Annotated in this window: 168 protein-coding genes, 2 tRNA genes and 2 pseudogenes; 93 read left to right on the plus strand and 79 right to left on the minus strand. The window is 46.4% G+C overall.

Annotation, left to right across the window (positions count from 1 at the left end):
• From H6F56_RS02750 to H6F56_RS02760, 3 genes and pseudogenes are all read left to right on the plus strand, one after another.
• Window positions 1–240 (plus strand): annotated as a pseudogene (locus tag H6F56_RS02750) (calcium-binding protein); the annotation flags it as partial.
• Window positions 241–459: 219 nt separating this feature from the next.
• Window positions 460–2187: a diflavin flavoprotein gene (locus tag H6F56_RS02755; RefSeq protein ID WP_190665333.1), complete on the plus strand. Its 1728-nt coding sequence runs from the start codon at window positions 460–462 to the stop codon at window positions 2185–2187.
• A gap of 181 nt (window positions 2188–2368) precedes the next feature.
• On the plus strand, window positions 2369–4090 hold the full coding sequence (locus H6F56_RS02760) for a diflavin flavoprotein (RefSeq protein WP_190665334.1): 1722 nt from the start codon (window positions 2369–2371) through the stop codon (window positions 4088–4090).
• 114 nt (window positions 4091–4204) lie between these two features.
• On the opposite strand, the gene H6F56_RS02765 is transcribed toward H6F56_RS02760, so the two are convergent.
• The 6 genes from H6F56_RS02765 to H6F56_RS02790 all read right to left on the minus strand — a co-directional run bounded on the left by H6F56_RS02765 (window position 4205) and on the right by H6F56_RS02790 (window position 10991).
• Entirely contained in the window at window positions 4205–5602 is a 1398-nt protein-coding gene (locus H6F56_RS02765; RefSeq protein ID WP_190665335.1) for a hypothetical protein, read from the minus strand.
• A gap of 559 nt (window positions 5603–6161) precedes the next feature.
• On the minus strand, window positions 6162–7118 hold the full coding sequence (locus H6F56_RS02770; protein WP_190665336.1) for an FTR1 family iron permease: 957 nt from the start codon (window positions 7116–7118) through the stop codon (window positions 6162–6164).
• A 194-nt stretch (window positions 7119–7312) separates the two neighbouring features.
• Complete coding sequence (locus H6F56_RS02775) at window positions 7313–7747, minus strand: ferritin-like domain-containing protein (RefSeq protein WP_190665337.1); 435 nt, start codon at window positions 7745–7747, stop codon at window positions 7313–7315.
• A gap of 99 nt (window positions 7748–7846) precedes the next feature.
• Window positions 7847–8818: an FTR1 family iron permease gene (locus tag H6F56_RS02780; RefSeq protein ID WP_190665338.1), complete on the minus strand. Its 972-nt coding sequence runs from the start codon at window positions 8816–8818 to the stop codon at window positions 7847–7849.
• 11 nt (window positions 8819–8829) lie between these two features.
• Window positions 8830–9852, minus strand: a complete 1023-nt coding sequence (locus H6F56_RS02785) for a helix-hairpin-helix domain-containing protein (protein WP_190665339.1) — start codon at window positions 9850–9852, stop codon at window positions 8830–8832.
• Between the two features lie 140 nt (window positions 9853–9992).
• On the minus strand, window positions 9993–10991 hold the full coding sequence (locus H6F56_RS02790; protein WP_190665340.1) for a multicopper oxidase domain-containing protein: 999 nt from the start codon (window positions 10989–10991) through the stop codon (window positions 9993–9995).
• A gap of 577 nt (window positions 10992–11568) precedes the next feature.
• Between H6F56_RS02790 and H6F56_RS02795 the strand changes: the two genes are divergently transcribed.
• The 5 genes and pseudogenes from H6F56_RS02795 (at window position 11569) to H6F56_RS02815 (ending at window position 16266) form a co-directional block, all read left to right on the plus strand.
• Window positions 11569–12492 carry an energy-coupling factor ABC transporter permease gene (locus H6F56_RS02795; protein WP_190665341.1) on the plus strand — a complete coding sequence of 308 codons (924 nt, stop codon included), beginning with the start codon at window positions 11569–11571 and terminating at the stop codon, window positions 12490–12492.
• A 10-nt stretch (window positions 12493–12502) separates the two neighbouring features.
• Window positions 12503–13162 (plus strand): energy-coupling factor transporter transmembrane component T family protein, encoded by a 660-nt coding sequence (locus H6F56_RS02800; RefSeq protein WP_199312550.1) that lies wholly within the window; start codon window positions 12503–12505, stop codon window positions 13160–13162.
• Window positions 13159–13923 (plus strand): energy-coupling factor ABC transporter ATP-binding protein, encoded by a 765-nt coding sequence (locus H6F56_RS02805; RefSeq protein WP_190665342.1) that lies wholly within the window; start codon window positions 13159–13161, stop codon window positions 13921–13923. Before H6F56_RS02800 ends, H6F56_RS02805 begins: the two co-directional genes overlap by 4 nt.
• A gap of 233 nt (window positions 13924–14156) precedes the next feature.
• On the plus strand, window positions 14157–14771 hold the full coding sequence (locus H6F56_RS02810; RefSeq protein ID WP_190665343.1) for a transposase: 615 nt from the start codon (window positions 14157–14159) through the stop codon (window positions 14769–14771).
• 667 nt (window positions 14772–15438) lie between these two features.
• Window positions 15439–16266: pseudogene (locus H6F56_RS02815) on the plus strand (IS630 family transposase).
• An 87-nt stretch (window positions 16267–16353) separates the two neighbouring features.
• Here the strand turns inward: H6F56_RS02815 and H6F56_RS02820 are convergent.
• Together H6F56_RS02820 and H6F56_RS02825 are read right to left on the minus strand one after the other, a co-directional pair.
• Window positions 16354–16566 (minus strand): hypothetical protein, encoded by a 213-nt coding sequence (locus H6F56_RS02820; protein ID WP_190665344.1) that lies wholly within the window; start codon window positions 16564–16566, stop codon window positions 16354–16356.
• Window positions 16567–16686: 120 nt separating this feature from the next.
• Window positions 16687–16827, minus strand: a complete 141-nt coding sequence (locus H6F56_RS02825) for a hypothetical protein (RefSeq protein WP_190665345.1) — start codon at window positions 16825–16827, stop codon at window positions 16687–16689.
• 241 nt (window positions 16828–17068) lie between these two features.
• On the opposite strand from H6F56_RS02825, the gene H6F56_RS02830 reads away from it, so the two are divergent.
• Window positions 17069–19483 carry a PAS domain-containing sensor histidine kinase gene (locus tag H6F56_RS02830; RefSeq protein ID WP_190665346.1) on the plus strand — a complete coding sequence of 805 codons (2415 nt, stop codon included), beginning with the start codon at window positions 17069–17071 and terminating at the stop codon, window positions 19481–19483.
• 129 nt (window positions 19484–19612) lie between these two features.
• Here H6F56_RS02830 and H6F56_RS02840 read toward each other — a convergent pair whose 3' ends face one another.
• Window positions 19613–19846, minus strand: coding sequence for a KGK domain-containing protein (locus tag H6F56_RS02840; RefSeq protein ID WP_190665347.1), 234 nt, complete (start codon window positions 19844–19846; stop codon window positions 19613–19615).
• Between the two features lie 72 nt (window positions 19847–19918).
• Between H6F56_RS02840 and H6F56_RS02845 the strand changes: the two genes are divergently transcribed.
• Window positions 19919–20770 carry a DUF72 domain-containing protein gene (locus H6F56_RS02845; protein WP_190665348.1) on the plus strand — a complete coding sequence of 284 codons (852 nt, stop codon included), beginning with the start codon at window positions 19919–19921 and terminating at the stop codon, window positions 20768–20770.
• A gap of 358 nt (window positions 20771–21128) precedes the next feature.
• Here the strand turns inward: H6F56_RS02845 and H6F56_RS02850 are convergent, their stop codons facing one another.
• The 3 genes from H6F56_RS02850 to H6F56_RS02860 all read right to left on the minus strand — a co-directional run bounded on the left by H6F56_RS02850 (window position 21129) and on the right by H6F56_RS02860 (window position 26472).
• Window positions 21129–24038 carry a glycerol-3-phosphate acyltransferase gene (locus tag H6F56_RS02850; RefSeq protein WP_190665349.1) on the minus strand — a complete coding sequence of 970 codons (2910 nt, stop codon included), beginning with the start codon at window positions 24036–24038 and terminating at the stop codon, window positions 21129–21131.
• Window positions 24039–24144: 106 nt separating this feature from the next.
• Complete coding sequence (locus tag H6F56_RS02855; RefSeq protein ID WP_190665350.1) at window positions 24145–24966, minus strand: CheR family methyltransferase; 822 nt, start codon at window positions 24964–24966, stop codon at window positions 24145–24147.
• A 207-nt stretch (window positions 24967–25173) separates the two neighbouring features.
• Window positions 25174–26472: an NACHT domain-containing protein gene (locus H6F56_RS02860; protein ID WP_190665351.1), complete on the minus strand. Its 1299-nt coding sequence runs from the start codon at window positions 26470–26472 to the stop codon at window positions 25174–25176.
• Between the two features lie 153 nt (window positions 26473–26625).
• Between H6F56_RS02860 and H6F56_RS02865 the strand changes: the two genes are divergently transcribed.
• The 4 genes from H6F56_RS02865 (at window position 26626) to H6F56_RS02880 (ending at window position 28791) form a co-directional block, all read left to right on the plus strand.
• The gene (locus H6F56_RS02865; RefSeq protein WP_190665352.1) at window positions 26626–26769 is read left to right on the plus strand and encodes a hypothetical protein; all 144 of its coding nucleotides are present in this window, start codon (window positions 26626–26628) and stop codon (window positions 26767–26769) included.
• A 34-nt stretch (window positions 26770–26803) separates the two neighbouring features.
• Window positions 26804–27040: an AIM24 family protein gene (locus H6F56_RS02870; RefSeq protein ID WP_190665353.1), complete on the plus strand. Its 237-nt coding sequence runs from the start codon at window positions 26804–26806 to the stop codon at window positions 27038–27040.
• An 88-nt stretch (window positions 27041–27128) separates the two neighbouring features.
• Window positions 27129–27902 carry a M48 family metallopeptidase gene (locus tag H6F56_RS02875; protein ID WP_190665354.1) on the plus strand — a complete coding sequence of 258 codons (774 nt, stop codon included), beginning with the start codon at window positions 27129–27131 and terminating at the stop codon, window positions 27900–27902.
• A gap of 112 nt (window positions 27903–28014) precedes the next feature.
• Window positions 28015–28791: an SH3 domain-containing protein gene (locus H6F56_RS02880; protein ID WP_190665355.1), complete on the plus strand. Its 777-nt coding sequence runs from the start codon at window positions 28015–28017 to the stop codon at window positions 28789–28791.
• A gap of 133 nt (window positions 28792–28924) precedes the next feature.
• On the opposite strand, the gene H6F56_RS02885 is transcribed toward H6F56_RS02880, so the two are convergent.
• Window positions 28925–29677: a M15 family metallopeptidase gene (locus H6F56_RS02885; RefSeq protein WP_190665356.1), complete on the minus strand. Its 753-nt coding sequence runs from the start codon at window positions 29675–29677 to the stop codon at window positions 28925–28927.
• Between the two features lie 165 nt (window positions 29678–29842).
• Here H6F56_RS02885 and H6F56_RS02890 point away from each other — a divergent pair, with 165 nt between their 5' ends.
• Window positions 29843–30604, plus strand: coding sequence for an SH3 domain-containing protein (locus tag H6F56_RS02890; protein WP_190665357.1), 762 nt, complete (start codon window positions 29843–29845; stop codon window positions 30602–30604).
• A gap of 42 nt (window positions 30605–30646) precedes the next feature.
• Here the strand turns inward: H6F56_RS02890 and purB are convergent, their stop codons facing one another.
• Entirely contained in the window at window positions 30647–31942 is a 1296-nt protein-coding gene (gene purB, locus H6F56_RS02895) for an adenylosuccinate lyase (RefSeq protein ID WP_190665358.1), read from the minus strand.
• A gap of 210 nt (window positions 31943–32152) precedes the next feature.
• On the opposite strand from purB, the gene H6F56_RS02900 reads away from it, so the two are divergent.
• Both H6F56_RS02900 and H6F56_RS02905 read left to right on the plus strand, forming a co-directional pair.
• Window positions 32153–32605, plus strand: a complete 453-nt coding sequence (locus H6F56_RS02900; RefSeq protein ID WP_190665359.1) for a helix-turn-helix domain-containing protein — start codon at window positions 32153–32155, stop codon at window positions 32603–32605.
• 13 nt (window positions 32606–32618) lie between these two features.
• The gene (locus H6F56_RS02905; protein ID WP_190665360.1) at window positions 32619–33425 is read left to right on the plus strand and encodes a PIN domain-containing protein; all 807 of its coding nucleotides are present in this window, start codon (window positions 32619–32621) and stop codon (window positions 33423–33425) included.
• A 40-nt stretch (window positions 33426–33465) separates the two neighbouring features.
• Here H6F56_RS02905 and H6F56_RS02910 read toward each other — a convergent pair whose 3' ends face one another.
• Window positions 33466–33690: a hypothetical protein gene (locus H6F56_RS02910; RefSeq protein WP_190665361.1), complete on the minus strand. Its 225-nt coding sequence runs from the start codon at window positions 33688–33690 to the stop codon at window positions 33466–33468.
• Between the two features lie 50 nt (window positions 33691–33740).
• Complete coding sequence (locus H6F56_RS02915; RefSeq protein ID WP_190665362.1) at window positions 33741–34262, minus strand: alpha/beta hydrolase family protein; 522 nt, start codon at window positions 34260–34262, stop codon at window positions 33741–33743.
• Between the two features lie 107 nt (window positions 34263–34369).
• Between H6F56_RS02915 and H6F56_RS25690 the strand changes: the two genes are divergently transcribed.
• Window positions 34370–38851 carry a PAS domain S-box protein gene (locus H6F56_RS25690; protein ID WP_199312552.1) on the plus strand — a complete coding sequence of 1494 codons (4482 nt, stop codon included), beginning with the start codon at window positions 34370–34372 and terminating at the stop codon, window positions 38849–38851.
• Between the two features lie 106 nt (window positions 38852–38957).
• On the opposite strand, the gene H6F56_RS02945 is transcribed toward H6F56_RS25690, so the two are convergent.
• From H6F56_RS02945 to H6F56_RS02960, 4 genes are all read right to left on the minus strand, one after another.
• Window positions 38958–39524 (minus strand): hypothetical protein, encoded by a 567-nt coding sequence (locus H6F56_RS02945; protein WP_190665363.1) that lies wholly within the window; start codon window positions 39522–39524, stop codon window positions 38958–38960.
• A 162-nt stretch (window positions 39525–39686) separates the two neighbouring features.
• Window positions 39687–40934, minus strand: coding sequence for a DUF4912 domain-containing protein (locus tag H6F56_RS02950; protein ID WP_190665364.1), 1248 nt, complete (start codon window positions 40932–40934; stop codon window positions 39687–39689).
• 210 nt (window positions 40935–41144) lie between these two features.
• Window positions 41145–41336 (minus strand): hypothetical protein, encoded by a 192-nt coding sequence (locus H6F56_RS02955; protein WP_190665365.1) that lies wholly within the window; start codon window positions 41334–41336, stop codon window positions 41145–41147.
• A 371-nt stretch (window positions 41337–41707) separates the two neighbouring features.
• Window positions 41708–44026 carry an IMS domain-containing protein gene (locus H6F56_RS02960; RefSeq protein ID WP_190665366.1) on the minus strand — a complete coding sequence of 773 codons (2319 nt, stop codon included), beginning with the start codon at window positions 44024–44026 and terminating at the stop codon, window positions 41708–41710.
• Window positions 44027–44474: 448 nt separating this feature from the next.
• Between H6F56_RS02960 and pdhA the strand changes: the two genes are divergently transcribed.
• Complete coding sequence (gene pdhA / locus H6F56_RS02965) at window positions 44475–45509, plus strand: pyruvate dehydrogenase (acetyl-transferring) E1 component subunit alpha (RefSeq protein WP_190665367.1); 1035 nt, start codon at window positions 44475–44477, stop codon at window positions 45507–45509.
• A gap of 185 nt (window positions 45510–45694) precedes the next feature.
• On the opposite strand, the gene H6F56_RS02970 is transcribed toward pdhA, so the two are convergent.
• Entirely contained in the window at window positions 45695–47368 is a 1674-nt protein-coding gene (locus H6F56_RS02970; RefSeq protein WP_190665368.1) for a M48 family metallopeptidase, read from the minus strand.
• Between the two features lie 299 nt (window positions 47369–47667).
• Between H6F56_RS02970 and H6F56_RS02975 the strand changes: the two genes are divergently transcribed.
• Window positions 47668–47823 carry a hypothetical protein gene (locus H6F56_RS02975; RefSeq protein WP_190665369.1) on the plus strand — a complete coding sequence of 52 codons (156 nt, stop codon included), beginning with the start codon at window positions 47668–47670 and terminating at the stop codon, window positions 47821–47823.
• A gap of 465 nt (window positions 47824–48288) precedes the next feature.
• On the opposite strand, the gene H6F56_RS02980 is transcribed toward H6F56_RS02975, so the two are convergent.
• Window positions 48289–48561 carry a hypothetical protein gene (locus tag H6F56_RS02980; protein ID WP_190665370.1) on the minus strand — a complete coding sequence of 91 codons (273 nt, stop codon included), beginning with the start codon at window positions 48559–48561 and terminating at the stop codon, window positions 48289–48291.
• A gap of 118 nt (window positions 48562–48679) precedes the next feature.
• Here H6F56_RS02980 and H6F56_RS02985 point away from each other — a divergent pair, with 118 nt between their 5' ends.
• Window positions 48680–52045, plus strand: a complete 3366-nt coding sequence (locus H6F56_RS02985) for a DUF1574 domain-containing protein (protein WP_199312553.1) — start codon at window positions 48680–48682, stop codon at window positions 52043–52045.
• 51 nt (window positions 52046–52096) lie between these two features.
• A complete protein-coding gene (locus H6F56_RS02990; RefSeq protein ID WP_190665371.1) occupies window positions 52097–53617 on the plus strand; it encodes an MBOAT family O-acyltransferase in 1521 nt (506 codons plus the stop codon).
• A 391-nt stretch (window positions 53618–54008) separates the two neighbouring features.
• On the opposite strand, the gene H6F56_RS02995 is transcribed toward H6F56_RS02990, so the two are convergent.
• Complete coding sequence (locus H6F56_RS02995) at window positions 54009–54833, minus strand: sulfurtransferase (protein ID WP_190665372.1); 825 nt, start codon at window positions 54831–54833, stop codon at window positions 54009–54011.
• 150 nt (window positions 54834–54983) lie between these two features.
• The gene (locus H6F56_RS03000) at window positions 54984–56438 is read right to left on the minus strand and encodes a hypothetical protein (protein ID WP_190665373.1); all 1455 of its coding nucleotides are present in this window, start codon (window positions 56436–56438) and stop codon (window positions 54984–54986) included.
• A 340-nt stretch (window positions 56439–56778) separates the two neighbouring features.
• Here H6F56_RS03000 and H6F56_RS03005 point away from each other — a divergent pair, with 340 nt between their 5' ends.
• From H6F56_RS03005 to glmU, 3 genes are all read left to right on the plus strand, one after another.
• Window positions 56779–57672, plus strand: coding sequence for a tRNA (5-methylaminomethyl-2-thiouridine)(34)-methyltransferase MnmD (locus tag H6F56_RS03005; protein ID WP_190665374.1), 894 nt, complete (start codon window positions 56779–56781; stop codon window positions 57670–57672).
• Window positions 57673–58009: 337 nt separating this feature from the next.
• Complete coding sequence (locus tag H6F56_RS27065) at window positions 58010–59041, plus strand: HD domain-containing phosphohydrolase (protein WP_190665375.1); 1032 nt, start codon at window positions 58010–58012, stop codon at window positions 59039–59041.
• A gap of 158 nt (window positions 59042–59199) precedes the next feature.
• Window positions 59200–60573 (plus strand): bifunctional UDP-N-acetylglucosamine diphosphorylase/glucosamine-1-phosphate N-acetyltransferase GlmU, encoded by a 1374-nt coding sequence (gene glmU / locus H6F56_RS03015; protein ID WP_190665376.1) that lies wholly within the window; start codon window positions 59200–59202, stop codon window positions 60571–60573.
• 251 nt (window positions 60574–60824) lie between these two features.
• Here glmU and H6F56_RS03020 read toward each other — a convergent pair whose 3' ends face one another.
• On the minus strand, window positions 60825–61781 hold the full coding sequence (locus H6F56_RS03020) for an isoaspartyl peptidase/L-asparaginase (RefSeq protein WP_190665377.1): 957 nt from the start codon (window positions 61779–61781) through the stop codon (window positions 60825–60827).
• Between the two features lie 57 nt (window positions 61782–61838).
• On the minus strand, window positions 61839–62006 hold the full coding sequence (locus H6F56_RS03025) for a DUF2256 domain-containing protein (protein ID WP_190665378.1): 168 nt from the start codon (window positions 62004–62006) through the stop codon (window positions 61839–61841).
• A gap of 205 nt (window positions 62007–62211) precedes the next feature.
• Here H6F56_RS03025 and H6F56_RS03030 point away from each other — a divergent pair, with 205 nt between their 5' ends.
• Window positions 62212–63105, plus strand: a complete 894-nt coding sequence (locus tag H6F56_RS03030) for an RNA methyltransferase (protein WP_190665379.1) — start codon at window positions 62212–62214, stop codon at window positions 63103–63105.
• A gap of 121 nt (window positions 63106–63226) precedes the next feature.
• Window positions 63227–64909, plus strand: coding sequence for a serine hydrolase (locus H6F56_RS03035; RefSeq protein WP_309236425.1), 1683 nt, complete (start codon window positions 63227–63229; stop codon window positions 64907–64909).
• Window positions 64910–64978: 69 nt separating this feature from the next.
• On the opposite strand, the gene obgE is transcribed toward H6F56_RS03035, so the two are convergent.
• Together obgE and H6F56_RS03045 are read right to left on the minus strand one after the other, a co-directional pair.
• Window positions 64979–66007 carry a GTPase ObgE gene (gene obgE / locus H6F56_RS03040; RefSeq protein WP_190665380.1) on the minus strand — a complete coding sequence of 343 codons (1029 nt, stop codon included), beginning with the start codon at window positions 66005–66007 and terminating at the stop codon, window positions 64979–64981.
• Window positions 66008–66160: 153 nt separating this feature from the next.
• Window positions 66161–66871 (minus strand): Mo-dependent nitrogenase C-terminal domain-containing protein, encoded by a 711-nt coding sequence (locus tag H6F56_RS03045; RefSeq protein ID WP_190665381.1) that lies wholly within the window; start codon window positions 66869–66871, stop codon window positions 66161–66163.
• A gap of 102 nt (window positions 66872–66973) precedes the next feature.
• On the opposite strand from H6F56_RS03045, the gene H6F56_RS03050 reads away from it, so the two are divergent.
• Window positions 66974–67342 carry an EamA family transporter gene (locus tag H6F56_RS03050; protein ID WP_190665382.1) on the plus strand — a complete coding sequence of 123 codons (369 nt, stop codon included), beginning with the start codon at window positions 66974–66976 and terminating at the stop codon, window positions 67340–67342.
• 98 nt (window positions 67343–67440) lie between these two features.
• A complete protein-coding gene (locus tag H6F56_RS03055; RefSeq protein WP_190665383.1) occupies window positions 67441–68451 on the plus strand; it encodes a phytanoyl-CoA dioxygenase family protein in 1011 nt (336 codons plus the stop codon).
• A 166-nt stretch (window positions 68452–68617) separates the two neighbouring features.
• Here the strand turns inward: H6F56_RS03055 and H6F56_RS03060 are convergent, their stop codons facing one another.
• Together H6F56_RS03060 and H6F56_RS03065 are read right to left on the minus strand one after the other, a co-directional pair.
• On the minus strand, window positions 68618–69700 hold the full coding sequence (locus H6F56_RS03060; protein ID WP_190665384.1) for a class I SAM-dependent methyltransferase: 1083 nt from the start codon (window positions 69698–69700) through the stop codon (window positions 68618–68620).
• Between the two features lie 175 nt (window positions 69701–69875).
• Window positions 69876–70175 (minus strand): 30S ribosomal protein PSRP-3, encoded by a 300-nt coding sequence (locus H6F56_RS03065; RefSeq protein WP_190665385.1) that lies wholly within the window; start codon window positions 70173–70175, stop codon window positions 69876–69878.
• A gap of 177 nt (window positions 70176–70352) precedes the next feature.
• Here H6F56_RS03065 and H6F56_RS03070 point away from each other — a divergent pair, with 177 nt between their 5' ends.
• Window positions 70353–71180 (plus strand): TIGR01548 family HAD-type hydrolase, encoded by an 828-nt coding sequence (locus H6F56_RS03070; protein WP_416360980.1) that lies wholly within the window; start codon window positions 70353–70355, stop codon window positions 71178–71180.
• 112 nt (window positions 71181–71292) lie between these two features.
• Here H6F56_RS03070 and H6F56_RS03075 read toward each other — a convergent pair whose 3' ends face one another.
• Both H6F56_RS03075 and ruvB read right to left on the minus strand, forming a co-directional pair.
• Entirely contained in the window at window positions 71293–72096 is an 804-nt protein-coding gene (locus H6F56_RS03075; RefSeq protein ID WP_190665490.1) for a tetratricopeptide repeat protein, read from the minus strand.
• 157 nt (window positions 72097–72253) lie between these two features.
• Complete coding sequence (ruvB, locus tag H6F56_RS03080) at window positions 72254–73366, minus strand: Holliday junction branch migration DNA helicase RuvB (protein ID WP_190665386.1); 1113 nt, start codon at window positions 73364–73366, stop codon at window positions 72254–72256.
• Between the two features lie 251 nt (window positions 73367–73617).
• On the opposite strand from ruvB, the gene H6F56_RS03085 reads away from it, so the two are divergent.
• The 10 genes from H6F56_RS03085 (at window position 73618) to H6F56_RS03130 (ending at window position 85952) form a co-directional block, all read left to right on the plus strand.
• Window positions 73618–74184 (plus strand): hypothetical protein, encoded by a 567-nt coding sequence (locus H6F56_RS03085; RefSeq protein ID WP_190665387.1) that lies wholly within the window; start codon window positions 73618–73620, stop codon window positions 74182–74184.
• Window positions 74185–74452: 268 nt separating this feature from the next.
• On the plus strand, window positions 74453–75298 hold the full coding sequence (locus tag H6F56_RS03090) for an ABC transporter permease (RefSeq protein WP_190665388.1): 846 nt from the start codon (window positions 74453–74455) through the stop codon (window positions 75296–75298).
• Window positions 75299–75352: 54 nt separating this feature from the next.
• Window positions 75353–76753 carry an ABC transporter ATP-binding protein gene (locus H6F56_RS03095; RefSeq protein WP_190665389.1) on the plus strand — a complete coding sequence of 467 codons (1401 nt, stop codon included), beginning with the start codon at window positions 75353–75355 and terminating at the stop codon, window positions 76751–76753.
• An 81-nt stretch (window positions 76754–76834) separates the two neighbouring features.
• A complete protein-coding gene (locus tag H6F56_RS03100; RefSeq protein WP_190665390.1) occupies window positions 76835–77713 on the plus strand; it encodes a class I SAM-dependent methyltransferase in 879 nt (292 codons plus the stop codon).
• A gap of 58 nt (window positions 77714–77771) precedes the next feature.
• Window positions 77772–78803 (plus strand): sulfotransferase family protein, encoded by a 1032-nt coding sequence (locus H6F56_RS03105; protein ID WP_242031848.1) that lies wholly within the window; start codon window positions 77772–77774, stop codon window positions 78801–78803.
• A gap of 37 nt (window positions 78804–78840) precedes the next feature.
• Window positions 78841–80103, plus strand: coding sequence for a glycosyltransferase (locus H6F56_RS03110; protein ID WP_199312554.1), 1263 nt, complete (start codon window positions 78841–78843; stop codon window positions 80101–80103).
• Window positions 80104–80166: 63 nt separating this feature from the next.
• Window positions 80167–82041: a glycosyltransferase family 2 protein gene (locus H6F56_RS03115; protein WP_190665391.1), complete on the plus strand. Its 1875-nt coding sequence runs from the start codon at window positions 80167–80169 to the stop codon at window positions 82039–82041.
• On the plus strand, window positions 82038–82784 hold the full coding sequence (locus tag H6F56_RS03120) for a sulfotransferase domain-containing protein (RefSeq protein WP_309236426.1): 747 nt from the start codon (window positions 82038–82040) through the stop codon (window positions 82782–82784). The genes H6F56_RS03115 and H6F56_RS03120 overlap by 4 nt, the downstream gene beginning before the upstream one ends.
• A gap of 99 nt (window positions 82785–82883) precedes the next feature.
• Window positions 82884–84185 (plus strand): glycosyltransferase family 4 protein, encoded by a 1302-nt coding sequence (locus H6F56_RS03125; protein ID WP_190665392.1) that lies wholly within the window; start codon window positions 82884–82886, stop codon window positions 84183–84185.
• Window positions 84186–84299: 114 nt separating this feature from the next.
• The gene (locus H6F56_RS03130; protein ID WP_190665393.1) at window positions 84300–85952 is read left to right on the plus strand and encodes a glycosyltransferase family 2 protein; all 1653 of its coding nucleotides are present in this window, start codon (window positions 84300–84302) and stop codon (window positions 85950–85952) included.
• A gap of 86 nt (window positions 85953–86038) precedes the next feature.
• Here the strand turns inward: H6F56_RS03130 and H6F56_RS03135 are convergent, their stop codons facing one another.
• The gene (locus H6F56_RS03135) at window positions 86039–87127 is read right to left on the minus strand and encodes an IS4 family transposase (RefSeq protein ID WP_190665394.1); all 1089 of its coding nucleotides are present in this window, start codon (window positions 87125–87127) and stop codon (window positions 86039–86041) included.
• 213 nt (window positions 87128–87340) lie between these two features.
• A complete protein-coding gene (locus H6F56_RS03140; RefSeq protein WP_190665395.1) occupies window positions 87341–89650 on the minus strand; it encodes a tetratricopeptide repeat protein in 2310 nt (769 codons plus the stop codon).
• An 850-nt stretch (window positions 89651–90500) separates the two neighbouring features.
• Here H6F56_RS03140 and H6F56_RS03145 point away from each other — a divergent pair.
• Window positions 90501–92027 (plus strand): calcium-binding protein, encoded by a 1527-nt coding sequence (locus tag H6F56_RS03145; RefSeq protein WP_190665396.1) that lies wholly within the window; start codon window positions 90501–90503, stop codon window positions 92025–92027.
• A 139-nt stretch (window positions 92028–92166) separates the two neighbouring features.
• Here the strand turns inward: H6F56_RS03145 and H6F56_RS03150 are convergent, their stop codons facing one another.
• Window positions 92167–93057 (minus strand): calcium-binding protein, encoded by an 891-nt coding sequence (locus tag H6F56_RS03150; RefSeq protein ID WP_190665397.1) that lies wholly within the window; start codon window positions 93055–93057, stop codon window positions 92167–92169.
• Window positions 93058–93267: 210 nt separating this feature from the next.
• Between H6F56_RS03150 and H6F56_RS03155 the strand changes: the two genes are divergently transcribed.
• Window positions 93268–94020 (plus strand): peptidylprolyl isomerase, encoded by a 753-nt coding sequence (locus tag H6F56_RS03155; protein WP_190665494.1) that lies wholly within the window; start codon window positions 93268–93270, stop codon window positions 94018–94020.
• 112 nt (window positions 94021–94132) lie between these two features.
• On the opposite strand, the gene H6F56_RS03160 is transcribed toward H6F56_RS03155, so the two are convergent.
• Window positions 94133–94270, minus strand: a complete 138-nt coding sequence (locus H6F56_RS03160; RefSeq protein ID WP_190665398.1) for a hypothetical protein — start codon at window positions 94268–94270, stop codon at window positions 94133–94135.
• Window positions 94271–94387: 117 nt separating this feature from the next.
• Between H6F56_RS03160 and H6F56_RS03165 the strand changes: the two genes are divergently transcribed.
• From H6F56_RS03165 to H6F56_RS03215, 11 genes are all read left to right on the plus strand, one after another.
• Window positions 94388–97399, plus strand: a complete 3012-nt coding sequence (locus tag H6F56_RS03165; RefSeq protein WP_190665399.1) for a peptidase domain-containing ABC transporter — start codon at window positions 94388–94390, stop codon at window positions 97397–97399.
• Window positions 97396–99048, plus strand: a complete 1653-nt coding sequence (locus H6F56_RS03170) for an HlyD family efflux transporter periplasmic adaptor subunit (protein WP_190665400.1) — start codon at window positions 97396–97398, stop codon at window positions 99046–99048. The genes H6F56_RS03165 and H6F56_RS03170 overlap by 4 nt, the downstream gene beginning before the upstream one ends.
• A 95-nt stretch (window positions 99049–99143) precedes the next feature.
• Entirely contained in the window at window positions 99144–99695 is a 552-nt protein-coding gene (gene rfbC / locus H6F56_RS03175) for a dTDP-4-dehydrorhamnose 3,5-epimerase (protein WP_190665495.1), read from the plus strand.
• 80 nt (window positions 99696–99775) lie between these two features.
• A complete protein-coding gene (gene rfbD, locus H6F56_RS03180) occupies window positions 99776–100663 on the plus strand; it encodes a dTDP-4-dehydrorhamnose reductase (RefSeq protein ID WP_190665401.1) in 888 nt (295 codons plus the stop codon).
• A gap of 72 nt (window positions 100664–100735) precedes the next feature.
• Complete coding sequence (locus H6F56_RS03185) at window positions 100736–101809, plus strand: glucose-1-phosphate thymidylyltransferase (RefSeq protein ID WP_190665402.1); 1074 nt, start codon at window positions 100736–100738, stop codon at window positions 101807–101809.
• Window positions 101806–102675: a glycosyltransferase gene (locus H6F56_RS03190; RefSeq protein ID WP_190665403.1), complete on the plus strand. Its 870-nt coding sequence runs from the start codon at window positions 101806–101808 to the stop codon at window positions 102673–102675. Before H6F56_RS03185 ends, H6F56_RS03190 begins: the two co-directional genes overlap by 4 nt.
• Window positions 102657–103730 (plus strand): glycosyltransferase family 4 protein, encoded by a 1074-nt coding sequence (locus H6F56_RS03195; RefSeq protein ID WP_190665404.1) that lies wholly within the window; start codon window positions 102657–102659, stop codon window positions 103728–103730. Before H6F56_RS03190 ends, H6F56_RS03195 begins: the two co-directional genes overlap by 19 nt.
• A gap of 133 nt (window positions 103731–103863) precedes the next feature.
• Entirely contained in the window at window positions 103864–105357 is a 1494-nt protein-coding gene (glmM, locus tag H6F56_RS03200; protein ID WP_190665405.1) for a phosphoglucosamine mutase, read from the plus strand.
• A gap of 174 nt (window positions 105358–105531) precedes the next feature.
• On the plus strand, window positions 105532–107202 hold the full coding sequence (hpsL, locus tag H6F56_RS03205) for a hormogonium polysaccharide biosynthesis protein HpsL (RefSeq protein ID WP_190665406.1): 1671 nt from the start codon (window positions 105532–105534) through the stop codon (window positions 107200–107202).
• Between the two features lie 38 nt (window positions 107203–107240).
• Entirely contained in the window at window positions 107241–108221 is a 981-nt protein-coding gene (hpsN, locus tag H6F56_RS03210; protein ID WP_190665407.1) for a hormogonium polysaccharide biosynthesis glycosyltransferase HpsN, read from the plus strand.
• A 166-nt stretch (window positions 108222–108387) separates the two neighbouring features.
• A complete protein-coding gene (locus tag H6F56_RS03215) occupies window positions 108388–108945 on the plus strand; it encodes a GNAT family N-acetyltransferase (RefSeq protein ID WP_190665408.1) in 558 nt (185 codons plus the stop codon).
• Here the strand turns inward: H6F56_RS03215 and hpsP are convergent.
• The 3 genes from hpsP to H6F56_RS03230 form a co-directional block, all read right to left on the minus strand.
• Window positions 108942–110114, minus strand: a complete 1173-nt coding sequence (gene hpsP / locus H6F56_RS03220; RefSeq protein ID WP_190665409.1) for a hormogonium polysaccharide biosynthesis glycosyltransferase HpsP — start codon at window positions 110112–110114, stop codon at window positions 108942–108944. The genes H6F56_RS03215 and hpsP overlap by 4 nt on opposite strands.
• A gap of 187 nt (window positions 110115–110301) precedes the next feature.
• Window positions 110302–111468, minus strand: a complete 1167-nt coding sequence (gene hpsO, locus H6F56_RS03225) for a hormogonium polysaccharide biosynthesis glycosyltransferase HpsO (RefSeq protein WP_190665410.1) — start codon at window positions 111466–111468, stop codon at window positions 110302–110304.
• A 147-nt stretch (window positions 111469–111615) separates the two neighbouring features.
• Window positions 111616–112941 carry a retropepsin-like aspartic protease gene (locus tag H6F56_RS03230; protein ID WP_190665411.1) on the minus strand — a complete coding sequence of 442 codons (1326 nt, stop codon included), beginning with the start codon at window positions 112939–112941 and terminating at the stop codon, window positions 111616–111618.
• Between the two features lie 263 nt (window positions 112942–113204).
• On the opposite strand from H6F56_RS03230, the gene H6F56_RS03235 reads away from it, so the two are divergent.
• The 4 genes from H6F56_RS03235 to H6F56_RS03250 all read left to right on the plus strand — a co-directional run bounded on the left by H6F56_RS03235 (window position 113205) and on the right by H6F56_RS03250 (window position 119401).
• A complete protein-coding gene (locus tag H6F56_RS03235; protein WP_190665412.1) occupies window positions 113205–113585 on the plus strand; it encodes a response regulator in 381 nt (126 codons plus the stop codon).
• On the plus strand, window positions 113582–114190 hold the full coding sequence (locus H6F56_RS03240) for a chemotaxis protein CheC (RefSeq protein ID WP_190665413.1): 609 nt from the start codon (window positions 113582–113584) through the stop codon (window positions 114188–114190). Before H6F56_RS03235 ends, H6F56_RS03240 begins: the two co-directional genes overlap by 4 nt.
• A complete protein-coding gene (locus tag H6F56_RS03245) occupies window positions 114187–116223 on the plus strand; it encodes a diguanylate cyclase domain-containing protein (protein ID WP_190665414.1) in 2037 nt (678 codons plus the stop codon). The genes H6F56_RS03240 and H6F56_RS03245 overlap by 4 nt, the downstream gene beginning before the upstream one ends.
• Before the next feature lie 403 nt (window positions 116224–116626).
• Window positions 116627–119401, plus strand: a complete 2775-nt coding sequence (locus tag H6F56_RS03250; RefSeq protein WP_190665415.1) for a PAS domain S-box protein — start codon at window positions 116627–116629, stop codon at window positions 119399–119401.
• 1 nt (window position 119402) lies between these two features.
• On the opposite strand, the gene H6F56_RS03255 is transcribed toward H6F56_RS03250, so the two are convergent.
• Together H6F56_RS03255 and H6F56_RS03260 are read right to left on the minus strand one after the other, a co-directional pair.
• Window positions 119403–120128, minus strand: coding sequence for a hypothetical protein (locus tag H6F56_RS03255; RefSeq protein WP_190665416.1), 726 nt, complete (start codon window positions 120126–120128; stop codon window positions 119403–119405).
• Window positions 120129–120243: 115 nt separating this feature from the next.
• A tRNA-Gly gene (locus H6F56_RS03260) sits at window positions 120244–120315 on the minus strand.
• Between the two features lie 519 nt (window positions 120316–120834).
• On the opposite strand from H6F56_RS03260, the gene H6F56_RS03265 reads away from it, so the two are divergent.
• From H6F56_RS03265 to H6F56_RS03280, 4 genes are all read left to right on the plus strand, one after another.
• Window positions 120835–121674, plus strand: a complete 840-nt coding sequence (locus tag H6F56_RS03265) for an Npun_R2479 family HD domain-containing metalloprotein (protein ID WP_190665417.1) — start codon at window positions 120835–120837, stop codon at window positions 121672–121674.
• Window positions 121675–121799: 125 nt separating this feature from the next.
• Window positions 121800–122927, plus strand: a complete 1128-nt coding sequence (locus H6F56_RS03270) for an AI-2E family transporter (protein ID WP_190665418.1) — start codon at window positions 121800–121802, stop codon at window positions 122925–122927.
• Window positions 122928–122941: 14 nt separating this feature from the next.
• A complete protein-coding gene (locus tag H6F56_RS03275; RefSeq protein WP_190665419.1) occupies window positions 122942–124009 on the plus strand; it encodes an ABC transporter permease in 1068 nt (355 codons plus the stop codon).
• A gap of 192 nt (window positions 124010–124201) precedes the next feature.
• Complete coding sequence (locus H6F56_RS03280; RefSeq protein ID WP_190665420.1) at window positions 124202–124957, plus strand: nucleoside phosphorylase; 756 nt, start codon at window positions 124202–124204, stop codon at window positions 124955–124957.
• A gap of 514 nt (window positions 124958–125471) precedes the next feature.
• On the opposite strand, the gene tsaB is transcribed toward H6F56_RS03280, so the two are convergent.
• From tsaB to H6F56_RS03295, 3 genes are all read right to left on the minus strand, one after another.
• Window positions 125472–126131 carry a tRNA (adenosine(37)-N6)-threonylcarbamoyltransferase complex dimerization subunit type 1 TsaB gene (gene tsaB / locus H6F56_RS03285; RefSeq protein WP_190665421.1) on the minus strand — a complete coding sequence of 220 codons (660 nt, stop codon included), beginning with the start codon at window positions 126129–126131 and terminating at the stop codon, window positions 125472–125474.
• A 407-nt stretch (window positions 126132–126538) separates the two neighbouring features.
• A complete protein-coding gene (locus tag H6F56_RS03290; RefSeq protein ID WP_190665422.1) occupies window positions 126539–126895 on the minus strand; it encodes a hypothetical protein in 357 nt (118 codons plus the stop codon).
• A 495-nt stretch (window positions 126896–127390) separates the two neighbouring features.
• The gene (locus tag H6F56_RS03295) at window positions 127391–129835 is read right to left on the minus strand and encodes a TIM-barrel domain-containing protein (RefSeq protein WP_190665423.1); all 2445 of its coding nucleotides are present in this window, start codon (window positions 129833–129835) and stop codon (window positions 127391–127393) included.
• A 363-nt stretch (window positions 129836–130198) separates the two neighbouring features.
• Between H6F56_RS03295 and H6F56_RS03300 the strand changes: the two genes are divergently transcribed.
• Window positions 130199–130429 carry a hypothetical protein gene (locus H6F56_RS03300; protein ID WP_190665424.1) on the plus strand — a complete coding sequence of 77 codons (231 nt, stop codon included), beginning with the start codon at window positions 130199–130201 and terminating at the stop codon, window positions 130427–130429.
• Between the two features lie 86 nt (window positions 130430–130515).
• On the opposite strand, the gene H6F56_RS03305 is transcribed toward H6F56_RS03300, so the two are convergent.
• Together H6F56_RS03305 and H6F56_RS03310 are read right to left on the minus strand one after the other, a co-directional pair.
• Window positions 130516–130989, minus strand: a complete 474-nt coding sequence (locus H6F56_RS03305; protein WP_190665425.1) for a TspO/MBR family protein — start codon at window positions 130987–130989, stop codon at window positions 130516–130518.
• 140 nt (window positions 130990–131129) lie between these two features.
• On the minus strand, window positions 131130–131771 hold the full coding sequence (locus H6F56_RS03310) for a hypothetical protein (RefSeq protein ID WP_199312557.1): 642 nt from the start codon (window positions 131769–131771) through the stop codon (window positions 131130–131132).
• A gap of 428 nt (window positions 131772–132199) precedes the next feature.
• Between H6F56_RS03310 and H6F56_RS03315 the strand changes: the two genes are divergently transcribed.
• The 4 genes from H6F56_RS03315 to H6F56_RS03330 all read left to right on the plus strand — a co-directional run bounded on the left by H6F56_RS03315 (window position 132200) and on the right by H6F56_RS03330 (window position 135262).
• Window positions 132200–133099, plus strand: a complete 900-nt coding sequence (locus tag H6F56_RS03315; RefSeq protein WP_190665426.1) for a class I SAM-dependent methyltransferase — start codon at window positions 132200–132202, stop codon at window positions 133097–133099.
• A gap of 83 nt (window positions 133100–133182) precedes the next feature.
• Entirely contained in the window at window positions 133183–133905 is a 723-nt protein-coding gene (locus H6F56_RS03320; RefSeq protein WP_190665427.1) for an HAD family hydrolase, read from the plus strand.
• Window positions 133906–134022: 117 nt separating this feature from the next.
• Window positions 134023–134095, plus strand: a tRNA-Ala gene (locus tag H6F56_RS03325).
• 9 nt (window positions 134096–134104) lie between these two features.
• Window positions 134105–135262 (plus strand): tyrosine-type recombinase/integrase, encoded by a 1158-nt coding sequence (locus H6F56_RS03330; protein WP_190665428.1) that lies wholly within the window; start codon window positions 134105–134107, stop codon window positions 135260–135262.
• Between the two features lie 10 nt (window positions 135263–135272).
• Here H6F56_RS03330 and H6F56_RS03335 read toward each other — a convergent pair whose 3' ends face one another.
• From H6F56_RS03335 to H6F56_RS03365, 7 genes are all read right to left on the minus strand, one after another.
• The gene (locus H6F56_RS03335) at window positions 135273–136091 is read right to left on the minus strand and encodes a hypothetical protein (RefSeq protein WP_199312558.1); all 819 of its coding nucleotides are present in this window, start codon (window positions 136089–136091) and stop codon (window positions 135273–135275) included.
• Window positions 136092–136095: 4 nt separating this feature from the next.
• The gene (locus H6F56_RS03340; RefSeq protein WP_190665429.1) at window positions 136096–136617 is read right to left on the minus strand and encodes a hypothetical protein; all 522 of its coding nucleotides are present in this window, start codon (window positions 136615–136617) and stop codon (window positions 136096–136098) included.
• Window positions 136618–136626: 9 nt separating this feature from the next.
• Window positions 136627–136878, minus strand: a complete 252-nt coding sequence (locus tag H6F56_RS03345) for a hypothetical protein (protein WP_190665430.1) — start codon at window positions 136876–136878, stop codon at window positions 136627–136629.
• On the minus strand, window positions 136878–137690 hold the full coding sequence (locus tag H6F56_RS03350; RefSeq protein WP_190665431.1) for a MarR family transcriptional regulator: 813 nt from the start codon (window positions 137688–137690) through the stop codon (window positions 136878–136880). The genes H6F56_RS03345 and H6F56_RS03350 overlap by 1 nt, the downstream gene beginning before the upstream one ends.
• A gap of 70 nt (window positions 137691–137760) precedes the next feature.
• Window positions 137761–137943 (minus strand): hypothetical protein, encoded by a 183-nt coding sequence (locus tag H6F56_RS03355; RefSeq protein ID WP_190665432.1) that lies wholly within the window; start codon window positions 137941–137943, stop codon window positions 137761–137763.
• Window positions 137943–138374: a hypothetical protein gene (locus H6F56_RS03360; RefSeq protein WP_190665433.1), complete on the minus strand. Its 432-nt coding sequence runs from the start codon at window positions 138372–138374 to the stop codon at window positions 137943–137945. Before H6F56_RS03360 ends, H6F56_RS03355 begins: the two co-directional genes overlap by 1 nt.
• Complete coding sequence (locus H6F56_RS03365) at window positions 138367–138756, minus strand: hypothetical protein (RefSeq protein WP_190665434.1); 390 nt, start codon at window positions 138754–138756, stop codon at window positions 138367–138369. Before H6F56_RS03365 ends, H6F56_RS03360 begins: the two co-directional genes overlap by 8 nt.
• 442 nt (window positions 138757–139198) lie before the next feature.
• Between H6F56_RS03365 and H6F56_RS03370 the strand changes: the two genes are divergently transcribed.
• Window positions 139199–139426, plus strand: a complete 228-nt coding sequence (locus H6F56_RS03370) for a helix-turn-helix domain-containing protein (protein WP_199312559.1) — start codon at window positions 139199–139201, stop codon at window positions 139424–139426.
• 58 nt (window positions 139427–139484) lie between these two features.
• On the opposite strand, the gene H6F56_RS03375 is transcribed toward H6F56_RS03370, so the two are convergent.
• Window positions 139485–139637: a hypothetical protein gene (locus tag H6F56_RS03375; protein ID WP_190665436.1), complete on the minus strand. Its 153-nt coding sequence runs from the start codon at window positions 139635–139637 to the stop codon at window positions 139485–139487.
• Window positions 139638–139653: 16 nt separating this feature from the next.
• Here H6F56_RS03375 and H6F56_RS03380 point away from each other — a divergent pair, with 16 nt between their 5' ends.
• From H6F56_RS03380 to H6F56_RS03415, 9 genes are all read left to right on the plus strand, one after another.
• Window positions 139654–140178, plus strand: coding sequence for a hypothetical protein (locus tag H6F56_RS03380; RefSeq protein ID WP_190665437.1), 525 nt, complete (start codon window positions 139654–139656; stop codon window positions 140176–140178).
• A gap of 124 nt (window positions 140179–140302) precedes the next feature.
• Window positions 140303–140458 (plus strand): hypothetical protein, encoded by a 156-nt coding sequence (locus H6F56_RS03385; RefSeq protein WP_190665438.1) that lies wholly within the window; start codon window positions 140303–140305, stop codon window positions 140456–140458.
• A gap of 143 nt (window positions 140459–140601) precedes the next feature.
• Entirely contained in the window at window positions 140602–140760 is a 159-nt protein-coding gene (locus H6F56_RS03390) for a hypothetical protein (protein ID WP_190665439.1), read from the plus strand.
• 328 nt (window positions 140761–141088) lie between these two features.
• On the plus strand, window positions 141089–141832 hold the full coding sequence (locus H6F56_RS03395) for a hypothetical protein (protein ID WP_190665440.1): 744 nt from the start codon (window positions 141089–141091) through the stop codon (window positions 141830–141832).
• Between the two features lie 77 nt (window positions 141833–141909).
• The gene (locus H6F56_RS26725; RefSeq protein ID WP_255513675.1) at window positions 141910–142038 is read left to right on the plus strand and encodes a hypothetical protein; all 129 of its coding nucleotides are present in this window, start codon (window positions 141910–141912) and stop codon (window positions 142036–142038) included.
• A 62-nt stretch (window positions 142039–142100) separates the two neighbouring features.
• Window positions 142101–142538, plus strand: a complete 438-nt coding sequence (locus H6F56_RS03400) for a hypothetical protein (protein ID WP_190665441.1) — start codon at window positions 142101–142103, stop codon at window positions 142536–142538.
• Window positions 142525–142755: a hypothetical protein gene (locus tag H6F56_RS03405; protein WP_190665442.1), complete on the plus strand. Its 231-nt coding sequence runs from the start codon at window positions 142525–142527 to the stop codon at window positions 142753–142755. Before H6F56_RS03400 ends, H6F56_RS03405 begins: the two co-directional genes overlap by 14 nt.
• Window positions 142752–143885, plus strand: a complete 1134-nt coding sequence (locus tag H6F56_RS03410; RefSeq protein ID WP_190665443.1) for a hypothetical protein — start codon at window positions 142752–142754, stop codon at window positions 143883–143885. Before H6F56_RS03405 ends, H6F56_RS03410 begins: the two co-directional genes overlap by 4 nt.
• Before the next feature lie 20 nt (window positions 143886–143905).
• Window positions 143906–144346 carry a hypothetical protein gene (locus tag H6F56_RS03415; protein WP_190665444.1) on the plus strand — a complete coding sequence of 147 codons (441 nt, stop codon included), beginning with the start codon at window positions 143906–143908 and terminating at the stop codon, window positions 144344–144346.
• On the opposite strand, the gene H6F56_RS03420 is transcribed toward H6F56_RS03415, so the two are convergent.
• The 7 genes from H6F56_RS03420 to H6F56_RS03450 are packed head-to-tail and all read right to left on the minus strand — an operon-like array spanning window position 144333 to window position 148707.
• A complete protein-coding gene (locus H6F56_RS03420; protein ID WP_190665445.1) occupies window positions 144333–144881 on the minus strand; it encodes a C39 family peptidase in 549 nt (182 codons plus the stop codon). The genes H6F56_RS03415 and H6F56_RS03420 overlap by 14 nt on opposite strands.
• A 7-nt stretch (window positions 144882–144888) precedes the next feature.
• Window positions 144889–145596 carry a hypothetical protein gene (locus H6F56_RS03425; protein ID WP_190665446.1) on the minus strand — a complete coding sequence of 236 codons (708 nt, stop codon included), beginning with the start codon at window positions 145594–145596 and terminating at the stop codon, window positions 144889–144891.
• Window positions 145597–145599: 3 nt separating this feature from the next.
• Window positions 145600–145923, minus strand: coding sequence for a hypothetical protein (locus H6F56_RS03430; protein ID WP_206753385.1), 324 nt, complete (start codon window positions 145921–145923; stop codon window positions 145600–145602).
• A gap of 12 nt (window positions 145924–145935) precedes the next feature.
• Complete coding sequence (locus tag H6F56_RS03435; protein ID WP_190665448.1) at window positions 145936–147456, minus strand: hypothetical protein; 1521 nt, start codon at window positions 147454–147456, stop codon at window positions 145936–145938.
• Window positions 147457–147804 carry a hypothetical protein gene (locus tag H6F56_RS03440; protein WP_190665449.1) on the minus strand — a complete coding sequence of 116 codons (348 nt, stop codon included), beginning with the start codon at window positions 147802–147804 and terminating at the stop codon, window positions 147457–147459. It lies immediately after the preceding gene.
• Window positions 147779–148000 carry a hypothetical protein gene (locus H6F56_RS03445; RefSeq protein ID WP_190665450.1) on the minus strand — a complete coding sequence of 74 codons (222 nt, stop codon included), beginning with the start codon at window positions 147998–148000 and terminating at the stop codon, window positions 147779–147781. The genes H6F56_RS03440 and H6F56_RS03445 overlap by 26 nt, the downstream gene beginning before the upstream one ends.
• Window positions 148001–148053: 53 nt before the next feature.
• The gene (locus H6F56_RS03450) at window positions 148054–148707 is read right to left on the minus strand and encodes a hypothetical protein (RefSeq protein ID WP_190665451.1); all 654 of its coding nucleotides are present in this window, start codon (window positions 148705–148707) and stop codon (window positions 148054–148056) included.
• A 168-nt stretch (window positions 148708–148875) separates the two neighbouring features.
• Between H6F56_RS03450 and H6F56_RS03455 the strand changes: the two genes are divergently transcribed.
• Window positions 148876–149073, plus strand: a complete 198-nt coding sequence (locus H6F56_RS03455; protein ID WP_190665452.1) for a hypothetical protein — start codon at window positions 148876–148878, stop codon at window positions 149071–149073.
• Here the strand turns inward: H6F56_RS03455 and H6F56_RS03460 are convergent, their stop codons facing one another.
• The 4 genes from H6F56_RS03460 to H6F56_RS03475 all read right to left on the minus strand — a co-directional run bounded on the left by H6F56_RS03460 (window position 149074) and on the right by H6F56_RS03475 (window position 154606).
• Entirely contained in the window at window positions 149074–151542 is a 2469-nt protein-coding gene (locus H6F56_RS03460) for a hypothetical protein (protein ID WP_190665499.1), read from the minus strand.
• Window positions 151539–152234, minus strand: a complete 696-nt coding sequence (locus H6F56_RS03465; protein ID WP_190665453.1) for a hypothetical protein — start codon at window positions 152232–152234, stop codon at window positions 151539–151541. The genes H6F56_RS03460 and H6F56_RS03465 overlap by 4 nt, the downstream gene beginning before the upstream one ends.
• Before the next feature lie 576 nt (window positions 152235–152810).
• Entirely contained in the window at window positions 152811–153737 is a 927-nt protein-coding gene (locus H6F56_RS03470) for a hypothetical protein (RefSeq protein WP_190665454.1), read from the minus strand.
• Between the two features lie 5 nt (window positions 153738–153742).
• Entirely contained in the window at window positions 153743–154606 is an 864-nt protein-coding gene (locus tag H6F56_RS03475; protein WP_190665455.1) for an EcsC family protein, read from the minus strand.
• Between the two features lie 395 nt (window positions 154607–155001).
• Between H6F56_RS03475 and H6F56_RS03480 the strand changes: the two genes are divergently transcribed.
• Together H6F56_RS03480 and H6F56_RS03485 are read left to right on the plus strand one after the other, a co-directional pair.
• Window positions 155002–155562 carry a Uma2 family endonuclease gene (locus H6F56_RS03480; RefSeq protein WP_190665456.1) on the plus strand — a complete coding sequence of 187 codons (561 nt, stop codon included), beginning with the start codon at window positions 155002–155004 and terminating at the stop codon, window positions 155560–155562.
• A gap of 156 nt (window positions 155563–155718) precedes the next feature.
• A complete protein-coding gene (locus tag H6F56_RS03485) occupies window positions 155719–159129 on the plus strand; it encodes an ATP-binding protein (protein WP_190665457.1) in 3411 nt (1136 codons plus the stop codon).
• A gap of 124 nt (window positions 159130–159253) precedes the next feature.
• On the opposite strand, the gene H6F56_RS03490 is transcribed toward H6F56_RS03485, so the two are convergent.
• Window positions 159254–159994 (minus strand): glutathione peroxidase, encoded by a 741-nt coding sequence (locus H6F56_RS03490; RefSeq protein WP_190665458.1) that lies wholly within the window; start codon window positions 159992–159994, stop codon window positions 159254–159256.
• Window positions 159995–160819: 825 nt separating this feature from the next.
• Window positions 160820–160951, minus strand: a complete 132-nt coding sequence (gene psbN, locus H6F56_RS03495) for a photosystem II reaction center protein PsbN (RefSeq protein WP_190665459.1) — start codon at window positions 160949–160951, stop codon at window positions 160820–160822.
• 83 nt (window positions 160952–161034) lie between these two features.
• Between psbN and psbH the strand changes: the two genes are divergently transcribed.
• The 4 genes from psbH (at window position 161035) to H6F56_RS03515 (ending at window position 162743) form a co-directional block, all read left to right on the plus strand.
• Window positions 161035–161238, plus strand: a complete 204-nt coding sequence (gene psbH / locus H6F56_RS03500; protein WP_190665460.1) for a photosystem II reaction center phosphoprotein PsbH — start codon at window positions 161035–161037, stop codon at window positions 161236–161238.
• Window positions 161239–161424: 186 nt separating this feature from the next.
• Entirely contained in the window at window positions 161425–161664 is a 240-nt protein-coding gene (locus H6F56_RS03505) for a TatA/E family twin arginine-targeting protein translocase (protein ID WP_190665461.1), read from the plus strand.
• 77 nt (window positions 161665–161741) lie between these two features.
• Window positions 161742–162374: an aminoacyl-tRNA hydrolase gene (gene pth / locus H6F56_RS03510; protein WP_190665462.1), complete on the plus strand. Its 633-nt coding sequence runs from the start codon at window positions 161742–161744 to the stop codon at window positions 162372–162374.
• 105 nt (window positions 162375–162479) lie between these two features.
• Window positions 162480–162743 carry a DUF3146 family protein gene (locus H6F56_RS03515; protein WP_190665463.1) on the plus strand — a complete coding sequence of 88 codons (264 nt, stop codon included), beginning with the start codon at window positions 162480–162482 and terminating at the stop codon, window positions 162741–162743.
• A gap of 39 nt (window positions 162744–162782) precedes the next feature.
• Here the strand turns inward: H6F56_RS03515 and ruvX are convergent, their stop codons facing one another.
• The 3 genes from ruvX to ntcA all read right to left on the minus strand — a co-directional run bounded on the left by ruvX (window position 162783) and on the right by ntcA (window position 166023).
• On the minus strand, window positions 162783–163202 hold the full coding sequence (ruvX, locus tag H6F56_RS03520; protein WP_190665464.1) for a Holliday junction resolvase RuvX: 420 nt from the start codon (window positions 163200–163202) through the stop codon (window positions 162783–162785).
• Window positions 163203–163374: 172 nt separating this feature from the next.
• Window positions 163375–165018, minus strand: coding sequence for a DUF3084 domain-containing protein (locus H6F56_RS03525; protein ID WP_190665465.1), 1644 nt, complete (start codon window positions 165016–165018; stop codon window positions 163375–163377).
• Window positions 165019–165351: 333 nt separating this feature from the next.
• Window positions 165352–166023, minus strand: a complete 672-nt coding sequence (gene ntcA / locus H6F56_RS03530; protein ID WP_190665466.1) for a global nitrogen regulator NtcA — start codon at window positions 166021–166023, stop codon at window positions 165352–165354.
• 356 nt (window positions 166024–166379) lie between these two features.
• On the opposite strand from ntcA, the gene fabI reads away from it, so the two are divergent.
• Window positions 166380–167156: an enoyl-ACP reductase FabI gene (fabI, locus tag H6F56_RS03535; RefSeq protein ID WP_190665467.1), complete on the plus strand. Its 777-nt coding sequence runs from the start codon at window positions 166380–166382 to the stop codon at window positions 167154–167156.
• A 118-nt stretch (window positions 167157–167274) separates the two neighbouring features.
• Here the strand turns inward: fabI and H6F56_RS03540 are convergent, their stop codons facing one another.
• The gene (locus tag H6F56_RS03540) at window positions 167275–167688 is read right to left on the minus strand and encodes a hypothetical protein (RefSeq protein ID WP_190665468.1); all 414 of its coding nucleotides are present in this window, start codon (window positions 167686–167688) and stop codon (window positions 167275–167277) included.
• Window positions 167689–167800: 112 nt separating this feature from the next.
• Between H6F56_RS03540 and H6F56_RS03545 the strand changes: the two genes are divergently transcribed.
• The gene (locus tag H6F56_RS03545; RefSeq protein ID WP_190665469.1) at window positions 167801–168505 is read left to right on the plus strand and encodes a DUF547 domain-containing protein; all 705 of its coding nucleotides are present in this window, start codon (window positions 167801–167803) and stop codon (window positions 168503–168505) included.
• Here the strand turns inward: H6F56_RS03545 and H6F56_RS03550 are convergent.
• The 3 genes from H6F56_RS03550 to H6F56_RS03560 all read right to left on the minus strand — a co-directional run bounded on the left by H6F56_RS03550 (window position 168487) and on the right by H6F56_RS03560 (window position 171021).
• A complete protein-coding gene (locus tag H6F56_RS03550) occupies window positions 168487–169218 on the minus strand; it encodes a TIGR04283 family arsenosugar biosynthesis glycosyltransferase (RefSeq protein WP_190665470.1) in 732 nt (243 codons plus the stop codon). The two genes, H6F56_RS03545 and H6F56_RS03550, sit on opposite strands and share 19 nt — an antisense overlap.
• 39 nt (window positions 169219–169257) lie before the next feature.
• Entirely contained in the window at window positions 169258–170457 is a 1200-nt protein-coding gene (locus H6F56_RS03555; RefSeq protein WP_190665471.1) for an acyltransferase family protein, read from the minus strand.
• Window positions 170458–170544: 87 nt separating this feature from the next.
• Window positions 170545–171021 carry a rhodanese-like domain-containing protein gene (locus H6F56_RS03560; RefSeq protein ID WP_190665472.1) on the minus strand — a complete coding sequence of 159 codons (477 nt, stop codon included), beginning with the start codon at window positions 171019–171021 and terminating at the stop codon, window positions 170545–170547.
• Between the two features lie 168 nt (window positions 171022–171189).
• Here H6F56_RS03560 and H6F56_RS03565 point away from each other — a divergent pair, with 168 nt between their 5' ends.
• The 5 genes from H6F56_RS03565 (at window position 171190) to H6F56_RS03585 (ending at window position 181804) form a co-directional block, all read left to right on the plus strand.
• Window positions 171190–172707: a thioredoxin-like domain-containing protein gene (locus H6F56_RS03565; RefSeq protein WP_190665473.1), complete on the plus strand. Its 1518-nt coding sequence runs from the start codon at window positions 171190–171192 to the stop codon at window positions 172705–172707.
• Window positions 172708–173407: 700 nt separating this feature from the next.
• A complete protein-coding gene (locus H6F56_RS03570) occupies window positions 173408–173875 on the plus strand; it encodes a hypothetical protein (RefSeq protein WP_190665474.1) in 468 nt (155 codons plus the stop codon).
• A 331-nt stretch (window positions 173876–174206) separates the two neighbouring features.
• Window positions 174207–176693, plus strand: a complete 2487-nt coding sequence (locus tag H6F56_RS03575) for a calcium-binding protein (protein WP_190665475.1) — start codon at window positions 174207–174209, stop codon at window positions 176691–176693.
• A gap of 335 nt (window positions 176694–177028) precedes the next feature.
• The gene (locus H6F56_RS03580; protein WP_190665476.1) at window positions 177029–179404 is read left to right on the plus strand and encodes a calcium-binding protein; all 2376 of its coding nucleotides are present in this window, start codon (window positions 177029–177031) and stop codon (window positions 179402–179404) included.
• Window positions 179405–179689: 285 nt separating this feature from the next.
• A complete protein-coding gene (locus H6F56_RS03585; RefSeq protein WP_190665477.1) occupies window positions 179690–181804 on the plus strand; it encodes a choice-of-anchor Q domain-containing protein in 2115 nt (704 codons plus the stop codon).
• A gap of 133 nt (window positions 181805–181937) precedes the next feature.
• Here the strand turns inward: H6F56_RS03585 and H6F56_RS03590 are convergent, their stop codons facing one another.
• Both H6F56_RS03590 and H6F56_RS03595 read right to left on the minus strand, forming a co-directional pair.
• Window positions 181938–182588: a PEP-CTERM sorting domain-containing protein gene (locus H6F56_RS03590; protein ID WP_190665478.1), complete on the minus strand. Its 651-nt coding sequence runs from the start codon at window positions 182586–182588 to the stop codon at window positions 181938–181940.
• Between the two features lie 602 nt (window positions 182589–183190).
• The gene (locus H6F56_RS03595; RefSeq protein ID WP_190665479.1) at window positions 183191–184966 is read right to left on the minus strand and encodes a potassium channel family protein; all 1776 of its coding nucleotides are present in this window, start codon (window positions 184964–184966) and stop codon (window positions 183191–183193) included.
• 209 nt (window positions 184967–185175) lie between these two features.
• Here H6F56_RS03595 and H6F56_RS03600 point away from each other — a divergent pair, with 209 nt between their 5' ends.
• On the plus strand, window positions 185176–185403 hold the full coding sequence (locus H6F56_RS03600) for a hypothetical protein (RefSeq protein WP_190665480.1): 228 nt from the start codon (window positions 185176–185178) through the stop codon (window positions 185401–185403).
• Between the two features lie 292 nt (window positions 185404–185695).
• Here H6F56_RS03600 and H6F56_RS26730 read toward each other — a convergent pair whose 3' ends face one another.
• Window positions 185696–189760, minus strand: coding sequence for a GAF domain-containing protein (locus H6F56_RS26730; RefSeq protein ID WP_199312560.1), 4065 nt, complete (start codon window positions 189758–189760; stop codon window positions 185696–185698).
• A gap of 36 nt (window positions 189761–189796) precedes the next feature.
• Window positions 189797–190066, minus strand: coding sequence for a helix-turn-helix domain-containing protein (locus H6F56_RS03625; RefSeq protein ID WP_190665481.1), 270 nt, complete (start codon window positions 190064–190066; stop codon window positions 189797–189799).
• Window positions 190067–190248: 182 nt separating this feature from the next.
• Here H6F56_RS03625 and H6F56_RS03630 point away from each other — a divergent pair, with 182 nt between their 5' ends.
• Together H6F56_RS03630 and H6F56_RS03635 are read left to right on the plus strand one after the other, a co-directional pair.
• Complete coding sequence (locus tag H6F56_RS03630) at window positions 190249–190551, plus strand: hypothetical protein (protein ID WP_199312561.1); 303 nt, start codon at window positions 190249–190251, stop codon at window positions 190549–190551.
• A gap of 24 nt (window positions 190552–190575) precedes the next feature.
• Window positions 190576–191913: a serine/threonine protein kinase gene (locus H6F56_RS03635; RefSeq protein ID WP_190665482.1), complete on the plus strand. Its 1338-nt coding sequence runs from the start codon at window positions 190576–190578 to the stop codon at window positions 191911–191913.
• Window positions 191914–191965: 52 nt separating this feature from the next.
• On the opposite strand, the gene H6F56_RS03640 is transcribed toward H6F56_RS03635, so the two are convergent.
• On the minus strand, window positions 191966–192337 hold the full coding sequence (locus H6F56_RS03640; RefSeq protein ID WP_190665483.1) for a DUF86 domain-containing protein: 372 nt from the start codon (window positions 192335–192337) through the stop codon (window positions 191966–191968).
• Window positions 192338–192388: the final 51 nt, after the last annotated feature.

Below are 192388 nucleotides of genomic sequence, written 5' to 3' on the forward strand. Positions count from 1 at the left end.
TTAATCGGTGGTGCCGGCAGTGATCTCTTTGTCCTGAAAGTCGGTGCCGGCAGTGATACGATTACCGATTTCACGGATGGTGAAGATTTGCTGGGTTTAAGTGCCGGTTTAACTTTCGAGAATCTTACGATTACTGTGGGTAATAATGCCACTTTAATTCTTGCCGGTGATGAACTTCTCGCCACCCTTACTGGCTTGCAATCTAACTTAATTACTGCCAGTGATTTTGCTCTAATCTAGCCCCACATCAACTAAGGGCATGGGGTGAGTGGGTAAGCGGGTAGAAATGCCCCATGCCCCATTCCCCATGCCCAATGCCCAATGCCCAATGCCCGTAAGCACCCGGCCAGTTTTAGGATTCTTAACCGACTCATAGGTTTTTTAATAAATCTTCATAATTATAACGTGTAACAATATGTGAAATGAACTAAGAATGGGTCGCTCAAAAGGAGGCCATTGATGGTAGTGCTCACCGACCGAGTCCAACGCAGGCTGACGATAGAAACCGGCGAAATTTCCCAGGACACAACAACGATACGCTCATTAGACTGGGAGCGTGATCGTTTTGACATTGAATTCGGACTGCAAAACGGTACAACCTATAACTCCTACTTAATTCGGGGTGAGAAAACAGCTTTAGTAGACACATCCCATGAGAAATTCCGCCAGTTGTATCTAGACACTCTGCGCGGCATCATAGAACCCGCTGAAATTGATTATGTGATTATCAGCCACACGGAGCCAGACCATAGTGGTTTAGTCAAAGATGTCCTACAACTGGCACCGCAAGCCACAGTTGTTGGTGCAAAAGTTGCTATACAGTTTTTAGAAGATTTAGTTCACCAACCATTTCAACGCCAAATTGTCAAAAATGGCGACAAACTCGATTTAGGCAATGGCCACGTTTTAGAATTCGTCTCAGCCCCTAACCTGCACTGGCCCGATACAATTTTCACCTACGATCATAAAACCCAGGTTCTCTTTACCTGTGATGCCTTTGGGATGCACTATTGCTCTGATAAAACCTTTGACGAAGATTTAGCAGCCATTGAAGAAGATTATCACTTTTACTACGAGTGTTTAATGGCTCCTAATGCCCGTTCTGTCTTGGGTGCGATGAAGCGCATGGCAGACTTGGGAGAAATTACCACAATCGCCACCGGCCACGGCCCCTTGCTGCGTCATAACTTAGTAGAACTCACCGGACGTTACCGGCAGTGGAGTCAAGCGCAAGCCAAAGCAGAAACCACGGTTGCTGTCTTTTACTTCTCAGATTATGGCTATAGCGATCGCCTCAGCCAAGCAATCGCTTATGGGATCACCAAAACCGGCGTTGCCGTAGAAATGATGGATCTCAAATTTGCCGAACCTCAAGAAGCCAGGGAACTTGTCAGTCAGGCAGCTGGTATCGTGATCGGCGCACCCCCAACCAGTGGCTTTGGTGCTACTACTGCCGAAGCTGCGATTAGTACCATTTTGGCAGCCGTTACTAACAAGCAAAGCATTGGTTTGTTTGAATCTGGCGGTGGAGATGATCTATCGATTTATCCCCTGCGGAGTAAGTTCTTGGAGTTGGGTTTAAAAGAAGCATTTCCCAACATTCTAATTAAAGAAACGCCGACAGAAGGAACTTATAAACTGTGCGATGAAGCCGGCACCGACTTGGGACAATGGCTCACTCGCGATAAAGCTATCAAGCAGATGAAGTCCCTCGATAATGAACTTGATAAAGCCTTGGGGCGCATCAGCGGCGGGCTTTACATTATCACTGCCAAAAAAGCGGATGCCAGCAGTGCTATGTTAGCCTCCTGGGTTGCTCAAGCAAGTTTCAAGCCCTTCGGTTTAACGATTGCCGTTGCTAAAGATCGGGCAATTGAAGCGTTGATGCACGTCGGTGATCGCTTCGTTCTTAACGTACTGGAAGAAGGCAAGTATCAAGCGCTGATGAAGCATTTTCTCAAGCGTTTTCCCCCTGGTGCTGATCGGTTTGCCGGCGTGAATACCCAGTCGGCTAGCAATGATTGCCCAATTTTAACTGACGCGGTCGCCTATCTCGAATGTCAAGTTGCCAGCCGCATGGAGTGTTCAGATCACTGGATTGTTTACGCAACAATTGATACGGGTCGTGTGTCCAATCCTGATGCGCTGCCGGCAGTTCACCACCGGAAAGTTGGCAATCACTACTAACTTTTTGCAACCCAAAGGAACACAAAGGTTGCCCCCAATTAGTCAGTGATATTCAGCCAATGGAGATCCCCCCAGCCCCCTTTAATAAGGGGGCTAGGGGAATCGAGCTTTATCCAAGAAATATTAGCTTTTGCGAACCTTTGCGGTTTTAGCCTTTAAATAAACTTACCCAACTTCATCTATGACACCCGCAAAACCTCGTGATGTTCAAGTTCTCGCAACCGGCGAAGATACCAGAGTGCTACGTTCGCGTACCTGGGAAAGACTTAAATTTGAAGTTGAATATTCACTTCAACGAGGCACAACGGCAAATTCTTTCTTAATTGAAGCGGAAAAAACCGCTTTAATTGACCCGCCGGGTGAATCGTTTACTGAAATTTATTTATCGGCGTTGCAACAGCGCCTTGATTTGAAAAAGCTGGATTATGTAATTTTAGGACACGTCAATCCTAATCGGGGCGCAACGCTGACAGCTTTGCTAAAATTAGCCCCTCAAATTACATTTGTTTGCTCAAATCCCGCTGCGATCGCTTTGCGTGCTGCTTTACCAGATCAAACCTTGAATATCAGGGTTGTGCGGGGGGAAGAAACTTTAGATTTAGGAAAAGGGCATGAGTTGAAATTTATTACGACTCCGAGTCCACGCTGGCCTGATGGACTGTGTACTTACGACCCGAAAACGCAAATTCTCTACACAGATAAGTTATTTGGGGCGCACGTTTGCGGCGATCAGGTGTTTGATGAAGGGTGGAAAATATATAGTGAAGACCGGCGCTTTTATTTCGACTGTCTCCACGCTGCACAGGCGCGTCAGGTAGAAAGTGCTTTAGATAAAATTGCAGATTTGCCAGTGCGATTTTATGCCCCATCTCATGGCCCTTTGGTGCGCTATGGATTGACGGAACTTACCCATCTTTACCGGCAGTGGAGTCAAGATCAAAAATCTACAGACTTGACAGTTGCCCTGCTTTATGCATCTGCCTATGGCAACACGGCAACGTTAGCGCAAGCAATTGCAAAGGGCATAACCAAAGCAGGCGTGGGCGTAGAATTAATTAATTGCGAAGCAGTTGAGCCGGCAGAAATCCAAGAATCTATCGAAAAATGTGCTGGATTTATTATCGGTTCTCCTACACTTGGCGGTCACGCCCCAACTCAAATTCAAACCGCTTTGGGGGTTGTGCTTTCTAACGCAACGAAGACTAAATTAGCCGGCGTTTTTGGTTCCTACGGCTGGAGTGGTGAAGCGATTGATTTGTTAGAAAGCAAATTACAAGATGCTGGTTATAAGCTCGGTTTTGAACCAATTCGGGTGAAATTTAAACCCACCGATGTCACGTTACAACAATGCGAAGAAGCGGGAACAGATTTTGCTCAAGCCTTGATAAAATCCCAAAAACTTCGCGCACCGAAACAGTCCGTAAACGCTGCCCAATCGGATCGTACCGCGCAAGCAGTCGGTCGTCTTGTGGGTTCGCTTTGTGTCGTGGCAGCCAAGCGGGGAGAAGTAACGAGTGGAATGCTCGCTTCTTGGGTATCTCAAGCAACGTTTAATCCCCCTGGGTTAACGGTTGCGGTTGCTAAAGATCGCGCGATTGAATCTTTGATGCACAAGGGAGACAAATTTGTTTTAAATATCTTGGCTGAAGGGAAGCAATTGCGGAAACATTTTATGAAGTCTTTTGCACCGGGAGAAGACCGATTTGCCGGCTTAGAAACAAAAGAAGCTCACAACGGTTGTCCTATTTTAGACGGCGCTCTTGCTTATTTAGAATGCACTGTAGATAATCGCATGGAATGTGGGGATCACTGGCTGGTTTATGCGGTGGTTGAAAATGGTCAGGTGCAGCAACCTGCCGGCATGACAGCGGTGCAGCAGCGCAAAACAGGAAGCCATTATTAGGGGCAAGGCTTCGCCAACCTAAAGGTAGGGGGATAGGGCATGGGGCATGGGGAAGAGGGAAAGAATACTTAATCTTTATAGTGCCTCATCCCTCGTCCCCTCGTCTCTAGTAGTTTACAGCCGGCGAAATTCATTTTGCAATGCTCGATAGCGCGGATAACGTTGGCGAATAGCGTTAATATAATCTCGCCCGGTTTCTGGCGCTTTCAAAATGTCTTGATAAATCGATTTAATCGCGCCGGCATGACGGGCAGCCGTTCGATAGTGTTCGCGGCTTTGCAAGTCAATATAATGCTGCACTAGCTGCTCGTAAATCTTTAGGGATGCTTGGGGATAATGTTCTTTGACCCCTTCGGCAACTAAAACCTGCAACCGTTCAGCATGAAGGTGCCGATGTGCCAGTTGAATCGCGGCTTCCCAATCACTTTCAAATAAATAAATTTCCGCTAGCGTTTCAGGATTTCGCTTAGCAAATTCTAGTAGTTGGGGCTGTAATTCCTGCCACTGGTTTGCGGAAGCAGCAGTTTTAACTTGTTCGTACAAGTCCAGATTAACCCCACTATATTCTGCGGTTGCTATCAAAATGCGACAGAGGTTTTCGTGGTCGTGTTTTAGTGCGTAGTAATCTGCTAAAGTCCCTAATAATTCGCTGGGCTTAACCGATGAACCTAAGAATAAGATATCAAAACTATATCTCGGTTCGCGCCGTTTTTGAAGTAAAGAGGAAGCCCCACTTTCTAAAATAGCAATGTATTTTTGCTTGTCTTGTTTTTCCAGCCAGTAGTGAGCCAATTCTAAATACTGCTCTTCGGTTTTTAAATTCGCTTGTCGAATCCGCAGATAATTTTCTTCATCGCCTAATTTCAAGTAATAACCGGCACTTAACTCATTCGCTCTAGCATAATCACTGGTTTCTAATTGAGCCAGCAAATAGTGATAATCTTTCGTGCCGGCACTCAGGGTTGAAATTGCCTTTTCAATGGCATCACTCACCTCTCCATAACCGCACATCCGCCAGGTGAGAGCATTCACTAACGCATCAAAATAAGGCTGCTTTTCCTGATGAGATAAAGCACTTTGTCTGACTGCTTCAGCATAAAAGTTAATCGCCGCTTCAATTTGCTGCGTCCCCACCGGCACATTTTCATACTCAAATATCTGCTTGCCACAAAGGACAAGATGCCACAAAACCTCTATCCGCTCATTTAAAGGCAGGATTTTTGCGGCTTCAATCATGGGATCGAGTTCGGGATAGCTTTCATCCTCATCATATTCGGGATCTAAATAAGCATATCGAGTTGGAAACGCCGCAAAAAAATTAGAGATTTGCTGCTTGAGTTGCTGCACTTGTTCAGTTTTTCCCGGCTTCGGCGTGTAGCGAATATTCGCTAGCAGGGCGCGACTAAAATCTGGGCTATCGCTGGACAATGTCAAGACCAAATCTAGCAGCTCCTGATGCGACATTGCTGATAAAGTCTGTTTAAGAGCACCCGGTTTATACATATCAATCATGAGTCAACTCCGTTTGTTCACGTTTCCTGACAAATCAGACATTTAAGCGACGTTGCTGCCAAGAATGTCGATCTGATCTCTTGTGGCGACTGAAAGCGGCGAGTCTCACTCGCACATCAATGAACCTCGCCCACCACAAGCGTTTTGCCTGTCACGCGAGTTTCCATTTTAAAGCCCCTTTTCAGCGGGCTTTATTGACACAACCTCAATTTTTAATCGCCTGAGCGTTGTGCGGGTTTGTTGATCGTAAAGTAGCTGTCTGTTTATTGCAATCTATTATGCAAATAATGAATAGTATTAATGCATAATATCTACTTAGCCGGCATTGCCAATTATATTAAGTTGTAAATAGCGAATCATAAACTGCTGAGTAAAGAATCGCTTATCTTTTGGTAGATAACAGAAATTGTAATTAACCGAGGTCATCTAGAAAAAGCATAGAAAATCTTTGTCTTATCAATTTTTCCTGACAGTTTAAATAGTCTTAAATCTCCTAATTTCTAGATTATGACCGATTCAAAATCATTTTTATAGATAAAAAACTTATTTAATTTACTCTTTATTTCGGTTCAGAACTCACAGAATTTTCAACAGATGAGAGATGTTTTGGGGAGAAAATTGAGCGCCCTGCGATACTTTGAAAATAAAGGGTGCCGGCGGTAACAAGAAACAGAATATAACCAGCAGCTTGGGCGAGATAAAGCTTTGCTCGATAGCCGAATAAAGCTTTAAGAACAACACCGGGAAACTGGTTATCGGGCAATACATTCGTAAAATTCCAAAAAATCGGCCCTAGAATACAAGAAGGAGAACCCGCAAAGCAAAGGTTAGAAAATTGCGGTTGTAGCTGAGATAAAATACTGCCGGCAGCGTCAAATTTTTTCAGGGCGGAAATCACTAAGCCAGAAACAATAAGGAGGAGAAAAACGCCCATGATTTGGAAAAACCGGCGAATATTAATTTTGACGCCCCATTTAAACAACAGCACGCCAATACCGGCAGCCCCAGCCAAGCCGGCAAGCGAACCCAATGCCGGCATCAAGCCTTGCTGAAATTTAGCCACGATAAACAAAACGGTTTCAAAGCCTTCTCTTAAAACGGCGATGAAAATTAAGCCAAAAACCCCCCAGCCGGCTGCGGCAGTCTCTTGTTGCAAGGCAGCACTCACAGCCCCTTCAACTTCAGCTTTGAGAGATTTTGCCTGCTGAGTCATCCAAATCAGCATCCAACTAAGCATAGCAATCGCTACGACACTGAAACCGCCCTCCAACAAAGGTTCAACTACCGGCGCATAAGTCCAGTTGGAAGTGCGGAGGGTTTGCATTCCCCAACTGAACAAAATTCCTATCAACGCACTCGCAACAATTCCCGCAAGAATGCCGGCAAATACCCAAGAATTCAGCCGGCTGGCATTCGCTTTTTTCAAACAAGCCAGCACAATTCCCACCACTAAGGCAGCTTCAACACCTTCCCGCAGGGTGATGACAAAAGTAGGCAGGGCAGCACTAAAATCCATCGCTGTTTTGAGATTAAATGGCTATTGGCTAATCGCAAGAAATTCACTCACGATTAGCCGCGAATTGTGGCTGCATCTCAAATTTGTCACAATATTGGAGTGGGAGCATCTTGCTCCCTAATATGACAACACGCGGGCAAGATTCCCGCACTCCAAATTTACAAAAATGGGATGCTCCCGCGAATTGTTCACACTTAACTGTAATCGCGCAACATCTTTTTAATTTCAATATTGTGCATTTCTTCTGTGCCAATTTGCGTGCGAGCAAATTCTTCCAGATAAACGCTAGCATCCTCAACCGTATGGAGCAAGTCTTTATACATCTCCAAGGCTTTTCTCTCATGGTTGAGGCTTTCTTCCAAAATATCGCGCACAGCGTGTTTGTAGCTTTCCTCCATCGGTGCGATTCGCAGACTGGGATGCCCTTCTAAGCCGGTGAGAATTTCCCCCACCTGTTGCGCGTGAATTAAAGACTCAGAGGCTTGAGCCTTAAAAAAGTCTACAATCGGTATCCGATTTGGCCCTGTCACCATGAGGGAATAGTGGGTGTAGCGCACAACCCCTGCTAATTCAAATTCCATGATGGTATTTAGCAGGCTGATGGTTTTCTTTACGTCCAGCTCTTTCATTCGTTGTTTAGTGTCAGTGTTAAACACAGGATAACGGATACTGGATAAAGAATGAAGCCACAAATAGGAGATTTTTCTCGCTTAAATCTCCTATATGGTTTAATCGCGCTGAGAGCTTACAGATTCTTTCGCAGATTGCCGGCTTTTTAAGAAGGGGAAGAAGACACGATCGGCTAAGCTTTGGAAATAAATCCCGCCTATGGTAATTATAAATATCCCGTAACCCAGTGCTTGCACTAAAAACAGTTTGTCGGTATAGCCGAACAGAGCATTAAACAAAAGACCGGGAAAGCGATCTTCGGGTAAGATTTTAGTTGTATTCCAGACGATAGGGCCGAGAACGCAAGAGTGGACCTTGGCAAACCGTTCGTAATAAAAACAGAGGGATTGAGATTTGCGATCCATCTGTGCTAAGGCGTTAATGGCTGTGTCAAAATGTCCGAGGGAGGAAACAACCAGGCCGGCTACAATTAGCAGCAATAAGATGCCCATGTAGCGGAAAAATTGGCGGATATTGATTTTGACGCCCCATTTGAATAGCAAAACGCCAATTCCTGCCGCAACGCCTAACCCAACAAGCGCACCTAAAGCCGGAATAAAACCTTGTTGAAATTTTGCAACAACAAACAAAACCGTTTCAAAGCCTTCTCTTAAAACGGCAATGAAAATTAAGCTAAAAACCCCCCAACCGGCACGGCTATTGTTTTGAAGCGCAGCACTCACTGCGCCTTCTACTTGGGCTTTCATAAACCGCGCTTGCTTGGTCATCCACACCAACATCCAGCTGAGCATGATAATTGCTAGAACGCTGAATACGCCCTCTAGCAACGGCTCAATAATCGGTGCATATTGCTGGTTGGCAGTGCCTAAAGCTTGAATCATCACGCCAAACAGCAACCCCACCAGCGCACTCGCAACAATTCCTGCGATGACGCCGGCATAAACCCAAGGATTTAACTGGCTTGCTTTTGCTTTTTTCAAACAAGCCAGGACAATGCCCACTACGAGAGCAGCTTCAACCCCTTCTCGTAGGGTGATGACAAATGTAGGTAAAGCAGAACTAAAATCCATGATTTAGAAGGTTATTTCACCACTTTTTGGCTGTTCTGCCCAATGGTTGCAATCAATTGAGAAACCTGTTCTGGGGTTTTCACCGGCGCTGCGGGTGCAGTGACAGAAGGCCAAGCTTTTGTGAGTTCACTCAAGCTAGTTTGAATCTGTTTATGAGCATCTGGGTTTTCTTTAGCCACTTGCTCAGAAATATTTTTATACAGCGTATTGGCATAGTTCACAAAGCCGCGAGAATCTTGATACTCAATATCGGCGGTAATTTTATTATTAGCAACTGCTGCTCCATATTCAGCATCAGCCGCTTCTAACAATCCATTGATGACTTGCAACACAAATTTAGGAGATGTGCGTTGCGCTTCTGGAAGTCCCTCAATTGCTCCATCTACCGCTTGCATGGAAGTCTCAAAATTCGCTCCAACTTTTTCATTCTTAGGATTTGATTTGAGTTGATCTTGCAACCCAATTAAAGTTGTTTTAAATTCTTTAACGTTGCGTTCTTGCAGTTGTTCTTCCACATCCACGTAAATTTCTTCAACGGGGTGGCCGATATGAGGTTCGGCTTGTTCGGGTTTTTGTTGATCTAAAAGTTCTTTGGCAACGATCAGGTGTCCTTTCATTAGACCTAATTTGGTCATATAATCGACATCTTTCGCTTCGCCGGTGAGAACAATATCTTCAATGGTGACCTGATCTTTAATTTGGTCAAATTGTTGCTGATTAATGACTTTTTTAGAAACTAAGTCCTCTGGAGAACCATAAGGACGACTCGCTTGAATTTTATTAGACAGCGCCGGCACACCTAGTTGCGCTTCAAATTTATCTAACTCAGACAGAATAGCGGTGTTAATGTTAACTTTCTTCTTGCCGCCGGCATGACCACTGTGATCCGTTGTTTCCGTATTCGTTGCGGCAGTTGTTGCTGCCGGCGTTGTTTCAGTCGCGGTGTTATTAGTGGTATTAGCATCATTACAACCGACAAGCGTTACTAAGCCGGCAGTTGCAACAGTCAGAAATAAAGAGCGAAAGCCTAACATAGGATTAATTTCACAAAATTTACACGAACTTGCAAAAAAGGCTTCTAACAGCAGGATGATATAGAACCTTTGCGGAATTCATTCTCTAGCTAGTGAGAAATTTTGTCAACTGATACCTGCAAATTCCCAAAAACCCGCAACTAAGCCGGTTTAATCACCTCAAACTGCCCCATACAGCCGTGTTCAGCCATCGCATCCTGGTGAGGGTGAAACATAAATTTCCCTGGATATTTAAACGAGAACTCCAGAATGTGCCGTTCAGCTGTGCCCATTGTAATCACATCCGTTTCTTCAGCCGGCGTAAGCGTGCGACCTGTGCGGTAAACCTGAAACATATTGGCGTGTAAGTGAAACGTCGCCGCCACATCAAACTCAATCATGTTCAGCACATACAGCCGAATCAGCTGATTTTGATAAATCGGGATCGGATGGTGGTGGTAATAGTCCGGAATTCCATTAAAGGCGTAAAGTTCATTTTTCTCGTCGTCATTTACGTCATAGCCGGCCATGATCAGCACCATTTCATCAGCAGGTGGGCGATCTGCCGGCGGATCGACAATAAACATCCCATACAAACCTTTATTAATGTGGCGCGTCACCGGCTCAATATGGCAGTGATAAAGATGGACGCCGTAGGGTTCGGCATCAAACTCGTAAATCGTCGCCGCGCCGTGGCGAATCGGTTTCACTCCATCCATTTCTGAGGGGTGAACCCCATGAAAGTGCAGCGAGTGAGAATGTCCCCCCTGATTTAAAAATAGAACCCGCACGCGATCACCTTGCCGCGCCCGCAGAGTTGGCCCAGGTACGCGATTGTTAACATTCCATGTGTTAAACGTTACAGCGCTGTTTAACGCAATCGTAGAGGTGCCGGCAATTAGCTGAAATTCCCGAACCGTTCGCCCATTTACTTTCTTAACAGTCCCCCAGTCAAAATCCCGTAGCATCGCCATTGGGTGCATCGTGTCGTTAATTGCCGGCGCGTTGCTAGGGAGGGGCGGCACTTTCGCCTGGGCCAGTTTTTGGCGCTGACCCAACAGTTGAGGCAACGCAATCGCTGCGCCACTCATCCCGATGCCGGCGATTCCGAATTGCAGCAATCTGCGACGATTTAAAAGGAATGGTTTCCGGTCAAGCATTGGTTGAGTAGGGGAAGGATGGGGTGAAGCTGAGGGTTTGGCGCTGATTTCGTAAGTTAGGATAAATCAGTGTTAATTCAAGCCTCTATTTAAAAATAGTAGCAATAAGCATCTGGTATTTTTGCCATTAAGCCTCTGTATTTGACGGTTATACAAGCCGAGAGAGTTTCTGCTTAAGGCACTTGCTCAATATGCCAGAAGGTAATAAATAAAGCAATTTTAAGCAAAACAGCGGCTTCTGACTTCAGCAGCCGGTGAAAGCTTGGTTTCCAGAAAAATCTGTAATTAGCGGCTCAGTTTTAGACGAAATTGATTTTACAATTAATGAAACTATTTAGCAACTGTGGCGAAAAGCCTGACAAAGCTAAAGTGAATTGTTTATAAGTATTCTCAATAATTTCTTTAGAATTAAGGCGATGTGGCTTAGAAACAGCGACAGACCGTTATTAATAAGCGAGCTGAAGCAAGCAGCAACTGCCGGTAAATACCCCTAGAGGGGATTGTCAAGTTCTCTAAAACCCTGTTAGTTGATTTCTGTAGACTAAATAACCGGAATTTTCAGGATCAGGGAACACTAATGCACATTCCTGATGGTTTTGTTTCTTTGCCCGTTGCAGCCGCAACGGGCATCGCCAGCGCAGCAGCCGTGGCAGTATCTCTGGCACGTTCTCGCGAAGCGTATGGGATTCGACAAGCACCCATTTTGGGTTTAACCACTGCCTTTATCTTTGCCGCCCAGATGATTAATTTTCCCGTTGCGGGGGGCACCAGCGGCCACCTGTTGGGAGGAACCCTAGCCGCCGTGATGCTGGGGAGTCCTTGGGCGGGTACGTTGTGCATCACCACCGTTTTAATCATTCAAGCCATCTTATTTGCCGATGGCGGCGTCACGGCCTTGGGGGCGAACGTGTTGAACATGGGGTTCATTGGCGTCTGGGTGGGCTGGACACTCACGCAAGTCTTGCAACGACTGCTGGGCGGATCGAGAAGCCGGCTGCCCTTAGCTGCCGGGATCGCTGCCGCTGTCAGTGTGGTCGCAGCAGCCGTGTTTTGTGCCATTGAATTGGTGCTTTCCGGCACAGCAGCGTCCAGCTTCGTGATCCCGGCAATGAGTGGCGTTCACATCCTGATTGGAGTGGGCGAAGGTGTGATCACCGGCGGCGTGCTTTCTTACCTAGCAACCGCACGTCCCGACTTGCTACCAGGGGAACAGCCGCAATTAGATAAATGGGTTGTGCCGATTGTCAGCGTTTTGCTCATCGCTGGCGTCCTTTCCCTCGCCGCCTCTGGTTGGCCCGATGGCTTAGAAAAAGTGGCCGAAGACTTAGGTTTTATCGAGTTAGCTGACAATGTGCGAGTGCCGATTCCCACTCCCTTTGCGGATTACGGCATCGAAGGATTAGGGCCGGTGGGTACTAGCATTGCCGGCATTTTGGGAAGTGGTGCGTCCTTTGGGGTGGCTTTTGGACTCGCCCAGCTAGTTAAACCCAAAGATGCGTAAAAGCGAGATAATGGGTCACTCCTTCCCGATTATATTTCGACTGCGGCTGTCGCTGATTGCTGTCATCGGGGCAGCTTTATTAAAAATCGGCACTTGGCCCTTACTCGGCGTCTATGGCGCATTTGCGCTTTTGTGGGCGTTCGTGTTGCGGACGCCATTGAAAGCCCTCACCCAATTGCTGGGGGCAGAATTAATCTTCCTCAGCTTAATGGCGTTGCCCTTGGGTTGGGAACGCGCTAGTTATTTGCTCGTTCGTTCCCTGATTTGTCTGCTGATCGTCAATAGCTTTTTATTAAGTTTGCCGCCTCACAGTTTTGGAATTGCACTGAAAGGCTTACCCCTACCGGCAGGTTTGCAGCAAAGTGTACTTTTAGCGGGACAATATCTAGAAATTTTGCTCTCAGAAGTCACCCGGATGCAACGCGCCGCCCAGTGTCGCGGATTATCTGGCCCTGCCGGCTGGTTGCGCTACGCCAGCGCTGCTATGATCGGGGCGCTTTATATCCGCACCCTCGACCGTGCAGAACGCGTTTATGGTGCAATGCTTTCTCGTGGCTATCAGGGCGAACTGCCGGTTGATGCCAAACCCACACCCAAAGAACTTGCCGGTTTATTAGGGGCTGCCTCCATTGCCGGTGGATTAACTTTAGCTTCTTACTTAAAATTTTGAGTTTCCCAACTTCCTATCCCCAAACTCCAACTGCTCATTCTCGCGAGGCCGGCCTTGTTGTTAAGGATTTAGTCTTTGCTTATCCCAAACAAGAGCCGGTTTTGCGTAGCGTTTCTTTTACCCTCAATCAAGGTGAGCGAGTCGCGCTTCTCGGCCCGACAGGTTGTGGAAAAAGCACTTTATTAGACCATTTAATTGGTTTAAAACAAGCTAAATCGGGTGAAATTTGGATTCAAGGAACGCGCCTAGAACCGGCAACCTTGCCCCAAGTGCGCCGGCAAGTTGGTTTTTGTTTTCAAGACGCGAATGATCAGCTATTCATGCCAACTATTTTAGAAGACATTACTTTCGGGCCACGCAACTACGGAGTGCCGCCGGCAATTGCGGTTGATAAAGCCCGTCAGTTGTTGGCAGAATTTGGTTTAGAAGCCTGTGCAAATCGTTCTGCACACGAACTTTCTGGCGGTCAAAAACGCTTAGCGGCACTTGCTGCAATTCTGGCATTAGAACCTTCCGTTTTAATTTTAGATGAACCCACAACCGGCCTTGATCCGGCGTGGCGGCGTCACTTAGCAAAGGTGCTATGTCAGCTGCCGGTGCAGGTGCTTTTAATTGCTTCCCATGATTTAAATTGGATTCGCAAAACAACTGACAGGGCGATGGTGATGGGTCAAGGTGAGATTAAGCTAGACCGGCCCACTCAGGAATTATTGCAAGATGGGGCGACCCTTGAGGCTTACGGGCTGCCGGTGGATTATTAAATAACCTGACTTCGGGATAAGGAAGGGACAAGCGAGTCAGCTAAAAGTTATCACACAACAGCAATACTTGCTCGTCCCATGCTTAGTCTAGAAGAACTATTTTGCTCTGTCGATGATTTGCGCCCTTCTTTTTGAACCTGTGTGGCATAAACAACTGATGGGGGATGGACTAATCCCTCTTTTGTTACTTCAGGGAGAGTAAAATAAGAACAGCATTCCCAAACCCATGAGCGATGATGGTTACAGCCCGTCGTCCAGCCTCTCCCACGCTCAAGTTCATCGATGAATATTGTCAAAACTATCAAGACTTGTTTTCTCAAGTGAGAAATTATGAAGCATTTAAGCTCTTACATCTAGGACTACTATCAGAACTGCCTCGCAAATCCTTACCTAAAATAGCGAGAGCTGTGGGATTATCCAATAGTCAATCCCTACACCATTTTTTAAGGGATTCAACCTGGTCAAGTCCAGCTTTAACACAGAGGCGGTTGCAGCTGATTCTTCAATTAATAGGAGAGACAGAAATTATCTTATGTATTGATGAAACCAGAGATGAGAAAAAAGGCCAAGCAACAGACTATGTAGCTAAACAGTACCTTGGCAATTTAGGGAAGACAGAAAGAGGGATTGTATCCGTTAATGCTTATGGGTTAGTGGACACAATCACTTATTCGTTGCTGTTTAAGAATTTCAAACCCAGAGCCTGCTTAAAGCCGGGGGATACTTATAAAAGTAAACCCCAGTTAGCCAGAGAAATCATCTGTGAACTCAAAGCACTGGGATTTCGCATAAAACTCGTTTTAGCCGTTGGATTGAATACGGCTTTAAACAAGTCAAGAACCAGCTAGGATGGGCTGATTATCGCTTGACAGATTATGCCAGTATCTAACGCTGGTGGGAACTGGTTTTTAGTGCTTACTTCCTAGTCAGTCTAAAGACCTAGAATTTTCAAACTTTGGCGGATGAACCTCTCTGTTCTCAATCGACTCAGTTAACCGCTCCATCTCAGTTGATTGCCAAATTTCGACAACATCGTTGGTGGGAGCATGGCACAACTTGGAAGAGTGCACTCAACAATATCAGATTAATCATTCAGCCCTTCCTTTTTTACTGTTTAATCTCTCCTTGGTTAGAGGTCTTTTAGGCGAATTCCGGCAAATTTTGGACACTTTTCCCGCTTGTTCTACACCTTTTTGGACTACCTATTCCGTTGTTGCCTAACTTTTACTCTCTCTCAAGTAACAAAAGAGGGAGAACTTTCTGCGTCGGTCTTCACAGATTATTCAAGTTGTAAAGACTCGCGCTATTGTTTCTAATTTTACTGTTTTTTGGGCTTGAATCATGTTGATTAGAAGCAGCAATTTTAGGAGCTAGGCGCGACCCAGTTGCTTCTCGGGATGCTCGTGATAGAATTGAATTGTAGCGTTTCTCATAATTGTGAGATACACTTGGATTCAAGTTTATCCATTATAAAAATCAGTGATGAAACCTTACTCAATAGAGTTTCGCTAAAAAATCATTGAAGTTTATAAACAAGGAAATATTTCGATTAGGAAGCTCGCTCAACGTTTTTGTGTAGCCCCAAGTTTTATTCAAAAATTACTCAAACAATATAAAGAAACGGGAAATATTCATCCTCGCCTTCCAGGAAGAAGTCCTGCACCTAAGCTTAAGGAAGAGCAATTAATTGATTTAATAGAAATCATCGAGACCCATAATGATGCCACCCTTGTAGAACTTTGTGACTTGCTAGAAGAGAAGGTTCAAGTTAAAGTGAGTCGAGCCGCAAAAGAGAAGGAAAAAGTTCAAACACAGCGACTCGAATTTTGGTCAGTTATCAGAAATATCCGAGTAGAAGACCTAATTTTTCTGGACGAAGCCGGAATGAAACTAGCAATGGTTAGGCTCTATGCTATAGCTTTAAAAGGAAAAAGATCCAGAGGTAAAAAGGCCCAAAAAAGAGACAGGAATATTTCTTTAATTTCGGCGATATCAGTTAAAGAAGTGCTAGTATTAGAAAATATTTATGGGGCAGTAGATGGCGCGACGTTTGAAGCTTTTATCTTTCTCAAGTTAATTCCTAAGCTCGGGAAAAATGCCTGTGTTGTCATGGATAATGCTAAAATCTATTATGGGTAAATGGTCAGAGAACTTATTGAACAAGCCGGAGTAAGACTGATTTATTTACCTCCTTATTCACCAGAATTCTCCCCTATTGAAAATTTTTGGTTAAAAGTTAAAGCCCTCTTGAAAAAGACAGCAGCGAGAACTTACAAAGATTTAATTGAGGCTATCGTTAATGCAAGGTTTCAGCTTTCTTGTTACCCCCCCCCCAGCAAGTAGAGATAGAGTTTTGCTTCTACAACACCAAGACCCTAACTTAAATCATCTAGTAAATCAGCCATTACTTCAATCGGCTCCCTCTTCGATTCAACCTTTACTTCGATTCAGTTCTGCGGCTATAGAAGCCAATGTTTTAACGGCTTTTTCCATTGGTGACCGGCTTACAATTACCAGTATTTCCCCAATCTCTGTGTCTATGGCTTTTAACATTAGTTGCTGTGGCTCGTCAATCAGCAGTACCCGATTTGGTTCCAATCGCATGAGTTCCGCTGACCCCAGCCACTGATAAGGAAACACCACGACTAATCCTCCGCTGGAATCAATCAGTCAAGTGGTTAGATAGAGAGGGCTAGAATCCTGGTTTGTGACCGGACAGTAAAACACTTGGTTAAGTGGTAAATTTTTTAAATAAGTTTGTTCTCATTCCTGACGATTACTTCTGCCTTGAGCCGTAGAAGTCCTGGTAAGAATGGGAATTTGAACGGGTAAATTGGCATTTGAATGAGAGTTCGCGGCAACTTGGTTGAGACCGGCTTGATTAGCAACAGTCGCAACAATCACGCCAGTCCTGAGGCGTACAGAGCAGAATGGTTAGAAATCTTTTCATTTTAATAGCCTTCCTGTGTGTTCTACTGGGCTATATCTTCACTCAGGCTGAGGATATGTATTTTTTAATCCAGAACGGGGTATCTCATATCTTGCGACAGACTGAAGTCATGTCTTTGTCAATCATGATATGACAGAGTTATCGAGCGTATTGAGCAATTTTTGAATTCGTGTCTCACCGGCAAGGAAACTTTTCATGAAGGAATTGGAGGGCCAAACAGCCTCACAAACGGCGGACGAGGCAGCAGTTGAGCGAGGCATTGCTGAAGCCGACGAACACTTGCTTGAGCTTGTGCGGGGACTCGATGCCATTGTGTGGGAAATGGATGCTGCCACATGGAAGTTTACCTTCGTCAGTGATCGCGCCGAAGTAATTCTTGGCTACCCTATCAGTCAGTGGGATGAGGAACCTAATTTCTGGCAAAACCGGCTCCTCCATCCAGAAGATCGCAACGGGTGCGTTGAGTTGTTTATGTGCGCCATCAGTGAAGGGCTAGATCGCCAATTTCAATACCGGGCAATTGCCGCTGATGGGCGCACTGTCTGGCTCAAAGATTGCCTGCAAGTTGTGCGCGACAAAAGCGGATGCGTCAAGCTACTGCGCGGCGTTGCGGTTGATATTACCCAAGAAAAACTCACTGAAGAAGAAAATCAGCAACTTTTGCAAGAACGCTATGCGCGGGTTGAAGTTGAGAAGGTGCAAGAAGCCCTTCACAAAAGTGAGGAACGCTATCGTTGTCTCGTTGAAGCGATCTCTCAAATTATCTGGGATACCTCAGCCGAGGGTGAATTCGTTAACCCGCAGCCTGGTTGGAGTGCTTTCACCGGCCTAAGTTTTGAGGAGTCGAAAGGCTGGGGGTGGCTCAATGCCATTCACCCGGACGATCAAGCGCACACTGCCGCCATGTGGTCTGCTTCCCTTGCCAACCGCACCTTCTACGAAGTCGAGCAGCGGCTACGACGTTACGATGGCGAATACCGAGATATGAGCGTGCGGGCAGTGCCGGTGTTGGAACCCGACGGTAGTGTTCGAGAGTGGGTTGGGGTTCACACCGATATTACTGACCGCAAACGCGCTGAAAACGCCCTCAAGGAAAGTGAACACCGTTACGCACAGATCCTTGATTCATTGCAAGATATGGTGTTTTGTAAAGCTCCCAACTCCGTCATTGTCTACGCCAATAAAGCTGCTTGCAACTACTATGGAATGACTCAGGAGGAGCTTCGCGGCATCACAGACGTACCTTTCAATGAACTCGATTATACGCAGCAAGACCTTAAAGACGACTTGCAAGTTTTCACAACCGGCCAGCCGGTTGAAATTTTAGAAGAACCCAACGTTCGCGCAGATGGGCAAACACGTTTCTTCCACACAATTAAATGTCCTATCTTTGATACAAACGGCAATGTTGTTGAAATTGTAGGCGTTTCTCGCGACATCACCGAACGCAAGCAAGAAGGGGAGGTGCGAGATCGAGCTTTAGCTGAAGCCGAAGCAGCACGTGCTGATTTGCAACGGGTTTTTATGCAAGCACCGGCAGCGATTGCAACCACCCGTGGGCCAACCCATATTACTGAAACGATTAACCCGTTATATATGCAGATTTTGGGTAATCGCAATATCATTGGAAAGCCGGCTCGTGAGGCATTTCCAGACTTGGAAGGGCAAGGTTTCTTCGAGTTATTAGATCAAGTTTATACCACTGGAATCGCCTTTGTCGGCAACGAGATGCCGGCATTTTTCGACCGTAAAGGGGATGGGGTTTTAGAAGAAAGCTTTTGGAATTTTGTCTACCAGCCCTTATTCGATGCTAACAATCAAGTTTATGGCATTATGGCCCACGCCGTAGAAGTTACTGACCAAGTACGAGCTAGACAAGAAATTGAGAAAAAGGCAGAAGAACTTGCTAGTCTGAGCGAAGCCTTAGAGCGTAGCAATCAAGAATTAGAGCAGTTTGCTTATGTCACTTCTCATGATTTAAAAGCGCCCCTGCGAGGCATTGCAAGTTTATCGGAATGGATAGAAGAAGACCTGGCAGAACATCTCACTAAAGAATCCCGCGAACACATGATTTTGCTGCGCGGGCGAGTTCACCGCATGGAAGCTTTGATTGAGGGAATTTTGCTGTATTCCCGGGCCGGTCGTCTGCAAGTTTTAGAAACAGTAAATGTTAAGACTTTGTTATCTGGAGTGATAGATTTGTTGGCACCACCTCCTGAAGCAAAGATTATCGTTGAGCCGGAAATGCCTATACTAAAAACTGAGCGTGTGCCATTGCAGCAAGTATTTTTGAATTTAATTCACAATGCGCTCAAGCACTCACGAAAACATGATATTTGTGTGCGAGTGGGAGGACGCAAAGTTGGAAAATGTTATGAGTTCTGTGTGTCTGATAATGGCCCTGGAATTGCGCCTGAGTACCATCAAAAAATTTGGGTAATCTTTCAAAGGCTGGAATCGCGAGATAAGCACGAAGGCACCGGCATCGGTCTTTCGGTGGTGAAGAAAATTATTGAAAGCCGAGGCGGCAAGGTTTGGATTAAGTCTGAAGCAGGTGCCGGCGCAACTTTCTATTTTACATGGCCTAAAGATTTATCCGGAAAATTATAATTTGTTGAGAGTTTATAAAAAGTAAAATACGCTTCAATTTTTAGGCAGAGTCTTGGTGAGGGTTATCTTTCATCATTTCCCGAATATCATCAAGCGGTGATTCGGGTTCATCTGGATAAAATATTAGAACTAATTTAATTTTACTTTGCCTTTACGCCATTTTGAAGCACCCAATTTTAGTAATTCACAAGGCACTCCTTCATTTAGGAATTTTCGCGAACCTCCTATGGCATAATCAGCGAAAACTTTTTGTAAAGATTGAAGGAAGTCATAAATTTTAAACATAGGATAGGAATGACATTGAGCCATATCTTTTTTATCAAATAAATTTAAAACATCATCTTTATTATTTTCATTTAACACTTCAAATTCATCATTTATGTTAATTTCCAGCAGTTTTAGTTAAAATTGATAAAAACATTGTACTATAAAAAAATGAACTTCTTTATTGGGTGCGCGGTTTGGGCTTATAAAGGCTGGATGGGAGAACTTTATCCACCGGCATCTAAACCAAAAGAATTTTTGCAACTTTATAGCCGGCGATTTACAACGGTTGAAGGCAACACTACATTTTACGCCATTCCAGATAAAGAAACTGTTGCACGGTGGAGAGCAGAAACACCGAAAGGTTTTGAATTTTGTCTCAAATTGCCGCGAGATTTAACGCATAACGGTTTGTTGCAATCTTCGATACCGGCAGCTTTAAAATTTTTAGAGCAAATGCAAGAATTGGGCGATCATCTCGGCCCGATATTTGCCCAACTTCCCCCTAGCTACAGCCCAGAATTACTCGACGATCTCACCGGCTTTCTCGAAGCTTGGCCGCGAAATGCGCCCTTAGCCCTAGAAGTGCGCCATGCTGACTGGTTCAAAGAACCCCACATCAGCAGATTAAATGCAGTTTTGCAAGAGTTAGGCGTTGGGCGAGTATTGCTCGATACTAGACCTGTTTATAGCAGTCCAGAGGACGCCCAGTTGCATTTATACCGGCGCAAACCCCAACTGCCGGTGCAACCGACGATCACAGCACCCTTCAGCCTGATCCGCTTCATCAGCCATCCCAGCCGGCAGCACAACGAAGCATTTTTAGAGGAATGGGTTTCTCTCGTTGATGGATACTTGCGTCAAGGCATCCGTGTTTATTTCTTTGTCCACTGCCCAGTTGATGAAAAATCACCTGGAACTGCGCGGTATTTCCAACAGTTACTTGAACAGCAGAATGCGCCGGTGCCGGCACTTCCTTGGGACACGATTGAGCAGACACCGACTCAGTTAAATTTGTTTTGAAGTTGTATTAGAGGGGCATTGGGCATGGGGGATTGGGCATTGGGCATGGGGCACTGGAAAACTCAGAACTCCATCTCCCCACTCAAAACTCAAAACTCCTCATTCCTCACTCAGAACTCAGAACTCAGGACTCAGGACTTAGGACTTAATCGCGCCGGCAGCAAAAACAAAAAAACGCCCCCAAAAGAGTGGGCGTTCCAGTTTTTTTTGTCACAATCAGGATGCATGAGATTAAATTACCATGCTGGGGGGTATGACCCCTCATTGTTTTACAAAGTGTGATATTTCGCCATAGTCCGAAACAAAAAAAATACATTTCTAGCAGTATTTTTCTGGCCGGCAGCCCGAAAAAGCTAGTTTAGAGCAGTTCAACAAGACCCGTCGATCCGTCAATTCGCACCGTCTGCCCGTCGTGTAACAGATGGGTTGCATTGTGAATATCCATCACCGCAGGAATGCCATATTCACGGGCAACAATCGCACCGTGAGAAAGACGCCCTCCCACTTCAGCAATCAAGCCGCCGGCACGCGCTAAAACAGGTGCCCAACCAGAATCGGTGTAAGGCACGACTAAAATTGTCTGCCGGTTAATCTCTGGAATTGCCTGCAACCCGCGCAAAACTTTGACTCTGCCCTCTATTTGCCCTGGACTGGCACCAATGCCTTGCAGCCTAGATTTAGGCTTTTGCGCTGTAAATAGTGGCTGGAGGCGAGGCGCGTTGCCATAAACCACTCGCGCCACAGTTAATTGCCGGTGTTGTTCGAGTTGAGATCGCCGGTGGCTAATTAACTGAGGTAGTCGGTTAATGATTTGCGGATTGCCGGCAACGATCTGGCGAACCTCATCAAACTCCAAAAAGAAAATATCCCCAGCTTCAGAAAGTAACCCTGACTGCAACCACAGCGTCTCCAACGCAACAAAATTCCATCGCAACTGTGCCAATAACTGACTGTAAACTTCTGTCACCCGTCCTTTCAAATTAACGCGACGCTGCAGGGAGTTTTGAGTTTTGAGTTTTGAGTTCTGAGTTTTGAGTTCTGAGCTTTGAGTTAAGAATTGGGTAAATAATTCGCGCACCGGCACAGGGTTTTCCTGCCATCGCGGCACTGCAATATCCGTTGCCACCTCGCTTAAATAGCCGTAGCGGTTGAGTAACTGGTCAAACTCTGCCAAAATTGTCTGACCTTCGGGAATTTCCGCCAACCTTGCGAAGAAATCTGGGCTTTGAGGATTTAATTCCTCAAGATTGGGCAGTTGCCGGCGCGTCTTATCGGCTAGTTCTTGAAGCGATCGTAGTGCCGCAACTTCTGGCAATTGGCTATTATCCAAATCTGTCTCATTCACTTTAAATAAAGCTTGCCGCACCGCTAAACTCAGGGGTGCGAGGATGCTGTAATAAGTTGCTCGCTTCAGCGCTTCTAAAATTGAGTCTATTTGCTGTAATAAGGCTGAGGGGGAAAGCGCAACAGAGGAAGCGGGAGAGAGAGGGAGATTGGCTAACGTTGGGGCAAAATAACGCCGGCTATCCTGCTGAAAATCTTCCTCCAATCGCCACTCACGGCCTAGTAAATGCATCAAACCGGGTACTTGCTTCAAAGTTGAGGTGAGCGGCGGTTTGCTAAATTTAGCGCCACGTGTCAAGAATTCTAAACTTTCGGGCGGAAGACCCATGCGGAGGAAAATTTCGCCGAGTAGGGAGGCATTGAAATAAGCGTGAGAGTAGTGGAGTGTGGCAGTTTCGTTGAAATCCAAACCGGCAGCATCGGCACCCAAAACAACTGTAAAAATCTCTCCCCAAACGCCGCAGGTGAGGGGGCGATTAATCGACCAAGTCAAGGGGCGAATCAGTCCGGGGATGACTTCAGCGGCAATTTTACGCGTCCAAATTGGGAGTAACGTGGTAACGGGACGGGATTGTAATAGCCACAGGGTTTGGCCGTCGTAAGTCCACTCAATATCTTGCGGGATGCTGTGGAATCGGGCTTCTAGATGCCGTGCTAAGAAAGCTACTTGCCGGATCAGTTGCGGTGGCAGATCGCCGGTTTCGCCTTCGATTTCTAAATCTAAGCCGGCAGGCATGACCCAGTCGGGGGCACTACTCACCTCGGCATCGGGGACAAAAACGCGATATTGTTCTGGGGTGACTTGCCCGGAAACCACCCGCGAAGCGTTTCCCGGTAAGGCTTCAATCACTACTGCATCGCCTTGCCGATCAATCGGATCGCGGCTGAAGGCAACGCCGGAGAAAACGCCTTGAATTTGCTGCTGAACGAGTACCGCCATAGATGCTTCTGGGAGGTTGCGATCTTGACGGTAGGTTTGCGCCGCCGGCCGGTTATAGGATTCCTGACATTGGGCAATTGCATCGTACAATTGCTCTCGGCTTCTGACGTTCAAAATGCTTAGATATTGACCGGCAGCGGAGGCTTGTTCCGAGTCTTCTCCAACAGCGGAGGAACGCACCACAAGCGGCTGATTTTCGGACGGGTGCAGGAAGTCTACCAAGATTTGAGGGTCATCGCCTGCCGGCAGCACCCACCCCATCGGCACAGGATAACCCCAACGCTTTAACTGAGAGAGAGTTGCAGCTTTTTGACCGACTTTACCAGACTCTAGCTTTTGCTCTAGGGAAACAATCGCCCGATCTCCTCGAAAAAAGCGAAACACTTTTTGAGAATCCTCCTGTGCAGATGCCGGTGTTAAGTCTAAGTCATCGGGAATTTTTTGATAGATCCAGCCTAGCAGCCCACTGAGGGTAATTGCTGCCAGGATTCGCGCCCCATTGTAGGGGTGCAGCAGTGCCAAGGTGAAGGGAAATAGCACCAAAAACGCCAGCCGTCCCAACTTGCGCTCTCGCAGGATTGTAAAACTAATACCGCCAATTAAAAATACGAAGCCGGCGACGCGCGGATCATGAACAACGACACCCCAAACTAAATTCGTGGTGCCGGCACCTTTGGCGATCCAGAACCTGCCGAGAATCAGGGCGATTAGGGAAATTAACTCCCACTCTGGGTTTGAGGGAAAGAAATATCTCGCCAGCAAAACTGCTGCAATGCCTTTACCGGCTTCTGAGAGTACCGCCAGAATGCCGGCTAAGTTGCCCCCGTGATAGAAAGCCGCAGAAACTCCCACATTGCCGGTGCCAATTCTGGCTAATTGTCTGCCCGTGAGGGCGCGAGTAATCCAGGCAATCAGAGGCAGTCCGCCTAAAAGCGGGCAAAGCGTGAAAATAAGTAGAGCTCCCAAAACCTGCGTTAGCGTCATATTGGATTTTGATGGGTGAATTTTGGATGCAATACCAATCTAGAATTTAAAATTACTTTGCCTGGTAAAAAAACTGATAATTTTAACGGCTGCCCTTCAAGATGCTTCACCGGCGCAAACGGTAACACAGCGCTTTGTCGAAGTGTACCGGCTCAAAGGACTTATCAAGCGTGATCGTTGTCTCACTGGCACCTAGAAACAGATAGCCATCAGGACTGAGTACCTGCCGCAGTTTTGCCAAGATGGCTTTTTTTGTTGCCACGTCAAAATAAATTAAAACGTTACGCATAAAGATGATATCCATCAGGGGCAAGGCCGGCCAATCGGCAGCTAGGTTGATTTGGCGAAATTCAACCATCTGGCGGATCTGTCGTTTGAGTTGCCACTCATTATCCTGCTGCTGAAAATATCTCAGTTGTTGTGCCGGTGTGAGTCCGCGATGGATTTCTAGTTGAGTGTAACGACCTTCACGAGCGCGAGTTAAGATTTCTCCAGAAATATCACTGGCAATGAACTGCACATTCCAGCCGGCGAAAATTGGAAAATACTGATGCAGCAGCATCGCTATACTATAAGGCTCTTGGCCGGTGGAGCAGGCGGCACTCCAAATATTGAGGCTTCGCTCGCTCAAACGCTGTTTCAAAAACTGGGGCAGTAAGACTTTTTTCAGCGCCTCAAAGGGATGAGTATCGCGAAAAAACGAGGTTTCATTTAACAGCATCGCCTCGATTACTTGTATATGAAGTTCGTTAGGCGGCTGAGTTCTTAGCAGCGCCACAAATTCTTCAATTGAATTGAAACCGGCTTGCTGAGCAATTGGGGCTAACTGTTTCTCTACACGGTTTGCCTTATCCGCTTCCAGCGAAATTGCAGCACGATCACGAAGTAACTGGCAAATATAATTAAAGTCATCGCTGCTAATAGACATTTTACAACTTTTTTTTACGAGCAATTCTGTGACAAATGAGACACTTTAAAATCTCAATTTCTTAAACTGCCGGCTATTTCTCCCAAAACTTACCGATGGCAAAATTTTGAAAATTCACGGTTAAATTTATATTTAATTTAAACAGGTTTTTCAAAAGTTCTCGCTTGCCCAGGAAATAATTAAGTCGGCTATGGGATTAAATTACAGTTAAATATCTGACATTAGGGCGAAATGCTCTTGCAGCAACTTATGGGTGAATCGATAACGTTTGCCTGTACGTTGCAAAAACAGTTGCTTTGTCGCGTAGTCGAGAAAACGAGCGTAATTCCAAGGAATATATCCATGCCGCCAAAGAATAAAACGCAGCACAAACTGCCGTACCCCAGAAAAACCCGGAATAAACCCACCCATCAGTGCCCCACCGATTTGATAGAGTCGATGCTGATCTGGAGTTTTTAACCAATTTGGCGGCATTTTTTCTAAGGAGAACTCTGTCTGATTTTCTTCTTCCAGCCTTTTTGCTAGCCACATTAGCCAATACCGGCTTTGTTCTGGGGTGGGTTGTTTTCGGAGGTTAATGTCTCGTCCGAGTTGCCGGCGAATATAGGCATTAAACAAATACTGACGTCGCTCTTTATTAGAAGTCAGGCGTTTCCAAGAATAAATGAGAATTTCTTCATAGGCTAAAGCCATCATATTCAAAAATAAAGGCGTTTTAGCCAATGCCATCAAGGGCATATCGGTTTCAATGTTGTACCATAGCTCTCGACTTCTGGCAGCCATTAAATAATGACGAATTTGAGATGAATTGAAAGGTCGCAAAAAGATTGCTCCTTTAAGTCTCAGCCGATAATTGCACTTTTTGTAATCTTCAAAGCGCGTACAAACAACGATCTGTGACAACTGCGGAGTTTTTTCCAGCAGTTGATTAATTGCCTGAATCCAATCTTCTTGTTGACGTAACTCTAGTTCATTCAAACCATCAAATAGCAACAATAACTGGCCGTTTTCTAACCAATTTTGAGCGATTTCAAGACGCACGCCATATTTATATTTCAGTTGGCTAACCAGCCAGCCGACAAGGGGTTGTTCGTGATCATTCCAACCGGATAAATGCAACAAAACCGGCACCTTCGCAGCACTATCTTGTTCAGCGAGATCGCACAATTCCTTTGCTAACTCTAGTTGGGTGGTGGTTTTGCCCGATCCGGGTGCGCCTAAAATCAGCAGTTTGCCGCCGGCTTGATCGAAGGCGGTCAGAATGCTGTCAGAAGGTTGTAGCCGGAAGCGAGGCTGTTTAGCAATTTTTACATCCACATCTGGGCGAACTGGCTGGGGTTGTTGATCTTCGCCCAGGTTAACCAGAACTGCGTTGTGCAAGGACTGTTGTAGCCGCGCTGTGACTTCATTCTTAACAGCCGTCAACAACTGCTGCCGGTTCCGAAAACTTTGCTTGTCAGCAGCAGGTGCCGGTGGGGTAGATGCCAATTCACTGTTAGATTGCATGGAACGCAGGGGAGAGGAGGTGATAGCGAGAAGGGGAAAGTGGGAGAAGCCCAACAAGCATCAGTAATTTTGTCTTAAAAAGCAAGTCTTCTGAAAAACCCAGACCCGAACGCAGCCATAATACCAGTGCCAGGGTAAGTTTTAGCATGAAAGATGCTGACAAGTCCGCAGGGGCTAGTTTGTCAATATACAGGTGGATTGCAACGCTGGGTAATCGTTGCCGGAATTGTCAGACAGGGACGTATTGCTTTTTTTGAAGAAAACTTGACGACCGTAAAACTCCTGCCAAACTTGTAGATATTTATAGAATCTTGTTGCAGGAGTTTGGTCAGTGAAACATGAAATTCGCTACAAACCATCATTTGCCGCGATTTTTATTACTCTGAATCCCGGCGATAGCATTACCGCTGAAGCCGGCACGATGACGAGTATGGATGCTCGCATTACGATGAAAACTCAATTGTCTGGAGGTTTCTTCTCCGGCTTCTTGAAAGCAGTATTTGGCGGGGAATCTTGGTTCGTTAATACTTTTACAAATGATACTCAGCAACCTTTCAGTTGGTTTTAACACACTCATAGTTTCTTCTTTGGGTAAGCTATTAAGAATGAATGAATAATTTAGTTCTAAAAATCCACCACCAAGCAACCGAAAACTATTGACTATTCTAGCTATTTTTGTCGGATTTATCACCGTTATTATTTACATAATTTGGCTATTGGTGAGTAACTTAGTTTGGTTAATTCCGCCGCAAATTGAACAACAACTCACTGCCGTTATCACACCGGCTTATGAACAACTCGCCCAACCATCGTCGGCACAAGATAGCCTCAATCAACTGCTAGATCGGCTGGAAACCCAACTGCCGGTGGCAAAGCACACAAAACGCAATTACAGAGTTTTCTATGTCCCGCAAAATACCGTCAATGGATTAGCGCTACCGGGCGATATCATCGTGGTTTATGTCGGCTTACTTTCCCAAGTCAAGTCTGAAAATGAACTAATGATGATTTTAAGACATGAACTGGGCCATTTTGCCAACCGCGATCATTTACGGGGCATCGGGCAAGCGTTGCTGCTCAAATTCACTCTTGCGGCTATTTTTGGAGATATCGGCAGATTGTCAGGAATTATAGCATCAGCAGTTGAATCAGTATCTAGTGCCCAATATTCTCAAGCGCAGGAACGCCAAGCCGATGATTTTGGTTTGATGTTATTGCAAGCAACTTATCAACACGTAGCCAGCGCAACAGACTTTTTTGCGCGACTTAATCGTCAGTCTGGAATGGATTTTGCTTTTTTAGCCTCCCATCCCTCTCCCCGAAATCGTGTGGATAGATTAAACCGACTGATTAAAGAACGCCTATATCGAATGGACAAAACTAATCCCCTGCCGGCAGCCTTAACTAACTTAGAAAGTCTCGATCCTTAAAATTTTTGTCTTTCGCAAAAGTAACTTTATTGTCTAGGTTTATTTTGGTTTAATTTAAATATCCTAAGTTCAGCTAATTTTAAACTTGAATTCCTATCAACACGAGGTAAAAATGAAAAACTCACAATGGATTGTCGTTGGCCTAACTGGAATCGCTACCGCAGTTGGAGTTGCCTATGCAGCCGTTCAATTAAAAACAGCAGAACCCGAGATAAATACCTCAAATAATATAATCTCAAATCCTACCCAATCACAACCGCTTCAACCTAGCATTTCTCCCTCTCCTAAACCAACAGATACACCTTCACAAATACCCAACTCAGTTAATACTGCAAAACCCGATCCAATCGCCGTCACACCACCCAAAGACGGATGCAAAATCAGCACAGCAGTTGTTGCAGATCCTAACCCGCCCTTAAATGTCCGATCCAGCCCCCAGATAACTGACGGAAACATAATTGGTCAGCTTAAGAATGGTGCATTTGTTGGTGTTACTGAAGAAAAAAACGGCTGGCTTAAGATTAGTGAACCCGAAGGCTGGATTTCTAAAAACCGGACAAAAAGCACCTGTCCTCTTGTCACTCAGCAAATTAGTTTTCCACCAAAAGGCGATTCCGCAATTGTGAAAGGTGAGATTATTGGCGGCGGCAGTCACTCTTACAAGCTTAAAGTGGGGGCGGGTCAAATAATGACCGTTAAGAAATTAAATTCTGTCGGAGTTTTCCCCACAATTATTGATCCCAAAGGGCAACTTTTAGCCGGCAATCCTTACACAGATGGCAACCGAACTGAGTGGACGGGAGAACTTCCGCTTGCTGGTGACTATTCCCTAGAAATGGACTCAAATTTTAAGGGATTTGTCTATGAATTTTTAGTGGAAGTGAAGTAATCAGTTGATTCGTTTGTATCGCTGCGTTAGCGTTGCGCCAGCAATTTTCAATCGCCTGGAAGTGACGGGTTTCGCTTTCGCTCTACCCATCCTACTATAATTTCTGATGGGTTTCGCTCTCGCTCTACGCATCCTACCGTAAAGGATAGTTATATTTTGGTTTAGAAATTGCGCCGAAACCAACATCGAGAATCGCAAAATTTTGCCAATCTGTTGCATCGAAATGCCACCATTCGCTAGATATGGGAGCAAACCCATGTTTTCGCATCACTTCCTCAAGCAATTGGCTGTTTTTTTGCGCTTGGGCACTAACATCTGTACCTTGATAATTTCTGCCGGCTCGTTCTGTAAAATCATCAAAAGCAGTCGGCATTTCCAATTCTTTCCCATTGCGATCCACTAAGGTTACATCAACCGCCGCACCCCGATTATGACGGGAACCTCTAGCAGGATGGGCAACATAACGTGCATCTGGCAACACTTCCCACATTTGTTTTGTAACAGCTAAAGGGCGATAGCAATCAAAGACTTTCAACCCCAATCCTCTTGCTTGCAAATCTTCTTGAACTCGCGATAGTTTTTGGGCAACACCGGCTCTCAAAATACATCTCGCTTCCGGATAAAGTTTTCGCTTTAAGAAATTATTAGTTGTAGCATAGCGAATATCCAGCTTAATATTGCGATTCACAGACTGAAGATCCACCAACCGCGCCCAATTTGGCACTTGATAGGCAGCCAAGCTTTGAGCCGGAATAGAGTTAGGTTCAGGGAATGAGGATGACATAGCAATGGCGGGTTGTTGAGAGAATGTAAAATTTTGCCATATCACTGCTAGAAATACCAGCAGCATGACAGTCAAAAAATTTCTCGGACGGCTTATCTTCATAAACTTAAATTTTGGCGACAACTGAACTATTCCACTCAATTCTCTGGAGATCAGGCTGACAAAATTAATATATTTGGAAAAAGATGTAAGTGAGTGCAAATCGGAGATAAAATCGACCCACGCTTTACCTCTACCGCTAATGATAAAAAATAGGATGATGTTGCTATGAAAGACAATAGACGGCAGAAAATTTCATTTCAAGCTTCCTGGCTGAAGAATGCCGGCTTGGCGTGTTTAGCCGGCTTGCTGGCTACTGCCTGCACACCGCCAACCGACTCACCATTACCTTTACCGTCTGAGACACCGGCGCAGGCACCCGCGCAGGCACCTACCCAGCCGGCTCAAACAACACCTGTAAAAGCTGCTCCTGCCAATGTACCACCGGCAGCCGGTCAACCCCAAGCCTCAAATCCAAAGTGCGAAATCTCCAACGCGAAAATTAACGATCCTAAACCACCCACTAATATCCGATCTAGTCCGGAAGTCAAACCAAACAACATTGTGGGGAAAGTTGAGAACGGCAGAGTCGTGTCTGTTAAAAGTGAGAAAAACGGCTGGCTTCAAATTACTGAACCGATCACAGGTTGGATTTCTAAAAGTGTCGCGGAAACTGAATGTAAGGAAAAAAACCAGCCGATTTCCTTTCCACCTAATCGCAATTCAGCCACGATTTCAGGACGCTTTATCGGCACCGGCACCCATAAATACACCCTCAAAGCCAATCAGGGTCAAACCCTCACCGTCACCAGCCTTAAAGGTTCTTTTCCCGCAATTTATGGACCCGATGGTAAATACCTCGGTGGAGATCCTAATATTACGAATAGCCCTCCTTGGACAGGCAAATTGCCGGCTACTGGCCAGTATAGCCTCGTATTAGAGTCGTACTTCAAAGGATATGACTATCAGTTTTCAGCGGAGTTAAAGTAGAGAGTTTGATGGGTGGGCGAGTATTGCGTCCACCCATCAAACTTAAATACCCAGCCGTTGGTAAACTTGGTCAAGGTGCCGCAATTGGTGCTGCGGATCGAAACAAGCTTCAATTGCTTCAGGCGACAATTGTGCCGTTACTCGCGCATCTTTGGCGATTAAATCGTGGAAATTCCCATCAGGTTGATTCCAAGCTTGATGAGCACACGACTGTACAATCGCATAAGCTTCTTCGCGACTTAACCCCTTTTCCACCAAGGTCAGCATTACTCGCTGGCTGAAAACTACGCCCCCGTAAAGATTCATGTTCCGTTGCATGTTTTGGGGGTAGACGAGCAGGTGTTTCATCAAATCGGTGATTTCCGCCAGCATGAAATGGGTTAAAGTGCAACTATCCGGGAAAATCATCCGCTCAACGGAACTGTGCGAGATGTCTCGCTCGTGCCAGAGGGCAACATTTTCCAAGGCAGCAACAGCATGACCCCGCACAATTCTCGCCATGCCGGTTAACCGTTCCGAGCGAATCGGGTTACGCTTGTGGGGCATTGCGGAAGAACCTTTTTGCCCTTTCGAGAAAAATTCTTCAACTTCTAGAACATCTGTGCGCTGCAAGTTGCGGATCTCCACAGCAAACCGCTCGATGGAAGCAGCGAGGAGTGCCAGATGTTGCGCGTAATTCGCGTGCCGATCACGTGATATCACCTGAGTTGAGGCGGTATCGGGTTCGAGTCCGAGTTTCTGACAAGCGAGCGCTTCCACACGCGGGTCAATATTGGCGTAGGTGCCTACCGCGCCGGAAATCTTGCCGGTGGCGATCTCTTGACGAAGATTGCACAGGCGTTCCCGGTGGCGCAATACTTCCGCTAACCAGCCGGCGAGTTTAAACCCAAAGGTCATCGGTTCGGCGTGAATGCCGTGAGAACGACCGATCATGACGGTATGCCGGTGTTGCTGAGCCTGGTAACGAATTGCCTGAATTAAATCTTCCAGGCGTTCCATCAGCACATCCAAACTCGCCACCAGTTGCAGTGCTAAAGCTGTATCCAGCACATCCGAACTCGTCAGCCCCAAGTGAATGTAGCGACCGGCTTCCCCTACATACTCGTTGACATTTGTCAAGAACGCGATCATGTCGTGGCGAACTTCAGCCTCAATTTCTAGCACCCGCTTCGGGTCAAAATTCGCCTTTGCCTTAATTTCTTCAACCGCCTCAGATGGGATATAACCCAATTCAGCCTGAGCTTCACAGACTGCGATTTCTACTTGGAGCCAGGTCTTCAGCTTATAAGTATCTGTCCACAGTTCGCCCATTTCGGGCAGAGTATACCGCTCGATCACAGTCGGCCACAAACTACAACTGTCCTATTGTACAACCGCTCGGCATCCGCGCTTTAAGCGATTGGGCAGATTGCAATGCCGGCAACCCCGCTTCTTTTGAATATTTCGTTTGTTTCGGATATTTCGTTTAATGCAAAAAGAGTGTTACATTTGTAGTTAGTAGCTAACATCAAGATCCATTTTGTAGAAAGAAATGGATATAGAACTAAAATGTTCAAACAAAGAGCGCAACTTGAGTCAGTTGTAGTGAAACAACAAGATGCCGAACCAATTCGGCAATTAGAGCAGCTACTCAGTAAAGAAGCTTCACAAGCAAAATTAGTGGGAAGCAACGGAGAAGAAGTTCTAATTCCTGAGCCGGTTTACCATCTGCTATGCGATATTGTTCACATGATGGCATCAGGTCAAGCTATACACTTGATTCCCCAAAATCACGAAGTCAGCACGCAGGAAGCCGCTAATGTTTTGAATGTATCACGGCCCTATTTGGTCAAGTTATTGGAGGAAGGAGAAATTCCTCATACTAAAGTAGGAAAGCACCGACGCATTCGTTTTGAAGATTTAATGGCTTACAAAAAACAGCGAGACAAAAAGCGCAGTCAACTTCTGGATAAGCTCATCGAGATGACTGAGGACGCAGACTTATACGACTACGGCGAGTAATTTAACCGATTAAATGGATAACGTTGGTGCTGTTTTAGATGCTTGCGTTCTCTTTCCTATGTATCTGCGCGACACCTTACTTTCCACCGCCGAGGCTGGTCTGTATTTGCCATATTGGTCGCACAAAATTCTGGATGAGGCAGTGGGCAATATTGTTAGTACGGGGAAAATGTCGGCTGAGAAAGCTATGAAGCTTGAGGAGATAATAAAAAAAGCCTTTCCTGGAGCAATGGTTGAAGTACCCGTAGGTCTAGCAGACGTGATGGCCAATCACCCGAAAGACCGTCACGTTCTGGCTGCGGCTGTAGCTGCTAAGGCGGATGTGATTGTTACCGATAATCTCAAGGACTTCCCACCAAAAGCTTTGGCTCCTTGGAACATAAAAGTGCAGTCGCCAGATGACTTCCTGAGTGACTTATTTGATGAGTACCCAGACGAGGTAGCTCAAGTAATACAGCGACAAGTTAATAAGTATAAAAAAACCAAAAAGGATGTGCTGGAATTACTTGATTTTTATGTTAAAAATAACGTGATCTCAACATTTGCTAGTCATCTATTGTTTTATCAATACAGTGAGGAGGTTGTAAAAACGGTCAAAAAAGCATTAAATAAGTGCGGAAGGTCGGCACCAGAGGGAGGCCAATTTCTTGAGGGAGAGAAGTATCGCCTCTGGCAGCAAGGACAAACTCTTACAGTTATTGCTAAAGATAGTCGAGGGGAAATCTTGCGAGTTCAAGATAGTGAAATTATGGGAGAACTTTCACCGGCAGATGTCAAAGCCTTCCAAGCTTTCCAAAAGTTTGCTTTAATTTTAGACTAAAGGTTGAAAACAACGGGCATATATCTATCAAGTTTATAGATTACTTTTTAATCCATTCTGCAATATCATTAATAACTGGCTCCGCTACATAACCGGCATTTTGATATTCAGCCGGCACACTCTTACCCATTCCTTCTATGAAAAGATGGTTGAGCTGTGGGTAACTTTTAAAGGTTACATTTTGCCGCGAAGATAAGGCTTGCTGCCAACCTTGAAAATCTTCCATCGTAACTTGATAATCTCGCTCTTTTTGCAAAATTAACATTCGGTGTGTTAATTGTTGAGCAACCGTATGCGGATGATAACCTCGTAGATCTACCAGTATGAGGCCGGAATACCAAAGAGTAATTCAGTAGCCGGCACCTCGCTAGATAGTTGCGGATCTTTCACTCTGGAAACTTGTGGGGTTAGAGTGTCAATTTGCGCTTGTTTCTCTGGAGACACTACGCTATCCAAAGCCGCAATATAATTGACTTGGTCAAGAACCGTATCTTCTAAAAATCGAGTTAAACCGGCCATCACAATGAACCCCGCAATATTAGCATCAGCTTCACCAATTTTAGGAATCAACATTCTCCCCAAGCTGTGGCCTAAAATATAAATTTTTTGTGCGTCAATTTGCTCAATTTGGCGCAGCGAAGAAACCGCCGCTAACGCATCATCGGTGGTTTCTTCGCTAACTGTAAATCTGCCGATAAATTGATTTGAATAAACTTTTGTTCGTTTTTCATAGCGCAGCACCGCAATACCTCTAGAAGCCAACCCCCAAGCCAGATCGCGGAACGGTTTATTAGGGCCAACACTTTTATCCCGGTCATTAGGGCCAGATCCGTGCACCAACACATTGGCAAGGAAAGGGCCATTGCTCAGCGCAATGCCAGGGGGAACCAGCCGGTGGTTTTATAGGCGATAATCAGGTCAAGGCAAGCAATAGCGGTTGAGAAATGCCACAGCCGCAAACCGCTGAGAGGAATACCAAAGGCAATATGTTGAGAGGAACTCGTCCCCAGATTCGGCACTACACAGTCGCCGGCTTGAGTGTTGCTAGCGTTACGCTCTTAACCCAGCTGATATTGCCACTAATCAAGCCCAACATAGTCATTTTGTTTCTTGCTGCCGTGGCATTTAGCGTCTGGTATGGCGGCTTTGAGGCAGGATTGCTGGCTACCCTCTTATCGACTTTAGTCATCGCCTACTTTTTTATCTCGCCCAACTATTCCCTCACCATTAGTTGGGAAGTCATGCTGCGGCTAGGCATCTTCTGGCTAGTGGCACTACTGATCTGCTCGCTTAGCGCCGAACTGCGAACCGCCAAACAGCGAGCTGAGGAAAATCTCGCCAAACTAAAAGCAAGCGAAGAACAGCACCGTCGGATTGTCGAAACAGCTAACGAAGCTATCTGGGTAGTTAATGCAGAATGGCGCACAGAATACGTCAACCAGCGCATGGCAGAGATGTTTGGTTACGGCGTTGAAGAAATGCTGGGGCGCTCCCTTTTCGACTTTATGGATACTTCCGCTCGCCTGGAAGCTCAGCAGCAGATTGATCGCCGGCAGCAAGGCATTAAAGAGCGATTTCACTTTCGTTACCGCCGCAAAGATGGTTCCGATCTTTGGGCATTCGTTTCTGCTAACCCAATTTTGGATGAACGCGGAAATTTTACAGGCAGACTCGCCATGCTTGTCGATGTCACAGAACACCAGCAAGCACAGAAGGAACTGCAAGAATCAGAGAAGCGTCACCGCGCTTTTGTTGAGCAAAGTTCAGAAGGAATTTGGTGTTTTGAAGTCGAACAGCCGATTTCAATTGAGTCTTCGGAAGATGAGCAAATACAACTCTTTTACCAATACGGATATCTTGCAGAGTGCAACGATATCATGGCAAAGATGTATGGGTTTTCTGTAGCCCAAGACATTATCGGCTTAAGACTCAACGACTTCATCCCTCGTTCAGACGACCATAATATCGAGTATTTGCGTGCTTTTATTGGTTCGGGCTATCGGCTTATTGATGCTGAATCCCATGAAGTTGACAGCAAGGGAAACCCGAAACACTTCTTGAACAATCTTGTGGCAACAGTAGAAAATGGCTTTGTAATAAGAGCTTGGGGAACTCAACGCGACATCACAGAGCGTAAGCGATTAGTAGAAGCGCTGCAAGAAAGTGAAAACCGATTTCAAATCATGGCAGATACCGCGCCGGTTTTGATTTGGATGTCGGGGCTTGATAAGCTTTGTTATTACTTCAATAAAGTCTGGCTAGACTTCACCGGCAGGACAAGGGAAGAAGAAGCCGGCAACGGCTGGGCTGAGGGTGTCCATCCTGACGATTTACAACGCTGTCTCGATACTTACATGACAGCATTTGACGCCCGCCAAGATTTCCAAATGGAGTACCGGCTCAAGCGTTTTGATGGAGAATACCGCTGGCTTTTAGATACCGGCATTCCACGCCTCACACCAGACGGCAGTTTCCTCGGTTATATCGGCTCCTGCGTGGACATTACTGAGCGCAAGCAAGCTGAAAATGCCCTAAGAGAAAGTGAAGAACAAATCCGCTTAATTGCCGACTCTGTACCAACGCTCATTGCCTACATTGATTCACACGAGCACTATCTATTCAACAATAAAACTTATGAAGCCTGGTTCGGGAACGAACTTTCAGAAATTACGGGAAAGCCAGTTAGGGACGTTTTAGGTGAGGCAGCTTATGAAGAAGTTCGCCCTTACCTCGAATTAGCATTATCAGGCCAAACAGTGAATTATGAAAGAGCGATTTCCTATAAGAATGGGAACCAGCGTTATGTGCGAGTAAGTTACGTTCCTCATTTGGGAGAGCGAGGAGAAGTCAAAGGATTAGTTGCTTTAGTCAGCGATATTAGCGATCGCCAGAAAACTGAAGAAAAAATTATAAACCTGAACAAAGAGCTGCAGCGACGCGTTACCGAGTTAGAAACCTTACTAAGAGTCATTCCAATTGGAATAGGAATGGCCGAAGATGCTCAATGTCAGCAACTCAAAGTCAATCCCTATTTGGCAAAATGGTTAAGAATTTCCCACGAGACTGCCTCTCTCAGCGCCCTTGTCGAACAGGAATCTAGGAAACTGAGAGTCTACAAATCTGGAAGAGAACAGGCTCCAGAGGAATTGCCGATGCAGTATTGTGCTGCTAACGGCGTCGAAGTTCTCGATGAAGAAATTGAAGTCTTTCATGAAAATGGGGGACTCATGAAGCTGCTAGTGTCTGCGGCTCCGCTGTTTGACGAAGAGGGCAATAGCCGAGGGTGCGTCGCCGCCTTTTCTGATATCACGGAACGCAAGCATAATGAAGAGGAATTGCAAACTTTAATCAAAGATTTATCTGACATCAAATTTGCCTTAGATCAAGCGGCAATTGTGGTGGTAACTGACTCCAAAGGTGTAATCAATTATGTTAACGATAAATTTTGTGAAATTTCCCAGTATTCCCAAGAAGAATTAATCGGGAAAACCCATCGTCTGGTGAATTCGGGTTATCATCCCAAAGAATTTTTTCAGCAGCTTTGGTCAACGATCTCTAGCGGCAACGTTTGGCAAGGAGAAGTTAAAAATAAAGCGAAAGATGGGACGTATTACTGGGTCGATACTACGATTGTCCCGTTTCTGAATGATCGAGGTCAGCCGTTCCAGTATTTAGCGATCCGATTTGACATCACCCCGCGCAAACGGGTGGAAGAAGCGCAAAGCTTTCTGGCCGGCGCAAGCACTGTACTGGCTTCTTCCCTCGACTACTCCACAACCCTTACCAGCGTGGCACAGCTGGCAGTGCCCCACATGGCAGACTGGTGTAGTGTCCATGTCCTGAAGGAGAACGGTTCGATTGAGCCGCTGGCAGTTGCCCATGCCAATCCAGCCAAGGTACAGTGGGCAAACGAATTACGCTATCGGTATCCGGTTGATCCCAGCGAAGAACGTGGTGTGGCTCACGTTCTCCGCACCGGCAAGTCAGAATTATACTCAGAGATTCCAGACTCCTTGATAGTGGCATTCGCTCGCAGCCCAGAACACCTGGAAATCCTGCGGCAAGTGGGCTTATCCTCAGTGATGATCGTGCCAATAGTGGCTCGTGAGCAGACGCTAGGCACAATCTCTTTTGTCTCGGCTGAGTCAGGCCGGCGCTATACTTCCGCTGACCTTGCCTTTGCTGAGGATCTCGCCTACCGCGCTGCCTTAGCCGTGGAAAACGCAAAGCTCTACTCCAGTGCAGTCGAGCATCGCACTCAAGCTGAACTAGCGAACCGGGTTAAGGATGAGTTCCTGGCAACGCTGTCTCACGAACTACGGACGCCGCTGACTTCTATCTTGGGGTGGGCGAAGTTGTTGCGGACGCGGACATTTGACCAAACTACTACAGAGCGAGCGCTGGAGACGATTGAGCGTAACGCGAAGTCTCAATCGCAACTGATTGAGGATCTGCTGGATGTTTCCCGAATTATTACCGGCAAGCTACGCCTGAATGTTCGTCAAGTCTCACTGCATACGGTGGTTGAGGCTGCGCTTGATGCGGTGCGTCCAGCGGCTGAGGCTAAGTCAATTCGACTACAGCCGGTGCTCGATCCGTCCGCAGGGCCGATTGCCGGTGATCCGGAGCGCTTGCAGCAGGTACTGTGGAATTTGCTTTCTAATGCAATCAAGTTCACTCCTAAGGATGGGGTGGTTCAGATATTCCTAGAACGCATTAATTCTCACATTGAAATTACAATCAGCGACACCGGCATGGGCATCAAGGCAGAGTTTCTGCCATTCGTCTTTGAGCGCTTCCGTCAAGCGGATGCCTCTAGTTCGAGGGTGCATGGGGGGCTAGGTTTAGGGCTGGCAATTGTGCGTCATTTGGTGGAACTACACGGAGGCACGGTATCTGTCACCAGTCCGGGTGAAGAACAGGGTTCGACGTTTACGGTGAAACTGCCGTTGATGATTATTCACAAAAAGTTCCTTCCCTCACAGCGGTTGCACCCCACCACTGGCGGGGAAACGTCTTTGGACTCATCCCTGGTGCTTGCCGGCTTGCAGGTTTTGGTGGTGGATGATGCCACAGATGCGCGTGAGTTGATCAAAACGATTTTAGAAGAATACGGGGCAAAAGTGACGGCGGTAAAATCTGCGGCTGAGGGGCTGTTAACCCTCCAACAGCTGAAGCCCGATGTGTTGGTGAGTGATATCGAGATGCCTGGTGAGGATGGTTACACGTTGATTCGCCAGGTGCGGGGGTTAGAAGCTTCGCAAGGGGGGCGCATTCCCGCAGCTGCACTCACAGCCTATGCGCGGGTGGAAGACCGGCAACGGGCTTTGTGGGCCGGCTTTCAGATGCACGTCACCAAGCCGGTTGAGCCGGCTGAGTTGGTGGCCGTTGTGGCTAATCTGGCCGGTAGAACTCGAGATGCTTAATCGAACACTCATCTGAAGTGCTACAGCTCAGTTAAATGTCTAGCAGCCGATTGCTAAATCCCCACAAGTTCACAACCCCCAGATATGCCGGCAACTGAGAAATCTCCTAGGTTTCCACTTCTGGCCACAGCCGTTCAAGTTGATACCGCCAAGCGGCTAGCACGGCGTCTCGCGACTCGGCGCTTTGTTCCATGTCCCCCATCAGTCCTTCTTCGTAAAACCGATCTAACGTCTGAAGTGTTGCTTGCAGAGATTGTCCCTGAAGCTTTGCAGCTAAAACAATCTGACGAATTCCGCTTTCTCTCAACTCGTTAAAGCTGTCGGTGACTCCCCGCTCGCGCAACAACACCAGACGCTGAACCGCAGCGGAAAAGTCGGCGGGAGACAGGCTTTGCCGGCTGTGCTGGAACACGCCCCACAAAACGTTTTCATGGAGGGCATAGCGAGTTTCTTGGGTGGTGTCAAAGTTAGCTTCTAGTAACTGCTGGAGAAACGGTTCGGCTTCTTGAAACGGCAGGATCGGTACTAAAACTCGTAGCCAAGAGTGGTCATCGGACAGAAGAACCAAAAGACGGAACTTGTCGGTGTCAACCTGCCACGACGTCGATGTTGGCATCTCAACGGCTTGAGGGAACTGTTGCTCCAGGATATTGGTAATTTCTTCAGGAGTCATATCGATTATAGATTATAGATTTTAGATTCTAGAGGGGCGCTAGCTGTATGCACATCAGCTGATTGGCTGAAAGTTTAACCCTCAAAAAATAAACCCCCGACGGATGCCGGGGGAGAAGCAATGATTAAATTTGAAATTCAACCTAAAATCAAGCCTCTAAAATTAACCGAGCCATTCCAGAACGGCTTCGTCCTTGGTATTGGTATTGCGGCTGGGGGTTTCGCGGTTGAACTTCATGTGGATCGAGCGGGTTTGCTCGCCATCTGAGGCGACTGCCATAATCGGGTAGTCGATCAGGCCATCTTGGAAGGACATTTGGAAGCGGAAGGTGCCATCGGGATTGAGCTTAATTGGACGTCCGCCGATGGTAACAGTGGCATCGGGTTCGGTTGCGCCGTAAACAATCAGCTCAGCATCGGCAATCAGCCAGAATTGGCGAGGGCGATTGGGTGGGGCGGAAGCGGAGAAGCCGGCACCGGACATTGTCATGCCGACACCGGACATGGTTAGACCAGATGCGGTCGGAACGGCCCACATTCCAACGCCAGAAGGGAAAACGTAAGAACTAATGGCTGAGAGCGGGATTTGCTGCACAGAGCCGGCAACGTGCTGCATGGAACCAAAAATTGAGCCGGCAACTCTTGCGGCTTCGGCGGGTTGAGCCATACCGAAGATTTCGTCGTAAATCGGATTTTCGTAGACAGGTTCCACGCGCTTGCTGGGAGGAACCAGTTCCACGAAGGTCTTACCGCGCAAGTCTTCTTCCCAAGCGACGGAGATAAATTCATCTTCGATCCAGTCGGAGGGATAAACCGGCGGAACGTGTACCTGCGCGGAACGAGCCAGAACCAACCACCGACCATCGGCGCAGCGATAGCCGATATCAACGACATAGTCGCGATCGCTGACTGGGATGGGCAAGTACCACTCGCGGGCCAGCTCATCTGAGGGATATTCTTGAATGCTGTGGGGGCTTTGGTATTCAATATTAACGTCGGTGACGTCGTAGATCCGCAGCGCTAGTTGCTGACCCCCTTGCCGGCGCAGGTCTTCTTTGTGGTCATTGGGAATATCCCAGTAAGTGTAAGCCCATTGTGGATCGCGGGGCATGAGGACGATGCGGCTGTCTCCATAGCCGGCCGGCAGATCCGCCAGTCCTTCATCTACAGATGACAGTTCTCCACCCAAGCGATCTTCTTGACCGAGTTCAAATTTTGCTGCTTCCACTTCTTCTTGCGGCTCCAGTGTGCGAGATGGGCTATTAGAAATTTTGGTGCGTTGAATTTCTTGAATTGAAGCCAGCAGTTGCGATTTCCGCATACGGCTGTAGCGAGAGATACCAAATTCGCTAGCAACTTTGCGAAGTTGCCGCAAGGTCATCTCTTCTAAGGGTGGGCGTTCTTTTGCCATGAATAGGTCTCCAATAGGTTAGACGGCAGGTAGGTCGCTCCTGATTTACGAACTCATTTAGTAGGACAACATTATTCCCCACAGGTGAGCGCTGAAACCTTCTAAGCCTTGTCTGGTGATGGCTTGGCGATCCCTCGTGTAGGGTTTGGACAGATGGGCTGTAACTCATCCGTGTGCCTCTGAAGGTGAATTAGTCTGGTGAATCCACTTTTACCTTGGCTTTTGGCAGCCGGTGGTTCTGAGCGCGACAGACTTTGGTTGATGGCCCTTTGAGTTAAGTGTGATTGAGTCCGTCAACTTCAAGGCGACGGGCCGGCATTGCTTTGCCAAACTCTTTGGGCTATTTTCTTTATCCTTCGCGTCCTCGCTTTGCGAGTTGAGTTTGGCAGAGGCTACAGCCATGCCACTGTCTGTAGTTCCAAACCTATTTCCGTGATCAATGCTAAAAAATAGCATTTCTTTGGGATCGCGGGGATCGCTTTGTTAACTTATATGTTGCAGAAAAGCCCAAGTCTGGTCAAGGGGCTACGCGACTGTTTATAAGCACATTTACGGATTTACAGGAAAAATGGGGATCATTTTGTCATGAAACCATGACAATTGAATTTTCCAAAGGCCAGCACTCTGGCTTAATGTCAAGTTTTCCTGACAAAGTGTGTCTACAAAGCTTCAGCAGCACGGAGAATGCCTAACAAAACACAGAAGCGTGAAAAGCCGGCAGATTGCTCTGCACCCTCTTCACGCTTCTGTTTGTTCTAATCCCTAGTCTTTAGCTATTTCACAACCCAATCTTGGATAAGCCACTGGCCATCTCTGCGAACCAAATTATACCGAACCCCAAACTTGTCATCGCGTGAGTCTGTCAGCTTACCGCCCTCAAACGACTTAGCGGCTTCACTGACTTCAGCATCAACTTTGGCTAGATTGGGATCGTTCTTATCCATTTGCACCGATTGAACATTGAGACTTTGTTGGTACTCGTTGTAGGCGTTCATTTCCTTGGCTTCTTTTGCCCATCGCTGCCATTTCGCTAAAGCCGGCCCTGTCAAAATTTGCTCTAACTGCTCAACTTTATGTTCTGGCCCTAAAGCCTCTGCTTTCGTGGTGAACCATTTTTGAATCACTTGCTCGGCAAGGGAATCGGAAAGTGGGCCAGTGGTAGCGAGTGGGTTAGTATCGGGGTCAGGAATTGCCACTGGAGGCTGACGTAGCTCCAAGAAGGGTTGGTCTTTTTCCAATGCAGGACCAGACAAACGACTCAATTGATCAGCGATCCAGCCCAAGGTTCTGGCGCTGAGAAACCCAAGGACGAGCAGAGCGATCAGTGTGACCAATGCCAGTCCAATCAGCCGCTCTACTTTAACAGAGCGCAGTAGCTTTCCAGAGGTACGCTGCCAACCTCTTAGAGAGCGGTTGCCTCGCCGTTCTTCAGTTTCTGCTGCCGGTCGAGGGACAGTAGCCACTGGCACCCGTGCTCTTTCATCAGGCCGAAGCCGTCCCTGCCGACGTTCCGAGTTGGACTCAGTGAGGGGAAGTGTTGCAGCCGATTCGCTGTGCAGGGGTTCGCCTAAGTTGGCCCCAGAGCCATTTAAGGCTGGAGAAGGCGTGTGTTGAGCTTCAACCAAGGGAGGCTCAGCACTGCCGCTAAGGGCACTCGGCACCGTTGTCGGGCCGGTTGAGGCTGAAGACAAAGTTGCCATATTAGCCCGCGAGGCAATGGCCGCCACCGGCTCCCATTGCGTCAGCGGTTTGGCCTCCACCTTCTTAGGCGTGGGGCTTAGCTGAGTTGTCACAGGAAACCATTCATTGCTAGCTTCTTCTTCCTCAGCCGGCAGGGATTCCAAATAAGCTTGAACCCGCTCATCGGCAAAATAATCTTTCAGCAATGCTTGTTGATTCGCCAAGTCTCGGAAGTGGGGAAACACTTCTTCTTGCAACCAGCGCTCTCCATATAAACAAAGACCGGGCAACAAGTCTGGAGCATTCTCAGACTGTTTGCGAATAAAATCCAGGGTCTCGTACTCTTGGCTGAGTTCTAAAGCTTGAGACGCTTCTTCAGTTTGCCCCAGCAGCAGCGCACAAATCGCTTGTTCCAAGTGTACATCCTGACGCTTGCCTAACCGCATCAGCATCAGTTTCGCCTGACGAATCAAAATCGGCTGCCTTTGGGCAAATCCCCGTGCGATCAGGGCGTATACTGCTAGGTAAGTCGCCACAGCGGAAGGCCGCCTTGCCTCTACTTCAAATAAACTTTGCTGTTCTGCGACGGTTAAATAAGAGCGCAATTGTTGAACAAAACGCAAGAAGTCATCGACACTCAAGCCGGACTCATCGGTGCCGTTGCCGTCTATCCCGCCTCGCTCTTGCAGCATATCTCGCAACAGATGCAAGCCTCTGCGCCGTTCAACAACATATTCGTCGCTCAGCTCTAGCAATTCCATAATCCGGTAGGGACGCAGCTTGTAGAGGTCTGCTTGCATTTCCCCCCGTACGTTCGGAAATAAACCGTCTTTTAACAGCAGTTCTTGGCCGGTTTCGAGGGAGACGGCTGCATTTTCGTACTGACCCTGCTGCCATTGTTCCCGACCGAGTTCTAAGCAAGCCAGTGATACCGTTAATATGATGTCTGGCCCAACAAGCTGGGGTTCTCCAAACCGGCCTACTTTTAAGCCAAAACGGCCACTACTGAGAGAGGGTTGACTGAGCTTGAGAACCAGTTCATATTCCCCAAGTTCTTGCAGAATCAGCAAGGCACCCACAAATTGCTTATCTTCAATCTCAATGCTAGGGGTATGAAGATCGGCGTGGCTGTGTGGGGAGTCAGACCCTGCTGCCGGTGGTTCACCCAAGCCTTTAGAATCTAAGTCATAGGTTTTGGCCAGAAAGCTCGCATCGTAAGCTTGACGCTGGTCTGGCTCACTGAGTATGGCATAAGCTTCGTCGATAAGTTGCTTACGAGCCAAGATCGCCACTTCAGAATACTCCCGTCGCGGTAGCTGTAGGGAGCGATCACGATGAGCCTGTTGCAACTGTTCAGCGGTTGCCTGAATTGGTAAGCCGAGAATCCGGTAATAGTCGAGTGGGATTCGCACAGTCCTCTTCCCCAGCAGTGAGCCACTAAATTGATCTATATTATCGAGGCGTTAATCATTAAAATAGCTGAGTTCCCATAATTTTTTGGAGATGGTGTCAGCGGTTTACTCTCCAGATAAGTACAAGATCCCTTTCCCTCCAAGATAATATAAGTTTTGACAATTTAGTAGATTGGCAGGGTCAATTCGCTTATCTGTAGTCTAAACTACAACTTGCCTCTGAAAAATCGCCAGAGTTTGATTGTTGGCCCATGACGTGACCCATAACTCACCGCAACGGCGGCTAGCGCACAGAAGGCGGGAATTTTTAAGCGGTTACCAGGTAAGGAGAGGGATGGATAGGGAAATTTGTCTCAATTCCGTGTGTTCAGATTCAGCTTGAGTGCTGGAACTAAGGCTATTTTGACAAAACCAGTTTTGAGTATAGTTGCCAGGGGACAAACAATCAATGATTCAGGAACGGACTTTACCGGCATTTGATACAAGTTCAGTACAAATCACCAAAGAAGAAGGTTTGGTGCTGTACGAAGACATGATTCTAGGGCGTTTTTTTGAAGACAAATGCGCCGAAATGTATTACCGGGGCAAAATGTTTGGGTTTGTCCACCTCTACAATGGCCAAGAGGCTGTTTCTAGCGGCGTCATCAAGGCAATGCGCCGCGATGAGGATTATGTTAGCAGCACCTATCGTGATCACGTCCATGCCCTGAGTGCTGGGGTGCCGGCAGCAGAGGTGATGGCAGAGTTATTTGGTAAGGCGACAGGTTGCAGCAAGGGACGAGGCGGTTCCATGCATATGTTCTCTGCCGAACACCGGCTGCTGGGTGGCTACGCTTTTGTGGCTGAGGGAATCCCTGTAGCGACTGGCGTAGCGTTGCAAACCAAGTACCGGCGTGAAGCGATGGGTGATGCCAATGCTGATCAGGTAACGGCTTGCTTCTTTGGGGATGGTGCCTGCAATAACGGTCAATTTTTCGAGTGCTTAAATATGGCGGCACTGTGGAAACTGCCGATTTTATTTGTGGTGGAAAATAATAAGTGGGCAATTGGGATGTCTCACGAACGGGCAACTTCTGAACCAGAGATTTACAAGAAAGGTGCTGCGTTTGGGATGCCGGGGATTGAGGTAGACGGCATGGATGTGCTGGCAGTGTATTCAACGGCTAAAGAGGCGGTAGCCCGTGCCCGTGCCGGTGAGGGTCCAACTTTGATTGAGGCGCTGACTTATCGCTTCCGGGGACACTCTCTAGCCGATCCGGATGAATTGCGCTCGAAGGAAGAAAAAGAATTTTGGTTTCCCCGCGATCCGATTAAACGGTTAGCGGCTTACCTAACTGAGCAAAATCTGGCAACCCAGGACGAACTCAAGGCAATTGAGAAGAAGATTCAAGGAGTTGTGGATCATTCGGTGAAGTTTGCAGAGGAAAGTCCGGAACCTGATCCGAGTGAGCTTTACCGCTTTATTTTTGCTGAGGATGAGTAAGTAATTCAGCAGAGGTAACCCGAAGTAAATCGCTTTGCCGGCTCACCCATACAGTTTTTTGAAAAAAATAGGGGCAATTCGGAAATTGCCTCTATTTTTCTGTTAATTTATCTACAAAATCGCCGGGTTATAACTCTCTTCTTCCGCCTTTAACCAACAGCCATCAACCGGCATGAAAAGGTTAATTAATTGTTTGCTTCAGTGCGCGCGGTTGGTTCTTCCTTTTTCTCTCCATCTGGATTTCTTCCTTTTAAGAGTTTTTCAACTCGCGCCTTTACTTGAGCGTGTCGCGTCACTCCCTCGTAAGCATATCGGTTATAGCCATTGCGCTGAATAAGGGTTGCTAGATAATTAATCCGCTCTTTTGTACCGGGGTGGGTGGATAAGAAACTTAGGAAATCGCTGTCGTCTCCCTTTTCTTCTTTGAGGGTCACCATCAAATTGTATAAGCCATCAGACGCGTAGCCGGCGGCAACTAAGAGTCTAGTGCCAAGAATATCAGCCTGACGCTCTTGATCGCGGCTGTAGTCGAGCATCAGCAGGTCTGTGAGGGGGCCACCGAGGGGGATAAACTGGGTAATGTTAGCGAGTAAGGTTCCCTCTGTAACACGTTGAAATCCGTGAGAAAGGATAGCGTGGGCTAATTCATGAGTCAGCAAGCCGGCTAATTCTGCTTCAGAGTTGGTGTTTAAAATGACGCCGGCATTAACAAAAACCTTACCGCCTGGTAAAGCAAAAGCATTGAGTTCCTTGTCTTTTACAACATAAAATTCATAGTTAAAATCACGACCGCTTAAATTAGCCAGTTTTTGGCCTAGGTCATTAATATAGCTGACAACAACTTCGTCTTCAACTAACTCTAAATCGCGTTTTGCTGAGCCGGCAATTCTCTCTCCTAAAGCTGATTCGCCTTCGATTAGTAAGGCAGTTGTCTGCACAGCAGAAAAAGCGCTAAGCGGGTTGCCGGTGACGGCGAAGCTGATCGCGCCCAACAACCCATTTGCGATGGCATTGCCGGTTAATTTCTCTCGCAAATCTGAGCGAAAGCGTTTCAAGTTGGTTTCTGCAAGTTCGGTAAACTCAGTTACTTGCGGATGATCAGGGTTGAGCAAGGCAAACTGACGCGCTGCAACCGATGCTTCTAACCATTTTCCGGTATCTGCAAGTGCACCAATTCTGCCTTTAAGCAAATCTGGATGATCGGGGTACAGCGTGTTTGCGCGTTCGAGAACTTCGAGGTATTCTTTGGCGTTGCCATACTCTTTGAGTGCCTGAGCGTAAAGTAAATGTCCAGGGATGAATTCGGGAGATTGCTCAACTAAAAGCTTCAGGGGAACTAAAATTCGGGTTGCTAGCTTCTGCTGGAAGCCGATTTGGGCTTCGCGCCAATAAACCCTGCCGGCGGGTGAAAGTAAATCTGGATCAGTAATTGCTTCGGGGCGCTTTTCACTGCCGAGTTCCTGTATTTCTTCAGGAAATGGACGTTTTGCTGTCTGATATAAGTTGACTGCTGCTGGGATATCGCCGGCGAGGTAAAGTCTGTCGGCTTCTGCAAGAATTTGCAACCGGCTGCTTTTTTCGTCTAATTCTGCTGTGTCTGCCGATTCTGAGTTGCCGGCTGCTTCGGGCGTTTCTTGAGTTTCTTCGTTGCCGGCTGCTTCGGGTGTTTCTTGAGTTTCTTCGTTGCCGGCTGCTTCGGGCGTTGGCTGGATTTGAGCTATTTTCTTGGGAATGTCTATCGTTGTCGGTTCAGCGACACTATAAGCTTGACTTTCCGGCACTGAAGGTTCTGCCACAGCAGCCGGTGGCAACAAGACAAGGCTAAGGGCAATCAGCAGGGAATTCCAGACTGGTTTCATAACAGCTACCCGATCTGTGTTTCTAACTAATCTACTCAAATTTTGTAAGTTGTGTGTCTGTGCCGACTGTGAATTCAGGTAGCGCGTGAGAATAATGATTCGCGCTAAATTAGCCGAATTGCGTTATAGGCAGCAAGGGGCAACTTCTCCCACTTTTTTTCAAGAAAAATTTTCATGCCGGCATCCCCTGTGGTTCCGCACAATCCTAAAGTGAAACCTTCATAATAGAACTGGTGCCCGCCCCTCACTCATCGGGTGCGGCAGCCTCAAAACATCTTAAAACTCAAAGGATAAATATCATGAAACTCATTGGTTGCCTACTCACCAGTATTCGCAAATGCTTAGGCTTGCTATTCATCTTATGGGGAAGCATTCCCACCTTACTGATCCCAGGTATTGGGCTATTTCTCGGTCTGCCCTTCCTGCTCATCGGTGGCATCTTGCTCGCTTGTTGAAGCGAAACGATTGCGGCAAGTGCTAAGTTAACTGTAATCCCCTAAAAACGATTTGAGCCTAACCAAGGGCGGTTAGGCTCGAAAGAAAATCAGAGACAGATTGTTCAAAAATTAAACCAAAGAAGACGGAACGTTACGAGTGAAAACAGTCAATTACTAGGGTGGACAACTTTCGTAGGGATTCCAGACAGGGGACATCGGGTCTAGACCCATCAACAACGAATTTTTTTATCACTCCTTTGCTGCTCGATACTAACGTTTAACACTCTTGTTGATGTCCACTATTAAATTAACATAGGGTCGGCTCTTAGTAATAATGAGTTTACTAAAGTTTACATTTTTGCCTATTCCTAATAAAGTCCTGAGTCGGAGAGTAGAGTTTTAAGTTCTAAGCGGGAGAGGGGGCAAGTTGAGAGGTGAGGTATTTCTTTCTCTTCCCATGCCCCATGCCCTATGCCCTATGCCTTAATCCTCAGATTCCTCCGGAGCGGAAGTTGGGGCGGTGGGAAAATTCAGCACCGGCAACCGATCTCCTCGAAACACCTCCTCACTCGCCTGACCAAGTTCGCGCATCAATGAAGAGATCGCTTTGCCTCCCCACAAACCAAGTAAAACCGGCACTGTTCCCAAGCTCAACAGCACATCCACGGGAGCATTTGCTGCATCTGGAGAGGTTGGCCGATTGTTAGAGGTGTCAAATTGATGACTTTCTGATAGGGTTTGGCTAGATAATGACATCGGTGCCTCCAAAAACGTGATGGTGGGAACAACATAAAGGCAGTTGCGCCTTTATCATCAACTATGCCAAAACGTAGGGCGGGTGTGCTATTTCTAGGGAGCGAGATGACTAGCAACTATGACGACGCTGATATTGAATGTGAATGAGCGAGTCGGGGTGGGCAGCGGGCCAACCCTAGCCGAGTGGGCATCGAGCGCACTGGGACTTCCAGATGTGCGGGTGCAAGTACGGCTGCGCGGGAATAATTTGTACCTTCTGTGTGAGGGATCTCCGTGTCCGGATGTGGCAATTGCAGTGACTCGGTTCGCCCAGGCACTCGCCCATAACTCTCTAGAAACCCTCAGCCCTCCGGAGCAACCCCGGATCTATCAAGTATTTTTATCGGGTCGGGAAGTTGGCCATAATCGGCCTGATTGGACGGTGCGACTCGATCCGACTCAGCTGGATCGGCATTTAGAGCCGGCGAGTCCATCTAAAGTGCCTCAGCCTGAACCTCCAACTCTGACGCCGGCGCAACCGACTTTTAGCACCCTGCCGATTGCGGTTCCACCGGCAGCAGAAAAGCGGGGGAGTGTGGCAGCAGTGCAACCCCTCAGCGTCTCAGTGCCTCAGCGCCTCATACAAGCCCCATCTAGCCCTGAAAGTCTGGCTAACCAGTATTCAGCCCGATCTGGGAACCCGGATGCCATCGCCCGCTATCTCAGCGAAACCCTAAGCGCTTTAGGAGTTGGGGTGAAGGTTTCCGTAAGAGATATTCAAGATGCTGGTGCGGAGGAAGCAAGCGAAGGGTACAGCAGAGGCAATACCTCCGCCCAAAATACCAAGCGTCTTTGGGTGTGTTGCGAGTCTGCCTACAGTCCCGATCCCTCATTGCTTGCCGAACCAATCGCCCAGCGATTGCGGAACTTATTAGAAAAGCGTGAAGGGGTTTCTCTCCAGGGATTTCGAGATGCGGTGATCGTCGGTCAGGTTAGCGGTGAAGCTAGACCGGAGTGGATGCTGCGTGTGGATATGACGCCGCCGGAGGAGATGCTGAAGGCGTGGGCGTGTTGGGGTGACGTGCAAGCCATCGCGCTACTGATTGACCGCGCTTTAGCGAATCAGGGAATTGCGGTTCGGGCGGTGCTTAAGGAGGCAACGCTGCATCTGTTTTGCAGCCGGCAGCCTTCACAAACCGGCAGCCTTCCAAACGCTGCGGAAACTGCCGCCGAGGCGAATAAGCCGGCACCTGATAAATGGCAGTGTGTGGCTGCAATTAAGCCGGTCTTAGAAAGCATTGCCCCTCAAGGAATTCAAGCCGCAACGATCTATGGCGTAGACAGTTCCCAGTCTTTAAATCCTCAGTGTGCCGTTTCACCCAAAACTCCGGGTTTGGGGCTGGGTGCGGAAGAAACACCCGTTTGGATTGATTGGGTGAATTTAGCTGCCACCCAGCATCCGGCTTTAGCTGAGTCAGCTTTAGATTTAGCGAAGCGAGGAGATCGAGGGGCGCTGACGTTTGTCCTCGACCGGCTGATTCATCCCAATTTGAATGCCAAGCTGGCTACCGGCGGTATTCACCTGTCAATTTTGCAGAAAGACGACTTGCTGCACGTGATCAGCGATGCCCCGGTGTGCCCCCCACAAAGTCGGGTTGGCCCTCCGATCGCCAAGTTACTGCGCCAGTTACAAATTCCGGAAATTTCCGGGGTGCGGGTGTACGGACGACGTGCCGGCCAGAAAAAGCCTTTGTGGCGCTACGGCGCTGATTTTGTGGGGCGCTACGGCGCAGCACCAGAAGCGGCACCAGAGTTTGCGGCTTCGGTTGCGGAGGGGGCGGAATTGCTGCCGCAACCGGGCGATTTAGTTTTGCGCCCAGCTATCAAACCGAGCCAAGAGAAAGCTGGTTTGGCTGGGATGGGACAAGGCATGGGTCATGTTCTACAACAGTTGTTGATTCGAGCGCAACTGTTCAGTCCTAGCAACCAGTTCGCAAATCAAGCGACGCCTCACGGGGTTTGGGTGGCACTTGTTTGGGGCACACTGGGATTGCTGCTGGCGCTACAGGCAGATTGGGTGATGGGTCAGTTGGTACGAGATACCAAGTTGTCTCCGGTTCGCGAAGCCCAGTTGAACCAGGTATTTCAAGAGGCGCTTTCTAAGAAGCCGGTTGCGGATGAGGAGGGCAAAGTCCCGACAAGAGTATCCCTGGATCTGCCCCAAGTTTCTCTGCCGAAATCAAGAAAGGACGATTCCTCCGTTTTTAATGTGTCCGGCTTTACTCAGCAGGGAAGCGAACAGCTCACGATTGCCGGCAAATGTCAGGTAGGTGCCGGCGGCCTAGACCCAGAGCGCTGTATTCTGGAATCTTTGTCTTACCCCAGCTTTAATAGCCGCCAGCTAGATGAACATCTCCTGCGCTACCAGCAGTATTTGGCTGATTCGGGCACCCCAGATATTTTGATTGTGGGCAGTTCACGGGCGCTGCGGGGGATCGATCCGGCAGCTCTGCAAAAAACCTTGAGTGCACAAGGTTCTCCCAATGTCAAGATATTTAACTTTGGAATCAACGGTGCCACCGCGCAAACAGTCGATGTGCTGATTCGCCAGATTTTGCGCCCAGACCAACTGCCCAAAATGATTTTGTGGGCGGATGGGGCGCGGGCGTTTAATAGCGGTCGGGTGGATGTGACCTACAACGCGATTGTGGCTTCAGAAGGGTATCGGCAGCTGGGTGCCGGCAAACACCCGATCTCCGATGCCGGTGGGGAAATCGGCTCTAGCGCACCCAATTCTCCTGCGCCGGCTTTGGACGCCGCCTCTCAAGCCTATGATAAGTTCTGGACGTCGAGTTACGACGACATGAGTGAGTGGTTCAGCCAAAAGCTGGCTGGCATCTCTGCGACTTATCCCCAACGTGACCGGCTCAAAAGGCTCTTGCAGCAGCAGCTCGCAACGAAGCTCAAGCTGCAAGGCGTGACGCGTCAGCCCCTGGTGGCCTCTACGAAAGGCGCTGAATCCCCTGAAGCGGATGAGATGCAGTCTGCCGGTACGATTGATGCGAACGGCTTCATGCACCTGCCGGTGCGCTTCAACCCAGCAATCTACTATCTCAAACATCCCAAAGTCCCCGGCAATTATGACGCTGATTACGAATCTTTTCAGCTCGCAGGCCGGCAAACTTCTGCCCTGAAAAACCTGGTGCAATTTACGCAGTCGCGCGATATTACCTTAGCCTTCGTCAATCTGCCTTTGACTGAGGATTATTTAGACCCTATTCGTAACGCTTACGAACAGGAATTTCAACAGCAAATGTTGCGTCTGTCTATGGAAGAAAAATTTATCTTCCGAGATTTATCTGGACTGTGGCCAAATCAAAACGAACACTTTTCAGATCCTAGCCACCTAAACCGTTTTGGTGCCCATGAAGTGTCACAACGCGTGGCGAAAGATCCCATGATTCCCTGGCCGATGCCCAATGAAGAATTGAGAATTCAGAATTAAAAATTCAGCACGTTATCTTCCCTGCTTTATTCTTCATCCTTCATTCGTCAGATGGAATTTCTCTCACTTCCTTACGCCTTATTTCTTCTCAGCTTTCTCGGCGTTTACTGGACAGTTCAGCAACAACGCTGGCGTCTGTGGGTGATCTTAAGCGCCAGTTTGGTATTTTATGCCTCACTGCAATTTCAATACATCCCACTGCTGTTGGTCAGTATTCTGATTAACTTCCGTTTGGGACGCGCCCTCAACGCAAAAGCATCTAAACACCGGCAGTCTTTAGAGGGAAATATTTCCGAGCATGAAGATTTGCAAGTCGCTCAAGCAAATTGGAGTCCCCGGCGTCTGGCAATTTTGTGGCTTGGCATTTTCTTAAATGTTTTGGTGCTGTTGAGCTTCAAGTACGTGCCTTTTTTATTAGAATCTGCCGGCACTTTGTTGAAATTGCCAGAAGCGGGGCAAAGTGCCGGTTGGTTCCGCACCCATATTTTTCCTCCCTTGGGGCTGAGTTTTTTCACATTTGAGTGTCTTGCCTATCTCATCGATGTTTATCGGGGTGCGCCGGCAAGCCAGCATTTACTTCAGTTTGCTGCCTACAAGTTTTTCTTTCCTAAACTGATTTCCGGCCCAATTACCCGATATCATCATCTAACCACCCAACTACAAACCCTAAAATTTCCCTCTGCTGAACGGGTGACGGAAGGGCTTTGGTTAATTGCTTCTGGGGCGGTTAAAAAAGGATTACTTGCTGATCGCTTAGCCATTCTTGTAAATCTAAGTTTCGAGAATTTGCAACGCGCTGGGAGCGGTGATATCTGGTTAGCAACCCTCGCTTACGGATTGCAACTTTATCTTGATTTTAGTGGCTATGTAGATATTGCCCGTGGCAGCGCAATGCTGATGGGATTAAACCTGCCAGAAAATTTTGACTTTCCCTACTTTAGTACCAGCATTGCCGACTTTTGGCGTCGCTGGCACATTACTTTAGGAGATTGGCTTCGCAACTACCTTTACTTTCCCCTGGGGGGATCACGCAAAGGTTTAGACCGTACCTGTCTGAACTTATTAATTGTGATGTTAATTGCCGGAATTTGGCACGGTGCTGCTTGGGGGTTTGTTGTCTGGGGTTGGGTTCACGGTGTCGCTTTAGTGATTCACCGCCTTACAGAAGCCCTATCAAATCGGTTGCCACTTCTCAAACGCTGGTGGCAAAGTATTCCAGGTGTGCTAACGGCATGGTTACTGACTCAGGCAATGGTTTTTACCGCTTGGATCTGGTTCCGGCTTCCCGATTTGAGATATTCGAGTTGGGCAATTCAGCATCTGTGGGGACACGCGGCTGATATCCAGTTCACCCAAAAGGTTTATCTAGAAACAATGGGTTTAGATCGCTTGCAAATTTCTATGCTCCTGGGTGCTTTAGTTGCAGCGATGGCAGTATCTTATTTAATCAATCGAACTCTCAAATTAGAGTTAAATTGGCCTCTGAAAATTTTGTTGGTGCCGCTGTGTTTCTTCGCGGTGGCGCTACTCGCCCCCGATGGAACCCCGCCCTTTATTTACTTTGATTTTTAGTAAGATTTGGAGTCCGAGATTAGGGGATTTTATGTGCGCCGGCACATCCCCTTTCCTCTTTTCTCCACAGAAAGCAACCGCCTGCCGATAGAAAATGGCCCTTTAGTCTGATTTCAAAAATCTAAAACTCAAAATCTCTATCCCAAAATTCGTATAATTTCCAAATCACCCATTTTTGGCAAGATTTTCACTTATATTTTTGTACTATATCTTTTTTATCTTTTTTTGGAGAATATTTATACAAATGCAGTAAATAATTTTAGACAACTGCATTACTTTGTAATAAAGTCTACAGAAATAGGTCAAGAAGAGGCAATAGAAATCATAGGCAAGAAAGATCATGCCTAAATTTCTATTCCCTAACTCCCTCATCCTCGGTTTCAACGTCCCTTCAAACTTGATAAGAACACCAGTCGCTCCAGCTGCCGGCATAGAGTTTGCCTTTTGGGATGCCGGCGATTTCAAGGGAGAGCAAATTCACGCAAGCCGTGACACCGGAGCCGCAGTAGACAATAATTTCCTTCGCTTGCGTCCCCTCCGCCCACCGGCGCTTTTGCTCAGAAGCCGGCAGCCCCCGACCTTGCTCGTCTGTAACCGCTTGCCAGGGATAGTTCACAGCACCTGGAATGTGGCCGGCAATCGGGTCAATCGGTTCTCGTAAACCGTTGTAGCGCTCCGGTTCACGGGAATCTACCAGCAAAACACCCGGCAAATCTTTATGGGCTTTGACATACTCAATATCCACCACTCGATCCTGTTGAGGTTCGGGGACAAACGTTGCCGGCTTGGGCACCGACACTTCAGCCGTGACGGGATAGCCCGCTGCTTGCCAGCCGGTGAAGCCCCCATCCAGTAACGCAACCCGGTCGTGCCCTAAATAGCGCAGCAGCCACCACAGACGCGAAGCAAAAGCAAATTTAGAATCATCGTACGCAACAACAAAAGTTTCTTGAGAATTGATGCCGGTTGCTGCCAGCGTGTTTGCCAACTTGAGTGGATCGGGCAAGGGATGCCGGCCACCGTGGCGACCAACAGGACTGGAAAGCTCCTGGTTGAGATCTAGGTAAAACGCTCCGGGAATGTGATTAGCGGTGTATTGCTGTTGCCCTAGTTCTGGATCGGCGAGGGAAAAGCGACAATCGACGATCACCAGAAGTGGATCGTCCAGGTGTTCGGCTAACCACTGGGGGGAAACGAGAAAATCAGCGTCATTCATTGGCTCACCAACTGCAAGGAAGGGCTGTTGATATTTTTGCAGAGGTGGGAAAATTGCAAAAGTGTGTGCATGAGTCAGGGCGTTAGTGCAGCGTGCCCAGGGGGCATAGTATCGGCGCAGAAAAACTTTACTTTGAGCAATGCCCCGACTTTATCGGAGGCGATTCGCAGCTGCTTTCTGAGCGTAGGCGAGATTTTCCTGGTACTCAAGCGCTTTCTGCTGCGCCACTGCATAATTGGGACTAGATGCCGGCACTGCTTCCATCAAGGCACTCGCCTGTTGCCAATGACTGACAACCAAACTCCACTCATCCTGAGATTTAGCTGATTTAGAGAGTTTTACCGCATTCTGTGCCTTAGTCATTGCCACTGGAAAAGGATCAAATTGAGGCATTTGGGGAGGCGCTTTCAACAGAATTTTAGAAGGGGTGGCAACAGCCGGCGCGTAGGGAACCGGCAAGGGAGCTTCACCAGGAATCGGTGTAGGCATCAGCGCTATTGGGTTAGATGGCACTTGGGCCGGCTTCTGGGACGCAACCTGCATCGTTTGTTTGGCTTCAGGCCATTTAGAAAATAAAGCAATTCCGGATGCCACCAACACCGCAAACAAACTCACCATTAGTCCTTTTGCCAGTTGTTTCGGCGTGAAATATCGCCGGATCAGGCACTCAACTTGGTAAAGATAAGCCGCGATTGCAAACCAGATTACCACCCAAGGTCTGAGTGCGAACCCATCTTTCCCCGCCATGATTACGCCACGACCGCTGACATCCCAAAAGTTTTCAACACTGTCAAAAATCTCCCATGCCCTGTATCCAAATTCACGTCCAATACAACTACTGACATCTTCATTCCCCGCACCTCCCAAGCTGCAATTTAAGACATAAAAACCAGCAATACTGTTTAAAATAACTAAAAAACATAGGGCGATGATAAATGTACCGTAAACGCCTTCCCACAAGCCTTTAAAATACGGAATTACTTTAGATAGATACGAAGGTTTCTCTGCTCGAACAGCCGCGCCGAAAAAATGATAATATAAACAAAAGCATAAAGTGGGTAATAAAACCCAATATCCCGCAAAAATAACCAAAACATCATGACTGCTAATCAGGGCAGTTGAGGTAACAATGTTTAACCTAAACACCATTAAACTGGTGAGAGGAAACGCAATTAAAAGTAACCCCAACGCTCTCAACCAAGAAATTGGATAGGGAAACCATGCCGGCCATCTTTTTTTACTGTGTTTGAGCGAGTTTTCCTCATCTGCTTTCAAATCTCCGCTTGTCGGGTAAAAACTTTCATCATCCTGAGGTTTCAAAACAATTAATTCCGCCCAAGCCGGAGAATCGTCCCCAATCTTTCTTCCATAAATTTCGATAAAATCAACAAATTGGATTTGCCATTCTACCATCGTTTTACGAATGAACTCGATAGATGAATCTGGGTCGGGAACTTGATCGGATTCCAGCATTACTAATAAGCAATTATCCTTCAAAGCTGCCCTTGCCGTAATGCCGGTGTCATGAAGAAGATAATTGATGAGAGAGGCGATGGCTTCTGCATTCCCCTGATCGGGAAGTTCTACAGAATTAAAATTCGTCATAGTGACTAGCAGAATTTTTCATCAAGAACATTATTACGACTCAAAAGCACAAATATTTTTCTTTAAACAGACAGACAATCCGTGTAAAACTCATAAAAAGCACTGGAGTCACAGCAAACCGGCCTTCTGGATCGGTGTTGAGTTTCTCACCTCCGGAATAGGAAAACCGAATGAAAGTCTTCAGATAAGCCGTCCGTTCGCTTAATTGCCACTAAATAATAAAACTTAACCGGACTTCCTCAACACCTCACCGGCATCCAAAGATTCTGTCGGCCACGGTTAGAGTCAGTCATTTATGGTAAGAGGTCATAAGTCAAGAGTAAAGAATAACTGACAAACGATGCAAAACACTGAAAACTTTACCCCACAACTGACCGCTGACGGTTCATTCACCTTTTTCTCAGCAGAATTTGGCCAAACTTTTCACTCGCATTTTGGAGCACGGCAAGAAGCTGAACTTAAATTCACACAACCGCTACAGCTTGCCCATAAAGCCCGACAACCCGTGCTGCGGTTGCTGGATATTTGTTACGGACTCGGCTATAACACCGCCGCGGCTTTAGCCACAATTTGGGCAGTCAATCCCGACTGTCGCATTGAATGGATCGGACTGGAATTAACCCCCGCTGCGCCTCAAGCTGCAATCTCACAGAATCTGCTCAACCAATGGCCGACACCTATTCCTCAACTTTTAACCCAACTGGCTGCATCTTGCCAAATTGAAACAGACCGTTTGCAAGCGCAACTGCTGATCGGCGACGCCCGACAAACGATCCAGCAGGTATGTAGGTCCGGTTTCCCAGCGGATGCGGTTTTCCTTGATCCCTTCTCCCCACCCAGTTGCCCTCAGTTGTGGACTGTGGAATTTTTAAGTTTGGTAGCAAACTGCCTCCACCCCCTCGGCCTGATCGCAACTTATTCGTGCTCAGCCGCCGTTCGCAGCGCTTTAATCAGCGCCGCGTTGCAAATCGCCTCAACTTCGCCGGTAGGCCGGCGCTCACCCGGTACAGTGGCTTGGAAAAATGATAGAGATCACGAACCCAATACTTCCGCAGATTTACTGAGTTTGTCTCAACAAGAGCGGGAACACTTGCAAACTCGTGCCGCGATCCCCTACCGCGATCCCCATCTGCATGACTGTGCTGCAACTATTATCGGGCGGCGTCAAATTGAACAGCAGGCATCTTCCCTAGAACCCACATCCCATTGGAAAAAGCGCTGGTCTATTTCCTGAGTTTCTTTGAGAAACTAGAATTTATTTTGTATAAATGTAACAAAAGTTTAAAAAAACGGGCACCGAAGTCAGCTGTTGTGCGAATTTAGAAGAAAGAAACTAATCATTTACTCGGTTTCGCCCTCGGCTGGCCATGTGTTAAATACAAAAATTAATGGAGCTGTTCAAAATAACTTAGAGGGGGAGCAGATCTACGTGGAAAGCCTGATTTCTACACAATGATAATTAAAGATAATATCAGAAGAGTAGAAGCTGGCTTTTAGATAGAATGATCCTATTAGTTTCGCTTCTTATGTATCAAGTACGTCTGTAAGTTCCTACAGCAAGGTGTGCGAGCGTGAGCTTCCTAGATTTTGAACCGCCAAAAGTTCTCGTTGTTGACGATCATCCAGCTAGCCGTATGACAGCGGTGGCACTGCTTTCTGTAGAAGGCTACGATGTCTTTGAAGCAGAAAGTGGGCCAGCAGCGATTAAGTGCGTCAGCCAGACTAATCTCGATCTGATTCTGCTGGATGTGATGATGCCAGGGATGGACGGGTTTGAGGTGTGCCGGTGTCTCAAGCAGGATGAGCAGACGCGTCTCATCCCCGTCATTTTTATCACCGCCCTTAATGATCGGCGATCGCGGATCAAAGGAATTGAAGCCGGCGGCGATGACTTCCTCACCAAACCCTTCGATCACCTAGAACTCACCGCCCGCGTCAAATCATTGGTACGCCAAAAGCGTCTCAATGAAGATTTAGACCATGCAGAACAAGTGCTTTTCTCCATCGCCCGCGCCGTGGAAAGCCGAGATCCGAACACCGGCGATCACTGCGAACGGCTGATCGATTTGGGCAAAGAGTTTGGGGAATTTCTTAACCTGTCCCGTCCTGAGCTGCGGGATTTGATGTGGGGCGGCTATCTCCACGATATCGGAAAAGTGGGAATTCCTGACGCCGTGCTGCTCAAAAAGGGTCCATTTACCGATGAAGAGCGGGAGATCATGAACCAGCACGTCCTCATCGGTGAGAAAATCTGCAAGCCCCTGCGGACGATGCGTGGTGTTCTGCCCATCATTAAATACCATCATGAGCGGTGGGACGGTTCCGGCTATCCAGAAGGCTTGGTTGCAGATGAGATTCCTTTGCTCTCACAGGTATTTCAACTCATTGACATTTACGATGCTCTCACAAGCGAACGTCCCTATAAACGAGCTTTCACGCCGACAGAAGCCCTAGAAATTATCGCCCAGGAAACGAACAAAGGCTGGCGGAATCCTGAGTTGGTTATGCAGTTTCAGGAATTTATTGTGACGCTGCTAGGAAAAAGTAATGTGAAAATACAGACGATGGAAGTGCTTCAAGCCAGCGCTTCGTCGGTGTTATAAGGCAGGAGTGACGCTAGGAATATAAGAGAATCTGGCAATCTAGCATCTAAAATTGAGAATCTACAATTGCCTCATTCCTGGTTAACTTCAGGGAAAAGCCGGCAGGATAGGGGCTGTTGCAGGGTATACTCCATTGGGAGAAACTGGCTCAGAAACGAATGGTAGCAGTAGCAATTTTAGCGGCTGGACGCGGAACGCGGATGAAATCAGATTTGCCTAAGGTCTTACACTCTTTAGGCGGGCGATCACTTGTCGAACGAGTTCTTAACAGCTGTTTCTCAATACAGCCATCCAGGCGCATCGTGATCGTTGGATATCGGGGAGATTTAGTAAGAGAATCCCTGCAATCGGATACAGATGTGGAGTTTGTTGAGCAAACACAGCAGTTGGGAACCGGCCATGCTGTTCAGCAAATTTTGCCTCATCTAGAAGGATTTGAAGGTAATTTACTGGTTTTGAATGGGGATGTGCCTCTGCTGAGGCCACAAACTATTAAAATGCTGCTGCAGACGCACACAGAAAACGGCAACGCAGCGACGATTCTCACAGCGCATCTGCCGAATCCGAAAGGCTACGGGCGGGTGTTTTGTGATGGTCAAAATCTGCTCAAACAAATTGTGGAGGATCGGGACTGCACCCCTGCACAAAAGCAAAATCGCCGCATCAATGCCGGCGTTTACTGCTTCCACTGGCCCTCTTTGGCAGAAGTGCTGCCGCGTCTGAAGGCGGAAAATGACCAGCAGGAATATTATCTGACGGATGCGGTTAATTATCTAGAGCCGGTGATGGCGGTGGATGTTGAGGATTATCAGGAAATTCTCGGAATCAATGACCGCAAGCAGTTGGCCACAGCTTATCAGATATTGCAGACACGGGTGAAGGATGATTGGATGGCTGCCGGTGTGACGCTGATCGACCCGGACAGCATCACGATTGACGATACTGTGCAGTTAGAACCGGATGTGGTGATTGAACCGCAAACCCATCTGCGTGGCCAAACCGTTATTCAAGCCGGCAGCCGCATCGGGCCAGGTAGTTTAATTGAAAACAGCCAGTTGGGTGAAAAGGTTACCGTATTTTACTCGGTCGTGACAGATAGCGTGGTGGCCGCCGGCACGCGAATTGGCCCCTATGCACATCTGCGCGGTCATGTCAATGTCGGCACCGGCTGCCGGATCGGAAATTTTGTGGAGATGAAAAATACGACCCTCGGCGATAAAACCAACGTCGCTCATTTATCCTATCTAGGCGATGCCACACTAGGAAATCGGGTGAATATCGGTGCCGGCACAATTACTGCCAACTACGACGGCGTGAACAAACACCCAACCCACATTGGCTCGAACACCAAGGTTGGTTCTAACAGCGTTCTTGTCGCGCCGGTGACGCTCGGAGAAGATGTTACCGTGGCTGCCGGTTCTGTGGTGACGGAAGACGTGCCCAAAGATTGTTTGGTAATTGCACGTTCTCGCCAATCTGTTAAGCATGGGTGGCGGATAAAATCTCAGAAAGATGAAACCGCAGGTGGCTAGCTATTTTGGGAGATGGAGATGAGGTTGCCCTAGAGAAAGCAGCCTTACAAACATTTGAAGGGCGTTGCTGGATTGGCAAGAGATTTTTCTCAGGCAATGGCGTGGTTAAAACCCGATCAAGGGTAAAGACTTTCGGGTAAAAAAAATTGTCCCACCTACCGAATTCCTAACCTCTTCTTAACCGAAAAAATTTGAGTTTTGAATTTTGAGTGAGGCAGCTTGAATTCAAAACTCAGATTTTAATCAGACGTTTACAACCCGCCACTTTCAACGCCCTCACTCAAATCGAGGGTGTCGCCCATTTGATTGCCGGTGTGATAAGCAGCTAACAAAACTTCGCTAGTTTTACCCCAACCGATCGCCCCATTTGCATCGAGTCCAATTGCACCAAAATCGCGTTTGCTGACACCGGCTTCTGTAAACGAACGCTCAAATGCTTCTACCAAAGATAAACCATCGGTTACACGCACTACAATTCGTGCAGCCAAACACTCATCAATAATATCTTCACCAATGCCGGTGCAGCTGATCGCCGCTTTCGCTGTTGCGTAATTCCCTGCCGGCATTGCGGAATCACTTACCCGTCCGATCCGTTCAAAACCTTTACCGCCTGTCGAAGTGCCGGCTGCTAAACACCCTTGGCTATCGAGCGCCACTACGCCAATTGTCCCGTAGCCGGCGTTGCTGTCCTCGACCAACTCGTTTTCAGCCACCACCCCAGCCGCTTCGCGAACAAAGTTTTCTTGACGTTCCTGCATCCACTCCTGCAACCGAATCTCAGTTAGAGGATTGTATAGAGGAACTTGCAACTCCCGCAAAAGTTCTGCCGCCCCAAAATCTGACAACACCCGATCCGCCGAACCCTGTAAAAATTCGGCAAGCTCAATGGGATGCTGCACACGCGACACATTGATCACACCGCTAAATCGTTGCGCTGAACCATCCATAAGCGAAGCGCTCATGCGGATCTGACCGTCTGATTGCAGTACAGAACCCGTGCCGGCATTAAAGCGCGGATCGTCCTCTAACAAGTGGCAGCCCCGAATCACTGCGTCCTTAGCAGCTGCTCCCGCTAACAGCAGCCCATAGATCTCTTCTACCACTTTGTAGAGAGACTTCCGCACTGCATCTGCCCCGCCTTTTCCTTTCAAGGAACTGCCGGCACCACCGTGGATAATTAGTTTAGGTTGTACTTTGTGAATAGTCATTTGTCAGTTGTCAGTTGTCAGTTGAAAATAGAGAATGCATCAGCTTTCTTCCATTCTCTATTCTTTCGTCTCCAGTCCAGCCCCAGCGCGACGCCTGCGACAGCGTTCAGAGCAATATTTCACATCATCCCAGCAATCTGCCCATTTTTTACGCCATGTGAAGGGGCGTTGACATACGGGGCAAATTTTCGTGGGTAAGTCAGATTTAGAGCGTGCCCGTCCCATGCTAATTTGACGATACAGTTCCTTTCAATTTTACGGAAAACTAGCTGGGAAAGCAGACACTCTAGAATATCCAAAATTTTGAATCAATATATGAAACAGAGAGCAAATAACTAGAAATAAAATTGCCTTGAATTATGCCACAATTTGGGGGCGAGGCTAGTAAATATTTTGAAGAATCAATAACGGACGCAATTTATTTGAATAAATGCAACTTGACAGCAGTATCTTATTATCGAGAATTCGGATTGTATTAGTAGAGCCTGCCGGCCCGCTTAACGTCGGAGCGATCGCGCGAGTGATGAAAAATATGGGGCTGCAACAGCTCGTACTCGTCAATCCCCAGTGCGATCCCCTTGGAGAAGACGCCCGAAGAATGGCGGTTCACGCCGCAGACATCTTAGAATCATCCAGGCTTGTTGCCAGCCTGCCGGCAGCCCTGCAAGGATGCCAGCGAGCGATTGCTACAACCTCTCGCGAGCGATCCATTGCTCCCCCAGTCATGGAACACCCCCGCAGCGGTTTGCCTTGGTTGCTAGAGACACCGGCAGCCTTAATATTTGGCCCCGAAGACCGAGGGTTAAGCAACGAAGAATTAAAATATGCCCAGCGATTTGTGCGAATTCCTTCAACGGATATCTATCCCTCCTTAAACCTGGCTCAGGCAGTGGCGATTTGCTGTTACGAACTCTCCGAGAGTGCGCGATTGGAAGAAAAAAGACAGCAGGGGTTCGGGGAAGCACAAACGCAAAATAGCAACATCACCCAACCATCCTTCCCGCTCAATCCTGACTCCGCCCCCCTAGAGGCGCTGGAAGGGTACTATGAGCAACTAGAAGCCCTATTGCTCAAAATCGAATACCTCTACCCTCACACAGCAGCCAGCCGCATGGAAAAATTCCGGTGCCTGTTTAACCGCGCCCAGCCTTCAGGATCTGAAGTGTCGATGTTACGGGGTATCCTTAGACAGGTTGAGTGGGCCTTATCCAACCACACGATGGTTGATGGTACGCTAAAGGCGTCGCAAGACAAGCTTAGCGATTCTCCTAAGAACCCGCTAAACTTTGGCAAAGCCGGCCCGAAGGACAGGAGCCAAACCTAACGTGATCCTGGCTCAGCTTTTGCGGAAAAGGTACGCAAATAGGGTAGAAGTAAAGGCTGCTGTACAAACGCAACGGTGCGTGGGTGCAGCCTCTTATTGATGAAATGTAAAGGAGTCTGGTGTGGCTCAGAGAACTCCCATTCGGTCAATTTTGTCGGCAGTGCCATCAAAACCGGCGTCAGATGAGACGTCAACAGAGTCAAGAGCGCACAATCAATCAGCAGGACAATTGCGAAACGTGTCGGAAGAAAAACCACGTCGGGAACGCCGGCGCGATACCCGCAAGCAACGCCGGCAACAGCCCCAAGAACAGCCACCCCAGGCAAGATCTGGGGGGCAACGCCAGCCCGTAGATAAAGACGTTTATGGGGAATCTGAGCTGTCTAGCCCGGATCGCGTAAATCCCCGCAACGAACCCCAGTCGGTTTCCCCACTGCCAACTAAACGCCGTGGGGGTGGATCGCCTACTTCTAATTCCCGACAATCTCAGACAGGAAATCCCGTCCAGCCGGCTTCGCGAACCTCTTTGAATTCTGCACGACGGACGATGGGCGATATCAAGCCATACCGGCCAAGCTCAACAACCCCGCGATCCCAGAAACGAACCGCGCCGGTGCAGCCCGTCGAGCAGCGCCCGTCCCGTCAAACCCAGATCCCAACCAGCCAGCAGCCCTCAGCCAGCCGGCAACCGGCAAAACAGCCCCCGCAAAACTCAACGAGTAAAACTAACCAGCCAGCCTCCCAACCGCCTCGCCAGCGAAAGAAGAGTACGCCAAAGAACCAGCCGCGCAAGCAATCCACCTCTCCCCTGGTATACGGCACTCGGATGCTGATTTTAGGCGTAGGAATTGGGGTAATTGCCGGAACGCTACTGTCTGTATTCGATCCAGCCAGCCGCTATCCCGCTTCAGAAACCGTTAACCACGCATCTGTAGTCACTCAAAGCGGTCAGTCTCAACAAAGCATACAGAGTGGAGAGAAAAATTCTGCCCAAGCAAGCCAACTGCCTGATTTACAGCTGGGTGAGGAACTCGTGCCGATGAAAAACCAGATGCAGGCTTTGGTGGCTCAAAATGCCGAGTTGAGTGCGGGAGCATTTTTTGTTGATCTCGATACCGGCGGTTATATCGATTTGACAGGTTCTGGAACGTTTGCGGCTGCCAGCATGATTAAGGTGCCCATTCTCATCGCTTTTTTCCAGGATGTGGATGAGGGCAAAATTCGCCTGGATGAGCGGCTGACGATGAGCGCTGAGCAGATAGCTGAAGGTTCTGGGGATATGCAGTTTCAGCCGGCAGGCACGAAGTACAGCGCCCTGGACACAGCTACGAAGATGATTACGATCAGCGACAATACCGCCACCAATATGCTGATTGATCGCTTAGGCGGTGCTGTTGCCCTCAATCAGCGATTTCTATCTTGGGGGTTAAGCACCACAGCGATCCGCAACATCCTCCCCGATTTAGAAGGAACCAATACAACCAGTCCTAAAGATATGGCCAATTTATTGGCTTTGGTGCATCAAGGCAAGCTAGTGTCACTACGCAGTCGTGATCGCTTGCTGGCGATTATGCAAGGGACTGTGAATAATTCCTTGCTGCCCCAAGGACTGGAGCCGGGAGCAACAATCGCTCACAAAACCGGCGATATCGGTTCCCTGGTGGGTGATGTTGGCCTCATCGATATGCCCACCGGCCAGCGATATATTGCGGCTGTGATGGTTAAACGCCCCCACAATGATGAGCGGGGATCGGAACTAATCCGGCAGCTTTCTCGCATCGCTTACAAATCTTTCAGTAAGTAGCGTGAAGCCGGCTGTTTTTCCCTGCAAAAGGACGCAGAGGGCAAGTCCTTGCGCTCCTTTGCCCGGTCGCTAAAAGGATACGGGTAAAGGCTCTACCAGAGCCATCTCATCAAGCAATTGCCAGAGTTTCTGTAGCATTGGCTCCAGTCCTTCTCGCGAGACTGCAGAGATCGTAAAAACTTGTACTTGACTTAGTTCAGAAAGTGTGCGCTTGAGACCTTCGAGATCATAAGTTTCTGCGTTAACCGCATCAATTTTGTTGAGGGCGATAATTTGCGGACGGTTTGCAAGTCCACGTCCGTAAGCCTGCAACTCTTCCTGAATCGTTTGATAAGCGGCAATGGGGTCATCATCGGTAGTATCAATCAGGTGCAGCAGCACTTTTGTGCGCTCGATATGCCGCAAAAATTCATGGCCAAGACCGGCACCGGCATGAGCGCCGGCAATCAGTCCGGGGATATCGGCAAACACGGTTCCATCCCCACTGGGTTTGCGGACGACCCCTAAATTTGGGATCAGCGTTGTAAATGGGTAATCTGCAACTTTTGGACGCGCCGCTGAGAGAGAGGAAATTAAAGTTGATTTGCCGGCATTGGGCAACCCGATGATCCCCACCTCAGCTAACAGTTTTAATTCCAAACGCAGAAGCCGGCTTTCTCCTGGCAACCCAGGCAAAGCATACTCAGGTGCCCGGTTGCGGTTGCTGAGAAAGTGTTTGTTTCCCAACCCACCTTTACCGCCGGCTGCAGCACAAAATGTCTGGCCCGCTTCCACAAGATCCGCAAGCATTTCGCCGGTGGAAGCATCATAAACAACCGTACCAATGGGAACTTCCAGGATAGAGTCGCGACCATTGGCCCCCGTGCGGTTACTTGGCCCGCCGCGCTTGCCGTCTTCCGCCTTGAATTGGTGGGCGTAACGAAAGTCCAGCAGCGTTTGTACGTTCTCAACTGCCACCATAATTACAGATCCGCCCTTGCCGCCATTGCCACCGGCAGGGCCACCCGCCGGTACATATTTTTCCCGCCGGAAGGCAACCAGTCCGTCACCCCCACTGCCGCCGTCTACTTGAATTTCTGCTCGATCAATAAATTGCATAATTGTCCTTTGTCATTGGGTCGGGGCGAGTGCGCCTTGAGCTTTTTGGGGTGTCACTGGGGAAAAATTGCTGTCTCAACCGGCTGGGAAGAGATTTCTGTTTTTTAACCGCAGATGATAGCGTAGCGTGGCGCTAGCCATACGCAGATGAGGTTAGCAGTAAGGGGAAACATCCTCACCACAATCATCGGCTAGGTAAGATAGGGCGCGGAAGCGTAGACCTACTAATTGATCGTAAAGGGGATTGAGCTTGCACAGTGGGGGAATATGCACCACCTTACGCCCGAACAGTTTCACATCTCGCTCAAAAGGGCACTGGGAAGGAATCATTTTACATAAGAAGCGAGCCACTCTGGGGTCGTGAATTGCCAAGTCATCTAGCCAGTAGCGCACGGGGCGCAGCATATCTCGCTGGCGTTTTGTTAGTGCCGGTGAGGCAAGTCCTTGTCCCTGTTTGGGGGCGTTAACAGTTCCGGTGTGACTATCCTCGTGTTGATCGTAAAGCGTGTGGCGCAGCGCCTCAAGCACCTGCACATTCAGTTCTAAAGCTTGACAAAACTGCTGCAATTGTTCATCCTCGCTGGCAGAATATACCCCATCTGCCAAAGCCACCATCACCGCAGTTCTCATAAAATTTTCTGTGATGACAGAGTCGTTCCCTAATATCGCAGCTAGCTCTTCTGGAGAAATTGGCTCCAATGGCCCTAAATCAATCCGAGGCGCTAATTCTATTTGAGTCAACTCTCCAATCATGGCTTGTTCTTCTGGATCGAAGTGGCCGTCTGACCAAGCAATGGTCAGTAGTCCGCGCAGCCATGCAGAAATTTGCTCGCCCGTTAGGGGGGAATTTACAACACCAGTCATAGGATGGACACCTGTAAGTGTATCGACTCAAATCAATCGTAGCTCTAGCGTGAGTGCAGCTTGTAAACTGAGAGACTGAGCTGCTCGTATAAGGACACCTCTGTGACCCCGCAAGAGTTTGGTTTATTCCTAATATCAATCGTAACGAGTGCAGCGGGGCAGTTTTTCCTGAAATCCGGCGCTTTAAAGATCGGGAAATACCACCCCGGCAGTTTTTTTCGCGATATTTTAGGCATGATTGTCATCCCCGAACTTGCAGTCGGCTTAAGTTTCTATGGCGTCGGGGTGATTGCCTATATTTTGCTGCTCTCTCGCGTTAAACTCAGCGTGGCAGGGCCGGCTCTGGCTTTAGGCTATGTCTTTTCCGTGCTGTTGGGTTACTTCGTCTTTCACGAAACCCTTCCGTTACGCCGCATTTTAGGTTTAAGTTTAATCGTTGCCGGTGTTATTTTAGTGCTGTCAAAAGAATAATCTCAGGTCTAAGACTGACCAGGATTGCCGGCAGGGCAATAGTAGGCAAAAAAGATTATATTTTTCTCCAGCTCAATCGCTAACAAAGGAGGCCACATATGAGCCGCATGACGGCATGGCTGAAGCAAATCTTTACTTCACAAGAGCCAGTTTCACAAGAGCAATCCACCTCACAAGAGCAACTCCAAGAAAACCAAGCATGGCCTCAACCAGAAGCAGTCAGTCCTTGGCTTGACCGATCTAATGCCCTGAGTGAAATTCAAGCCAAGCAGGAACGCAGTGAAATTGACAGCGACACCGCAGAAAAGTTGAGCTACTGGCACAAAAACGGCTACCTCGTCCTGCCTAAGCTGATCGACGACAGTCGGCTCGATCTCGTCATGGAAGAGTTTGAGCGGTTTTGGACTGAGCAAACCATCATTGGTGGCCATCACCGGCCCCTGCAGCGTGACGCTAATGGCCATTTCGAGCCGCCGATCAACGTCCATATGCAGTCAGATGTGATCAAGGATGTATTTCTGGACCGGCAAATCTTGAAATGGCTCGGTCTAATTTTAGGTCGCGATGTCTATGGCTGCCAAACCATCAATTTCTTTAAAGGCACCCAGAGAGCACTGCATCACGATCACATCCACATGACCACGCGACCCTATGGATTTCTCGCCGCCGCCTGGGTTGCCTTTGAAGACATCGACGCCCGATCCGGCCCATTACTTTACGTTCCAGGCAGTCACCGGCTGCGCTATCTTGAAGCAGCAAGTTTAACCGGCGGCAAAGATTCTGCTGATGAAGTCCAGGATCTGCTCACCGACCGAATGCGCGAAAATGGCCTACCCACCGAACGGTTCATTGCACGCAAAGGAGATGTTTTCCTCTGGCACGCCAACCTGATTCATGGCGGTGCCTTGGTAGAAGAACCCACTCTCAGCCGCAAGAGCATGGCTTGCCACTATATCGGCTTTGACGTGGACTACTATCACGATTTATCAGGCACAGTGCGCGATCCTGCTGATGTCGTGTATTACAAAGGCGCACCTTACTTACCGGAATATTACGACGAGAATGGCCATTTTGTCCCCAGCCGTAAAGCCTTGCTAGAGCGTCAATAGAAAATAGTTGGTGGTTATTTGTCTGTAATACATAGACAAATAACCGCTTTAACCCCATTTAATTTATCTGTGTTTATCTGTGGTAAAAAAAAAGACTTTTCTATCTATTTGTGGCTAAAAAAACGTTCCCCCAAATCTACTGTTTCATCACAAAACAGCGTTAGTATTACAAGCGTCTGTACAGCAGCCAGCGCAATTCTATGGGTGGCAGCCCATCTGAAATTGGGAATAAATCTCGACCGGCAGCCCACTGAGTAAACCAGCCGGTTGGTGGCCACGCTTCAGTCGGCAAGTTTTCCTGCTCATACTCATAAACCGATTCATCTGAAACCAATTCCAGAGGCAAACCTTCCAGCGCTGCCGCTAGTTCTGCCGGCGTAAATAGGGATGACCAAGCCACTTCAGACATCTGCCGAACAACAGCATCTGGCTCATAACCTTCTACGGTTAAGAACATATTAAATAGTAACAAACCGCCCGGACGCAGCACCTCAGCCATTTTCGCAAGCAACTGCTTCAACTGCTCAACACTGCGAAAATGAGAGACGACTTCCGCGACGATAGCCAGTTTGTAATTAGCCTTTGGTAGCCCAATTTTTGGATCAAGGATGTTTCCGGGTGTTACCATCACCGGCAACCCTTCTGCGTTGACAACAGCCAGGATCTGCCGCAAAAATGCCGGCACCATTTCTAACGCCTGAACGGGATAGCCAAGTCTTGCCAGTGGCAGCGTATTCCGACCTGTGCCGGCACCCACATCCAAGATCGCTGCACTAGCCGGTTCGCCCAGTTCCGCTGCAACTGCCATCACCTTAGCGTCTGGATGCTTGCCAAATAAGGGCGGTTCTCTCGTTTGAGTCCACATTTTGTATTCGTCTTCAACAGTGGAAACGAGGACTGAAACTGATACCACTAAGCGCTTTGTTGGGGTGGAAGGAAACTTATCTGTCTCATACTTCACGATTATTCGAGAATGGGGCGAAGTCTCAAACGCCGCTGCTAACTTTTCAGCAAGTAGCTGGCGCAATCGCTCTATTTCTTCTGGCTTCCACGGCTTGCCAATACTTTCAAACAGCGCTTGCAATCGCTCCACGTATTTATCTAACAAAGCCGGCACACAAGGCAAGGATAGTTCACCACGGGTAACTATCCAACTATCCACTCTATTTGTGATGGATTGATCGAGCGTGGCTGAATCTGTTATGACTATATTTTGCTCAGCCGGCATCAAAGTTTCTTGAGGAGTCATGACTTAAGCGATCGCACAAGCAAGTCTTTTTGAGAAAATTATCCGCTCAAGTTTGCAATAACCAAGCCGATTGCAGCTCAGTATAGCGGCAATGTTTTGACATAGCAATAAGCGGATGCCTAGCTTCCTGATGGAGACTAGGCATCCGCTAGCAACAGATTCTATGAATTCGGGTTCAGTTGCTACCTGTAAAGGTAACTTCTGGAAACCGGGTTTGCGCTTCAGCCATAGGCCGACGCCGGCCTTCTTCTTGCCAATAATTAATGACTTCCGTTGCTTTGTTGAGCAACTCGACACGATCGCCTTCGGAAATCCAGTGTTTGGCTTCCATTTCATTTTTGAGCTGTTCCCAGGCATCGTTGCGAGGCCAGAAAAAGTAAGATGTCAAAGGGCTAGTGCCTTTGCCTACAACTTGGTCAACAGCGAGGGCGACGTTCTCTTCTAGCCAGAGAACTTTCAGAATGAACTTCGACAAAAACACCTCCAGGGCAACCCCAGGATTAAAAAAGAAAATCTACAGTCTCTCATTCTACCGCACCGGCTCGATTTTTAATTTAATCTTAGAGTTTATTGGTAAAATCCATAATCTGATAGGGTTTCAGCTTTGGGCAGATGCCTGAATCAATTGATTAATCAATCGGATGTTAGTTCTTTGGATACTGAACTGATCACAGAAGCAACGCCAGCACCGGCTATCGTTGTGTTTGATATTGACGGCGTAATTCGGGATGTGGCCGGTTCTTACCGGCGGGCTTTAGCCGATACGGTTGAGTCTTTCACCGGCAACGCTTACCGCCCCATGCCGGTGGACATTGATCGGCTGAAATCGGAAGGCATCTGGAACAACGACTGGCTAGCAACACAAGAATTGGTTTACCGCCACTTTGAGGGCCAGGGACAGCCGCGAGGGCAAATTAACCTCAATTTTGATGCCATCGTCGCCTTCTTCCAATCCCGCTATCGCGGCAGTGATGAAGCAGCATGGGATGGATATATTTGTCAAGAGACTTTGCTGTTACATTTGGGCTATCTTGAACAGTTGACAGATGGGGGGATTGCTTGGGGCTTTTTTAGCGGGGCACCACGGGCCGAAGCCGCTTATGTTTTAGAAGGACGCCTGGGCTTAAAATCACCTGTTCTCGTAGCAATGGAGGATGCCCCAGATAAGCCCAATCCCACCGGCTTGTTCGCAGCAGTGGAACAGTTAGAACACCGGCATCAAATAGAGAAATCACAGCCCGTTGTCTATGCCGGTGACACTGTTGCAGATATGCAAACCATCCAAAAAGCGCAACAGCTACAGCCATCCCGAACTTGGATTGGCGTAGGAATTCTGCCGCCTCATGTTCAAGAAACACCGGCACGTTGCAACACCTACACCGACACCCTCAAAGCAGCCGGTGCAGCAATCGTCTTGAGGAATGTAGAAGAACTAACGCCAAAGGTAATTCAGGAATTGGTTATGGGGCATAGGGCATAGGGCATAGGGCATGGGGGATTGGGAATGGGGCATGGGGCATGGGGCATGGGGGATAGGGCATGGGGGATAGGGCATTGGGCACTCAGGACTCAGGACTCAGGACTCACTTTCCCTACTGAAGATGGAGAAACTTATCTAGGGCAGTTACCATTGCCGGCGGCCAGCGGCGGATACTTTTCACCCAATCAATGTCTTTATAGCGCGAATCCATACCAACGACTGAAACCCAATTACTTTCAGCTTCGCCGCGTTTTCCTTGCTCCCAAAGCGCAGCACTTAGCGCTGCCCGGATATCGGGAAATTTGGGGTACTTGCGGACTAAATTCCGCATCGTGCGAAGCGCTTCCTCAGTTTCACCGGCTTGATAGAGGGCGAGGGCGTAGTTGGCGCGTGCGAAGGCATAATCTGGGGCCAAATCAGCAGCGTACCCATAATCTGAGATCGCAGCTTTCCACTGTCCCAAGCCGGCTTGCGCGTTGCCCCGGTTGTTGTAGGCTGCCGCATCTTGGGGGTCGAGTTCCAAAACGTGATTATAATCAGCAATCGCCTCTGAATACCGGCCCAGTCCTTCCAGCGCAGTCCCGCGATTTAAGTAAGGATCGGGGGCGCTGGGGGCGAGTTCAATGGCTTTGTTGTAGTCCCCAAGTGCCGCTTCTAATTTGTTTTGGCTAACTCTAGAATTTCCCCGATTGCTCCAAATCGCTGGATTCTCTGGGAATTGTTCAAGAATTTGTGTCCAGTAGTTTTCTGCGGTGGCAAAGTCGCCGGTGTTGGTGGCATCAAAGGCTTGGCTGGCGAGTTCCTCAATGGGTATTTGGTCTGTATTAGTTTGCGCGATCGCTGGGGCGTTATTCACGAAGCTGATAGCAACGCTGACAAGCAGCACACACAGTATTTTAAGAATCGAGCGAATCATCGTGAAGTTTATAAGGGATTTGCTAATTTTAGAGGCCGGCATTCAGACATTTGGTGATTCGTGAGGCCGGCGTTCCCAGATTTGTGATTTTTCTGCTCACTCTTCACCCCCTATGCCCCATGCCCTATGCCCCATTCCCCATGCCCCATACTAAGAATCACCGCAGCAACGATAACTGCTGATCTGGAGGGCTATAACCTAAGTGTTTCCAAGCAGCGTCAGTAGCCATACGTCCGCGATGGGTGCGGTTGAGATAGCCGATTTGCAGCAAGTAAGGTTCGTAGACTTCTTCAATGGTTTGGGTGTCTTCGCCGGTGGCGGCAGCAATGGTTTCTAAGCCAACCGGCCCACCTTTGAAATTTTCGATGATCACGCTAAGCAGCCGGCGATCTGTCCAATCTAAGCCGCAGGGGTCTACGTTGAATAGTTCTAAGGCTTCACCGGCAACTTCGGCGGTAATGGTGCCGGCTGCTTTGACTTCGGCGTAATCGCGCACGCGTTTGAGCAGCCGGTTGGCGATGCGCGGGGTGCCGCGAGATCGTCGGGCGATTTCTGTTGCCCCTTCGTCAGTTAGGGGTGTTTTGAGAATTTGGCCGGTTCGCAGCACAATTTGGCTAAGTTCGTCGATTTCGTAGAAGCGCAGGCGCTGAATTAGGCCAAATCGATCACGCAGTGGGGAAGTTAATGCGCCAACTCTTGTGGTTGCACCCACAAGGGTGAAGCGTTGCAGAGGGATGCTGCGAGTTCGGGCGCTTTGGCCTTTTCCAACGGTGATGTCGAGGCGAAAATCCTCCATTGCGGGATAGAGAATTTCTTCGCTCATTTTGCTGAGGCGATGAATTTCATCGATGAAAAGAATGTCTCCGGGTTGGAGGTTAACGAGCAAGCCGACAATGTCGCGGGGACGTTCTAATGCCGGCGCTGTGGTGATTTTGCAGCCAACGCCCATTTCTGAGGCGAGAATCAGGGCCATTGTAGTTTTGCCTAAGCCAGGAGGGCCATAAAGCAAGAGATGATCTAAAGATTCTTGTCGAGATTTGGCGGCTTTGATGGCAATATCGAGAACTTCTTTAAGGTCTTTTTGCCCAATATAGTCTGCAAGCCGCTGGGGTCTAATTTTCTCTTCTTGTTTGCTGTTGCTGTCTTCCTCACCAATTGCTTGAGGTTCAAGCAGGGAGGGAGCCGGCGCGTTGTAGGTTGCCGGTTTTTCGGCAGCACTTTTTTGCCGTTTTGGTTCTTGCGGTTGTTTGTTGGAGGAGACGATTGCCATAGGATTTTAGAGTTTAAATTTTAAATTTGGTTTGTGCTTCGCTGTGAGATTTAAATTTTTCTCAAAACCGGCCTTTTGTTGTGAACTTATCCCTCTGATTGGATTTGACAGATGTGGCCATGTTTTTATGAAAGAAATCCATTAACCGGATTTGATCGCGTCGTATAAAATATTCCCCTAGTTCAAGTGACCTTGTTTGTCGGTTGGACTTTCTTGCCGGCCAATAATCTGAGTTAACGATTTTTTAAATTATGACTGTTCCACTGTCTTTGTCAGTCCCAGAATCTTTGACGTTTGAGCAAGCGATCTCGCTAACTCAATCTTTACTCGACCAGATCGAAGGAGGAGCGCTATCGGAGGAGGAAATAGAATCGGTACTGACCCAGCTCGTTAGCAGCGAGAATGGGGCACGGGGATTTTTTGTGACTTATCTAACGGATAGCCGGCCTTTGGCAGATCGTCCGTCTGTTGGCGTGATTAACGCATTGCGGACTTCTCCTGAGATTGTCTCAGAATTGCTGGTGAAAAATGTGGCGATGTCGGCGGCGATGGTGGTGGCGCACCGGCGCAGGCAGGATGAGGAGATGGCGGCGAATTCTGCGCGTACTTCCACCCGTTCGGCTGGTTTAATTGCAATGCTTGAGCTGCCACGGACACACGAGCTGGCTCAGCAGATGTTGGAGAGTGTGACTGCCGGTGAGGGGGTTTATGAGGCGTTTCTGAAGCGCTGGGGATATGATGCAGAGCAACGGCTGGCGATCCAGCAAGCGGTGCAGCCGGTGCTTTCTGAGAGCGGGGAAAACAAAAGTTTGGCTTAACAAGTTGAAAAATTCTGCATAAAATCTTAATCTATGGTGACAAGACACCGTTAAGGTGGGGTTAGGCTTGGCCAAACCGGCTTAACCGGCGCTGGCGGGGTGAGCGGGGAACGTTAGGAAACTCAAATTCATCACAGGCTAAAGGCGATTCTGTTCCTGCTGTTGAGATTGATTGCTGTTTAATAGAACAGCGAACCCCAAAGCTTGGGGTGGAGTGTTTTAGGTGGTGTGTAGGTAGTAGGTAAGGAAGGTAAAATTGCTGAGGTCGATGAAAGGAGTTGTCCACAAGGCCGGCAGAGTCAGACGTAACCCGTTAAGGGAGGCTCAGTGGTGGCTGAAATTCGAGCTGTTGAGAACGCTGGTGCGGCGAGAGTTAGAGGCACGCTATAAAGGCTCAGTTTTGGGTAATTTATGGCCGTTAGTGACTCAATTATCACAATTGGTGATTTACACTTATGTCTTCTCGATTGTGTTAAAAGTCAAGCTCAGCTTGAACGGAATGCCGGATAATAATTTAACGTTTGGTTTGTGGCTGTTTGCAGGGTTGTTGCCTTGGACAGCGTTTACCGGCGGCTTTCTTCAGGCATCGGGATCGGTTGTGGCGCAGCCTAATTTGGTGAAGAAGGTGGTGTTTCCGCTGACTTTGTTGCCGATGGTGCCGGTGCTTTCAGCCTTCATTGAGAGTGCTTTTGGTTTAATGGCTTTAATTGTCTTGTTAGCCATGACAACGCACTCTCTGCACCCAACTTTATCGTTACTGCCGCTGGTTTGGTTGCCGCAATTACTGTTAACTGCCGGCTTTGGATACTTAGGGGCGGCTATGACGGTGTTTTTGCGAGATATTCCCCAAACTGCTTCAGTCATTTTAAATTTTTGGTTCTACTTTACGCCGATTTGCTATCCAGCAGAAATTATTCCGGAAAGTTGGCGGGCGTTGGTATTTTGGATTAATCCAATGGCAGCAATTTCTGAAGTTTATCGGGATTTAATATTAGTAGGGGAAGTCAAGCACTGGGGAGAATGGGGTGTGGCTTCTGTGGTTTCTTTAATTGTGTTCTATGGAGGATTATGGACGTATAAGCGGTTGCGCCCTGCTTTTGCGGATGTTCTCTAAATTTTCAAATTGAATTGTTAGGTTATTCGTTGCCGGTTTTTACAACAGAATCCCATGCATGATGATGTCGCCATTTCACTAAAAAATGTCTCGAAGTGCTTTAAGCGGTACGGGCATCCAGTAGATCGATTAAAGGAAATTTTACTGCCTGGAAAGAGCCGGTCTCAGGAGTTTTGGGCGCTGCGAGATATTAACCTGGAAGTGCCAAAGGGGAAGACTTTAGGGGTGGTGGGGCGCAATGGTTCGGGAAAAAGTACGCTGTTGCAAGTCATTGTGGGAACGCTAGCGGCAACCACAGGCGAAGTCGAGGTAAAGGGTCGAGTTTCAGCTTTATTAGAGTTGGGAAGTGGATTTAATCCTGAGTTTACAGGCCGGCAAAATGTTTTTTTTAACGGTCAGTTATTGGGATTAAAGCATCAAGAAATTGAAGAAAAATTTGATGAAATTGCGGCTTTTGCCGATATTGGAGATTTTATCGATCAGCCGGTGAAAACCTATTCCAGCGGGATGTTTGTCAGGCTGGCGTTTGCGGTTTCAACGAGTGTTGATCCGGATATTTTGATTGTGGATGAAGCGCTTTCAGTTGGAGATGAAGCGTTTCAGCGTAAATGTTTTGTCCGCCTACAAACAATTCAGGAAAGAGGGGGAACGGTTTTATTTGTTTCTCACTCGGCTGCGGCAGTCATTGAACTTTGCGATTCGGCGATTTTAATGGATCGCGGCGAGTTATTGCTGTTTAATACGCCCAAGTTTGTTTTAGATAAATATCACAAGTTAATTTATGCGCCGGCTGATATTGAACAGTCTTTGCGGGAGGATATTAGGGCTTTGAATAAGCCGGTAAATCCTGAGCCGGTTAATCAAACTGTCCTAGTTTGTGAAAAAACTCCTTTATTATCTGTTGTGCCGAATCAAGCAATGGAGGATAAAGGGTTAGGGGAATTTTATGATCCGGAATTAGTGCCGGCGAATACGATTTCCTATGTGCCTCGCGGTGCCAAAATTATCAATCCTCAAATTACTACACTTGAGGGGAAAGTTGTCAATCATCTGATTGGGCGAAATGATTACATTTACACCTACACTGTTTCATTTTTTAAGCCGGCTTCTAAAATTCGCTTTGGGATGTTAATCAAAACCTTAAGCGGATTTGAACTGGGAGGGGCTTCATTTTCAACCGGCAGTCATTCTATTAACCATGTTGAAGCTGAAACAACTTTGATTGTCAAATTTCAATTTCAGTGTTTGCTGCATCCTGGTGTATACTTTTTAAATGCCGGCGTTTCAGGGATTGTTGACGGCAATTTTACTTACCTGGCTCGTTGTATTGATGTTGCTATGTTTAGAGTTCAACCTCAAATCGAGTCTTGTGGAAGTGGAATCGTTGACTTACTGATTGAGCCTAGCTTATGTGTAGTCGAAGAAACAAAAAACTTGAATTTATCAGAACTGTAGGGATATAAGTTTTTAATCCTATCCATATCTCTAATCTTAAGTTTGTAAAATTACCGCATCTTTTGTCCTATTAAAATTCAGATGAGTAACCTCGAAACTATCCAGCAGAGAAAAGCAGATATTATCCAAAAATATGGGGAATGGACGAATCACAACATTCAACTGGAGGGCGATCTTTATACCATTAGCCGGCAAAGCATTACTGGCGCAGAAGTTAAATTAAGGCGAATTGTGCAAATGGTTGCCGATATTTCAGGTAAATCATTTGAAAATATGCGAATTTTAGACTTGGCTTGCCTAGAAGGACTCTATGGGATGGAACTTGCCTTGCAAGGTGCCAACGTTGTCGCCATAGAAGGGAGAGAAGCGAATGTAGAAAAGGCGCGGTTTGCCAAGGATGTTTTATCAGTCAATAATATTGAAATTATTCAAGATGATGTTCGTAATCTCAGCCTAGAAAAATATGGAAAATTTGATATTGTTCTGTGTATAGGAATTCTTTATCATTTAGATGCTCCAGATGTTTTTGAGTTTTTAGAAAAAATTTCAGAAGTTTGTCAAAGTTTTGCCATCATAGACACCCAGGTTAGTATGGTGACTGAAACTCCTGCTTTATATAAAGAAAAAGAATACTGGGGAAGATTATATACAGAACACGATCCTAATACGACTCCTGAAGAAAGAGTCAAGGTTTTGTGGTCATCATTAGATAATCCCAACAGTTTTTGGTTTACCCGTCCCTCTTTATATAATTTTCTGTCTCATATTGGGTTTACTTCTATCTATGAATGTCACAACCCTCCCGTCAAAAAGTATGAAATGATGCGATTAAAAAAGGAAACGGATCGCAGTACATTTTTAGCAATTAAAGGGAAAAAGGTATCTTTATTTTCATCGCAGGTGATGAATGACTTGCCTCAAGAAGACTGGGAAAATTCCTTAAAACCTGAAGAATTATAAAAGCTAAAACACTGAATTTGAAATAATTTATAACAAAACTAAGCGCACAGTGAGGGAAATGATGTCACAGACTTTAATCATAACTGGAATGCACCGTTCTGGCACATCCCTAACTGCTTCATTCATCCAAGCTTTAGGTATTAATTTAGGAGAAAATTTCTTTGCCGCTGATATTTTTAATGCTAAAGGTTATTTTGAAGATTTGGATTTTTTAGAATTTCAGCGAACAATCCTGCAAAATTGCTGCCGGCAGGGAGAAGCCGGTTGGACAGATTGGGGTTGGACAGAAAGTGAATGCTTGGATCGCGATAAATTTCAAACCTACATTAAGCCGGCAAAAGAGTTAATCGCATCTCGCAATCAAAAATCAGCTTTTTGGGGTTGGAAAGATCCGCGTACCTCTCTCATGCTTGATTTTTGGGAACAATTACTCCCTGAAGCGCGATATTTATTAGTTTATCGCTTACCTTGGGATGTCGCTGATTCGATTCTTCGCCTCAATAGTGGAATTTTCACTGAACATCCTGAATATCCCTTAAAAGTTTGGGCTTTTTATAACCGGCATCTCCTAGATTTTTACGCTCGACATTCAGATCGGTGTATTTTAGTTAATATTAATACCTTACTGCAATCTCCAACCCGGCTGGTTGAACTGCTGGAGACTAAGCTAAACTTGAGAGTTGCCAGTGATTATGAGCCGGCACGTTTGAAAGAAATTTATGATTCCAGCCTTTTTAATAGTTTAGGCCGGCAACATCCCCTTGTTCAACTTTTACAACAGATTGCACCTCAATATTTCTCACTTCTCGCCGAGTTAGATCGCGCAGCAGATATTCCCAGTGATTTTTTACAGGAATCGGCAGGCGGCAAAATTTCTCCTGCCGAATGCTTACCTTTATTACTCTACCGCCAGGCATTTGAAAATCAGGGACAGCTTCAAAATCTTTACCGGCAGCTTCAGCAAGATAAAATTGACCTAGAATCTCAACTCGCTCAATTAAAAGAAGAAAACTCAATTTTAAAAAGTTCCAAAGTTTGGAAATTACACCGTGCCTTATCTAAAATTAAAAAGCTAACTAAAATTAATTAACTGAAACAACTATGACAAACCGGGAGAACCAACTTAAATGTCTGCATTAAAAGAATCTAGAAGCAGTCAAGTCGCTTTGTCAGTGGTGATTCCCTGTTACAATCAAGGCGAGTTTATTTTGGAAGCTGTTTCAGGATTACAAAATTATAAAAATAATGAGTCTGTAGAAATCATTATTGTTAATGATGGTTCAACCGAACCTTTAACCCATAAAGTTTTAAATTATTTAAAAGAAAATGGCTATCAAGTCATCGATCAAATTAACCAAGGATTAGCTCAAGCAAGGAATACAGGAATTAGCAAAGCTTTAGGACGTTATATTTTACCTTTAGATGCTGATAATAAAGTCAGAGAAAACTATATTGTAAAAAGTATTGAAATTTTGGATAATTATCCAGAAATCGGAATCGTTTACGGCGATGCCGAATTTTTTGGCGCAAAAACAGGAGTTTGGCAAGTTCCCGAATTTGATATTAATCGGCTAGCACTGGGAAATTATATTGATGCCTGTGCGGTTTTCCGAAAAATTGTTTGGAAAGATTGTGGAGGTTACGATCCAAAAATACCCGATAAATTAGGCTATGAGGATTGGGATTTCTGGCTAGGCGCTGCTACACAAGGATGGAAATTTTATCACCTTCCGGAAGTGATGTTTGACTACCGGGTGCGATCAGAGTCTATGGTAAGCGCTTGCAATCTTCCGGAAAATCGCAAGCAACTTTTTCGATATATTTGTACTAAACATTTGGGACTTTATACAACAAATTTTGCTAATATATTTGCAGAAAAAGAGTTTGCCTTGCTCAGAGAAAACGCTCATTCTCAAACTTTACAGTGGCAGGTAAAACAAACCCAAGCTGACTTAGATCAAGCGCGAATCCAACTGCAACAAATCCAGGCGCAATTGCAGGCTGAACTTGCACACCGGCAGACTCAGCTAGCGCAAACCCAAGATGAGTTCGAGAAGTCACAAACCCAGCTCCAACAAACCCAAACCCAGCTACAACAAACCCAAACCGAACTAGAAAGCCGGCATAATCAGTTGCAACAAACCCAAGCCGAGCTTGATCGCATCCAAGGCGAATTAGGCAGCCGGCATAACGAGTTGCAACAAACTCAAACCCAGCTTGATGGAATTCAAAACGAACTCGTCCATTCTCAAAACCATCTGCAACAAACCCAACTGGCATTGGAGTCCTCACAAGCAACGGTTGCGGCGATGGAAACCAGTAAATTTTGGAAGTTACGCGCCCAGTGGTTTAAGCTTAAAAAAGTTATGGGGTTAAAACAAGAACCCTAACCAGTTGCTTTCATTCCCTCACTGCTTCAACCAAAACTAGCAAGTTCACAAGCTGATAGATCGATGTTTAAAAGTGCACTCTCCCGTCCCCGACATATTTTGTCACGTCTAAAGCATCTATCTATTATTTGGAAAACCAAAGGCACACGCCATACTTTATCAAAAGTATTTAAGAAACTTTATCTTAAGCTAGATACTACGCCGCCGGCAGTGATTGAAGCAGCGCCGGCAATGGCAACAAATGACGATCCTTACGCGCGTTGGCTTAACAAACATTATCCCAGAAAAGCCGATCTTCGGAAAATGGCTGAAACCTTGGAAATTTTTCCTTACAAGCCGGTTATCAGTGTTATCATGCCGGTTTTTAACACACCAGAACGTTTCTTAAAAGAAGCAATTGAATCAGTTATTCATCAGGTTTATCCCTATTGGGAACTGTGCATTGCAGATGATGCTTCAACAGAATTGTATGTAAAATCGATTTTAAAGGAATATGCGGAAAAAGATTCCCGCATAAAAGTTCTTTTTAGAAGTAAAAATGGCCACATTGCTCGCGCTTCTAACTCAGCTTTAGAAATTGCCACTGGCGAATTTGTCGCACTGCTTGATCATGATGATTTATTAACGCCAGATGCCTTGTATGAAGTCGCGTTGCTGCTAAACCGGCATCCCGAAGCCGACATGATCTATTCAGATGAAGATAAAATTGATGAGGGTAATTGCCTCAAAGATCCCTTCTTCAAACCGGACTGGTGTCCCGACTCCTTCCTATCCCGAATGTATACTTGCCATTTGGGAATCTACCGGCGCTCAATTTTAAATGAAATTGGCGGATTTCGAGCCGGCTATGAAGGTAGCCAAGATTATGATCTTGTTCTTCGCTTCACAGAAAAAACCGAAAAAATCTTCCACATTTCTAAGATTCTTTACCACTGGCGAGTTCATCCAGAATCAACCGCAACCGGCACCGCCAGCGTCAAATCTTATGCTTACGAAGCCGCAGAAAAAGCGATTACAGAAGCCATTCACAGACGCGGCGAAAAAGGAAAAGTCACAGGCGTTACTGAGTATCTTGGACACTATACAGTTCGCTACAAAATCTCTGATTATAAATTAGTCAGTATCATCATTCCCACCAAGGATTTAGCAGGAATGCTGAATCAATGCCTGGAATCGATCTTTAAAAAGAGCGTTTACCCCAACTATGAAGTCATTGTCATAGATAACGGCAGCACAGAAGCCGCAACCGCCAAACTTTTTGCTGATTGGAGTGCAAAAGAACCCAGCCGGTTTAAATGTTACCCGCTCGATATTCCCTTTAACTACCCTAAACTTAATAACTATGCCGTAACCCAAGCCAAAGGCGACTATTTGCTCTTTTTAAATAATGACACAGAAATCGTTACACCCGATTGGATTGACGCAATGGTTGAGCAAGCGCAAAGACCCTCAATTGGAGCCGTCGGGGCACTTTTATTATATGACAATGATACCATCCAACACGCGGGCGTTGTGATGGGAATTGGGGACGTTGCCGGACATAGTCACCGGCATTTCCCCTCCACTACCCCCGGCTACGTTTGTCAGGTGAAAACTATCAGTAATTATTCAGCCGTCACCGGCGCTTGCTTAATGTGCCGACGCGATGTTTTTGACAGCATTGGAGGATTTACTGAAGAATTAGCCGTTGCCTACAATGATGTTGATTTGTGCCTAAAAATGGTTGCCAAAGGATATCGAAATATCTATCTTCCCCACGTCGTTCTCTACCACTATGAATCGAAAACCCGGGGTTACGAAGATACCCCAGAAAAAGAACTACGACGCCTCCGAGAAGCAGCAATTCTCAAAAGCCGGTGGCAATACATGATCGATCATGATCCTTGTTACAGCCCTCATTTAACCAGAGGACGGGAGGACTACAGTATTAATATATGATGCCAGACTTTCTAATTATTGGCGGTCAAAAATGTGGCACAACTTCCCTGTACCAGTATTTGATTCAGCATCCTCAAATTCTGCCGGCAGCCCAAAAGGAAGTACACTTTTTTGACCTAAATTTTTCTCAAGGAATTGAGTGGTATCAGCAGCAATTTCCCCTGCCAACTAGCGAACAGCAACTCACCGGAGAATCAAGCCCCTACTATTTCTTTCATCCCTGCGTTCCCCAGCGAGTCTATCAACTCTTTCCCAATATTAAATTAATCGTTTTGCTCAGAGAGCCGGTTGCTAGAGCTTGGTCACACTACCATCATGAAGTTAGACTAGGGTTTGAGTCCTTCTCCTTTGACGAAGCCATCGCACAGGAAGCGGAAAGACTCAACGGAGAAACCGAGAAGCTTTTAGCAGATGAAACTTACTATAGTTTCAATCACCAGCACTACTCTTACCTGTCACGCGGCATCTACATCAAGCAACTCGAAACCTGGATGGATCTGTTCCCCAAAAAACAGTTCTTAGTTATCAAAAGTGAAAACTTTTACACAAATCCTGGGAAAACTCTTGATCAGGTATTTGAATTTTTAGAGTTGCCGGCTTATCAACTTGACCACTACAGCAAGTACAATGTAGGGGATTACCCCCCACTTACGGAAGCAACCCAACGTTACTTAAGCGACTATTTCCAACTCCACAATCGCAAATTACAGGAATATTTAGGCATGACATTCTTTCCCCACTGAATCTTGCAAAGCCCAGCTAGCTGCCGGTTCTCCCATCCAGTCGAGTTCGGTAAATTTCCATTAATTGCGTAGTCTTATTCTATATTTTTGGCCAATCCAATGCGAGTTTTATTCCTTCATCCCAACTTTCCCGCTCAGTACCGCCATATTGTCACCGCCCTCGGCAGCGATCCCAATCATGAAGTAGTTTTTGGGACTAAAAATGAGCGTCCTGAATGGAACATACCGGGCGTCAGAAAAGTCGTTTTTACACCCAGTCGAGATCCGCGTCCAGAAACTCACCACTATGTTCGTCCTTTAGAAAGTGCTGTTCTCTACGGACAAGCGGTATTTCGCATCGCTGAACAGCTGAAAAAGGAAGAATTTGTACCAGATATTGTTTGCGGTCATTCGGGTTGGGGACCAACACTTTTTGTAAAAGACGCCTTTCCCAAAAGCCGCCTCCTTTGCTATTTTGAATGGTTTTATCACGCCTACGGTTCAGATGCAAATTTTGACCCAGCAGACCCTCTAAGCCTTGATGATTTTCCCCGCATTCGTGTTAAAAATTCCCCCATTCTTATTGATTTATATTCCTGCGATTGGGGCGTCTCTCCCACAAATTGGCAGCGATCGCAATTTCCTAAAGAATTCCACAGCAAAATTAGTGTGCTGCACGATGGCGTTGATACCGATTACTTTAAGCCAAACCCAGGCGCAAAATTGATTTTACCGAACCTGGATTTGTCCGGTGTTGATGAAATTGTTACCTATGTCGCACGGGGCATGGAACCTTATCGCGGTTTTCCAGAATTTATTGAATCGATTGCTTATATTCAAGAGCGCCGGCCAAACTGTCATGTTGTCGTTGTCGGCTCAGATAGAGTTTGTTACGGGAAATCTTTGCCGAACAACGAAACTTATAAAGAGCATATGCTCAAAAAGGTGCCACTCGATTTATCACGCGTTCATTTTGTCGGTTCTCTCCCCTATGGTTTGTACCTGAAAGTGATTCAGGCATCCTCCGCGCACATCTATTTAACCCGGCCATTTGTGTTGTCTTGGTCGATGATTGAATCCATGTCAACCGGCTGCTTAGTTATTGGTTCTGACACTGCGCCGGTGAAAGAAGTCATCCGTGATGGAGAAAATGGTTTGCTGGTGGATTTCTTCTCACCCAAGCAAATTGCAGATAGAGTTGATGAAGTCATGGATCACCCCACGCGCATGGCTGAGCTTCGCGTGAAAGCTCGCCAAACTGCTTTGGAGCGATATGCTTTGAAAGATATGCTAAGCCGTCAACTTCAACTGATTAAAGACGTTGCCAGCGGTTCTATGACCCCACAAAGCAATGAAAAGCCTCGGAAACAGAAAACGAGTAAAGGCTTTGAAGTTGCCAAACGTGGCTCTAATAGAGGTTAATTGATTTAGCGTGAACAAGCTAATAGTTTACTCAGTAGCACTCGAGTAATTTGACAATTTTAGGCCGGCTTCTGTTTAATCAACTCAACAAGCGAGATTCAAAAAGAGTGATTTATGCCCCAAGTTCTTTTTTCAATTATCATCCCAACTCGTCAGAGACACGACACCCTTAAATATTCCATTCAGAGCGTCATCAATCAAACTTATAAAGAGTTTGAACTAATCGTTATGGATAACTTTAGCACTCCAGAAACCGCTGAAGTTGTCGATTCATTTAACGATCCAAGAATTAAATATTATCGTGCAACTGAAAGGCTCTCAATGTCGGACAATTGGGAACTAGGTTTATCTTACGCAACGGGAGAATATATCTTTGTTTTAGGAGATGATGATGCTTTAATGCCCGACGGTTTAGAAATTGCGTTCAATTTGATCAATGATTCCAACCTTTCAATTATTTCTTGGAACCGCTTTTTCTATTGGTGGCCTAGCGCTATTGTTCCTTGGCGGCGCAACAGGCTAAGAATGGGCTTTTCCCAGGAAGCTGGAATTGTTAATTCTCATCAAAAATTGCTTCAATATTGTAATTATCATCTAACTTATGAATATTTGCCGATGGTTTATAACTCTTTTATTCATCAAGATTTGATTAAAAAAATCAAATCTATCCATGGTAAATATTTTATGTCCTACTGTCCGGATGTCGCCTCTGGCATCCTTAATGCCTATTTTTCCGAAAAATACTTGTATTCTTTTCGTCCCCTTTCAGTTATTGGAGTTTCAGGACATAGTACAGGAACCTCTGCCAACTACCAAAGCTTAAACGCGCAGCCTTTCAAAGATTATATAGAAGAAGAAAAAAAAGATATTTCTGCTGAATTGCACCCACGCTTGATTCCTTCAAAAGATCAATATATACTACTTGCTGATGTTATCCTTAAAACCAAAGAGCTATATTTCCCAGAGAACCAAGAGTTCGATGTTAATATAGAAGAATTATTAAAACGGATGTCTTTACGCATTAATGTAGATCCGGGAAGTTATGAAAACACTCTAAACGACATTAAATTATTAGCTCAAAAGTATGAAATTCCTCTTTCAAGGTTAAATATTCCTCCGAAAAAGATGGGCGAACGCGAACCCCCTCAAGGCCCTTTTGCCGAACCAAATGGTGTCATAACAACATTAATTATTAACTGTGAGCAAGCGGGGATATCTGATGTTGCTCAAGCCGCCATGCTAGCTGAAGGAATTTTGCCACCAAAAGAGGCTTTTATTCTGAAGATAAAGAACGCTTATCCAGTTATTTTCCAGGGAAGAAAGACAAAAGAAACTTTCTCTATTCAAGAAACTGTTTGTTCTCCCCGATTTTTAAACGAGCTAATTGGATGTGTAAATCTTTATCAAATTGATCCATCCGACTTATTAGTGCTAGCAGATTTACAAAAGCTTCGCAAACAACTGGCTGATTTTTGGCTGAGTGTGCCAACAGAGGCGTTAGAAACTTTCTACGCATCTGATGTTGGTAAAGCATATCGCGCACTTTTAAGCAGTGAAATGAAAGATCAGCCTCTGACTCCAAATGAACAAGCTTTTGTGAGCGACTTAACAGCCAATATGGATAAAGAAGTTAATCAACCAAAAGCTATTCATTACCTGCTAGCAGCCTCGCTTTACTACAGTGCCGACCGGCTGCCGGTGTCGGCTGATTTTTCTCACCTTCCCAAGTGGTTCCTCAGCGACTACCAAACATTGGCTAAAGTTTAATGTTTCACCCCTTGCTGCAACGATTAAATCAGCAACGGTGAGTTTTTTTAGGTTTTTCTTTCAACCCTGAAGGGGTAACAAGAGAGCTAAGAAATAGAGCGGATAATGGTTTGTGCCCTTAGACCTCGCTGATAAAAGTGGCGTTTATGAGAAGATTTACTGGTTAATTCTGCGGCCCATGGGTGATATTGTTCCAAGTTTTTTACCCATTGTTCTGCATCTAACCCAATCCCCAAGGTGCTGCGTCTTCGATAGATTCTTCCCGATTCTTTGGAACGACAGACATATTTTTTTCCCTGATGTCTGTTGATTTCATCCCCTTGCAGAGTAGACTGTAAATAAGCCAGAGACATCACCAAAATCATTGCGTTCAATCGCTCTCCTCTTAATCCAGTGCGTTCTAGGTTATAGCCCCCTCTTTTACAGTCTCGGAACATTTGTTCAATGCCCATTCTTCTTTTATACGCGGCAATTGCCACCGTTAAACTTCCCAGATTCGTCAAGATAAACCAAGCTTCTTTTGCGGTTTGACCCCGGTAGTTTCTTTTCCATTTCGCTGCCACAGAGAATCCGGCAACTGGCCGGGTTTTCCTGATTCTTCTGCCTTGATAATAGCAGGAGATTCCCGGCTTAATTGGTAACTCATCCAATCGCTGCCAAATTTGATTTTCGACTTCCAGACAAGTGGCTTTTTTCAACCTTAAACAAACTCCGACATGACTTGCCACAAGCCATGAAGCTAAATCTAGGGAACAAAACTCTCGGTTTCCTAACACCACTATTTGATAATCTTTGAATCTGGCTAAAACTGGGGAGGGTACGCTTTCTTGTTCCTCAAAGTTACTATTGCCTAAGTGCGGCAATAATCTCCAGGCTAAGGGAATAGCTCTTCTTTGCCAAATCACGCTCACCATCAGTAAGTTGATATTTTTCCACTGGCTGCGGTCAATCGCTAAGTATAACTTCTGATTCGGCTTTTTTGGCATCGAGTTCAAGAGCCAATAACTGATAATGGGCCATAATATGCGACTGACTGTTAAGCTGGGTAAATCCAAGAATCTTTGTATCTTTCTGCGTCTTCCTTCAAAAGTTATCCACAGCGGAAACACTCTCGCTATGGTTTCTAGTCTGACTTCTTTCTGGGATTGAATAATGTTGATTAGAATCAGCAACATCAAGAACTGGGCGCGGCCCAGTTGCTTCTCTAGATGCTCGTGATAGAATTGCTGTTTTTTGATTTTTGGGTTTGCTTGTCACTATAGCCGACCCATCTTTTTTTTCACCAAGCTCTCATCCTTTCTCTGTCACGGTTTCAGCTTTCTTGTTACCCCCCCCCAGCTTTCAACCTTTTTTACAGACAAACAAATACTGAAAACTCTCTGACTATACTAACCGCTTTGTTTAGCGAGAAGTTCTTCAAAAACTGAATACATATCTTCCGCAAACTTCTTAGGAGTCCACACAGGTGCTAAACCTTCTGGTTGTTTAGATCGCTCCAAACGCTCCCGAATTTCATGCCTTAAATCAGCACCAAGACCCAATCGAATTCCCCATTCTATATACTCTTCCCAAGATTGGCTAACACCTGCCTCAATGTCTAAGCTTTTTAAAAATGAGTAACCCTTTCTAGCAACACCTTGCTTACCTGTCCTCGTCACCATCGGCACATTAAACCACAATGCCTCTAGCGTTTGAATTCCACCATTATAAGGATAGGAATCTAGCAGCACATCAGCACTTTTACAAATAGACCTGTGTTCTTTCTCGGTTTGTGTTTGGGGTAAAAATTTAACTCGGTGAGAACCAACTCCCTGAGCTTCACAGGCTTGCTGATAAGCGGGTACAGTTACCTGTTCGTCTGCTAAACCTTTATAGAGTAGCACTCCATCAGGCACCTGCTTGAGAATTTTAATCTGCGCCTCTATCATTTCATCACTCAACTTGGAAGCCGGAGATACGCATAGGTAAACAACCTGATCCAAGCCAATCCTTAAGGATTTACGACCAGCATTGCGATCCATTGGGGTACTGTCAAAACCAGAAACCGCCATAAAGGAATTAGGCATCCTGATTAACTGTTCGGTGTAATGCTGCTCAGTGCCGGCTGGGTGCGTGTGCCAATCGCAAAGAAAGTAATTTTTATCAGAGATAAACGGTGCTTCACATCCTAAGCCAGAGATACAAACACGAGCCGGTTGGCAATCGAGGATCTCTGCATGACCAGAACTCGTTATAGAGTCCAAATTCACCAAGATATCTAGGTCATCTTCTAATATTTGTTTAACAATTTCCTGATCATAAAGCGAAAACTCTTCAGAAGGCTTTTTAAACTGATAAAATTTGGCCGCTACTTTCTCAAATTTCCGGCTTGTCTCATCAGATTTTATCCAATCTGTCGCATATAAATGAATGTGGGGGCTTAGCTGGGCTAGCTCCCCAATCACATCGAAACTGCTTCCTGCCGATGCCTGTTTTGTAAAATCTTTTGAAAGTAACCCAATTTTTAACTTTCCCTCCCGCGTCTTAAACGGTAAAGCTTCATTGATGTTTCCGAGCTGGTAAGGATTTACCCTCAAATTATTGGATTTGCGGTACTGTTGTCCAACTAATTTAAAAAGATTAGTATTTGCCTCTAGATCGTCTCGTAAGTGAGGGGCAGCCAGCAGCATACCACTGTATAAAATCGCTCTATTATCTTGATTTAAAGTCCCGGAACTCTGAATTATTTGCGTTTCTACCTCTTTAAACTTCTCTTCAGCTAATTGATGCAACCCTGATTTAAAATAGGTCACAGCAAAAGCCATCTTCGCTATAATTTTTCCCTTTTCCCCAGAGATTTCAAGATACTTATCAGCCGCTTGTCTTAAATAACTCAATTCATTCGGACCTGTCCGTGATGCGATGAGAGCGTTACCCAAACCTTGTTGCGCTGCCATGAAATCCGGTTTAGTGACAATCGCTCTCAAAAGACAGCGAACGGCCTCGGAGAAATTCTGTAAGTTGAACTGATCCTGCCGCTCATTCAATCGCCAAAGTGCCAACCCTAGCTGGCAATGAGCTTCGGCCCAATCGGGTTTGAGCCTCAGTGCGCTTTGATATCGACCAATTGCTTCTTGCCACTTGTCCTGCTTGAGCAAAGCATTTCCCAGATTAACTAGGAACTCGGCCCCACCCAATTCTGGCTTAAGTTCTAAAGCCCTTTGCAAACAAGCATTCCCCTCATTAAGCCGGCCCAGTTGCTTTAATAAATTCCCTAAATTCCAGTAGACCCCAGCTAGATCGGGGTTGAAGGTAACCGCTTTTTGATAGTAAGGCAGCGCCTCGTCAAGTCGGCCTTGCTTGTAAAACATACTGCCCAAGTTAGCCAAAGCTTCCGCAAAGTCTGGCTTGATATCGATGGCCTTTGAATAAGCTCGCATTGCCGGCTCTAGCTTACCTTGAGCTTGTAACACGTTCCCCAACGTCTTATACGCTTCAGCAAAATTCGGTTTGAGCTTCAGCGCTTTTTGGCAAGCTACAATTGCCTCTGTTAAACGGTTCTGGGCATAGTAGACCTCAGCCAACTGGTTTAGTACCTCAACCTGATCGGGTTCGAGCTCCAAAGCTATTTGGTAGTGGCCAATGGCCTCATCAAACTTGCCGGACTCTTTGAGCTGCTTGCCTGTGTTGAAATGAAGTTGAGCTGACTTGAAATTCACCAAAGAACCCTCACTCAAAATAAAATAGATAATGGGCAATAGGTAAAAGAGGCTGTAGGCTGGTGGGCGAGAAATGCCAAAACATTAATCTGCATCCTTCCCTCAAGACCATCGTTGGCATTATACGATTTTCCGTTGAGCGCTCAAACCTGTAGCCAAGCTTCGTCTATTCCCAGCTAGTTTCGTGAAGGCACGCTCTCAATCAAAGATAAAACTTCTATAGCCAGTTGCTATAATGCTTTCACGATCAACAAACACCCGAATGGGGCAAGGCTAACCCAGCTCAGGCCGGCACTATCCCCATCAATTATTAGCTTGAGATTTGATACTCACGTTAATTACAATGATCGCGCGATCAGGGGGCGTACCCCATCGCTTATTCTCACGTTCCGAATAAAGCCTTTTCCCCTCGCGAAAATCAAGCATTCTTCTAAGCGCTTAGCGCTAAAATCGAAAAACTTTTGCAACTCCCTAAAATTTTGGGAACTTAAGGAGGAGGCGATCTGTCTTCAACGATACACAATCAATGGGAACTCAGCCTATAAAGCTGGTGTGACAAGCGCAGCATTAACCTGTAAATTTTCTAAATACAGACAGCAGCAGGATAATATTGAAGCCAAGACAACTGAACTTGTCCAGACAGCAATGAGCAACACAAATCTTGAAAGAGGCAAGCAATCAAGAGTTTTCAAGACGAACAGGCTAGACACTGCGCTGTAATCTAAGATAGACTTGCTGCGGACTGAATAGACTAGACGACTGCCAATTTAACGTCAAGGGTTTCAGGCGTTAGCCGATTTGGCAAGTATGACAACTACTACGACGCGCAACAGAGGAGCGAGACCAGAAAATGGCGATCATACTCAACGATAGCAACAACGTACAGCAGCTAGTAAATGGCCCGGATACTGTACTCGGCCTGGGAGGCCAGGACATTATCCAATCTTTTAGCGGTGGGGGCAGTGCACTTTACGGTAACGCCGATGGCGACCGTCTCTTCGCTGAAGGACCAAACGACACCTTGGCTGGGGGTAAGGATAATGACACTCTGACGAGTTCCAAGGGAAGGACTTTACTATTTGGAGAGGAAGACGACGACACCATTAACGGCTCAAGTATCGGTAACGATTCGATGTTCGGCGGCGGTGGTGATGATTCTATCGTCGGTGGGGATGCTGCAACTGCACCGCCAAGTCCTTTCTTTCCGACCAGTGAAGAACTGCTGGCAACCAAAAACTCCTACTTTGGCAACCTAGGAGATGACACTCTCACCGGCAGCGGCGGCTCTGAAAGCATGTATGGTGGCCAGGGAGACGACTTGCTGGTTGCAACGGCAACTTCGACTAAAAACTTCTTGTCAGGTGACGTAGGTGCTGACACAATTTCCGGTGGCGGTGGGGGTGATACCGTCCTCGGTGATTACGACCCAAGGGGCGGCGGCGATGACAGTATTGTGGGTGGAGCCGGAGATAAAGTCTACTTCAACGGCAATATCGGCAATGACTACATAGAAGTGGGTGAAGGTTCTCAATCTTCGGTGTATGGCGGCCAGGGCAACGACTTTATTACTGCCGAAAATGCCGCTGGTGGTGCCGACGCCTCAGGAGAACTTATTTTGTCTGGGGACAAGGGCAATGACACTATCATTGCCGCCTACGTTAATGATACCGTAAGGGGAGGCGACGGCAACGATGTTCTATCGGGTGTAGCGGGGACTGCGGGAAGCGGGGAGGACACACCCTTAGAGCAAGGAACCGCCTTAGAGGGCGGCAACGGTAACGATATTATAGTCGGTGTCGGCTTTCAGAAGCTAATTGGTGGCGCAGGCAATGACAGCCTGTTCTCAACAGATGGCACAGACTTCTTTGAAGCTGGAGATGGTAATGATACTTTAGACGCAAGACAGGCTGAATCCTCATCTGGCCTAGTTTGGGCTGGCGGTAATGGGGATGACCAGCTCCTCGGTAGTGCGAATGTAGAGATTCTCAATGGTGGTGCAGGCAATGACACCCTGTACGGCAGCGTGGGTGCAGACATAATGACTGGAGGTGATGGTCAAGATCGCTTTAGCTACTTTCAACCAGGGGAGTTTGGTGACCGCATCGGTGATTTTGTCAGCGGCACTGACAAATTATTATTCCGGGGTGCTGGTATTGGAAACTTGCCAAGAGCATCCGGTTTAAATGACGCTCAGCTCGTGGTCGTGTCAACTTACAACGGCACAACCGGCGCTGCCGGGACTGCGCCTCTGTTCGCGTTTGAAACCACCACCAGGAACTTAATTTTTGATGTCAATGGTAGTACCGCCGGCGGCACATCTGTTGTCGCAACAATTTTCGGTGGCACCGTCACAGAGAATGACATTCAGATCATCTAAATGCTCTGATTAAGATAAGTGCCGGCTCTCACTTATTAAGCGCAGAGCTGTAATTAAATGAAGCTGGGGAGGCGATCCCCAGCTTTTTTGTGGGTTTTCGAGCACGGCCCTTTGAACCGACTGCACCCCACAATTTGCCTCAGCCGGCCCCTTGGGAAGTCTCTTCTGTAGCCGGAAAGCGCACTTGCCCCCCAATCAAACCAAGAAAAGCCGTGCCGTAGTGCTGAATTTCTAAAAACCCTGCTTGAGGTGGAGCCGGCTTATAAATCCTGAAAGTCTTCATGATTCCTAGAGTTGCTGCACTTTCCAGGGGGCCAACAAAGCTAGTATCCCGGTCTAAAAAATAAGGCTGCTTTGCCCAGTAAGCCATTTGGCCGGCATTCAGAAAATAGCAACCCGAATGAGGATTTAGCGCACGGCGGAACAGCACCGGCGTTTCCATAATCTTGCCCTTCAATTCCGCCTGTTCCCCCACATTCTGGAATTTGGCAGTTGCACGAGGTCGTATGTCGCCATCAATATAAGCTTTGTGAACTTTGCCGTAAAGCGATACCTCATAGCGATTAGGCTGGAGCAGGTTCAACTCCCCCGATATCTTGCTAAACCACTGTAATTTCACGAAAAACCAAGGGTCATGCAGAATTAAGTCGTCTTCCAAAAAACAGTAGTAGTCATATTTACCCAAACTATCCCGCAGTACAGCTTGGCACTCAAAGCCTAACAGCATTGGCTCCGCACTCGTGCCATGATGAGTGTATAAGTGAGACCGCAAGGGAACCTGGGACAAAATATGACAGTCTTGAGTTGTACAGACGATAATATCAATATCGTGAGATTGCGATTGATTGGCAGGCAATGCTAAAAGCTGGGCAATGTCAATAATGCTCTGAGACTTGCCAAATAACTGGTGCAAGGCAGTAATGCCGGCACTCAAAGCTTGGATACGGGGTTGCGGGTCTTTTTTTTGAGAACCGTGAGAACCACCACCAGCGGGATTGAAAAAATGGGCAATTGTGAACAGAATACGCATAGAGAATGCCAAATTGAATCAGCGCCGACGCACTCATAGCATTAACATTATGTAGCAGTTGCGAGGCGAGTGAAGTTGGCACATTTTACTACCTTAGAGCAGACAAATTCATCGGCAGCCCTGAAATTAAGGTAAGGCCGGCAAGCAAGTGATTGGCCTCCTTTTGATAGCTACACAGAAAACCTCATGAGCACAGGTGAACCGGAAAACATGGCAGAACTTTTCCAAGTAGGCAACACAGTCATCCAAGCGCATGAAATTCCCTCGCTCTTAAATCGCTATCAGTTAATGCCCCAACTTTTGCGAGGCATTATCATTGACCAAGCGATCACCGGCATCACTTGCACTGACGAAGAGCGTCAAGCAATCATCCAACAGTTTTACCAGCAGCACCAGCTGAGTTCGGCCCAAGCACGGGACGCTTGGCTGCAAAATCAGGGGATGACCCAAGCGCAGATGGAAGAGTTCGTAGTTCGCCCCCTACTCTTAGAAAAATTTAAAACAGCTACCTGGGGAGCCAAAGTAGAATCCTATTTTCTCACCCGCAAGGGCAGCTTAGATCAAGTCGTTTATTCCTTAATCCGCACCCAAGATCCGGGAATGGCTCAAGAAATTTATTTTCGCATCTCAGAAGGCGAACAGTCTTTTACGGAGCTTGCCAAAGAATACTCTCTAGGCCCAGAAGCCCGCACAGGTGGTTTATTAGGGCCGGTTCCTCTTTCTCAGCCTCACCCAGCCATCAGTAAACTTCTGTCTGTCAGTAAACCCGGTCAACTCTGGCCCCCACGTGTTCTGGCCGAATGGTTTGTAATTATTCGATTGGAAAAATTTCTACCGGCTCGCCTAGATGACTCGATGCGCCGTCACCTCATTGATGAAATGTTTGATAACTGGATCAAAGAGCAAATCCAGCAAGTCAGACCCTTGCAATCTCTTTTGTCAGCAACTCCAACTTCGGCGTGATTAAAACAGTTAATTGTGGCGATCCCAATCACTACCGACCGCAACAAGTATTTAGGATCAAGCCAATATAAATTTTTTTGAGTCAATCGGTTTCAAGCAATTCCAATCTCCTCTAAATTTGCCAGCGATCATAAAATGCTACACCCAACACAAAAGCGCTTTCATTAGCGCTAAAATGCTTGAGGGTGGATGGCTGCTTGTGAGAGCTGTATTTTGCCAAGCCGGCAAAATTACTGAAATGGGGCATCATAACGAGAATCGGCTTGGAATTAGTTGAGATTTGTTGACATGGAGAGCAACAAATAATGGCTTAAAGTTACCATCGGATGAAAGCGACCCACCCGAAGCCAAGTTCAAAACTTCCGGTATGACCCAAACAGTTTCCCCGTCTCAAATTCCTGCTTTTTTGGCGCAAACGGCCCCGTTCGATCGGCTGGGAGTAAATGCTTTACAAGCGATTGCAGCCAAATGCCAACTCCTGCGTTACCGCACGGGGCAACCAATCTTTGAACGCGAGAAAATGCCCACTCAGGTGGTCATGATTTATCAGGGGCAAGCCCGATTGTTAGGCTATGACCAGCGCATACAGATGCCCGTCAGCTTAAAATTAGTGGGTTCAGGAGAAATTTTAGGCTGGGCCGGCTTGGTGCGAAACGTACCATGCGAAACAGCGATCGCCTCTACAGAAGTCGTATGTATCAGCCTTTCAGCCGCAGACTTTTTAGCCTCCCTAGACGCAGAACCCGTCCTGAGCCAAGCCTTTCGCGAGCGCCCCGCCCTTAGCGAAGTTTTTGAACTCTTAAGTGCAGAACTCCAGCGCAGAGCCGATGGAGTTGCAAATCTCAAAGACTTAGCATTCCGAATTTGGGAAGATTCGGTTGTCTTAAACTTACCACCCGGCCAGCTGAATCTCGCCAAATTAGACCCCAATCGGGTTTGGCTAGTCAGCAGTGGCGAAGTCGGAGATTTTCCTACAGAAAGCCGGCTGTCCCTTGACGGCTCACAGCGCGTCTTATCTGTGCAGGGGAAAAGAGGAGCCAGATTGCTTGGCTTGCAGTTTCAAACTGAAATGACCAGCCAAGCCGCTCAAGAAGTAACCGTTATCCAAGACTCAGCCCCATCCGACGGCATCACCGCCGGCCTTGAGCGGTTACCCCCAACTCCTACCTACCAAATAACCGACGCTCCGCCACGTCCCCCAGAGCCGGAACCAGACCCTTTCGCACCACGGGCGAAATACCCGTTTGTCAAGGGAATTGGCCCCATTAATGCGCCCTTAGCTTGCTTTCAAATGTTAAGCAAGCATACTGGCGTCACATTTCGTAAGGACGTTATTCGCCGGGTACTCGATAGCCAGCTGAAAACCAAAGGGCAAATTTCTTTACAAACCTGCGGAGCTGTAGTAGAGATGATGGGGCTGCGTGCCCAACTGGTGCAAGTTCCTGCAACAGCAGTAAACCGGCTTAAAGCACCTGCCCTGATTAGCTGGAAAGATAGCTTTGCCATCATCTACAGCATCACTGAAAAAGAGCTGGTCATGGCCGTGCCAGAAACCGGCATTATCAAGAAGGTTCCCAAGGAATTTGTAGAAGCTTGGGGAGAAGTCGGGCAGATACTGCTGCTACAAGTTCCTCAAGGGGAGCGAACGGAAAAGTTCAGCCTTAACTGGTTTATTCCATCAGTTATTAAATATCGCGGCGTCTTAAGCCAAGTCTTCATTGCTTCATTCTTTGTCCAGCTGTTCGGGTTGGCCAACCCGCTGATCACCCAGGTCATCATCGATAAAGTGCTGGTACAGCGCAGTATCGAAACCTTAGATGTTTTGGGGTTCTTTTTGCTGGGTGTAGCGCTGTTTGAAGCCCTGCTGACCGCCCTACGAACCTATTTATTTGTGGACACCACGAACCGAATTGACCTGAGTTTGGGTTCGGAGGTGATTAACCATTTAGTCCGCCTGCCACTGAACTACTTTGACAACCGGCGCGTTGGTGAACTGGCCGGTCGGATGAATGAATTAGAAAGAATTCGGCAATTTCTCACCGGCACAGCCCTGACAGTGGTACTCGACGCCGTCTTTTCAGTGGTCTACATCGTCGTCATGTTCATTTACAGTTGGATACTGTCAATTGTGGCATTGGCGACGGTGCCCTTATTTGCCGCCTTAACCCTGCTCGTATCTCCCATCATCCGCCAGCAGTTACGCAGAAGGGCCGAACGCTACGCGGATGCAGAATCTTATCTTGTTGAAGTCCTTAACGGGATTCAAACCGTCAAAGCGCAGAACATAGAACTGCTAGCCCGCTGGCAATGGCAAGAGCGTTATGCCCGATATGTCAGTGCCGGTTTTAAATCCGTATTAACCTCTAGCACCGCCGGCTCAGTTAGCGGCTTCTTGCAAAAACTCTCAGGCTTACTCATCCTGTGGGCTGGGGCACATTTGGTCTTGAACAATGAGCTGAGTTTAGGTCAATTAATCGCATTCCGGATTATTTCAGGCTATGTCACCAGCCCCCTGCTGCGCTTAGTACAGCTGTGGCAGAATTTCCAAGAAACTGCTTTGTCCATTGAACGACTCAGTGATATTCTGGATGCGCCTTTAGAAGCAGACGCAGATAATAGGAATAATATTCCCCTGCCGGAGATTCAAGGAAATGTCAAATATGACGGCGTTTCATTCCGCTTTGCCGCCGCTGGAGCGCTGCAACTGGTTAATATCAACCTAGAGTTTCCCGCCGGCAAATTTGTGGGCATTGTCGGTCAGAGTGGCTCCGGTAAAAGTACCTTGATGAAATTACTGCAGCGCCTTTATGACCCCCTCTCCGGTCGCATTCAAATTGATGGGTACGATATCACGAAAGTAGAACTGTATTCCTTGCGCCGGCAGATAGGCATGGTTCTCCAAGACACCCTGCTATTCAATGGCTCCGTGCAAGAAAACATCGCCCTCAACAACCCAGAAGCTACCACAGAAGAAATTATTGAGGCTGCAAAAATTGCCTTCGCCCACGAGTTTATTATGTCTCTGCCAAATGGCTATAACTCAGTCGTAGGAGAACGGGGTTCAGGTCTATCTGGGGGTCAGAGACAGCGAATTGCCATCGCCCGCACGGTATTGCAAAACCCCAAACTGCTCATTTTAGATGAAGCAACCAGTGCCCTCGATTACGAGTCAGAACGACAAGTGTGTGAGAACTTGAGGGTTGCCTTTAAGGGGCGTACCGTCTTTTTCATTACTCACCGGCTCTCCACCGTGAGGAGTGCGGATGAGATATTAATGATGGCTCAAGGTTCTGTCGTCGAGCAAGGCACCCACGACGAATTAATGGCCCTGAAAGGGCTTTACTATTGCCTCTATCAGCAACAGGAGTCACAGCTGTGAAATCTGATTCAGTATTTGATCAACCCGTCATTCTAGAGCAGCCAGCGATCTGGTCACAAGTCTTTGTTTGGCTGATTGTCGGCGTAACAGCATCGGGTCTGATTTGGGCAGCGGTTGCGAATGTTGAGCAAGCCATTCCCGCCACAGGCAAATTAGAACCAAAAGAAGCCCCTAGAGAAATAAGAGCGCCCACCGGCGGAGTTGTCCGTGAGGTTCTCATTGACGACGGAGACTTTGTTAAACAAGGCGAAATCCTACTGACGTTTGACCCCACCTCACCCGAAGCTGATGTGGGATCTTTGAGAAATCTCAAAGAATCTCTGATTCGCGAAAATCAGTTTTACTCCTCAGTAGATGGCACTAGCCCCGCAGGCAAAGGCTCCGATTTACAATCACTGACTAAACTGCGCGAGAACTTAATCACACAAAATCAATATTACCAAGCGTTGGCGAATGAACCCGATGGGTTAGTCGGTGGCAGCGGCGCGTTTGACGCCACCCAAGAGCGACTTTTAGGAGCCAGCCGCGCCGAGTACCAGTCTCGCGTCCAGGCCGCCCGTTTGCAAGTTCAGGAATTGGAAAAACAGCTTTCCCAAACTCAAGGACAATTATCATCAGCCCAAGAGCGACTAGCATCGGCTAGGCAACAAATCCCCAAGGCTCAAATCCAATTAGCAACGGCTCAAAGACGAATTGAAACGCTCCAGCAACAAAAAGCAAAGACCGAAGAGGTGCTAGAGCTGAATAGACAGATTTTATCCCAGGTGTCCCCATTGGTGGAAGAAGGGGCGCTGTCTAAGCTGCAACGTCAACGTCAAGAGCAAGAAGTCTTGACTCGCCAAGCTGAAGTGCTATCAGGAGAATCAGATCTGCTGACAAGCCTCAATGATATCGAAACGCGGCAGCGGGAACTGTTAACCAGTCAGGATGAAATCACGGCACGCCAAGCCGAAGTCAACCGGCTTAGCGATGAAGCGCAGCGGATTGCCGTGCAAATTGAACGGGCGAAGCAAGAATTGCAAAATACACAAGAGTTGTCGAGAAAAGACGTTCTCACGAAAATTTCAGACAATGAAAAGCAAATTGCAGAAATTGATTCCCAATTAGGAAAGTCTAAGCTGGAAAATCAAAAAACGATGGCCCGAATAGAAGGGGAGTTGACGAAGGCTCAACAAGCTCTTCAATATCAAGAATTGCGGGCACCCGTGAGCGGTTTCGTGTTCGATCTCAAAGCATCATCTGGGAGTGTCGCGCGGGAAACTGATCAAGAGCCGATTCTCAAGCTGATTCCCAATGATAAGCTGATCGCCAACGTATTCATTCAAAATAAGGATATTGCGTTGGTCAGAGAAGGAATGCCGGTGGATATCAACATTGAAGCGTTCCCGGCAATGGAATTTGGCACGATTGAAGGCAAATTGCTCTCGATTGGGAAAGATGCTTTGCCGCCCACTCAAGAACGCCCCTACTATTCTTTCCCAGCAAAAATTGAACTGGATCGTCAGTATTTTAAGGTGAGTGATAAACAGATTCCCATCCAGTCAGGGATGGCAGTCCAAGCGACGGTGAAGATCGGTAAGCGGACTGTGATGGAAATGTTCTTGGATCGGATGGGACGGAAAGTGAAGACTTTAGAGACGGTGAAGTAAAAAAAGTAAGGGAGTGATGAATAATGGGTAATTGGGGATTTTCTCGTTCTCCACTTTCCCTTTCTACTACTCCCTTCTTGAGGGCTTGTGCGTCAATGAATATTTTGCCCACTGAAATTCCAGATGTTTTGATTGTTGAGCCTAAGGTGTTTTCAGACGCCAGAGGCTTTTTTTTTGAAAGTTTCAACCGGCAGGCTTTTGCCGAAAAAACCGGCGTCACCGCTGAGTTCGTCCAAGACAACCACTCCCGTTCCGCCCAAAATATCCTGCGGGGTTTGCACTATCAAATTCAACAACCGCAAGGCAAACTGGTGCGCGTGGTTGTCGGTGAAATATTCGACGTGGCAGTCGATATCAGAAAAAATTCGCCCACCTTTAGCAAATGGGTGGGATGCCGGCTGAGTGCCGAAAATTGCCGGCAACTGTGGATACCACCTGGGTTCGCTCATGGCTTTTTAGCGGTTTCCGAAGTTGCTGAGGTGCTGTACAAAACAACTGAATACTACGCGCCCCAGTACGATCGGTGTATCCTATGGGATGACCCGGATATTGGGATTGACTGGCCGCTCAATGGTGCTTCGCCGATTTTATCTGCGAAAGATCAAGCCGGCAAGGCTTTCAAAACAGCAGAGGTGTTTGAGCATTAAAAATTATCCGTAGAATGAAGCCGGGATTTAAAGATTAAGGACAGTCTGGGAAAAATTTACGCATTACTGTTGACTTTTTTATGCAGCGAATTTTAATCACCGGCATTCATGGGCAACTGGGTCAAGAATTGCAGCGCACGCTCGCCCCAGTTGCGGACGTTACGGGTGCCGGTCGCGATACCCTCGATTTAGCCGATCCAGACCTTGTTCGTCAATTTGTGGGCGATCTGAAGCCGGATGTGATTGTCAATGCCGGCGCTTATACGGCTGTGGATAAAGCGGAAAGCGAACCGGAACAGGCTACGGCGATTAATGCGACTGGCCCTGGTATTTTGGCAAAAGAAGCCCAACGGTTGGGGGTGAGGCTAATTCACATTTCCACAGATTACGTGTTTGATGGCGAAAGCAGCCGGCCTTACCTGGAAACTGACCCGACGAACCCGCTAGGGGCTTACGGTCAGTCTAAGCTGGCAGGAGAAGAGGCAATCGGGGCAGCCGGTGGACAGCCGATTATCCTCAGAACAGCTTGGGTTTATGGGGTTGGTGGCAAAAGTAATTTTGTGAAAACCATGCTGCGCTTAGGTGCTGAACGTGAGGAACTGCGGGTGGTGGCCGATCAAGTGGGCAGTCCAACTTGGACGGGGGATTTAGCCGGTGCGATCGCTCAGTTAATTTCCCAAAAAAGTCCAGAAATTGCAGGCATTTATCACTACACGAACAGCGGTGTCGCCAGTTGGTATGACTTTGCTGTAGCCATTTTTGAAGAAGCAAAAGCGCTGGGTTTTCCCTTAAAAGTTGAACGCGTGATTCCAATTACCACTGCCCAATACCCCACACCGGCACGGCGTCCCGCTTATTCTGTCCTGTCCTGTGCGAAAATAACGGCAGTTCTGGGAACCCACCCCCCTCATTGGCGGGAGGGACTCAGGAAGATGCTTGCAGAACTATCCCAAAGTGCTGATTCCTGAGTGCTGAGTTCTGAGTTTTGAGTGAATTTCTTAGTCCCTAGTCCCTAGCCCCTAATCCCTAGCCCCTAAAATATGAAAGCTCTGATTCTCTCTGGTGGTAAAGGAACCCGTTTGCGCCCCCTCACTTACACCGGCGCAAAACAGTTAGTGCCAGTTGCCAATAAGCCTATTCTATGGTATGGAATTGAAGACATTGTTGCCGCCGGCATTACAGACATTGGCATCATCATCAGCCCAGAAACCGGCAAGGAAGTCGAAACGAAAACTGGCAACGGCGAACGTTTTGGGGCAAATATCACTTATATTCTGCAAGAACAGCCGGCTGGTTTGGCCCACGCTGTCAAAGTTGCCCATCCTTTTTTAGGCGATTCTCCCTTCATTATGTATTTGGGAGATAACATTATCCAAAGTGAATTGACAACGTTCTTAAATACTTTTAAAAAGCAACAATTGGATGCCCTGATTATGTTGCGTCGGGTTTCCAATCCCAGCGCATTTGGGGTAGCAAAAGTCGATGAAAACGGACGGGTTTTGCAACTGATAGAAAAACCCAAAGATCCTCCCTCTAATTTAGCGTTAGTAGGGATTTATTTCTTTGCAAACACAATTCACGACGCAATTGCTAATATCCAACCCTCAGCCCGTGGGGAACTGGAAATTACCGATGCAATTCAAAAACTGATTGACCGGGAGCAAAAAGTAGAAGCTTGCACCCTAGAAGGCTGGTGGCTGGATACGGGTAAAAAAGATGATTTACTCGAAGCCAATCGGATTATTTTAGATACCCAAATCACGCCTTCTATTGAGGGAGAAGTTGACGAGAAAAGTCAAATTATTGGGCGGGTACAAATTGGCGCTGGCACTAAAGTCGTTAATTCCTCAATTCGAGGGCCGGTGATTATTGGTAGCGACTGTTATTTAGAAAATTGCTTTATTGGCCCTTATAGCAGTATTGCTGATGGTGTGACTCTGATTGAGGCAGACTTGGAACACAGTGTGATATTGCAGAAAGCGACAATTGCCGGCATTCACCAGCGGATTGTGGATAGTGTAATCGGGCAGAGAGCACAGTTGGGTGTCGCCCCCCGCCGCCCGAAAGCGATCCGGTTTATGATCGGGGATGACTGTCAAATTGAACTGGCGTGATCTACCTGGTTACGGTTAACTATTATTCGACTGAATTGCTTGAAAAACTAATCACTTCAATTCAAGAAAATAGAGATATTTTCTACAAAATAGTGATTGTAAATAATTCGCCGGCTGATTTATCTATTAATTCTTTAAAGAATGGTAGAGAAATCTTAATTTTGGATGCCGGCGAAAATATAGGATTTGGGAGAGCGTGCAATTTAGGGCTGAATTGGGTTTACGATCAAGAGCCTCAAGCGATTGTGTGGATTGTAAATCCTGATGCTTTATTATTAGAAAACTCACTCAAAAAAGCCGGCCAGTTTGTGGCAGCTAACCCAGAAGTTTCTATCACCGGCACCAGTGTTTACGAACCGAATGGGAAGGTTTGGTTTGCCGGGGGGCAATTTGCACCAGAAAAGGGCACAATTATCGCCGATGAAGGGGTATTACCCTCTGATTGTTCGCCATACGTGCCGGTAGACTGGGTAACGGGATGCAGTATGCTGATTAACCTCAAGCATTTTCCTGAGTGCCCTCAATTTGACTCAGACTACTTTCTTTACTATGAAGATTTTGATTTCTGCCGGCGCTATGCAAAGCAGGGACATCTCATCGTTTTTACCTGTGACATTAAAATCATTCACCACCCTTCCTCAATTACCAGCCGCCACCCGGATTTAAAGCAGCAACACAGTATTTACAGTTATCTCCTCGCTCTAGAAAAACATACGAGTCCCAGTGTATTATTTTCTAGACTAGCGAAGATTTTTTTATCGGCGCTGATTTCCCTGCCGGTGAAACCCAAACTGGCAGGGAATAAACTCAAAGGTGTGGTGAAATATTGCAAGCGAGTGCTGCCGTTGTGGCCAATCCACTTCTAATTAATTTATCATTTCTGATTGCTGAGCCGACCGGAATCGCAACCTATGCAAATAATATTATTCCGCAACTTCAGCCGCTAAATCCAACGTTATTGGCGTCTCAAGAGGTAGATCCTTATAGCTACTATCCAGTGCCGGCAGATATGACGCCGGATCAAGGCACAAAAGGACATTTGCGAAGAATTCTTTGGACGCAGTTTCAACTGCCGGCAATTTATAAAAAGCTCAACGCGAATTTGCTCTTTTCCCCGCTTCCAGAAGCGCCTATCTTTTCTAATTGCCGTTATGTTGTTACCGTCCACGATTTAATACCCTTGCGGTTTCCGAAACGGTTTTCCAGGCTAACAGCATATTTTCGTCATTACATTCCCCAGGTTTTAAGGCAAGCTGAGCATATCATTTGTGACTCCACAGCAACGGCAAATGATGTCACAAATTTTTTCAATATTCAGCCTGAAAAAATGACAGCCGTACCCTTAGCCTATGATACGGAGAACTTTCGATTTCTCGATTTGCCGACTAGCAATTATTTCCTTTATATAGGCCGGCATGATCCTTATAAAAATCTGCATAGGTTAGTCGAATCATTTGCGGCTTTGCCCAATTACAAGAATTTTGAATTGTGGTTAGCCGGCCCTGCCGATCGGAATTACACGCCTGAACTCGCCACGCATATTGAAGAGTTGGGTTTAAGTGAGCAGGTAAAATTTATCGGCTATGTGCCCTATGAAAAACTGCCGGTGTTGATGAATCAGGCAATTGCCCTGGTTTTTCCCAGCCTTTGGGAGGGATTTGGTTTACCGGCACTGGAAGCAATGGCGTGTGGAACGCCGGTGATTACATCTGGGCGCTCATCTTTACCCGAAGTTGTTGGGGATGCAGCATTGTTAGTTGACCCCTACAACGTCAGAGAAATTACTGAGGCAATGGTAACAGTGGCAACCCGTTCAGGATGGCGAACGCGCCTGCGGGAACTCGGTTTAGCGAGAGCCAGTCAATTTAGCTGGGCAAAAACGGGCAAAAATACAGCAGAAATCTTAAAAAGATATATTTAACGCTTTTTTTCGCGTTAATTCATTGCCGAACTCAAGTATATCCGGATTTTCGTTTTTCTTAGGGTTAAGTGGTATAGCTCATGGAAATGTTATTCTCCACTGTGAGTGTGTTTGTGTGGAGTGAATTAAAAATATGGTAGCAACACCAGCTCGGACTCAGTATGGCTTAATCAACCCGACCGTGTCCTTATCACAAGCGCCGGCAGTCAAGCCGGTACAACCAGCCAACCGGCCAGAAATCGATCCGGTTTGGCTAGGCCGCCAATTGCCAACAACCGCCTTATTTGGCACAGATGGCATTCGCGGACGAGTCGGAGATATTTTAACTGCACCCTTGGCGATGCAAGTCGGTTTCTGGGCCGGCCAAGTTCTGAAATCGCACGCCACTATGCCAGGGCCAATTATTCTGGGACAAGACTCCAGAACTTCCAGCGATATGTTAGCGATGGCTTTGTCTGCCGGTTTAACTTCTGCCGGCTTAGAAGTCTGGAACCTAGGATTGTGCCCAACCCCCTGCGTTGCCTATCTCACCAGCATTTCTGGGGCTGTGGGTGGAGTGATGATTTCTGCCAGCCACAACCCGCCAGAGGATAACGGAATTAAATTTTTCCGCGCCGATGGTTCAAAATTATCTTCAACCTTGCAACAGCAAATAGAAGCCGGATTGCGAGGAAAAACAGAAACGATTCCCACCTACAGTTGGGGGCAATATTACCACCGGCCTGAATTGGTGAGCGAATATGCCGAGTCTCTACAGCGCCCCTTGCTGCCGGCGGGAAGCCTTCAGGGAATGCGAATCGTTTTAGATTTAGCTTGGGGCGCTGCCGCAAACCTCGCGCCGGCAGTGTTCAGAGAAATGGGCGCAGAGGTAATCTGTTTGCATGATCGGCCCGACGGCAATCAAATTAATGTCCATTGTGGTTCCACCCATCTAGAACCGCTACAGAAAGCCGTGTGGCAACACGCCGCTGATATGGGGTTTGCTTTTGATGGGGATGCCGATCGGGTTTTAGCCGTAGATAACCAAGGCCGGCCTATTGATGGCGATTACATTCTCTACCTGTGGGGCCAAACCCTTCGTAAAGCCCAACAATTGCCGGGAGATTTGATTATTGCCACCGTGATGGCTAATTTAGGCTTTGAACGTGCTTGGAAAGAGCAGGGTGGCCAACTGATGCGGACATCAGTCGGCGATCAGTACGTTCAAGCTGAAATGATCCGGACTGGTTCAATGTTAGGTGGTGAGCAATCAGGCCACATTTTATGCCGGCACTATGGCATCACCGGCGACGGTTTGCTAACCGCTTTGCACATTACCGCCTTGGTAAAACAAGCCGGTGAAACACTGGCATCACTCATCGATCAAAGCTTCCAAACCTATCCCCAATTGCTGCGGAATGTGCGCGTAGAAGATCGGGAACGCCGGCTCAACTGGCAAAATTGCGACGCCGTACAAACCGCCATTGCCAAAGCGCAAGACGCAATGGGAGATCAAGGACGAATCCTTGTCCGCGCCTCTGGTACAGAACCATTGATCCGCGTCATGGTAGAAGCCGCCTGCCCGGAACTCACCCGTTACTGGACAGAAAACTTAGTTCTAGCCGTTCAGCAGCATTTAGCCGCCTAGGGGAGGTTTGAGGTTTGAGGTTTAAGGTTTGAGGTTTGAGTTTTAAGTTAATAGCTCAATGCCCAATCCCCCATGCCCCATGCCCAATGCCCAAAACTTAGATTCGCCATTAGCCCTCAGATGCCACTAAGCTGGTAGCTGAGGGCTGATTGCTGAAAGCTTAAAAATTCTTCAATGCTGAAATCTAAGGCCAAATCAAAGCGGAAATCTAAGAAATCCAAACAGCAACCCACGGCTGAAAAGCTCCCCCTTAGTAAAAAAGAGCAAAAAGCACTAAAGCGACAGGCAGCGCGTGAACGCAAAGAAGTGATGAACACAATCACCCCCGCTGTGTTTGCCTCACTTGCGATTGGTATCTTGCTGTTTCTCCTCAAAGGCCCAAAACTCGCGATTGCCGGCTGCGGTGGATTTCTTGCCCTAGCACTTGCTTTTAAATACCCCCGACAAGCCCTTTGGGCATTCCTAATTTACCTACCTATTAATGGCACCGTCACTTATTGGGTAGGCGGCGGAAATGCAGTCTTTCAACTTGCTAAAGATGCGCTTTACTTTCCAGCCCTTGTGGCCTTAGTTCAGCATTTGAAACACAGCCGGCTGCCTCTAATCATTTCTAAAGGTCTGGTGCAGCCCCTGCTCATTCTGCTGACAGTTTGTATCTTGACATTAATAATAGTTAATGGCTCCCAGCAGTTCTCTCCAAATCCTGGCGGGAAACCCATCTTATTAGGAATTTTAGGTCTAAAAGTTTTTATCGGATACGTCCCCTTGATCACGTGCGGTTACTACCTCATTCGCAATAAGCAGCAATTTCTGTTCCTGACTCGGCTGCACGTTGTTCTTGCACTGATTTGCTGTAGCCTAGGTTTTTTGCAGTATCTAATGCTGCAAACTGGGGTGTGTGAAGGTACTCGTAATTTACAAGGAGCTGAATTATTTAAGGCAACCACAGATGCCAAGTGTTTAGTGGGGGGGTCTCTCGTTTTTACCCCTCAAGAGAATGTGATCCGCTTACCAGGAACGTTTGTTTCGCCTTGGCATTGGGCTTGGTTCTTGATGTCTAACACCTTTTTAACCTTTGGATCGGCCTTTAGTGACCCTTCTTTACTCTGGCAAATTGCGAGTTTTGCTTCTTTGGCAGCCGTTATTATCAATGCAGTTATTTGCGGTCAAAGAATTGCCCTGATTGCAGTGCCGGCAATTATTATAATTCTACTGATTCTTACTGGGCAAGTAGCAAACTTAAAACGTTTTCTTCCCATTGCAGGGGGAATTGGCCTTTTGGCAGCTGCTGGTGTGGCAATATTTCCTAAGCTTGTTCAAGATCGGATCAAAAGTTTTATTGAGCGTTGGCAGGCTTCACCTCCTACAGAATTTTTTGCTAATCAAGTGCAGTTTACTGTTGAGGGACAGGCAGGATTATTGGGCAAAGGTTTGGGACGTGCAACAAACTCGGCTCGTGCCTTGGGTGACACACAGCTAATAGAAACTTGGTTTCCTAAATTACTTTATGAAATCGGGCCGATTGGGTTGATTGCGTTTCTAATTTTTGTGACAGCTTTGAGTGTGGTTACCTTTAAGGCTTACCGTTCTCTTAAGGATAAGAATCTACGAAGTTTTGGGGCTTGTTTATGGGTGTTTGTTTTGTTTGTTAGTTATAACCCTTATTGGTATCCACTAGATACCGATCCAATTGCAGTTTATTACTGGTTTTTTGCCGGCGTGATTCTTAAATTGCCGGCACTGGATCGCCAAGAGCAAGAAAAGCTTCAAGATGCCGAACCCAATTTGCTTTTTGATGCTAGAAAAGAACGCCTGAAAAAAAATCGGCGTTCGGCATTCGCATAAAAACCTTATTTTGAGTTTCCACTTTTTCGGGACAGAAGATGCAAGCTGTAAATGAGCCTTTAATTTCTGTAATTGTTCCCACTTATGGACGGGAGGAACCTCTTCGACAAACTCTGACAGATGTATTGCAGCAAGATTACCCAAATTTTGAAGTGCTTGTTGTTGATCAAACGGCGAATCATGAACCAGAAACGCAACTTTTTTTAGAGCAACTCTTCTCTGCCGGCCAAATTCAGTGGTTTCGGGTAAATTGGGCAAGTTTGCCGGCTGCTCGTAACTATGGCGTGCGTCGGGCGTCTGGGGAAATTATTGTGTTTATTGATGATGATGTGCGGCTGCCGGCTACTTTTTTAGCAGCTCATGGACGAACCTATCAAAAAGCATCGATAGGGGCAGTTGCAGGACGGGTATTTGACCGAATGAAACTGACTGATTCAGGCGGGGATTTAACGATTGAATATCTTCCTCTAGAGGCGGCAGATCCTGGCATTGCTTGGTATTATATTGACCTAGTGCATACGGTAAAGCCTCAGTCGGTGATCTCAGCGAGAGGCTGCAATATGTCGTTTCGCCGGCAAGTTTTTACTGAGTTTGACTTAAGTTTTGATGAGCGATTTAAGGGCAGTGCGGTGCGAGAAGAGTCTGATTTTTGCCTGCAATTTCGCAAAACCGGCTACGAAATTTGGTATGAACCCGAAGCGCATTTAATTCACTTGGGTGAGGAAACCGGCGGTTGCCACGATATCAGCACTCGCTCAGCTCAATATCAGATTAATCTTTATCATAATCACTTTTTAATGGGGTTTAAAAATCTCACAGCTTCTCAGTGCTTGAAATTCTTTGCTCGTTTATTTGATTGTCAAGTTTTAGGCCATCCTCCTTGCAACAAAAGCGGTTCTTTGATTAAGACTGTGGTGCGAGCCGGTTTCTATACTCTCGGTTTTTTAAAAGCGCTTGCTACAGTGGTTCAATCGACTTGGGATGATGGACAAATCTACAGCCGACAAGATTCTGTGTAGGTGAGCTAGCTATCGAGTAAAAAGCAATTTGGTAGGGATTATTTTAACCACAGATGATAGCAAGTATGAGAAAAGATTTGTAAAAGTCTCAATTTTATTGAGCTAGAAAGTGTTAAATTAAAAATTTATTGCATAATTTCTGCCGGCCTTTACATTCAGTTGCATCATGATATTTTCAAATCTATTGCGGGGTGATCGAATTCGACTCACTGCTTTAACATCAAAGGATCTCACCACCGTTGCCGGCTGGCATGAAGATGCTGACTTTTTACGCATGGTAGATGCGCGTCCAGCAACTCCTCAAACTGAGGAATTGCTAACACAATGGTTAGAAGAACGGCACAAAGCAACAGATGCTTTTGTTTTGGCAATGCGAGGTAAAAGTAGCGATGATTTAATTGGGGTTATTGAATTTGAAGGAATTCTCTGGACGCATCAAGTGAGTTGGATGAGCATTGCAATTGGCAATCGTAGTAATTGGGGCAAAGGTTATGGTTATGACGCTATGCAACTTGCCCTTGTATTCGCTTTTGATGAACTGAATTTATATCGGGTACAACTAACCGTTTTTAGCTACAACGAACGTGCAATTGCTTTGTATGAAAAGTTGGGTTTTCACCGTGAAGGTGTCTACCGGCAATTTTTACAGCGCGACGGCAAGCGCTATGATATGTATTTGTATGGACTCTTGCGCCCAGAATGGGAAAACGTCAAAATTCACTAATTTTTATTCGCTAAAATTTGCTCGTAAGCTTGAATTGTTTGTTGGGCAATTGTCTCCCAATTATAATACTTTAAAGCATAATTCTGAGCGTTTAATCCTCGCCGTTCGCGCTCATTTGCATCCTTTAACGCTAATCTTAGCGTATCAGTAAGCGCTGCCACCTTACAGGAACACACCCAGCCGGCTTCTGCTTGCTGCACATCCTCCCAAATATGCACTTGATCGGAAATAACCACCGGCGTTCCTGCAGCCATCGCTTCTGCTACTGCAATTCCAAAGTTTTCGTAATAAGAAGGCAAAACAAAAATCTCAGCCTTTTCTAGCAAAGCCGCTTTAAAATTACCAGAAACAAAGCCGGTTACTGTCGTGTGTTTGGCAAGGGAGGAGTTTGCTATTTCTTTCTGAATTTTAGCCTCATACTCAGGATCTTGGGGGTTATTTCCGGATAAAATAAAGTGAAAATTCAATCCTTCAGCGAGGATTTTTTCTAGAGCCGGCAACAGTAAATCTAGTCCTTTTTTAGGATCGATTCTGGACATGAAAAGCAGTAAAGGGCTGGTTAATTTTAAATTATTAAATTGTTGATTATTAATTCTATTTTTGTTAAAGTTAACTCCCAAAGGAATTACTAAATCCTGTGTGATTAAACCAAATCGTTCTGAAATCTTAGCTTCCTGTTGACTGGTGAAATGAATAGCAGCAGCCCCGGCTAAATTAGGCCGTTCAAACAAGGCTGCATAAACACGCTTTAGCTGCTTTTTCTTTTGTAGATCAGCAGGATCAAGAGTGCCTAAAGGACGCAAAATATAAGGTAAATTTCTAGTTCTCGCCACTGTTGCCGCAGCCGTACTCACCGGCGAAAATAAGGCATGAATATGGGCAAGATCAAAGGCTTTTGCGTGCCGGCTTAGCCAACGCAGCAAGTCAAGAGAAAATTTGTAACGCCGAAACGGAGCACAGGGAAAATAATACACCTGATAACCATTTTGTTCTACTGGTCGGTTTAATGGTACATCTAGCGGTGGCTGACCCACATCTCCGTTAGAATTGGTGGTGAGAATGGTTACTTCAATTCCTTTGCCGGCAAGTGCTGCGGAAAGTCCTAGCACCATTTGACTGGGACCCCCGTAGACTAGAGAAATTGAAGGGATGATTTGCAGAATTCGCATATTTTGAAGATTTTTTAACCGCAGATAAACGCAGATAAACGCAGATGGGTTAAGGGTTGGTGTCTGAGATCAGCTGATAATGGATGTTTTTGCTGGTTGAGTTAAGTGGCTATTTTGCAGGATAAGGAGAATAAATTATTTATTTCAGGATTAAATGTTGGAATGGATAGGCTAATCTTTGTATTTTTCAAATAAGCTCTTTATAAAATTCAAGTAATTGCTGAGCGAGGGCTTTATTAGTATAGTTTTTCTTAACTCGTTTACAACCCTTTTGTGATAAGCTTTTAGCTAATTCTGGCTGATTTATTATCTGACTTAAGCAATTTTTTAGTGCTTCTGCATTTCCTTCTGGAAAGACTAAACCGGCTTCTCCAATAACATGAGGAATTTCCCCAGAATTGGAACCGATAACTGGCACTTGACAAGCCATTGCTTCGATCAGCACATGACCGAATTGTTCTTTCCAACCGGCAGCCGTTAAAGTTTTAAATTTGTTAGTGGTTTCGGAGGACAAAACCAAGACATTCATTAGGTTAATATATTGGTAAACTTGGTCATGAGGAACGGTTTCAACCCAAATTAGTCGATTTTGCAGGTTATTTTCTGTCGCCCATTCCATTAAAGTTTGCTGTAATTCTCCCCGCCCTACCAATAACCATTTCCAAGGGAAATTTTGCAAGTCTGTTAAAGCTTTAGCGAGAGTCAGTAAACCTTTCTCTTCCACAAATCTGCCTACAAATCCCACGACAAAATCATTTGGCTGAATATTTAAGTTATGGCGTAATTCTGTCTGAGGTTGATGTTGAAATAAGGTTTCATCTACACCCAATTGCGGCATCACTTGAACCGCGCCTTGATAGCCACGCCCGCGCAAAATTTCAGCGCCATCCTGATTGCCGGCAATTAAACCGTGAGTGTGGCGCAAATTATAAGCCTCTAATTGAGAAATCGGCCATTTTAAATGGTATGGCAAATTCCACCAAGTAAAAAACAAGTTTTTTGCATTCAATCCCAGCAGCCGGTTGAGCGTAATTAACTGAGCATAAGCCAGGGAACGAGAACCCTGTTCCACCTGAATAATATCAGGTTGAAACCGGCGCAATAGCTGAACTAAATCAGCCCCAAAAGTGAGCAGTCCTTGGTGATTCTTACTAAAATTAGAAACCGGCACCACTTTAAAAGACCCTTCATCAAGAAATTGCGTCTCAACCGTCTGGTTTTGCACACCCCCTGGTTTCCACCGGCGCGGCACCACAACTGTCACCTCAATCCCCGGTTCCAAATTAGCTAAAATTCGCAATTTCTCACGGTTGAGGTCAACAATATAAGTGTGGCTGGCAACTAAAATTCTCATAAAATGGGAGAATAAATAGACAAGGGAGTTCTTGCAAAAGTTAAAAATTCTTCTAAACTATCTTTGTGCATCTGTGATTAAAATCAAAATTTCCAACTTTTGCAAGAGATCTAACAAAATTCAACAACAACGCTCAATCCCCTAACTTTATAAAGGCGTTAAAACCAAACTACCCTCATTCGGAAACCCTAATTCATTGCGCTCACTAAACCGCCAGTGTTGCTGATACCGGCTCAAAAAGTTCTGGCCAATAATCCCCTCAACACCCAGCAAATCCAAAACCTCACTCTTAAGAATCACAGCATCAAGATTTGAAACTTGGTGTTCTCGTAAACTGAATTGAGGCAAGGTTGTTTGTTTACCGGCTTCTGTCCCACAAAAGCCCTGTACCTCAATGTCTTTAGCATTAGCCAAATCCAAGGAAAGTTTACCAGCCAAACGATCGGAAACCACACTCACATCAGCGCCGGTATCTAGCAGAAAAGTAAATGGCCCTTGACCATTGATTTCAACTTCAGCCGTCATCACCCCCATTTTTCCTTTCAGGGGAATCACACCGGCAGTCGCACCAGAAGGCGGCAAAAGCTGCAGTTGAAAGCTTTTAGGATTCACCACCATATCAAAGCCACTGAGAAAATCAAGCCCCAGAACCCCAGAAACGTCGCCAGGAATTGCTGTTTTAGGCAGTCCCATGCCGGTGATCCCTTGCACACTCGCCTTGTCAACCGCCATCACCGGCATCTCATGCAAAGACGCATTAATATCAGAACAATTGTCACCGACAACCATATAAGCCAGCATTTCCTGGGGAATGGGAGTTGCTGGCAAACCGAGTTGCTGGGCAATCTGACTGTCCACAATCGAATTCGATGCGCCCGTATCTAGCAAAAAAGTTTTAGGCTGCCCGCCGACACTCACCGAGAGGCTAAACAGTTGTTGTTCAGCAACCGGCTTCAGCGTCACAGAAGCTTGTCCCTGACTTGACGGTTTCGGCAGTGTAATGCCGGTGGTTTTAACCAAAGCAATCATGCGTTCATTCGCGTCAGGACGAATGCTGCCGTCTGGTGCTAACATCACCACTTTAAAGACACATTGCGAAGAAGCTGCTTGAATTTGCTCTAGGGAAGGTATTTGTCCGCTAGGGACAGCAGTTTTAACACACTCAACCACTTCTTGCAAAATTTCCTCGCCGGCAGTGCTGGGGGTTGGGCTAGGGGCTGGGCTGGGAGTTGGGCTGGGTTGCTGTGCCAGTTTGGGGGGAATTGTCCCGACTTTTTGAGCAGATGAATCGAATTTTTCACCTTTAAAGGGCACCCTTATCAAAGGTGAAGTTTTTCCCGACTGTGCTGAAGCGGCTGGCTGCCGCTGACTGGTGAGCGAGTTCTGGGCTAGGTTGGGCAAAGGCGTTAAGGCAATTCCCCCGCAGATTGGGGCGAGGGCGATCGCTAAGGCAGTAGTCCAAGATAGTTTCATAATCAGAGTTAGGGTTCAGCCGTTAGTTTACTCAGCAGCCGGGGCGCTTCGCTAAAGCACCCCACACACAAGCCGGAATTTCTCGTTCTGATTTCTGCGTCGCTTTCTTTCCACCAAAAGGATTATTTGCTTGCCATCAAAAAACTATTAGTAATATCAATAGCAATGATTGATTAACCTCGCAGTCAGGCTTAACACTAGACAGTTTTCAGTGGAGAGGCCGGCAATCGAGTGCCGGGGCACTATTAGGAGGCAATGGAAAAATGACCTTAATTCTCATTATCGAAGATGCTTGGTTTACCCGCAGGGCGATCGGCAAAATTTTACAACAGTCAGGTTACGAGACGCTGGAGGCTGAAAATGGACGCCAAGGGCTGGAGATAGCTGCAAGCCGGCCAGACATCGACTGTATCCTGCTAGACCTGTTAATGCCAGAGGTGGACGGTTGGGGCGTTCTCAAAGCGCTACGTGAAAAGCAGTCACGGTTGCCGGTCATCGTGCTAACTGCAGACATCCAAGAAAGCACTCGCCAACAATGCTTAGAACTCGGTGCGTTCACAGTCATTAACAAACCTCCCAAACCGGAGGAACTGCGCCAGGTTCTTCAAACCGCTTTAAGCGCCAGCGAGGAAAGCCAGTCATGAACTTGACAGCTAACCAAATTGATGCATTACAGGAACTCGTCAACATTGGGGTTGGCCAAGCGGCAGGCGTTTTAAATGAGATGATCGAATCTCACATTCGCTTGCAAATTCCTTTTGTGAAAATTCTGTTGCCGGTGGAGTTACAACAACAGCTTGAAGGTCGTGTTAATGGACAGCGTATCTCTGCAGTTGGGCTTGGCTTCACCGGCTCGTTTACTGGCTTAGCTCAGTTAGTTTTTCCCGCAGACAGTGCCGATCTTTTGGCAGCCATGCTCAGTGGCGAGGAATTGGGAACCCCCGACCTTGATTTAGTGAAAATTGGTACGCTGAGTGAAGTGGGAAACATTGTGATCAATGGGGTCATGGGTTCAATTAGCAATGTGCTTGAGCAACGTCTTGACTACTCACTTCCGACCTACACAGAAGGAACGGTTGAACTGCTTCTGAATTCTGGGAGTTTGACCTCTAAAGCCGTTGTTTTATTGGCTCAGACCCGTTTTATTATCGAGCGACTTCACATTGAAGGAGATGTCATCCTCCTTTTTAATGTGGCTTCCTTTGATGCCTTACTGGCTGCTATTGATCGGGTTGTTAGGGAGCCATGACAAACGAAATTCTCAAAGTGGAAGAAAAATTTGGCGTTCTTGATCGCGTGCCGGTGGGGGTATGCGTGCTGCGAGAAGATTTTGTTGTTCTGTTTTGGAACAACTGCTTGGAAGATTGGACACAAATTCCTAAAAATGAAATTTTAGGAACCAACATCCATGATCATTTTCCTCACTTGCATCACCCCAAATACACCACTCGCCTCAAGCTCGTATTTGCCGGCAGTCCCCCAGCTATCTTTTCTGCCCATATCCATAAGTATTTGATTCCCGCCCCCATGCTAGACGGTCAGTGTCGCATTCAAGAATCAACAGTCACTGCTGTGCCGGCTCTCCTGGGAAAAGGGTTTTACGGACTGATCGTTATTCAGGATGTCACGGATCTGACCCACAGAATAAAAGATTATAGAGCCATGCGGGATCAGGCTGTAGATGAAGTCAAGGAACGTCAGCGAGTAGAACAGGAACTACGATCTAGCCAGCATTTTATTCAAAAAATGGCAGATGCAATTCCTTATTTAATGTACATTTATGACCTAGTTGAACAGCAGAATGTTTATGCAAATCATCAAATTACTGGAATACTAGGCTATACACCTGAAGAAGTTCAAGAAATGGGACAGGCGTTATTTTTCAACTTAATGCATCCTGAGGATTTAACTCGACTGCCGGCACACCAGGGAAAACTCATCATGATGCAGGATGGTGAGGTCATGGAGTTAGAATATCGCATGAAGCATCGCTCTGGGGAATGGCGCTGGCTTCGCGGTCGGGAGTTAGTGTTTAGCCGAACAGATGAGGGTGTGCCTAAACAGATTCTTGGAACCGCTCAAGATATCACAGAATACAAGTGGGCGGAGGAGGTAGTACGCCAGCAAAATGAACGGGAGCGTCTGATCAGAGTGATCGCTCAGCACATTCGCCAGTCTCTTAATCTTCAGGAAATTCTGAATACCACAGTGAGAGAAGTTCGGCAGTTTCTTCAGACTGATCGGGTGGTCTTTTTCCGCTGGCAATCACCTGATAAGGGAGTGGTAATCGTCGAATCGGTCGGATCTAATTGGACGCCGCTATTGGGAAAAGAAATTTATGATCCCTGTTTTGCACAAACTTATACCCAACTTTATCAACAAGGTCGCATCCGAGCGATTGAAAATATTTACACGGCTGATTTATCTCAATGTTATATCGATCTATTGAAGCCGTTTGAGGTGATAGCCGATTTAACGGTTCCAATTTTACAAGGAGTTAAGAGTCAAGAAGAATGGGAAAAAGGTTTAAGCGAACAGTGCAACTACAAAAGCATTCAAGAGCGAGAAGAGGTTGATTTATTACCTCATCATCGCATCACTTCAGCACCTGAATTATGGGGTTTGATAATCGCTCATCACTGTAGCGGTTCTCGGCAGTGGCAGCCTTTAGAAATTGATTTACTTAAGCAATTAGCGACTCAAGTTGCGATTGCTATTCAACAAGCAGAACTTTATGAACAATTGCAAGCTGCGAATGAAGAGTTGCAACGCTTAGCAACTTCAGATGGGTTGACTCAGCTTGCTAACCGCCGCCGGTTTGATGAATATTTAGAGTTTGAATGGCGGCAACTGGCACGCAAGCAAGAGCCACTCTCTTTAATTTTGTGTGATGTGGATTTTTTCAAGAGCTATAATGACACTTACGGTCATCAAGCCGGTGATGATTGTTTGCGGTTGGTGGCGGCAGCTATTCGTGATGCCGGCCAGCGGACTGCTGATTTAGTTGCTCGCTATGGAGGAGAAGAATTTGCTTTAGTTTTACCCCACACAGATGTTACAGGCGCGGCTTGTGTGGCAAAGGAAGTTCGCTCGAAATTGAATAATTTGCGAATCCCTCATAGTGGTTCTCAAGTGAGTCAGTATGTCACCGTAAGTATGGGTGTAGCTAGCACGATTCCCCAACATGATCGCACGCCGGCAATGCTGATCGCCATAGCTGATAAAGCGCTCTATCAAGCGAAAGCAGAAGGGCGGGATCGGATGTGGGTTGCTCAAGCTTAAGACAGGAATTTTCAAAAAATTGCTAGCAAAATAAAGCACTCTTATACTTCTCTGAAAACTCATTTTCTCTTTACTGAAAAAATATTCCGTAATTCTACCGATAAAAAAATAATAGTACAAATACTAGCTTTTTTTGAAACATTTAATAGTTTTAAACAAATCTTGATTTTATAAGATATAATTTTTAAATTGAGAAATACCCTAAATTCACTGTCTCCTCGGTTTTTTCAATTTAATTTACTTTCAATGAAAACTTTAAGAGCTTAATTTTTAAATTAAACTAAAAGTTTTTAAGTATTTTCCTCAAAAAATTCACTCTAAAATATTCATGAATTTGCTGAATTAGTAGCTTTTTTTAAATAGGATTAATTACTTCCACATCAGTAAAAACAAGAAAAGAATCATGAAAGCAATACTACCAAACTATCTAACTAATCTAGGACAAACACCCGCTGAGCGACAGGAGATTCAAAAAGTTCGTAAACAATTCTTGCAGAAGATTGTTGGCGGCTTAGGATTGGCAACCTTTACTTTAATCGTCATTGGGGGAGTCTGTTACCAGAGCATTACCCAACTTGTTAAAACAAATGAGTCATTGGACGAAACGTTTGCAGTTATTAAACAGCTTGATAACGTCCTTTCTCAAATGAAAGACGCAGAAACAGGGCAACGGGGCTACATAATAACAGGAAATGAGTCATATTTAGAACCCTATATTTCTGCTACTTCCAGTGTTTTCAAAGAAGTTGAAACTCTCCAGTCTTTGAGGAATAACACTCTTAACAAACAGCAAAGCTTAAGGCTTTTAGAGTCTTTAGTTAACAGTAAATTAGCGGAATTAAAGCAGACAATTGAGTTACGCAGAGAGCAGGGATTTGGGCCGGCAATGCAAGTCGTCGCCATGAACGAGGGAAAACAAATAATGGATCAAATTCGAGAAATTGTTAATGATTTAGAAAATGAACATAAACAATTATTAAAGCAGCAACAACAGCAAGCAAAAACTGCTGCCAACAGAGCTATCATTACATTTTCTGTCGGAATATTATTGAACATAGGAATTGTTTTCTGGATTTACAATATAATTTATTTGCAGATTAAAGACCGTAACCAAACAGAAGAAACTCTCCAAAAGGAACGCGATTATACAGCTTTTATTATTCAAAAAACTCCAGCAATGATTTTGGGGGTAACGCCCGATGGAGTAACAAAATTTATCAATCCGGCTGTTGCACAGATTACAGAGTATTCATCTGAAGAATTAGTTGGGCAGAACTGGGCACAAAAATTCAAGTTGGGTAATGACTCTCAACAAATTCAGGAATTGTTTGGGAGTTATGAGCGGGAAAATTTGCGCGACAGCGAGATGGTTTTAACAAGTCGGAGTGGGGAAAAACGAACAATTACTTGGAAATCTCTATATCGTTTTGATGAAAATAATAACTTAATCGAAATTGTTGCATTTGGTAACGATATCAGCTATAGAGTCCGCTCTGAAGAAATTCGTAAAGGCGCGGAACTGCTGCAACTGGTACTCGATAATATTCCCCAATCTATTCTTTGGAAAGACCGCAATTCGGTTTACTTAGGTTGCAACCAAAATTGGTGTGAAATTGTTGGGATTAGCAGCCCAGAAAAAATTGTTGGGAAGACAGATTATGATTTATGGTCTCAGGAAGTGGCAGACGAATTCACAGCACAAGATCTCCGGGTAATGGAGCTGAATCGGCCAGAACTGCACGATATTCAACGCAGAATACAAGCTGATGGTGATGAAATATGGCTAGATATTAATCGATTGCCGATTCATGATATGGAAGGGAAAGTTATCGGCATTTTAACAACGATTGAAGACATCACCGAACGCAAACAAGCTGAAGAAGCTTTGCGACAGAATATGCAAATACTGGATTTAGCGAGTGACGCCATCATTATTCGGAGTTTGGATGACCAGATCGTTTATTGGAATCAGGGTGCTGAACAGTTGTACGGTTGGACAAAACAAGAAGTGTCGGGGCAGTATATCCATACTTTCTTGCAAACAGTTTTTCCCCAACCCATCGAGGAAGTATTAGCGATATTTCTGCGTGAAGGGCAATGGGAAGGTGAACTGATTCACACCAAGCTTGACGGTACGAAAATCATCGTGGGAAGCCGCTGGACTTTGCAACGGGATGAATTGGGGCAACCTATAGCAATGCTGGAAATTAACAGTGATATTACTGAACGCAAGCAGGCACTGAATGCTTTGCGAGAATCGGAAGTCCGCGAACGAGAAAAAGCCCAACAATTGGAGCAAACTTTACATCAATTACAAAAGACCCAATCCCAATTAATACAGACTGAAAAAATGTCTAGTTTAGGTCAATTAGTAGCAGGGGTTGCTCATGAGATTAATAATCCCGTTAATTTCATTTACGGGAATCTTGTCCACGCTGATGAATATACTCAAAACTTGCTCAACTTGCTGAATCTGTACCAGCAGCACTATCCCAAGCCGCCGGCTGACATCGAAGCGGAAACTGAAGCCATTGATCTTGATTTTCTTGTTGAAGACTTGCCTAAAATGCTGTCTTCTATGAAAGTGGGGGCAGATCGGATTCGTCAGATTGTCCTTTCCCTACGGAATTTTTCGCGGCTGGATGAAGCCGACATGAAAGAAGTTGATATTCACGAAGGAATTGACAGCACCCTATTAATTTTGCAAAACCGGCTCAAGGCTAAGTCAGATAGTGCCGGCATTGAACTGATTAAAAATTATGGAAATTTGCCCTTGGTAGAGTGTTATGTCGGGCAATTAAATCAGGTATTTATGAACATTCTCACCAATGCCATTGACGCACTCGATCAAAACAGCAATCAGGCTTCTGCTAGAGGAAATCAGAATAATTGTGGCACAATTACGATTCGGACTGAAAGGCAAAGCCCCGATACTGTTACTGTGAGTATTTCAGATAATGGCCCTGGCATGACAGAAGACGTTAAGGCGCGTCTTTTTGATCCCTTCTTCACAACCAAGCCAATCGGTCAGGGAACCGGCTTGGGGTTAGCAATTAGCTACGAAATTATAACGGAAAAACACAGAGGAACGCTGAAGTGTGAGTCGAAACCCGGCATGGGAACAGAGTTCTTAATTGACATTCCGGTACGGCAAGCTCAATCATTATCAGGTTCTTAAGCTAATCCACACATAGCCCATCTTGCTTGGGATCTTCATAAATTTTTTCTCGTGATGTTTCTGTCACTTCCCCTGTTTTAGTCACCGTATAATCCACTGTATAATGTGGGTGTGGGCCGCAACCACATACTTGATAGTCAAACAGATGGACTTGATACCCATTCGCTATCTTTTTGACAAAAGTATCTTTAATTTTAGGGACAAAAACTCGAAACTCTTTCGGCACAGTGATCTTGTATCTGGGATAAGATTGCGTTAAAGCGACTGCAAAACTTAAAGCCTCTTCTGGTTTCTCCACCGGCGCGAACAACTTTTGAAACGCTTCTTTCGTTCCAATCTCTTTAAACTGACTGTCAGCCGTTAAGACAATATACTTATTATATAAGGGCAATCTGCAACCTTTCCGCGATATTCCTTCGGTTGTTGTCGAGGCATTTCTATTAATAAATGTGCATTCAGCAATCGGCAAAGCCGGAGATAACCTACTCAACGCGTCTGAGGGGGGAATTATCTTTTCACAAGAAAACTTTTCTTCCAAGTTAATTTTGGAACAATTTAAACTCTCTCCTTCTTGCACACAGCCGGCTTTGATAAAAGCAGAAACATCTCCCGTTGCACTGCGGTCGTTTTTGGCTACACTCTCAAATTGAGGGATCAGGACTGAAAGGCTAACTAGAATGACTCCTAAAATTAGCCCCATAAAAAACCGAGTTTTCTGGGAATGCATAATTTTTTGAAACTTGAAATACCGTTAAATAGAAGATCGGATTTTTAAGAAATTTCTGCACCCAGCGTTAACTCACCGCCAATCTGCTGCAAACCGCGATAAATGTAGGGATTAAAGCGGGCGATGGGACTCGAACCCACGACGTTCAGCTTGGGAAGCTGACATTCTACCACTGAATTACGCCCGCATCAAGTAATTTGTTACCATTTTCACCGGCTCGACCGGGATAACTTCAAACTAGATAAGGATTATATCATGATTTTCTCACCGGCATTGCCCCATTCTTGACTGGAGAGCCGGCAGAAGTTGAGAGTGCAGAAAGATTGCCACAAGCGAAGTACAGAAGCAGAAGCGCAGATTATCCCACTTTCTGCTAGAAAATACTCCCCTTAAACTTGAGGCTGCTCGCTTTTTTTACTCCTTGAGGGGGATGAAGAAGTGGTGATTTCCAAGCATTGAACCTTAAAATACGGTCATGAGAGCAACAAAATGATGTTGTTGAGCCAAATGTTCTATCTGAACATTTTCCCCAGCCTAAATACTTATGGTTCAGATACGCGGTTCCCAATGCACTCGAATCATCAGCCCGAACACTTGGTCTCAATTTTTGACCGTGTTTCTCACTGCTGATGCTTGACATTTAAACAAATTTCTGCGTAATTTTCCATCCCAAACGCATTGCATTCAGCATAAGCGAGTAGCAAGTATGTTCAACGCCACTGAACTTTTGATTGACACCTTTGTAGACAAGCTTCGGGACGGCTACCGCCGCACCTACGGAGGCTATAGGCCAGATTACGAAGACATTATTGCTTGGGCTGGGGGCATGGCTTTGGAAAACATTGCCAACAGCGATGCCCTGTATCACAATGTAGAACACACAATAATGGTCGCCCTCGTCGGGCAAGAACTTTTGCGCGGTAAACACATCCGGGAAGGTGGAGTTTCTTGCGAAGACTGGTTGCACTTCATTATCTCTTTGGTTTGCCATGACATTGGTTATGTAAAAGGCGTCTGCCGGCAAGATCAAGATGGAGTGTATGCCACAGGGCAAGATGGGACGATGGTTTGTTTGCCCCCCGGATCTTCAGATGCCGGCCTGACGCCTTATCATGTAGACCGTGCAAAACTGTTTATTGATGAGCGCTTTGGTGGTCACAAATTAATTGATTCTGAGGTGATCAAACGCAACATAGAACTGACGCGTTTCCCGGTGCCAAAAAAAGAAGATCATCAAGATACCATCAATTATCCCGGCTTAGTTCGCGCAGCCGACCTCATCGGTCAACTCAGCGATCCGCGATACCTGAAAAAAATTAGTGCCTTATTCTATGAATTTGAAGAAACCGGCACCAATAAATATTTGGGTTACAGCCATCCCGGACATCTGCGGAAAAACTATCCCAAATTTTACTGGAATGGAGTTCATCCTTATGTCAAAGATGCGCTTCATTATTTATCGCTGACGCAGCAAGGTAAACAAGTGATTGCTAACCTCTACTCAAATGTATTTGTCGTTGAGCACGAAAAGCTAGATGATGAATAAATAGCTAGCGGCAAAACGAGAAGGGAGAAGCAACAAGCAACTTAAAAGTTTTTCCCTTCTCCCTATCCCCATGCTGCTAGCCAATCGTCAAACCTCTGCCCCGAACTCACCCTCACTCCAGATTGATGAATCCAGTCTTTTCCCCCATCCAAAGGTTTTTGCTCACGTGGTTGCTGATCTTCTTTTCGGGTTGGGCGATGCTGAGTGCCCTTAGCTACGTGGGTGAGTTGATCAGTATTCTAATTACCGCCGGCCTGATTGCATTTTTGCTAAACTACGCAGTCGCGAGATTGCAGCACATTTTGCCCCGTGGAGTAGCCGCCGGCCTGGTGTATCTAGCAGCAGGTGTCGCAGTTGTGCTGATAGGGTTGACCATTGTGCCGCCGGTGTTCGCGCAAGGCCGGCAACTAGCAACTAATTTCCCTTCACTGGTAGACTCTGCCCAGCAACAGATCGACTCCTTCCAAACCTGGAGTGTTGAACACAATTTGCCCTTTGATGTGCGGATATTGGCCCAACAGTTGCTAACACGACTGCAAGCCCAAGCCGAGGAAATCGCAGCAAGAGGTTTCGGCTTGGTTCTCGGTACAGTCAACTGGTTTTTAGACTTCATCTTGATCCTAGTGATCTCCTTTTATATGCTCGTTGATGGAGATCGGGTTTGGAACGCTTTAACCAGTTTTTTCTCGCCCACAATTCGACACGGATTAACCGAGTCTTTGCAGCGTAATCTCCAGCGCTTTGTCTCAGGGCAACTGCTACTGGGTTTGTTTATGGCAGTTACGCTGGCGGTAGCTTTCTGGCTGTTACGAGTGCCCTTTTTCCTGCTATTTGCAGTCTTTATCGGCATCATGGAAGCCATTCCGTTTGTGGGAGCAACTTTAGGCATTGGCACCGTTAGCATTATTGTGGCCTTTATTAACTGGTGGCAAGCACTGCAAGTCCTGGCTGTTGCAGTCGCACTCCAACAAGTAAAGGACAATTTGATCGGCCCTCGAATTATGGGAAATCTCACCGGCTTGTCGCCGGTATTTATCTTCGCGTCTCTGCTTTTAGGCGCTAGAGTGGGGGGACTCTTGGGTGTAATCTTGGCAATTCCCATGACAGGCGTGGTCAAAAGTATTGCGGAAATTGTTCTCGACCCAACCCTACCTCCTCAAACCGGCTCATTTTTCCACAATCCGATCGCTGACGACTCTCCCACAGCGCTGCTGCCAGAGGAAAAATTAGCACAACCAAACTCTAAACTCTAACTTCTAAAATTGATATGAATTGGTGGCAAAAGCTTAAAAAAAATCCGTTAGCTCGCTTTGGAGCGCTGTTACTATTAACGTTCTACCTAGCAGCGATCGCCGCTGACTTTGTTGCGCCTTATGACCCTTACGAATCGCAACCCGATGGCGCATTACTGCCGCCCACCCAGATTGCTTGGAATAACCCAGCGGGGCAGTTTACAGGGCCGCACGTTTATGTCACTACACAAGGGCCGGTAGATCTGAACACCGGCGATCGCAAACTGATCAAAAATAAGCAACAATCTTCGCCCATTCATCTGTTTGCCAAAGGCTACCCATACCGACTTTTGGGGGTGATCCCCTCAGACCGGCACTTGTTCGGCACCACAGGGCCGGCTAAATTTAACCTGCTAGGCACCGATGAGCAAGCCCGTGATCAATTCAGCCGGCTGGTGCATGGCAGCCGCATTAGTCTGTTCATCGGTTTAGTTGGCATTGCCATTTCCTTTCCCCTTGGTTTATTAGTCGGGGGAATTTCTGGCTATTTCGGGGGCTGGGTTGACAGCATTTTTATGCGCTTAGCCGAAGTATTGATGACGATCCCCGGAATTTATCTATTGGTTGCCCTCGCCGCTGTCTTGCCTGCCGGTATCACCAGCGCCCAGCGGTTTCTATTAATTGTGGCGATCACGTCTTTCATCAGCTGGGCTGGATTGGCGCGGGTGATTCGGGGACAGGTACTCTCGATTAAAGAACGGGAATTTGTACAATCAGCACGAGCGATGGGCGCGAATCCCCTCTATATTATTGTCCGTCACGTTTTGCCCCAAACAGCGACTTATGTGATTATCTCTGCAACGCTGGCGGTTCCGGGCTTTATCGTGGCGGAATCCGTGTTGAGTCTGATTGGGCTGGGGATTCAGCAGCCTGATCCGTCCTGGGGAAATATGTTGTCTTTGGCAACAAATGCTTCGATTTTGGTGCTACAACCTTGGCTAGTTTGGTCGCCGGCTGTATTAATTATCCTGACGATGCTGGCGTTTAATTTGCTAGGAGATGCGTTGCGCGATGCCCTCGATCCGCGCAGTTTGCAACGCTAGTGGGAATAAGCCGGGGTTAGGGGATTGAACATTATTGGTTACTAGCTGCCAATTCCCACCTTTGCATTTAAATTGAACACTAACTGTCTAATTCTCCTCAGCACTACTTATGTTGCGTTGAGGTAACAAAACCCAACCTACAAAACTCACTACTACAACTCAGCACTCAGGACTCAGCACTCAGCACTTATTATGTATCACATTGGCTTTGGGCGCGAGGATTTAGGTTCTCAGATGCCGGCGATGGCGCTGTTATCTGGTGATCCAGATCGCGCCCGTTTGATCGCCCAGACTTATTTGCAGGATGTGGTGGGGTTGTCTGAGAATCGGGGATTGAATAGTTATTTGGGTAAGTTGCCGAATGGGCGAGTGGTTTTGTCTGCAACCACCGGCATGGGGGCACCCAGTTTAAGTATTGTGGTGAATGAGTTGGTGCAGGTGGGCATCCGGCAAATGATTCGGGTGGGCACTTGTGGCTCAATTCAAGCTGAGGTGCCGGCAGGATCAATTGTGATTTCTCGTGCGGCGCTATGCCGGCAGGGGGCTGCAAATGATATCGCGCCGGTGGAGTATCCGGCATCTGCCGATCCGTTTCTCACGGTGGCGCTGATTCAGGCGGCGCGGGAATTAAATATTGAACACTATGCCGGCATTACAGCTTCGGTGGATACCTTTTATGAAGGGCAAGAACGCACGGACTCAGCAAATCCCCATTTGTTGCGCCGGCTGCAAGGCATTACGGAAGAATATCGCCGCCTGAATATACTCAATTACGAAATGGAGTGCGGGACGCTGTTTAAGATGGCCGGGGTTTATAACTTTGCGGCTGGGTGCGTCTGTGGTGTAGTGGCGCAGCGTGTCGGTGGTGAACAGATTGTTTTAGAGTTAAAAGACAACGCGGTTGAGAATGCCATAAAGGTAGCGGTACGCGCTGCTGAGTGCTTTTAACGATCTCCGATGATGAATTCTTCTGTTCCTTTGCCCAATATAAAGCCCGAAAACAAAAATCCCATGCCTGTGAGCACGGGAGGTAAATGGGTTTTGGGTTTTTCATTGTTTACAGTATTGCAGGCCGCTTGCTAGGATTTGGGGGAGCCTGTGCCGGATTTTAAAATGTCACAATATCCGTAGAATCACTGAAGAGGCAACGGCAACTGCATTGGTCAACTTTCAATAACCTATTTCATTCTTCTCCTGCCGATATAGCGGTTTGTAAGGGGCTACACCTTAACAAGTTGAAAGCCGCTGTATGATGATGTAGCGTTTCATGACTTTATTGCCAAAGAAATGAGGGATATTCACCCTCTTGCAACTGTTTAAATGCTCTAAAAATGCTCCACCAGATGGCAACGCCCCGTGCGGATGTTTTTTTTATAGGTGATGCCTAGTTCGCGTCTATCCGGCTTTTTTTGAAATTGAGCTTATTTCCTCAAAACTTAAGACTTAGAAGGACAAAAGGCCGTTACTGAGCGGTAACATTTTTATCATCTACCGGATGCTGACCATAGAAGGGAAGAGCTTCTGACCAGTTGGGAGAAAGTCCCTGTTGCCAATCGAAATAAGCGAGTGTTAGCAGGCTGCCAACTGATGCCCCTAAGCCGGCTTCGGCGTGAATCAGGTAATAAGAATTGGGCCAATCGGCCAGGGTTTGCTGCCATTGTTCTAATGTCATAGCGATGTCTGGCAACAACGTGGTTAATCCTGCATTTTGGGAGGGTTTATAGATGCCGGCAAATATTTGCCCCCGTTGCGCCGGCATTTGAACGGCGAGATCCGTGTTATCGGGGATAGAAGTATCTGTAAGTTTTTGAAAGTACGCGGCGGCTGCCAAGGTGGAGATAGCAAACAGAGGAATGTCTAACTGTTGGGCGAGAGTCCGGGCGGTGACAACGCCGATGCGAGTGCCGGTGAAGCTTCCGGGACCTTTGGCAACGGCAATAAAGGCTAAATCTGACCAAGTTTGAGGCTGGAGAAATTCAGCGAGATACTGATGGAATTGGGTGGACAGTTCCCGTCCTAAATCCCAAGTTTGGCTGCGAACTTCATCCGTAAAATTGTTGATGGCTAGACCCAATTCTGGGCTAGAGGTGTGGAGGGCAAGGGCGTATTTACTGGGAAACATTTACCTGATGATAATTGAAAGCCCACACGGCTTTTACACGTTCAAAATTTTTAGCTCTATTTAGAATAAAGCGAATTGGTATTTCTAAGTTAGAAATTGTGATTTTCTACAATTATTCGGAATTTACTTTACAAATTAGTTCAGATTGCTGATGAGCCAACAAAATCGATTGTTTAATAGTGGGTTGCTTATTTCAGAAAATTATCTAGCCGGCTCTCTATTCCCTAAAAATAGAAGAGTGAATTGTGAAGCCGAAAGAGAATATTTTCTCTTCTTTGTTCACAGTTCACTCTTTACACTGCTATCGATAAGTTTTTACAGAGGATTTAGACGTCTGTTCGGTGAATTATATTGCTTAAAAGCTTTTCTTTAAATCATTTCGCCGCTCAGCAACGCCTCTGAAACACTTACTTGGCCGGTTCAAACTGAATGGGCAGCGCCACGGTCATTTTTTTGCGCTCTTGCTTATCGTAAACATCTGCCAGTCTGTACAGATTTCTTGCGGCTGGTGGGTTGGAAACTTGCACTTCTTGAGTCAAAGTCGGCAGAATTTCAACAACGCGATATCTTCTATCTGCACTCTTCCAAGTGTAGTTAATGATTGGGTTCCCCAATTCATTACGATTGATAATAATGGGCAGTTCGTTAACAACTGGGTAATCTTCGCCGCCGACTTTAACGACAGTTTGGGAAAAAGCGGGCAACGGGAGTCCGGCAAATAGTAATGTAATCCCCGCGCCTACAAACCAACTTTTTACCTTCATGCTTTGCCTTTTTTGTCTCTAAGTTTGCACCTGCCAAACCTAGCAAAGTTTCCAGTCTTTGTCAAGCTGTTTAAAAGACGAGATAAACTTTTTTTGTCGGAACTTTTTTGATAAAAACTTGTCTTGCAATAGATTTAGGCTTTGCTGGAAATTGCCTCAAGTTGCTAGCTCGAAAAAGGCCGATTTCAAACTATAGACGAAGCGCAACCCTAATAGTTTAAGAATAAATACTGATCAAACCAATATATGAGGGAACGAAGACATTGTACCTTTGTAATTGAGCGCTTGACACTCTTTCAATAGAATAGCGTGTGCGTGATTGATAGTCGTTGACCTCGATTCGCAACATGACCTGTAGAATTACCCCGGCAATCAGTCATTTTTGCTTCAATTATCCCCAAAACCGAGGGGCCGGCAACCAGACCCACCCCTCAATATAAATTATTTGCAACACCGGCACTCAAGCGTCACACATTTTTCGTGCCGGATATTCCATCAAAGCGTACTGGCTGCAAACTCTCCCTGAAACCGAACTTTCTCAAAACGTTGGCATTCGAGTTGTTGCCCCTGATATGAAACCTCAATATCATCCACCCAAGCTTGCTGTAGGGTAACGCCATGCAGATGCACCCGTACATTTGTATAGGGGAAGGGGTAATCTCCAGAAGATTCCCAAGTTAGCTCTAAACTGTTTGAGGATAACACCATTTGGAAACGATCCACCCGGTATCCTCCATAGCCGTCACCGGCATCGCTGTAGAGGTAATCGACAGATATTTCTCCCTCAGGCGGGTAAAGGTGCAGAGTTAATTGCCCATCCGCTTCCATTGGCAAAATCGTGCCGGCTTTCACCAACACCGGAATTTGTTCTAAAGGCGCATCAAGCTCAACCGGCTGCCCACCTTGAAGTTGGGTGTCATCCCAGAAATGATACCAGCGCCCCTGTGGCAATCTCACCTCTCGCGAACGTGCGCCATCCAATACAATCGGACAAATTAAGAGCGCTTCACCCAAGAAGAACGCATCATCAATCCCCCAGAGTGCTTCGTCATGACTATCAGACCAGAAAAGCGGACGAACCGGCGGATAACCCTTTTGAGTCGCTTCCCAAGCCAATGTATAGAAGTAGGGAAGCAGCCGGTAACGCAATTCCAAAAATTGCCGAATGATACTCAGGTAAGGTTCGCCATACGTCCACGGGGTGCGCTGTTCAACGTTATTAGAAGAGTGGGTGCGGCAGAAAGTCAAAAAGCTGGACATTTGGAACCAGCGCAGGTAAAGCTCAGCGGGAGGATTTCCTTGGAAACCGCCAATATCTGGGCCACTGTAAGGAATTCCTGACAATCCTAACCCAACGACTGTTGATACAGTCAATCGCAACGCAGCCCAAGTACACTCAATGTCACCCGTCCAAGTCCAGGCATAGCGCTGGAGTCCCGCCCAACCGGCACGAGAGACAATAAAAGGACGCCGATCCTGGTAGCCGCGCAAAGCTTCGTAGCCGGCTTCAGCTTGCAGCAACCCATAAACATTATGACCCTCGCGATGATCCCCGCCTCGGCCTTCCATCAAATGCCGGGTGGGTTTGGGCAGTGAGCGATCGCCCCAAAGGATAAAGGCAGCCGGCTCGTTCATATCATGCCAAAATCCCGCCACGCCCACATCTAAAAGGTATAAATACTGCCGGCTCCACCACTTGCGAACCACCGGGTTTGTAAAGTCTGGAAAAACGCACCAACCGGGCCAAACCGGGGCCACCACAAGCTTGCCATCAGGCAGCCGGCAAAACGCTTCCAGCAATTGACCTTCTAAAAATAAGTTACTCTGCCGGCTGTATTTAATCCCCGGATTCATAATCGCAATAAAGCGCACCCCTTGCTCTGCGAGTTCTTTCGTAAAACCCTGGAGATTGGGAAACCGATCTGGGTCGATTGTAAAGGCGCGAAACCCAACCTGAATATCAATATCTAGGTGAATGGCACTCAGCGGCAAATTGTGATGTTTAAAAGCCTGGGCTTCTTCTCTAACAACCTCTTCGGTACGGTAGCCCCAGTGAGATTGGTGATAGCCCAAAGCCCAGCGGGGAGGCAGAGGGGCGCGTCCGGTTAACTCTGTATAGCGCTCTAGCAGATGAGGAGGGGAGCCAGAACTTAGATAATAACGCAGCGATCCCCCATCAAAATCGGCGGTGGCTTTATCATCAAAGGTAAATTTCGCTTCAAAAGAATTTTCATAAAAAATCAGGTAACTCCCTGAAGCGTGAAGTCCGATATAAACGGGAATGCAGATATACATCGGGTCTGAACCCGGCCCATACATCCCCGCCGCGTCGTAGTTCCACATCCGGTAAGAAGCTTGCACTCTGCCATCTTTGGGATCACGCAGGTTGAGGGGAAATGCACGTTCTCCGAGTCCGTAGATGTGTTCTTCTTTGCGCAGTTGCGCTTGATGAACCCATCCGTCACCCTTCCGCTGTGGGGGCATTTCTTCCCGCAGTATTTGCCCCGCTGCGTCATAAAATTTCAGGCTTCCATCAATATTAACCGTCACTTTAACGCCGGCTGGCTCTTGGCTTGATACACTCCAGCTATCACCGGCTTCTTCCAGTACCGTTTCTACATCTGGCCAATCTTGACGGGCGATGGCGTAGGGAACCGGCGCGATGCCGCCTAACCAGTTGACCCGGACAAAATCAGGCTTGAGAAAGCTGATTTCTAGTTCTGTTTGCTCGAAGTAAAAATGAGCGCCTCTGGCAGTTGGCTCAGCCTTGAGGAGTTTTCCGGGTTTGTCAAACGCTTCCTGTGCCGGTGGGATGGCAAACTCGCGTTCTAGCCGGTCTCGTTTGCGCGAATACAGATACGCCTTTGGGGTGTAACTCACGTAGAAGAGCGACCCTAAAAAAAACTTGATTCTCAGTGATAGCTGCTTGAAGAGGCTCATAAGGCTTTTGTCAGTTTGCGATCAGATGTTGTCAGCCGCCTAACAATTTCTTTAATAGTCAAACTCTTCAATTATTTGTAAATTTCTCTGCCGGCGCTATCAATCTTAGGATGGATTTACTGGAATAAATAGAAGTTTCTGATGTTCTTGACTTCTTTTCAAGTATGAATTTTATACTTCAAATGTAATTGTTACTTTTGCTACAGTTGAATTCGCTTAAGTATTGTAGGCTACAACTGATATTCACAGAGAACTGTTCCTTAAGTAAAAAATAAATCAACTGTAAGGATGAAGTTGTTATTTATAAGCTGTTATTGAATGTAGAGGATATCTAAGAATGCTTGTACTCAAAACATTAAAGCCATGTTTGACCTCGGAGATTGTGTCGTCAATCTAAAAACCGACAACTTCGGCAAAGTAATGGGATACGGCCACAAAATGAGTGACAATGTTTATACGACAACGCTTAAAGTTTTAGTGGCGGAATCTGAAACTTCTGGAAAAAGAGGATTTATCGAAGAAGATTTATATTCAGCCTGGGTAACATGGCCGAAAGTTAATTCTTCCACTACTTCAGAATTAACCAGTGTTTAGGCAAAAGAATATAACCGAACCAGGAGAGTGAGGGAGAGAATTTAAGGGCAGACATCTTGCCTGCCCTCACCCGTGTATTTTTCCCACTATGCTGCCTCTGGATTCAATTGAATCATCTCCCAAGTTGTATAGGTTCCAACTGGACTCCACAGCAAATAAGGTAAAAGTAACCCCGCCGCCCATCCGGAAATCGGCCAAACAATCAGTGCTAGTACAACACCTAAAATGACCCCAGATCCTCCCAGAATTGTGCCAATTTTTAGGCTGCGAAGTCTCAGGGTCATCGGAATATAAGCGACTGTCACAATCTCCAGCAGCAGGTATAATCCCATCAGCAACCAGGTTTTGAGGCTGCCTGGATCTTTGTCCCAAACAATCGTAGCAGAGGCGGCTCCTGCCGCAAAAATAGCAGTCCAAATAAATGGAATTGCCGGCTCAAAAACTAGCCACTCAGGCCGGCGTAGGTGTACACCCCACATCGTATCTCGCGGCCTCATCAACACAGTGCCTAAGGCAACTATGAAGGTAACACCTCCAATAACCATCCAAGATTCGATCATCTTTTTACCTTTCAATAAACGGCAAATTTGTGCTTCCTATAAATTAAAAAAAGCACGCTAAAACGATCCTCTCAGGTTCAATCAAGACTTTAATCAGTCTTTGGTATGAAAGTGCTTTATAACCTAAGTTGAGTACAGGCTTATTTGCCCAAAGATATCGAAAAAGGCCCAAATCCTACTGAAGCCGAACGAGCTGCCTCTTCTGCGATCTCTACAAGAGTTGGCAACGCTACAAAGCGAACGCTTTCAGGTGAACTAAATTCGATTTCTCCGGGATCTTTGTTAATTTCAGAAGTGACAACTAACAAACGGAATGAATAAGTCTCTGTCTTCTGGAAAGGACGCAAAACAAAGTCAATTTCAGACTTGGGTTCACCAAAGGTGAGCGGCGTAAGTTGCTCGACTTGATGCTGTCGATCAGGTGATTGTGACTCTATATAGATTGCGACATCGCCTTGAGACAGGGTAATTCCAAATTTAAAATCCTCAAAATCTTTGTCTCCTTGATTGCTGACATGGAGCTGAACGAGCTGTACTTCTTCATATTTATAATTTTTTTCACCGTCAGATAAGGTAATTTGGTTGCGGTGACTAGAAGGCCCAAGGGGGTCTTTAAAAGTAGGAAACGTATCAACTCGGCGACCGATGGGTTGTTTTTGCTTCCGAAAATTAGCAATAGCGGTTTGAATTAAAACTCCAACTGCAACACCGGCAAGAGCGATGCCGGCAAGCACAACGATTACAATTGTGTCCAATCGAAGATCGGAAAATATATCTAACAAATTTACTCCTTTTGTTGAGGTGAATTATGATCGTGAAGGTATTTGCTAACACAGCATAGCTTTACAAAGTCATCCGCCTATTTTGTAGAAAAATGCAGAGGTTGCTTTGTAAATCACTCGGTCTTTTTCTAATTGTAATAATTTTAATTTGTTCGCCACAATCAAAGTATTCGCTGAGGAGTGGATTTAAAGCTAATACAGTTCGCGTAAGGGTATTGGTAAGCCTAAAAACGTTACAGCAGGTGGGTGAGAGAATCGGAAAGCAGAGGAACAGGGAAATGGGGAAACGCCATGAGGAAGTGTATCAGCGAAAAAAGCTGCTGTGGGCTTCACCTGGAAGCCTATATTTTAGAAATTCATTAAACTTTATCAAAGACGGGGATGCTTATTGAGCAGCCCGCCGGCAGTTCTACAAAAACAAGAAGTTTATGACGGTTCGCAAGGACACAATTTTTGAGCGCTTCTTAGCGCCGGTGTTTCAACTCCTGATTGATCGTGACGAACTTGAGCGGTTTTATAAAAGTATCAATTGGGAAGCTGAAGCCGCTCGCTTTGTCGCCCCAGATTTCGCCTATCCTGACTATTACAGCACTCAGAATTTCCACGGCATCCAAAACGGATATCTCAATGCCGGCGCGGCAGTTTCCTACGATCCCATCACCCAGTATGTGATGCCGCCTCATGAAACTTGGGTACGCCAAGGTTTAATTGATGGGATTCGATGCCGGCCCCGACGGATTTTAGATTTGGGCTGTGGCACCGGCTCAACGACGCTGATGTTAAAACAAGCGTTTCCCCAAGCCGAAGTCATTGGCCTTGATCTGTCGCCCTATATGCTGGTAAGGGCTGAGTATAAAGCCAGAGAAGCTGGATTGAACATTCAGTGGCGTCATGGCAAAGCCGAAACCACCGACTTTCCCGATGCCTCCTTTGATTTAGTTACCGCATCGTTGCTGTTCCACGAAACACCGCCGGCAGTCTCCCAAGCGATTCTCCGCGAAAGCTTTCGGCTGCTGACCCCTGGCGGCAAGATTGTGACATTAGATGGCCATCAAAAAACTTTGCGTCAAACCGAGTGGTTAACTGATATTTTTGAAGAACCTTACATCCAAGACTACGCTGCCGGCAGCCTGAATGCCTGGATAGGAGCCGCAGGATTTGAGGCTGTGCACACCAAGGATCTGTGGTGGGTGCATCAAGTGAGTGGGGGTGTTAAACCGCTTCCAGCTCAAGATGCAGCAGCCGTGAGAGCGCGAGTCCGCCCGGATGCAATCGGCATCTCGGATAGTCCCGATTCAGATGGTTTGCCGGCTCCAGCCTTCAGTTAAGTGGGATGTATTAAGGCTTCTTGACTGTTCGTTTCTTTTGCGTTTAACCTATTTACTTTTGACTTCCCAAGCCCCCAGTCCAGATGACTCTCAAAGCAGTTTTATTTGATTTCAACGGTGTCATTATCAATGATGAGCCAATCCACAAGCAGCTAATTGAGCAGCTATTGATTGAAGAAAACCTGCGACCTAAGCGAGGGGAGTTCCGGCAGTTTTGTTTGGGACGCAGTGATCGCGCTTGTATTAACGAGTTATTCGCCTCACGCGGGCGAGTTCTAAGTGAGGGCTACTTAACTCAACTCATTGTCCGTAAGGCGCAAGCTTATCAGCAACACCTGGAAACACTGGAAACTTTGCCGATCTATCCGGGGTTGGAAGACTTTATTTTCAAATTGCAAGCTGCCGGCTTGAAAATGGGGGTGGTTAGCGGGGCGTTGCGGGTAGAGATTGAATCCGTTTTAAACCGCGCTCAACTAGCACAGCATTTTCCCGTAATTGTAGCGGGAGACGATATCACAACCAGCAAACCCGAACCCGATGGATATCTGCTGGCAGTGGAACGCTTAAACCAGCAGTATCCGGAACTTGACCTTAAACCTTGGGAGTGTCTAGCCATTGAAGATACGCCGGCAGGAATTCAGGCGGCTTACCATGCCAGTATGCAAGTGGTTGGAGTGGCGAATACTTATCCCTTTCATATGCTCCAGCGCCAAGCAAGCTGGACGGTGGATTATCTGGCCGACTTGGAACTAGATCGGGTGCAGCAGGACTATGAGCAAGCGATGATTGAACAAAAAGCCGGATAGGCCGGCTCGTGATTTTCAAGTTGAGAGCTGAGATTTGCAATAAATTCACACACAGTCCCCTTGGTTAGTGCTAAGATGGTTTAGGCACGAAATCACGCGTGCCGGTTTCGTTTGTAAGGGGAATTAGCTCAGCTGGTAGAGCGCTGCGATCGCACCGCAGAGGTCAGGGATTCGAGTTCCCTATTCTCCACTTTTTTTGATGGTGCTCTATCTGGCTGAAGCGCTAAAGAGTGGCAGAGAATTGGCAGAAGATTTTAATAAGCAAGTTCGCGTGATATGCGATCGCGGTCGGTTGATGCTTCGCTTCACGACCGGGGGACGGCGCTATCGGTTTTACTTACGGCTCCCAGACTCAAAACAGAATCGCAGGCTAGCGGAAGCCAAGGCAACACAGATCGAGTGGGATATACGCTCTAATAATTTTGACCCTACCTTAGAGAAGTATCAGCCCCAGCTAAAAAAGGAAGTTACCGTGATCGCAATTCCTCCCCGGTCTGTGACTCAACTTTTCCAAGAATTTTCTGAGCACAAAGCGAAAGCGGTAGACCGGCGCACCCTTGAAAAGTACCGCGCCCTTGAGAGCCGGCTCTCTCAATTTTTTGGCGATCACGTCGCAGAGCTGGGGGAAGCAGCCGCACTGAAATTTATTGAGTTTCTAAAGGATCACCAGCAGCCGCGCACAATTAAGGATCGGCTTTCAATCCTTAACGCTTGCTGGCAGTGGGCGTGTAAGGCTGGCAAGGTGAGCCATAATCCTTGGAAAGAGATTTGCTTTAAAACACCTCCAAAGCAACAGCCGCGCCCTTTTACCCGTGCTGAGATATTGGCAATCCTTGAAGCTTTTAAGACTGGCAGTTATAGCCATTACGCGAATTATGTAGAATTTTTATTCCTTACAGGAACGCGAACGGCTGAGGCGATCGGTTTACGCTGGCGGCACGTCGCTGATGATTTTTCCTCTATCTGGATTGGGGAATCTATCACCAGGGGCGGAAAGCAGAAGTCTACCAAAACCAACAGAGACAGAGTTTTCCCGTGTAATACACGGCTGGCTCAATTTCTTGAGGCAATCAAACCGGCAACCGCTCAGGCTGACGATCTAGTTTTCCCCGCTCCCAACGGGAATCCGATTAGTGATAACAATTTTTGTAAGCGAGCGTGGGCTAAGTCGTTAGAGGTGGCGGGTGTACCTTATCGGAAACCATACAACACAAGACATACTTTTATCTCGCACTGCCTTGCCGGCGGCATGAATCCTGTAGAACTGGCAGCGGTCACAGGGCACGATGTTCAGACCTTATATCGGAGTTATGCCGGTGTTGTTAGCAGTCGCCCCAAGATTCCCACTATTTTTTAGTTAATCGCATTCATTCGGCAACATCACAAAAAATACCGCAATCCCAGCTTTTAATTTTCCCGCCCTTAGTCTCTGGGGAAAGTTCGTCCAAGAAAATTCGTTCTCCCTTGACCTTGACTAATTTGCAACCTATCTTTCTGGATTGCTTGGCCCTTGCGGCATAAATTTCCGGAAAATGTTGTCTCACCAAATTCCAGTAAGTAGGCGATTCAGACTTTGGGCAACCAATACAATTCGCATTAGGAAAGTTCAGTAAGTAAATGTAGGGCAGCTTGATGCCGGCATCCATTACAATCCCAAAGCAGTCTTCTTTTGACAATCCTAAATTAATTAAGACTGGCAAAAGGTCATCCCGCTCCTCTGCCATTAATCGCAAGTGCCTTAACCTTTCTTCGGCGGTAAAACCCATTACAAGATAGTGACTAAGGTGGGTAGCTTCAAACTGATACCGAGCGATTTTTTTGAGCTGGGCCGTGCAAGGTGCACCATGAGGACTGCTCATAAATTTTTCTTTCTCCCAGACCTCTACCGCGCTACAGTTCGGATACTTGCTATTGGTGGCGCTTAGAATTTCTACGCCTAGCCATTCCTGAACATCCAGCAAAAATCTTTTATTGTCCTCATGCTCCTCTTTGACCGGGTTGTTTACTACGAGGATTTTATTGTTCTTTCCATACAGCTCTATAGTTTTCTTCGCAGCGACAGCGCTAGCAACACCACAGGAAAACCAGACAGTGATCGTCTTATTAGTCAGCCTTGGCAGCTCAAAAGTAGGCACGTAATCAAATAGAGGTAACTGAACAGAATTATTCTGCTTTAGTGTATTCATTTTTTTAAAACCCAAAAGCACGCTGTGAATCTGATTCCTGAAGTTCTGCAAATTCTGAAAGTGCTTGCTTCTTCCTGCCGTCTAACGCTGCCTGTGATTCCTGCTTTCTAATCGCTATTTCTCGCTCGTCATTATGAGTGCGATCCTTCACACCGGGAGCAGTTAACCTAGTGGTTAAGGTCTTGAAATCAATGATGCGGCGATAATTGTTTTTGGCAACTTCCTTCCAATCTTCCCTTGAAATCTTATCAAGTTCACCGCAAATTTCTACAGTGAGTCTGAAGTCTAAATCATCTTTAAGGTGCTCCCACTTATTTGCCTCATAGCAGCCACGCCGCTGGCAAACCGGCAATAAATTTCTCTCGTAGTTGTAGCCATCAATCACCAATCGGGCAAGGGAAGCGGCAACTATTCCCCGGTCTTCACAACAAAAACAGCGCCAGTTGGGCTGCCAGATTTGTTCTGTATAGTCAGGACAATCCTGCCGGCGATTGTACGCCGGTTCCAATTTGGGTAAATTTTTCATGGTTGAGTTTTAGTTGGTTAGTTCGTAGCGACCTTGTTTGAACTTCACTAAGCGCTCACGCTCCAAAGCAACAATTACGGCTAAGGCATGGCGAGACGGAATGTTTAATTTGCTGCCCAATTCATCAGCAGTTGTGCTTCCCATCAAGGCGATCGCATTAAGAGCCGGCTTCTGATAAGGGTTGGTGTTGAAATCCCGATTTATGCCAGCACGGCTATCAAAAAGCGCATCGTTTGACTTTTTGCCGTAGTTCATGCCCATCAGCTTGCCTCCTCTAGCCATCCAGCGGCACGCGCCCAATCGAAGAATAATTTTCGCTCGGCACGCTCGGCAGAGGAACCGGCAGCGGAAATAAACGGGAAATAGCCTTCATTGACGATTTGAGCCGTCCAGTCTGCGCGGCGCGGGTGATTCTCCCAAACTTGACTTTGAGGGGATTGCTGGGGCTTACCTTCTGCCTTTGCCCATTGCCGTGCTAAATCCTCGAAATTGCGTTCGATCCACCGTCGTGGAAGTTTGGGAGGTTTGGGCAAGTCCTCCGCTGCCTTATTGGCAAAATTTAAAAATTTCTCTCTCTCGCTTTCAGAGAGAGATTTGAAAAAAGTCTGATAAGAAGATTGATAAGAATATGAGGGGTTTTTGGGTTCCTCACTGGGTAAGGCTTTGAGGGGTGTCGCTGTCTCATCGGTGAGACTGGGTGTCTCATCGGTGAGACTGGGTGTCTCATCGGTGAGACTGGGTGTCTCATCGGTGAGACTGGGTGTCTCATCGGTGAGACTGGGTGTCTCATCGGTGAGACTGTCAGCAGGTTGACGCTTTAGCTCGACTACTAAGCCGCTGGGGGCTTCCCATTCAATCAACCCTTTAGCACTTAGTTGTTCAATCGCACGGTAAAAAGAAGCGCGGCTAATGCCCAGTAACTCTGTAATTTCTTTCTGGTGAAGGGTTACTTTCCACCCTGCTTTCATGCGGATTCGGAAATAGTAATAAAGTAGGGCTGTAGAGGTTAACCACCCATCTTTATGGTGGTTAATTGCTTCTTCAAGCGTGATTCTGTAGTGCTGTTGAGTCATAATTATTAGAGGGAGAGAGTCACCTATATAGACCGCTGCCAACGGTTTATATAGGTGAAGGTGTCTAAAGTTAGTTAGCGGACTGTTCGGGGCGGATGTCAAAGCCTTCACTGAGGAGAACCCAGCGCTCTATTTTTCTGGTAATCTCCTCACGGTCTAGCCCTGAGTAGCCCGTGCAACCCTTGCTTTTGGCGTATTGCTTGAGCTGCTTTAGGGTCATGGATGAAAGATCAGGATAATTGGGTCTATTCATTAGAAAGGAATCTCATTCAGCGGTGTTTCGGTGGGGAAGATTAACGGTCTGGCTACTGGGAGTAGCATTGAAATTGCCTGTTGAATTGCTTCGGATTTCTGCCGATGAGTGCCATTTACAGAAACTTGGCTTAACCCTTCACAGATATTGAAAGCGAGCTGCCTGTAGGTAGTAATATCTTTCTGCAACCTTCCGATGGTTTCTTTATCTTCCTTTGTAAAAGTCTGCTGCATTTGAGCGGCACATCTCCCCAAAATTTCTTTCTCCGATTCCTCTAATTCTTCAAAAGGTTGTGTAGAAAATAACTGTCTGTTTTCTACGAGTTCATACCAGCCTCTAAGGGTTGTATGTAGCTGTTTGCCCAATTCCTGCCGCTTTGCTGTAAGGTTTCTTCTCGCTAACTCAAGTGCTGGGGTAAGGTCTTTAGTCATGGCTACTCTCTTCTAGTGGGTCTATCCCGTGTTCGCCGGCAGCTAACTTAAATTGCTCCAGGGCTAAATGTTCGGCTTCCTCTAGGCAAGTTGCTTCGACGGTCACCGGCGTAATTATCTCGGTGATGATGTTGATCGTGAATTCTTGCTTCTGAGGCTGATCGGCAAATATTTTTTGAATATCGGATATCTCATCGATGAGTTCTTTTTCGGTTGCCGGCTCTCGCTTTGGCTCTGGTGCGATGGATTCTTCTGTAAGCTTGCCCTTAGCGATTGCTAGGGCTGTAGCCAATCTTTCTGGCTCTGGGGCTTCTGAGGAAAGGTAAGCGGTCAGCCCATCCATAAAAGCGGTCATCTCTTCCTGCGAAAGTGGGTCACTCATTCTCAATTCCTTATGTAAGAAACTGGGGCGGATGTGCCCCAGCGTATTAATCCTCTTAATTGCAAAAACCCTATTTACTTGAGGCGTGGTTAGCTACATAAACCCTCCTAGGTAAGTGGATACTTTCGGGCGGACTCAACCGTGAGGGGTAACTCCCCTGTGACAAGCTCAGCCATTCCTTATAAGCTGTTTTCCTCTTGAGTAAATCCGTCTCTAGCTTCCCTGCGACACTGCGACTTAAAAGGCTTTGCTGGTGCCGGTTTACTCAATTTTGGTAACTCTCTGGTGAGAGGATATGGACAGACCCCCGCCCGGTGCAAGGAAAAGGGTCTGTCCACTTTTGTATCTACCAACTAACGCTAATCGCTTGCGGTTAACGCTTGCGCTTAGCGTTACCTTCCTGTATATTATGACTAAAGAGCCTCAAGGTCAACTAACCCCCGTGAACCTTCGCAAGAAAGCTGGATTAACCCAAAGAGCCATAGCAGTAGCTCTCGACGTACGAGAATCTACTATCTCGGAGTGGGAAAGAGGGCTTTCTACACCGCATCTCCGTCCTTCTCAAGTCAAAAAAATGCTTGAGGTCTATCAATGCTCACTAGACGAGTTGATCGAAGCTTTTGAAGGTCAGGAAGCCGAAGCGGAGGCACAAACCAATGGAAACGAGTAACGGAGGTGACAAACAGCAAAAGTCAGATGCAAACAGCTCGAAGTATCTGCCGGTAACTTTACTGAACCTTGAAAACTAAATAACGCACCTCTACGCCTTCCCTGGTCTGAGGTGCAACGTCAAATAAGAAGCCGGTTGCTTTACCCAAAAGTTCAGCGATACTACCGGCAAGCTTTTCACTAAATGCTGAGACAATGCGGCTAACAAGCATTCAATCAGTATTATTCGTGAAAAGTTCAAACCTTAAAGCGCTCTGGCCTACATGGCTTCCGTATCCATCAGCATGGATAGAAGCATTAATCCTTGCCGCAATGATGATTCCCTTGGGGTACAGTCTTCTACAGTCTGCGGTAATAGCAACTGGCGCTGCACTGATAACAAACAACCTAGGAATAACGTTCTTTTTCCTAGTAATTGGATACATCTTGCCGTTCGTGGGATTTGCTTACATTCATAGTTATCTCTGGGGAAATAGCCCTGATAGTTGGCCGAAAAGTCTTCCCGCACCTCGAAGCATCTTTGAAGGTTTCTACGGCCTGAGCAGCAACTTCATTGCCACGCTCGGAGCCTTAACCGTTCTCCTGTTTATCATGAATCCGGAGCGAACTTACACCGAAGAAGCCATAGAAGTATTCAGTGCAATATCGGGAACCTTCTGGCTAATTATCGCCGCCTACCTCTGCCAAGCAAAACGATGGATATGGAAAGGAATGGAGCTGGAGCTACGCAAAAAGCAAAGTTACCGACCGTAAACAATCAAACCAAGAAAAACCAAAAGCCAGGGCTTAGACCCTGGTTTTTTATTGCCCAGATGAGGAGACACCGCCAAACGCAAACCACGGCAGCTAGACCAAGCCAATAAGTGAGGAGTAGTTAATGATTTATGCCGGCTACGACCCAGAAGAACTAGAAGATTTGCCGCTAGAGGAACAAGAAAAACTGAGAAGTGATTACTGGCAAAGCCAGTTTGGGTTTGATGAAGATGATGAAGACTGGAATGAGGCACCGCCAGACGCAAACCACGGCAGCTAGACCAATTAGAACTTGATGAATTTAGGGAGTAATTAATGAAAAAAGATTTACGTCCAGAAGATTACGCTTTTGCTTTTGCTGAAAATCAGTTTAGTTTGATTTAGCAAGGACTAACCAAGCGAGAATACTTTGCCGGTTTAGCAATGCAAGGAATTCTTGCAGGAAATGTTGAGTATGATGAATCAGCAGCAATTGATGCTGTTATCTATGCTGATGCGCTTCTTGATGCTTTGGAAGGTAAAAAAGAAACTTACAGCGTAGCAACTCCGCCAAACATAACGGAAGAGGAGACACACGATTAACGAATTAATTTGTCAGTGCGACGAATGTGAACCAGAAGACCGTTTTAAGTGTGCCGGTTGTCTACGCCAAACCCCTTACTGTTGGGGTGCAGCAGATAATTATTACGATTACTGCGATGAGTGCGCCGTAAAACTTCAAGAGGGTAAACCAGAGCCGGCAATAAATCCTAAGCTAGCGGAAAAGATAGCAAGAATCACAAAGCAATGGAGGGAAAATGGGGCTAGTTGATGCATTCGCTTATCTTTTTGGAGACAAGGCAAAAGATAATAGGCAAGAGAATAATGACAGGCAAGAGAATAATACTGACCAACACAGGAAGAAGAAAAAATGATGCAAGAATTACTGAACAAAACACTCGCAGAGCTTAAGGCTTTGTGCCGCGAATATTCCTGCTTTAAAGGTTTTTCTTTCTACACAAAGAAAGCTGATTTGATTGATTTCATGGCAAATCGAATTACCACGCTGGCGGAAGTGACAGGGGTAGTGATGCCGGTTCCCGTGCCCGTTTCCCAAGTTACGATTTCGGGGTTTGTAGCAGAGCCGGCACCAAAGGAGCCGGTGCCCTTTGAGGAAGAACCGGAAGATCAGCCCGACGAATGGGCAGATCCAGAGGACGATCTATCCGAAACCCCTATCCCTGAAAACTGCCCACACTGTGACGGGGAAGACGTAAAATTGATCGGTTTCGCTGGCGACGTGTGGCGTTGTTCCAATTGCAGCGCTGTGGGCTATACCGGCGATTTGGTGGAAAATTTACCGCGCTACTGCCCTAATCCGTTCGTGCTGTTTGGGGCTGCGGCTGATCAAAAAATAGAAGAGTGGAACGAGCGACGCGCACAGTATGCCGTGGTCGCTAAGGATGGAGAAGACGATCACCACCGGGGCAGCGACCCGCGCCGGTCAGAAGCAGAAATGCCTGAACCGTCTGATTATCAAACTTTCCCTCCATTTGAGAAAGATTGGAATGAATGGGCAGCCTCTCAAGAAGATGAGGCTGAAGAAGAGGTTAGCCATTTAACTGCCCTTAACATTTGGTGGGAAACTTACCCCGATGAAGTCACGCCCACCTAGTTTAAAAGCCGACACAGAGGTATGAACTCTGTGTCGGCCTATTTTCCACTCTTTAGCCCAGGAAGGCTTAATCAATTATGACACTCTCCGACCTCGCCACAATTGGCGTAATTGCTTCCGTGCTGCTAGCGCTTTTTCTGGTGCCGGCAGCTCGACAAACTGAAATCTTCATCTGTGTAGGCTACTGTCCAGCGGTAGCAAAATAATTCGTTCATAGCGCTCTGGAGCGATTCGGAGCGCTGCAAATCGTTTTGTAGCAGGTAAAAAAGTGAAGCAAAAACAACTCATACAACACCTATCAATTGCAGACAGTACCTTTCGCAAGTGGCGATCATCTCTGGGGATTCCTGCTAAAACCGAATACACAGAAGAAGAAGTCTCTAAGCTTGACGCTCTAAAATCGCGCACTGAATCCGGCGAACTTTATGAAAATGTCGTTGCTGATATCACAGGTCAGCGGCGCTCTGAATCGAGCGGTATCGCTCTAGCACTCGCAAAGCACTACACCCCGATCATTAAGCAAACTGCCGGGGCAATCGCTGACGATTTTATTCAGGAGCTAGACCGCGAAGTTTTCGCCGCTATTGGTAAAAAATTGAGGGGGCGTGGTGCATCCCTAGACCAGTTTGAATCAGCGCTTTTCCTTTCCGAGGACGAACCGATTGATGCTTTGTTGCTGGAGGGTTGCACTGATGAAGCTGCTTAGTTGCTTGATAGATGCCTTCCCTTATGTCGTTTCCCCGGTTGTTGGTCTGAGCTTGATTAATGCGATCATCCCCGGTGCAGCAATTCCAGCCGCTTGTATTTTTGCGGTAATAACAGCTAGCTTTTTTATTAAATACTTCTGGGCTAAGTGCGATCAACCCAAAGTTATTTACCTTGGATTTTTGACGTTGATCGGCTTAGTTGTGGGGTGTCTATGAAATCTACGATTGACGCTCGATACTCAGCCTTAATCAATCAAGCTGCCCGCCAATTAGGGGCAGAACTCGCTGTAGCTCTAGACACTCAGGTTGTAAAGGAACTAAGTCGGCATTGGGCAGAAGATGCCGCCCAAAGTGGCGACGCCCGATCACTTGCTGCCTACCTTGTGGCGTGGCGGCAACGGGCGATCACAAATGCTGCCGTCAGTATCGTTGCTGCCTTTGGAGCGTTAGGCGTGGCTACCTATCTTCCACCCGTGCCGCGCCTTGTCGTTTCGCTTGCCTCTACCGCTTTTTACGATTTAGCTGCACGTCAGAGAAAAAGCGCCAAGGAAATTTTGCCGGTCGCTTCCGGTCTGGCAAAAGTTCAGGCAGCAAAGTCCGCGCAATCTTTAGCGCTCCTATGGGAGAAACGGCAGCAGCCGGCTTTAATCCCTCCCCAGTCCGAGGAGGTTAAGTCAGCCCTGAAATTTTTCGATTGGCAGCAGTTTGAGACCAACCCCGACAAATATGCTCACCTAGCAATTGTGGGCGGTTCGGGCGACGGAAAAAGTTATCTTACCCGCCAGTTAGGAGGAAAGGTGTTCAGCGGTAAAACAATAGTCTGCGCGCCCCACTGGGAGCCTGGAGACTGGGAGGGGTTCCCGGTCTACAGCAAGGGGCGAGACTTCGGCACGGCAGAAGATGAACCCGTAGATTTTGAGGACATTATTGAAGGCGTAGCGGGAAAAGTTAGTGCAGCTTGCTTGATAAAAAGCGCTTACGAGGAAATGGATCGGCGCTATAAACTTTTTGAGCTAGGCATCAAGGATTATCCGATGATTAACTTGGTGCTTGACGAATTGCTGGCAACATTAAGCGAAGTTCCTGAACTGATAACACCACTAAAAAAACTGTGGAGAGAAGCGAGAAAAGTACGAATTCGTATAGTTTCGTTGATTCAAGATGATTCAGCAGAGGCTTTAAAAATCAAAGGGGAGTCACTAGTCAGAAAAAATTTGAGATATGTAAGGTTGGGGGAATTTGCTACTAGCTACGTGAAACAAATTGATGACGCGCAAGCGCAGGAATGGTTAGCCAGTCAAAAATATCCGATCATGGTCGGTAAGGAACTCGCAGTTTTGCCGTAGAGTAATCTTTGATAAATGCAATGAACAACAATGCAATCGAAAATACCGAGATAGAAAAACAGGTGAGAGCTGCTACCGAAGCGCTGCTGAACCGAATCATCAAAGAAAATAGATTTGAGGAGATTCTCCTTATTCGCCAGCCGCCTGAACGGGCTGAAGTTTTAGCAATGGCTGTTCACAATTTGCAAGATTTATTTTATAAACGCAAACTGTCTGTAATTGTTCAAATTGACGCTCCCGCCGAGAAAGAAGTGACAGAAGGTGCTATTGCCTCTCATACGGTTGCTATCGTTGCAGCACTTACCCAAGCGTGCAATCAATTGGCGGAAATTTCAGGGCAACGCGCCGAAACATTGCAACTTCTGTACTTAGATAAAGGGCAACAGTTCTCAAGGGAACTTTCAAAAGCTGATCAGATGGAATATCTTGCAGAACACTTTTCCCCTTTTATACAGACTTAAGCTTTCCTGCGCTTCCGTCATCAACCAAGTGAATCCAGAAGCTACCATCGGGATAACAGGTGTTAGCAATCAAATTGTTTGAATAATGCAAACAGTTACCGCTTAAATCGTGCCGGTATCCCGTCTTGAACCATTCACCGGCAGGGTCATTAACAAAAAAACCGTGATCGTCATAGCCGCGGATCACAACTAAATGACCGCTGCCGGTAAAAAAGCCGTGGGTAATAACTGGAAATCCTAGGTCTATCCAGTCGCGTACGATTTCTACTGAGCCTGAAAACGTGAAGTTATCCCGACACTTATAGAGCTGAATTAACCGCATTAGATAGGTTGGGTCTTCGCGGTTCCAAGCCCTATCTAAACAGCACGCATTTAACTCGTCTTCAAACTGCTTAAATCTTTGAGAATATTCTTCGCGTCGTGCGGCTTTTAAGTATTCCAGCACCATCGCAATGCAAGTTACATTACACGTCTGGCGTGGGTCAACTTCATTATCTAACTGGCTTTTGTGGGGAACGTTTAAGACTTTTTTCATGATATTTTTAATCGGTCAAGTAGTAGCCAGAGCCTCTGATGATCGGGTTGGTGCCAACGTTGGCAGCGGTGCAGATGACCTGTGTTTGACCCGTACCGGCAAACCTTAGATCGTATCGGTTGGTGTTTTTAACTCCAACCATCGTAAATTCAGAGTAACCAGTGGGATAGATTAGCGCGTTGTGACCTGAACTGGATGCCGCCGCGGTACTATTCACAGCGTTGCTGTGATTGAATGGCAACCCGTCAATAAAAATATTTCCATCCATCGCTGTGTCTTTGTTGACTACCGCAATCCCAAACCAGAACTGAATTGCTCTGCCGATTTTTGCATACCATCCATTCCGCTCAGTAGATGTATAAATATGATTGCCACGCGTAATCGTACCGGCTAGGCTAGGCGTCCAAACACCATACTCAATCGTCGGATCAAACGTAGTAGGTTTGCCAGCAACCAGCGCCCAAGTGGTTGCAAAGCTTGTGGGCTTACCTGTAACTAAATCCCAAGTGCTAGCAAATGTTGCCGGTTTATTGGCAAGGGTGCTCCACTCAGAAGCAAAGGTCAACGGCTTGCCGGTTATCGTTTCCCAAGTGGTTGCAAAGCTTGTGGGCTTATCGGCAACGCTTGCCCAGTTTGAAGGGAACACTACCGGCTTTCCCTCTAGCTCGCTCCAATTGGTAACGCTTTTTGACTGCCTAATCAATCGCTGTGTCATAAATTAAGAGTTCTGCTCATCCAGAAAGTCTGCGCCTGAATTAGTGGATATCTCGCTGCGTCCCCTAATGTGGAAGCGCGGATCGATTGGTGCTTTTGTCAAGTAGCCTTGAATATCGAACACGTCAGCCTCTAGCCCTTTATGAGCGTTCTCAATCAGTTTATAGGCGTATCTTAAATCTTTTCTTAGCTTGGCTATAGCTTGCTTATTTTCGCCTATCTGTACTTCTAGCTTGTGCGTATAGTCTGACAACTTCCATGTATTACCTAGTACAAAAGTTGCGATAACAATGCAACCCGTAACAATACCAATATCTATACCAGTCATTTTTCCGTGTAATTAAGTTGGCCCAGCAAGCAAACCGGAAACAGTTGCGGTAAAGTCAAAAGGTGCATTATCTGGCCATAAGAGAAAAGTATAATGCAAGTAAATAACTCGCGCACCATCTGAAATCCTAACTTGCCCTTTCGTCGTATCTGTGATTTTTTTTGCGTAAGTTATCGTTGCTTCATACGGGAAAATTTGCCTAATTTCTTTGATATTTCCATTTAGACGGCTACGCCTACCGCCTTCCTTTTCCTCGCCCGGTAGCTCGTCGATAATATCGCACTCAGACAGCGATAACAGTGCTCTACCGCGTTGTTCGGCTTCTTGATGTGTGCTCGCATAAATCATAGTGTTGCCACCATTAGACAGTTTAAAGTTCATTCGCTTAGGGCCGTACAGATAACCATTACTGCCACCGGCAGCGGTTTTTATTTGTGCCCAGTCTATGGCGCTTCTTTTTATTCCTGGTATCTTTATATTTACCTCTATTAACTTCCCACTTATCCTGTTTATTGGCGGCTCTGATACCGAGTAAAACTTAATGGAAAGAATTAAATCATCTGGTGCTTTCTGGTAGGATTCGTCAGCAGGCATCCCTACAAAATTTCCAATAGTTTGCTGACTAATCAACTGATGCGTTGCTAGCGTTTGAACAATTGCCGGCCTTAGTGCCAAGTCAGGGCCGCTAAGGATAATCCGCTGAGTCGGGGCTTCCCGGTCGGGGAGAATCTCAACCGTTCGCTCTATCCCTAAAACGTTTGTCTGTTGCGCGTTCGCTTGCTGCTGGGCGAAGTTATCAAGCAGTGAGGAAGTAAGATAACCAACTTCGGCGCAACTGTCCCAGAATTCCTCCCAGGCTGACTCTAGGAAAGCCTGAAGGAATTTAGGCGTAATATTCTCAAAGGCGTTTTCGATGCTATTGGCAATCGTTACAGCAGGGCCGTCCTTCGCTCCCCACTGAGCGAATTTATCAGCGCCGAACACAGTACGGGAAAAAGCAGATAGTGCCGGTTTTAATAAAAATCTTCTGAGGTTTTTATATCCCCAAGACATAAAACTCCTAAAAGCGATGCCCAAACTTGCCCGAAGTAAGCTAGTCCAGGCTGCTATTATCTCGTCGGCGGCTTCCTCTCCAATTTCCTCAATAATTTTTGCGGCTGCTATCGGATTTATTTTGGTAACGACAGAACCGGCAACGGAACCACAGACAACCCAGCCCAGCGTCGTACCCGTTGCGCTACCGGCAATCGTTGCAAGTTGTGTCAGCGCTGCAGTAACTTGCTCGTCTAGTTCCTCGTCGCTAGCGTTCCAGTCGAAGTTCATAATCGTGATCACGGCAGTCACGATAAAGCCCCAGACTGTTGAAATTAGAAAGCCGGCTAAAAACCAGCTAGCAATCCGAACGGCTAAAGCGCGTAATATTCCCCTAACCCCACCCGCTACAAATGCCGCCTGCAGCGCTCTAACGCCTAGGGCTAAAGCTATTTTTCTTCCAATAAAGGAAGCGACGCCAATCGCAACGGGTGCAAGCATTTAGATCCAGCCTTCCAAACTAACTGAATAAGCCGGCTCTGAAAAGTTGCGCCGGTTAAATCCTAGTTTAAGTTGGTATTCAGCTAGATATAACCCTTGCTGGGTTATTGGTTCAGGAATCGTTACAGAATAAAGGATACGTTCGGCTTTTGGGTAAACCTTGAACGCGGGTTCTACCACTGCCGGCAGGTCTTGTATCCAAGTCCTACGAAGCCAACAAAAAGAGAAAATTTTATCAAAACTGCCAGCAGTGGCAAAGCTTACGCGAATCATTGAGCAATCAATAATCGGCTCATCAAAGCTTTGCCACTCCAGCGCTGCGCTAAGCGTTCCCAGCGGTAGCCACATCAGCAGCCGGTAGCCTCATGAATAGCGTATAGGTAACGTCATCTACTGCGCGGGTTGTTAAGATAATCAGCCGTGCTGCTATTTCCCTGCGCGTCATGTCCACAAATTCGTCAGGGTATCCGATATCACTACGACGCCAAAACAGGCTACCTACATCGGTTCTGTAGTAGGTTGCCATGCTTGGTAGTAAATCCATCAGGATTGCTGGAATGTCCATTCTGTTTGCTCCTATTGGTTGTTATTTAGGGATTAAGGGGCGACGGGTTGCGTGCCTCCTAATATGTCGGCAATGTCGATCCTAGGGCGTGTAATTGTCCAGCCTGCCGGTAGCGAGTCTTCTTTCGCTTGAGCTACGAAAACTGTCACAAGGTCAGACCCGCCAGCTCCGGTAAAGATTTTAGATGCCATCGCAGGACGCGGGGCCGTAGAACCCCAGACAAGACTAGGGCGATCATTCTGGGTTGCGGCAATAATGCCAAGACCCGCAAGTTCTGCGCCTATTTTTGTGACCCGATCCATGTGAAGATTCCAAGCGTATCGAACTCCGCCCACTTCAACGTAATGGGTTTTTGTTCGACCGCCAGCAATAATAACGCCGGCAGATATTTGACGATTGGCTTTAGTCCAACCAGCCGTTCTAGCAGCGCCAATATTGGCAGGTGCTACAAAGCTACTATCCCAGCCGCGTGCAACCTCGAACCGGCGAACAGAGGGAGGCTTTGGGCTGTTGCACTGGTAGACAGAACCGGCAGGAATGGCAGCAAGATCTACAGCAACAACGCCAAGCACCGTAGCATCGGCAGCCGGAAGATCGACGTTGGAAGCGTAAATATAGTTGATGGTTCCGGTCGCGGTAACAATCGGCACGCGAAACAGTTTTTTATCGTTGTAATTTAGCGGCATATTTAGCCAAAGGAGGCGAGGTGGTTAGATTGAATCTACTTCACCGATTGGCAGTTTGTAACTATCAGCTATCATTCCATAGCCCAAATTTACCCATAATTAAAGCTATTCTGTACTTATAAGAAACCTATGGGTCTCTAATAAGTACAGGCACTTATAAAAATTTTTATGAAGTTCTGGCAAAGATTAGCCACTAAATCCCGTCGGGCAATGCTTAAGCGCCATCACAGGGGACGCCCGTACTCATACAAGCCGCGTGGCGATTTGTTGAAACGTCTTGCTACCGAATCAGGATTAAGCGTATCTCAGGTTTACGAGGCGCTACAAGAAGAGCGCCGCGACTGGCTGAAAGACGATCCCTTTTAACTAAGTGGTCACGTCGTCTATTCCGATTTCTCTTATCCTTGGGCGTCGTGACAGTTCCCGACCGTAAGGATTATTCGGATCTGTAATTCCCGGTTCGGTCGTAAAACCTTGTTCTGCCCGATTAATCCAATTGTTGAAATCGTCGTCTTGCTTAACGTTCGGGGCTTTCGAGCGGTGACTATCTATTAAATATTTGAGCATTGCATGCATACTTTCATCAGTTGCATCTCGCTTAAACCTAGTTGAAAAGGTTGTTGTGATAATATCAGCCGCTCTCATTAAAGGGTAGAAGTCATCCTTCAAGTCTCGCTCGTCAATATATTTGATTACGGCGATTGGCTTATAGCTTGGCGTCAGGAAATTGTTTAATTCTTCCTCGCTGTCAATCTCGCTCAATTCGTCCTCTTTAGGATTAGAGAAAGTTGCAGGAATGTCTAATTTTTCCCGTTTAAAATTAAAGGCAAGATATTTTATAATCGCCTCCACTGCGTACTCTGTCCGCGTTGCCGATTGTCTGGACAGAAAAGCTTCAAAAATCGAGCTAGTGCCGAGTTTAATTACTGTTTGCTCATCGTTCTGCAATGCCATTAAAAGCAGTGTAATTTGACTTAACGCGGTTGCAATGTCGGGTAAGTGAACTATGCCCGGTTCGCCGCCTTCCTCCTCTGGTGGCGTGTGGAGAATCTGCCCCCAGTCGCCCAGTGCTGCCGATAGATGTTTAATTGTCCAGTTTATAAAACTTGGTAGCGTTCGGATAGTAATATCTTCCGGTTCGTCAGGAGTCAAGAAATCAAAAACCCCCTCAAGCAGTCCCGGTTCTGGTTGTGTAATCATACTGCGCGGCAACGTTATTGCCGCGTGTGTCCAGTTCCTTGCATAACATAAATCCCTTTGAATCTCTGCAGTTCTGGTGTAGAAAATTGCCATAGACAGCAGCGTTTTTTCATCCAGTGCCATTATCTCGATTTCTTCTTCCTCCACCCTCGGAGTCCAGACTAACGCGCCATCTGCCTCTATCTGTTCGCAGAAGACCCTAGGGATTTTAATTTTTCCTCTAAGGGATTTAATAATATCTTTAATTTCATCCATACTATCTGGTGGCTCTGGTAGTGGTGGCGGGTATACAACGCGGTTGGGCGGCTTGTTTAAATCTTCGATTGTGGGCGGGTTGACTATCGGAAAGGGACAGCGCATTGAGTAACCAATGATGATAAACGGCGCGACCATTCCTGTCGGCTGATAGGCGTTAGGGTCAAAGCATACGTTGTACCCGGTTGGCTCATAATCCCTTGGTTTTGTAACGAGTTCTGTGCCGTGGCTTGTTGGGTGGAACTTGTAATCTGAATATTTCCATTGATTAAAAAACGGGTTAACAGTCCTGTTGTCTGGGTAAAGAGTGGGGAAGGTTATTTGCTGTTCCCTGTGTTCGCTGGGAATGGAGTCCCCTTGATATTCTGGGTAAAAATTTTGTTCTGCCCCACTAAATCCGCTGTTGTAATGATTAGGGTTAGTGGTTACAGGTAGCGGGGATCTGTCGCCTTCCCACGGTGCATAGGGGAGGGAGAACCCTGTACTTTCTATGCTGTTATAGCAGCGGATTGAGGCGACTCCCTTAACAATGTAAATTGTCGTTATGCAATTTCTAAAAGCGTCGGGGATAGGGTTCCACGGTTCCGGATAGTCATCCGGGCGGCTACCGGGCGGGGGTGGCGGCGGTGTGGGTGTGGGCGTTGGTGTGGGCGTTGGTGTAGGCGTTGGTGTAGGCGTTGGCGTAGGCGTTGGTGTAGGCGTCGGAGATACGGGCGATGTTGGCTTAGGCCACGGCCAATCCCACGGCAGCGGCAACTCTGGAAGCCGGGGGCTAGGAAATTTTATGGGAGGGAGTTCGGGCAACTCCGGCATCGGAATATTAGGGAGTTGAATAGAGGGAAGTCTGAAGGGCGGTAGCTGTATGTCGGGAAGTTTGATATCGGGTAGACGGTTGGGGGGTTTAAATATCGCGGGAGGTGGCAAGGCGTCAGCAATATCTCTCGCCTGGTCGAACATATCGCGTAAAATGTCGCGGGCGGATTCTCCAATGTCTTGACCCGCCTCTAATCCTTCCGCAATTTTTGGGCGCATTTCCCACAAGTCATCCATAAACTGGTCATCTAGTGGGCCTAAGTCTAGTAGACCCCTGGCGGTTCCACCTATCAGACCACTAACATAATCCTCTAACCCATACATTTCATCAGGGTGTGTCTCATAGGCTAGATCCAGCGCACTAGAAGGGCTACCGATTCGCCGTCGGCTAGGTTGCGGAAAGGCAACGGGCCGAAGACTTTCCCGTGTTGCTTCACCCACTGTCGGCAGTGGGCGTGAGGGGTTGGGAATGATTGTCGGCTCTGGCGCAGGAATCGAAAGGTTAGGAGCTGGCCGGGCCGGAGCTATAACCACTTGCGCCGGGGCGATCATCACTTGGGTTGTCATTTCCAAACCTTCAGAGTCACAACCACATTTGCAGCGCTAGACGCTAGATATAGTGTTTTGCCAACAAGATAGACATTATTTTCACCATCCTCAATATCTGCCGGCAGTATTTCATAGCTGCCGTTGCGCGTTGCTACAACTCCGGGAACCCAGCTGTATCGCACGTCTGCAACAACGTCATTCACTCCGGCATCGCCGCGGCACTTGAGATAATACCGGCGCGTACCGTCTGGAATGATTAGCGGGTATTGCTCGTTAGCGTTCGTAAGGGTCAAGGTTTTTATCTCAGGGTTAGATACCTCGAAAGAATCAGAACTAGGAGATTCTTCTGACGCGGCAATATTTATCGTTACAACGTCTGTGCCCTCTAGTAACCCGTTCCAAGCGGTTGCCGGGTTATCCTCAAATTTTCCCCAGACTTTGACGTTCTCGCCGACCATCACTGTGTTACGGGTTGTCAGTCGCGGGATTAAGTTTAAGGAATAATAAGGTTGCCGGTTCCATAAAAGCGCCTCGCCTTGGTCGAAAAGTACGTTTGAGTTCGGGTATTCAAAGTAAAGAAGAAATCGCTTAGAAGGGTGCGATTTGGCAATCTCATAAAAATCCGCACTTTGTTCGCTACGGGTTGCCAGCGCTGCGACGGCTGTCGGCACAAGCTCAGGCAGTGAACGAATCCGTGCTTTGCAAAGCATGTCGACAATATACCCAGACAAGTTAACGCCATTCTTCTGCCCGGGTGTGTAGAGTAGTTGCGCGGTCGCTGAATTTGCTGCATTAAAAATTACGCCCTTGCCGGTGTTTTTGAAAAAACTGCGGTTTGCATCTACCACTTAAAAATTCCTCTGCCAATTTTTTAATTTTGGCATAACGGTTTGCCATAACTTTGCGGGTTAATAGTGTTGTGACAGTTACAGCTGCAAGTGTCACACATAGCAACAAATTGGCAGGATTTTGGCAGAGGATTGGCAGAGGATTTGCAACCGACACGCGAAACCGGCTCAAACCGGGGATAATAGCTACTATCGCACCGCAGAGGTCAGGGATTCGAGTTCCCTATTCTCCATTAACAACAGCAAGGTAATCAATCTAAAGTCTACTAAAACTTGACTAAGTGCAGGAGGGCCTTTGAGACCCATTAAGCTGCCCTTAGCTTCTCTTCCCCTTTGACTGGTTATCGTGCTTACAGACGATTCTAGAGGAAGTACAGATAGCTCTAACAGAACTATGGCTTAACTGGGTTAATAAAATACCATAGCTAACTACCCTAGTCAATAATGTTTTCTATAAGGACTTACAGAATCTATAAACTCACAATCTCCTAAAAGGTTAGCTGTAATTAAACGAGCTACTCTACTTCTATTCCAATAAGATGTATGAGAACTTGTTAATCCTTTAGCCATAGATAATCCAGCTAAATTAGAAAAGGGTTGTGAAATTTTTTTCATAAGATTATGGGATGCAATAAACTTATCTCTAAAAAAGAGATTACAGGATGAATCAATATTTAAACTCGCAGAAATAGGATATGCAAAAACATCAGAAGCATGAATTAAATTAATCCACCTCAAAGGTGATTTTAAATATCTACTAGCAAACCTTTTTAAATTTTTAGGCGGAATCCCTAACATTAAATTAAAAAGTAATATAGGAGAACCCATTGTGGTAATACTTCTAAGATAAACTTTTGGTTGATCATTAGAAACACTTAAACCTTTTATCATACTTCTTATATAAAATGCTGGATCGTCAACTCCATATTTATCAGAAAATAAAATATCATATAAGATTACCCCTCCCAAAGAATGAGCGATTATATGAAGTTCTTGTTCTAGAGGATGTTTTTTTAAATATTCAAATAATTGCATTGCAATTATTTTTCTAATCTCTTTACCATCCTCTGTATTTAGATAAGTGAACATATCCCCAAAAAACTTATTTATAAAGAACTCACGATATTGACTATACTGAAACACATCTCCCAAATCGATCTTAGATTTATTGCAAAAATTGTTTAAATCTTGCTGAACCCAGTTCCACAGTGGAGGTGTATTTTCTAAAACTCCTCCCCATTGACTGCAACAAAAATACGGTTTGGTTTGTTTTCTTTTATCAAAATCATCTCTGATTTTTTCTATTAGTTCAAAAGCATACTTGTCATGTCTTGTAGCAACTCCATGAATGAAAAATACAAGCATCTATTTTAACCTCTGTTTTCTTCTACACATAAGCTAAAAACTTCATCTATCCATTCAGGTACTGAGTTTTCATAATATTCAATTGCTAACTTTCCCATAGCTTGTGTAGAAAGCCAATCTAAACTACCCCCAACTATTGCGCCTACAACAGGAACTGCTTTGCCAAGTGTTTTCTGAACAGATTTTTCTACTACTTTTCTTCCTCCTACTTTCCATAAAGCTTTTGTTAAATGCTTTGACATTCCTTTCATGGTGGATTTAACTATTGTTTTACTACCGTATTTAGTAATAGTTTTAGCAGCATACTTTGTACTTCTTTCTGTAGTTACTTTAATAATTGATTCTTTGGCACTTCTTTCTAAAGATTTTAGTGCGTGTTTAGGCGCTGACTTCAATGCTTCTGCAATTACTAACATCTTTAACTCTTCTATAGATCCATTAGACAAAACTAAAAAGATATCTGTTTTAATATCAGTGTTCGCAGGAGTATATTCGTACAAATAAGCAATACAGCGAATTGTAAAAGCTTGAATTCTCCAAAATTTAACTATATTTATAGGAATAGTTGCGGGTAAAGTAATTAAACCTCCCAGTCCAGCAACAGCACCTAATACACCACTATTAATAGATTGTTCATCAATTATTTTTTCGGCAATTGCTCTTTTACTTAAAGTAGGATTTTCCGAACGAATTTTATTTAAGTATTTATTTATTTCTTCTGGATCGGAACTAATCATCATGTTAATAAGTGATTCAAGTGCTTCTTGCAAAACTGAAATATCCATGTTTTGATTTACATAATTACTTTTAGCTGTTGCTAAAGGATAACTTTTACAACTTAGAAACAACTCAGTTAAACCACTAGGCATCTTCTACATTTAAATTATCATTTAAGTATTTTTACGGTTTTCAGGATTTTCAAAACCATAACTATTCATGAGTAAAATTACTTAGGCTCTATAAGCTCTTTTCCTCCCCTAATTCAGCCTCCTTGCTTGTACCCGCAGCGCCACCTACTTAGGCGTAATTCGCTTACTGCCTTTATTGCCCTCCTTATAGGTACTGCCTTTTGTTCTAAAGCAGTGATTTTGTGTCACAGGTACGCATGACATTAGTAATGTTTAGAGGTTCAGGCAGTGAGGGTGAAGTGCGTGAGATATTTTGCACAATGATTTCTCAGTGCTATCGTCAATAATGAAGAAGGGTAAATCAAATCGGGTTGCACTATCACCGAACTGTTTGAATTGAGGGAGGATGAAGCAGGATGATCACCACTACTCAGGAAATTGCACATTTTTCCATAGAAGATTACCATCAGATGATTGCGGCTGGAATTTTGAGCGAGCGCCGTGTGGAACTACTCGATGGGTTGATTTGGGAGATGTCGCCAGAAGGAACGGAACACACCTATTTTGAGGAAAATTTAGCCAAAAGGCTGGAACGGTTAACAGAGGGACGGGCGTATGTCAGAGAAAACAAGCCAATCACTTTGTCAAATTCCGAACCTGAACTGGATATCGTCATCGCTAAATTACCGCGTTCACAGTATCTAGAGCATCATCCATTTCCCACCGATATCTTATTGTTGATTGAAGTTTCTAAGTCCACCCTAGAACGCGATACTTCAGTTAAGAAAAGGATTTATGCACGAGAGAATATACCAGAATATTGGGTAGTTGATGTTGCCGGCAGGAAACTGATTGTTTATCGTTCGCCAGCGTTAGGGGATTATCAGCAAAAGATAGAGTTTTCGTCGATTGAAACAATCTCCCCGTTAGCTTTTCCCGATGTTGAGATTGCAATCACGCAGATTTTTTCCATCTGATGGGCGATCTTTTTGGCTAATAGGGGCAATCTTGACAGCTTGCCGATCATCAGTTGCTCTAACATAATATGGAAGCGTTCATCTCACAGCAGCTTTTTTGGGAATTCTTAGAATTGAAAGGCAAGTTCTAATTCAACCAAATGGGAGCACCCACCCATGTTAACCCGGTCATTGAACCGCTTAATTGCCCGATTCCCAAAGCAGACTTCTCTACAAACCGTTTTAATTGTTCCCTTCCTTCTACAAATCGTCGCTGCTGTTGGTTTGGTTGGCTATCTCTCCTTTCGCAATGGGCAAAAAGCTGTAAACGAGTTGGTTCTACAGTTGCAAAACGAAGCGAGTTCTCGTGTTGATCAGCATTTGAGTAGCTACCTCAACACTGCTAAGCAGGTTGCAAAAGTCAACACCGACGCCCTCGAATTAGGATTGCTCAATCCCAAAGACTTAAAAACGCAAGGGCAATTCTACTGGAAACAGATGCAGGAGTTTCAGGTTGGTTATATCAGCTTTGCATCGACTACCGGCGACTTTATTGGGGCTGGATATCATACAGATGGTAAAACTATCATCATCAATGAGGTTTCCCTCAGACAATATGGCAACTCTAATAGCATTATCTACAAAACAGATAGCAAGGGAAATCGAATCAAAGCCATTGAAAATTTGGGAAAATACGAATATCGAAAAGAGCCTTGGTATGCCGAGACAGTTGAAGCCGGCAAACCAATTTGGAGTCAGATTTATCAGTGGGAACAACCTCCCAACCCCCTAGCAGTTTCTTTTAACCGGCCTGTTCGAGATCGCAATAACAAAATTATCGGTGTCATCGGAATTGACCAACGCCTCTCACAAGTCAGTAAATTTCTGAATGAATTAAAAGTGAGTCCATCTGGAAAAATTTTTATTATCGAGCGCAATGGACTGATTGTTGCCAGTTCCAGTACCGAACAGCCTTTCACAATGGTGGATAGCAAACCGAAGCGACTCCAGGTGTTGGATAGCAAAGATCCGTTGATTTTGGCAACAAGCCGGTATTTACAGAAAACGTTTCGCAACTTTAAGGAAATCAACAATAGCCAACACCTTGAGTCGAAAATAAACAACGGCAATTTCCCTTGGGAAAGTCAGCGCCAGTTTATCAAGGTGACGCCTTGGCGAGATAAGTTTGGTCTGGACTGGTTGATTGTAACGGTCATTCCAGAATCCGATTTTATGGAACAGATTAACCATAACAGCCGCACGACGATTTTGCTGTGTTTCATTGCCTTAGTGATCGCCACCGGCATGGCTATCTTCACCGCTCGTTTGATTGCCTACCCCATTCTCCAATTGAACCGAGCTTCTGATTCGATTGCCGGCGGACAATTGAATCAGAAGATAACCGTCAAAGGTATCCACGAATTGAAAAAACTCGCCAACTCCTTCAACAGCATGGCACTACAGCTTCAGCAATCTTTTGAAACCCTAGAGAAGCAAAACGAAGAACTCAAGCATTTTGACCAGCTCAAAGACGAATTTCTAGCCAACACCTCCCACGAACTCCGCACTCCACTGAACGGGATTATTGGTCTTGCTGAATCGCTGATGGATGGCGCAACGGGAGAACTTCCGATTACCACAAAAATTAACCTCAAATTAATCGTTTCTAGTGGTCGCCGTCTCGCAAGTTTGGTTAACGATATTCTTGATTTTTCCAAACTTAGATATAAGAATGTGGAACTGCAACTAAAGCCGATAGACTTGCGCTCGGTGGTGAACGTGGTTCTCACCCTAAGTCAACCCTTAGCAACCCAGAAAAATTTGCAGTTGATTAACACCATTCCTGAAGACTTCCCAAGCGCAGAAGCCGACGAAAACCGGCTGCAACAGATTCTCCACAATTTGGTCGGTAACGCAATTAAATTTACTCCTTCAGGAATCGTAGAAATTTCCGCTAAAGTCATTGCTGATGACCCTGAACTATCAACAACAAAGAATGAACAAATAGCGATTACAGTTACCGATACAGGAATCGGCATTCCTGAAGATAAATTTGACCGTATCTTTGAATCTTTTGAACAGGTAGAAGGCACTGCGGCTAGAGAGTATGGCGGCACCGGCTTAGGACTTGCGGTTACCAAAAAGCTTGTGGAATTGCATGGAGGAAAGATTAGCCTTCAGTCGAAGCTAGAAAAAGGTTCACAATTTACTTTTACTTTGCCGCGTTCTCAAGAGCAAGTTGAAGCAACTCAATCCAGCATTATTATTCCAGATACTATTACTTCAGAAATAGCGACCCTCATCACGAGTCCTAAGTTAGCGTTGAAGGCTACGAATGAAAAACCTTTTAAAGTTTTGATTGTTGATGACGAACCCGTGAATCGACAAGTCTTGCTCAACAATCTCTCTCTTTATAATTACGAGATTACCGAAGCTAGTAGCGGTCAAGAAGCTTTGGATGCGCTGGAAAACGGACTCCTTCCGGATCTGATGTTACTGGACGTAATGATGCCGCGCATGACCGGCTATGAAGTCTGTCAAAAAATTCGAGAGCGCTTTCCGGCTCATGAATTGCCGATTGTCATGCTGACGGCAAAGAACCAAGTTCAAGACATCATAGAAGGTTTTGAATCAGGAGCCAATGATTATTTATCTAAACCGATTCAAAAAGGCGAAATGATCGCTCGCATCAAAACTCATCTAAATTTAGCCAAACTTACTTTAGCATACGGGCGATTTGTGCCGCATAATTTTCTAAATTTTTTAAGTCGAGAAAGTATTCTTGAAGTGCAACTAGGCGACCAAGTTCTCAAAAAAATGACAGTAATGTTTGCGGATATTCGCGATTTTACAACGCTGTCAGAAGCAATGACCCCTAAAGAAAATTTTAATTTTCTCAACTCTTATCTCAGTCAGGTTGGCCCAATCATTCGTCAGCACCAAGGCTTTATTGATAAATATATTGGGGATGCAATCATGGCTTTGTTTCCCGAATCAGCGAAAGATGCTCTGCAAGCAGCGCTAGCAATGCAGAAAGAAGTGGCGCTGTATAATCAACACCGGCAGCAGCAAGGTGAGGTTCCAATTTCTATCGGCATTGGCTTGCATACGGGCAATTTAATGTTAGGAACAATTGGCGAATCGCAACGCATGGAAACGACGGCGATCTCGGATGCCGTAAACTTAGCTTCTCGTTTGGAAGGGTTAACAAAGCTCTATGGAGCGGGAATTTTAATTAGCTTACACACCTTAATTCGGGTGGAAGATATAGAAACTTACAGCTTTCGATTTCTTGATCGCGTCCGAGTGAAAGGAAAAAGCAAGCCGGTTGCGGTCTATGAAGTGTACGATGAAAACTTTGGATTAATCAATCAGTTAAAGACGCAAACAAAGCCAATGTTTGAGCCGGCAGTGATGGCTTATAATCGCCAAGATTTTGCGGGAGGGCAACCCATGTTTGAAAAAATCTTGGCGATTAACCCTGAAGATCGGGCAGCACTGCTATACATGAAACGCTGCCAACATTATCAACAATATGGTGTGCCGGCAGGATGGGAAGGCGTAACTGATTTAGATATTAAAGAATGAGCATTCAACTGAACTTGAGTAAGTTCTGCCACAATTCGCTAATAAAAAACTCCCCAGCATCGTTGTGGGGAGATATTTGTAGTTTCTAAAAATTGCGATTGAGGGTTAAAAAGCTCTGGTTCAATCACCCACCAAGACTGCGAAAATATGCGTCAAGAGCGTCAGATCCGCCGATCAGTTTACCATCAACAAAGACTTGCGGAACCGTGGTAGCACCGGCAACTGCCCGCAACGAGCGATTTGTGATCTCTGGACCCAAAACAATTTCCTCAAAATCGATGTTGTGTTCCTTCAGCGCTGCTTTAGCACGCGCACAGAAGGGACAACCGACTTTGGTAAATAGGGAAACCATTTGAGGTTTCGCTGCGTTGGGATTGATGTAGCGGAGCATTGTCTCCGCATCAGACACTTCAAAAGGATCTCCCGCGACTTCCGGTTCAATAAACATCTTTTCGATGACACCATCCTTGACTAACATGGAATAGCGCCAAGAACGTTTACCGAAACCTAAATCATCTTTATCAACCAGCATCCCCATTTGGGCTGAAAAGTCCCCATTTCCATCGGGAAGAAACGTGATGTTTTCTGCTGCTTGAGTTTTCTTCCACTCATTCATCACAAAAGTGTCATTGACTGAAACGCAGACGATTTCATCTACGCCATTTTCCCTAAAAACTTTTGCAAGCTCGTTATAACCAGGAACGTGCGTAGAAGAACAAGTTGGCGTAAAAGCGCCGGGAAGGGCAAAAACAATCACTGTTTTACCCGCAAACAGTTCGTCAGTCGTAATATCAACCCATTTATCATTCTGGCGGGTCTTGAAAGTGATGCTGGGAACTTTTTCCCCTTCACGATTTTTCAGCATTCCCTATCTCCTGTTGTGCGCGGTTTCGCCGGCAGCATTTTATTCAGCGTATTGCTTCGCTGCGGCCTTGTAGTCCTATCGTAGTCTGCTGCTGCCGCTGAGTCCTATAGAAAACTTAACACACGATCCCCACCAAAGTTTGTCTTCTGTCTATCAACGACTGAGTTGACAGAGGAGTGGGTGTGATTAACACGTGAGCGGTTAGAGGCTTGAGGGGTCAGACTGCGGTCACAACAATAGTTGACACGAATCACATTTTGCTATATCAGCGGTCACTTTACAGTATCTTTAAAAAACCTACGATGATAATCAAGAGATAGAGGAGCGCTTTAACATGGCTAACAACGAGAAGAAACTGCGTCAGAATCCCTATACAACTTATCGCGACCCCCAAACCGGCCAATGGATTGTCGTGAAACCTGATGAGGAAGACGCTCGAAAAGTGGCTTAGGTGTGGGATCAGCTTTATTTATTGCTTGAACATATTAGTACGCTTGAAGTCGGTTCCTCCCTTGCCCCTGCCTGCCGATTGCACGAGAGGGTGAAACAGTCAAATGCCAATTTTTGTATAGAATTCCTTAAATCAATCGTTTATTTTAATAAGTTTCGCCCATCCGCAGGAACAGACAAACGCGCCACTAAGGAGCGACACCAGATTTCCGGCTTATAGAAAAATTTTTCATAAAAAATAAGTCCAGCCGATATCCTCGTAATCGGCTAGCCTTTTTGGTGATTTTACACGGACTCAAAAATGTCTTGTTTTGAGCAGCAACTGAGAGAACAGCCAAGCTGAAACCTTGGCACAGCGAGTGCAAGGGAGGTATCTTAGTCTTCGTGATCCTCAAATGGATCTGCTAAGTCTTTAGAAGGTGGGCCAAAAGCCGTGTAGATTGAAAAGCCGGTGATCGCGACCAAGACGGCGCAAATCGAAATGCTAAGAACTGTTGCGGGTTCCATCTGATAAATAAATTATGAGTGTTAATCTTATACAATTTTACAAAACGTTAAAAACTTCTGTCGAGACTCTTCATAGGTGACTTATGGCACAACGGACTAGGTTGGGAGAAATCCTCAGACCCCTTAACTCCGAGTATGGTAAAGTAGCACCCGGTTGGGGCACAACGCCATTGATGGCTGTGTTTATGGGTCTATTTTTCGTATTCTTGCTGATCATTCTGCAACTCTACAACTCCTCACTGCTGATTCAGAACGTCGATGTGGATTGGAGAAGTCTAGGCGGCTAGTTGATGCCGTGGCAGTGTCGCTAGAGAGCAAGTGCGCCTCCGCCGCCACTCGCCACGAAACATTATTGACTCTATCGTTTGGAAAGCCAGGAATTTATTCGTTAGGCTTGTGATATTGCTTCCCGGCTGGACCGGGATTTTTTTGTCGGTTTTATACTAGAGCGAGAAGTCGCAGGAGGAAGGCGCATGAATATTTTTGGGATTGGCTTGCCGGAGATGGCGGTGATTATGGTACTCGCCTTGTTGGTATTTGGCCCCAAAAAATTGCCAGAAATCGGTCGCAGTATGGGTAAGGCGATTCGAGGCTTTCAACAAGCTTCTAATGAGTTTGAGTCAGAGTTTAAGCGGGAAGTTGAGGAAATCGAGCAAGCAACGACTGCACCGGCTAAATCTGAGAAAATAACCGGCACATCTGAGCAAGGCTAGGGATATCGGGAAACAATGAAGGATGAAGGGGGTTTTTGGCCTTTTGCCTTCTTCTCAAGATTTAAAGACGAAGTGTAATGACAGAAGCAACGGCATCACCGGCTTTGGTAATTCCCCAGCTGATCGTGGGTTTGGGGAATCCAGAGCCAAAATATGATCGAACGCGGCACAATATCGGCTTTGCCGCTGTTGACGCCTTAGCCAGTTCTTGGCAGATTCCCTTGGCTGAAAATCGCAAGTTTCAGGCAGCGTTTGGGGAAGGACAAAGTTTAAAAGGCAATAAAATTCGCCTGCTCAAGCCGCTTACCTACATGAATCGCTCTGGCCAAGCGATTCGAGCGGTGACGGATTGGTATAAGCTGCCGGCAGAATCGGTACTCCTGATTTATGACGATATGGATTTGCCTGTAGGCCGGCTGCGGTTGCGGCTGTCTGGGTCTGCCGGCGGTCATAATGGGATGAAGTCCACGATCTCTCATCTGGGCACCCAAAATTTTCCTCGTCTGCGAATTGGGATTGGCAAGCCGGCTGAAAACGAGGGTGATCCCGCTATTTCTCACGTTCTCGGCAAATTTTCGCCGGCTGAAACGAAGTTAATGTCAGAAGTTCTACAACTCGTTGTGGATGCTGTGGAACTCAGTCTGAAGCAGGGTGTGGAAAAAGCAATGAATTTTTACAATAATCGTACAGTCACCAGTGATGGTGCGTAAATATCCGGGTAATTGCTAATCAATAAAAGTCTGTAGATGCGGGCTTTATTTTTTTAACCTAACTTTCAGCAGCTTGTAAGTAGCATCTGTACAGACGGATTTTGTATGAGTTCTAACCGTCTCCCAAAAACAACGGCCCATGTCCGGGTTACTCAGCAGTCTTGGCAACAAGGCACGATAGAAGGAGAAGTGATTGCCGGCTCCTATGCATGGCAGTTTCAATGGTGTTTCAAACGTGGCCAACTTGCCATTGAGCCTTCTAGCGGGCGAGCTTTAATTCAGGAACCGCTAGGACGCTTCTTGGAAAAATGGGACTACCAGCTTGAACCTGGGGGTGATTACTCGTTTACGATTCGGGCGGAGCTTTAATAGGGGGGATTGGGCATGGGGCATCTGCGCCGGCTGGTTTCACCGGCTCTGGAGTTTCAAATATCGTTCGATTAAAACGATCGCGACAATGTCATCCACAGGACGGGGAGGCTCTCGCATCCCTTTGGGAATCAGACGTGACAAGCCGGCAGGGGGATACATTTCCCAGTAACGATCCCGTGCCTCTAAGCTGCTATAGCGCTCATCAACCATCACAATTTCCACTGAGGCCGGTAGTGCCTCAATGAGTTGTTTTTTCCAAGATTTTGCTGTGGTTTGATCTCCCATTACCAATAAGCCGGTGGAATATTCTTGAGACAGAGATTGAATAGTTGAGATGGCCTTCTCTGACGGTACAACTTGATGTAGAAATACTTTGCCATTTACCCCCATTACAGCAACGCCACACTTGAGGCGTCCGGGATCAAAACCTAATATTATTTGTGGAGGATTAATCATAACTTTCCAGGGATAGAGAGCCGGCGAGAACAGAAAAAGAAGACATGAATCTTCTGTTTTACCTTCTTATTTTTACCTTAATTTTCTTCATAATTTTGATGATATTTTTGCTGAGCTAGTGGCGAAGGTACGCGAAGCGCTTGGACTTCGGTTGTGTTTCCAAAAATAGTGATTAAGTACAATCTTGCCGGATTCCAGAACCAGGCCGGCACGTTTGAAAAAGCACCTTTCCATCCTTAATGACCACTAGTTCCACCCTCAGAGGGCCGGCTGTGTATGTTTCCTCTGCCGCGATCGCTTTCACATCCACGGGTTGGTTTTGCTGCTGAAGTTGCTCAAAAAAGCGAATGAGTGTTTGAATGCTGCCGTCTCCAATTTGAACCGTATCAGCCAGAATACCCGCCCGACGTGCTCGAAAATTAGAAGCAGCTAGCAACAGCTCGATCCGCTGCCGCATCTGTTCCAGTCTCATTGTTTTCGGATCAACAGAAGTTGCTGCCACCACATCTCCCGGCATAAACACCACTCGATTGCGGGCTGCATCCACAAAGACTTGCACCCGCGTTTCTCCGAGTAAGTAATTAGCCGCTGAGAGAATTCTCACCACGTATTCCTCGCCATCACTAATCTGAGCGATTAATTCTTCAATTTGAGCCGGCGCAATTTGAACCACAGGTTCATTAACATCATCCGTCCCAGGTTGAGCAATTTTAAGAGCAGATGAATTCGCTTGCTGTAAAAGTTTTTCCACCGCTTGAGGAGCAGCTGAGGGATCGACGATTTGGACAACGGCAGAAGTTAGGACTTGCCCCCGTCGCAGAACAATTGTACCGACTTGTAAGTTTTGAAATTCTCGCTCCAGAATTTGCACTTCTTGTTGTAAGAAAGCCTGCTGACTTTCCAATTGTTGAAGCCGATTTTCTTGCTGAGCTAGCAATTGAGTTTTTTGCTCAATTTCTCGATTCTTTCGAGCAAGTTCTAAGTTAGTTTGCTCAATTTCTTGGTTTCTTCGAGCAAGTTCTAGGTTTGTTTGCTCAATCTCTTGGTTTTTTCGAGCGAGTTCTTGGGTAGTTTGCTCAATTTGCTGATTCTGCTGAGCCAGCAATTGGTTCGTCTGTTCTATTTCTTGATTTTGTCGCGCAATATCTAGATTTTGCTGATCGATTACTTGGTTTTTTCGATCAATATTTTGATTTTGCTGCTGAATCTCTTGATTTTTTTCGTCAATCCTTTGATTCTGTTGAGCAATCTGAACTTTCCCTTGCTCCAACTGATCGAGCAGCGCTTGGCGTTCAGCTTGACGTTTTTTAATTTCTTCTTTCAGCGCTTCCTTCTGAGCTATTGTTTGACTCAGTTGGTTCTGAGAGCTTTTCAATTGCTCCTCTTTCGCCGCTAGTTCGTCAGCCGCCTCATCCAGTTTTCCGAGGGCAGCTTGCAATGACCAATTTGTTGCATTTAGGCGTTGCTGAGCCGCTGATTGCTGAGCTTGGGATTTGCTTAACTCAGCCTCTACTTTCGTTTTTTCAATATTGGCTTTTTCTAGGTCTTTACGGGTTCTTCTAATGTTTTTTTGAATCTTGTCGTACTCGAAAATGCCTTTGCGTAATGGCTCGCTCGTGGCAAATAAAATACCCAGAGTTGAGGCTGAAATGGTGACGCCAGTAACAATCGTGACTAAAGTTGCCGTTTTCTTGGGACGGAGATTAAATAGGCTCAGTCGCGCCTTTCCAACTTTCGTGCCAATGCGATCACCGGCTGTTGCGAGTACCCCCCCCAACAATAAAATTGCCACAATCAGGATGTATCCAATGGTCATCTACCTGTCGGGAAGCCTTTGAGTATAAAGCTACAGCAAACCAAGATACAGCCTAACGTTTCCGCGACACACTGGATCAGTAATTCCCGAAGGAGTTGCAAAGGATGTTTGCTAGAAATTTTTTCGTAACCACTGAGGGAGAGACTAAGAATGGGAGTAGAGTAGCGCTATAGGGTGAAAAGTTTGAGGCAAAGGGTGAAACCCAAAACCCTTCAATAGGAGCAAAGAGGACTTGTCCCGCTTCACTATTCACTTTTTATTGGCTACAGTTGCCAGTTGACGGCTCACCCTCACGCCCCTGATTTAGTGGAACGCGAACGCCGAAATCATGAATTAGGTAAATTGCTGACTTAAAGCAACTGGGTTGTGGACTGTAATCTTTTTCTTATGGATTGAGATCATTTTTTCTTGCCGCAAATCTCCCAGTAAGCGGGTGACGGTGACTCGTGTTGAGCCAATGGCTTCTGCGATTGCTTGATGGGAAAGCTTCAGGTCAATCGTAATCCCCTCGGTACTGGGAACACCAAAATCCCGACACAGAATCAGCAGAAAGCTGACAAGGCGCGAACCCATATCCCGGTGCGCTAGGGTTTCAATCATCATCTCGGTTTGCAAGATCCGAGAGGAAAGTCCTCGCAACATCACCATTGACAAGTCGGGATCGTCTTTGAGTGCCTTCTCGACTTGTTCAATGGGTACTGAAAGTAGTTCCACCGGCGTAAAGGCGACTGCATGGTAAAACCTGTCAGAACGATGTCCTGTAATCAGGGACAGGACGCCAAACACGCTATTTTCTCGCAGTAGGGCGACGGTAATTTCCTCCCCAGCCTCATAAACTCTGGAAAGCTTCACCGCGCCTTTAAGGAGAAAATAAACCCGTTCTGCAGGATCTCCGGGAAAAAAGATTGTTTTGCCCCGTTCGTAGGTTTCCACCACCGGCGGAAACGCCCCACCTCCCATTTGACGGAATACTGAGGCTAGCGGTCTATCTTGCGTCATGACCATATCCATTACCTTTCATCCGTGCCCTAGAGACTTTGCCCGATAACTAACCGACGAAGTAACTTAATGCGATCGTTGTGTGACTTTAGAACACATAATCTTACTCTCCAGTGTTTTTTTGTACAATGCGATACATAATTTTGAAGGAATCACGAATTAATAGGCAATTGAGCGCAAACTGAGCTAAGTTTGTCAGCTCCGCCGCCAGGAATCGCTAGTTTATGATTAAAGCTTGACCATTATCTTAGCCGGAACCTGAGACATCTGGGGGTCTTTCCTGGTGCTAGGTAACACTAACTCAGTTATTATTGGCTCTTTGGGCTTTATGTGGCCTGCAAATTGCTGTCCAATTGATAACTATGCTAGATTTAACCGGAAAAAATGCCCTTGTCACCGGCATTGCCAACAACCGTTCAATTGCTTGGGGAATTGCTCAACAGCTACACAAAGCGGGTGCAAATCTCGGCATCACCTATTTGCCCGATGAAAAGGGGCGTATGGAGAAAAAGGTGGCTGAACTGGTGGAACCGCTCAACCCCAGCTTGTTTGTCCCTTGTAATGTCCAAGATGATGCCCAAATCAAGTCTACTTTTGAGACTGTGGGCGAGAAGTGGGGCAAGTTAGATATTTTGATTCATTGTCTGGCGTTTGCCGGCAAGGATGAACTCACAGGCGATTTTAGCAAGACTTCGCGGGCCGGTTTTACCCAAGCTTTGGAAATCAGCGCTTATTCGCTGGTTCAGCTAGGCGCGGCTGCTAAACCATTAATGACAGAAGGCGGCAGCATTGTCACGCTGACTTATTTGGGCGGTGTGCGGGTAATTCCTAACTACAATGTGATGGGAATTGCAAAGGCGGCGCTGGAAATGAATGTGCGTTATCTGGCGGCTGAACTTGGCCCACAAAATGTTCGGGTGAATGCGATTTCAGCCGGCCCAATTCGTACGCTGGCTTCTTCGGCGGTTGGTGGCATTTTGGATATGATTCACCATGTTGAAGAAATTGCGCCCCTACGTCGCACTGTGACGCAATTAGAAGTGGGAAATACGGCGGCTTTCCTATGCAGTGATTTGGCCAGTGGCATCACAGGCCAAGTTCTGTATGTGGATGCCGGTTACGCAATTATGGGGATGTAATTCCCGATTGCTTGCCGGTTGCAGTCTGCAGTTATCCGAAAAAAGCCCGCACAGGCGGGCTTTATCAAAAGATTATTTTGTCACTTATAAGATTATTTTTTTACCCTATCTTCTCACATCACTCGTCGAGAGGCATTTCGCAAATATAGTTAACCAGGTTTCCCAAGTCGCTTTCTGGATCATTTTCTCCGACTAAAGTCCACCGGGAATCTGATGTTCGCCAGCGCCGGCCATTTTTGACTCTGACGGTTCTAAATTGTCTTTCTTCACAATCCACTTCCATCTCTGATCCAACAGGGCCGTTGTTATATTCTGTGCTTCCATAAAATTGCCTAACTTCATAGTCAGGTGCACCTGGAAAGCGGGACTGTGTGAGGCTAATGCTTTTTGGATTAACACAAATTCTGCCAAAACATTCGAGTTGTTGCGCGGTAGCATTTAAGCCGGCAATGCTGACAAAACTCAGCGCAACTCCAAAAAAGACATATTTTTTCTTCATCTTGTCTATTTTGCCATAACTTTCAAAGTACATTATAAGAAAATTATTGATTAGTTGAGTACGCTTTTATAGAAATTTTAACCATTTTAGACAGACTGTAAAAAGCAGGTAAAGTAAATAAAGGAATCTTATCAGCTTAACTTCTATGATTGACTTTTCCCCTTGGGATGCACTTCTGCGCCGATATGTTGACGAGCAGGGACGGGTCGACTATCTGGCTTGGAAAAATGAGCAGCCCCAAACACTTGCAGACTGGCTATCGAATTTAGCAGAACCGGCTCTTAAACTGGAACTCAGCTCAAAAGAGGAATTAGCATTGTGGATTAACCTTTACAATGCTTTCACGATTTCTACAATTCTAGAACGGTATCCGATTGATTCGATTCGACCTAAAATTCTAGGAATTCCTAACTGGGTTGCCTTTTTATGGTTCTTTTCTCGGCCTGCTTATTCCTTTGCCGGCAATCGTTATAGCCTTGCTCAAATTGAAAATAAAATTTTACGCGACAAATTCAATGAACCTCGAATTCATTTTAGTATTGTCTGTGCTTCTATTGGATGTCCCTTGTTAAGAAATGAAGCTTATTGGCCAGAACGAGTGCAAGAGCAATTAGAGGATGACGTACGCCGATTTATTAATAATCCGGAAAAAGTTAGGTATGATTCTCAGAAGGAAACGCTTTACTGTAGCCAAATTTTAAAATGGTATCGAAAGGATTTCCTGAAAATCGCTCCATCCGTTCAAACGTATATTCGCTCTTACTTAATAGAGGATTTACCTTTAACTTCGGATACGCCAATTTCTTACCTGTATTATGACTGGAATCTCAATCAACGGATGTCTTCATAGAACTGTTTCAGATAAGTTGCAGAGGCACCAAATCCCCAAAGTAAGCCAATGTAAAGGTAGATCCCTGTGGCTTTGAGAGAACCCCATTTTGCCACGCGCCGATCTGAAGTTTGAACGATGCGGTTTACTAAGCGAATTTTTCCTTTTTGTACAAGCTTGACGCATAAATCACCATCCTCCATAATCGGAAGATTTTCATCAAAACCGGCACACTCCCAAAACTCATGCCGGCGGCAAAAGATTACTTGATCTCCAAATAAAAGACGCAGTCCTTTAAAAAATAGGTGAGGTTTAAAAAGTAGCGGCGCGTAGTAAGTTTTGATATAATTATGTAAGGAAATTCCCCATCTTGTTGTTTGAGGGCCTGCCATCAAAGCAATAAATCCCCCAGCAACAACTTTTTCATTTGCTAAAGTTTGCTGAATCACGGCGATTAAATCATCGGGAATCCAAGTATCTGCGTGTAAGAAACAAAGGATATCGCCGGTTGCAACTTTTGCGCCTTGATTCATTTGAATGGATCGTCCCCGCCGATCACACATTTCAACCGGCACCCCAGCGGCTTTAGCAATTTCGACTGTTTCATCTTCACTGCCACCATCCACGACAATCACTTCCCAAGCAGCAGGATCGAGTGTCTGAAGGCATCGCAAAGTTCGTCCCAGGCTGGTTGCTTCATTTAGGGTGGGGATGATAATAGAAACGCGAGACATGAGAGGATATTCTATTAATTACAGTGTTGACTGATGTATTCAAGATTTTTGCTGTGGGACGTATTCCTTATTAATTGGCTTAAGCCCAAGCAGAAATCGCAGGATATTAATCCGCTTTACAAAGAGATCGTACAGGATAATTGTTCCCAAAAGCGACGCGGTGCTAATTACCCAATATTTCTCCATTATCCCAACATTCCATCGCACCACATAAAAGCCAATTGCCACAAGAACTGTTTGATGTAGAATGTAAAACGGGTAACAAGCAACACTTGCATATTGCAGCAAAGTATTGTTGAAATTTAAATAACGTTGAGTTAAACCAAGCAGAGCAATTACCCAACACCAAGAATTAAATCCGCGAAATATTTGATAAACGACATATTCTAATGAGTAACCCCGTTCGGGGACGGTGTTAGTCATCCATAAATATAAAAGCACGGTCATGCCGGCAACCGAAAGAATAACTGAAACTTTTAAGTTTTTATCAATCGCTTGCTTGAATCTCGAATCGGAACAGACGAAATAGCCATAAATAAAATAAAGAAGATACAAACAAAAGTTTGCCCAATCATCATAAAGATTTTGTAACCCGGGCCATCTAGGCCGTAAAGCACCTTCAATAATTGCTAGGGGAATTGCTAATAAAAAGATTGCTCCTGGCTTTTCTAGAAAATTGGCAATTTTTTGAATTAAAGGCTGGCTTTCTTTCTTTTTGAAATGAAGGAATAGTGGCAGTGCTATTAAAGAAAAAACTAATAAATAAATTAAAAACCAAAGATGCGCCCATTCAAAATTTCCTTTAGGACGAATGCCGTTAAAGAATTGCGGATAAAATTGCAAGTAAGAGGCTTGATAATCTGGGTTACTTAAAAGCCTGTAATAGACTTGAGGGGGAACAATGACTAAAGTTCCAAATAAGAATGGGATAAAAAGTCGTTTGAAGCGTTCTGTGATATATTCGCTGCCGGTGCGAAATGAAAGTGCAAACCAAGTAGACGATCCTGAAACCAAGAAAAAAAGCGGCATATGCCATTGGTGAACAAATGTGATGAACAACTGCATTGCCGGACTTGCTACGTCATTTTTTACATAAAACTCCCCTAAATTTCCGCGATAAAAAATTGCTGCGGTATGGAAATAAATCAGAAGTAAAACTGCAAGTACCCTAAGCCAATCAAGCTCATAGCGTCTTTCAGGTTTACTCGTAACTTCTGTAGTGCGATCCGCTGAGTTCATGGATAGTCATTCTCCTGATTGGCGGAAGTAATGGCTTTTAATAAAAATTTGATTGTTAACTAAAAGTCCCTTTGAGAAGGGGGATCTTCAGCAATCAATGGCAGCACGACACCGGCATTCAACCAATTTTCCCCAAAAGGCATCGTAGGGATGCACTAATTGTGCCGGCAACCCCTCTTTAAAAATTGGCCGATTTTCATTTGCCCATTTAAAGATGCTGCCTTCCAAATTATAAACCCGATTAAATCCAGCTTTTTGAAGCTTTTGAGCAACACCGGCACTGCGATAGCCAACTGAACAATACACAATAATCGGCTGATCAAATGCAATTTCTTTTAATGCCGCCAACTCAGGAACCCTTGGATCGATCCGCTGCGCTGCTTTTAAATGGCTAACTGCATACTCCGCCTCAGTTCGAGCATCCAGTAAAAGTGGTTTCAACTGTGCCGGATCTTCTAGCCAATGCGCCAATTTTTTTGTGGAAATCCACTGGATATCGGGAAACTTAATTGTGATGAACCGCTTCAGGAATCGGAATACAAGCGCACGTCCAACAGAAAACATTCTATCAAAAATTTGATAACTATTAGCTTAATTCTACCTACTGGTGATGTCAGTAAAATATGAGATTCTTGACTTTAGGAAGCAATCACCGATTGCAAAGCGTGTTCGTTAGGCCAAATTGAAAATTCGTTAAAGTAAAGAAATGTAAAGTTTCTGAATGAATAGATCATGACCACCACACCCCGCGTCAGAGCACCGGAACTCCCCCAGAATTATCCGTGGCTGAACACGGATCGCCCTCTATCCCTGCAACAGCTAAAAGGGCGAGTAGTCATTCTTGACTTTTGGACGTATTGTTGCATTAACTGCCTGCATGTGCTGCCAACGTTGAAATATTTAGAGCAAAAATACAAAGATTCCCTGACAGTCATCGGGGTTCATTCCGCCAAATTTGAAAACGAGAAGGAAGTTGAGAACATCCGCCAAGCGATTCTGCGTTATGACATTGAGCATCCGGTGATCGTGGATAGCGGGTTTAGAGTTTGGCAAAGCTATGCTGTCCGCGCTTGGCCCACTTTGATGGTGATTGATCCGCAAGGTTACGTCATCGGTTATGTTGCCGGCGAAGGCAACCGGGATGCTTTAGATGAACTGATTGGCAAATTAATTCAGCAACACAAGGATGCCGGCACGATTAATTTTCAGGAACTCAGCCTCAGTTTGGAGAAGCAGCGCAAACCGTTGGTGACGCCTTTGGCTTTCCCCGGAAAGGTTTTAGCGAGTGAGGATCTCCTGTTTATTGCAGATTCTGGTCATCACCAGCTCGTTATCACCACCCTGGATGGCGACGTTTTGCATATTATCGGCACCGGCACTCCCGGATTAACGGATGGTTCCTTCACCGAGGCGCAGTTTTTTGCACCGCAAGGCATGGCGCTGGATGCGGAAAATCAAATTCTCTACGTTGCCGATACTGAAAATCATGCGCTGCGGCAAATTGACTTGCAGAATCAAACTGTTGCAACGATTGCCGGCATCGGCGAACAAAGCCATAACATTCATCCGCACAGTGGTGTCGGTTTGCAAACTGCTTTAAATTCTCCGTGGGATTTGCAACGGGTGGGAAATCACCTATTTATTGCAATGGCCGGCCCTCACCAAATCTGGGAAATGCAGCTAGACACCGGCATGATCGGCACCTATGCCGGCACCGGCAGAGAATTTTGCATTGATGGTGATTTAACAGAATCTGCCTTTGCACAACCCAGCGGTATCACCACCGACGGGGAAGAACTTTTTGTTGCAGACAGCGAAATCAGCTCAATTCGCGCTGTTGGTTTGGGAGAAAATGCCAAAGTGCGAACCGTTTGCGGCAGCGGCGAACTCTTCGGTTTTGGTGACAAAGATGGTCAAGGCTTGGATGTGCGCTTGCAGCATTGCTTGGGGGTGGAATATGCCGGCGGTTTCCTCTGGGTGGCAGATAGCTACAACCACAAAATCAAGCGGGTTGAGACAAAGACGGGAATTTGCATCTCTGTTTTAGGGGATGGGGTGGCCGGCTTGCAAGATGGTGTAGGCGAAGAAACTCGCTTCAGTGAGCCTGCCGGTTTAAGTGTTCTCGGTTCTTACTTATACATTGCCGATACAAACAACCATGTGATTCGGCGCATTGAATTAGACACACTGAAGGTGAAAACCCTTGATTTTCCGAGATTGTGTTCACCAGATGTTTGCGTGCCGGTGTAGAGTCTCAAGTGCCCTAGATTTGTCACGTCTGCGCCGGTTTTTCTGCTAACGCGCTGCCGGTAAATCGGCTGACTGACAAATCTAGGGCACGCTACGTTTAGATCATTTAAATAGCCTCTACCTTGAGGAGGATCTTGTTAGTTTTTAGCCTCGATAGTCCTCCAATCTCAGTTGTAACCCTCGTCAGAGAGAAAACCCCGGCTGCTTGAAAAGTCGGAATTTTTAGGATTCAGTGACCTTTAAAGTTGCTTTAGTTCATCAAATCTTTAAATAACCTCTCCCGTTGGGCGGATATTGTTAACTTGAACTCTTGAAATAAGCTATTTTTAACCTTGATATAAATATTTTTAACCTTGATATAAAGCCAATACAGCTGATCTAAAGCCCTCTACTTACTTATACGGACACACAAAATTTTCGCAAAAAAGACAAATCTTTAAAATTTCAGTATGATTACGGATGATGATTGGAAGGAAATATAAAATAATTGTGTACATAGCTTGAGCAGTCAATCAGGTGTGTAGATAAAAACTCGACATTATAGAGTTTCTGTTGATTTCTTAAAGGGCGTAGCCCCCAAGAGTTGACCTAGATACCGGGTAACTCGTCTCCAGAGGTGCTTCTACAAACATTCCAAGCAAAACGTTCAACTGCCCTTGCGCTTGTTGAACTGAGCTAAGCAACTGATGGAGAAATCGAGATGGCTGCTAATGAACAAAGCGTCGTTTTTAGTGATTCAGCGATTGAATACTTCCTAAGTCTTACCGCTGGATTATTGATCAAGTCAAAATCTCCGAGAGCCGACGCCAAAAAAGATGGGTTTGGGCGGATCAGTGAACTATCGGAGTCTCACATTCCTATGTGTATCTTGCAAAATGTTTCTCTTGGTAATCCCAAGCGTGGGCGGATAGGTGCATTTCAGCTAATTTTAGCTAATCCAGCCCACTATGCAAATCAGTTGCAGCATTGGATACCAGTCTTTTCTCCTGACTTAACCGGCACTGCTTTTGCTGCCGGCGAGGGAAATTTAGACTCCGAAATCGACGAAATTAAAGCGCCTTCGCTTTTTGCCGCAGCGCTCGCTAACTCCTGCCGTCGTGTTTTTTGGAGTGTAACCTCAGCATTCTTATGGCAACCGGCTATAACCAAAAAACCGGAATTTGCATAAGACAGAGAAATCAAACGCATGGTTTATGACTTTAAAACCTTTGATGCAAATGCAACCAAATTACGAGTTGCAATCAATCGAAACCGTCAACTGGATCATGTTAACGCTCAACAACCGCTCCTTTACTGACTTTTAAAACCCTAGCAATACGGGATAGCACTCCATTTTACCCGTTAAATTTTTCAACAGTGGCACCCATAGCCGCCATCAGACGAAATGCCACTTTGCAAGTTTTACTGCCCTCTAGTAATCGCTCAGAAAATGCCTAAATCGGGCATTCTGTAAAAATTTCGCTTGAGCAAATTCAGCAATTTCATTGACTTAAAAAAGTATGAGCATTTTAACTGTAACCACCAATGCAGACAGTGGAGCCGGTTCACTGCGTGCAGCAATCGCTTCTGCACAAGCCGGCGATACCGTTCAGTTTTCATCCAGCTTAGCTAATCAAACCATTAGCCTCAGCAGTCAAATAGAAATCAACAAACATTTGACGATAGATGGGGCGGGCGCAACGAATTTAACCATCAGTGGCAATAACGCCAGCCGCGTCTTTTATAGCGATTGGAGTTACCTTGTTCCCGAAGGCTACAACATCAGCCTCAAAAATCTCACCATTGCCAATGGCAAAACCACGGATGCAGATGGTGGCGCAGGTATTCGCATGGGATATCTGGGAGACTTAACTGTAGAAAACACCACATTTAAAAACAACGCAGCCGGGAAAGGTGCTGCAATCATGGCCGGCACTAGCGGGACAACTACCGTCATCAACAGTAAATTCGATGCTAATGATGGCACATCTGGCACCACCGATGTCATGCGAGAACGCGGTGCCGGTGGCATTGCCACAGCCGGAGGTGCACTTACCGTTCAAGGCAGCGAGTTTACCAATAACAAAGGTATTGTTGGAGGCGCAATTAACGTCCTCAACACAGAATTACTGGTAGAAAACTCGACGTTTGTTAATAACGACACCACAGCCGGTGCTGCCTACCCATCCGGACGGTATCAAAGTGGAAATGGTGGTGCAATCTACACCGATGGTGCGAATGGCTTGAATGAACCAGGCAGTATTATTATTCGCAAAAGCCGGTTTGAAGGCAACAAAGCAGCCGGTTTTGGTGGGGCATTGAATCTTAGCGCTTATCAACCGCAAACCGTATCGGTTGAAGATTCCATCGTGCTGGGAAATGAAGTCATCCAAAACGCCAACGGCAGCTCATTAGGCGGTGGCATCTACCATCAAGATGTAGAGCTAACGATTAACAACACAACTGTTGCCAACAACAAAGCCGTATTTCAAGGGGGAGGATTGTGGGCAAATAACGCAGGAGTTACGGTTAGCAACAGCACCTTCTCCGGCAACATCGCAGAAGATGCAGCCAAAGGATATGGCGGTGCAATTCGCATCGGAGGCACCGATAAAGCAGCGAACATCACCAATACAACCATTGCTAATAACTCAGCAGGCTGGGTAGGAGGTGGCATATTAGCCGGCTCTACTCCCGTGACGGTTAAAAACACGATTTTTAGCAATAACACGGCAGCGAATCCCTGGAATATTCAGTACAACACAACTCGTGAATTAACCGATGGCGGAGGTAATGTTCAATGGCCGCCTAAAGCAACTAATCTTTTCAACGACTACAATGCAACGGCAACAATCACCCTTGCAGATCCGAAACTCGGCCCTTTGCAAGACAACGGCAGTGGCATTTTAACCCATGCCTTGCTTGAAGGCAGTGCGGCAATCGGTATAGCTGGGGGACTGAATGCCGGCGCACCCACAACACCCGCACCGACTGACACCGTAGTTGGTGGCGGTGGCAGCGATACGATTACCCCCACACCGACTGACACCGTAGTTGGTGGTGGTGGCAGCGATACGATTACCCCCACACCGACTGACACCGTAGTTGGCGGTGGTGGCAGCGATACCATAACACCCGCACCGACTGACACCGTAGTTGGTGGTGGTGGCAGCGATACCATAACACCCGCACCGACTGACACCGTTGTCGGTGGCGGCGGCAGCGATACCATAACACCCGCACCGACTGACACCGTTGTCGGTGGCGGCGGCAGCGATACGATTACCCCCACACCGACTGACACCGTAGTTGGTGGTGGTGGCAGCGATACGATTACCCCCACACCGACTGACACCGTAGTTGGTGGTGGTGGCAGCGATACGATTACCCCCACACCTACACCTACACCTAGCGGCAACGATGTCATCTATGGTGAAGCCGGCAATGACACAATTTACGCCGGCGACGGCAACGACACCATCTATGGCGGTAGCGGCGACGATGTCATCTATGGAGGCGCAGGTAACGATATCATTTATGCCGAAGACGGAAACGACACGATTTATGGAGGCGGTGGCGACGATACCATCTATGGCGGTGCCGGTATAAACTTTCTCAACGGTGGAGACGGCAACGATGTCATCTATGCCACTGATGATATCCTCTTACCCGGCCCAGCACCCCTGCCACCGGCTCAACAAGGCGAGAATAGCGTCACCGGCACTCCTGACAATGACACTCTCACAGGCGCTAACACCGCTGCCACGCCGCCAAGTGATAACAGTGCAGACACTTTCCTACTAGCAAATGCCGGCATCTCCTCTCAAGGATTGAGTGATTATCCGATACTGACTGACTTCAACGGCAGCGAGAATTTGATGCAGATCCAACAGTCGGGAAGTGACACTCCAATCTTTGACGGCAACGGTTCCACCAAGGATGAACTAATTGGAACTGTTCCTACATCAGGGTTAACTCTCAACAACAGCGATCCTATTCTCGTCTAGACCATTTTGAACCGGCACACCGCTTTATTTTGGCCGGAGTTCTCAGATTGCTAATCGTAGGGGCGGGTTATTGACAGATAACCTTCACGCGCTCAAAACAGTTCTTGTTTCAAACCCCACCCCTACAGCAATTTCTCTTTTGGAAAATTGAATAGCCCTTGCTATTTTTCCTGATTGAATCTTTCTGGGTTGGCATAGATAACCACAGCTTACTCAATCCGAGACTTTCCAAGTTTTACCTCTATTGAGTGAGTGTTACGGGATTTTCTAAATCTGCTAAACTCGAATCTTTTCGCTGCAAAATTTGCCACTTCATTCAACCCAAAAATTAAACCATGAGTATCATCACTGTAACCACAAACACCAATAGTGGAGTCGGTTCACTGCGTGCAGCAATTGCCTCTGCACAAGCCGGCGATACCGTTCAGTTTTCATCCAGCTTAGCTAATCAAACCATTAGCCTCAGCAGTCAAATAGAAATCAACAAACATTTGACGATAGATGGGGCGGGCGCAACGAATTTAACCATCAGTGGCAATAACGCCAGCCGCGTCTTTTATAGCGATTGGAGTTACCTTGTTCCCGAAGGCTACAACATCAGCCTCAAAAATCTCACCATTGCCAATGGCAAAACCACGGATGCAGATGGTGGCGCAGGTATTCGCATGGGATATCTGGGAGACTTAACTGTAGAAAACACCACATTTAAAAACAACGCAGCCGGGAAAGGTGCTGCAATCATGGCCGGCACTAGCGGGACAACTACCGTCATCAACAGTAAATTCGATGCTAATGATGGCACATCTGGCACCACCGATGTCATGCGAGAACGCGGTGCCGGTGGCATTGCCACAGTCGGTGGTGATCTCGTCGTCAAAGGCAGTCAATTTACCAATAACAAAGGCATTGTCGGGGGAGCAATCAACGTTCTCAATACAGAATTACTTGTCGAAAACTCCAGCTTTGTTAATAACGACACCACAGCCGGTGCTGCCTACCCAGCCGGACGTTATCAGAGCGGCAACGGTGGCGCAATCTACACCGATGGTGCGAATGGCTTGAATGAAGCCGGCAATATTATTATTCGCAAAAGCCGGTTTGAAGGCAACAAAGCAGCCGGGTTTGGCGGCGCATTGAATCTCAGCGCTTATCAACCGCAAAAGGTATCAGTTGAAGATTCTACAATCCTTGGTAATCAAGTCATCAAAAACTCCAACGGCAGTTCACTAGGCGGCGGCATCTACCATCAAGACGTAGATTTAACCGTTAAAAATACGACCGTTGCCAATAATAAAGCCGTGTTTCAAGGTGGGGGCTTGTGGGCAAATAACGCAGGGGTTACGGTTAGCAACAGCACCTTCTCCGGCAACATCGCAGAAGATGCAGCCAAAGGTTATGGCGGTGCAATTCGCATCGGAGGCACCGACAAAGCAGCGAACATTACCAATACCACCATTGCTAATAACTCTGCCGGCTGGGTCGGAGGGGGTATCTTAGCCGGCTCTAACCCGATTACGGTGAAAAACACGATCTTTAGCAATAATACGGCAACAAACCCCTGGAAGATTCAATACAACACCACTCGTCAATTAACTGATGGTGGGGGTAATATTCAATGGCCTCCCAAAGCAACGACTCTTTCTAATGATTACAATGCAACGGCATCTGTGACACTAGCAGATCCCAAACTTGGGGCTTTGCAAGATAACGGCGGCGGCGTTTTAACTCACGCTTTGCTATCAGGAAGTGCGGCAATTGATAAGGGGATAAATACCGGCGCACCTACGACGGATCAGCGCGGCGAGCTGCGTCCCAAAGATGGGGATAATAATGGCAGCGCAATCGTTGATAGTGGGGCGTTTGAGCTTGGCAGCACGACGACTGCAACGCAGAATGATACCCTCGTAGGAACTGCCGGCAACGATGTGCTCAATGGCAACGATGGCGATGACAGTTTAGACGGTGCCGGTGGCAATGATAGCCTGCTAGGTGGTATCGGCGCAGACAAACTATTCGGGCAAGCCGGCACCGATGTCCTTGATGGCGGAGACGGGAACGATCTTCTCAACGGCGGCGCAGACAGTGATACCTTAACAGGCGGTTTGGGCGCTGACTCTCTGGTTGGCGGTGCCGGTAACGATAGCCTCCTAGGTGGCGATGGCAACGATACCCTCGATGGTGGCACAGAAAACGATAAGCTCAATGGCGGCACCGGCAACGATCTGCTATATGGCGGAATCGGCACAGACTCGCTTGATGGGGGTTCGGGAAGCGATAAGTTATACGGTCAAGATGCCAATGATACCCTCACCGGCGGCAGTAGTAATGACAGCCTTTACGGCGGTGCCGGTAATGACATTCTCACGGGGGTTAGCGCCAGTGCGACGGTTCCTGGAAGTTTGGAAATTGATCGGCTTTGGGGTGAAGCCGGTGCGGATACGTTTGTGCTAGGGAATACCACAAAGGTTTTTTACGATAACACCGGCACCGCTACTCAAGGCTTGAGTGATTATGCCATTCTTGCTGACTTCAACCGTACTGAAGATTTTATTCAGCTCAAAGGTAGTGCAGCAAACTATCAATTGGTTCAGTCAACCAATGGCACCCAAATCTTTTACGGCAGTAGTGCCACCAAGGATGAACTGATTGGAGTTGTTCAAGGAGACACAACCGGATTGACACTCACCAGTACCAACTTTAATTACGTTTAGATTGTTCTTAATCTAGGGCAGCACTTCATTTGTCCTATGAGACTTTTTCATCGTGACCGAACTCAACATTTTTAAGGTCACTGTATAACTTTTTTCCAACTGGGTTTTGGTTTTTCTTCCAATTGGTTCGTGATAGCTAGTGCAGACATCCCATAAGAGGGAACGGGAGTTTTGCCCAATGCTATCACCCCAATTGGTTCAATATCGTCGGGATTCGCTGAATCAGGAATTCCCGAGATTTAACGAGTAAACATTCGCACCTTAACTGAATCAAAAGGATTAACCATGAGTATCATCACTGTAACCACGAACACCAACAGTGGAGTCGGTTCACTACGCGAAGCAATCGCCACTGCAAAGACAGGAGATACCATTAATTTTTCTTCCACAATGGCCGGAAAAACCATTGTTCTGAGCAGTCAATTAGACATCAACAAAAACCTGATCATTGATGGCACAGGAGCAGCCGGCTTAACCATTAGTGGCAATAAAGCAACCCGCGTATTCGAGTTAAAAACTGCGCCGGATAATACTGCCATTAATGTCACAATGCGGAATCTGATTATCGCCAATGGCAAAGCGAGTGGCATTGATGAAGCCGGTGCTGGTGCCGGCATTAAAGCTGCATCGCACACCACATTAACCGTTGAAAATTGCCAAATTAACAGCAACGTTGCCCAGTTTGGTGGCGGGATCTATACGGGCTGGCGCGGCAAAACGACGGTGATTAACAGTAAATTTGATGCCAATGATGGGACACTCGGCAACCAAGAACGGGGCGGTGGGGCGATCGCAACCAAAAGTGAAGGCAGCCTTGTTGTTAAAGACAGTGTATTTACGAACAACAAAGGCATTAACGGTGGGGCGATTAACAGCCTCTTGGGAGGGCTAACAGTTGAAAATTCAACATTTTTGAATAACAACACAACTGCCGGCAGTTCGGGAACTGTGACGAAGGGATATGGTGGGGCAATTTACACCGATGGTGCTAGCGCTTTTACGAGCGATTCTCTCGGCGGAACCATTAACATTCGCAATAGCCGGTTTGAAGGTAATATAGGAGCCGGTCAAGGTGGAGCAATGTTTTTGTTTGGTTATGCTCCAGACAAAATTGTGATTGAAGGCAGCACGATCATTAACAATCAAGTCATTAAAAATGCCACCGGCAATGCTCTCGGCGGTGGCATCCGAATTGGCAATGCAGACTACACCATCAGCAATAGCACCATTGCCAATAACTCGGCGCTGACTCAAGGCGGGGGTTTGTGGGTAGGAGAAAAATCACCGGGGAAAATTATCAACTCCACCTTTTCTGGCAATAAAGCCCAAGGCACAGATGGCACCAGTGGGATAGGCGGCGCGATGATGATCAATACCTCCAGCGCCGGCAATATTATCAACACCACAGTTGCGAATAATCATGCTGGTTTTATGGGCGGCGCATTTTGGGGACAAAATCAATATGTCACCGTCAAAAATTCAATTTTTGACAAGAACACGGGCGGCAATATTTGGAAGATTAAACAACACGTTGGCGCTCCGTTAATTGATGGTGGCGGAAATATTCAGTTTCCTCCAAAAAAGTCCACTGATCCAACTGATGTTAATGTCACGAATAGTATTAAGATTGCTGATCCCCAACTCGCTCCTCTGCAAGACAATGGCGGTGGCATTCTAACGCATGGTTTGCTGAGTGGAAGTCCGGCAATTAATGCGGGTGTAAGTGTTTCTGGTTTAACTATCGATCAGCGAGGAGTCACGCGTTCCGATGGCAAGTTTGATATTGGCGCATTTGAGCTGAGCAATACTTCTGTTTTAACAACAGATAGCCCCATTCTTGGCACTGTAAATAATGATGTGCTGAACGGTTACGAGGGCAATGACATTATGGATGGAGTTGCCGGCAACGATAGTCTTTATGGGGGAATTGGATCTGATTTTCTCAATGGCAACTTGGGCAATGACCAATTGTACGGTCAAGATAGCAATGATACCCTCATCGGTAGCGCCGGCAATGATAGTATTTACGGCGGTATCGGTAATGATACCTTGATCGGCGCTAACGCCACCGGCATTACTCCCGGAACTGGCGAGGTGGATCTGCTTCGGGGTGAAAGTGGGGCTGATACCTTTGTTTTAGGAGATAGAACAAAGGGGTATTACAAAAATGCCGGTTTAACGTCTCAGGGATTAAAGGACTACGCAATTATTGCGGACTTCAACGGCAGCGAGGATAAAATTCAACTCTACGGTAGTGCCAGTAACTATCAACTTCTCCAATCAAGCACCGGCACCCAAATCCTTGCCGGCAGCGGTTCTATTAAGGATGAACTAATTGGCGTGATTCAGGGGGGCGCAACCGGCTTGAGTCTCACCAGTAGCTCCTTTAAGTACGTTTAGATTGCCGGTTCAATTGATCAACATTCAATGAACGATTCCCCACTCAGCTTGCAGTGGGGAATTTTCCCAATCGTTGCGTTATTTGTTGTTGATGTTTTTTTAAAGGAAAGATAAAATTTAAAAATTTTAGAGATTAAGTCTCGTTAAATCGTTTTCGATGACTTACAAGCATCCCACCTATTGCTAAAAGACCAAGCAACATTGTCGGCTCCGGTACTGAAGCATTTGGTGTTTCATCTGATGAATTAAATCTAATTTGCCCGGAAAGTATTGAGCCTTCACAACTCTGTTCAAAGTCAGCAGAAAAGCGCTCTGGCTGTCCGTCTGTTCCGTAAATAGCTTCTTTGACTACAAAATTTCCCATAAGTTGATTGCACCCTCGGTTCCCAAGGGAAACATTCAGACCGGGCTGTTGGGTAGGCTGAAAAGGCCAACGAGTAGCATTTTGATAAGTACCAGGTGTTAAAACTGCATTCTCAGGAGCTGTAAAGATTAATCGTCCATAATTAAATATTGAATTTTCACCTGCCTCGGGCTGATCGAATGCAGAAAACAAGATTTCTACGCCATTCTTAGAGTCAAAGAACGGCGGACTATTATAGATGCGAGATGCACTAAATGTACCATCTGTAGAAGTCAGAGTTTTAGTGAGTCCTCCTCCAATGAAACTCCCAGGGTTGCTTTTAAAATAAAGGAATGTAGCAGCCTTACCTGGTAAGGCTATAACTCCTAAGGAAGTTAAAGAGCCTGCTATGGCTAATAGGGACAAAAGTGATTTTTTCATGAGACTCCTATCCTTTGAAGCGATTGCTTCTATTTATGATTGAGATTACACTACATTGTAGCAACAAGTATTCGAGGTGTTAGCCAACGATGCAGACAACGAATATGCCATGATTGACAAAGGCAATGGTACGCGCTCACCAGCAAAGTGCGGGATGCTACTAGCGAAGCGATTCGTCTCCGCTAAGGTGTGGATTGGCTACCAAGATCCATACCCTTATAGATGCTTTGGCCCACCTTATAGGGTTTCATCTGACTTGCGGACAAACGTTCGGTCTAGACAGAGCTGATGTCTTCCTCGATGAACTGGCTGCCAGTAAGATCCTAGCCGACAAGAGATATGATGCAGATTAAGCGGTGATTGAGCCACCCAAACAGCAGGGCAAAACAGCAGTCATTCCGCTCAACGGTAACCGTTCTACTTCTTGCGAGTATGACAAACATTTGTACAAAGCGCGGCAACGAAATTGAGAACTTCTTTCTCGAATTGAAGCAATACCCTTGCGATTACGACGCCCTACGATAAGCGAGCGAGAAACTTTCTGGATGCAATTTATCTAGCTGCTGCCATTATCAAGCTTCATTGATAAGACGCCGTAGCGTTCAAGAGGAAAAAGTGCTTCTTAGCCCTGATTCGCGTATCGGCGAGTTGAGCCGATCGCTTTTGGTTGCAACAGAAATATCAGGTTCAAAATCGGCTTCTGCATTGGATGCTTGAGTGCGCCATAACTGATCGAGTTTGGTTGCCGGCATGGTGAGATATAAAACATCACCGGCGCTGAGGTATGAGTTGAGTAAATCCCACCCGTGGGTACTTTGGCAATTGGTTTCAATATACAACGGCACAAAGTCAGCACTCATGGCAACTTCTCGAACACGATGTCCGCAGAAGGGATGACTGGGTGTAATCAGTGTCGCTAAAGCCACCCAAAGACTGTCGCCCGTCATTCCATTGCCGAAAATTCTTCCACCTAAAGCAGCGGCAGCGAAGGAGGGTGCAGCTAATTCTGTCGGACTTAATACTGCCTCAAACTCAAAAACTTGTTCCACCATTCGAGCGAATTGAGGGTCTTGATTTCGCACCACCACCGGCAATTTGCCGACTAAACTTTTGGCAGTGAGTGCAATCTCTAAATTCGCTGTATCGTCGCTTGTCACCGCGATCAGTGCTTCCGCGTGATCAATATTGCCGGCTGTTAGTGTAGTCGTTACACTAGCATCCCCTAGAATAACGGGAATTTTAAGGGCGCGGGCAGTATTTATAAACCGGCAGTTGGGATCGCGCTCAATCACAACTACTTCATGACCACTCATTCTAAGTTGATCGGCAATTCGCAATCCAACGCCACCCAAACCACAAATAATGTAATGACTTCGCTGGGGAATTCGGGTAGCATCCCAAACTTGTGTGAACCGAGTTCCTAATACGAAATCATTGAGGAGGGCGTAGCAAATTCCAATAATACCGGCACCAACTAACATCATCACAGCCGTAAATAATTTGATGCTTTCTGGTGCGTGTTCTGCAACTTTTTCATTGCCACCGGCACCTGTGATCATCCCGACAGAAAAATAAAGGGCATCGATTGCCGAGGTATTGGAATTAACACAAATATAGGTAAGCGTTGCAATTAAAATTGTGACAAATAGGCTGAGGAGAACCGCCAAAGTTGAGCGTGTGTGCAGATGAAACTGTTGCAAACTGTTGAAAAATTTAGTGACTTTTTGAATCACTGAGTTGCGTGCAATTCGCACACGCGGTTGAGAGGCAACAATCAGACGATCTCCCACCTGCAAGGTTTGTCCGTAACTCATCGCAGAAATTAAATCTGTCCGTCCATTCACCGGCAGATAGTAAATCAGCATCCGCGAGCGATTTTCCCACAAATGACTAAGATGCCGGCCTAGCCAAGGGTGATTTTCATCGATATATTCTTCATGAATGGGCCATGTTTGGTGAAATAATTGTAGTTGGCCAATGGCTTGTTTTCCCAGTGCTGCAAATGCGAAAACAGGGGCGGCTAGGGTAGAAACGCTCATGGTGACGTGATCACCGACGGTTTGATCAAGACGATCACCCAAACTGGCATTGAACAGCCGGTTGATAATCCGAATCCGGGGATTGAGCACCCGCGACTGCACGAGAATGGCTAAATTTAAGGCATCGTCAGCGCCGGCAAGCACCAACGTTTGTGCTTCCCGAATGCCGGCGGCTAGCAAGGTAGAAGGTTCACGCAAATCTCCAAAAATGATATCAGCACCTTCATGAATCAACGGGCGATCACTGATGCCAACAACATCCGCGCCTTGTTGTCTCAACAAACAGAAAATTTTATAGCCGGTGCAACCAAGACCACAGACAATGATACGGGGTTTCATTTTGCTAATTAATTGACAGACAGACAACGAAACGCTGTGTTTTTGTTGAAACTTTATTTTCAACGAGACTGCGATCCAGAACTGTAGCTAACAACACCAGGTCATACTAAGGGTTGAGTAGTGAGCCGGAGAATCAGTTGAGCCGGCCTGAAGCGTGTCACAATAATTAACAAACAGTTTGTCAGCAAACCATAACGAGAGTAACAATTATGTGGCGAGTAATTATTCAATGTTCTGCTGAAGGTTGGCGCAACTATGCTATTGCCTTTAAGGAGATCGCTGCTAAATATCCTGCAACCCTATTGGCTTCTAAAAAGATGCCGGGTGATGAGCGACGCATTATGGAATACAAACTCGAAAGTGTTAGCGATACTGAGGAATTTGTAGAAGAGTGCATGACTTTAGAAGGTTTCGATGCCATCTTTGAATCCCTGTAGCCGGTGAGAGGCAATAACACAGCTCTAAAATCAACGCCCTAAGAAAAAAAAGCCGAATAGAACATAATCAATCACCTGTCTGATGAAGTGATCACATCAAGTTGGGGCGTACTTTAACTTAGTTGAATGGTGCGCTCGCCCAAGTTGCTCGAAGTGGCAATTTAGAGCAAATCAATCGAGTCCGCAATCTGCTGGTTCAGGTAAAACGCGAGATTTACAAGCTGCCGGCAGAGCAGTAAGTGGAGGTTGTGAGGCCAGACGTAACGAATTGCTAAACGTGAAAAGTAGCGAGTTAGATACGTCCTAGCGAGATTGAGATTGCCTTCAGCAACACATCTGACTCTACAGGCTTTGTAATGTGAGCTTGAAATCCGACCTGAAGTGCCAGCTGTCGATCAATTTCTGCGGCATAGGCAGTCAACGCAATAGCTGGAATCATTCCACCCTGCTGGAGTGGTCGCGACCGAATTTGCTGGAGCAGCATATAGCCGTCCATCTGAGCCATTCCAATGTCACTCACCAGTACATCGGGAATCGATTGTTCCAATGCTTGCAATGCTTCTAAGCCAGAAGCAACGGCTGTCACCTTTGCCCCGTTTTGTTCTAACAGAAACGCTTGAAACTCACGGGTATCTGGCTCATCGTCTACCAGTAAAATTTGAATGCCCTCTAGCGGTAGTCCTGCATCTGTTTTGGTCTGGATAGGTTCAGATACGATCAATGCTGTCTGTTTTATCGCCGGCAATTGCACAATGAAAGTTGCGCCTTGCCCTTCACCCTGGCTCTCTGCCCGCACGGTTCCCCCGTGCATTTCCACAATTTGCCGCGCGATCGCCAGGCCCAATCCCAATCCTCCAAACCGGCGGGTGGTTGAACCATCCTCCTGTCGAAAATACTCAAACATATAAGGCAAGAATTGCGGATTAATCCCTTTACCCGTATCAATGACTCGAATTTGAGCCAGTTGATTCAGTTGCCTCAGTTCAACCGTTACTTGTCCACCAGCAGGGGTGAACTTGACCGCATTACTCAGCAAGTTCCAGAGGACCTGCTGTAAACGGGCAGCATCACCAGAAATCGGCGCAACTGTATAGTCAAGATCGAGCTGTAGTCTAATGTGTTTCGCCTCTGCTGCCAAACGCACGGTTTCAATCGCCGCAGAAATGACGAACGTCAAACTAACGGGAGTCGCTGTTAGCGACAGCTTGCCTTGCATAATGCGGGAGATGTCAAGTAAGTCTTCAATTAGCTGTGTTTGGAGTTTGGCATTTCGTTCGATCGTTTTTAAGGCTTCGGCTTTGCGGGCTTCATCGAGTTTGCCGGTTTGTAGTAGCTGCGTCCACCCTAAGATCGGGTTCAGGGGCGATCGCAATTCATGGGACAGCACCGCCAAAAATTCATCTTTGATGCGGTTGGCTCGTTCTGCTTCTTCTCGTGCTGCCTGTTCGCGTTCTAAAACTTGTTGGCGTTCCGCTTCTGTCTGTCGCTGTTCAAGCAGATCGGCAGCTTGACGCGCCAACAGATCCAGAAAACGGAGTTCTCGCTCAGCCGGTCGGTGGTGCTTGCGCCAGTGGGTTGAAACCATGCCGAGCGGCCTGCCTGAACGGGAGATTAGCGGGGTGGACTGGGCTGAGCGATAGCCAGCATTGATATGAATTCGTAAAGCACCACAGGGGTCGTCGCACTCTGGCATATCAAAATCAATGAAGGCGCGAGTCCCCCTGAGCAAGGCAAGGCCACAGGAGGTGTTTGAACTTGCATTCACTCGATCAAAATGGTCGGTTATCGTTTGCTCAAAGCCTTGGGATGCAAGCAAAACTAGCTCTTGCGTCGCTTTGTCTAAGATCTGAACGGTGCCGGCATCAGCTCGTGTCAGAGTGATTGCAGCCGCCATAATTTTGTCGTAAAGCACCTGAATGTTGTCTTCAATGAGCAGTTGTGTGCTCAAGTCGCGCAACAGCTGGGTATTTTCCAGATCGGTGGTAATCATGGCTTCAGCTTGTTTGCGATCGTGGATATCGATGGATGCACCAAACCAGCGAATAATCTCACCTGTTTGGGGATCTCGGTAAGGCTCGGCACGCACCAGAAACCAGCGATAGGTTCCTGCCGCAGAGCGAATCCGGTGTTCGACCGAGAAAATACCGCCGCTGCGTCGCGCCGCATTAAACGCTTCTATTGTGCGATCGCCATCCTCTGGGTGAACGAAACTAGCGGCCACTTCTGCTGCTGTGGTTGGTTCATAAGAAGCGCCCGTATAATTGCTCCATTGTTTGTTGAAGAACTCAACTCGCCCCTCCGTATCCGTAATCCAAACAATTTGTGGCACAGCATCCGCCATCAGCCGAAACCGTTGCTCACTCTTTTGCAAAGCAGCTTCGGCACGAGCACGTTCCAGCATTGTCCAGATCCGGTTTGCCAGGTCGCGCATCAACTCAATCTCATCACTGCGCCAGTGGTAGGGTTCCTGATGATAAATGCCCAGCGTAAATTTCCATTCGCCGTTTTCGATCAAAGGCACGTTAATAAACGAACCAATTTTGAAGGTTGCGAATGGCTGTTGGTTAGCAACGCGTGCATCCTTGGAAATATCCCGAACCACAATGGGGTTTCCAGTTTTGGCGAGCTGGAAAAACTCCTCTGTCAAAAAGTCTGGCAGCCGATAAACACCCACTAAACTCGACACATTTTCCTGGTGCCAATCTTGTTGGATTGTCGCTTCGTCGGCTTGCTCATTGATTTCGACGAAGGCACATCTAGACGTTTTAAGATAACGATTCAACTGTTCGCCAACTATCTGAAGAATTTCGTCTACACCATTTGCTTCGATCAGATTCTGAGTCACCGTGGCAAGAAAGTCGGCGTTTAGCTCTGCCTGTTTGCGTTGGGTGATATCGCTCGCTGCCCCCAGCCATTCAATGATTTCCTGCTGTGCATTCAACAGTGGGATCGCCCGCGAAAACGCCCAGCCAATCGTCCCATCTAGCTGAATGACTCGGTGTTCTAACTCAAACGTACTTTTGTTATGAATAGCAGCAAGGATTGCAGCCCTCAACTGCGGTCGATCCTCGCTCGGAATATACTGTTCGACCCATGTCCCGCTTGGGTTCTCAGTGCTGGCAAGAAAATCCTTACCATTTAGGTGACGCAACTCGCTCCAATCTGCGCTCATTTTATACACGATGCCTGAACTGGCAGTGACAAATAAGCGCAGTTGCTCTTCTGAAGAGCGCAAGGCTGCTTCCGCCTGCTTGCGGTCGTCTTCGATGCGCTTGCGATCGCTAATATCCTTAAATACGATCGCTACTTTTCGGTCTTCCGGTTGTCCGGTGCGGCAGGCATAGACATCAAACCATCGGTTAATCGGCACAGAACGATTCTCGAAGCGAACGGATTCACCCGTTAAGGCAACTCTGCCGTAGGTTTCAATCCAAAAGTTTTCTAGATCTGGCACTAACTGACGTGCTGTTTTCCCGACGGCTTGTTGCAATCCGGTTAGTTGCTCAAACACTGAATTAATTTCTAAGAAGCGGTAATCAACTGGCGTGTCGTACTCATCAAACAACAGCTCGACGATGCAAAACCCTTCGTCGATTGACTCAAACAAGGTGCGATATTTTGCTTCCGACTCGCGCAGAGCGGCTTCAGCATAGGCACGTTCAACGGCTGCCCACGTCTGTTCTGCGGTTTCTTCAACCAGTTTGACCTCGGTTTCCGTCCACTGACGCGGCGTGGATTGTTGAGCGGCAAGCAGGGCAACGAATTGATTGTTTTTGATCAGCGGCACATCAATGTGTGCAGCAATATCAATCTCACGGTATCTCGTCTTCTCAGCATCCGTATATTTCGGATTATTGGGAATATCGGTTACAACTTGGGTGTGCTCAACCTGATGGTCAGCAGTTAGGTTGCGTGAGTAGTCCTCTAAGCGGTATCGTCCGCTCAACTGGCCTACACCACAGGTGTAGTTGCAATGAACAATGACCTCCTCACCAGCCGGCACCACTTCGATGTATATGACACGACTTGCCCCTAAAGTTTCACCCAAAATGCGAGCGGCGATCGCTTGTATCTCTAAAGCATCGGTGAGCGGGGGGAGGGCTTCTGCCAGTTTGACTCGGAACGCATTGAGCTGATTTGCCGCCTGTAGGACAGCAGAGTTATCCTGTCGCTCTTGGGCGTCTGGCTGCGTCTCTCCGGGGGATTTGGTTTGATCAAGTTCAGTTAGTAAAATCTGCACTGCCGTTTTCAGGTCGTCTGACCAGGTTTCGACAGCACCCAATGGCGTTTGCGACCAATCGTGCAATCGCAGCAACGCCCCCAACTCGCCGCCCCCAACAAATAACTTCTCAGCCATAGCCCTAAATTTTTCCGCCCTCATGCGTTTAGTTCCTTATACAAAATACTTCCTTCGCATGGACTGGCAGCATTCTCGTACCGTGGCATCACTTGAGTCCAATAGCTGATTCAAAAGCATCTCAATTTGCTTTTGAGCTAAAGGAGAGGGAGTGGGGTATCCTTCGCAGCGATTAATCGTTGGGAAGGATACCCCAAGGTGAACCGCAAACTTCTCTTGGGTCAGCTTCAGGGTTTGCCGGAGTTCACGAATCAATTGACCGATGGCTGGCTGTTCAATACCGACGTATTGCTGATGAAACGCCATAGCTCGCAAACTTTATAAAGCTCTCTATTCATAACTTTGGCTTGTTTTGGCAAAGAAGCCCTATGCCTCAAGACATAAGCCTAAAAGTTATCTGTAAGCATTCAAAGCCAAGCTATCGGATTTTGTAGTATTCTGTAGTATGCTCGGTAAAGCTTGCAGAGTTAACTGGAGTTCATCTGGGAATGCAAATTGAACCATACGACCCTCGCCACCTTGATGCGGTTATTCGTCTTTCGCTTCGAGCATGGACTCCGGTCTTTGATTCGATTCAGAAGGCGATGAACGCGCTCTGTGTACCAGGCATTTTATCCAAATCATTGGCGTGTGAGCCGACAAAAAGCTGCCCTTGGATGTGTGTGCTGCGGAAGACACGAATGTATGGGTTGCTATCGATGCCGGCTCTACAGAGTGATGCCGGTCATGCTCCAGCCCGTCACACCTATGAAAAGGTGGGCTTCGAGCTATTCCGAGTCGCCAGTAACTAAAGTTTAAAAAGAAGGAGAAAGACTATGAGCAAACAGAAAAATAAACCTTGGGATGAAAAATGGGAAACTATCAAATCGATTGGGGGTGGCGGACAAGGGGATACTTTTCTTGTCAAACCTAAAGATTCTACGAATTTGTCTCAAACGTTTATATTAAAAAAACTCAAAAATCAGAAAGATCCTGAAAGACGCAAGAGAATGCACAGAGAGGTTGCTGCATCAAGAACCCTCGATTGCCCCGGCATCCCGCGATTAATGGAATCAAACTCCGACCAATTTGATTCTGATGTTCCGCTTTACATGATTGGTGAATTCATTGAAGGGAAAACACTTTCACAAGTTGTTGACACCGCTCCACTTATGGGGATTGCGGAGGCTGTTAATCTTGTTTTGAAACTTCTAGAAACTATACAATACTGTCACAATCTTGGGATTGTACACCGAGATATTAAACCGGACAACATTATTATGCGTCGCGATAACATCGCCGATCCAGTTGTCATAGACTTTGGCATTTCCTTTAATGAATCTGATGCTGGCGGGACTATTTTGACCGAGCCTTGGCAGCAGCTTGGAAACAGATTTTTAGCACTTCCTGAGCTTCAGGTAAATAGCAGTATGCAGCGCGACCCCAGAGCGGATATTACACAATGCTGCGGGATTTTGTTTTTTGCGATCGTCGGCTCACCTCCTGTCACTTTGCTCGACCATGAAGGAAGAATGCCCCATCAAAGACCGGAAAGTCAAAAAGCTTTGTCGAAAATCCCTTCCGATTTACTGGCTAAAGTCAATAGAATTTTTGACAGAGCATTTGGAACTCAAATCGACTACCGCTGGCAATCTATACCTGAGCTACAACAAGCCTTGATAGCTTGCATTTCTGCAAATCAGAGCATTCATAATGCCGAACAATATATTGCTCAAATCCAAAATAAAGTATCAACTTCATCTGATTATGCCCAACGCCAATCTTTTAAAATACTTGCTCAACAGCTTGTTAAGGAGCTTTATAACGTAAGTCGAACTGTTGCAGGCGAACTTGGCAAAGGCTTTGGTACAATTCACGATGCAGAGGCAATAAACTTAAAAAGTCGCAGTATTGATGATCGGGTTAAAATAGACTGGGCTAAACTAAGGTTCTCCCAAAGTCACGGCATTACCAACGAATTTTCACCCAATAATTTTTTTCCTAAGTTTACAGGATATGCAACAGGAAACGAACTCGTTTTGTTGGCAGAGGTAAATGGAGAGCAAGTTGAACTGTTAAGGACTCCTTTAAATGGTGAACCTGACTTGACTGCTTTGGGCGAACGTCTCAGGCGCTTCTATCTTGAAGGAGTGAGAAAATTAATAGGAGCTTGAACGACCAAACACTGCGAGAGCGCTCGTTCCCTACAATACAATAGTGCTGAACTCATGCCTCTGGTAACTCCTGTAAAATCTGTTCTACTGTTACCTTCAGCGGAGGTAAATTATTTTGTACGATTGCCCAAACTAGGTTTAGCGAGACTCGGAAATATTCATGCACTACAAGATTTCTAAACGCTACAATTTGCGCCCAAGGCACGGACGAATATCGGCTAGTTAACTCGGACGATAACGCATTGGTCGCTTCTCCAATAATTTGCAGGTGATGAACAATCCAAATTTGAATCAATTCTTGGTTATCAAATGCCTGCCGGCCTTGGCTTGCATATCGCTCAATTGCGGCTATTGCATCTAATATACAGCGCTTTTGAGAGATATGAGGTACACTCAAGGGAACATTAAAGGTATTGAGAATCATAATGAAACCGTACTCAGTAGATTTGCGAGAAAAAATAGTCAATGCTTACGA

The sequence above is a fragment of the Microcoleus sp. FACHB-672 genome (assembly GCF_014695725.1).
GTDB lineage: Bacteria > Cyanobacteriota > Cyanobacteriia > Cyanobacteriales > Oscillatoriaceae > FACHB-68.

Excerpts from the sequence above, each read along its gene's own strand:
- H6F56_RS03485 (WP_190665457.1), top strand. The coding sequence starts at position 155,719 with ATGTTAACCCGGTCATTGAACCGCTTAATTGCCCGATTCCCAAAGCAG.
- H6F56_RS25690 (WP_199312552.1), top strand. The coding sequence starts at position 34,370 with ATGCCACAGCCGCAAACCGCTGAGAGGAATACCAAAGGCAATATGTTG.
- H6F56_RS03135 (WP_190665394.1), bottom strand. The coding sequence starts at position 87,127 with ATGTTGCTGATTCTAATCAACATTATTCAATCCCAGAAAGAAGTCAGA.
- H6F56_RS02945 (WP_190665363.1), bottom strand. The coding sequence starts at position 39,524 with ATGACTCCTGAAGAAATTACCAATATCCTGGAGCAACAGTTCCCTCAA.
- H6F56_RS03160 (WP_190665398.1), bottom strand. The coding sequence starts at position 94,270 with ATGATGCCCCATTTCAGTAATTTTGCCGGCTTGGCAAAATACAGCTCT.
- hpsL (WP_190665406.1), top strand. The coding sequence starts at position 105,532 with ATGCTGAAATCTAAGGCCAAATCAAAGCGGAAATCTAAGAAATCCAAA.
- H6F56_RS02880 (WP_190665355.1), top strand. The coding sequence starts at position 28,015 with ATGAAAAACTCACAATGGATTGTCGTTGGCCTAACTGGAATCGCTACC.
- H6F56_RS03410 (WP_190665443.1), top strand. The coding sequence starts at position 142,752 with ATGAAATCTACGATTGACGCTCGATACTCAGCCTTAATCAATCAAGCT.
- tsaB (WP_190665421.1), bottom strand. The coding sequence starts at position 126,131 with ATGTTTCCCAGTAAATACGCCCTTGCCCTCCACACCTCTAGCCCAGAA.
- hpsO (WP_190665410.1), bottom strand. The coding sequence starts at position 111,468 with ATGAGAATTTTAGTTGCCAGCCACACTTATATTGTTGACCTCAACCGT.
- H6F56_RS03425 (WP_190665446.1), bottom strand. The coding sequence starts at position 145,596 with ATGACACAGCGATTGATTAGGCAGTCAAAAAGCGTTACCAATTGGAGC.
- H6F56_RS02760 (WP_190665334.1), top strand. The coding sequence starts at position 2,369 with ATGACACCCGCAAAACCTCGTGATGTTCAAGTTCTCGCAACCGGCGAA.
- H6F56_RS03395 (WP_190665440.1), top strand. The coding sequence starts at position 141,089 with ATGATGCAAGAATTACTGAACAAAACACTCGCAGAGCTTAAGGCTTTG.
- H6F56_RS02970 (WP_190665368.1), bottom strand. The coding sequence starts at position 47,368 with ATGAAACCAGTCTGGAATTCCCTGCTGATTGCCCTTAGCCTTGTCTTG.
- H6F56_RS03255 (WP_190665416.1), bottom strand. The coding sequence starts at position 120,128 with ATGCATTCCCAGAAAACTCGGTTTTTTATGGGGCTAATTTTAGGAGTC.
- H6F56_RS03320 (WP_190665427.1), top strand. The coding sequence starts at position 133,183 with ATGACTCTCAAAGCAGTTTTATTTGATTTCAACGGTGTCATTATCAAT.
- H6F56_RS03625 (WP_190665481.1), bottom strand. The coding sequence starts at position 190,066 with ATGGCGTTTCATCAGCAATACGTCGGTATTGAACAGCCAGCCATCGGT.
- H6F56_RS03280 (WP_190665420.1), top strand. The coding sequence starts at position 124,202 with ATGTATCACATTGGCTTTGGGCGCGAGGATTTAGGTTCTCAGATGCCG.
- H6F56_RS03440 (WP_190665449.1), bottom strand. The coding sequence starts at position 147,804 with ATGTGGCTACCGCTGGGAACGCTTAGCGCAGCGCTGGAGTGGCAAAGC.
- H6F56_RS03115 (WP_190665391.1), top strand. The coding sequence starts at position 80,167 with ATGTTTAAAAGTGCACTCTCCCGTCCCCGACATATTTTGTCACGTCTA.
- H6F56_RS03145 (WP_190665396.1), top strand. The coding sequence starts at position 90,501 with ATGGCGATCATACTCAACGATAGCAACAACGTACAGCAGCTAGTAAAT.
- H6F56_RS02900 (WP_190665359.1), top strand. The coding sequence starts at position 32,153 with ATGTTCAAACAAAGAGCGCAACTTGAGTCAGTTGTAGTGAAACAACAA.
- H6F56_RS03490 (WP_190665458.1), bottom strand. The coding sequence starts at position 159,994 with ATGCTGAAAAATCGTGAAGGGGAAAAAGTTCCCAGCATCACTTTCAAG.
- H6F56_RS03130 (WP_190665393.1), top strand. The coding sequence starts at position 84,300 with ATGCCCCAAGTTCTTTTTTCAATTATCATCCCAACTCGTCAGAGACAC.
- H6F56_RS03585 (WP_190665477.1), top strand. The coding sequence starts at position 179,690 with ATGAGTATCATCACTGTAACCACGAACACCAACAGTGGAGTCGGTTCA.
- H6F56_RS02975 (WP_190665369.1), top strand. The coding sequence starts at position 47,668 with ATGAAACTCATTGGTTGCCTACTCACCAGTATTCGCAAATGCTTAGGC.
- H6F56_RS03515 (WP_190665463.1), top strand. The coding sequence starts at position 162,480 with ATGAGTTCTAACCGTCTCCCAAAAACAACGGCCCATGTCCGGGTTACT.
- H6F56_RS02855 (WP_190665350.1), bottom strand. The coding sequence starts at position 24,966 with ATGTCTATTAGCAGCGATGACTTTAATTATATTTGCCAGTTACTTCGT.
- H6F56_RS03125 (WP_190665392.1), top strand. The coding sequence starts at position 82,884 with ATGCGAGTTTTATTCCTTCATCCCAACTTTCCCGCTCAGTACCGCCAT.
- H6F56_RS03565 (WP_190665473.1), top strand. The coding sequence starts at position 171,190 with ATGACCACCACACCCCGCGTCAGAGCACCGGAACTCCCCCAGAATTAT.
- rfbC (WP_190665495.1), top strand. The coding sequence starts at position 99,144 with ATGAATATTTTGCCCACTGAAATTCCAGATGTTTTGATTGTTGAGCCT.
- H6F56_RS03335 (WP_199312558.1), bottom strand. The coding sequence starts at position 136,091 with ATGAATACACTAAAGCAGAATAATTCTGTTCAGTTACCTCTATTTGAT.
- H6F56_RS03445 (WP_190665450.1), bottom strand. The coding sequence starts at position 148,000 with ATGGATTTACTACCAAGCATGGCAACCTACTACAGAACCGATGTAGGT.
- H6F56_RS03540 (WP_190665468.1), bottom strand. The coding sequence starts at position 167,688 with ATGTACTTTGAAAGTTATGGCAAAATAGACAAGATGAAGAAAAAATAT.
- H6F56_RS02800 (WP_199312550.1), top strand. The coding sequence starts at position 12,503 with ATGGGTCACTCCTTCCCGATTATATTTCGACTGCGGCTGTCGCTGATT.
- H6F56_RS03095 (WP_190665389.1), top strand. The coding sequence starts at position 75,353 with ATGCATGATGATGTCGCCATTTCACTAAAAAATGTCTCGAAGTGCTTT.
- H6F56_RS03085 (WP_190665387.1), top strand. The coding sequence starts at position 73,618 with ATGACTGTTCCACTGTCTTTGTCAGTCCCAGAATCTTTGACGTTTGAG.
- H6F56_RS03475 (WP_190665455.1), bottom strand. The coding sequence starts at position 154,606 with ATGCCTAGTGGTTTAACTGAGTTGTTTCTAAGTTGTAAAAGTTATCCT.
- H6F56_RS02995 (WP_190665372.1), bottom strand. The coding sequence starts at position 54,833 with ATGAATGACGCTGATTTTCTCGTTTCCCCCCAGTGGTTAGCCGAACAC.
- H6F56_RS02785 (WP_190665339.1), bottom strand. The coding sequence starts at position 9,852 with ATGTTAGGCTTTCGCTCTTTATTTCTGACTGTTGCAACTGCCGGCTTA.
- H6F56_RS03020 (WP_190665377.1), bottom strand. The coding sequence starts at position 61,781 with ATGACTATTCACAAAGTACAACCTAAACTAATTATCCACGGTGGTGCC.
- H6F56_RS03295 (WP_190665423.1), bottom strand. The coding sequence starts at position 129,835 with ATGAGCCTCTTCAAGCAGCTATCACTGAGAATCAAGTTTTTTTTAGGG.
- H6F56_RS03345 (WP_190665430.1), bottom strand. The coding sequence starts at position 136,878 with ATGGGCATGAACTACGGCAAAAAGTCAAACGATGCGCTTTTTGATAGC.
- H6F56_RS02885 (WP_190665356.1), bottom strand. The coding sequence starts at position 29,677 with ATGAAGATAAGCCGTCCGAGAAATTTTTTGACTGTCATGCTGCTGGTA.
- H6F56_RS03265 (WP_190665417.1), top strand. The coding sequence starts at position 120,835 with ATGTTCAACGCCACTGAACTTTTGATTGACACCTTTGTAGACAAGCTT.
- H6F56_RS03075 (WP_190665490.1), bottom strand. The coding sequence starts at position 72,096 with ATGATTCGCTCGATTCTTAAAATACTGTGTGTGCTGCTTGTCAGCGTT.
- fabI (WP_190665467.1), top strand. The coding sequence starts at position 166,380 with ATGCTAGATTTAACCGGAAAAAATGCCCTTGTCACCGGCATTGCCAAC.
- H6F56_RS03240 (WP_190665413.1), top strand. The coding sequence starts at position 113,582 with ATGAACTTGACAGCTAACCAAATTGATGCATTACAGGAACTCGTCAAC.
- ruvB (WP_190665386.1), bottom strand. The coding sequence starts at position 73,366 with ATGGCAATCGTCTCCTCCAACAAACAACCGCAAGAACCAAAACGGCAA.
- H6F56_RS03545 (WP_190665469.1), top strand. The coding sequence starts at position 167,801 with ATGATTGACTTTTCCCCTTGGGATGCACTTCTGCGCCGATATGTTGAC.
- H6F56_RS03560 (WP_190665472.1), bottom strand. The coding sequence starts at position 171,021 with ATGTTTTCTGTTGGACGTGCGCTTGTATTCCGATTCCTGAAGCGGTTC.
- H6F56_RS03300 (WP_190665424.1), top strand. The coding sequence starts at position 130,199 with ATGTTTGACCTCGGAGATTGTGTCGTCAATCTAAAAACCGACAACTTC.
- H6F56_RS02860 (WP_190665351.1), bottom strand. The coding sequence starts at position 26,472 with ATGCAATCTAACAGTGAATTGGCATCTACCCCACCGGCACCTGCTGCT.
- H6F56_RS03105 (WP_242031848.1), top strand. The coding sequence starts at position 77,772 with ATGATGTCACAGACTTTAATCATAACTGGAATGCACCGTTCTGGCACA.
- H6F56_RS03230 (WP_190665411.1), bottom strand. The coding sequence starts at position 112,941 with ATGAAACTATCTTGGACTACTGCCTTAGCGATCGCCCTCGCCCCAATC.
- H6F56_RS03055 (WP_190665383.1), top strand. The coding sequence starts at position 67,441 with ATGAGCCGCATGACGGCATGGCTGAAGCAAATCTTTACTTCACAAGAG.
- pth (WP_190665462.1), top strand. The coding sequence starts at position 161,742 with ATGACAGAAGCAACGGCATCACCGGCTTTGGTAATTCCCCAGCTGATC.
- H6F56_RS03630 (WP_199312561.1), top strand. The coding sequence starts at position 190,249 with ATGCAAATTGAACCATACGACCCTCGCCACCTTGATGCGGTTATTCGT.
- H6F56_RS02790 (WP_190665340.1), bottom strand. The coding sequence starts at position 10,991 with ATGCTTGACCGGAAACCATTCCTTTTAAATCGTCGCAGATTGCTGCAA.
- glmM (WP_190665405.1), top strand. The coding sequence starts at position 103,864 with ATGGTAGCAACACCAGCTCGGACTCAGTATGGCTTAATCAACCCGACC.
- H6F56_RS03460 (WP_190665499.1), bottom strand. The coding sequence starts at position 151,542 with ATGACAACCCAAGTGATGATCGCCCCGGCGCAAGTGGTTATAGCTCCG.
- H6F56_RS03550 (WP_190665470.1), bottom strand. The coding sequence starts at position 169,218 with ATGTCTCGCGTTTCTATTATCATCCCCACCCTAAATGAAGCAACCAGC.
- H6F56_RS03575 (WP_190665475.1), top strand. The coding sequence starts at position 174,207 with ATGAGCATTTTAACTGTAACCACCAATGCAGACAGTGGAGCCGGTTCA.
- H6F56_RS03250 (WP_190665415.1), top strand. The coding sequence starts at position 116,627 with ATGAAAGCAATACTACCAAACTATCTAACTAATCTAGGACAAACACCC.
- H6F56_RS03455 (WP_190665452.1), top strand. The coding sequence starts at position 148,876 with ATGAAGTTCTGGCAAAGATTAGCCACTAAATCCCGTCGGGCAATGCTT.
- H6F56_RS03235 (WP_190665412.1), top strand. The coding sequence starts at position 113,205 with ATGACCTTAATTCTCATTATCGAAGATGCTTGGTTTACCCGCAGGGCG.
- H6F56_RS03555 (WP_190665471.1), bottom strand. The coding sequence starts at position 170,457 with ATGAACTCAGCGGATCGCACTACAGAAGTTACGAGTAAACCTGAAAGA.
- H6F56_RS02890 (WP_190665357.1), top strand. The coding sequence starts at position 29,843 with ATGAAAGACAATAGACGGCAGAAAATTTCATTTCAAGCTTCCTGGCTG.
- H6F56_RS03150 (WP_190665397.1), bottom strand. The coding sequence starts at position 93,057 with ATGCGTATTCTGTTCACAATTGCCCATTTTTTCAATCCCGCTGGTGGT.
- obgE (WP_190665380.1), bottom strand. The coding sequence starts at position 66,007 with ATGCAATTTATTGATCGAGCAGAAATTCAAGTAGACGGCGGCAGTGGG.
- H6F56_RS03060 (WP_190665384.1), bottom strand. The coding sequence starts at position 69,700 with ATGACTCCTCAAGAAACTTTGATGCCGGCTGAGCAAAATATAGTCATA.
- H6F56_RS03245 (WP_190665414.1), top strand. The coding sequence starts at position 114,187 with ATGACAAACGAAATTCTCAAAGTGGAAGAAAAATTTGGCGTTCTTGAT.
- H6F56_RS03030 (WP_190665379.1), top strand. The coding sequence starts at position 62,212 with ATGCAACTTGACAGCAGTATCTTATTATCGAGAATTCGGATTGTATTA.
- H6F56_RS26725 (WP_255513675.1), top strand. The coding sequence starts at position 141,910 with ATGACACTCTCCGACCTCGCCACAATTGGCGTAATTGCTTCCGTGCTG.
- H6F56_RS03155 (WP_190665494.1), top strand. The coding sequence starts at position 93,268 with ATGGCAGAACTTTTCCAAGTAGGCAACACAGTCATCCAAGCGCATGAA.
- H6F56_RS03590 (WP_190665478.1), bottom strand. The coding sequence starts at position 182,588 with ATGAAAAAATCACTTTTGTCCCTATTAGCCATAGCAGGCTCTTTAACT.
- psbN (WP_190665459.1), bottom strand. The coding sequence starts at position 160,951 with ATGGAACCCGCAACAGTTCTTAGCATTTCGATTTGCGCCGTCTTGGTC.
- H6F56_RS03270 (WP_190665418.1), top strand. The coding sequence starts at position 121,800 with ATGAATCCAGTCTTTTCCCCCATCCAAAGGTTTTTGCTCACGTGGTTG.
- H6F56_RS03580 (WP_190665476.1), top strand. The coding sequence starts at position 177,029 with ATGAGTATCATCACTGTAACCACAAACACCAATAGTGGAGTCGGTTCA.
- H6F56_RS02795 (WP_190665341.1), top strand. The coding sequence starts at position 11,569 with ATGCACATTCCTGATGGTTTTGTTTCTTTGCCCGTTGCAGCCGCAACG.
- ruvX (WP_190665464.1), bottom strand. The coding sequence starts at position 163,202 with ATGATTAATCCTCCACAAATAATATTAGGTTTTGATCCCGGACGCCTC.
- H6F56_RS03305 (WP_190665425.1), bottom strand. The coding sequence starts at position 130,989 with ATGATCGAATCTTGGATGGTTATTGGAGGTGTTACCTTCATAGTTGCC.
- H6F56_RS03390 (WP_190665439.1), top strand. The coding sequence starts at position 140,602 with ATGCAAGGAATTCTTGCAGGAAATGTTGAGTATGATGAATCAGCAGCA.
- H6F56_RS02990 (WP_190665371.1), top strand. The coding sequence starts at position 52,097 with ATGGAATTTCTCTCACTTCCTTACGCCTTATTTCTTCTCAGCTTTCTC.
- H6F56_RS03405 (WP_190665442.1), top strand. The coding sequence starts at position 142,525 with ATGAAGCTGCTTAGTTGCTTGATAGATGCCTTCCCTTATGTCGTTTCC.
- glmU (WP_190665376.1), top strand. The coding sequence starts at position 59,200 with ATGGTAGCAGTAGCAATTTTAGCGGCTGGACGCGGAACGCGGATGAAA.
- H6F56_RS03110 (WP_199312554.1), top strand. The coding sequence starts at position 78,841 with ATGTCTGCATTAAAAGAATCTAGAAGCAGTCAAGTCGCTTTGTCAGTG.
- H6F56_RS03215 (WP_190665408.1), top strand. The coding sequence starts at position 108,388 with ATGATATTTTCAAATCTATTGCGGGGTGATCGAATTCGACTCACTGCT.
- H6F56_RS02985 (WP_199312553.1), top strand. The coding sequence starts at position 48,680 with ATGACGACGCTGATATTGAATGTGAATGAGCGAGTCGGGGTGGGCAGC.
- H6F56_RS03340 (WP_190665429.1), bottom strand. The coding sequence starts at position 136,617 with ATGAAAAATTTACCCAAATTGGAACCGGCGTACAATCGCCGGCAGGAT.
- H6F56_RS03100 (WP_190665390.1), top strand. The coding sequence starts at position 76,835 with ATGAGTAACCTCGAAACTATCCAGCAGAGAAAAGCAGATATTATCCAA.
- H6F56_RS03505 (WP_190665461.1), top strand. The coding sequence starts at position 161,425 with ATGAATATTTTTGGGATTGGCTTGCCGGAGATGGCGGTGATTATGGTA.
- hpsP (WP_190665409.1), bottom strand. The coding sequence starts at position 110,114 with ATGCGAATTCTGCAAATCATCCCTTCAATTTCTCTAGTCTACGGGGGT.
- H6F56_RS03165 (WP_190665399.1), top strand. The coding sequence starts at position 94,388 with ATGACCCAAACAGTTTCCCCGTCTCAAATTCCTGCTTTTTTGGCGCAA.
- H6F56_RS02775 (WP_190665337.1), bottom strand. The coding sequence starts at position 7,747 with ATGAAAGAGCTGGACGTAAAGAAAACCATCAGCCTGCTAAATACCATC.
- H6F56_RS02905 (WP_190665360.1), top strand. The coding sequence starts at position 32,619 with ATGGATAACGTTGGTGCTGTTTTAGATGCTTGCGTTCTCTTTCCTATG.
- H6F56_RS26730 (WP_199312560.1), bottom strand. The coding sequence starts at position 189,760 with ATGGCTGAGAAGTTATTTGTTGGGGGCGGCGAGTTGGGGGCGTTGCTG.
- H6F56_RS03525 (WP_190665465.1), bottom strand. The coding sequence starts at position 165,018 with ATGACCATTGGATACATCCTGATTGTGGCAATTTTATTGTTGGGGGGG.
- H6F56_RS02770 (WP_190665336.1), bottom strand. The coding sequence starts at position 7,118 with ATGGATTTTAGTGCTGCCCTGCCTACTTTTGTCATCACCCTGCGGGAA.
- H6F56_RS03595 (WP_190665479.1), bottom strand. The coding sequence starts at position 184,966 with ATGAAACCCCGTATCATTGTCTGTGGTCTTGGTTGCACCGGCTATAAA.
- H6F56_RS02980 (WP_190665370.1), bottom strand. The coding sequence starts at position 48,561 with ATGTCATTATCTAGCCAAACCCTATCAGAAAGTCATCAATTTGACACC.
- pdhA (WP_190665367.1), top strand. The coding sequence starts at position 44,475 with ATGATTCAGGAACGGACTTTACCGGCATTTGATACAAGTTCAGTACAA.
- hpsN (WP_190665407.1), top strand. The coding sequence starts at position 107,241 with ATGCAAGCTGTAAATGAGCCTTTAATTTCTGTAATTGTTCCCACTTAT.
- H6F56_RS03045 (WP_190665381.1), bottom strand. The coding sequence starts at position 66,871 with ATGACTGGTGTTGTAAATTCCCCCCTAACGGGCGAGCAAATTTCTGCA.
- H6F56_RS03435 (WP_190665448.1), bottom strand. The coding sequence starts at position 147,456 with ATGCTTGCACCCGTTGCGATTGGCGTCGCTTCCTTTATTGGAAGAAAA.
- H6F56_RS02780 (WP_190665338.1), bottom strand. The coding sequence starts at position 8,818 with ATGGATTTTAGTTCTGCTTTACCTACATTTGTCATCACCCTACGAGAA.
- H6F56_RS03465 (WP_190665453.1), bottom strand. The coding sequence starts at position 152,234 with ATGCTTTGCAAAGCACGGATTCGTTCACTGCCTGAGCTTGTGCCGACA.
- H6F56_RS02955 (WP_190665365.1), bottom strand. The coding sequence starts at position 41,336 with ATGGCTGTAGCCTCTGCCAAACTCAACTCGCAAAGCGAGGACGCGAAG.
- H6F56_RS03005 (WP_190665374.1), top strand. The coding sequence starts at position 56,779 with ATGCAAAACACTGAAAACTTTACCCCACAACTGACCGCTGACGGTTCA.
- H6F56_RS03570 (WP_190665474.1), top strand. The coding sequence starts at position 173,408 with ATGGCTGCTAATGAACAAAGCGTCGTTTTTAGTGATTCAGCGATTGAA.
- H6F56_RS02865 (WP_190665352.1), top strand. The coding sequence starts at position 26,626 with ATGCTGACAAGTCCGCAGGGGCTAGTTTGTCAATATACAGGTGGATTG.
- H6F56_RS03185 (WP_190665402.1), top strand. The coding sequence starts at position 100,736 with ATGAAAGCTCTGATTCTCTCTGGTGGTAAAGGAACCCGTTTGCGCCCC.
- H6F56_RS03025 (WP_190665378.1), bottom strand. The coding sequence starts at position 62,006 with ATGGGACGGGCACGCTCTAAATCTGACTTACCCACGAAAATTTGCCCC.
- H6F56_RS03415 (WP_190665444.1), top strand. The coding sequence starts at position 143,906 with ATGAACAACAATGCAATCGAAAATACCGAGATAGAAAAACAGGTGAGA.
- rfbD (WP_190665401.1), top strand. The coding sequence starts at position 99,776 with ATGCAGCGAATTTTAATCACCGGCATTCATGGGCAACTGGGTCAAGAA.
- H6F56_RS03120 (WP_309236426.1), top strand. The coding sequence starts at position 82,038 with ATGATGCCAGACTTTCTAATTATTGGCGGTCAAAAATGTGGCACAACT.
- H6F56_RS03275 (WP_190665419.1), top strand. The coding sequence starts at position 122,942 with ATGAATTGGTGGCAAAAGCTTAAAAAAAATCCGTTAGCTCGCTTTGGA.
- H6F56_RS02910 (WP_190665361.1), bottom strand. The coding sequence starts at position 33,690 with ATGTTAATTTTGCAAAAAGAGCGAGATTATCAAGTTACGATGGAAGAT.
- H6F56_RS03470 (WP_190665454.1), bottom strand. The coding sequence starts at position 153,737 with ATGCTTGTATTTTTCATTCATGGAGTTGCTACAAGACATGACAAGTAT.
- H6F56_RS03360 (WP_190665433.1), bottom strand. The coding sequence starts at position 138,374 with ATGACTAAAGACCTTACCCCAGCACTTGAGTTAGCGAGAAGAAACCTT.
- ntcA (WP_190665466.1), bottom strand. The coding sequence starts at position 166,023 with ATGGTCATGACGCAAGATAGACCGCTAGCCTCAGTATTCCGTCAAATG.
- H6F56_RS03375 (WP_190665436.1), bottom strand. The coding sequence starts at position 139,637 with ATGCTTGTTAGCCGCATTGTCTCAGCATTTAGTGAAAAGCTTGCCGGT.
- H6F56_RS03430 (WP_206753385.1), bottom strand. The coding sequence starts at position 145,923 with ATGACTGGTATAGATATTGGTATTGTTACGGGTTGCATTGTTATCGCA.
- H6F56_RS03600 (WP_190665480.1), top strand. The coding sequence starts at position 185,176 with ATGTGGCGAGTAATTATTCAATGTTCTGCTGAAGGTTGGCGCAACTAT.
- H6F56_RS02765 (WP_190665335.1), bottom strand. The coding sequence starts at position 5,602 with ATGATTGATATGTATAAACCGGGTGCTCTTAAACAGACTTTATCAGCA.
- H6F56_RS03640 (WP_190665483.1), bottom strand. The coding sequence starts at position 192,337 with ATGATTCTCAATACCTTTAATGTTCCCTTGAGTGTACCTCATATCTCT.
- H6F56_RS03420 (WP_190665445.1), bottom strand. The coding sequence starts at position 144,881 with ATGAAAAAAGTCTTAAACGTTCCCCACAAAAGCCAGTTAGATAATGAA.
- H6F56_RS03090 (WP_190665388.1), top strand. The coding sequence starts at position 74,453 with ATGAAAGGAGTTGTCCACAAGGCCGGCAGAGTCAGACGTAACCCGTTA.
- H6F56_RS03365 (WP_190665434.1), bottom strand. The coding sequence starts at position 138,756 with ATGAGTGACCCACTTTCGCAGGAAGAGATGACCGCTTTTATGGATGGG.
- psbH (WP_190665460.1), top strand. The coding sequence starts at position 161,035 with ATGGCACAACGGACTAGGTTGGGAGAAATCCTCAGACCCCTTAACTCC.
- H6F56_RS03350 (WP_190665431.1), bottom strand. The coding sequence starts at position 137,690 with ATGACTCAACAGCACTACAGAATCACGCTTGAAGAAGCAATTAACCAC.
- H6F56_RS02810 (WP_190665343.1), top strand. The coding sequence starts at position 14,157 with ATGATGGTTACAGCCCGTCGTCCAGCCTCTCCCACGCTCAAGTTCATC.
- H6F56_RS03315 (WP_190665426.1), top strand. The coding sequence starts at position 132,200 with ATGACGGTTCGCAAGGACACAATTTTTGAGCGCTTCTTAGCGCCGGTG.
- H6F56_RS03330 (WP_190665428.1), top strand. The coding sequence starts at position 134,105 with ATGGTGCTCTATCTGGCTGAAGCGCTAAAGAGTGGCAGAGAATTGGCA.
- H6F56_RS02850 (WP_190665349.1), bottom strand. The coding sequence starts at position 24,038 with ATGACGCTAACGCAGGTTTTGGGAGCTCTACTTATTTTCACGCTTTGC.
- H6F56_RS03290 (WP_190665422.1), bottom strand. The coding sequence starts at position 126,895 with ATGAAGGTAAAAAGTTGGTTTGTAGGCGCGGGGATTACATTACTATTT.
- H6F56_RS03385 (WP_190665438.1), top strand. The coding sequence starts at position 140,303 with ATGATTTATGCCGGCTACGACCCAGAAGAACTAGAAGATTTGCCGCTA.
- H6F56_RS03635 (WP_190665482.1), top strand. The coding sequence starts at position 190,576 with ATGAGCAAACAGAAAAATAAACCTTGGGATGAAAAATGGGAAACTATC.
- H6F56_RS03480 (WP_190665456.1), top strand. The coding sequence starts at position 155,002 with ATGATCACCACTACTCAGGAAATTGCACATTTTTCCATAGAAGATTAC.
- H6F56_RS02755 (WP_190665333.1), top strand. The coding sequence starts at position 460 with ATGGTAGTGCTCACCGACCGAGTCCAACGCAGGCTGACGATAGAAACC.
- H6F56_RS03000 (WP_190665373.1), bottom strand. The coding sequence starts at position 56,438 with ATGACGAATTTTAATTCTGTAGAACTTCCCGATCAGGGGAATGCAGAA.
- H6F56_RS02830 (WP_190665346.1), top strand. The coding sequence starts at position 17,069 with ATGAAGGAATTGGAGGGCCAAACAGCCTCACAAACGGCGGACGAGGCA.
- H6F56_RS02950 (WP_190665364.1), bottom strand. The coding sequence starts at position 40,934 with ATGGCAAAAGAACGCCCACCCTTAGAAGAGATGACCTTGCGGCAACTT.
- H6F56_RS03355 (WP_190665432.1), bottom strand. The coding sequence starts at position 137,943 with ATGAATAGACCCAATTATCCTGATCTTTCATCCATGACCCTAAAGCAG.
- H6F56_RS02845 (WP_190665348.1), top strand. The coding sequence starts at position 19,919 with ATGAACTTCTTTATTGGGTGCGCGGTTTGGGCTTATAAAGGCTGGATG.
- H6F56_RS03450 (WP_190665451.1), bottom strand. The coding sequence starts at position 148,707 with ATGCCGCTAAATTACAACGATAAAAAACTGTTTCGCGTGCCGATTGTT.